This window comes from Devosia sp. RR2S18 (assembly GCF_030177755.1).
GTDB lineage: Bacteria > Pseudomonadota > Alphaproteobacteria > Rhizobiales > Devosiaceae > Devosia > Devosia rhizosphaerae.
In genome coordinates, this window is record NZ_CP126539.1 from 1811500 (window position 1) to 2034645 (window position 223146).

Genomic DNA, 223146 nt, shown 5'->3' on the forward strand with positions numbered 1-223146 from the left:
ACCTGAAATTGGGAAAGTTGCCGTTGAAGGATTTGGCGAGATTGTCCACAAACGGTCGGATTACAGTGCCAACGCCGACGCTCGCCCAATCTTTAACGCGGTTTTGCTCGCTCGAAGCTCCTTCTTGAATAGCTCGAAGGCCGTAGTTCCGCTCCGATCGGGGTAATAGAGGTGATAGCCAGGGAACGGCTCGCGCCAATGCTCCAGCAGGCGGATAAGACGGCCGTCGCCAATCGGCGCCGCCACCAAATCTTGGATGATGTAGAGAATGCCGAAGCCCTCGACCGCGGCTGCCGCGAGTAGGTCGTGGAAGCGGCCAGCTGCAACCAGCCGGGCGATCCGAAGCTACTCGCCACATAGATCGTGGCACTTTGTTCGCAAGGAGAGGCGCCTTCGCGGCTGGTGTTCGGCGATGACGCCCGGCAATGGGTCGGAGCGAAGGTGGGCCAATTGCGGCAAGAGATCGCCCGGTCCGCCGATCGCGGTTGATACGACAGACCAAGGCCGGCTAGGGAGGTGATCCCTGCCCAGGTCGTCCGAACGACCGTCTGGGAGCACGGGTCGCCGGCTTGAATGAGGCGGTCGCCGCCGTTCAGATCATTTGCTCGGAATAGCAGCTATTCTACCTCTCGACACCAGAACCGTTCAGTTTGGTGTCGGCCCCCTTCTGCCATCAACCATGAAGGTCCGGAACTGCTGTAAGCCGTATCCTGCCCGAGAGCTCAGCCTCGCTCCACACAGAGCGCGATTCCCATCCCCCCGCCGATGCAGAGAGTGGCGATTCCCTTCTTGCCGTCCCGTCGGGCGAGTTCATGAAGGAGCGTGACCAGCACCCGGGCGCCTGAGGCGCCGATGGGGTGTCCGATCGCGATGGCGCCACCGTTGACGTTCACCTTCTCGGTGTCCCAGCCCAGGCCGCGGTTGACGGCGCATGCCTGGGCGGCGAAAGCTTCATTGGCCTCGATGAGGTCGAGGTTTGAGGCCGACCAGCCGGCTTTCTCGAGAGCTTTCTGGGAGGCGGGGATAGGGCCGGTACCCATCAGTGATGGATCTACGCCCGCCGTTGCCCAGGAGGCGATGCGCGCCAGCGGTGTGAGGCTGCGGCGGGATGCCTCGTCGGCATGCATAAGGACCAATGCGGCAGCACCATCGTTGAGCCCGGAAGCGTTGCCGGCGGTAACAGTGCCGGCCTTGTCGAACGCCGGGCGAAGCTTAGCGAAGCCTTCCGGTGAAGCGTCGGTGCGGATGTACTCGTCCTGACTGATCGCCAACTCGCCTTTGCGGGAAGTAATCGTCACAGAAGTGATTTCCGCCTCGAAGCGGCCTTGCGCTTTTGCCGCTGCTGCCTTCTGCTGAGAGGCGAGGGCAAAAGCATCCTGCTCCTCGCGGCTGATCTGAAACTTCCGGGCAACGTTTTCCGCCGTGATGCCCATGTGATAACCGCCAAAGGCGTCGGTCAGTCCATCAGACAACATGGTGTCGACCAGTGTTACGGGACCCATCTTGCTCGGCTGGCGCAGGTTCTGGCAGTGGGGCGAAAGAGACATGGACTCCTGTCCTCCCGCGACGATGATCCTGGCATCCCCTGACTGGATCTGCTGCATGCCGAGCGCCACCGCGCGCAGTCCCGAGCCGCAGACCTGGTTGATCCCCCAGGCGGTGGCACCTTCACCGACACCTGCCTTCATGGCGGCCTGGCGTGCCGGGTTCATGCCTTGGCCTGCCGTGAGCACCTGTCCCAGGATAACCTCGTCGACCTCAGCGGCATCGACCTGCGCTCGGGAGAGAGCGGCGGAGATGGCAGTAGCGCCAAGATCATGGGCGGGCACGCACGCCAGCGAGCCGAGAAAGCTGCCGACTGGCGTTCGTGCCGCGCCAACAATAACGATGTCGCTCATGCATATTGCCTTTCGATAAGGCCAACCTCGAACCGGGCGTCGGTCTTGGCGGTGATCTCGTCAACAGTAACGCCGTCGGCGAGTTCGATCAGCACCATCGTGGGGTCACCACGACGGGCAAGGGTAAATACACCAAGATCGGTGATCACCAGATCGGCGCAGCGTTGTCCGGTAAGGGGCAGGGTGCATTGCTTGAGGAGCTTGGGTTCGCCCTTGGCTTCGTGCTCCATGACGACCACAACGCGCTTGACGCCCGCGACCAGATCCATGGCGCCGCCCATGCCCTTCACCATCTTGCCGGGGATCATCCAATTAGCAAGGTCGCCATTTTCGGCCACCTGCATTGCCCCGAGGATGGAGAGATCAATGTGGCCCCCGCGAATCATGCCGAAGCTGTCCGCACTCGAGAAAAAGCTGGTTTGCGGCAGCTCGGTTATGGTCTGCTTGCCCGCGTTGATGAGGTCTGCGTCCTCCTCACCCTCATAGGGGAAGGGGCCCATGCCGAGCATACCGTTCTCGCTTTGAAGCGTGACGTTAATGCCGTCTGGTATGTAGTTGGCAACCAAGGTGGGAATGCCGATGCCGAGGTTGACGTAAAAGCCGTCCTCCAGTTCCTGCGCGGCACGGGCGGCCATTTGCTCGCGGTTCCAAGCCATTAGACGGTCTCCTCGACGCGGGGACGGGTGGTGCGCTTCTCGATGTGTTTGACAGGCTCCGGCACGTGGACAAGGCGCGACACGAAAATGCCCGGCGTATGAACGTGATCTGGATGGATTTTTCCGGTTTCGACGAGCTCCTCCACCTCCGCAATGGTGACCTTGCCAGCAGTCGCCATCATCGGATTAAAGTTGCGGGCAGTCTTGCGGTAGACGAGGTTGCCTTCGTGATCGCCCTGCCAGGCGTGCACCAGGGAGATATCGGCGACGAGCCTGCGCTCCATCACATACATCTCGCCATCGAACTCCTGAACGGGCTTGCCCTCGGCGATAATGGTGCCGACGCCGGTCTTGGTAAAGAAGGCCGGGATGCCGGCGCCACCAGCGCGGATGCGCTCGGCGAGCGTGCCCTGAGGATTGAACTCGAGTTCAAGTTCGCCCGAGAGATACTGTTCGGCGAAGAGCTTGTTCTCCCCAACGTAGGACGAGATCATCTTGCTGACCTGCCGCGTCTCGAGCAGCGTGCCGAGGCCGATGCCGTCGACCCCCGCATTGTTGGAGATGACGGTGAGGTCACGCACGCCAGAGAGGCGCACGCCCTCGATCAAAGCCTGTGGGATGCCGCAGAGACCGAACCCGCCCGACATGATAGTCATGCCGTCGCGCAGCAACCCTGCCAGCGCCTCGGAAACGGTTGGATAGACTTTTTGCACCGAACTCTCCTCCGGACGACCTACAGGGGTTTTTTGATCCAGCGCGAGATGACGCCCACGATGCCCTCACGGAACAGCAGCACGCTGATGACGAAAATGACGCCCTGCAGCACCGTCACCCAGGCGCCAAAACCGGCGAAGTAGTTCTGCATGGTGACAATCACGGCTGCACCAACCAACGGGCCGAAGATGGTGCCCATGCCGCCCAGCAGCGTCATCAGGACGACCTCACCAGACATGCTCCAGTGCACATCGGTAAGTGAGGCCAACTGGAACACCAGGGCCTTGGTGGCGCCTGCCAGACCGGCAATTGCGGCGGACATTACAAAGACCGCCAGCTTGTACCGGTTGACCTTGTAGCCGAGCGAGGTTGAACGCGGCTCGTTCTCTCGGATGGCCTTGAGCACCTGACCAAATGGGGAGTGGATGATGCGGTAGATCGCGAGCATACCGGCGGCGGCGATCCCCAGCACGACGAAGTAGAAGGTGCGGTCGTTGGCGAGATCGATGAGGCCGAACAGATTGCCACGCGGCACGGCCTGGATGCCATCCTCGCCACCAGTGAAGGGCGCCTGCACCGAGAAGAAATAGACCATCTGTGCAAAAGCGAGGGTCACCATTGCGAAATAGATGCCTTGCCGGCGAATAGCCAGCGCACCGATGGCGAGGCCCAGTACCGCAGCGGCTGAGGTCCCCAGAAGTATGGAGAGCTCCGGCGTCAGACCCCAAACCTTTGCTGCATGTGCCGACACATAAGCGGCAGCACCAAAATAGGCCGCATGCCCGAATGAAAGCAGGCCGCCAAAGCCGAGCAGCAGGTTGAGAGCGCTGGCAAAGAGCGCGAAGCACAGCACCTTCATTAGGAAGACAGGGTAGAGAACGAACGGCGCAATCAACATCAAGCCGAGGAGCACGGCAAAGATCAGCACATGGTGGCGCGGCGTGCCTACAGCGGTGGTACCGACTATTGCAGGTTGGGTGTCGACGGTCATTACGCAGTCCTCCCGAACAGGCCGGCAGGTTTGACCAGCAGGACCAGGGCCATGATTACGAAAACGGCAACTGCGGAAGCTTCGGGATAAAAGACCTTTACCAGGCCCTCCACAATGCCCAGCCCAAAGCCGGTGAGGATAGCACCCAGAATGGAGCCCATGCCGCCAATCACCACCACGGCGAAGACCACAATAATGAGGTCGGCACCCATGTTTGGATTAACCGAGTAGATAGGCGCTGCCAGCACGCCAGCGAGTGCGGCCAAAGCGACGCCGAAGCCATAGGTAAGGGTGATCATGCGGGGCACATTGATGCCGAAGGCGCCCACAAGCGATGGATTTTCGGTGGCTGCACGGAGGTAGGCACCCAGCCGCGTCCGCTCGATAGCGAACCAGGTGCCGAAGCATACGACCAGTGAGGCGACCACCACCCAGCCGCGATAGGTGGGCAGGAACATGAAGCCCAGATTGGTGCCGCCCGAGAGTTCAGCAGGAATGGAGTAGGGCAGGCCCGATACACCATAGTAGTTGCGGAAGAGACCCTGGATGATGAGGGCCAGCCCGAAGGTCAGGAGCAAACCATAAAGGTGATCAAGGTGATAGAGACGCGAGATCATCAAGCGCTCGAGCACTATCCCGGTGGCGCCGACCATCAGGGGGACCAGCAAGAGCGACCACCAATAATTGACGCCCAGATAGGTCAGCAGCATCCAGGCGACGAAAGCGCCCATCATGTACTGAGCGCCATGGGCGAAATTGATGATGTTGAGCAGCCCGAAGATCACCGCGAGGCCAAGGCTGAGAAGGGCGTAGAACGACCCGTTGATCAGCCCCAGCAGAAGCTGACCGAAAAGGGCCTGCGGCGGAATGCCGAGGAGCTCGAACATGGCTTATCCTTGTGAGGCGTGGTGGAATGTGCGCTCCAGCGGGAGCGCACATTCAGGGCGTGTTACTGCTGTGCGACGAGTTCGCAGCCACCTTCTTCCAGCGGCCGGAAAGCTTCTTCCCCCGGAATGGTGGCGAGCAGCTCGTAGTAGTCCCAGGCGCCAGTGGACTCGTCCGGGCTCTTGACCTGGAACAAATACATGTCGTGGATCTTGCGCCCGTCCTCACGCACCCGGCCTTCGCCGAGCAGTGGATCGTCCGTCGGCATTTCCTTCATGGTCGACATCAGGTCGCTTGTAACCTTGCCTTCAGTGGCTTCGACAGCCTTGAGGTAGTGCAGGACGCCCGAATAGACACCCGCATGAACCATCGTCGGCATCTTGCCGTCGTTTTGTTCAGCGAAGCGCTCCGACCATTCACGGGTCTCATCATTGAGGTCCCAGTAGAAGCTCTCCGTCAGCACCAGATCCTGAGCGGCTTCGAGCCCGAGCGCGTTGACGTCGGTAATGAAGATCAGAAGACCTGCCAGGTTCTGGCCGGCTTGCGTAATCCCGAACTCGGCGGCCTGTTTGATGGCGTTGACCGTGTCGCCACCGGCATTGGCAAGGCCAATCACGTCGGCGCCCGAGGCCTGAGCCTGGAGCAGGTAGGACGAGAAATCGGTGCCGGGGAAGGGGTGCCGCGCCGTGCCCATGACCTGTCCACCGGCAGCTTCGACCACCTTAGAGGTCTCTTCCTCAAGCGAGTGGCCAAAGGCGTAGTCAGCCGTGATGAAGAACCAGTCGGTGTTGCCCTGGTCCACCATGGCTCCGCCAGTGCCCTGGGCCAAGGCGTAGGTGTCGTAGGTCCAGTGGATGGTATTGGGCGAGCACTGTTCACCGGTGAGCGCCGTAGAGCCGGCGCCGGAGTTGATGAAGACCTTGTCCTTTTCCCGGGTGACTTCCGAGACCGCCAGGGCGGCCGAGGACGTTGGCACGTCCACGATCAGGTCGACGCCGTCCTGGTCGTACCACTGACGGGCAATGTTGGAGGCCACGTCTGGCTTGTTCTGATGGTCGGCCGAGATGATCTCGACGTTGATCCCCTTTTCGGCTGCGTTGAAATCCTCCACGGCCATGCGGGCGGCGATGACCGAGCCTTCGCCGGAAAGGTCGGCATAAACGCCGGACCGATCGTTGAGCACGCCAATCTTGATGTCCGTTGCCATGGCCGTGCCGGCCATGAGGGTGGTGGCAAAGGCTGCCAGTAGAAGTTTGGTCGTCATAATCGTTTCTCCTCCCGATTACTTCTGGCCCGTTGCGGGCAATCACTTACACGCCGAGATAGGCGTGAAGCTTGGCTGTGTTGGCCGTCAGGTCGGCATTGGGTATCATGTCGATCACCCGCCCCTGCTCGACCACGTAGTGCCGATCCGCGACCGAAGCCGCGAAGCGGAAATTCTGCTCCACCAGAACGATGGTGAAGCCCTGCGCCTTGAGCGTTGCCAAGGTGCGTCCGATCTGCTGAACGATGACGGGCGCAAGGCCTTCGGTTGGTTCATCGAGCAGCAGGAACTTGGCGCCGGTGCGCAGAATTCGACCGATGGCCAACATCTGCTGCTCTCCCCCCGAGAGCTTGGTGCCCTGACCGGTGAGGCGCTCCCGCAGGTTGGGGAACATGTCGAGCACTTCGGCGCGGGTGAGGCCGCCCGGGCGCACCGTGGGCGGCAGCATCAGGTTTTCGTCGACTGAAAGCGATGAGAAGATGCCGCGCTCCTCGGGACAAAAGGCGATGCCGGCGCGGGCTATCTGGCGCGGGGGCAGGCTGATCAGTTCGCGACCTTCGAACTGCACGGAACCCTCGCGTCGAGGCAGCAGGCCCATGATGGCCCGCAGCGTGCTGGTCTTGCCGGCGCCGTTGCGGCCAAGCAGCGTCACTACTTCGCCCGGCTGCACATCAAAACTGATGCCGTGCAGCACGTGGCTTTCGCCGTACCAACCTTGGAGATCCCGCACCGCCAGTTGCGGGGCCAACGTGTCCATGTGCAGAGCCTCACTCATGGCCGCCTCCAATATAGGCTTCCACCACCTGCGGGTCTTTCGAAACCTCGTCGTAGCTACCCTCTGCAAGGACCTCGCCGCGCGCGAGCACGGTAATGCGGTCGGACAAATCCGCCACAACGGAGAGGTTGTGCTCGACCATCAGGATGGTTCGCTTCGCCGAGATCCGGCGGATGAGAGCCGAAATGCGGGTGACGTCTTCCTGAGCCATGCCAGCCATTGGCTCGTCGAGCAGCATCATTTCGGGTTCCAGAGCCAAAGTGGTGGCGATCTCAAGCGCCCGCTTGCGGCCATAGGAGAGATCGCCCGCCTGGCTGGTGGCATAGTCAACAAGACCAACCTCTTCGACCCGGTGCAGAGCGTCGCCATCGAGTTCCGCCAGCACTTTCTCGGAGCGCCAGAAGTCGAAGCTGTCACCGCGTTGCCGGCGCTGCAGCGCAACCCTGACATTTTCCAGCACGGTCAGCTGCGGGAACACTGCCGAAATCTGGAAGGAGCGGATGACGCCCATGTGGGCAATCGCGGCGGGCGACATGCGAGTGATGTCGCGACCGTTGAAACGAATGCAGCCGGCGCTGGGCTGGAGGAACTTGGTTAGAAGATTGAAACAGGTGGTCTTGCCGGCGCCGTTCGGCCCGATCAGCGCGTGAATGGAGCCGCGGCGGACATCGAGATTGACGCCATTAACGGCGACGAACCCAGCGAAACGCTTGGTCAGTCCTTGAGCCGAAAGGATCACGTCATTTGCTGGTGAGGTCATTTGGCAGTCCACCCGCCGTCGATGGAAATGGTTGTACCGGTTATAGAGCGCGCCCAGTCCGAGCAGAGATAGGCAGCGAGTTCGGCGATTTCTTCAGGCTGGACGAATTTGCGCGTGGGCTGCGGCGCCAACATGATTTGGCGGACAACTTCGTCTTCGCTGAGATTGTGCACCTTGGCCTGGTCCGTCACCTGTTTGGCCACGAGTGGTGTCCAGACATAACCGGGGCAGATGGCATTGACCGTGATACCCTTTTCAGCGACCTCCAAGGCAACAGTCTTGGTGAGACCGACCACGCCGTGCTTGGTGGCAACATAGGCTGACTTGAACGGCGAGGCTCGTAGGCCGTGCGCGGACGCGACATTGATGATACGCCCCCAGCCGCGCTGCGCCATTCCGGGCACGGCGCCGCGCGTGGTATGGAAAGCGGAATCGAGACTGACCGCAATGATGCGGTCCCAGTCGGCGGGCGGGAATTCCTCCACCGCAGCGACCTTTTGAACGCCGGCATTGTTGACCAGCACATCGAGCGTGCCGAAATCGGCAATCACCCGCTCGACTAGAGCATGGCTCGCTGTCCCGTCCGCGAGGTCCGCTCGGTAATAGCCGATGCGGCCGCTGGCGCAGCCCCGCAAGCCTGCAATTAAATGGGCAATTTCGGCTTCCGCCTCGAAGCTGTTGACCGCTACGTCATAGCCGAGTTCAGCGAACTTCCTGGCAATGGCCAGGCCAATGCCACTGGTCGAACCCGTGACCAATGCGGTGCGCTTTGGCTCGCTCACTCCGTCTCCATCCCCTTTGTCGCGGACCTTTGCGGCCCGATCTAGTTGGAGAAGGTATTGCAGCTTTCGTGCCAAAGCCGAAGTTAAGCGTTTGCGGGAGTATTGGCTGGAACAAAGTGTCCGAACGACCGGACAGGTCCGGACTCCGTCCGGCTTGCCGGACAATCAGATCGCGTGGCGCTTGAGCTTTTCGTAGAACTGGGATCGGGATACACCCAGCCGCCGCGCCGCCGCCGACTTGCTGCCGTTGCTGGCAGCGATGGCGTCGATCAGCGCCTGCCGTTCCGTGGCCGCCAGGGTGGTCGATAGACCGCCGGATCTGAAGGTAGCGGGAGAAGCGGCGCGTTTGGGCAGGGCGCGGGTCACAAGGCCGGAATCGATAACTTCGCTTGGAGCTATGGCGGCGGCGCGTTCTAGAACGTTGCGCAGTTCGCGCACATTGCCTGGCCAATCGTACCTCACCAGCGCCTGGACAGCGTCGACCTGGAGGATCCAGCCGCGCTGATCCTGCGCTCGGGGTATCTGCTCAAGCAGGGCCTCGGCGATGGGGCCGACATCCTCAAGCCGGTCGCGGAGGGGCGGCACCTGGATGGTGAGAACGGCAATCCGGTAATAGAGGTCGGCGCGAAACGACTTCTCGGCGAGCCGGGTCTGGAGATCCTGCGAGGTGGCGGCGATGATGCGCACATCCACCTTTTTCACCGTATTGGAGCCCAGCGGTTCGATCTCGCCTTCCTGGAGCGCCCGCAACAGCTTGGCTTGGAGCGGGGCGGGCATGTCGCCGATCTCGTCAAGAAACAGCGTGCCGCCATGAGCGAGCTCGAACTTGCCTTTGCGCGGCTTGCGATCGGCTCCGGTAAAGGCGCCGGGCGCCACCCCGAAGAACTCGGCCTCGAGCAGAGAATCTGGGATGGCGGCCACGTTCACCGCCACGAAGGGGCCATCCGCGCGGTCCGATTGCTGGTGCATGGCATGGGCGAGGAGTTCTTTGCCGGTGCCGGTCTCCCCCTCGATCAGGGCAGCGCCATCGCGCAACGCAAAGCGACGCACCATGGCCTTGAGTTCGCGCACGCTGTCGCTAACGCCCACGAAACTCGAGAGCGTATATTTGGTCTGCCGCTCTCGCGTCAGCGCCGCCTGCGCACGGGTGAGCTGCTTTTGAAGCGAGGCGAACTTCTCGAGAATGGGCGCGAGATAATCGACATTGTCATAAAAGACAAAGCCGACGGCGCCCTCCACCTGCCCATCGTCGTCCTTGAGGGGAATGCGGCACACCACAAACTGGCGGTCGTCGAAGTCCATGATGTCGAGCAGAATGGGGCGGCCGGTTTCCACCACGCGGCGCAGCAGGGAATGGGGGATTACGTCTTCAACAGGCAGGCCCAGCGGGTTGAATGCCGGATCGAGCTTGAGCAACTCGCGATAGCGAGTGTCCATCCAGGTGATGCGCGTTTGTGCATCGACGATGATGGCGCCTTCAAAGAAGTCCCGTAAGAGGCTGAAGGCGTCGACCGCCTGCTCTATGCTGGCAAGGCGGTGTGTTGGTTCATAGCTGCGGATCGAGCTGGACATGGCGGCCACACCGAAATTAGAGGCATGTTCCACCCTAGTGGTGTCCGGCCTTCCGGGCAATGTTTGGCGCAGAGCTTGACGCCGACAATGCCTGCAGTGCGCCCGCGTCCTTGCTGATCAGGTTCGGGAAGCTACCGGTCTGCTACGCGGGCAGCCATGTCTCGGTTGGAGTGGAATCCCGGCATTCACCAGCCGCGCTCTGACGGTGAGTGACGCTACCTGTCAGAAACTCGCCAATTTGAATTGATCCACGGCTCTGCATTTTCCCGAGGAAGAGGCGTGCGGCCGAGGATGTGATCGGAGGCCTTTTCGCCTACCATGATCGATGGCGCGTTGAGGTTGCCATTGGTGATGCGCGGGAAAATCGAGGAATCGGCGACACGGAGGCCATCAACGCCGATTACCCGGCATTGGGGATCGACCACCGACATCGGGTCGTCGTAACGTCCCATCCTGCAGGTGCCGCACGGATGGTAAGCACTCTCTGCGTGATCGCGGATGTGGGCATCAAGGTCTTCGTCGCTCTGCACAGCCGCGCCCGGCAGGATCTCCTTGCCCCGGTAGGGATCGAACGCCGCTTGCCCAAAGATCTCTCGGGTGAGGCGTATGCAGTGCCTGAAGTCGACCCAATCCTGCGGGTCGGACATGTAGTTGAACAAGATTTTCGGGGCGATCTTGGGGTCAGCCGACCCGAGCGTCACCGCGCCTCGCGACTTTGAACGCATAGGACCCACATGCGCCTGGAAGCCATGGCCCTCGGCGGCGGCCTGCCCGTCATACCGAACGGCTATCGGCAGAAAGTGGTACTGAATGTCGGGATATTCGACGCCGGCGCGAGACCGGACGAAGGCGGCACTCTCGAACTGGTTAGAAGCGCCTGGACCGCTCTTGAAGAACAGCCATTGCGCGCCCGCCATCGCCTTGCCGAACAAATTCCAATGTTTGTAGAGGGTGATTGGCTGCGTGCAAGCCTGCTGGATGTAGAGCTCCAGGTGATCCTGAAGGTTCTGTCCAACGCCAGTGCGGTCGGCGATAACCTCGACACCATGCTCCCGCAGATGAGCGCCGGGGCCGATGCCTGAAAGCATCAGCAGCTTGGGAGAGTTGATCGAAGATGCCGCCACGATCACCTCGTGGTTCGCATGGACGATCTCGATCCTGCCGCCACGCTCGATCTCGACACCAACCGCACGGCCATTTTCGATGACGATGCGACGCGCGAAGCAACGCACCAGTTCGAGGTTGTCGCGCTTGAGGGCAGGGCGCAGGTACGCGTTGGCGGCAGACCAGCGCCGTCCCCGCCAGACGGTCTGCTCCATGGGGCCAAAGCCCTCCTGCTTGTGCCCATTGTAGTCGTCCGTTGCTTCGAACCCTGCCTCTTTGCCGGCTTGGACGAACGTCTCGAACAGCGGGTTGTCGCGCTGGCCCCGGGTCACATGAAGGGGACCATCTTTGCCGCGCCACTCGGGATCGCCACCGTGGCCGCCCGCATGCCAGTGCTCCATGCGCTTGAAATAGGGGAGCACATCGGCGTAGCTCCAGCCGCTGGCACCAGTTTCTGCCCAGTGGTCATAGTCGTGAGCATGCCCGCGCACATACACCATGCCGTTGATTGAGGAAGATCCGCCGACGACCTTTCCCCGAGGCGTGACAAGACGGCGGCCACCCAGACCGGGTTCAGGCTCGGACATGAACCCCCAGTCATAGCGCTTCATGTTCATGGGATAGCTCAGGGCGCCCGGCATCTGGATGAACGGACCAATGTCCGTTCCACCATATTCAAGCACCAGGACCTTGTTTCGTCCGTCTTCGCTCAGTCGGTATGCCATGGCCGAGCCAGCCGAGCCCGAGCCGATGATGACGAAATCTGCACGCATGGGTTTGGCTCCTTAGAATGGGGCCTCGACATCGCTCATGGCGACATAGACGGACTTGATCTGCGTGTAGTGCTCGATGGCCGCACGCGCGTTCTCTCGCCCGACACCGGAATGCTTGACGCCACCAAAGGGAACCTCGACGGGGGTGAGGTTGTAGGTGTTGATCCAGCAGGTGCCCGCTTCCAGTGCCGCAACGGTGCGGTGCGCGCGGGTGATGTCCTGCGTGAAGACACCAGCCGATAGACCGAACTCGGTTCCGTTTGCCCGGGCAATTACCTCTGCTTCGGTTTTGAAGGAGAGCACCGACAGCACCGGTCCGAAGATTTCCTCCCGCGCGATCCGCATCTCGTCGGTAACACCGGTGAACAGCGTCGGCTCGATATAAAAGCCGTTGTCGTATCCAGCCGGAATTGCGCCGCCAAACACCAGTTGCGCGCCTTCCGCCTTGCCAATCTCGATGTAGGACAGCACCTTGTCGCGCTGTGCGGCCGAGATAAGCGGCCCAATTTGTGTGTTCTCGTCGAGCGGGTCGCCGATAACGGCCCTTGCCGTTCGCTCCGCGACACGGGCAATGAATGCCTTCTGCACCGCCTCATGCACGAACACCCGCGTGCCGTTCGAGCAGATCTGGCCACTGGAGTAGAAATTGGCGTTGATGGCTGCACTCACTGCATTGTCGAGATCGGCGTCCTCAAAGATGATCAGCGGTGATTTGCCGCCCAGTTCCATGGTCACGTGCCGCACGCCATCGGCAGCGGCGGCATAGACCTTGCGCCCGGTGGCCACCGAGCCGGTGAGCGAGACCTTGGCGGTGCGCGGATCGGTCGCCAGCGCCGCCCCAACGTCGCCATAGCCCTGGACAACATTGAAGAGGCCGGCCGGCGCGCCCGCCTCAATGAAGATCTCGGCTAGCTTGAGAGCGCAAAGGGGGGTCAGTTCGGATGGCTTGAATACCATCGCATTGCCACAGGCTAGCGCGGGCGCCGCCTTCCAGCAAGCAATCTGGGTGGGGTAGTTCCACGCACCAATACCCACGCACACGCCCAGTGGCTCGCGCCGGGTATAAGCGAAGTCAGCGCCCAGCGGCATCATCTCGCCATTGATTGTCGGCGCAATCCCACCAAAGAACTCCAGCGCCTGCGCACCGGAGGTCGCGTCCGCCACCAGGGTTTCCTGCAGCGGCTTACCCGTGTCGCGGGTTTCGAGCTCGCTCAATTCACGGTTTCGCGCAATGATGATTTCTGCCGCCCTGCGGAGGACGCGACCGCGTTCCACCGGCGCCAGCGCCGCCCATTGCTTCTGTGCACGCAGAGCTGAGTCCAACGCCTGGTGGATGACCGCCGGGGTTGCGGAATGCACTTGGGCGATCACCTCGCCAGTCGCCGGATAGTTGCATTCGATAATGCGTCCGGCACTGTCTTCGACATACTGGCCATCGATGAAATGGCTGGCTTGAGGCTGTAGGTTGATCATGTCTATTCGCCGCGGGGAAAGCGTTGATTGGTCTCAAGGACGTTAAGGTCCATGTGATTGCGCATGTAGCGCTCGGATGCGCGCCTCAGCGGCTCGAAGTCCCAGGGGAAGAACGAGCCGTTCCGGAGGGCCTCGTAAACGATGTGGCGGCGCGCTTGGCTCTCACGAATTTCGGCATCATAAGCCTGGAGGTCCCAATAATCGCACGCGCGCGCCCTGAGGCGCGTGAGCGTCTCGGCATACGCCGGATCGACGGCGAGGTTAGTTAGCTCGTGCGGATCTGCCTTGAGGTCGAACAAAAGTTCCGGATCGAGCGCGCATCTAATGTATTTCCAGCGACCTTCAACGATCGCCACCAATGGCGCATAGGAAGCCTCGGCAGCGTATTCCATTCGCACCGGGGTCGTGCGTGTGCCGCCCTTGGCCAGTTCCACAAGCGATTCACCATCGGTCCATGGGGACACTTCGCCCAGGTCGATGCCGACGAGTTCTGCAAGGGTGGAATTGACGTCGAGCGTCGATACCGGAGTTTCGACCAAGCGCGGCTCGAGACGTGGCGCAGAGATCATCAGCGGCACGCGAGACGAGCCGTCGAAGAAGCTCATCTTGAACCAAAGGCCCTTCTCGCCCAGCATGTCGCCGTGATCCGAAACAAAAAGAATGATGGTGTTTTCCGCCTGCCGGGTGGTCTGCAACGCCTCGAGGATCTCACCGATCCTCTCGTCGATGTAGGAAATGTTGGCAAAGTATGCCCTCCGCGAGCGCCTGATCTGGGTTTCGCTGAGTTCGAAGGCACGCCAATCATTGGCGTCAAAGATGCGCTGGGAATGCGGATCCATTTCCTCATAGGGGAGAGCTGCTACCTGGGGCTCCAGGTGCTCGCAATCCTCATAGACGTCCCAATATTTGCGTCGGGCGACATAGGGGTCGTGTGGATGGGTGAAGCTGGCGGTCAGCATCCAGGGGCGGTCGTCTCGGCCGCGCGAATTGTCGTAGATCTTCGCCTTGGCGTGGAAAGCCACCTCGTCATCGTATTCCAGCTGGTTAGTAATCTCGGCGACCCCTGCACCGGTGACCGAACTCAGATTGTGGTACCACCACGCGATGCGCTCGCCGGGCTTGCGATAGTCCGGCGTCCAGCCGAAATCGGCAGGGTAGACATCCGTCGTCAGCCGCTCTTCAAACCCATGCAGCTGATCGGGACCGACAAAGTGCATCTTGCCCGAAAGCGCCGTGCGATATCCGGCGCGCCGCAGATGATGCGCGTAGGTTGGGATGTCTGAGGCGAACTCCGCGGCGTTGTCGTACACCCCGGTTCGACGGGGCAATTGGCCCGACATGTAGCTCGCACGGCCCGGCGCACACAAAGGCGACGCCGTGTAGGTGTTGGCAAAGCGTACCGACCTACATGCCAGTGCCTTGAGGTTGGGCGCGTGCAGCCAGTCGGCCGGACCATCTGGGAACAAGGTCCCATTGAGCTGGTCGACCATGAGGACAAGAATGTTGGGGCGAGAGGTCAAGCGCGTTCTTTTCGTTCGAGCCAGAGATCGAGATAGCCTTTGACCATCTCCCGGGTACCGGCGCGGTCGGGCACGCCGTCTTGTAGGGCATGGCGGATGTAGAACCCGTCGATCAGCGAGGCGAGACCTTGAGCCACTTGCTGCGCGGTTGCTTCATCGAAAAGCTGGCGCAAGTTGAAGACGAGGTTGGAGTGCAGGCGGCGGGCATAAACCTGCAGCAGTCTGCGAGTCTCTCGGGATTGCAGCGCCCGCACGTAGAAGGCCAGCCAGGCCGCGACAATTTCCCGTTCGAACTGGCTCGGTTCAAAGCTCGCATCAATGATGGCGCGGATGCGCTGCTCGGGCCCGTGGGCGGTTTTTAGTCGAGTAGACACGGCGAGCCTGAAAGTCTCCAAGACGTGGCGCATCGCCGCCAAGAATATCTGGTCTTTCGAGCCGAAATAATGGTGAGCAAGCGCGGAAGACATCCCGGCACGCTTGGCAATCTGGCTGACAGTTACGTCAAGGGAGCCGGCCTCGCCGATCTCTGCGATTGTTGCCAGGATCAGCGCCTTTCGGCGCAAAATCGGCATGCCCTTGCTGGCCATATTTTCCACCATTGTCGAAAAACTGGTTTACATCTCCACATATTTTGTTTTTGATTGACCAGTCAATCGACAATTTTCGACCTTCCAGCCCAAGGAGATGGCTATGATCAAACACGCCGCTACGCTGACCAGCGCGCTCGCGCTGTCGCTGGTCTCGAGCGCTGCGTTCGCTCAGGCTCAGTGCACAACGGTTTCTTTTTCGGACGTCGGCTGGACGGACATCACCACCACGACCTCGGCCACCAAGCAGGTGCTGCAGGCGCTGGGTTATGACGTCAATGTCAAGGTGTTGTCGGTCCCCGTGACGTTCGCATCGCTCGAAAGCGACGATGTGGATATCTTCCTGGGCAACTGGATGCCCTCGCAGGAAGCTGCAATTCGCCCCTATCTCGATAGCGGCGAAATCCAATCAGTCGGCGCCAATCTCCAGGGCACCAAATACAACCTCGCCGTTCCTGCATACACCTATGACAAGGGTCTGCAGACCTATGAGGACATCGCTGATTTCTCCGATGAACTCGAGTCGACAATTTACGGCATCGAGCCGGGCAACGAGGGCAACTCCTACCTTGTTGGGCTGATCGACGCCGACGAGTATAATCTTGGCGACTTCCGCGTCCGCGAAAGCTCAGAGCAGGGCATGCTGTCGGAGGTCCAGCGCCACGTCGATCGCAAGGAGGACATCCTGTTCCTCGGCTGGGAACCACATCCGATGAACGCCAATTTCGACATGCGCTATGTTGAAGGTGGCGAGGACTTCTTCGGCGGCGAAGGCGAAGTTTACACAGTCACCCGCAGCGGTTTTGTCGAAGAATGCCCCAATGTCGGTGCGTTCCTGCAGAACCTCAACTTCACGCTCCCTATGGAAAACGAGATCATGGGCAAGATCCTCGACGACGGCATGGATGCCGATGATGCGTCGCTGGAGTGGATGCAGGCCAATCCCGATCTGCCGCTGAGCTGGGTTGATGGCGTCACCACCGTGGACGGCGGAGACGCCACTGCCGCAGTAAACGAACTGCTCGCTCGCTAAGATCCTATCAGCCTGGCCCCCGGTCAGGCTGATCCACCTTTTTCTGCAACGACCAAAGGGGCAGGCCATTGGAGTGGCTGACGGACAACAAGATTCCCGTGGGAGACTGGGCGAGCAATTTCTTCAACTGGCTCAAGGACAATTTCTCCGGTGTCATCGACACGCTGGCCGAAGGTGCCGAATGGCTTATTGAAGGCTTGTTATGGGTCCTGCAAACGCCACACCCGCTGATCATCATCGCTGTCTTTGTCGGCCTTACCTGGTTGCTGCAGCGCAATTGGAAGCCGTGCCTTCTCGTAGCGCTCGGTCTTCTCTTCATTCTTAATCAGGGCTACTGGCGCGAGACCACCGAGAGCCTGACGCTCGTCATGTCCGCCTGCATTGTCTGCATGGCGATCGGCGTGCCCATCGGCATCGCTGCTGCGCACCGGCCCAATCTCTATCGAGTATTGCAGCCCGTCCTCGATCTCATGCAGACGCTGCCCACTTTCGTGTACCTCATCCCCGCCATCGTTTTCTTCGGTATCGGTATGGTGCCGGGGCTGATTGCTGCGGTAATTTTTGTGGTGCCTGCGCCCATCCGGTTGACTTATCTGGGCATCTCATCAACTCCGACACCCTTGCTTGAGGCCGCTGAGGCGTTCGGCGGTACAGGCGGTCAGAAGCTACGCAAGGTGGAATTGCCCCATGCCCTGCCGCAGATCATGGCCGGACTGAACCAGACCATCATGCTGTCGCTCTCGATGGTTGTCGTGGCGGCGCTGGTCGGTGCTGATGGCCTCGGCGTGCCGGTGGTGAGAGCGCTCAATCAGGTCAACACCTCGCTCGGTTTCGAAAGTGGCTTTGTTATTGTGGTCGTCGCCATCGTGCTCGATCGGATGCTGCGCATAGGACAGGACAGAAAATGAGCAAGGCTGTCATTTTCGATAAGGTAGACATCGTCTTCGGCGACAAGCCGGAAGCGGCTCTGGTGCTGATGGATGAAGGTAGGTCCCGTTCCGAAATCCAGGCGGAAACCAACCAGATCCTTGGGGTGCACAATTGCTCGCTCGAGGTGGAGGAGGGCGAGATCGTGGTCTTCATGGGCCTTTCGGGATCCGGCAAGTCCACGCTCCTCCGGGCCGTCAACGGTCTTAATCCGGTGGCGCGGGGCTCGGTGACGGTCACCACGAATGGCTGGTCGGTAGATCCTGCCAACTGTTCGCAGGAAGAACTGCTGAAACTCCGGCGGGAATGCGTCGCCATGGTGTTCCAGCAATTCGGGCTCCTGCCTTGGCGCAACGTGATCGACAATGTCGGTTTGGGGCTCGAGTTGAGCGGCATGAACAAGGCCGAGCGCACGACCAAGGTTCAGGAGCAGCTTAAACTGGTGGGGCTCTCCGAATGGGGTGAGAGCAAGGTCAGCGAACTATCTGGCGGCATGCAGCAGCGCGTTGGCCTCGCCCGGGCTTTCGCCACGGACGCCCCGATCCTGCTAATGGATGAGCCGTTCTCGGCCCTTGATCCTCTTATCCGGACGCGCTTGCAGGACGAACTGCTCGAGCTGCAGGCGAAGCTCAAGCGCACCATCATCTTCGTGTCTCATGACCTTGATGAGGCCTTCAAGATTGGCAACCGCATCGCCATCATGGAGGGTGGGCGGATCGTCCAGTGTGGCACGCCTCAGGAAATCATAGCCGACCCGGTGAGTGATTATGTGGAGGACTTCGTCACGCACATGAACCCGCTCAATGTCTTGCGGGCCGGCGATGTGATGGCCAGCAACCCCGTAGCGGCGCCTGATGTAGAGATGGACTACGAAACCCCTGTCTCGGCGGTAATTGACACGCTTTCAAGCGGCGCTGCCGTGATCGGCGTAACTGAAGCGGGCGAGCCGGTGGGGCGGATCACCAACAAGGAGATCATCTCGGCCCTTCAATCGAAGGATGGCGCGAACGGTTAAACTGCCGCGCGTACTCGCCTCCACAGTTTCGCGAGGAACTCAAGTCTGCCCCGGTCGAGCACAGAGATTTTCGCGTGGGCGATACCCCATTTTGGCAATGCTCATAACCGTCGCTACAGAGTGACGTAGTCAGTCTCCTGGAAATCTGCCACTTGCGTCTTCCAGAATGTCTCGACGAAGGCGGTATGCAGCGGATGAGAGTTGTACGCGTCGTATGCGGCTTGATCGTCGAACTCCATCGAGAAGCCGAAGGTGAAGGCACACTTCCGACTGACCTGCCGAAGTTGCTCGAAGTTTCTGACGCCGGGGATCTCGGATAGGACTAGAGCCTCTTTAAAGAAGTCTCGCTTGCCTTCTGAACACGCCGGGTGCCGAAGCGTGAATGCAACTGTGTGTCGGATCATCTCTTTGCCTCTCCGGCGCCTTTTTCTATCAGTTGTTCAGGACCGCTTGGTCAGCGAGCAGTCTTGTCGAGAGCACGCTCTGGCGTGACGCTGATTGTTGCGGTGTGCGGCGCTCTCATCCATTGGGACCATAAAGCGCCTGCTGAACGACACCCGCAAGCACAAGATAGATGGAGGTTGCCGCCAGCGCCCATTCTGCCCAGCCTGAGAGGTTGAAGTCCGTGGCGACTGCCAACCCCGCCAAGACCACCCACAGCGAAGTGGCGGGCAGAGTCAGCTTCCGCCAGCGTGCCGTGCGAACCGGGTGAACGAATTTCAGCGGCAGGAACATCGAAATTGCGAGAAGCACCACCAGCAGGAGGATCACCCAGGAACTCGGTTCGAGCGCAAAGAAGACCAGCACTGCCATATTCCAACAGCCTGGGAAGCCTGAGAAGGAGTAGTCTCGGGTCTTCATGCCGGTGTCCGCGAAATAGATGATGCTGGCATAGATGATTAGGATGGTTGCGAACCAACCAGCCCATTCCGGCAGCAGTCCCGATGCGAACAGTGCATAGGCCGGGATGAAGACGTAGGTGATGTAGTCGATGATGAGATCCATCAGGGCCCCGTCATAGCGAGGAGCGTTCCGGCCAACCTTGTATCGACGGGCAAGTGGTCCGTCGATACCGTCCACAGCGAAGGCGACTACTAGCCAGAACCACATCAGATTCCAGCTGCCGTCGACGGCAGCGAGCATCGCCAGCATTGCGAGCACGGCACCTGTAGCTGTCAGAAGATGGACGGCGAGGGCTTTGTGGCTTGGACTCATCATTTCAATGTGGATGAACACGACCACTGGAGCAACCGTCCCCTCGGAAACTGGTTTCGACGTGCGCGGGTGCAAAGACCCGCCGCCGGCAGAAGAGTTGGGCCGTGCCGACATGCAGACGATGGCGGCAGCCTCGGTGATAGCCTCGCGGCTTGCGTTTCCTGATTTTGCGAGGCGATGTGGTGCCGTCTGCTCTAGGATGGGCTTGCCAACTTTTGCTTCCCATCAAACGGAATGGCGTGCTGCAATGTGAACCGCGTAGGGTTTGCCGGCAACTGTATTCAGGTAGCCAGGATTTCCCGGAAGTAGGCGCCGTCCGCAACCATACTGTTCAAGACGCTGAGCAGCTTTCTGGCGGTCGCCGTCAGTGCGGCTTTCACTGGTTTCCCTGCGTCCTGTAACTTTCGCCGGAAGGCTTTGAACGTTGTCGAATGCCTTGAGGCATGCAAGGCAGCAAGATACAGGACTGTTCTGACGGTTGCCCTTCCGCCGCCGATGACCCGCTTACCCTGCCGCTGTCCACTGTCACGGGCGATCGGAGCGAGACCGGCTAATGCCGCGATCTTTCGGCGATCCGTCGTGCCGATTTCCGGCAGCTCGGCCATCAAGGTTGCGGAAACGATCATACCTACGCCAGGCACTGATTGAAGCATGCGGTCCGTTTCCGCTATTTCGGGCGACGATTGGATGATCTCGGCGATCCTGGCCTCGACCTTTGCAATTCGCCGTTCCAGAACCAGGATCAGGCTTTTCATATCGGATCTGGAATCGCTGTCTGTCGTTTGCTGGAGACGGGTCGCCTCCTGCTTTCGCATTTCAACTAATTGACGGCGCCGGATGATCTGCGCGAGCAGCACTTGCCTGGTAGCCGAGATCGGGGGCGTCTGTGCCGGCTGCAGCTTCTGTCCAAAGGTCGCGAGCATCCTGGCATCAACGCGGTCGGTCTTGCCGATCACTCCCATGGCTCTGGCGAAGTCACGCGCTTGGCGAGGATTGACTCGACTGAAGCTGGATTTACCCGCCTCAAGCCCGTCGCGCAGCGCTCGATCGTAACCGCCGCTAGCCTCAAAGATGACCCATGCTCCCTCGCGCGCAACAGCACTGGCAAAGCTCCGGATTCCGGCTGGAGTGTTCTCGATACGCCGGGCACCATGAGCTGGATGATAGATGTCGAGCCAAGCCTTGGCGACATCAACGCCGATGTAAATCTGGTCCATTATGTCTCCTGTTCCTGTACTGCGGGGTCTGCGCAACAGCCCCAATCAACTGTTCAGGATGAACGCGAAAATCGGGTGGCTCCCTTGCCGGCAAACGGGCTTGATCAATGGCCCCGGAGGCTCGCGGGATGCCACCCGCACCATCCATAATAACCGATCTCGCAAAGACAGGAGGCTGCTTGGTTTAAGTTACGCGGCCATGGCCGGTTGTTACAGTGTGGGGAACACGACCAAAGCTGCATAACCAGCAACTGCCGCAAGAAAGCGTCGGCGGCTGAAGACCGTGTTCATCGGGCCGCTCCAGCTTAATCGTTGTCGGCCGGTGCTGGCCGCGTTAGAATGAATGTACCCACCAGAAAAAGGAAAAAGGCCGTCACGCTGGCAAGCGGCCAGTCAGGAGAGGCGGTGATAAGCAGAATGATGTAACTCGCCCCCATCATGCCGACCGCGAGAGCTTTCGCCCGAGGGGCTACTGCTCTCTCCCGACGCCAGTTCCGCAGCGGTTCACCAAACACTGGGTGGTTCAGCAGCCATTGCTCGGCCCGGGGAGAGCAACGCGAGAAGAACCATGCCGCGGCAAGCAGGAAGGGTGTGGAAGGAAGGACCGGCAGCAGGGCACCGGCAGCTGCCAAGGACAGCATTGTGCCTCCTAGAGCGAGATTGCACGCCCGCATCACCCTCATTGCCGCACTTCTCCTGAGATCATCTGCATCGCCGCCGACCCAAGTGTAGCCGCCCGCGCCACATCATCGAAGAGTTGCGCCAACTCCTCGAAAGCGGAGCGGTCTACCTCGGTCCAGCTGATATCGTCGAGTTCAGCCAGCATCTGAGTCAACGCAATTATCCGTACTAGCTGCCCGCGGGCCTTCAGAAGGGCGCTCCGATCCCGCCGCGCCTGCTCAAGTGTCATGAAACGGGCAATCGCTTCGTCCACCTGCTCGCGGCACTCGCAAGTGCTGGCGGCGTGCTGGATTGTAGATCGGAGGCGCTGCGCCAAGTCATCTGTTTGGCTCGAGGTTTCGCGGCTGATAACTGGATGAAACGACATGAGCAGGCGGCCAAGGTGGTTTGCTGCGGTGCAGCTTAGCTATCTTGTGCCATCATGTGTTTGTTCTGTCGCAAACAAGGGTAGGCTAGCTCACCTTGCCCGGAGGATCGATTGGTTCTCCGGACGTGCCGTCCAGTTCGCGCGTTACTATAGGCGCGTCAGCGTCAAAGAGGACGCGCTGGCTCGCGCCGTCCAAATCCTCATACTGTCCATCTCGCAGGGTCCACAGGAAGACGACCAGACCTGCGGCACCGAGCACGACCGAGATTGGGATCAAGAAGAAGAAATCGCTCACAGAATGGCCTCCGAGCTGCGCTCCAGAGGAGCGAGTCCTGGACGGCGGAAGCCCAGCCGCAGAGCGTTGAGCACCACCACCACTGACGAGAGCGACATTGCGATGGCCGCGACGAACGGGTTGATCAATCCCGCAACCGCTGCTGGTAAGGCAATGGCGTTGTACAGCAAGGACAGAGCGAGGTTCTGCTTGACCAGCGCGCTTGCTTCTCGGGCGATGCGTAGCGCTATCGGAACGGCGAGCAGGTCGCTTCGCAAGAAGACGAAATCGGCTGCATTGCGGCCCACATCTACAGCGTTGGCCGGCGCCATCGATACGTGAGCGCCAAGAAGAGCGGGCGCGTCGTTTAGGCCATCCCCAACCATGAGCGGGCGGTGGCCTGCATTGGTGATCGCCTTGAGACGCTCGCATTTGTCGGCGGGGAGCGCTCCGGCCAGAGTGTCGTGTATACCGAGTTTATCCGCGACTTGCTGCACCGCCTTGGGCTGGTCTCCCGAGACGATCTCCAGAAGCACGCCATCCGTCTTCAGCGTCGCCACGGCTTGCGCCGCTCCTGGCCGCAGTCGTTCCGCGAACTCGAAACCTGCCAGCAGCGCGCCATCGCGTGTGAGCACTGTTCCCGTCTGACCAGGTTCGGAGAGAGCCCACCCGGCGCGGCCAAGGCGGTATATCGAGCCACCCTCGCGAGCCTCTACGCCAAGGCCGGGTACTTCCTCTAGGCTCTCCCAGCTTCGGGCGCGGTGATCTCCAGCACCAGAGGCAGCGCGCACAATTGCCCTTGAATAGGGGTGCTGGGATCCCTGCGCTATGCTTGCAGCCAGAGCCATGATCTCGGCGGGTATGGTGGTACGGTTGGCCAACTCAGGCGTGCCTTCGGTAAGCGTACCGGTCTTGTCGAAGATTGCGGTGTCCACTTCAGCCAGTCGTTCGAGGGCGCTACCGTCCTTCATCATAATGCCCGCATCGAACAGGCGCCGTGCGGCTACAACTTGAACCATCGGCACGGCCAGCCCAAGCGCGCAGGGGCAAGTGATGATCAGGACGGCGATGGCGATGGTGGCCGCATTATGCAGGTCGCCATCAAAGAGCATCCAACCCACAAAAGCCGCGGCGGCGGACAGATGCACAACGGGCGAGTAGAGCTCGGCAGCACGGTCAGCAATGCGCCGATAGCTAGCCCGGCCGTTTTCGGCGCCTTCCAGCAGCCTGATCATCTGCGCGAGAGTAGATTCCTGCTCGCTAGCCTCTACCTGCAGGGTGAGGGACCCGGTCAGGTTGAGGGTTCCGGCCTCGACGCGAGTGCCGGGCTGAACAGGATCGGGAGTGCTTTCTCCGCTCAGGAGGCTGCGGTCCAGGTCGGAGCTACCTTCGATCACAAGCGCGTCCACGGGGACGCGCTCGCCGGGCACCAGCAACACGATCATCCCGGGGGCGATATCTCGGAGCGGCAAGTACTCGCAGGTGCCGTCCTCCTGTTGGACTAGGGCGCCGCGAGGGGAGAGTTGGGCCAAACCTCTCACGGCCATACGGGCTCGCTCCCGCATGACATGGTCGAGTGTTCGCCCGATCAGCAGAAAGAACAGAAGAGATACGGTAGCATCAAAATAGACCTGCTCGCCGGATCTGATGGTGTCGTGAAGGCTTAGCGCGAAAGCTAGAATGATGCCGATAGTGATCGGTACATCCATATTGGTGCGGCCATGCGTCATGGCCTGCCAAGCGGAGGCATAGAACGTGCGGCCTGAATAGAGCAGGGCGGGCAGTGTCAGCCCGGCGCAGATCCAGTGCAGAATGTCGCGGGTGGGACCATCAGCGCCCGACCACACCGAGCCCGACAGCATCATGATGTTCATGGACGCAAAGGCAGCGACCGCGAGCGCCCTAATCAGCGCGGGCAGTATCTGATCCTTTTGCTCGTCATGGGCTTCGTAGAGATGTGGTTCGTAGCCCAACCTGACCATTGCATCGACGACTGACGGTATCGTGTCGCCGGTCCAGCGGACAGATACGCGTTTGGTCGAGAGGTTCACCCGTGCCGATTGTACCCTCGGTATCTGCCCCAAGGCCTGTTCAATGGTGTTGATGCAGGCACCGCAGTGGATTGCCGGTACAGCGAAGTCGGACTGCCGGATGCCGCCGCCGAGATCCCGACTGGCGAGTTGCGCCTCATTGGCCGAGGGACCTCGTTGCACGGGCCCGGCAACAGCCTCGACAAACTCGGGCGGAGGCAAGCAGCAGCTCATTGCCTTAGCCTTTCACCGCCATGTAAGCATGCCAAGTTGCATGACCGAGCAGCGGGAAGATCAAGATCATTCCGATCAGACCCGTCAGCAGTGAAGCGGCGGTCAACGCCATGACAAGGGCGCCCCACACGAGCAATGCCGGCAGGTTGTTCCAGACCAGGGACATCGACAGCCCCATGGCGGAAAACGCATCCGAATGCTTGTCGAGCATCATGGGGATTGAGAAGGCGCTGATGGCAAAGGCGAAAGCGGCGAATAGCCCACCAACGGCGGTACCCGTCACAAGCATGGCGACACCGGTTGGTGTGGTGAACAGGAGGCTAAACAACTCGTCGGCGCCAGGGAACGGGCGCCATCCGAAGAACAGGGCATAGAGCAGGACCGCGGCGCGCATCCAGACCAGCATGAGCGTGACGAGAACCGCCCCGACAAAGAGCAGGTGGGCCGCCCCACCATTCGTCGGGAAAAGCATGGCGACCAAGGAGACGCGCTCGCCCGCTTGCAGGCGGCGGCTCTTCTCGTACAGCCCCGTGGCGAGCAGGGGGCCCACAACAAGGAAGCCTGCCAATGCGGGGAACAGCACCTGCACCCAGTCAAACTGGATCATGCCCACGAGCACCAGGAGCGACAGCATGGCCACCCCCACGCCGTAGGCGAGACTGGAGAACGGGTCCGTCCATAGGTCACGCCAGCCGGCGGCCAGCCAGCCAAAAGCTGAGTTGGCGGCGAGGTTTCGGCGGTGATCGACCGCTTTGGGGAGCGGTGGGACAGTTTCTGGAATGCTGAGGAGGGTCTTCGCCATTGGAGGTGTCCGGGTTGATGTCAGCAGGCGGACTTGGCAGCGCGGTAGCCGCCATGCTTGCTTTCAGTTTTGAGGTGAGTGACGCAGTCTGGCTGCGATGCAAACGCCACATAGACAAGATGCGCATTGGCTCCGATCAGCACGCCAACGATGGCCAGTGCAGCCATGAGCAGCATCAGCGGGGTGCTACGACGCTTCGGCTCCGGTTGGTCCAGGGTCACCGGCGAACTCATTGCTGAGCCTGTCGCAGTTCGAGGACGTAGAGCGTCAAAAGCTTGATGTCTGTTGGCGAGAGTCGCCCCTCCCAGGAAGGCATCGTGCCGGCACGACCATGGTAGACCGAGTCTCGAATGCTGGCCCTGTCGCCGCCATAGATCCAGAATTCGTCGGCCAGATTGGGAGCACCACTCTCGACCATGCCCGTCGCCTCGAGACCGTGACACCCCGCGCAATTGTTGGCGAAGATCTCCGCCCCGGCAGCGAGAAGCTCGGGTTCAGCAGAACTGGCGACCTCTGGCTTGGAAAGCGACTCGACATAGGTCACCACCGTGCCAATCTCTGCGCCGCTCAACATCTTGTCGCGACCAAAGGCCAGCATTTGGGCATAGCGCGTTTCCGGGCTTTGCCCATTGATACCGACACGAATGGTCTCGGCGATCGTTTCGGGCTCGTCGCCCCACATGGCCGGCGCATTAGCCAAGTTCGGGAAGCCGGGGCCACCGGTGGCCTTGGCGCCGTGGCAGCCGGCACAATTGTCGGCAAAAAGCGTGGCTCCGGTATCTCGGACCACCTGCATCAGGCTCTCGTCTGCCTGGATGCTTGCAAAGTCAGTCGCACCAATGCGATCCGCCCATGCCGCCCGAGCCGCTTGCGCTTGCGTGAGACTTTCGCGAACCGCGACATGCTGATCAGCGCCAAGCAGTCCGCGGAAGTAACCGTTCAAGCCCGGCCAGCTCGGCATCAGTACCGTCCAGAGGATTGCAAATCCCCCAAAGGCGATGAGAGCAAGATAAACAGGTTTGGGAACCGGAGAGTTCAACTCCTTGATACCGTTCCATTCGTGGCCCGTCGTCATCTGGCCGGAGAATTCGTCGCGTTCGCCTAGCGCCATGGCCGGTCCTCCTCTTCGCGCACCGGCCGCTTGGCCGCTTCTTCAAACTTCTTTCTGTTCGAGGGCCAGTAGGTCCAGGCGACGGCAATCACGCTGAGGCCAACAAGATAGAAGAGCCCGAATGACTTGGAGAAGGCGACGACCGCGTCGTGATCGAAGGGCATCTATTGCACTCCCGCCAAGGCAGTTTCTTGCGCGGCATCTGTCAGGGTGCCGAGGACCTGGAGATAGGCCACCAGCGCGTCCATATCGGACAGCCGCCCCTGTACGCCGTCAAACATTCGGATGTTGGTTTCGGCGCCATAGCGCTCTGCCACACCACCAGAAGCCGGAGAGTCCGGGTTCGCCTGACCGAATGCATCGATCTCGGCATTGGCAATCTGCTCGTCGCTGTAGGGGACACCCACCGTCCTGAGTGCCGCCAGATGCGCTCCGAGGTCGTCGGTCTTTAGCTGGTCGCGAAGCAGCCAACGATAGGCCGGCATCTTGGATTCGGGCACCACGTCACGCGGGTTGTTAAGATGCATTGTGTGCCAGGCATCCGAGTACTTGTCGCCCAGGCGAGCCAAGTCTGGCCCCGTGCGCTTGGATCCCCAGAGCTGTGGATGGTCGTACTGGCTCTCGACTGCCAAGGAGTAGGGTCCATACCGCTCCACTTCGTCCTGCAGGGTACGGATCATCTGACTGTGGCAGGCGTAGCAGCCCTCGCGGATGTAGATGTTGCGGCCGGCAACTTCGAGCGGAGTATAGACCCGCATATCAGGTGCTTCTTCCACGGTTTCGTCGATGGTGAAGAGGGGCGCGATCTCGATGAAGCCGCCGATTGAGGCGACTATGACGATGAACGCCACCAAGCCTACGGCACTGCGTTCCAGATTGTAGTGAAGGCCAAACATTGCACTTATTCTCCAGCTTGCAGTGCCGGCTGGGCAGGCAGGTCGAAGGCGACCTCGTCAGCGACCGGCGCGGGCATGCGGATAGTCATGATGATGTTGAAGAGGGCAACGAGGGCACCCAGTAGGAACAGCAACCCGCCGAATGCACGCACGATGTAGTAGGGGTGCATGGCCACTAGGCTATCGATGAAGGAGTAGGCGAGGCCGCCACTCTCTGTGTAGGTGCGCCACATCAGGCCCTGGATCACACCCGAGTTCCACATCGCGAAGACGTAGATCACGGTACCCGACAGGGCGAGCCAGAAGTGCACTTCCACCAGCTTCTGCGAATAAAGGTTTGGCCGCTTCCACATGGATGGAACCAGCGAATAGAGCGATCCAAAGGTGATCATGGCCACCCAGCCGAGAGCGCCGGCATGCACGTGCCCTATGGTCCAATCAGTGTAGTGGCTGAGCGAGTTCACGGCGCGGATCGCCATGAAGGAGCCTTCGAACGTGGTGATGCCGTAGAAGATTGCGGCAAGCGCCATGAAGCGGAGTACCGCGTCGTCGCGGACCTTGTGCCAGGCACCGTTGAGCGTCAGCAAAGCGTTCCCGGCAGAGGCCCATGATGGGACCAGAAGAACGACCGAGAAGGCCATGCCGAGGGTCTGAACCCAATGGGGGAGGGCGGTGTAGTGCAGGTGGTGCGAGCCCGCCCACATGTACATGAAGGTGATGCCCCAGAAGCTGATGATCGACAAGCGATACGAGAATATGGGCCGGTTGGCTCGCTTGGGCAGGTAGTAATACATCATGCCCAAGAAGCCGGCGGTGAGGAAGAAGGCGACCGCGTTGTGCCCGTACCACCACTGCGTCATGGCATCCTGCACACCCGAGAACAGCGAGTAAGACTTTGCGCTACCCAGCGAGATCGGGACGGCTAGGTTGTTGACGATATGAAGGATGGCCACCACGAGGATGAAGGCCATGTAGTACCAGTTAGCCACATAGATGTGCGGCTCTTTGCGGCGCGCCAGGGTGCGCATGTAGATGGCGAAGTAGACCACCCAGACAACGACCAGCCAGATGTCGGCGTACCACTCGGGCTCGGCGTATTCCTTTGATTGGGTGAGGCCCATAAGGTACCCGCTGGCCGCCAATAAGCAGAACAGATTGTAGCCAAGCAGCACGAACCATGGGCTGATCTGATCGGGTAGGCGGGCACGGGTCGTGCGCTGGAGGACATGTAAAGAAGTGGCAATCAAGGCATTGCCGCCAAAGCCGAAGATGACGCCGCTCGTGTGCACAGGGCGTAGCCGGCCGAAGCTCGCCCAAGCGGCGTCGATGGTGAAATCCGGCCATGCCAGGAGCGCCGCGACCCAGAAGCCGGCGCCCATTCCGACGACACCCCAGAGGAGCGTCAGGATAATGCCCAGCTTGGTTGGCGCGTCGTAGTATTCGTTCAGCCGCTCTGCCGATGGCTCCGGTGCGTTGTACCGTTGCGCGACGGCGGTAAAGCCGATCACGCCCGCAGCGAGTACCATCCAGCCGTGGATGCCGAGCAGGTCGGCGCGCCCCGCCGCTGCCATTGCGAGCCCCAGCAGTGTGAGCACGCCGAGTATGATCATTGCCCACAGCCGTTCGGTCCGTGTCAGATCTGCTATCATTGATTTTGCCCCGTTCCCCAGCGGGCGAACGACCCGCGTTTGGGTCAGAGGTAGAGCAAAGTTCAGCAGCGTCTTTGATCTAGCGCAAAGTCTCTCCGGAGATCAGCGTGGCCCTTGAACATATCGAGCGTGAAGGGGGACTTGGCTCAGGCGGATGGCTGGCGGCCTTACCGTGAGCCTTCTTCAGCGATCGTCAACAATGCGTTCTGGTCGCGAACGAGTAGCTTCTGCCGCCCACCTTCCACCAGTCCGCGTGATTCCCAGGCGCTCAGAATGCGCGAAACGGTATGCAGAGTGGTGCCGGTCATCTCGGCAAGGTCCTGGCGCGAGATCTGGAAATCGATCCGCACGCCGTTCTCCTCCCGTTTTCCCGCTTGCTTGACGAGGCGCAGGACAGCGTGGGCGAGGCGACGTTCGACCTCCTCCGTCGCCATTTCGCGCATGCGCGTGTGCGCCTCCTGCAGGCGCTCCCCGATCGTTTGCATTGCATTGACGGCCAGGGCGGGAATCCGTTCGATCAGACTCCCCCAGACCTCGGTCGGCCAGCAGACGACTAAGCTTTCCGCAACTGCAACCGGAGTGCCGGGGTAGTCCTCTCTTTGGAGGGCTTTGGCAAAGCCGAAGATATCGCCGGGATGGACAACGCGGACGATGATCTGCTGACCGTCTGCCGTAACTTGGGTGACTTTCAGGCGCCCATGCAACAGCAGAAAGAACTCTTTCGCCGGCTGCCCCTGCTCGAAAATGGCCGTACCGATCGGTGCCCGCCGCAGTGATGCCTTGGCTAGCAACTGCTCCAGTTCTTCGGCGCTCAGCTTCTCGAAAAGAGGCAGCTCCCGCACTAGCGTAGGGTCAACTCCAGCCAATGTCTTCCCTTCAACCTGAGCGTGAGATGAGCCTTACACGATGGTGGGCAGCTCGATCAACGTATGGCGCCATTCTCGAAATCGTAGCGCTCTTTGACCCCGGTCAAAGAGGCGATGGGCCATCATGCATAGAAACAACGTCGAAGGGGCCAACGGGTCCCAGCGCTCAAGGAGAAGAATAATGCGCACCACACTCAAAACCATCGTGATCGGCTTGGCATTTGGGGCGTTCTTGGGGGCGCCAGCCTTTGCGGCGGACTATGAGATCAAGATGCTGAACAAGGGCGATGCTGGCGCGATGGTCTTCGAGCCGGCGGCGCTGCAGATCCAGCCCGGTGACACGGTCACGTTTGTGCCTACGGACAAGAGCCACAACGCTGAGGCAATCCTGGGCATGATCCCAGAGGGTGCCGAGGCATTCAAGGGCAAGATCAACCAGGAGGTGAGTGTAACGTTCGATGTTCCCGGCCTTTATGGCGTCAAGTGCGCACCGCACTTCGGGATGGGCATGGTTGCCGCGATCGCGGTGGGCGATGAACTGCCCAATCTGGAAGAAGCCAAGGCCGTGAAGGTGCCGCCCAAAGCTCAACAGCGGTTCGATGCGGCCTACGAAGAACTGGGTCTCTGATCTGACATCGGTCTATCTGATCTACCCCGCAGGCCAGCCCTGCGGGTTTTTCTTTGCCCCATTGAGATCAGCCCCTCGCGCGCAGCAAACCTAGAACGTCGAATTGTTTGATCTGACGCAAGGAAGGACCGGGCGCTCGGTCCTAGGGTGTCATCGACCACACAAGAGGCGCGGCAATAAAACCCGCCCTGACTGGCCAGGACATTCTGGAGAAGAATCATGTTCAAGAAAGCGCACCCCGAGACTGAAGTTGCCCAAGAGGGCCAGGGCGAAAAGCTGAGCCGTCGCACCCTGCTCGCTGGTACTGCCGGTCTCACCTTCGTCGGAGCCTTGGGGGGTATGGCTGTGCAGGCGAAGGCTGACCATCGGCACATGTCGGATGCTGGAGGCACAGGCAGCGGTCGCTTGTATCAAACCAGCCCAACGATGCCAGCCCATGCTGACATCGCCCATGACCCCACCGACATTCCACCCCCAATCACGCGGCGCGAACCGCAGACCATCAGGGTGGACCTTGAGACGGTGGAAATGGAGGCCCATTTGGGCGGCGAGAGCCTCTTCCGCTACTGGACCTTCAACGGGCGTGTTCCGGGTCCGTTCATTCGAGTTCGCGTCGGCGATACCGTCGAGTGCTATCTCAAGAACGCCGAAGACAGCTGGATGGCGCACAATGTCGACTTCCATGCGGCCACCGGCCCTGGTGGCGGTGCCGTACTGACTACCTCGATGCCTGGTGAAGAACATGCGTTCCGCTTCAAGGCTCTGAACCCTGGTCTTTATGTGTATCACTGTGCCGTGCCGCCGGTGGCGCTGCATCTGGCAGCCGGGATGTACGGTCTGATCTTGGTGGAACCAGAAGAAGGTCTCGCACCGGTCGATCGCGAGTTTTACGTCATGCAGGGAGAAATCTACACCGAGGAGGCCTATGGCACCCCGGGCCTGCTGACCGAGAGTTACGAAAAGCTGCTCAACGAGCGTCCGGAGTACTTCGTCTTCAATGGGCATGTCGGTGCCCTGACCGATCACTTCCCGCTCAAGGCGAACGTAGGGGAGACCGTGCGCATCTTCTTTGGCGTGGGTGGTCCTAACTTCACCTCCTCGTTCCACGTCATCGGCGAGATCTTCGACCGCGTCTATCAGGCGGCTTCGCTCACCAGCCCACCGCTTACCGACGTGCAGACGGTGACGGTCCCCGCTGGCGGAGCTGCGATGGTCGAGTTCAAATGCGACGTGCCCGGACGCTATGTCCTTGTGGACCATGCCCTGTCGCGTGCTGAACGCGGGCTCGCTGGTTACCTGATCGTGGAAGGGGAAGAGCAGCCCGACATCTTCGGGCCGATCGGTGAACCCCCTGACGCGGGTATGTCGGGACACTGATTGACTGCACGTAAACTGCGCTGGTCACCGGCGCCAACACAGGAAGCGCACCCACGAGTGCGCTTCTTCCGTATGGGTCACTTTACAACCGAAGGAAGCAATAGCTGCAAAGCCACTCCAAACCCAGTATGTGCCGCTGAGCCCTGCTACTAGGCCACTAACTGGGTGAACAGTGCGCCGGATGCAGTTCGAATGGAAAGACCCTATACGGTGCCGCATTCACCCCAGCGTTGTCCAGGATTTGGTCAATAGCAGCAGCAAGTCCCTTGATTATGTGCTGTGGGGAAAACTCCATGCAATGGAGGGGCAGCAATGTCGCATCTTCAATGGCGCGGGACATCGTAGCGGCGGCTCGACTTCCGTGCCGCATCGCGGCTGATGTTTTTTGCTCTCGCACTTTGACTCCCGCGGCACAGAGCAGAATGAGCGCCTTGAGGTATAATCGCTGCTGTCCCTCGCTCAGCTGCCATACATCCTCCCAGGCCTCGTGCGCTTCCCAGTAGTAGCCATGATTAAAGAGGTCCACGCCCCAGGCGAACTCCTCCAGCCTCGCAGCCGGATGGGAAGGCAGCGCGGCTATGCGGCCGAAACTGTGTCCACTCGGATGTCGGACCGGATGAGGAGACCGCCCCGGCAGGTAGGCGTAAGCCGGAAAAGGGCGGTGTGCCGCGTACTTCGGAGGACATTGTCGTTCTATCAAGCATCCCCTCCTGGCCGTATCCGATTCAAATAACCACGCCGGCCTGCTCGCAATTTGATCCAGCGCAAGCAGTGCTTGAGCCTGAGCAGTAGTATGGCGCCGTGCTGCACATGCTGGAAGGCACTGAAGCCATCTGAGGCAGCGGTCGGCAGGCAGAAGGCCGTCGGTGCCCTGCTGAGTTGCCCACCCAGTGCCCACAGCACTCCTTCTCACATGCTACCGGGAACACGTGAAATGCGGCGCAGCTATAGCCCAGGAAGAAACTATCGAGGGCTCCTTCGTTCTGCCCAATGTGGACCGGGAGGTTTCCGGAGAGATGGTGGTCCAAGAGACTGGGCCGCTCTCCCGCCAGCTTGAACTGACTTACTTCAATCTCGATACCGGTGAACCAATCTCTCGGTTCGATGTCGAGCTTACCCAACAACTCCATGTGCTGGCCACGGACTCAGCACTTTCGCGCCTCATCCATCAGCACGTCGAGGCGGCCGATGAGGAGGGGCGCTTCACCACCGAGATCGCATTTCCCGAACCGGGTCTCTACCACATCTACACGGACGCGGTCCCCTCCGGGCTAGGCCAGCAGGTGCTCCGCTTTGATATCCAGGTGGGTGATCGAAGCGACGAGGACTCAACGGCCGGTGCGGCGATGACAGGACAGCCGGCCGTTGTCGCGGACGGGCTCGTCGCCGCGTCCGTCGAGGCTACACGGTGCTACTGGATGCCTCCGAGCTCGTAGCGGGACAGGAAGGCACGATGAGCCTTGTCGTGGAAAAGGGCGGTGAGCCGGCGACCGATCTCGAGCCCTATCTTGGTGTGGCCGCTCACGCTGTACTCGTCAGAGCCGAGGACCTGACCTATGTGCATGCGCACGCCATGGCCGAAGGGGACCATTCACACGAGGACCACGGTAGCATGGAGCAGCAGGGACACATGGGCGGTCACGACCACGAACCGGCCGCCTATGACGAGCGCGGAGCCGGGTCGCGCGAAGAGCACGGCCACGGCCATATGGCTGATATGTCTCACTCCTCCTCTGCTGGTCACGTCGGACACGCAGGACATGGAACCGGCGAAAGCGATGCTGCCGCGGTCGCTGCCGAGATGAGCATCCACCTGACGCCGCACGCTCCAGGCACCTATGCGCTCTGGGTCGAGTTCATCGGCGGCGGCGAAGTGGTGACGGTGCCCTTCGCTCTCCAGATTCCGCAAGAAATTGATCTGTTGCAATGATTTGATGCCCGGACGGGGCTACGAAAGTCTCATGGGAGTAGATGATCCAACACTGGAGAAGATGACATGGAGAAAACTGTTGTGCTGACCGCTATCGCACTGACCTTGGGAAGCGTTCCTGCGCAGGCCCACATCGTCCTCCAGAGCAAGGAGGCGCAGTTGGGCGCCTCGTATCCAGCCGTGCTCGTTGTTGGACATGGCTGCGGCGGCGAAGCGCCGACGAGGGTTTCTTGTCCAGATCCCGGAAGGACTCTACAAAGTTACGCCAGGCCCATGCCCAAGGCAGGTTGGGATATTGAGACGGTAGCCGGACCCTACGAGACCCCCTTCATGAACCATGGCACCGAGCTTACCGAAGGGGTCAAGGAGATTTCCTGGACCGGTGGGTCGCTGCCGGACGACTTCTTCGACGAGTTCACCTTCCGCGGGACTTTTGCTGAAAACCCCGAGGAAGGTACCACCTTCTATTTCTCAGTCATCCAGACTTGCGGCAGCGATGAAGATGCCTGGATTGACCAGTCGGGGAATGAGGACGTGGAATTCCCTGCTCCTGCAGTTACCCTAAAGGCGGGTTCGGGGCATCACCATTGAGGCTTTCCAACTCGGACGCGGGGCTTAACCCGCGTCTGCCCGCTTCCAGAGGTGACGGCCTTTACTGCAGCACAAGGAGCGGTCAGATCACGGCAATACCGGGTTGATCGAGGACTAGGTGTGGATCATCGCCAAGGGATCTGCGCCAAACAGCACCACATGACAGCCTATGAGTAGCCATGTGGTCAGGAGGACCGTCAGCACCAAAGCCAACACCATGGCGCGATCGACTCCCAGCCGGGCTCGGCCTTGCGCCACCGCCAGAAATGGAACGATAGACGTATTCTGTTTCAGGGAGTCCAGCGAGGCATCCTTGCGTTTGCTGCTCCTCCGCTCAGCCATGACGATCCCGAAAACACCGAACACGGTCAAAGCCCCGAACAGCAACAAGGCTCGGAGGTCGCCATTGGCCACGATGTGGCTGGCTGCCCAGAGAACAAAGCCCCACAAGACCGGGTGCCGGGTAATCGCCACAATCGTCCCGGGCTGGCTCCCTTTGCGCATGCTCACGGAGATTGGGTTGGGACTGAGAAGACCCGCCAACAGCAAGAAGAACGCTATTGGCGTGAGGATAAGCGGCACCCAGGCGTGCCACGGGGCTGGAGACCAGAGTTCGATATAATCGATTTGCAGTGCCGCATGGAAAACCCACGCCAAGCTAGCAAGTGAAACAACCGAATAGAGAATGAGATAGGCGCGCCGGCCCAGGACCGCGATCAGGCGCGCTCGGATTGTGGGGACGGAGGGTACCGAATGGAGGAGCAGGAACACGAGCAGAGCAACAAGAAACTGTGTCAATCGATCAATCCGGGTCTGGGCAGGCGAGTGGGCGCGTAAACAGCACCCCGTCGCGGCGCTACGCTAGTTCCTTTTGTAAGAGTCGCTTTGTTCCCGATCAAACTTGCATCACCTGACAACGGTGAAGTTTGAGCTGCGACAAAGCGCACATCATTGTCCGGTGGTAAACCGCTTGAGACTGAGCGGCACACAACTGCCAGCTGCTGTCGCCGGCACAATCACTGAGGACCTCGCGATGAACGATCTTGAACTCGATGTCCGTCCAATCTTGCGCAATGGCGGCGAACCATTCAGTGCCATCATGGGTGCGGTGAACGCTCTGGCTGCCGGGCAGCGCCTGCGGTTGTTTGTGACCTTTCGACCTGAACCCCTGTTCGAGGTGATGGCCAAAAAGGGGTTCTCCAACGAGGCAATGGCGCTGCAGGGGGGCGACTGGCAGATCGTCTTTACCCCAACTGCCGCAAAGCCACCCGGTGGGTCGGCCGACAACCCCAACACCTGGGACGATCCCAAGCATTATCTCGATTGCACGGAAATGGAGCTATCTGAAGCCGAGACTATCGTCCTTGATCGGCTCGCGAGTATGCCCGAAGGGGAGGTCCTCTTCGCTATCTTCATGGGCGAGCCGACTTCCTTTTTCAGCACGCTGAAGGGGCGAGGCCACGCGCAGGTGGGGGACTTCGCCGAAGACGGTCAAACCTATCGATTGCTCATCCGATCGGGTGGACGTTCCTAGCCGCAAACGCGGGAGCCCTGAGACGGCCGTGCTATTCAGGGCGCGGCTTGCGCCGCGTGAGCAGGACCGGGGCGTACTCCACGATATAGAGCGTGAAGGCCAGGACCCAGCATATCCCGCTCGCCGAAACCAATGTCAGATAGTGGTCTGGCAACGCTGTGGCGAGCGGGCGTAGTATTGCACCGGATATCAGCAGCGCATAGCTGATGGCGGTCGAGAGAGGCGCGGTAAGCGGGAGCCCGGTATGACCGCGTGTTGCGCGGCTCATGATGGCCAGGGTCATGAGGCCAATTGCGCCAACCGTGAACACGTGAAGGGCCGACGCGAGGTCGAGCCACCCAAACGGCACGAGCGCTATGGCGATGAAGCCCAAGGGCACGAATGCATAGGCCAGGTGCAGCACGAGAACCAACCGCTCGGCCCCTGTCTGCCAACCACCCCACCGGCTCAACCGCACAAAATGCAGGGCGCCCGCCGTCAGGCAAACTAGTCCAGTGACAATGTGGTCGGGCAACACCACCCAAAGCGTCAGGGCGGCTAGGCCGTGAGGAGCGCTATCGTGTCCAGTAGTCTAAAAGGCACGGCTAGTGTCGTTACGTGACGCTTGGCAAGCCAGTTCCGTGTGAAGCTCGGCACGACACGCCCTCCGATGATGGTGACCAGCATGACACTTCTGGGTCCGTATCCGCCGCAAGCGGGATCAGACGAGACCATTCTTCAACGGCGCAAGCAGTTTGCGGGCAAGGGCGACAATTGCAGTCTTCTTGTACCGGCCACCGCTCTGCATGACGCGCGTCCTGAACCATTGACTGAGGGTCGAGTTCGGCTGATGGCGCACCCAGAGCCAGGCAACTTGTACAAGCGTCGATCGCAGCCGAGGATTGCCGGATTTCGACACCCCTTGCTCATAATTGATCAGGCCACTTTGCCACGGCGTTGGGGCAAGACCTGCGTAAGCGGCGACCTGCCTTCGGTTGTCGAACTTCCGGGAAAGTCCCTCGGACCACAAGACAGCCGCAAATTCCGGGCCGATACCCTTGAGATTGAGCAACAGCGCCGGTGTGGGCACATCTGCCGCAGCGAGCATAGCATCGCGTTCCTCCTCGACGGCCTTGATCTGCTGGATCAGCAACTCGATCCGATCAAGTTCGCGGCTGATCTGTGCCCTGAGTGCCGGCGGCAACGGCCGTCCATCTCCGGTGGCAAGCAGATCGAGGCACTTGCGTCGGTCGGCCTTCAACGGCTCGTATCCGGCCACGCCTTGGCTGAACAGCAGACCCTTTATCCTGTTGACGTGCCTGATCCGCTCGTTCGTCAGCGCCTTTCGCTCGCGCACTAGACGGCGACGATCCTCCTCCTCCGGCGTTGGCACCCGCAACATGGCACAAACGCGAGGCTCGCCGCGACTGTAAGCCAGTAAAGCCCGGATGAGTGCCTCGCCGTCGATCCGGTCGGTCTTGGCCCGGCGGCGGCGGCGTGATGTGGCAATCGACGCCGGGTCGACGACGTAGCTTTCGATACCTTCGCGCCCAAGAACCCGGTGTATCCAGAATCCATCCAAACCGGCCTCCTGGATGCAAATGATCCGCAAGTTATGTTTCGTTCTTTCTTCCGCCTTGCGTTGCAGTTCAGCGAAGTGGTCGAGCAAACCCGGAACGTCACCCGCCGACACGATGTGTCGTGACATTTTCTCGCCGCGTCCCGGAGAGAGGGACGTCACAAGCCACTTTGAACGAGACAGTTCTAACGAGACAAATATTGCGGCAAGATCGACGCGGATTGGGGCCGGAGCTTTGGTGCTGTTGGCTTGCATGCTAACCTCCAGGTGATGTTTGGCGACCTCACTCTGGCAGAGCGTTGGCCGCTTTCCATCCCCATAGGATCTTCAGGGTAGCCGACCGTCCGCTTCCCGGCTGGACCGAAAGAGAAGCAGACGTTTCCCCAAATTGAGGGAGAATGGGCGTGTCGGTTCACTCCGACACAGGCTCGCTCCCCGATCACAGAGAAGAGAAGGACGCGGCATAGTGGTGGAAGCGCGACGTTGGCTCCTGAGGTCTTGTTGCTGGGCACACGAGCAGCTTTAGTCGCCTGAGGTGCCAGTGACCTGATGCTGCTGGACAAAGCGGGGCGCGATTTGGCTCGTTCAAACTGATGCCACTCGAAAGCCCGCTGGTGCTGGAACTCTTGCACTGGTTCGTTGAGTTCAGTCCAACAGCCATCGGTACCGTCAGATTAATCTTGATCGGAGTGCCTCGCATAGAGCCGGCTTAGTGGGGCGGCAGTGATCCCGTGGCAGACGATAGAGGCGCAAACAACGGCGCTAGCGATATACCAGATTGCCGGGTCGCTGGTATGTGCACGGGCGACAGCGGCGTAGTAGACAGCCGCAATGCCTATGGGGCCGAACCATGACAGATACGTCACATCTTGGAATCTGAGCGGCCTGCGCAGGGCAGGGAGCAACATGAAGATGACGGGTGGCCGGCGAAAAATAAGTAAGGCGACGACGGCGGCCAGAAGAGGCCACCCCATCTTGCCCCATTGTTCGAGGGGCAGAGCAATTCCGAAGAGTACGAACATCGGCAGGGTAAAGAGCTTGGCGACCGCTTCTTGAATATTTTCTTCCTCGTGCTCCTCTTCTCTATCGCTCGACAAATTGAAGACCAGCCCGGCCAGGAACACTGAGATTAGTGCATCTGCGCCCACCAGCTTAGCCGCACCGAGCGTGAAGAGAGAGAATGCGACCGTGTAGCCGAGCAGCGAGGTGTTCTCGACGATGTTTCGCTTCTCGGCAAACTCCAGCAGCTTGGCCGCGCCGAATCCGACAATGACGCCAATGACGGCTGCGGTAACCACGCCAATGGCAACGGATTCGACCAGCCATTTGGACCATGCCTCGGCGGCGCTGTGCTCGACCATGAAGATGGACAGCATGACGAACAGGTGGGCGAGGCCGTCATTGGCTCCCGCCTCGAAGGAAAGCGCATCGCGAAGGCGAGCGGGTAGTTTGTTCTTGGCGAAGGGTCCCGTTACGATGGAACTGGCGACCACCGGGTCGGTCGGCGTGACGATCGACCCGATGAGCAGTGCACCCCAGAGCGGAAGCCCTAGTGCCCAAGCGGCCACCAACGACGATGCTAGCCACATTCCAAGCATGCCTAAGGTCAGCAACCACGCTACCGGTCGCAACAAGACGGCAACGCAGTCCCGCTTTAGGCGTAGCGCCACTCCCATCAACCCGATTGCAAGCGTCAGCCGGGATGTTTGTTCGAGGATGGCATTCTCGTTGCCCCAATGCTCTATGTTAAGCCAGCCGAGGCCATAAGGGCCCACTGCAACCCCCACCAGCACTGCAATCATCGGTTCTTGAACCAGGCTTTTCTTGATGAGCTTGGAGAAAGTCCCGACGAGGATGATCACCAGGGCGATCACCGCCAGCGCTACGTTGAGTTCCTGCATGGCCTCCCTCATCGAAAGGTTTGCCGCTCACTGGCGACATTCCTCTTTTGCTGGCAGTCGGAACGCCAACTTCCCCCCTCTGTTCCTGTCTCGTCCTGCATGCCCGGGCAAGTTTGTGACCTTCGCCCAGAAAGGAGGAGCTTTCCTGGGCCTTGTGCGTTGCGGCTTGGCATAGCCGCGTTCAGAATTCGTTCATGCGGCTAACAGCAGGAAAAAGGTGGGTTGATCTGCTGAGCTGCACGAGTATCATTCATCCGGTGCTTGATAGTGAAACCAGTGCGGCGAGTTGATATGCGTGTGAGGGTGGTTACATGGCGGGCTTTATAGTACGTGTCCTGCGTGCGAGCTTGATTTATGTTGCCCTTGGAAGCACTGCGTTATACTCGCAGGCTGCACCACTTGTTCCTGCTGATATTCTTGCCAGACCTGCAGATATTGAGAGGGGTCGCGGTATTGCTGTTGGAACTTACTCCGACTCGCCAGCTGGGGCATGCTTTCAGTGCCATGGCCTGGACGGGGCAGGAGACCGTGCTGCCGCCTTTCCGCGCCTCACCGGTCAGGTGTACCAGTATCTTGTGAAATCCCTGCGTGACTATGCATCCGGTGAGCGGCAGAGCGCGATCATGGAGCCGATCGCGAAGGCCCTGAGCGAACAGCAAATGCGCGACGTGTCAGCTTTTTACGCTGTGCAATCCGATGCGCCAATGCCGCCCGCTCCCGAGGTCGAGTATGACCTGCTGCAACTTGGCGGTGCGTTGGCAGCCGTAGGTTCGATGGAGCGGGGTATTCAGGGCTGCATCAACTGTCATGGGCCTGACGGCAGCGGTCTTGCTCCCAGCTATCCGGCACTCGCAGGGCAGTATGCCCCCTACCTCGAGGCCCAGCTACTGGCCTGGAAGAACGGCACGCGGGACGGCGACCTCCACAATATCATGAGCTACATTGCGCAAAAGATGACCGATGAGGAGATCCGGGCCGTGTCGATCTACTATGCTTCCATCCGGCCCGATGGTGCACCTGACCGCGCAGGACTTTGGGAATTCGAGAGTGTGCCCGAGCTTGCAGGAGGTCTTCCATGAGGTGGCAGAGAAAATGGTTGGGTGCTGTCGGCGTGGCCAGCTTACTGGGCACCGGTGTAGCGCTGGCGCAGAGCAACAGCGCCGCCAGTAATCTGGAAGGCGGGGGCGAGAGTGGATCGCAGGCCCAGGTCGCGGCAGTGGGTGCTGGAACTGCCAATGGCGTGACCACCGGTGTCAGTGGTCCCGATCAGGGTGGAGGGGTTCAGCCGGGCGAGTTGCCGCCGCTGCCAGCCGCTGACTTGTGCTCTGACTATGAAGGCGAGCCTGCCTACGAACACTGCCTGGGATTGGTTTTAGTCGAGGAATGGGGAGACGAACTATGAGCGAGGGACTATCCCGCCGCGACTTACTAAAGGCAGCCGGCCTCGGTGGCGCCGCTGCTGTAATTCCAGGTGTGTCGCAAGCGCAAGTGCCGGTGGAGCCCGTTGTGAATCCCGTCGCCGAAGGCTTGGCGGGAGCGGCAAATCCCACGCCGGTTGGTCTCTTGTTCTTCTTCAATGACGAAGAGGCTCAGTTCGTTGAGGCCGCGGTCGAGCGATTGATCCCCAGTGACCCCGAATGGCCGGGAGCCGGGCAGGCGGGCGTGCTTTATTACATCGATCGTCAGCTAGCCTCGGCTTATGGCGCAGGTGGCCGCATGTATCTCAATGGCCCCTGGGATCCATCCGCGCCACCGCAGTTCGGCTATCAACTGCGACAGAGTCCGGCCGAACTGTACCGCATAGGCATTGCGGAAACGCGACAATTTGCTCGTGATCAGTTTAACCAGCGGGAAGTCTGGGACCTCGGTCCTGCTGACATGGATCGGGTTCTCGAGGCACTCGAATTCGGAGATGCAGCCCTGCCGTCGATTCCGAGTCCGGTCTTCTTCGAGACGCTTCTCGCCAACACCATCGAGGGCTACTTCGGCGATCCGGCCTATGGGGGAAATCGCGACATGGTCGGCTGGCGCATGGTGGGGTTCCCCGGCGCCTACGCCGCCTACATCGACGCCATCGACAATTATGGGGTGGCGTTCGAACGCCGGCCGATCAGCTTCGCCGACCAGCAGGCGCGGCATGATCACATACACGGACACGGGCACTGAGGGAGAATTTAGCCAATGGCCACGCGCGCAAAGCCGGTCGATGTCGTTCTTGTCGGGGGCGGATTAACCGCATCCATTCTGGGCAAGGAGTTGGCTGAGGCCGGACGCACGGTGGTGGCTTTGGAGCGCGGTCAGATGCGCGACACGGTTCCGGACTTCCAGTCCCCAACCATGCACGACGAGCTAAAGTACGACGTGCGCTACGGGCTGGCGCAGGATGTCAGCGTACAAACACTTAGCTTTCGCAATCTGGTCGGACAGCGGGCGCTCCCCATGCGCCAACTCGGATCTTTTCTGCCGGGCGAGGGCGTCGGTGGCGGCGCAGTGCACTGGAACGGGCAGACCTGGCGATTTCAACCCGAATGGTTTCGGCTGCGGTCTTGGGTTAACGAGCGCTATGGCGCAAACTTTCTTGCCGAGGATGTGACTATCCAGGACTGGGGGATCACCTACGAGGAGCTGGAGCCGTATTACGCACATTTCGAGCGAGTGATGGGAATTGGCGGTCTTCCCTTTGCCGACGGTGATACAGTGCTAGGGGGCGGTAACCCCTTCGAGGGTCCGCGGAGCACCCCTTATCCCAATCCTCCGATGAAGCAGTCCTATTCGGGAGCGCTCTTTGAGGATGCCGCAGCGCGGCTGGGATATCATCCATTCCCAGTACCGTCAGCCAATATGACGCGGCACTACACCAATCCTTTCGGCGCCGAGTTGCAGCCCTGCATGTATTGCGGCTTTTGCGAACGCTTCGGCTGCGAGCACTTCGCCAAAGCAAGTCCGCAGGTGAACATTCTGCCATTCGCCATGGCAAATCCAAACTTCGAGATGCGCACCCACGCCTATGTGCAACGCATTGAGTGGGACGCCGAGGCCAAGGTGGCGACCGGAGTGACCTACGTAAACGCCGGTGGCGAAGAGATCTTTCAGCCGGCGGGGATGGTGGTGCTCTGCGCCTTCGCACACCACAATCCGGTGCTGATGCTGCAATCAGGTATTGGCAACGCCTATAACCCGGAAACTCGTCGAGGAACGGTGGGACGGAACTACACCTATCAGACCATGACAGGCGTCGACGTGTTCTATGACGACGGGCGCCGGATTAATCCCTTTATGGGAGCAGGAGCTCTAGGCACTGCGATCGACGACTTCAACAATGGCAGCATGGACCATTCGGGTCTGGGTTTCATCGGCGGGGGCTATGTCGCGGCCTACCAGACCAATGGTCGACCAATCAAGTTCCACCCAGTTCCACCCGGCACGCCGCGCTGGGGCGCCGACTGGAAGCAGGCGGTGCGTCGCTACTACAACAGCACCGTCGGTCTCACCTTTCATGGCTCGTCAGTGCCGCATCCCAACAACTACATCGGCCTTGATCCCACCTATACCGACGCGTTCGGTCAGCCGTTGGGTATGCTGACTTACGACTTCCCGCACAATGACCGGCTGATGGCCCGCTATATCACGGACAAAGTGCGTGAGATCGCTCTCGCCATGGGTGGTGACCAGATCTCGGTTGGCTGGCTGGACGACCACTACAGCATCGTGCCCTACCAGACGACGCACAACACGGGCGGCGCCATCATGGGCACAGACCCCGAGACCAGCGTGGTCAACCGCTATCTACAATCCTGGAACCTGCACAATTTGTGGGTCATGGGCGCGAGCGTCTTCCCGCAGAACGCCGGCTACAACCCAACCGATACAGTCGGGGCGCTAGCCTACTGGGCCGCCGACGCGATGCTGAACCAATATATGAGCAACCCACGACCCTTGGTGTAGCGATGACAGTTCGGCTGACACACATCGGAGTTGGCGCGGCGCTGCTGGCCTTGGTTAGTCTGCCATTGCCGGTCGCCTCGCAGGGGCCTTTGGGGGATCTGGGCACAGACTCGCCTGATGCCGTCTCGATTGACGATGTCAATCATGGGCGGTTTACCGCCATGGGCGGCATCTTTGGAGACCAGCGCATCGACTGCATCCGCTGCCATGGACTGGATGGCATGGGCAACAGCAGTGGCGCGTTCCCGCGCTTGGCAGGTCAGAATGCCTGGTATCTCTACAAGACCCTGACGGACTACGCGGCGGGACGTCGGCCAAGCGAAGTGATGGTGCCAATTGCACGCAGCATGACCGATCAAGAAATGCGCGAGGTCGCGGCCTATTATGCCTCGATTGTCGAGGAAAGACCGTATGAACCGCCTGAGGCAGATATGCAGGTGCTGCAAATTGGCGGGGCCATCGCGGCGGTCGGGCTGCCGCGCCAGGGCGTACCGGCCTGCTCCAGTTGCCACGGCGCCAATGGCGAAGGACTGCCGCCGGTAAACCCAGCCCTCGCCGGTCAGTTCGCCCCCTATCTTGAACATCAATTGCTGCTCTGGAAACAGGGACTCAGGGGCGGCGACCCGATGGACGTAATGGCCCGCATCGCTTCGTCCATGACTGAAGAGCAGATCCGGGCCGTGTCGCTCTATTACGGATCGGTCGTTACAGCCGACTGGTTGACCGACGCCGAGGCAGAAGCACTGGCGCCGGTGGTGGCTGAGGAGATCACGCCCGTTATTCCGGTGGTTCCCCTGGTTCCGGAGACTGCCGCACCAGGCGCTGGCTTCGCCCCGAACGTGCTGCCGCCTTATCTACCGGTATTCGAAGATGAGGTCCCTTCAGCGCCCGCTGAGATGCCCGAACCCTTGGCTGGCCAATGAAGGCTTGGGGGCGAATAGGCAGAGGGAAGAGAGGTATGCTGCTGCTCGCCGCAGGGTTTGGTCTGGCCGCCTGCCAATCAGCAGTGCCGGTGCAGCAGCAGATTGTCGACGCGAACCCGGAGCGCGGCCGCCAGGCCATTACTGCCATCGGCTGTGGAGCTTGCCACGAAATTCCAGGCGTGCAGGGCGCCCACGGCATCGTCGGTCCCTCTCTCGAGGACTTCGGCCAACGTCAGCTCATCGGCGGTGTGCTGCCCAACGAGCCCACGGTGCTGATCCGCTGGGTCGAGAACGCCCCTTCGCTTATCCCCGAGACCGGCATGCCGGATCTCCCGCTTTCCCAAGATCAGGCCCGCGATATAGCGGCCTATCTTTATACGCTGCGATAGGACAAGGGCGATGTGGGACTGGCCCAACCTGACAGAAGGCATCCAATCAGCGCTTGCTCCGGCGGGCCCTCATGCTGGCTGGGTTGCGCATCTGAGCTGGCTAATTTTTATCGGCGGCGGTCTCATCTTGCTCGTCGTCGTCGTGATGGCAGCTCTGGCCATGTTCGCCCCGGAGCGATTCCGTAGGGCCATCGGGCAACGCCGCACTGTGATTATCGGCGGTGTTGCTTTCCCCTTTTTCACGCTTACGGCCCTGCTGATCTATGGCTTGAGCGGATCGAGCGGGCTGGTCACATTCGGTCCGCCGGCCTTGCGGGTGGAGGTCGTGGGCGAGCAGTGGTGGTGGCGCGTCCACTACCTGGATGCGGAAGGTGAGACGCGACTAACTACGGCCAACGAAATCCGCATTCCCACCGGAATGCCGATCGAATTCGTGCTCAAGTCCGCTGATGTGATCCATAGTTTCTGGGTGCCGAGCTTAGCGGGCAAGCTCGACATGATCCCAGGTCGCATCAACTCCTATCGCTTTGCCGCCGACAAGCCAGGTGTTTACCGGGGACAGTGCGCCGAGTTTTGCGGTGAACAGCACGCTCTTATGGCCTTCTACGTGGTGGCGATGGAGCAGGACGAATTCGAGCTCTGGTATGCCGACCAAGTCCAGCCCGCTCCCGAGCCCACACTGGCCCAACTGGAACAAGGCCGCGAACTCTTTCTGGCCAATGGCTGTGGGGCCTGTCACACCATTCGGGGAACCCCGGCTGATGGCTTAATTGGGCCGGACCTCACCCATGTGGGCGGTCGGCTGTCGCTCGCGGCGGGCGTGTTGCCGAACAATGTGGGCACTCTGGCAGGCTGGATATCCTCAGCTCAGCACCTGAAGCCTGAGAACAAGATGCCTTCCTTCGGCAATCTCAGGGGCACCGAACTGCGCGCCATAGCCGCCTATCTGGAGAACCTTAAGTGAGCGACAAGACAAGGGAAGGCGGCATCGCGGATACACGGCAGCAGGCGCCTGCGACCGAGATTGAATACCCCAACAGCCTGCCGCGTCCGGCGGAAGAGTTGGAGAAGCTCGAAAAAGTCTGGGAGCCCCCGCGCGGCTTCCGCATGTTCTCGGCCGTGAACAACAACTATGTCGGCGTCTACTATGTTGGCGCCTCGTTCCTGTTCTTCATTCTGGCCGGCGTCCTGGCGTTGATTGTACGCACCCAGCTGGCAGTGCCTGAAAACGAGCTTGTTGGACACGAACTCTACAACCAGCTCTTCACCATGCACGGCACGGTGATGATGTTCCTCTTCGCTGTGCCGGCTGTGGAGGCAATGGGTGTCCTGCTACTGCCCAACATGCTGGGCGCCCGGGATCTGCCGTTTCCGCGGCTGAGCGCCTATGCGTTCTGGGCCTATTTCGCCGGCGGGTTGGCATTCTTTTGCAGCATCTTCTTTGGGCTCGCCCCTAATGGCGGCTGGTTCATGTATCCGCCGCTGACCAGCATGGAGTTTTCGCCCGGCCTCAACGCCGACTTCTGGCTCCTGGGTATCGGCTTCATTGAAATTTCCGCGATCGCGGGCGCTATCGAGATCATCGTTGGGATTATGAAAACGCGTGCCCCGGGCATGTCGCTCGACAAGCTACCTGTTTATGCCTGGGCCATGTTGGTCTTCGCCGGTATGATCGTTTTTGGCTTTCCCGCGGTCATTTTGGCCACCGCACTGCTCGAGCTTGAACGGGCTTTCGACTGGCCGTTTTTTCTCGCCGACCGGGGAGGCGACCCAGTTCTTTGGCAGCACCTCTTCTGGTTCTTTGGCCATCCCGAGGTCTACATCATCTTTTTGCCCGCGGCGGGCATGGTGTCCATGATAGTTCCGGCAATGGCCCGCACGCCACTGGTGGCTTACCGGCTGGTTGTCCTGGCCTTGCTGGCGACTGGGTTTCTGAGTTTCGGGCTCTGGGTGCACCACATGTACACCACCGGTATCCCGCCACTCAGCTTAAGCTTCTTTTCAGCGGCAAGCATGGCTGTGGCAATCCCCAGTGGTATTCAGGTATTCGCCTGGATCGCTACATTTGCCGCAGGCAGGATCCAGTTCAAAGTGCCGACGCTCTTTGTTCTGGGGTTCCTCTTTATCTTCACGCTAGGCGGACTGACCGGCGTCATGGTGGCGCTCGTGCCGTTCGACTGGCAGGCGCACGACACCTACTTCGTCGTGGCGCACCTCCACTACGTCCTGATCGGCGGCATGGTATTTCCCCTTTTTGCCGCCTTCTACTACTGGATCCCAATTGTCAGCGAGCGGCCGCTCTCGGAGCGGCTCGGAAAATGGGTGTTCTGGCTGCTCTTTATCGGCGTCAACGTCACCTTCTTCACCATGCATATAACCGGTCTCGCCGGGATGCCGCGCCGGGTCTATACCTACCCGGAGAATGTCAGCTGGGGTGCCCTGAACATGGTCTCCACGCTGGGCAGCTACATGATCGCAGCTGGCGTGCTGGTGTTTGTCATCGACATGTTCAGAAATTTTCGCCCCTTCACCGGCAAGAACGCAGGAAATGTGTGGAATGCCGGCACGTTGGAATGGCTGCCGAGTGGCAATTACCAGACGCGCAGCATTCCCCATGTCACCAGTCGCGAGCCCCTCTGGGACCAGCCTAAGCTTGCACATGATGTGGTGGCCGGGCGGTATTATTTGCCGGGGGCGCCTACCGGCGGCCGTGAGACCATCATCACCAGCCCAATCGACGCGCGCCCGCAGTACCTGCTGAAACTGCCCGGCTCAAGCTGGGGACCGTTCCTGGGTGCCTTGTTCACGGCTGCCTTCTTCATGAGCTTGGTGGTTAAGCTCTATATGGTGGGGTTAGCGCTTGGGGCGCTGGCGATTGCGATGATCATCTGGTGGATGTGGGACACCGACCCTGAGACGCGAGACCACCCGATCAAAGTTGGCGACGAAGTCGAGTTGCCAATCAACGTCGTTGGTCCAGCCAGCCATTCCTGGTGGGGCACGGTGGTGCTGATCTTGGTGGGGGCGACGCTGTTCACCTGTCTGGTGTTCTCCTATCTCTATCTTTGGCTGGTCAATGGAGAGATATGGCTGCCGGAAACGCACCAGTTGCCAGAGTTAGTCTGGTTCGTCGTGCCGACAGCGCTTTTTTTGGCCAGCAGCGCTGCTGTGGTGTTTGCCGGTCGGCAGGCAAGTCAGCTTCCTCGGGTCAATCCGTGGTTCTTGCGCGCAGCCGTGTTCCTCGCCATCCCGCTGATGATGGCAGGTCTAGCTACAGCGATCTATGCTGACTGGCATGTTGGACTGCGGCCTAGCGAAAGCAGCTATGGAGCGGTCGTCTACATGTTCAGCGTCGTCCAGGGGGTGTATGTTGCGGCGCTGACGCTGATGGGGCTCTTTGTTCTCGCCCGCTCGCTAACCGGGCGGCTCTCGGCCAGCCGCAGGGCCAGTTTGGACAACACGGCGCTGCTCTGGCACTACATGACTGCCCAGGGTGTGATCGGGCTAACGCTGACCCATTTCTTTCCCCGATTGATGGGACTGAGCTGAGATGCGGGAGCAAACATTCTTCAAGCCGCTGTTTGTAACCGTCTCGGGCTTGCTGATCTGGGCGGCACACTTCACGGTCATTTATGCAGTGAATGCGCTTGCGTGCGAACGGCTCTGGATGGCTCAGCGGATCTTTGGCATGGGACTGGTGCCGTTCCTCATCCTCATGGCTACCTTGGTCGCAGCGGGTACACTGGCCGTCATCGGTGTGCTCGCCTTTCTCAATCGAACGCCAAGCTTGCCCGATGCCGCCAATGAGCGCACCACAATCTTTCTGCGTAAGGTGACGATCACCGTTCTAGCACTGTCATTTGTGGCGGTGATCTACCAGACCATCCCTGCCTTCATTGTACCGGCGTGCGGATAGGTGTGCGGCTAGAGTTGCTCCGGTGCGAAGTAAAACCAACTGGTTCAAACAACACGGAACAACTGGGAGCGGCTCTGGTTAAGGTGGTGTCCGCAGGGGCGGAACGAACCTAAAATGGAATTGAGATGCCAGCACAAGATAGGATTAGCCGTCGTACGATGGGCTACATCGTAGGCGGCGCTGTTGCCCTGGTCGCGATCGTTATAGTGGCCTTGATGTTTCAAGTGACCGAGCCTGATGGGGTGCCGGCTCCCGGCCCTGTACCCTCTGCGGATGACCCCAATCCCGTCGAGGAACTGCTGCCTTAGCAGCTGAATAGCTGTTGCTCGAGCCCAACGGAGCACGATTTCGCGCACGCATCATTTCAGTTTGGGTGAACACGATGTTATGTGCATCAAGTAGCTGCGGCTTCGCTTGCATGCATGGGTTCAACCAGTTCATTGTCGTGGGCTGGCTTGGACAACCAACGCCCGTTTAGATCGGACAGCATTTCCAACTTAGGATGGTCCGAGACTATCCCGGAACCATCATTGGTAGCTCCCGTTGGCCAGATGTAAGGTCCGGCGCTCAGACGGTAAAATTGCAGTTCTCGTCATGATCCGGCGTCGGGCCAATCAGGACACAGAAGGAGGATTGCAATGGGCTTCTGGCTCCTACTGCTGCTGATCGTGCTGTTGATCGCCACACTCCCGACATATCCACACAGCCGGGGTTGGGGATACGGTCCTGCCGCTGTCGTCGCTTTTCTATTCCTGATCTGGCTTGTTGCCGTTTGGATCGGCTGGCTTGCTTTTGCTTGGCCGTGGACTGCCGCACCTGCCGTTACAACACCGGTCACTTAGCGGCGGGAGCACATCATGCAGGTCAAGCAATTGTCCAATACCGATGGCCGCAGCTTTGCCATCGTTCTCTCGGAAGGCGAGGAGGCGGTAAGCTGTCTCACGGACTTCGCCCGGGAGCATCATGTGGATGCCGGGCGGTTCAACGCTCTAGGAGCCTTCAGCAGCGTTACTCTGGGGTTCTTCGATTTTGACAAGCGCGACTACGAGCGCATCGTCCTTGATGAGCAGGTCGAGGTACTGACTCTGGTCGGGAATTTCTCCACTTTCGAGAACGAGACCAAGCTCCACCCTCATGTGGTGATTGGCAAGCGCAACGGGCAGGCATTCGGTGGCCATTTGCTGGAGGGCTTTGTAAAGCCGACGCTCGAGATTGTCGTGGTGGATGAGCCGACCCATCTGCGGCGGCAGACCGATCCCAAGACGGGTCTGCCCCTGCTGGTGCTCTGAGGTGCCGCAGTGAGGGCTCATGTGAACAGTGTCGCCGTCTCGGCCTACAGGATCCCTACGGCAACGGCTGAGTCCGATGGTACACTGGAGTGGGATGCTACCACTCTGGTGTTGGTCACGCTGGAGGCGGGCGGCAAGACAGGCACTGGGTATACCTATGCCGATCGAGGCACGGCTGCGCTTATCCATGATCTTCTCGGTGATGTGCTTCGGGGGCGGGACGCGTTCGACATCCCGGGGTGCTGGGCCGCGATGGTACAGCGCACGCGAAACCTCGGTCGACCAGGCGCCGCCTCCATGGCGATAGCGGCCTGTGACGTCGCCTTGCACGACCTTAAGGCCAGGCTGCTCGACGTGCCGCTCGCATCTCTTCTGGGTCAGAGCCGCGACAGCGTCCCCCTTTATGGCAGCGGCGGTTTCACCTCCATGTCGGACGCCGAACTGGTTGAGCAACTAGAGGGGTGGGCCGAAGAGGGCCTCAAGGCGGTGAAGATGAAAGTCGGCCGGCAGCCGGAGCAGGATATTGGCCGAGCCCGGATCGCCCGCAGCGCCGCCGGCGACGGCGTGGAATTGTTCGTCGATGCCAATGGCGCCTATTCCAGGAAGCAGGCGCTTGCCATGGCTGAGGGTTTCGCCGAGTTGGGGGTGACCTGGTTCGAGGAGCCGGTTTCGTCAAACGACCTCGATGGCTTGCGCCTACTGCGCGACCGAGGTCCCGCGGGCATGGCCATTTCGGCGGGAGAGTATGGCTACGACAGTCCTTATTTCCGGCGCATGCTCGCGGCCGGCGCCGTTGATGTGCTGCAGGCCGATGCCACACGATGCGCTGGTATAACCGGCTTCTTGCAAGCGGATGCGCTGGCCGCCGCCTTTGAGGTGCCGTTGTCCAGCCACACGGCGCCGAACCTGCATCTTGCCTGTTGTTGTGCGGCTCACCGCATCGAGAACATGGAGTGGTTTTTCGACCACGTGCGGATCGAGAACATGCTCTTCGAGGGCGCCGTGCAGCCTCGAGCCGGCAAACTTGCACCTGATCTCGACAGGGCCGGGCTGGGTTTGGAGTTCAGGCACGCGGATGCAGAGCAATATTTGGTTTCGTAGGGCGGTGGGTCCGGTGAGGAGGCGTCCGTTGTAACGATGAGGAGGGAAAATGGCGAAGCACCGGCTGATCGACACGGAGGCAAGAGGTCCCGCGCAACGGCATGAGAGGGTAGAAAGCGGCAGGGTGCAGGCGGCCTTTGTTGAGAGCGACGGACCCTTCGCCGAGATGGCCAGAGAGCTCTCACGGGAGCTCGACGGGGAGGTGCGGTTCGGTGCGGGTGATCGCGCCCTCTATGCAACGGATGCTTCCAACTACCGTCAGGTGCCCACCGGCGTCGTTGTTCCGCGAACCATTGAGGACGTTCGTCGAACTGTCTCCAAATGCGCTGAGAACCGAGTGCCAATCACCTCGCGCGGTGGCGGCACAAGTCTTGTGGGGCAAAGCACCAACACCGGTTTGGTGATCGACTTTTCCAAATACCTCAACCACATCCTCGCTCTCGATCCGGACACCAAGACGGCGGTGGTGGAGCCGGGCTGCGTACTCGATGAACTACGGGACGCGGCAGAGGCGCATGGTCTCACCTTTGGTCCCGACCCGGCAACCCACGACCACAACACTCTGGGCGGCATGATCGGGAACAATTCCTGCGGAGTTCATTCGGTCGCCTATGGGCGCACCGCCGACAATGTGCTGGGCCTAAGAGTTCTAACGTATCGCGGTCTGGAGATGGAGGTTGGACCGACTAGTGACGAGGCGTTCCGGGCCATTGTTGCTGAAGGCGGCGAGAAGGCGGAGATCTATCGCAAGCTCGACGAGTTCCGGCAGCGCTATGGCAACCTTATCCGCACGCGTTTCCCCGACTTGCCACGCCGGGTGTCCGGGTTTGCCGACCTCGACAAGCTGTTGCCTGAGAACGGCTTCGATGTCGCCAAGGCGCTGGTGGGGACGGAAGGTACCTGCGTCACCGTGCTTGAAGCCAAGCTCCAGCTGTCCCCCAGCCCAAGCGAACAGGTTCTGGTGATCCTGGGCTTCAAAGGCATCGACAAGGCCGCCGATGCAGTTCCCAAAATTCTAGAGTTCGGCCCCCGGGCAATCGAGGGGATCGACTGCATGCTCATCGAAGGCATGGAACGCAAGGAGTTGCACACCGACAAGCTGGACGTCCTGCCAGAAGGGCACGACTGGCTGGTCGTCGAGTTCGGTGGCGATACGGAAGAGGAGGCCGAGGCTAAGGCCGCCAAACTGCAGGAGCACTTCGAGGCCAATCCTCATGTGCAGGCTAAGCGCGTCACCGACCCGGAGACGCAGGAGAAGGTATGGCTGGTCCGCGAGGCAGGCCTGCCCGCCAGCGCCTATGTTCCGGACCGGCCGGAGGCTTGGGAGGGCTGGGAGGACACTGCCGTGCCTCGCGAAAAGCTCGGCGACTACGTGCGGGACCTCAGGGCGCTCTACAAAAAGTACGGCTATGAATCACCGATTTACGGCCATTTCGGCGATGGCCTGGTTCATTGCCGAGTCAGCTTCGACCTGAAGTCGGAGCCGGGTATCGCCAAGTGGCGGCGCTTTCTGGACGAGGCCGCTGATCTGGTAATCGGCTATGGCGGGTCGCTGTCCGGCGAGCATGGTGATGGTCAGGGCAGGGCCGAACTGCTGGAGAAAATGTATGGCCCTGAGCTGGTCCAGGCCTTTCGTGAGTTCAAGGCGATCTGGGATCCCCATGGGCGCATGAATCCCGGCAAGGTCGTTGATGCCTTTCCGATCACGTCCAATCTTCGCCTTGGCCCAAGCTATACCCCTCCTGAGCTGGAGACACATTTCCACTTTGGCGAGGGTGGCTTCGCAGCGGAGGCGGAGCGCTGCGTCGGTGTCGGCAAGTGCCGCCGCAATGACCCCGGTACGCAGGTCATGTGCCCAAGCTATCTGGTCACCGGCGAGGAAAAGCACAGCACGCGCGGCCGGGCGCGCCTGCTCTTCGAAATGCTGCATGGTGGCGTGCTTGAAAAGGGTTGGAAGAGCGATGAGGTGGAGGATGCACTTGACCTCTGCCTCGCGTGCAAAGGCTGCAAGAGCGACTGCCCGGTCAATGTTGATATGGCGACCTATAAGGCCGAGTTCCGCTCGCACTATTATGAGGGACGGCTCCGGCCGCGCGCCGCCTATGCGATGGGCCGGATCTACTGGTGGTCGAGGATCGCCAGCAAGGTTCCATGGTTCGCCAACGCGGTGATGGGGACCCCCGGCGTCTCGCGTTTGGCCAAGTGGGTCGGCGATATTGCGCCGCAGCGGCAAATCCCCCGCTATGCCGACCAGAGCTTTACCTCGTGGTTTCAAGAAAACCGGGGCGAGGGCGGCGCCGGCCCACGTGTGGTGCTGTGGCCCGATACATTCAATAACTACTTCCGCCCGGACACCGCCATTGCCGCGGTGAAGACCCTGGAGGCGCTTGGCTTCTCGGTCACCATTCCCAGCCGTCCCCTCTGCTGCGGCCGCCCCATATATGACTGGGGATTGCTCGATACCGCATCCAAGCTCTGGCAGCAGACCTTTACGGCACTGCGGCAGGAGATCGATGATGGGATACCCGTTATCGGGCTTGAACCCGCCTGTACCTCTGCGTTCAAGGACGAGCTGCTGGGGCTGTTTCCAGGCAACGAGCAGGCCAAGAAGCTCTCCGAGCAGACACATTATTTTTCTGATTTTGTCGCTGAGCACCTCAAAGAGCATGAGCCTGTCGCCGAGGGTGGCAGAGCCGTGGTTCACTTCCACTGCAATCACCACGCAGTGCTCGGCAAAGGGGGAGAACGGCAGCTCATCGAGGCGTTGGGCGTAGAGCCCCATGTCCTGCCGTCCGGATGTTGCGGGATGGCGGGGTCCTTCGGCTTCGAGGCTGACAAATACGAGCTTTCACAGGAGCTGGGTGAGCGTGTTTTACTGCCCAGTGTCCGCGCCGCGTCGGAAGACGATTACATCGTTTCGAGCGGCTTTAGCTGTCGCGAGCAGATCGAACAATCGACGGGAAGGCGGACGCTGCACGCAGCAGAGCTGGCCGCCCGGAGATTGGGCTTGAACTAAGCGGCAGCGTTAACCTGCGGCGGGCTCTGCAGCGATCGGAACCCACTGCACAGCGATCTGTTGGACCCATGGACTGTCGTGCGGGCAGCCAATCGGGAGAAGCAAGGCACGGAGGAAAAGACGATGGCCAAGACTGTTTCAGATTTCATGTTTGACCGGCTCACCGAATGGGGCGTCAAGCAGATCTACGGTTTCCCCGGCGATGGCATCAACGGCATACTCAGCGCGCTTGATCGGGCCAAGGACCGGTTCAACTTCGTCCAGACGCGGCACGAGGAATCAGCAGCGTTTATGGCTTGCGGCCATGCCAAATACTCCAGCGAACTGGGCGTGTGCCTTGCTACATCAGGTCCTGGCGCCATTCATCTGCTGAACGGGCTCTATGACGCCAAGCTCGATCACCAGCCGGTGCTCGCCATCGTGGGACAGCAGGCCCGCGCAGCTCTAGGCGGCCACTACCAGCAGGAAGTCGATCTCAAGAACCTCTTCAAGGACGTGGCCTCCGAATACGTGGAGGTCTGCATGGACCCGACGCAGATGCGGCACCTCGTAGACCGCGCTGTTCGTATTGCGATCTCGATGCGCACCGTCACCTGCATCATCGTGCCTAACGATGTGCAGGAGCTCGACGCCGTCGAGACGCCGCCGCGCAAACATGGCACGATTCATTCCGGGGTTGGCTATCGGGCTCCACGCGTGGTTCCCGAAAAGGTAGATCTCCAGGAAGCTGCCAACATCCTCAACAATGGCGAGAAGGTCGCCATGCTTGTGGGGGCCGGCGCGCTCGGCGCGACTGATCAGGTTATCGAAGTCGCCGAAGTGCTTGGCGCAGGCATTGCCAAAGCTCTCCTCGGGCGTGCAGCCGTTCCCGACGATCTGCCCTTCGTGACCGGTCAAATGGGCCTTCTGGGCACCAAACCTTCTGACCAGATGATGCAGAATTGCGATACCCTGCTGATGGTGGGCACGAGCTTCCCATACTCAGAGTTCCTGCCCAAGGAAGGGCAAGCCAAGGCGGTTCAGATCGACATCGACCCGCGCATGCTGTCGCTCCGCTATCCCATCGACGTCAACCTCGTGGGCGACTCGGCTGCGACCTTGCAGACCCTGCTGCCGCTCCTCCGGCGGAAGGAAGATCGCTCCTGGCGCCAGGATATCGAAAAGCAAGTCGCCGACTGGTGGGACGACGTCGATAAACGCTCCGAACTGGAAGCCGACCCGATCAACCCCGAATTCCTGTTCCGTGAACTGTCGCCCCGATTGCCCGACAATGCAATTATCAGCGCGGACTCCGGTACATCGGCGAACTGGTTCGCCCGCGCTCTCAAGCTGCGCCGCGGCATGATGGCGTCTCTCTCGGGCAATCTCGCTACCATGTGTCCCGGCGTACCCTACGCGACGGCAGCCAAATTCGCGCATCCTGATCGAGTGTCCATCGCGTTTGTCGGGGATGGCGCCATGCAGATGTTGGGGATCAATGGCCTCATCACAGTCGCCAAGTACTGGCAGCAGTGGAGTGACCCTCGCCTGGTGATTGCGGTCCTGAACAATCACGACCTAGCCCAGGTGACCTGGGAGCAGCGGGCACTGGCCGGTTCGCGCAAGACCGAGCTGACCCAGAACGTGCCAGACTTCTCCTATGCGAGCTACGCCGAGTCTCTGGGTCTGCGCGGCATCAAGGTCGACAAGCCCGAGCAGGTTGGCCGTGCCTGGGATCAAGCCCTATCGTCGGATCGGCCTTGTGTAATCGACGCTCGAGTGGATGCGAACGTCCCAACCCTGCCGCCCCACATCAGCTTCGATCAGGCCAAGAGCTATGCAACGGCGCTCACCAAAGGCGATCCCAATGCCGGAGCCATCGTGTGGCAAACGCTCAAACGGGTGTTCACCTAGCAAAGCGGCCGCCAAGGCGGCACCTTGCCCGGCCCATTTCCCGCGGAGGTTAGTAGGTGTGCTCTTCTGACTTCTTCTTTCAAGCGTGAGGAGAAGGGCTCCAGAGACGCGGGCCGTGTCTGTAAACACAGTTTTGGTGAGCGTCCAGCTGCCGGTCGGCTCAGTCTACAGCAATGACCAAGAAGGGGTGGCTTGCGGATCGGGAGCTATTGGCGGGCTGATGGCCTAAGCAGCCGCCGACCAGGTTTCAGGCGTCGGCTGTTTGAGATGGCGCACAGTAGATCTGATAAAGCGTGCTCAGCACGCGCGTCACCGGCTCGGAGGCCAACCGGTAGTAGATCGTCTGCCCCTCCCGTCTGGTCTTCACAAGTCCGAGCGCCCGTAACTTCGAGAGATGTTGCGAAAGAGGGGATTGCTCGAGGCCGACAATCCGGGAGAGCTCACTGACGCTGCGCTCCTGCTCCAGTAGATTGCAGAGGATCAGGAGACGCTTCGGGTTCGCCATTGCGGTAAGCAGCTGAGCGGCTTCTTCAGCCCGCGGCTCCAGGTCAGTGATGTTCATGTCGCGACTTCGTTCCGTCTTCATGCTTGACATATTAGAATATTCGAATATGTTAGGCAACATAATTCGATGGCGGGTTACCCGAGCCGCGCACACTTCATAGTTCAAGATAGGTCCATGATCACCACTTTCACACCCATTGAGGCGCTGCTCGGCGGCTCAATGATTGGCATCGCTGCCGTCGCGCTGATGGCCACCCATGGCCGGGTCGCAGGAATGACTGGCATTCTGACCGGCGCAATCATGCCAAACGGCGATTGGGGCTGGCGTGTCGCTTTCCTCCTGGGTGCAGTTGCCGCTCCTGTTGCCATTCTGCTCCTGACCGGGGGATCTCTGCCGCTGCAAGCGGATCTACCCGCCTGGGCAATCATGCTGGGTGGTCTCCTGGTCGGCATCGGCGTCACCTTTGGTGGCGGTTGCACCTCGGGGCACGGCGTCTGTGGCATGGCACGCCTGTCTGTCCGCTCCGTCGTGGCCACCCTCACATTTATGCTGACCACATTCGCAACGGTTTTCGTGGTTCGCCACATTCTGGGAGGCTTCTGATGCTCCGCAATCTCGCTGCAGCACTTATCGGCCTAGTCTTTGGAGCTGGCATTGCCATCTCGGGCATGGCCAACCCGGCCAAGGTGCTAAATTTCTTCGACGTTTTCGGCACATGGGACCCGAGCCTGTTGTTGGTCATGGGCTCGGCCCTGACCGTAACCTTCATCGGCTACCGGTTTGTGCTCAGGCGGCCCACTCCGATGTTCGACGGCAGGTTTCATCTCCCCGCCAAACGCGACCTCGACCTGCCGCTCATCGGCGGCTCGATCCTGTTCGGCATTGGCTGGGGAATTGCCGGCTTCTGTCCTGGTGGCGCTATCCCGGCGCTCGGTTCAGGCGAGCCCAGCCCCCTTATCTTTGTGGCCGCGATGATTGGCGGCATCCTCCTGGCCAACGGCCTGAGGGCGGTATCCGCTCGCCGTCAATCGCTGGCCTGATCTCAAACTGGAAAGGAGCTATTCATGTCCAGCCAAGCAATTACCTTCACGCCAGATCTCTCAGTCCGACCTGAAGTGGTGGCATTCTTCGACGAACCGACCAACACCATCAGCTATATCGTCAAGGACCCACAGTCCGATGCCTGTGCCGTGATCGATTCCGTCATGGACTTCGATTACGCGTCCGGCACCATCGCATACGAAGGTGCCGACAGGATCATCGCCCACATTCGTGACAATGGGTGGAAGCTCGAATGGCTGATCGAGACCCATGTCCACGCCGATCACCTTTCTGCCGCGCCGTACATCCAGTCCAAGCTGGGTGGCAAGCTCGGCATTGGTGACCAGATCTGCGACGTGCAGGACACCTTCGGCAAGATCTTCAACGAAGGCACCGAGTTCCAACGGGACGGGTCGCAGTTCGACCAGCTCTTCAAGGACGGGGATAGCTACCAGATCGGCACCATGACCGCATACACCCTGTTCACGCCCGGACACACTCCGGCAGACATGGTGCATGTGATTGGCAATGCCGCCTTTGTTGGTGACACCCTTTTCATGCCGGATGGCGGTTCGGCACGTGCCGACTTTCCAGGTGGCGACGCTCGTACCCTCTACCAGTCCATTCAGCGACTGCTGACGCTCCCCGGCGAAGTGCGGCTCTTCATGTGCCACGATTACGGTCCCAATGGTCGCGACATCCAGTGGGAGACCACTGTTGCCGAGGAACGGGATCACAACATTCATGTGGGCCACGGCACCTCTGAGGACGAATTCGTCCGGATGCGCGAGGAGCGGGACAGCACTCTGTCCATGCCCAAGCTGATCATTCCCTCCCTGCAGGTGAACATGCGGGCAGGGCAGCTGCCGCCAGCCGAAGACGACGGCAAGACCTACCTCAAAGTGCCCATCAATGGGCTCAGCTCCTCAAAGGAATAGTCCATCATGGTCATTCGCAAGATCGACGAGCAGTTTGCTCAAAGCCCTCAGATCTAGCCTGATGACATCAGGCTGATTGCTGACGCGGGTTACAAGGGCATCGTTTGTGCCCGTCCGGACAACGAGGACCCCGGTCAGCCGTCCTTCAGCCAGATTGCTGAAGTCGCAGAGCGGTTCGGCCTCAAGGCCTTCCACATCCCGGTGTCCGGCCAACTTACCGAGGGCCAGCTCATCCGCTTCGAGCAGGCCCGCTTCGAAACCGCGGGCCCGATCCTGGGCTACTGCCGCTCCGGTGGCCGGGCTGGCAGCCTCTACGCCGCGACGCTCTGACTGAAAGCTCCCCATGTTCCTCGAACCCCTACAATACCTGCTGGGCGCTCTGTCCGGCGGACTGGTCGGCTTTACGCTGGGCCTCTTCGGTGGTGGTGGCTCAATCCTTGCCGTGCCCTTGATGGTCTATGTGGTAGGGGTGCCAGTCGCCCATATCGCCATAGGCACAAGTGCGTTTGCTGTGGCAGCCAATGCTGCCAGTAATCTGGTCACCCACGCCCGCAAGGGCAACGTGATCTGGCGCTGTGCCCTGATGTACACGGTGGCCGGGATCGCAGGCGCTTTTCTGGGGTCTCTACTCGGCAAAGCGATGGAAGGTGATAAACTGCTGTTCCTGTTTGCCATCCTCATGCTGGTAGTGGGCGTGCTGATGTTCCGGGGGCGTAGCGATCCGGGTGTCGAAGGGGCAACCTGCAACAGGGAAAAAGCACCCAAGGTCCTTGGCTTTGGCGGGCTCACGGGCGCCTTCTCCGGCTTCTTTGGTATTGGTGGCGGCTTTCTGATTGTTCCAGGACTGGTCGCTTCCACGGGCATGCCCATCCTCAATGCCATCGGCTCCTCCCTCGTCGCCGTCACAGCCTTCGGGCTCACGACTGCTCTGAGCTATGCCCTCTCGGGTCTGGTGGACTGGCCTCTGGCGGCAGTGTTCATCGGCGGCGGGGTGCTTGGGGGGCTGGTGGGAGCCCGAGTTGCTGGGCTGCTGGCACGCCAAAAAGGACTACTGAACACCGCTTTCGCCGGCCTCATCATCCTGGTTGCCCTCTATATGGCTATCCAAACCGCTACCGCCTTCATCTGAAGAGGAGAATGATCCATGTACACCTTTGACAAACAGCTTGATGGCCTCACGTTCGCGGCCGCGGCCGCGGTCACGCGCACAAAACAAGTGCTTGCAGATCATGGCTTTGGCGTGCTCACCGAAATCGATGTCCAGAAGACCATGAAGACCAAATTGGATGCGGACATGCCAGGCTATATGATCCTGGGTGCCTGCAATCCGAAGATGGCGTTCGAAGCATTGAAGCTCGAGCCTCGCGTGGGAGCGATGCTGCCGTGCAACGTGATCGTGCGGGAACAGGGTGGTGGTACGGTCGAAGTCAGCGCCATTGATCCCGTGGCTTCCATGAGTGCCATCGACAATGCGGACCTCCACGCCGTCGCCGGCAAGGTTCAGACCATGCTGTCTGACGTGGTGAAGGCGCTCTGAGATCCTTACGGCAGTAGGGCCGGGACGGTTCCGACCCTCTGCCCTCGCTCTATTGCAGGACGACTATGGGCGCTCCCCAGGTCACCCTTTCATAAAGATCGATGACATCCTGGAACAGCAGCCGTACGCAGCCACTCGATACGGCTTGACCGATGGAGCGGGCATCCATGTTCCCGTGCAGGCGGTAGAGGGTGTCGCGGTTGCCTTGGTGGATATAGAGCGCCCGTGGCCCTAGGGGGTTGTCTAACCCTGGACCCATGCCGTTCCGGTACTGTTCGAGCTCAGGCTCCCGGTCGATCATGTCAGAAGGTGGGGTCCAGGTCGGCCATTCGCGGCCATAGGCAATGTGGCCTCGGCCTTCCCAGGCAAAGCCCTCGCGTCCAATGCCCACGCCATAGCGCATGGCCCGGTCATTCGCCATCGTCCAATAAAGGAACCGGTTCGGGGTATCGACCACCACAACCCCAGCCCTTTCGCCGGTGGGGTTCTCGACTTCGCGTCGCCAGTAGATTGGATCGACAAGATCTATGCGGGCCGCTGGGATGAGGAAGCGTTCGTCCGGAATGGCGGCGTACATGGCCAGGTATTCAGGAGGAATGGATGGTGGAGGGGGAGCCACAGCAGTAGTCACTGGTGGTATAGTGGTCGTCGTGCAGCCGGCAAGAGCCAGAGCGGCAAGGCTGGAAGTGCCCAGCATCATGTGCCGGCGTGAGATGGGTGTTGAATGCATGTCTTTGCAGCCTGTGTGGGCTGCCTCTCAGGGATACGGATCAGGGTGTTACCGGCTTGCAGGCGCCGGCGTCCTTACGTGGCTTGTGGTGGCCGGAACCGCCCCTCGTTTGCCAGACCGGCAACCCCAATTGCATCCAGTTTAGTGAAGGTTGCGACTTGCGGCTCGAATGTGCAGCCCACCGGCAGCGGCAGGACACAGGTCGGCTGCTGACAGGGGATCGCATGCCCTTTGACCTTCTTGGGGCAGGGCCTGAAAGCCGGAGCCTTCTGGAACAATGCGTCCGCCTCCGCGCAGACATCCTGATCAGCAACTGTCCAGAACTGCCCAGTTGCCGCACTTATAGCCATCGTCGGTCCGGACAGGGAGATCAAGCCAAAAAGCGCGACAACGATAAAGATCAAGAGTCGATTCATGAGCGATCTCTAATGCGTTCAACGGGGAGATGCGAGGTGCCGCCAGAGAGAGTTCGCGTGCGTTGCACCAGTACAACAGCGGCTCGGCCAACCCGTGGTGCGTAGTCCAAGTCCGCAGTACTCGGTGGCTCTCCAAACGCTAGCAAGCGATGCCTATGCTCCCATCCTGCGCTCCCACTGATGATGGCGGAAGATGAGCATGAGAACGCCCGGAGATCACCCCGCTTTTATCGGGTAACCCACGGCCTTCCACTCGGGAAAGCCTTGGGCCATGCGCCTGACCACGTAGCCCCGTGCCCGAAGCGCAGCAACGGCCTCTTGCGAGAGGATGCAGTATGGACCCCGGCAGTAAGCGACGATCTCGCGTGTGGTCGGCAGCTCCGAAAGCCTCGCCTCCAGTTCACCGGGTTCGATGTTTATGGCACCTGGTAGGTGACCGGCGGAGAACTCGTCGGCCGGGCGGACGTCGAGCACCGTCACGCTGTCGCTCTCCATGCGCATCCGCAGTTCGGCTGTCGTTATTGGCTCCAATTCGTCCGGATCAGTGAAGTAGGCGTCGATGATCTCCTGAACAGCGCCGATGTTGTGGGCAGCCAAGTTTCGCAATGCGACGACCGCTTCGGTGATCGGCCCATCCTGCAAGCTGTAGATGATGTTCTTGCCGTCCCGCCGACCCGCAACCAAGCCGCCTTTGCGGAGCTGCTGCAGGTGTTGAGAGACATTGGCGAAGGGAAGCCCTGTTCGCTGCACCAATCTTTCCACTGGGTGCTCCCCCTGCGCCAGCAGTTCGAGCAGTTCCAGCCGATGTTCGCTCGCGAGGAGACGGGCCACGGCTGCGAAGTGGCTGTAAAGGGCACGCTTGGGGTTGTCGCTTGACATTCCGGCTCCGTCTCATTCAAGTTCGTTGTTGAATGTATTCGAAGGGAGCGAAATCCGCAATGCGTCCGATGCACCGCCAGGTGGCTCTCCTCGCAACCGCTCAGGCCCTGTTCCAGATTGTCTCAGCGCTGGTAATGACCATAGGCGGGCTTGCCGGCAGCGTCCTTGCTCCCTCTCCGGAATGGGCCACCGTTCCCATCGCTGCTATGTTCCTGGGAACGGCGGTATCGACTGTCCCGGCCTCGATGTGGATGACCCGAGTAGGCCGCAGGATCGGGTTTGTCACCGGAGCCGGCCTTGGCGCCCTTGGTGGCCTCTCGGCGGCGGGCATGCTCACCTCGTCTCTGGCCCTCTTGTGCCTGGGCACCTTCCTGGCTGGCGCCTATCAGGGGTTTGCCCAGTTCTATCGGTTCGCGGCCTCGGAAGTGGCAGAAGGGGACTTCAAGCCACGGGCCATCTCCTTGGTACTCGCCGGAGGCGTTGTGGCGGCGGTGCTCGGGCCTTTGTGTCAATCGGCCCGGAACATTGACCCCTTGTCGGCGTCCAATATTTGCACGCCGAAACACAGTAACGCTACTCTGTGGTTCCGGATCAGCAGTGATGGCCACGCTCATGCTCGAAGCGCCAGCGACTTGGGAGTGTGGCTCCCGGACCCAGAAGCCCATCGCGAGATCGCCCCCGCGGCAGGCGAACTGGAATTGCGCACTGGCAGTGTCGGAGTAGGCAATGGGCACGCCGCCACCTTCGTACTTCCACTCGTCGGCGCTGGCAGAGGTCACCAGGAGCAAGCAGGCGGCAAAGATCAAGCGTCTGTGCATGGGTTTTCCGAATGTACGTTACAAGACATCACAAAGCTGGAGCGCAGCGTCACCGGATCGATGGAAAAGCCGCAGTGCGTCCTCAGCCTCGAACGAGCTCCATTTGCTCCACCTCAATGGTCGTGCCCTGCTGGCAGAACGAGAACTCCGCCAGCCGACCCTCCACTTGCACGGTATCGCCTGTACCGGCTTTCCCCAAACGACCTGTTAAGGTGTAAAGGCGACCAGAGTGGTCCCGCATCGCTTGGCATTCTACGCCCTCGTCGGTCAGAGTGCCAAAGATCACCACGTCGTTGTCAGGTGCTGGGGCAGGCGGCCCGAGTGGGCGAACACTGATCACCTGCAACGTGGTGCCTTGCTGACAAAGGGAGCGGTCGACAGCGTTGGCCACCAATCGGATGCGGTCACCATCCCGCCACTCCCCGATCGGACCAATCAACGTATAGAGACGCCCATCATCCCCGCGCATGGCCTGACAGGTGATCCCCTCATCGGTGAGCGTGCCTGAGAGGGTTCTGGTCGGGAGATTTGTGCCGCCCGGGCGCGGGCGCTGGGTATGGCTGGGAATGCGCAGCACCATCCCGGGGCGCAGCAGGTTAGGGTTGCGAAGATTTCGATTGGCTGAGGCTAAGGCACTCAGGCTGACGTCATATCTCCGAGCTATGCTTGCCAAAGTGTCCCCGGCACGCACCCGGTAAGTGCCACTCGCTGCTGGTCCAGACGAGGGTGTGGGGGAGGGCTGAGCGCCACCCCTCAATTTCAGCACCGTGCCGAGCTGGATGTAGTTGGGGTTGGAGAGGCCATTCAGGCGCATGATTTCCCCAGCCGGGATGCCACACCGCGACGCGATGCCGTACAATGTGTCACCTGGCTGAACACGGACCGTAGCGCCACAGACAGGCTGGGCCTGCGCAGGAGCAACAACGGCCCCTGCGCTGCCCAGAGAAACAGCAGCAAGCGCCGCAGCGGTAAAGAGCTTTTTCAACATGATCTCAACTCCCGGCATTCCAGACCGGATCAGATCACCTGACGCCTGAACGGTGTCTGAACAACCGAGATGGCCAGCCCCTCGGCAGACTGATCGCTCCGAACTTGGCGCGGCGGCAAGGCCAAGATTGTAGAAGAACGCAGATGACCGCCTATGGTCCTGTTTCTGCCCGAAGCGGTGCGGCATGGACTGGCACTGTACGAAGCGGGAATTGAATGACCCATCGGGTACCTGGTCTTGGACCACCTCCAATGGTGCGTGCCGCGCGGCCTTCCAGTGCAGCAACCATCGAACGCACGAGGAGGGCGCCAAGGCCTGCCCCTTCATTGCCGCTAAAGCCGCTGCCATTGTCACTCACTTCGAGCAGAACGGAGCCGCCCTGCGTTTCTAGCGAAACTGCTACCGAGCCGTGACCATCAGGGAAGGCGTGCTTGAGTGCGTTGGTTACGAGCTCGTTGACGATAATGCCAAGTGCCACTGCATCAGCACCACGCAACTGCAAGGCCTCCGCTTCAATGGCCAATGAGATGCCTTCACCGGGCAGGGTCTGTCGGACGTCTTCAACGATGGCTGCCAGGTATGGTGCCACATCCACATGCGCAGAATCGGTGTCGATCCTCAGCCGGCGCTGTGCTGAGGCGATCCCAAGGATGCGCTGGTGAGCATTCTCAAGAGCACGGCGAACTTTGTCGTCTTCGGCTTTCATCGCCTCAAGAAGCAGAAAGGAAGAGACCATCGAGAGATTATTGCCGACACGATGGCTTAGCTCCCGCAAAAGATGCTCAATGCGGCCACGCTCCATCGCAAGGTCGCTCGTGCGTTCCTGAACCCGATGCTCCAGATCTCGATTGGCCTGCTCCAAACCTGCAGTGAATAGCCCCTAGATTTGTAGACGCCTTCTTCCCTAATTTTGAGGCAAGGAGGCCTACATGGGCAAAGGCAATTTCAGCGACGAGTTCAAGCGGGACGCGGTGCGTCAGATCACCGAGCGGGGGTATCCCGTTTCGGAGGTGTCGCAGCGTCTGGGGGTGAGTGCTCATTCGCTCTACGAGTGGCGCAAGAAGTATGCATCGGATGTTTCCAAGGGTGGGGATCAGGCCGATGAGATCCGGCAGCTTAAGCGAGAACTGGCGCGGGTCACTGAGGAGCGCGACATCCTAAAAAAAGCGGCCGCGTACTTCGCCAAGGATGCAAAGTGAGGTACGCGTTTGTCGCCGAGCATCGCCAGCAGTTCTGTGTGCGCACCATGTGCCGGTGCCTTTCCATCCATCCCAGCGGCTATTATGCGTGGCTCAAAAGCCCTTTGAGCAAAAGGGCGCGGGAAGACATTCGCCAGACCGAGCTGATCGAAGAGGCCTGGAAGCAGAGCGGCAAGGTTTATGGCTACCGCAAGCTGCATGACGACCTGCTGGACCAGGGCGAGACCAGTTGCGCCAATCGTGTTGCGCGCCTGGCCAGACTGGCCGGGATCAAGGCTCAGATCGGCTACCGGCGCCGGCCTGGTGCCTATGGAGGCAAGCCATCTGTGGTGGTCGACAATACCCTGGCTCGTCAGTTCGACGTCGATGCGCCGGACACCGCCTGGGTGACCGACATCACCTATATCAAGACCATGGAGGGCTTTGCCTATCTGGCCGTGGTCATCGACCTGTTCTCGCGCCGCGTCGTCGGCTGGTCACCAAAGCCGGCAGACCAGTGAGGTCGTCCTTCAGGCCCTGCACATGGCTGTCTGGCGCCGAAAGCCACAGAACACGGTGCTAGTCCATTCCGATCAGGGCTCCCAGTTCACCAGCATGGACTGGGCTAGCTTCCTGCGACACCACAATCTGGTTCACTCGATGAGCCGGCGCGGCAACTGCCATGACAATGCTGTGGCCGAAAGCTTCTTCAACCTGCTCAAGCGCGAGAGGATCAGGCGTCGGACCTATCGGACACGGGACGAAGCCCGCCAAGATGTGTTCGATTACATTGAGATGTTCTACAACCCCACCCGAAAGCACGTCCGCAACGGCATGCTCTCACCCGTCGAGTTCGAACGGCGGCACCAAATCTAACCCCGAAGGTGTCTACAGAACACGGGGCTATTCACAGCGAGCCGTTGCTCTGCCCTGAGCCTCGCAGTGATCGACAAGAGCATGGCTCCGGTGACGCCGAAGATGGCGACAAGGAGCATCACCCTTACTAGTCCCACGTAGCGCTCTCGCTCGGCAAGCGCGCGATTTTCCTCCTCTTCAATCGCCGCTACTGCGTCAAATATACGTGCCGAAGTGCGCCTCAGCTCGTTCTCTCGCACCGCTTGGACTGCAGCTTCCATCCCGTCACTTTGAAGGGCTTCGAGAGCTTCATCGAGTTGCCCGTCACGCTGTTCAATCAGTCGGAGCAAGCCGCCGACCAGATCGTCCTCGATTGCCCGGCGTGCCACTGCGGCGCGCACCGTGTCAGCCAGCCCGTCCAGTTTGGCCCGTGCTTCGTTCGCGTCTGCTAGATAGTCGATCTCGCGGGTGAGAATGTAAGCCCGCTGGGCTCGTTCGGCTTCGACGATCGCTCGATGGAGACGCTCGATCGCGGTACGCGCTTCGAGCGAGGCCCGCACTTTGTTCTCGGCCCAATAGCTCAAGCCTAAGAGCGCACCCGCTATCGCTGCCATGAGGATGAAGGCGGTGATCCCTGCGACGTGAACTCGAAAGCCGCCGTCTCTGACGGTCATCTGGACCTCCGAATCAATCAGATCTCAGGCAGAATCGTAAAATACCTGCAGGGCCGCAACGCTCGTCGCTAAAGGTTGAACCTAACCATTGGCGACCCTCTGCCGCTCGCACCTGAGCTTGATTGAAAAAGCCGCTGAAGATTGTCGCTGACATGAGCCGACGGGGCCTCGATTTTGAGCTCGGCTAGTAGGCTGCTAACGCCAGTGGCACCAGCAATGGGTCGTGAGCTCTCTGATGCAGGTCTTGGTAAGCTATGGGGCGCAAGTCACCGCTACCGTGCAACCAACTCAACGACATCATGGAGCGATTCGAACATGGGGCTAGGCAGTTCGAGCAGGTAGCGCTGGTCTTCGCCGGCAACCTGATACAGACATCCCACCTGGTTGCGCTCCCCGTCACTGCCATAGAGCACGGGCTGTTCATCGCCGAAGTGAAGGGCGCCACGATAGAAGAAGCCGCCATTGGACGGGGTAAGGCTGCCTGAGAAACGCTGGGAGCCACTGGTCTTTGCGATCGAGCTGCCCTCCTCCCCGATCCGGCAGCTGAAGTAGTCATAGACAACGGCAGGAAGCATGCCGCCCAGCTTAATGGTCCGGCATTGATAGTCGCCGTCCGGTAGCGAGCTCGTCGGGGTAAATCCGGGGGTGTATAGGGCGCTGATGGTGACTCTATCCGCTGCACGGTCGGCGAGCAGCGCGGCGGCGAGACCCCGCGTGCGCGATTTGACGATGCCAGCAAGCCGCTCCTCATCGGATGCGTTTACCGCATCTGCCGGTGCTCCGCAGGGCTGCACTTGAGCCAGTGCGGGCTGGATCATGAGCAGTGCTAGTCCGCTCGCTACTATTTTGTGCATCAGCATGGCTGGGGTTCCTCGTTGCTTGTTGAGGGGGTAAACGCTTGGCGTTCCTACTCGAAACTTCCCTTAGCCTAACCTCGTGATCACCTCGGCCCATCTCCGGACCCAAAGGAAGACTGAGCGGGTTTCGCTGCGGCTGTCCCGGAGTCACCTCTCGTAAGCTCTCGACCCAGCCCGAGATCTAAGGAACCCAAGCATCCCACCCTAAGCCCACCAGTAGACCCATTAGGATCACTGCAAGCGCGATAAAAGTTCTGGTGGAAGGCCCGAAGTTCTTCTCGGGTCGCTGATCGTCGTCCAATGAGCGCACCTCTTATGTATTTCGGCGGAACGTAATTGGAGGCCGAAAGGATCACAAGGTCGGACGGTTTTTCGAAGAACCCGTGAGAGCCATCGTGGTCGGGGCAGAGGGCACCCGCGGTACTGAACGTAACCGGCTCTGCCAGAAGCTCTAGATTTCTATGTAGGATTGTTTCTGACAAGCGAGGTGCGCACTTGGGACAGCGCTGATGGTCCGTTCTGGTCCTACCAGGCGGACGCCTGCTCGTTGTCGGGTGGAGGCGAACAGCAGCTCCACAAATGAGTTGGTCGCGCAACGGCAGACATGAGGTCTTTCAATGCCCGAAAACCGATGAACTACGTTTCACGAGTTGCGCCTCGCCGCGGTCGTTCAAAGCAGACGCATCCCTGAGGTTACGATGATCACAAGCGCCACACCCACCATCAGCGGTCTGACGGGTATTCGCTTGACCAGGATGGCACCGAACGGAGCGGCTAGGACGCCGCCGATGATGAGGCCGGCAGCGTTGGCGATCTCAGTCCAGCCGATCGCAAGAACAAAGGTGATCGAGATAGTGAGTGTGACCAGGAATTCGGTCAGGCTTGTCGAGCCGATCACCTTTTTTGGTTCATGACCTCTCCCGACCAACGATGTCGTTACGATGGGACCCCAGCCGCCACCACCCATTGCGTCCAGCACACCGCCGCCGAAACCGATCACTGGAATAAGCCTGTCGCGAACGTCACGTGCCAGAGTGGACGAAATTGAACAATGTAACCCCCAATGCCCATAAGGTAGATGGCGACGAAGGGTTCGATGGCACCTGCATCGATGTTCGCCAGCGTGAAAGCACCAATGGCTCCACCGATCATGCCGGCAGGGGCGAGCCGCGCAACCAGACGCCAGTCTACATTTCGATGCAAGGCGTGACTGGTCCCCGACGCTGCCGTTGTGAATATTTCGGTCACATGGGTCAGGGCGCTGGCGGTTACGGGTGGAACACCGAACGCCAGGAGCGACGAGGTCGTGATGACGCCAAACGCCATTCCCAAGGCACCGTCGATGATCTGAGCCCCAAAGCCGATCGCTATGAAGATGAAAATGTCTTGTGTCACGTCCGCACTCCAGTAGGTGCAGAGATACTCCAGCGGGTTAGTCGTCTTTGAAAGCTAGAGAGCGACTAATGTGGGTGGGCACCAGAGAAAATTCGGCTCGCTCCGGAGCAGTGCTCAGATGAGCATTCCTGATCCGCTTGAACGTTGCGGCCGATAGCTGCGGTGGCGGTCGAGACTTGACCGCTACGCTATGTTGAAACTGACCGAAGCAACAGGCCCGACGCAGACCAGAGCGATAGCGGCATTGTTGTAGGAAGGCAGGCCAGACTTGTGACTGTGACCTTGGTGGATGACCCGCACCGACAATGCGGGATTTCCCATCGACTTTGCTGAGCGGGCCGTTAGGTTCCCGCCAAGCTAGAGCCGAGGGATTCGTGGCGCGCTTTTTCTCGAAACGCTTAGGTGTAGCATTAGCGCTGGTGATCGCTGGTGTGTTCGGCACGATTGCAGCGGTTATCCTGATTCCCGAGCCGCATGAGCTGGCAGGCCCCGTCGAAACGGAACTGCTGGCTGGGTCTCCTGAGTTCGTCCGATCCATGTTCGCTCTTCACGGAGGCAATCTCTACGAGAGCAACAACATTGCGACGCTGCAGAATGGGGAGGAAATCTTCCCCGCCATGCTTGACGCAATCGCAAGCGCTCAGCGCTCCATCAACTTCGAGACCTATGTCTATTGGAGTGGCTCAATCGGCTCCCGTTTTGCGGAGGCATTGGCGGAGCGGGCTGCGGCAGGCATCGAAGTCAATGTTCTTCTCGACTGGCAGGGCAGTGTGTCCATGGAGGACGAGCTGATCGAGACCATGGTCGCGGCGGGCGCTACGGTAAAGCGCTTCAGACCCATTGAGTGGTATACGTTGGACCGCTTCAACGCACGCACCCACCGCAAGCTGCTGATCGTTGATGGCACTGTCGGGTTCATCGGCGGTGTCGGTATCGCGGACAAGTGGCTCGGCGATGCCAGCAGCCCCGATGAGTTCCGGGAGCTTCACTATCGGGTTCAAGGTCCAGTGGTTGCGTCCATGCAGGGCGCTTTCGCTTTCAACTGGCTGGAGGCAACGGGCCGTCCCCTGCAGGGCGACCTCTATTTCCCTCCTGTTGCGGACTCAGGGCCGATCGTCACTCAGCTTGTTTACTCAAGCATTGGATCGCGCAACGTGATGCATGTGATGCTGATGACTGCACTTGCCGCGGCACAGGATCACATCCGCATCGGAACAGCTTACTTCGTGCCAGACGAAATCGCCATTGCTCAACTCCTGGCTGCTCGCCAACGCGGCGTAACCGTCGACGTGCTTGTTCCAGGCGAGCATACCAACAAAGACTTCGTTCGGGCTGCCTCACGGCACTTCTGGGGAGATCTACTGGAAGCCGGGGTAAACTTCTACGAATACGATCCGACGATGTATCACGCCAAGATCACCATCGTCGATGAGAGCTGGACTTCGATCGGCTCCGCCAATTTCGATGAACGCTCGTTTCGGCTCAATGATGAGGCCAATCTCAACGTCTACGACGCGGCCTTCGCAGCCCAACAGATCAGCATTTTCCAGCAGGATGTTGAGCGCTCAACTCTCATCACGCTCGAGCATTGGGAGAGCCGGCCCGCGTGGCAGAAGGTGACCGACTGGCTCGCCAGTACGTTGCGGGTACAGCTTTAAGTCTGGAACCCATTTAGCCGTGATCAGGGTTTGTCCAATGCAAGCTCCTCCGCCCAGGAGAGGACCGCCTTTGCAACGGTCTGCAAATGATCAGCCGCGCTGAAGCCCGACACTGCCTTGCGGGGCTTGAGATCATGATCTCCATCCTCGAGCCACAGCAGTTTCACCGCGGGTGAGAGCAGGTAGGTCTGGACCTCCTCTCGCGTTCCAAGCGGATCGCGTGTGCCCTGGCAGATGAGGGTAGGGGTTCTGAGGTCTTCGAGATGCGCCGTACGCAGCTGCTGTGGCTTGTCTGGAGGACGGAATGGATAACCTAGACACAGCAGACCGGCGATGCGCTGCGTTTCGTAGAGCTGGTCTGCTACCATGCTGCCCACGCGGCCCCCCATGGACTTGCCGCCAATGATAAGGTTCTTCCCGGGTTGCGCCAGTGCCTCGACCGCGCCGAGGTATTCGGGCATGAGCTTTTCTGCCTTGGGTGGTGGCTTCCGGCCGCCTTCGGTTCGCCTGCTGGCCATATAGGCAAACTCGAACCGGGCAACTCGTATGCCTTGCCGCACCAATGCTTCCGTCACCGCGTTCATCCCCGCGGAATCCATCGGCGCCCCTGCGCCATGTGCAAGGAGTATGGTGATCGCTGCATCGGGCGGGCCATCAACCAGAAACTCGGTCATACCGCAGAACTCCTGAGCTGACGTTCTGCCAGAGCAACACCTGCCCGAGCGCGGCGGGCCCACTCCGAACTCTGGTCGAGATCGAGGTATCGCCGCCACCAGCGCGCTGCTTCTCCCAGTTCACCCTCGTCATATTCGAGAGCCGCCAAATTGTAGATCGCGTCGCCGAACTCTGGATCGATCCCAATCGCACGCAGCAGATGATCCCGGGCGCTCCCCGGGCGGCCAAGTTCCCTCAGCACCGCCGCCTGATTCAGCCACGCTTCGCTAAACAGCGGGTCGCGCTTCAGCGCTGTGGCATAGGCGGTCATGGCCGCTTGCAGATCTCCCAGCTCTCGCAGACAGTTTCCCTGGTTGAAAGCTGCGGTCGCCTCATTAGGATCAATGGCTGCACAGCGACCGTAGAGCCGGGCGGCTGCCTCGAACTGGCTTTCTGCCTCCGCAGCCTCGGCCCGGGAGAACCAATCCTCCTCCTCGTCGACTGCCGCCTCGTCAAATTGCATGACGCGTTGCCCGTCCAGCTCGAAGACGGAGCGATCATCGCGAGAGACGATCCGGTCTTCCCCCATTTCGAGGTGCAGTGGCGTCAGGGTGCCGGAGCTGCCCGGCTTGACCGATCGGGCAATTGCCAGCCAGGTCGCTCCATCCGCAACCAGAGCTGCGTACTTCCGAGCCATCACGAGGTCCCGGAACGAATAGGGCTCCTCATGGTGTTCGAAGGCATCGAAGAGCGTGAGCCGATCCAGCGTCACCGGGTCGAGACTGGATTGCCGCAGGAGCGCCGCACGACTGATTGTACCAGCTGGCGGTGCGGGGCGGCTGCCGATCAGACGGAGAAGACCGCTTTCGCTTAGGAGGGTAGGGGTGTGATCATCCGTTTCCAGCCGTCGCTCCAACTCGCTCCCCGCGTAGCGGGTCAGCAGGCCACGTCCAAGGACGAGAATGGTTGTGCCGCGCAGCTGGCCACGATGGAGCCTGCCGCCAAGTTCGTGGACCCGTTTGGTGGCAAGCCGCATTGGCAAGGCACTGAGCGCCCCCAGAACCCCGATGCTCTTGCCGGTGAGGTTGGCCAAGTGGCTCAGGCCTTCTTCCTGGCGGCTGGTTTCGGCTTGGCCGTGGCGGTTTCCGGAGCTCCGGCCTTCTTGGCCTCTTTTGCTGCTGGTGCCGCCTTGGATTTGCTGCGAGCCGCAGGCTTCGGCTCACCCAAGCTTGCCTTGAGGGCGGCCATAAGGTCGATGACATTGCCGCGTTCTGGAGCGGCGGCGGTGACGGGCTTGTGGCCCTTTACCTTCTCCTTGATCATGGCCAAGAGCGCCTTCTCGTACCGGTCCTCATAGGCTTTTGGATCGAACAGGGTGGCCTTCTGCTCAATGAGCTTCTGCGCAAGCTCAAGCATTTCTGGGTCTGGGTTGCCAACCGGAATGTCGCCGAAATACTCGGCGGTTCCCCGAACTTCACTGGGATTGCGCAGGGTCGAGATGAACATACCGGTCTCGCGCGCACTGATCGTGACCACCCGCTCACGACTGGTGAGGACCAGGCGTCCGATGCCCACCTTGCCGCTTTGCCGGAGTGCTTCGCGGAGGACAATGAAGGTTTCCTCAGCCAGCGCGCCGTCCGGTGCCAGATAGTAGGGCGCATCCTGGTAGATGACATCCACCTGGTCCTCGTCAACAAAGGCCTCGATGTTGATGGTGTGGTTGGATTCGATCCGCACTGCGTCGAGGTCGCTGTCTTCGATCAGCACGTACTGCTTGGGCTCGTACTCGTAGCCGCGCACCAGATCGCTCCGCTCGACCAGACCCAGCTTGGGGTCGACCGGCTTCATGTTGATCCGGTTCATGGTCTCTTTGTGCAACTGATTGAAGCTGATGCGATCAGCTGAGCTGGTCGCGGGATACATCTTGACTGCACAGGACACCAGGCTCAGCCGCAGATGTCCCTTCCAACTCGCTCTTGGAGCCATTGCCCCCTCCTACGCATGTACTTCTATTCATTCCTTCAGATGCTTATTCCGTATTCTTCGTGAGTTTCTTGAGCCGATTTCCTCACCCCACCTTGTCGGGCGTCCGGGCTGCAGAAGGATAGTAGATCTGGCCCACGGCAGAGTCGAATCGACTCTGTTGGCCAGGTTTGGACGTTCGTCTTGGGGGGTGCAGTCATCTGCGGACCACCTGCTGCACGGGTTCGCTCAGGACCTGCTGGGCTTCGAAATACCCTTCCCAAACATCAGGACCTTGTGCCCGTGCCGCGGCCGAGAAGATGTCGAAACTGTTGGCCGCGGCGAGTTCGCCCAATTCGTCCCAGGTGACCGGCATGGCGACCGTGCCGCCAGCCCGAGCCCGGGTAGACCAGGGGCATATCGCCGTAGCGCCTTGCCCGTTCCGCAGATAGTCAAGGAAGATGCGGCCCTTCCGCTGGGCCTTGCTCATGTTGGCGATGAATCGATGCGGCTCATTGCGAGCAAGGAGTTCGGCGAAGTTCTGGCAGAACTGCTTCACCTCTGACCAGTCAGCCTGGGGGACCAGTGGGACGACTACGTGGATGCCTTTGCCGCCGGAAACCAAGGGCCAGGATGCGAGCCCAAGGGCACCAAGAATGTCCCGGATGTCGAAAGCTGCCTGCCGCACATCTGCAAAGCCGAGGTCCTCGTCCGGGTCGATGTCGAAGACCATGCGTTCTGGCAAATGTGGCTGCTGCCGGCGTGCCCCCCAGACGTGCCATTCAAGAACGTTCATCTGCACGCCACCGATGAGACCAGCGAGATCTTCGACCCACAGGATGCGACTGTCCTTGCCCGACAGCTTCTTGAGCTCGCCTGCGCGGAGGGCTGCGGGCATGCCGGGCAGCTGATGCTTCTGAAAGAACGTGTCGGTGAGATCGTGCCTGGTATCCCGCACCAGGGAAAGGGGGCGATCCGAAAGGTGTTGCAGCATGCGCTCGGAGACCGCTGCATAGTAGGCGGCGAGATGGGCCTTGGTGATGTCGGTGCCGGGATAAATTACCTGGTCTGCATTGGTTAGCTTTATGCCGAGCGCTTGAGCAATATCCTTGCCGAATTTGGGGTCGAGCATGGCCCTTGGGACGCTCACGCCTGCCTGCTCGAGTACGACCTCGGCTGCGGGCTTGTCCTCCCGTAATCCCTTGAAGCTGGGGTGCCGCAGAGAACCGTCGGGGGTGATTTCACTGAAGGCAACTTCGGCGACCAGCTCCGGGCGGACCCAGTTGGCAAGTCTGGCGATATCGCGAGGAACTGCCGCGAAGGGTGAGGATTTCAAAGACCGGGTTTTGAGCTGTGCGAGAATGCTATCCCGCATTCGCTCGGTGAACCCGGTGCCAACTCGGCCGCGATAGACCAGTTGCCCGTTCTCGTAGGTGCCCAGGATAAGGCTCGCCATGCCTTTGCCGGTATCGCTCGGGCGCCAGCCGCCGACTACGAATTCCTGGCGTTTTGTGCACTTGATCTTGAGCCAGCTGGTGGTGCGATCACCGACATAGCGGGCGTCCGCTCGCTTGGCGATTACCCCTTCATGCCCGCCTTCGCACATGGTCTTGAGCAGGGCATCACCATCACCCTGCACATGGGTCGAAAACTGCAGGCTGTCGCTCGGGTCGCGAAAACCGATCAGCTTCTCGAGGCGGGCCTTGCGCTCGATCAGCGGCAGGTCAGATAGATTTCGGCCATCCTGATCGAGGAGGTCGAAAGCGTAGAACTTGAGGGGAATGCCAGCCCTGATGCCGGTCTTGAGCATGGAGAAGTTGGTCCGTCCGTGAGCATCGATGGCGACGATCTCGCCGTCGATGAGAGCCGAACCAGCTGTCAAAGACTGGAGGGAAGGGAGGAGGACACTGAACTGCTCGGTCCAGTCATGACCATTGCGGGTGAAGATCCTGGCCTTGCCACCAGAGATTGCCACCTGCGCGCGGTAGCCGTCGAACTTCATTTCGAACAGCCAGTCGTCGCCTGAGGGCACTGCTTCGGTTAGTGTGCAGAGCTGAAACGGACGAAAGGCGGGGAGGGGGAGCGTCGGGGTAGAGTCTGAGTCCCTGCGGGCTTGCCGCTTGGTGCGGGTTGCGGCGGCTAGCGCCGCCATGGGAGAGTCGGTTTCATCGGCGATTCAACCTTGAACAGGCACTTCGGTTGCAATGTTTGTTGCTACAACGAGCCGCCCAGAGCCCACATCGCCAGTAAAAGATGCGAACACAACGAGAAACACGGTTCCTTGCTCCTCGTGCTGGGAGCTTTCCAATCGTGCCGTGCCGACCCACCTATCTTGAGAAGCTCCATCGCGAGCAGTGCCCAGCGGTAGAGCACGGCGACCGGCCGACAAGTGCATCACCGCTGCTGGTGATTGCCGGAGCCAGCTCAGCAAGAAGGAAAGAGAAGCTAACCCGAGGTTTGCTTCTCTTTCCTTGCAACGAGCCGCACAGGCAACGCACCGTGCCAGATGAGTGAACGAGTGGTCTTGGCTGAATCTGCCTCTTACCTCAGCCATGGGCATGTCGGGCCCTCAAATCAGGGGGCTTGGTGATCGGGCTGTTGGGCGAAAGACACGGGCTTCCGCCAAATAAGCTGTTAGTAAATCGACGCGGTCATTTGCGTGCGTGCGGAGGCAGCAGGAGCCAGTTCGGCAAAAGGCAGCTCACCTAAGGCACGAAACTCAATGAGGATGTTGGTGTCGATACAAAACGCGACGCTATCCATCGGAAGGATATCGTCATGGTCCGCCATCATTGCCTTGCGAGTTCACCAAGCCAATGTCTAAGAACATCGACATGGATGGCGAAGTCTCGCCCTTCGCCAGGACCTCCCCGGTGGATGATTCCGGCCACCTCTCCATCGACGTCAAGCAAAGGACCACCAGACATGCCTTGCGTCAGTGTCTGGCCCACCTCGATCTTGGCAACACCCTGCTTAATCGGCAGGGAGCTTACCGAACCTATCCGCACATTAATTCGGTCGCCGGGTCCATATCCCGGGTAGCCAATCGCCGTAGTATTGTCTCCAACCTGGATCTTTCGTCGCGATAGCTCCAGTTCGTAATACTCGGTGGGTGGGATACCGTGGGATAAAATCGCCAGATCGCGGTGCTCGTCGGCATTTGCAACGGTGACGGTAAATTTGTTTGCCGGCTTGCTGGGATGATAAACCTCCAACTCAGGCGCACCTGCCACGCAATGCTGGGCCGTCAAAAGGCCTACTCCACTGACGAAGAACGCACTGCCCTGCGAGCCGTTGTCGCCGTCGTGCTCAATCAACCAGACCGAGCGGTCGCGCATCTCGATGGCAGTTGGGAGGATCTCTAGTTGCTTGTCAGGAAAAATCTTGTTGAAACGTGCCGCAAGGCTGCGAAACGTCGGGTCTGATCTGCCTTTGACGTGACCTACCCAGGCGAGCCGCCCCTGCAGGTGCGCGGCCAGATCAGAGGGGTTGTGGTACTTGCTGAGAAGAATGTCCTGAGCGACAGCTATACCGGAGGTCTCGGCCCGGTATAGGGCTGCGCGGATGTTCCGGATGTACCGTCTGTCTACGTTGATGAATTCATTGATGCGCAGACCGGTCACTGACCGGCGCGAATGCTTGTCCGCGTAGTGTGATTTCTCTGGGTTTATCGTGAATCCGTTCTCGCTGACGATGCGGCGCAGTTTCGTGCTCAGCAGATCGGGCGAAAAACGGCCAGCCGGCGGTACTGATCCTTCGAACACGCCGGTCAGCGGTTGGTAACTCGAGATGGTGATGTCGTCGGCATAGCGGGTGTAAATGGACCTCGTCTCCTTTGCGAAGGCCTGCATCTGTTTGTCCAGACGGAAACAAATCATGTTGGAAATGACAGGACTGGTCGGTGCTCCTTGCGGCAGCGCTCCTTGGATGCAGCACAGGCGGGCGATGATTTCCGCCACTCGCTCTACGACACCCAGGGACTCCAATAAGCCGATGACGCGCTTTTCAGAGATTGACGGAAAATAGTCTTTCAAATCCAAATTTGCCACGAACCGACGACGAAGGTGGGATTCTGCGTTAGATTTGACGGAGCGATCCTTCACGAAGCCATGGACACTTGCCCGAGGACGGTACATGCGATCGAGCAGCGCAGCCAATTTCCTTTGCAGCATCTTGAGACGACGATCCGGCGCCATGATCGCCCGCGTCGTGCCGCTTCGCTTGGCGATATCGAAGGACCGGTACATCCGATATCGACGCCACCAGATGGTAGACAGCTCCCGGCTAGACATGCCCAGGAAACGCAGAAGGCTCGCTTCATCCGTCAACTCGAGTGGAAGTCGAACCCTAGGCTGCGGCAAAACCCAGGAAAAGCTTGCAGGCACGAGGTCTCCCTTCCAATCACCGCCACGTCCATTGCATGGCACGCAGGACGATCCTCGAGAAGACGTTTGCTCTTACGCCGCAGTTACTACAGCGCGAATGCGAGGAGAGACCTCGTACGCTAGTGATTACATACACACGCCGTCCAAGAAACGGGGCTCGTGACGCTCTTTGACGCTTTCTCACAGATTTCACGAAGGATCTCAGTCCTACTAACGAACCAGACGCAGGTAAGGGTCTATCGGCAAGGATAATCCTGTTATTTCTCGCTATCAGGCCTTCACAAATATCTCAAACACCTAGTTCCTAGGCTGGGCGAAATCGTCGAGAAAGTATCCATTGCCGTGCAACCTACTCAAACGATCATTTCTGCGAGTGAGTTTGCTACAGCCCTGGCGTTGCGGCCGAACCTAGTTGCCTGGTTTCTCGGCTCCGGCGCATCGGCAGCCTCGGGCATTCCGACGGGCTACTCGATGATCATGGATTTCAAGGCGCGAATATTCTGTCGGGAAAACAACATATCACGACGGGAGATCGATACCGGCGATCCCGTATGGGTCGAACGCATCGGGAGCTTTTTCCGATCCTCTTCCATCCTGCCGCCAGAGGGTGACGCAACCGAGTACGCGGCGGCCTTCGAAGCGGTCTACCCGCACGAGCGGTTGCGCCGACAATACATCGACGACGCGATCGCGAAGGGAACGCCCGCTTTCGGGCATAAGGTCCTCGGCAGCCTGATGGCGGCCCGAAAGACCGATTGCGTGTTCACGACCAATTTCGATCCCTTGGTCGAGGAGGCGGCTCAGACCGCGAGTGCGTTGTTGCCGGCGACGGAGCAAGCCCGACCTACGGTAGCGGCGCTCGATTCCGCAGACCGCGCCGTACGGAGCCTCAAGGAATCCGATTGGCCGCTCGTCGCCAAGCTGCATGGCGATTACCAGTCCGAAGACATTAAGAACACCAGCACGGAACTGGCGGCTCAGGACGCCAGGATGCGGCACGTTTTGGTCGGGGCCTCTCAGCGGTTCGGAATGGTCTTCGTTGGCTATAGCGGCAGGGATGCCTCCGTCATGGAGGCGTTGACGTCTGTCCTCAAGGAAAGGACGCCTTTCCCCAACAATCTGTTCTGGGTTGCCCAGTCCACATCGAAGCTCCTGCCGGCCGTTACCCGCTTCCTCGAGGACGCGCGCTCCGCCGGCGTCGACGTCTCGTTTGTCGAGTGCAAGACATTCGATGAACTAGCGGCCGACGTGGTCAAGCAGGTCGACCTGCCCCAAGTCCTTTACGAGCACGTGATGGCGGGGCGATCGGAGGCGAGGTTAACTCCGGTCAATCTTCCGACGGCGGAAGCCAGGAGATTTCCGGTCTTGCGGCTCTCGGCGTTACCCGTCGAAACAATACCGCGCACGGCGAGACGGATCATTCTCGACAGCCCGACGACGTCGCCCGCGGCGCGGGCACTGCTCAAGGACGCTAAAAGCCGAGCAATCGTCGCCGCCAATGGACGTGAGCTCGCGGCATTCGGCAACGACGCCGAAATCGTCACCGCGTTACAAGCGCTCGGACCCAAGATCTCCGGCACGATCGAGCTGAATGCAGTCGACGAAAGCTGGGCTCGCGGGCTCGTCTACGACGCCTTGGTCGAAGCTCTTTCGCGGCGCCGACCACTCCGGGCGCGCCGCCAGCGCTCCGGACATTCGCTGCTCGTGAACGGGCCACGCGAGGGCGAAGAGCGGGGTAAGGCCCAATGGCGCACCAGGCTCCTGTCGGGCTTGCGCACGGCCTATGTTATGCCGCTCACCGGTACCGTGCCGACGCTGGGATTCCCGTTTCACGAAGGTATTTTCCTTAGGCTGGAACATGTTTCGGGGCAGTGGTGGTGCGGCTTCGAACCCCATACGTTCGTGGACATCCCCCGCGAAAGCGAAACGACCGCCGATTACGAGGATGCCATGATCGTCGCCCCAATCGAGAAGTCGTTCGAGCGACGAGGAGGCGATCCCGCAGGAGACTGGCGGAGAGAGCGTTGGGCACGTCGATACAACGGGAATTGGGCGAGGATCATCGATGCCTGGGCATACCTGTTAACCGATTGCGCCGACGGCAAGGTAAGCGCCTTCGGCCTCGATGGTGATGCAGGCGTCGACGCGGAATTCGTGGTCTCGCCCATCACGGCCTGGAGTCGTCCTGGTAATCACCACGACTATTTCGAGCGGAGCCGCTGATGGTCCGTTCTCCCGCACTTTCGAAAATGCCGCCGTTCTCTTTGCTGGAAGAGCCGCTCCTGGTCTTTTCCCCGACCGACCAAACGCATGTCGACGTGCATCCCCTGCGGGGCCTGGCAAAATTCGGTCCCTACTCCAAGGGCTCGTTCGGTAAATACGCGTCCAGGATAAGGATCGCGACGGTCGGACCCGAAAGTGCCTTTAGGCAACGCGGGGCTCTGATGGCGTCATTGCGGAGCAGCTACAGCCCGACGGACAGGTCAGAATACGTACCGCCATATCCCGGTTTCGAGCAGTTGTATCGGGTCGCCTTGGAATCCGCTCCACCCGAGGCACACGTCAGGTGGCCTGATGATCTCGATAAACTGCCGGGCGATGGGCTTCCCCAGCAGCGCCTGTCAGATGCCATGGACGCTGCGCTCCGTCGGCTCGATGCCGTCCGTACAGAGTTCGATGTCGTTCTGGTTCATTTCCCCGATACCTGGCTTTCGGCCAGCCGCGGAGCATATTTCGATGCACATGACACCCTGAAGGCCATGGGCGCGGGTTACAACATCCCGACACAGGTCCTGAACGACAGCGCCTTCTCGTTCGCCCACAAAGCCTCCCTAGCGTGGCGCCTCTCGACGGCCCTCTACGTGAAGGCCGCGGGCATCCCTTGGAAGCTGGCGCCCCTCAAGGGCGTGCCCGAGGACACCGCGTATATCGGGTTGGCCTATGCGTTGCGGGGTGACCAACGCGATGCGCATTACGTAACCTGTTGCTCGCAGGTCTTCGACATGGATGGCGGCGGGATGCAATTCGTCGCGTTCGAAGCGCGCGATCCGGTAGCGGATGTTTCAGAGGCGCAGAGGAACCCGTTCCTGAGCCGAGACGACATGCGCACCGTACTTGCCCGAAGCCTGGAACTGTACCAGGCAAGGAACGGTGGGGTCCTGCCGCGGCGGTTGGTCGTTCACAAGACTACCGCCTTCAAACCGGATGAGATCGAGGGTGCTTTCGATGCCCTTGCCGGCATTCCTGAGGTTGAGTGTGTCGAAGTCGGGAGCGCGTCCGGTTGGCGCGCTGTCTGGCTCATCGAATCCGGCCAGCAAAAACCCCCGACCAAGCCTTCGGGCTATCCGGTCCCGCGGGGCACGGTCGTTATCAGGTCCGGAAGCTCGGCGCTGGTTTGGGTGGCCGGCAATGCTCCGCAGGTGTCGAGCAAGTCGGACTATTTCCAGGGTGGAAAGAGCATTCCCAGACCGTTGCAGATCGTGCGGCATGCCGGCCACGGCTCGCTGGACCTGACGGCGCATGAGGTACTGGCCTTGACCAAAATGGACTGGAACAACGACGCGCTCTACGATCCGGTGCCGGTGACTATCCGCTACTCACAGCGTTTGGCACGAACCATCGCCAATGTCCCCTATCTACCCGGCAAGGCCTATCCCTATCGCCTATTCATGTAAGGCAATGCGTTCGGCAACGGTCGCTGCTGTGAGACGCCTTTCGAAGCGCGTCGGCATGTCTGCCCCGAGTGAGATTCCTTCCGCAAGCTGTCATTCCGCTTCCGGCCCCATCTCGGTCATTCTTGATTGCTCCAGACCGAACTTATGGACGCGGTTGATCTGTCGATAGCTCGGTAGGGCTACGCTTGCACGAAGGGGCGGATGGACGCGGACATCGTTGCTGGAGTGTCTCCAGTGACAATCGCACCTAGCAGAGGCGCGGCTACGCCAATTTGCTGTAGCCGCCGACCATCCTCGGGAGTGAGCATCAATTGGCTTGGTACGATCACGGGAACGTCCACCGCTCGGACGATCTCTTGATAGCGGGACAGGTCGGCGTCCGTCATGGCCGAACGGTAGCGCGTGAACGGGCTAATAGAGGCCTCAAGAATGCAGCCTGGAAGTGACGCTAGCTTCTTGGCGTCTTTGGGAGTGCTGGCGTCCGACAGAGCCGGCATGGGTCGCAGCTTTGATTGGAGAAGATGTGGCTGCAGATGGTCGGCGTAGACATTGAACCCCTCGAAGCCCAGATTATGGAGCGCATCCATCTCCTCGGCAGTGGGGACGGTTTCCTGTCCCGCCATCACGAGGAGGGGGCAGCCGAGCTTTGCCAGCTGCCCGAAGAACGGGCGCTCTTCAGCAAAACTGCCGAAGGTGGTGCCCGTAGCGCGGTGATAAGCATTCAGATGTGTTTTTAGAGCATATGCACCTGCATCGAGCGCCGCCTTGGCGAGATCGAGATCGTGCCGTGCGAGCGATACGATGACCGGAAATGTGCCATCGGTAAGCGCCCGGTAAAGCGGGGTCTCTGGATACATTAGTTAATCCTCTGTCCGTCGGCCGCATCAAAGAGGTGGATGGTGCTAAGCTCAGGCATGATGTTGATGGTCTCCCCGGGCCGAGCGGTGAGCCGCTCGCGGAAAACGCCGATCATGGTATGCTCGCCCAGCGTCATGGTCACCTGGGTTTCCGAACCCATGGGTTCCACAAGGCGAACAGTCGCTGGTAACCCCTCGGGCACAAGAAGGATGTGCTCGGGTCTGATGCCGTAATTGGCGGGTCCGGTAGAATTGATGTTGCCGGGCAGCGGCAGGGTGGCACCTCCAACCTTGAAAGCTCCACCTTCTACGGTGCCGGCAAGTATGTTCATCGCTGGCGAGCCGATGAAGCCGGCGACAAAGAGATTGGCGGGGCGATCATAGAGGTCGAGCGGTGTACCGATCTGCTCGACCTTACCGGCATGCATCACCACGATGCGGTCGGCCATAGTCATCGCTTCGATCTGGTCGTGAGTGACGTAGACAGTAGTCACGCCAAGCCTCTGATGGAGCGCCTTTATCTCCCCGCGCATCACGACCCGAAGCTTGGCATCCAGGTTCGAAAGCGGTTCATCAAACAGGAATACTTGTGGATTGCGGACGATCGCGCGGCCCATGGCGACGCGCTGGCGCTGCCCGCCAGAGAGCTGACGCGGATAGCGGTCTAGCAGAGGCTTGAGCCCCAGGATGTCGGCAGCCCAATTCACCCTCTCTGCGATCTCGGCCTTGGAGCCGCCTCGGTGCTCCAGGGAAAAACCCATGTTGGTCGCCACGGTCATGTGCGGATAGAGCGCATAGTTCTGGAACACCATGGCGATGTCCCGGTCCTTTGGCTCGAGCTCGTTGACCACACGGCCGCCGATCGAGATGTCCCCGGCGGAGATTGTTTCCAGACCGGCAATCATGCGGAGGAGCGTGGACTTGCCGCAGCCAGAGGGTCCGACCAGCACGATGAACTCCCCATCAGCGATGTCCACGTCGATTCCATGAAGCACATCGGTGGCGCCATAGCTCTTGCGGACGGAAGATAAAGTAACAGGGGCCATGATTCAGCCTTTCAGACCGGTATGGGCTAGGCCTTCGACAAACTGCTTCTGCGCCACGATGAAGACCAGAAGGACGGGGATGGCAGTCATGGTGGCAGCGGCCAGCTGGATGTTCCACATGGCGCCGCCGTATGCATCGGTGAACTGGGTCAGGGCCTGCGGCAGGGTAAACATCTGCGTGGAGGACAAAAAGACGATCGGCTCGAGATAGAGATTCCATGAGTGAAGGAAGGTGAAAATCGCCACCGCACCCAGAGCGGGTTTGGCCAGGGGGAGAGCGATGGTCCAGAAGATCTTGAAGCGGCCCAGCCCATCCACCCGCGCGGCTTCCTCCAGTTCGACCGGTAGCGCGATGAAGAACTGGCGCATGACAAAAGTGGCGAAGACCGAAGGCGCACCGAAGATCGGCACCAGAATGAGCGGCCAATGCGTGTTGATCATGTCCCAGCTCAGAAACAGCTGAAACAGGGGCACGATCGTGACTTCCGAGGGTATCAGCAAACCCATCAGCACGATCATGAAGATGGTGTTGCTGAAGGGAAAGCGGATGCGGGCAAAAGCATACCCCGCCATGGAGGACACCAGCATCGTGCCGATTGTCACGATGGCCGCGATGTAGGCCGAGTTCCAATACTGGCGAGCGAAAGGCTGTAACTCGAACACCTGCTGGTAGGTCGACCAGTCGAAGCGGCGGGGCCAGAGGTCGGGTGGGAAGGCGAAGATGTCGCTGATCGGCTTGACCGATGAGGTCACCATCCACCACGTCGGGAAAACGAACGGGATCAGTAGCACGCACATGAGGCCATAAAGTGCGACCTTGGCGCGAGGGGAGAGATCAGTTTTCATAGAAGACGATCCGCTTGCGCATCTGCCACTGAATGAAGGTGAGCACGGCGACGATGGCGAACAGCAGAATGGAAAGAGTCGAACCGTAGCCGAAGAAGTTGAATTGGAAGGCCTGCTGGTAAAGGTAGTAGACCAGCACGGTTGTAGAGACCCCGGGGCCGCCTTTGGTCAGGATTGCGATTTGCGCGAAGACCTGCAGCGAACCTACGATGGTGATGATCGAGGTCAGCAAAATGGTGGGTGAGATCATCGGCAGGGTGATACGGCGGAACTGTTTGAACCGTCCTGCGCCGTCCACCCGGGCGGCCTCATAGAGTTCCTTTGGTACGCCCTGCAGGGCCGCCAGGAACAGGATCATGTTCAATCCAACGTTCTTGAAAACCTGCACGACGATGACCGAGATCATCGCAGTGGACGGGGTTCGCAGCCAGTTCGGTCCTTCGACCCCGATCATCGCTAGCATGCCGTTGATCCCCCCATTGGCCTGCAGCAGAAAGCTCCAGACAATCGTCCAGGCAACCAGTGAGACCACAACCGGCGAGAAAAAGAGCGTGCGGAAGATGACCATGCCCTTGAGCTTCTGGTCGAGCAGAACGGCGAGCAGCAGTGCCAGGCTCATATTCAGCACCACCAGACCCGCGGAGAACACCGCCGAGGCCCACAGCACCTGCGGCAGATTGGGGTCGCGCAGCAGCATCTGGTAGTTGGCGTCACCCACGAAGGTGAAGGTGTTGGCCAGTACGTTCCACTCGTGCAGCGAATAGTAGAACACCAAGCCAAGTGGCAGCAGGACGAAGATACTGATGCCGACGAGTTGGGGAGCGATGAAGGCGTAGCCTGATGCAGCATCACGGCGGGCCATGGTCCAGAACGCAGGCTTTCGGGGAGTGGTATCCGCTGCGAGGCGCATGTGCATGGAAGTTCTCGTGTGAGGAGGTGGGAGCCGCTTTTGCAGCACCCACCGAAACTGCGACTAGCGTGACAGCAGCGGAGACAAGCTGCTGCAGACCGACTGCAACACCGCCGGAACATCGGCATCCTCAACCCAGAGGGCGTCGAGACCGGCCCGAACCGTCTGCTGGATCTGGGCGAAGTTGGTGTGGCCCGGGAGCACCTGGCCATTCGCAATGCCGTCGATCACCACCGCTTCAAGTTGTTCTGGCGAGAGTAGCGGGTTGGTTGTTGCCAGAGTGTCGGCGTTGAGAAGGCTTGCACGTGCCGGGGGGAAGAACTGCGCCAGCTTCTGGCTGTTCTCCGGATTGGTCATGTAGGCAAGAAAGTCCACTGCCGTTTCGACATTTTCGCCTGCTGCGAATGCCCCAACACCGGCTTGGCCGACCACCGCATACTCACCCGCCGGTCCCTTGGGAAGCGGCACCAGATCCCAGTCAAACGGATCTTCTTGCGGCAGGAGCGAAGCTCGTGAGATCTGGGTAATGGTCATCGCAGCATCGCCAGCAAAGAAGTCGACGCTCTCGCCTGGGCCGGGCATGGCGCCTTCTGCAAAGATGGCTTGGTGAATGCGGGTCATCGCATCCACCATCGCCGGCTCGGCAAAAGTGCAAGTCCGACCGTCATCGCTCCAGGGCGCTGCGCCCCAGCCCCGCCAGATGGAGGCGAGGTTTTGCCAAACCTGGTAGTTGAAGTCGCGAACCACCAAACCATCGGCTTCAGTGCCGCTGGCGACCTGGGCCGCGACGTCAAAGGCATTTTCCCAAGTCCACTCTCCGGCCTCGATTAATTCTGCCGGTGTACGGGCACCTGCTTCTGTGATCAGGTCGTTGTTGGCGAAGATGGCAAAGGGAGACGTGGAAAAGGGATAGGCGTAAAGCTCGCCATCGCGCCGCCAAAGCGCTGTAGCCTGCTCGGTAACGTCATCGAGTTCATATCCCTCGGTGGTGCTGAAAGCTTCGCTGAGCGGGGCAAGCGCTCCGGAGTTGACGAAATCGGCTGCGGTAGTCTCCAGAACCCATGCCAGGTCTGGTGGATTGCCACCGGCGATCTGCGTCGTCAGCGTCGTTGTGTAGTTTTCGAAGGGCAGGGGCTCGAAAGTGACCGTCACGTTGGGATGGGTCTCCTGGAACCCCGCAGCGATCTCGTTGAACATGGCCAGGTGCGCTTCGTTTGCGCTCCAGATGGTCATTCGCAGGTTGACCGCATCCTGGGCCCAAGCCACGCCACTTGCGGCGAGTGGCACGAGTATACCGGCAACAGCTGCCGTGGCTTTCAGTTGAGCAATTCGGGACATCTATTCCTCCTGTAAGTGTCCGTCGGTCAGTAGCCCCGCACGTCCGGCCAGCGTATCTCGATACCTTCGCGATAGAGCTGTGCCTGAAAATCCTGGAGCTGCTGTTCGTCAGCCTGAACCTGATGGGGGCTTAGGCCTTTGTTGAGGCAATGGGCGGCGAGTAGTCCGGCCACTTCGCCCACATTCCACTCCACCGGATGCAGGCGGTAACAGCCATTAGTGATGTGGGTGGTGCCCATGTTCTTGCCACCGGCAAGCAGGTTTTTCACCCGGCGTGGCAACAGCGAACCCAAAGGGATTTCGAAGGGAGCGGACTCGACGTCGACATAGTTGTCGCCACCGGTAGAAGGGTGCAGGTCGATCCGGTACATGCCGATGCCAACGCTGTCGCGATAGCTCTTGGAGAGATTGTTTCCATGCACCGCCATGGAAACATCCTGCTCAACGATGCGCGTCACAGGCAGGATGCGGCGGCTTTCCCGGATATAGGGTGCCATGGCCAAGCCGTGCCTGGTGCCAGTGACGTCCCCACGTAGTCTCAATCCGGGGAACCCCTGACCACCATCGAGGCGCGGGGCTTCGGTTTGCAACCAGTAGAAGACGGAATAGGACAGCTCGGCAGCTGCCTTGAGATGCCGCGCCTTTTCCTCTTCCGAGACATCGATGATCGACCCGAGCATGTAATCGATCATCGGCCAGTTCACGAGGCAGATGTCGGACTGGTAAGTGCCGGGAAGGAAGTTGCGGCGGGCTGCGATCCGACGGAACGTCCAGAGATTACCATCGCCTGGGTTGCGCCGCTGGTCGGCATCGACCAGAAGCGGATCGTCGTCCGGGTTGGGCGTGAAGCTGCGCTCCGTGATTTCCAGCGTGCGCGGATGTGGGGCCTTGAAACCGAGTAGCGGGCCGCCCCAGAAATCGGGCTGATACTGCCGCCAAAACTCGTAATTGGCCGGCTTGTCGATCACCTGATTGCCATCGACATGATCGATAGCAAAGCAGACCGATACTGCCTGGACGTTGTCCGGTTGCGCCTCCACCGGCGCACTTGGCTCTCCGGTGTCGGACTGCGCCTCGAACCCTTTGGCATACTCGGTCCCTGTTAGGGGTAGTAGGTCGCCGAGTTCGGTAGCGTCGATCACGTACGGCGCCGAGCATTCAACTTCGTCGCCGCTGTCGCGATGGCGCAAGGTGATCGAACGGACGGAATCTCCGTCTACATCTGCAGCTACAGGATGGTAGGGCTGCAGCACCGTCAACTGCCCACCACCTCGCCAGGGAACGAGCATCGCCTCCAGCACTGCCAGACCCGCTCGAGGCTCGGCGCACAAGCGGCTGACCCAGCCGGCGCCGGGATTGAGGTCGCCCCACGCCCGGCTTTCTGCCGTCAGTGGATAATGGTCACGGTAGTACTGGCGAATGCCGTTGCGAAGTTGGCGATAGGAACGCGTTACGCCAAACTGTTCGACCCAAGAATGCTCATCGGGTGGCACGGCCTGGCTGGTAAGCTGACCGCCAATCCAGTCGAATTCTTCACTCATGATGACGGTGCGTCCTGAGCGGAGTGCACCCAAGGCTGCCGCGACGCCACCGAGTCCGCCGCCAACAATGAGGATATCTGCGTGAAGCTCTTTGGTCATGTGTTCCGAATAGTTTGAGTAGAAGCGGGCCCGAGGGTGTCGCCCTCAAGCAGTTCGCAGGCGAGAAGCACCTGTTCGACTGGCGCGTTGTTTTCCACGCGCCGCACCAGCATTTCGGTGGCGGCGTGGCCCATGGCCTCGCGCGGTATTCCAAAGGATGTGAATTTTCGCCCAGGCTCCTCGGCCCGGATGTGATTGCCGAGAACGACAAGGGAAAGATCGCGCGGAATCTGCACATCGCGCTCTCGCGCCGCCGCTTCGAAGTTTATGGCGTCTGCCAGCTCGGTGAAGAACACGCAGCTAGTTCTTGCCCCCATGACGGCGTCGAGCAGCGGAGCAGGGGGCTCTCCAACAGCGAAGCTGGTGAAAACTAGCTCTGCTGGTGCAAGTGCGGATGAGAACCCAGTCCAGCGATCCAGCGTCGATTCGGCACCTTCATTCAGGCCCACATAGGCAATGCGGCGATGGCCCAGAGCCTTTGCCTGGTCGACCAGAGCTGCCGTTGCTGGGATGTAGTCACCGCCGACATAGGGTACCGGTCCCCCGGCATCGTCGCGGCGACCCACCGCAACAAAGGGGAAGTCGCCCCCGACAAGCCGAGCCAGTTCTTCCCGGTCGAACTGTCTTCCAAGCACAATGCAGCCGTCAGCGAGACGTAGCCGCACGTTTTCGCCAAAAATTCGGCGCTTCACACCGGCTCCTGTCAGCAGCAGCAGGTCGTAGCCCAGCTTCTGCGCGCCCTCTTCAATGCCGAGAAGGAAAGGGGTGAAGAAGTCAGCTTGTGCTGAGGGGAAAGCGGGCTCGTAGGTGAAAACGCCCAGGATCCGGTTGAGGCCCTTGACCATTCGCCGCGCCACTGGGTCTGCAACGTATCCCGTTTCACGGATTACCTTCTGCACCCGCTCCCGCGTGTCAGCGGGGATTCGGCGAGCATCACTCGGCGTGCCATTCAGCACCAATGAAACCGTCGCCTGACTCACTCCTGCCAGACGAGCAATGTCGCGCTGTGTGAGGCGTTTGACGGCAGACAGGTTGGCTCTCCTGAAGCGGACCTTGCTTATTCGTATTAGCAGTTAATGCGTATTAGCGCGATCATCGTTTGCGGTCAAGTGCGCTGAGTCCCTGGAACAGGGCGAGCGGGGGGAGCTGATCACCTAGCATCGCGCAGAGAATTTCCATCCGTTCTAGGACTTCGGGGATCGCGCATGCGGCTCTTGCAAGGAAGTGTGCGTTACTTCCCCGCCTTCAACTGAAACCGAAGTCCAGACGGATTGACCCGCATCAAGGAAGCTAGCCAGACGGGGCCGTATCTTGCATCAAATCGTCATGGAGAGCATCGATGATCTGGAAGATAGCCGTCCTCTTTTTGGTTCTGCTGATCGTCGTTGGTGCCTACCTGTTCGTCTCCTATCGGCAGGCCATTGGCGAAGCGGAACGAGCCTGGAGTTCTATAGAGCAGGGCGCTCTTCCGGGGGATCGGATCTTTGATCCGAATATGGTGCAGGGTCTGCCGGAGACTGCCCGGCGCTACTTCATCCACGCTATTGCTCCGGGAACGCCGCTCAAGACCACCGTCGAGCTTGAGATGCGAGGTACCTTTCTGCTGGGTGACAGAGCGAAGTTCCAGACCTATGAGATGGAAGCCAGGCAGATCCTGGCTCCCCCTGATCAGTTCGTCTGGATTCAATCCCTACGGTCCGGTCCAATGCACATCACTGGATCCGACGCTCTTTTTGACGGAGAGGCCTGGACGCGTTTCTGGATCAACAGCTTGATACCGGTTGCAAATAACCCATCCTCTCCGGATCTGGTCCGGTCAGCTCAGTTCCGCTCGGCTGTCGAGGGCGTCTGGGCACCAGCCGCCCTCCTTCCCGGAGAAGACATCGTTTGGAGCCAGCCCGGCGAAAACCTGGCACGCGTGACGATAACCTCCGGAGCCGCCCCCGTTGTGCTCGACCTGAAGTTGAACGAAGCGGGAGCAGTTACCGAAGTGGTTGGCCAGAGGTGGAGCAACGCCAATGCAGAGAGCATATTTCAGCTGCAGCCGTTCGGCGGAACGGTCGAAAGCGAGGCCACTTTCGATGGTTACACCATCCCCGCCATACTGAAGGTCGGCAATCATTTCGGGACCGACGAGTACCTGCCGTTCTTCCAGGCGGAGATTGTCAGCGCTCGGTATCGCTGACCGCGAAGCGTCATTCACCGGGACCGGCGCGGTGCACCAAGACTTGCATCGGCGAAAAGGCTCTCTGGCTTGAGCTTGTCTCCATCCTTTGCGAGCGCCATCGCAGCCACGGTGCTTCCTCCGAACAAAATGCCTTCGAGTGCACCTGTCACGACCTGCGCTACTGGTCCGAAGCCGTTCTCGCCAAAGAACAGCCCGTTGTGACCAAATCGTAGCTGTGAGTTGGGGAAGCTGAGGGTGAGGAGCTCAAGGCTGCCGCCGAGCATTTGGCCTCCCAAGAGAGGGATGAGGGCGCCTGCCAAACCTGTGGTCAGGCATCCTACCAAAGCTGCTCGTCTGATCGAAACGCTGCCATGGCCGAAGGTGATGGCCACAGCCAGACCGATAGCAGCGCCAAGCAGCAATCCTTCGAATGCTCCGGTCATGTCCGCAGGTGCCTTGCCGAACAGCAGGAGAAAGGCATCAGTGCCGATGAGCTTCACGACGGCACCAATGACCAGACCGCCTACGGCGCCCCCGATGACCATCGCCAGTGGATTTCTTGGCTGCATCCGAGCGGCCGCCACGATGCCGAAGGCGACACCGGCTCCACCTAAGAACGCAACAGTAGCGGTCATGCAGACATAGACGAGCACCACAGAGATGCCTGCCGCACCGCCTGTGAGTGGCCCCGATGCTTCGGCAAGACCGTAGATCACACCCCCAAGTACACCAGCGATGATCCCTCCCAGCGTACCTGCGCGCCAGAGCAAGAAATGTGAGTCTTGGTTTGTGCCTACACTGGCTGCAGCTCTTGCAGGAGCAGTACCCGCCACTTCCTCGACAGGGGCAATGAACCGGTAGCCGTGCTTTGGAATGGTTTCGATGAACTGCGGTTTGGTGGCATCATCGCCAAGTTGTCGGCGGATCGTGCGGATGGCTTGGGTGAGGGCCTCGTCGGTGACAGGAACGCCACTCCAGGCATCATCAATGAAGCGCTGCTTGGCAATGAGGTTGCCCTGTTCTCGCACCAGCAGGATCAGCACGTCGAGGTACCGGGAGTTGAGCTCGATCCTTGTTCCTTGCCGCTCCAGCTGTCGGTTCGCTGCGTCGAGTCGGAAACCTTCGAACTTATAGACCTCGGTGCTCATTTCATGGAAACCTCATCGCCGGCTCACGCCCGGCTCATGGCAGCAAGCTCTATCTCCGCCATGCTTGCAAGCTCCTAAGCCACGGAGTTACGCATGGCAGAACATGTAGCATACGATCCGAAGCGGAGGGGTCAATGGCGGCTTGCCGTCTGGGTCGCCGCAGCAGGCATCTACCTCATCCCAGTTGTGCTCAAGGTGACCACCAGCAGCCTCAACTGGGACATGACGGACTTCTTATTCGCGGCGGTGCTGATCTTCACGCCTGTGCTGATCTATGATGCCACCACACGACGTGTGGCCAGCAGGAGCTATCGCGCCGGGATGGGTCTTGCACTCTTCGCTTCCGGCTTGCTGATCTATGTCAACGCCAGCGTCGGGATCATCGGGAGTTCATCGAATCCCGCCAATCTGCTCTACCTGGTGGTTATCGCGGTGGGCTTCACCGGCGGCTTTGCTGCCCGTCTCTCCCCGGATGGGATGTGCAGAACCATGCTGGCGGTGGCAGCGGGTCAGGCACTCATCACATTGGTGGCCGTACTTCGTCAGCTGGGTTATCCCGCCAGCGGGCCATTGGAGCTGACGGCAATCAACGGGGTCTTCGTTGCTATGTGGCTGCTGGCGGCCTTGTTGTTCAGCAGGGCTTCGCGTGAGTGGTCCCGGTTTGCCCCTCAACCTGGGGGCACCGACCATGCTTAAACTCAACTCCATTGTCGTGGCCAAGCTCTTCTTCGGTGTGCCTGCTCCAGCCGGGACATACCCGGTCGAGTTGGACGAGATCTTCACCTGGGAGGAACCGACAACGCTACGCCGTTCCACGAGCATGAGCGCCATAAATCCAAACGATCCAGAGCACGGCGGCTCCATGATGATGCCGGCTGCCGATCGTGCCCGCCGCACCCCATGTCAGAGGTTGTGATGCGCCATGCACACACTTCCTTGGGGGTAGCTATGTCGGAATTCGTTGGCACGCAGCGCCGGCCGGGTCAGCCGCTTGTGCGCCGAGCCTGGAGCGGGTCTGGCAGTGCTGAATGGTAGCGACGTGCTGCAACAGCCCTGCGTACCTCGACCTCGAAAGGAGGTCATTGGTTCACCCGAATGGAGGCTTGGTGGGGCAGGGTGCTCTGCCGCCGCTGGAAATGCGGACGATGACCTCCAACCTGCCGGATGCATCAGTGCTGCCAGGCAATGTTCCGAGCCGCAGGCTCCAATTTCGCGAAGCTCCTGAGTGCCTGATAGCGACGGGGCTTCGCAGTCCGCACTTGCCGATCCAGGCTAAACTCGAAGTGTGACCTCGGCGAGGGAACCAGGTCATCTTCAGACTTGGTCTAGGTTTACCGTTCGTAAACTGCCGCACTCAGATAGTGCGGGCCTCAGCACCCAAGGAGGCACCATGAGCGACGCTGGTATAGCGGGCGGACGGATCCGCTCGTTCGTTGAACGGATCGAGCAAGTCGAAGCGGAAATCGCTGAATTGAGCGAAGGCAAGAAGGAAATCTTTGCCGAAGCGAAGGGCGAAGGCTTTGACGTCAAGGTGATCAAAGAGATCATCAAGCTGCGCAAGCAGGATCAAGACGAGCGGGACGAGCACGAAACTCTCCTGGACCTCTACATGAGGGCCATGGACAACGCGCAGACATCCGAAGAAGCCAAGGCCGCGTGAATGTCGACGTCGAGCGGCCTTGCCGCTCGGCGACCTGACAAGGCTCGACTGCCGGTGAGCCAGCCGGCAGGACCGCCAAAAGTTTGTCCGCAAGGCGCCCCAGTTCGGCCGTTGGAACCGGCACGGCGATCGAACAAGAGCGGGCACCTGTCTGACTACTCCAACAAGCCTTGACCATTAGGCTCGAAGCCTTGCCATATTGGTTGACGCCCAACGGATCCGTTGATGCTTGATACCCGCTCCCCACGTCTTGCCGTCCTGATTGATGCCGACAACGCCTCGGCCCGGATTGCTGATGGTCTGTTCGAAGAGATAGCCAAGATCGGTGAGGCAAGTGTCCGGCGCATCTATGGAGACTTTTCCAGCTCCCGATCCAAGGCGTGGGCCGACGTGTTGTCAAAACACGCAATCATTCCACAGCAGCAGTTTGCATACACCACTGGCAAAAATGCGTCCGACATAACATTAGTGATCGACGCCATGGACCTTCTACACAGTGGGCGGTTTGATGGTTTTTGCCTAGTTTCATCCGACAGTGACTTCACACGACTTGCCGCTCGAATCCGGGAGCAGGGCGTTGATGTCTTCGGCTTTGGCGAGCAGAAAACGCCAGAAAGTTTCCGACAAGCTTGTCGCCGCTTCGTCTACACAGAGAACCTTCTGCCCGAAGCCCCGGCAAACGTGGAGGACGCGGGAGCGAGAGCTGCCCCACTTCAGCTGCCCGCTAATGCAGTGCCAATCCTGATGCGGGTGATGGAGCAGATGGACACCGAGGACGGATGGGTACCGCTTGGCGCGGTCGGCAATCAGCTTGCCAATCTGGCGCCTGACTTTGACCCGCGCACTTTCGGCTTCCGCAAGTTGAGTGACCTAGTTCGGCAGACCAACGGGTTTGAGCTTGATCAGCCGGAAGGCCGAGCTCTTCGTATCCGAGCCAAGCTCGACAGAAAACGGCGCCGATAGTCGTCAAGCATTGCGTTCTTGCACCCCATTTGGCCGTTCAGGCTCCTTGGACGATCACCCGAAGGCTGACGATCGGCTAAGCCAATGACGATGCCTGAGATGGGGTGGGATGCAGACAGTCCGCAAACTAAGCACCTACACAGGTGAAATTGATGCTAGGCGGGCCTTACTGCCTATCTGGACAGCTGAGCAACTTGGCTAATCAGTTCACCGCAAACAAGCCTTCTTCATTCGAGCCTATCTGCGCTATGGGGGGAAGATGTCTGAAACCTAGCAGCCCGGTCCAGCATATCGGTCATGTGCTCTGCGGCTTTGAGGGTGAGCGGGTGCTGAGTATATCCAGGTCGGGGTGTGATATAGGCGGCCATTTCACGAGCGATTTCCACTTGCCGATCCGAGGCTTGGGCCATCAGGGCAATGACGAGGTTCTCCAGGGCGATGACCCGAATGCGAAGATGAACCAATTCGGCATTGGTCAGCGGCGGATACTGGTAGGCTTGTTCTTCGATCGTGGGCGGCTCCTCGGGAGCGCCACCTTCGTTGTCCCATCTGGAAAGCGCACGTTGGCGCAGTTCAGTTGTGGCCAATAGCTCGTTCAGCACGGATGTTCTCCTGTCCTCAGTACTGATGGGTCTTCAGCGATAGCCAACCCCCATCACGTAATGGCGCATCATGTCTTCTTCGGTCGTGGACTCTTTGAGAAGCGCCTGAAGCAGGTCCCGAGCATTGAGTACCCCTACCGGACGGGAGTCCCCGTCTAGAAAAGGAATGTTCTTCAGCCCCCGCTCTTTCATGTTGCTCCACAGATCCTCCAGCAAATCTCCGGAGCGGCAGGACAGTACGTCTTGCGTCATCGCGACCGATATCAACGCGATGCAACCTGCTCCTTGGCACTGGGCGATCTGACCGACGATGTCTGTTTTGCTAACAACGCCCCGCAGGACGCCGGCGGAGTTGCACACCACCAGAATGTCCGTTCCGGAACGCAGCTTTCCGGCCGCCTCGATGAGCGGTGCATCATCGGAAATGGTAATCAGGCGCTGCCGCGCTGCTGGCAGTAAACTCTCAGCGTACATAGTGTCTCCTCTAGCAAGGCTGGCCCGCAGGTCTGGGGACGAGCGGAGACTGGTTTTATTGTATCATAAGCTGCCCCAATCGCCGAATGCGATGCGGAGCACTGCGAGGAGGCCCGCTACCGCCAGAGAGACGCAGGTAATTCGGACCGCGAGCAGGCCAACGTGCTTCAAACCGGAATGCACGTAGTCTTCGATCACCACCTGCAGACCAAGTGCCGCATGGTAGAAGGACAGGCAGAGCAGCAGCGGCACCAAGAGCACGGCCAACGGTGATCTCAGCCAGTCGATCACCGCGCTATGATCGTTGATTGCAACGGCACTGATGGAGATGACGAACCATAAGGTGAGCGGGATGAGTGCAACTCCCGAAGCGCGCTCCACCCACCAGTGAGTGGTTCCGTGCCCGACTGAACCAGAGCGACGGGCGCGGGTCTGGCGCAGTGGTGTGTCTTTCGCGACCATGGCTACCCCTTGTAGAACCAGATGAATATCCATGTGAACAGCGTGAGGGCAGTGGTTGAGCCGACGACTAGCCACCCAGAGATGTAGATCGAGCGGAGCTCAAAACCCCTGCCAGTGTCCCAGGCGAGATGCCGTATGCCGCCGCACAGGTGCCAGAAGAAGGCGAACGTGCCGGCAAACAGAAGGGCTTGCCCCACCCATGACGAAAGGACGGCCACGAGAGCCGAATACGCCGGCGGACCAGAGGCTGCGGCAATCAGCCAGACAACGAGGCCGACCAGGTAGAGGGTCATTACCACTCCCGTGATCCGGTAGCCGATCGACAGCACCGAGGTGAGTTGGGGGCGGTAGATTTGAATGTGGGGAGAGAGTGGCCGCGGTCTCGCCGTTGCTGGATCTACCATTTCGGCGCTCCTTGTGTTTCAGCTCTGGCGTTCAACCAGCATCTTCTTGATCTCGGCAATTGCCTTGCCTGGGTTCAGTCCCTTTGGACAGGTCCGGGTGCAGTTCAGAATGGTGTGGCATCGATAAAGCCGAAAGGGATCTTCTAAGTCGTTGAGGCGCTCGGTCTTGGCCTCATCCCGGCTGTCGATCAGCCACCGGTATGCTTGCAGCAGCACGGCGGGCCCGAGGAAGCGATCTCCGTTCCACCAGTGACTGGGGCAGCCCGAAGTGCAACAGAAGCAAAGGATGCATTCGTAGTAACCGTCGAGGCCGCTGCGTTCGGCAGGGGATTGAAGCCGCTCCACTTGTGGTGCCGGCGTGCTGGTTTTCAGCCATGGGTCGATGGAAGAGTATTGTTCGAATGCAGGCGACAGGTCGGGTACGAGGTCCTTGATGACCCTCATGTTCGACAGCGGGTATATGTCTGCCGATGCATCCGTGTCAGAGATGTACCGCGTGCAGGCGAGCCAGTTGGTGCCATCGATGTTCATCGAGCATGAGCCACATACGCCTTCACGGCAGGAGCGACGGAACGTCAGGGTAGGATCAATCTTGTTCTTGATCCAAACGAGAGCGTCCAGGACCATGGGGCCGCAATCGTCCAGGTCTACCTGATACCTGTCCAGCCTGGGATTGGCGCCTGTATCCGGATCATAGCGATAGACCGTGAACCACTTCAGCCGGACAGCACCGGCAGGCGCTGCCCATGTTTTTCCCCGGTCGATCCGTGATCCAGGTTCCACCTTGAAATTGGTTGGAACCGGAAAGCGTTTCAGCAGAGTATTTCGGGGGACTTGGTCCGAGGAATCGACAATCATTCTCGTTCCTTGGTTTGGCGGACCGTTTTAGGGTCGTAATGGTGTTATAGACTAATTGAGGGCATCTCGCACATCTATCACCACATCGTTTGTATCATGAGCCTCCGGCCTCTTCTCTGTGTGCAGCAAGGCATTTGCCGTTGATCAATTCGAATTGGTCTACCACACCGAAGACTTACCCAGCTCGCCAGAACGACTTTAAGAGCGCGGTTCGCTCAATCCGCCCAGCCTCATGAGGGTGAAGCCTGGCGAACCAATCGGCTTGCCTCCCGTTGCCTCTTGAGTCCGACAATTCGCCTGGGAGGGCCCGCATGCCCAACAACGACCGCTCCCGCCACATCACAGAAGGTATCGCGCGGTCCCCGAACCGGGCAATGTTCTATGCCCTCGGTTATGAGGAGGGCGACTTCGACAAGCCCATAATCGGTATCGCCAACGGTCACTCCACCATTACACCTTGCAATTCTGGCCTCCAGAAGTTGGTGGATGCCGCAGCGGCAGCCATCAAAGAGGAAGGTGCCAACTCACAGACCTTCGGCGTCCCGACCATCTCGGATGGCATGGCCATGGGTACCGAAGGAATGAAGTACTCGCTGGTTTCCCGCGAGGTGATCGCGGACTGCGTGGAGCTGTCGGTCCAAGGTCAGTGGATGGACGGCGTGCTGGTGGTGGGCGGGTGCGACAAGAACCTTCCGGGTGGCATGATGGGCATGCTCCGGGCGAACGTACCATCCATCTATGTCTATGGTGGAACCATCAAGCCGGGACGATGGAAGGGGGAGGATCTGTCCATCGTCTCTGCGTTCGAGGCGGTAGGTGCCTTCATGGCGGGCACCATGAGCGAGGAGGACTTCAAGGGCATCGAGCGCAATGCGTGTCCGACCACCGGCTCCTGCGGGGGAATGTATACCGCGAACACCATGGCAGGCTCGTTCGAAGCGCTCGGAATGTCGTTGCTCGGCTCGTCCAGCATGGCCAATCCCGATGAGGAGAAGGTCGCTTCAGCAGATCAATCCGCCCGCACACTTGTGAGTGCAGTCAGAAGCGGACTCAAGCCGAAAGACATCGTGACGCGGCAGTCGATCGAGAATGCAGTGGCGCTGGTGATGGCCACGGGTGGCTCGACCAATGCAGTCCTGCACTATCTGGCGATCGCCCGAGCGGCGGGGGTGAAATGGGAGCTCGATGACTTCGAGAGGGTTCGTCAGCAGATTCCCATCGTCTGTGACTTAAAGCCCTCCGGCCGTTTCATGGCAGTGGACCTGCACCGCGCCGGCGGCGTGCCGCAGGTGCTCAAGATGCTTCTGGATGCAGGCAAGCTGCACGGGGACTGCCTCACCATCACTGGCCGGACACTGGCGCAGGAACTGGAACAGGTCCCTTCCACACCTTCTCCCAACCAGGAGGTGATCACCTCCTGGGACACTGCGCTTTATCCGGAGGGCCATCTGGCCATTCTCAAGGGCAATCTGGCCGAGCAGGGGGCGGTGGCCAAGATCACCGGGTTGTCCAAGGCCTCCCTCAAAGGGCCCGCACGTGTATTCAACGACGAGCAATCCGCATTGGACGCCATCCTTGGCGACGAGATTTCCGCCGGCGACATCGTAGTCCTGCGGTACCTCGGCCCACGGGGCGGACCTGGCATGCCCGAGATGCTCTCGCCCACTTCCGCCTTGGTCGGCCGCGGCCTGGGAGAAAGCGTCGGCCTGATCACCGATGGAAGGTTCTCCGGCGGGACCTGGGGATTGGTGGTGGGCCATGTTGCGCCGGAGGCTTTTGAGGGTGGCACCATAGCCCTGGTGCAAGAGGGGGATCTGATCACCATTGATGCCGACGCCCGCCTGCTGCAACTGGAGGTGGGGGATGAGGAGCTACAGCGGCGGCGGGCAGCGTGGCGTCAGCCAGCACCGAAGTACACGCAGGGTGTATTGGGCAAGTACGCCCAACTGAGCCGACCCGCGAACCAGGGAGCCAGCACCGGCTGAGTTGGCACGTCCACCTTACCTTCAACCGGTCTCAAGAGAAAAGGACAGAAGAATGGCCCTGAAACATGCCAATGCGGCTGAGGTCGTGGACCTCCTGTCGGCTAGCGAACAGCAGCCTGGAAAGACTGCTGCGGTCGTCAAATCCGAGCACTTCGAAGCGGTGCGACTGGTGGTGAAGGCTGGCACGGAAATCCCGCCCCACCAGGTTAATGGCCCAATCACGCTCCAATGCCTCTCTGGTTGCGCTATCCTCGGCGTCGAAGGCCGGGATCTAGAGCTCAGGCCCGGGCAGTGGACCTATCTGGAAGGTGGTGTTCGCCACTGGGTGAAAGGAGTAGAGGACGCAGTTCTCCTGCTGACCATCATCTTCAGGCGGTGACACGCAATTCTGCCACTGGCAGCCCACTGCATTGAGCATCGGGCTGCCAGGTCACGGCAGTTGCAGATCAGCGAAGCGGGGTCTGGTCCTGCACCGCATCATCGGCTTCGAGCGAATTCTTCACCTGCGGAGCAGGGAGGGGCGTGCTACCGGTGCTGACGGGCAGGAGCGGCAGTTCAACCCGCGGCTGTTCACCGGTAAGGGTTCTGAGGAAGGCCGCGATGGCGCTGACTTCTTCCTCGTTCAGCTCCGCGCCCAGCTGGCTCACCCCCATGATGGCGACTGCCTGCTCCAGATCCCAAACCTTGCCGCTGTGGAAGTAAGGAGCCGTCTGGTCCACGTTGCGCAGGGGGACGGCCCGGAATACGTATTCGTCGCTTGCCGTCTGGGTGACGGCGAACCGGCCCTTGTCCTCGGGCGGCAGGATATCGCTGCCTGGACGTTCGACGACACCAAAGGGGAAATAGTCCTGCCCACCCAGGTTCACGCCGGCATGGCAGGAGGCACAGCCGGTGTCGACGAAGAGCTGCAGCCCCTGCTTCTCCTGGTCATTGAGGACGTTCAGATTGCCCTCAAGATACTGATCGAAACGAGAGCCCGGTGTAATCAATGTCGCCTCGAAAGCCTCAAGCGCGCGGGCAACGTTGTCGAAGGTGACGGCATCTTCTTCGCCGGGGAACGCCAGGGCGAAGCGTTCCTGGTACTCCGGCATGCTGTTTAGCACCGAGAGGACGAGTTCTGGCGTTGCCGCCATTTCAACAGCTGCCTGGATGGGTCCGGTGGCCTGGGTTCTAAGGTCTTCGGCACGACCGTCCCAGAACTGGGCAATGTTGAAAATGGCGTTATAGACTGTGGGTGAATTCCGCGGACCGCGTTGCCACCCATGACCGATCGATGTCTCGAGGTTGTCGTCACCGCCCATAGCGAGGTTATGGCATGAATTGCAGCTGAGGACACCGCTGGCGGACAATCTGGTGTCGAACCACAACATCTTGCCCAGCTCGGTTTTCTCCCGGGTCACAGCATTCCCTTCCACCGCCGGAACCATGGATGGAATGGGTTCGAACAACTCGTTGGCGGTCTGGTGCAACTCGTCAACGGGCGGTGTGTTCTCGTTCTCGGCAGTATCCTGAGCAACGGCGGTCAAGCCAAAGATAACCGAGATAGCTACACTAGCCAGCAGTGCACCACGCATCGAAAGTCTCCCCTCAGAGGTCTGCAGCCCCTCGCTGCTCGTCAGCCTTACTGAATCAATGCTCAATCAATGCTCAGCTTCGGCTCATGTAGCAGAACTGTCAACCTGCACCCCCGTTCCTAAGCGGTGTCCTGGGTTGCATCAGAGAGTTTGCACGGCAGGTATTCTGCAGCTGCTTCGACCGACTTAACAAATCTTGAATGTGCCGAACTAATTCTCACCTGGGGTCGTTGGCCAACTGCTGACGGCGACTTCGAGCGAGTTGCAGAGCCAGTGATCTGACGGAACCTAGGAGGACACCTCATGAGAAAGCCAATTGCCACAGCTGTAGCACTCGCCACCGCCGCCTTGATGTCGACGGCTCCCGCTTGGGCCGCGGATCACGAGGTCCTTATGCTCAACAAAGACTCTGAAGGGCGGCCCATGCAGTTCGAGCCAGCCTTCCTCAAGATCGCCCCAGGTGACACCGTCACCTTCATCGCGACAGACAAGGGCCACAATGCCGAGACCATCCTCGACATGATCCCCGAAGGGGCGGAGACCTGGAAGGGCAAGATCAACGAAGAGATCACGGTGACCTTCGATCAGGAGGGCTTCTACGCCTACAAGTGTCAGCCGCACTTCGGGCTGGGTATGGTCGGCTTGATCCAGGTTGGAGAAAACCCGCCCCAGATCGACACGGCAGAAATCGCTAAGCTTCCGCCGCCAAAAGCCAAGGAGCGGATGGCCGAGTTGATCGCCCTGGCGAGCGAAGCCGGCGGGAACGGTGCCGCCGCGGGTGCAGCTGCAACTGGCGAGGCCGAAGCATCCCCTGCGCCTGCGACGCAGTAACTAAGCATCACAGTCCCTCCGCTGGTCTCCTGTGGAGGGATGTCGCCTCGAACCAAGGATGACACCCGATGACTGAAGAACACGACAACAATCAGAAGCCAGCTGTCGAACAGGAAAAACTGACCAGGCGTAGTCTGCTAGCAGGGACTGCGGGCTTGACGCTTGCGGGGGCACTGGGCACCCAAGCGGCGCAAGCGCAGGCAGGTGGCGCTGGTGCAACTCATGCTCAAGGACAGCATGCGTTGCACATGTCTGCTGCCGGAGGGAATAGCCTGAGTGGCAGGCTCTACCAAGTGAACCCGATCATGCCAGAGCACGCCGATATCGCGCATGATCCGGCTGACATTCCTGGACCGATCACCCGCCGGGAGCCGCAGACCGTTCGGGTCGAACTCGAGGCAGTCGAAATGGAGGCGCACCTCGACAGTGGCGCCATGTTCCGCTTCTGGACCTTCAATTCCCGTGTTCCTGGTCCGTTTGTTCGCATCAGGGTGGGCGACACGGTCGAATGCTACTTCAAGAACGCCGAAGACAGCTGGATGGCTCACAATGTGGACTTCCATGCAGCGACAGGCCCCGGCGGCGGTGCGGTGCTAACCACCGCAATGCCTGGAGAGGAGTTCGCCTTCCGCTTCAAGGCGCTCAATCCGGGACTTTATGTTTACCACTGCGCTGTACCGCCGGTGGCACTGCATATCGCCAATGGCATGTACGGGCTGATCCTGGTGGAACCGGAAGAAGGGTTGCCGCCGGTGGACCGCGAATTCTACGTGATGCAGGGGGAAATTTACACTGAAGAACCTTTCGGTACGCCCGGCCTGCTTACGGAGAGCTATGAGAAGCTCCTCAACGAGCGGCCGGAATACTTCGTGTTCAATGGTCACGTGGGGGCTCTGACCGAGCACTTTCCCCTGACGGCCAATGTCGGCGAAACCGTTCGCATCTACTTCGGCGTTGGTGGACCGAACTATACGTCCTCGTTCCACGTCATCGGGGAGATCTTCGACCGGGTGTACAATGCCGCTTCCCTCACCAGCCCGCCGCTGACCGATGTGCAGACCATCAGCGTTGCGCCCGGCGGGGCCGCTGTGGTCGAGTTCAAATGTGAGGTGCCGGGGCGATATGTTCTGGTCGATCACGCCCTTTCCCGTGCCGAGCGGGGGCTAGCTGGCTATCTAATCGTCGAGGGTGAGGAACAGCCGGAGATCTTCAGCCCGATCGGTGAACCGCCTGACCCAGAGGCATCGGGGCACTAATGCTCTTCGGCCTGCCGGAGGGGTCTTCGGCAGGCCGTTGGGGAGTTGAAGTTCATGCGGACCTAAACTTCACTTCTGCAGCTGCAGGGCAAATGGGCGGAGGTCGATTGGGAACGGCACGTGGACAAGTTTGATGCTCATCAAAGAAGGATAGCTGCCTTGCCGATAAAGGTGCGCTCACATCAGGAGTAGCGCATGTCCAGATCCCTCATTGCCAAATACAGCAAGCCGGTGCCGCGCTACACCAGCTATCCCACCGCACCGCACTTTCACAAGGGCATCGACCAGACGGTCTATGAGGGGTGGTTGAGCGCCTTGCCGAGCGACGCCAGCGCCTCGCTTTACCTGCATCTGCCGTTTTGTGACCGGCTCTGCTGGTTCTGCGGCTGCCATACCAAGCAGGTCAACCGCTATGCGCCGGTTGCAGCCTATCTCAAGGCGCTATCGGTCGAGGTGGCGCGGATTGGTGGGCTGCTGGGTCAGCGGGACGTCACGGCGGTGCACTGGGGAGGTGGCTCACCATCGCTGATGACGCCCGAGGATATCGTTGCCATGGCCAAGCGGGTCCGGAACGCCTTCCGCGTGACAGAGGACGCGGAGTTCAGCGTCGAACTCGATCCCAACGACATGGATGAAGCGCGGTTTGACGCCTGGGCCGAGGCGGGCCTGACGCGCGCGAGCATCGGCGTGCAGGACTTCGATCCGCAGGTGCAGGTGGCCATCAACCGCATTCAGACCTTTGAGCAAACCCAGCATGTGGTGGCGGCGGTCCGCGCCCGCGGCGTACGGTCGGTCAATATCGACATGCTTTACGGGCTACCGCATCAGACGCAGGATGGCGCGTTAGCAACGGCGCGGGCAGTGATGTCGATGCGTCCTGATCGCATTGCGCTGTTTGGTTATGCCCACGTGCCGTGGGTCAAAAAGCACCAGAACATGATCGACGAGGCGGCGCTGCCCGACTCCTTGGCGCGTTATGATCAATCCGTCGCCGCAGCCGAAGAGCTGGTGCGCGGTGGCTATGTGGACATAGGCATGGACCACTTCGCACTGCCGCATGATGCCATGGCGGTGGCAGCAAATGCAGGGCGGCTACACCGGAACTTTCAAGGCTATACGGTCGATGCGCATGATGCCCTGATCGGGTTGGGCGCTTCGGCAATCGGCAAGCTGCCCCAAGGTTATGTACAGAACGTCGTCGCCACCCACGAGTACCAGCGGCGCAGCTTTGCCGGAGAGGGGATCGTCGATCGGGGAGTGGCTATCACCGAGACCGATGCGCCGCGTGGCTACGCCATCGAGCGGCTAATGTGCGACTTTGCCTTGGACTTCGATGACCTGCGGCAGCGCTTCGGGCAGCAAGCTGATCCAGTGGTAGCCGTCGCCTCGGAGCTCGCAAGGTGCGATGTGGATGGATTGGTTGCGCTTTCCACAAATGGCATTGAGCTATCAAGCACCGGTCGCCCGTTCGTTAGGTCGATCGCAGCGGGCTTCGACGCCTATCTGAACCAGAATTCTGCACGATACTCTAAGGCCGTGTGAGAGAGTGCTGAGAGGCTGAGAGGCTCAGCTTTAGGCTCACCAGGGAACTTGGTGCTGCCAACCGGCTCGAAGCAGTTGTCGCAATTGGTGCGTGTGCAGTCCGTCTAGAGGTCTGGGGCCTCTTGGGAGACCATCTGCATGGCTGAAGAGCCTAGCGCTGCTGCTCGGCCGACCTCGTTGAAAAGCTGCGCCAGCGCTGAAAGCCGAACGATCAACTTCATTCCAGCTGATGTCGTCGAGCTCGGCCAGCATGCCGGTCAGAGCTACGATTCGGGCGAGCTGCTTACGCGCCTCGCCCATGAGCCGCCGGTCCTGCCGCGCCTGCTCAAGCGCCATGAAGCGGGCAATCGCTTCGTCGACATGATTGCGGCACTCGCAGGTATCCGCGACCTGCTGAATGGCTGCTCGGAGACGGGGGACTAAGTCCTCCGATTGGCCCAGAGATTGCGTACGGGACGTGTATGCTCAGAAGGCATGGAAGTAGCCAAAGCCGTGTTCAGGTGCCTCGATGTTAGTGGCTTTGGGAGTATCTCTCGTTGTCCTGGCGCAAGGACCATAATGGTTACAGCTCGGCCAGTGCGGAGGGTAGCGGCAGCGGCTCCTTACCGTCCTCCGCGTTCCTCAAAAGGTAAACTCTTTGACCCCGGTCAAAGAGGCGATGAGCCATTATGCCTAGAAACAACGGCGAAGGGGCCAACGGGTCCCAGCTCTCAAGGAGAAAAACAATGCGCACCACACTCAAAACCATTGTCATCGGCTTGGCATTTGGGGCGTTCCTGGGGGCGCCAGCCTTTGCGGCGGACCATGAGATCAAGATGCTGAACAAGGGCGATGCAGGCGTGATGGTCTTCGAGCCGGCAGCCCTGCAGATCCAGCCCGGTGATACGGTCACGTTTGTGCCTACGGACAAGAGCCACAACGCTGAGGCAATCCTGGGAATGATCCCAGAGGGTGCCGAGGCATTTAAGGGCAAGATCAACCAGGAGGTGAGTGTAACGTTCGATGTTCCCGGCCTTTATGGCGTTAAATGCGCACCCCACTTCGGGATGGGCATGGTTGCCGCTATCGCGGTTGGCGATGAGCTGCCCAATCTGGAAGAAGCCAAGGCCGTGAAGGTACCGCCAAAGGCTCAAGAGCGGTTTGATGCCGCTTACACCGAACTCGGCCTCTAGTCCGACAACGGTCAGATGTTTTACCCCGCAGGCTAGCCCTGCGGGGTTTTGCCGCTATGCCTCCGAGACCCTGCTCCACTTCACTTTTTGGGCCTACAGCCGGTCGTTTGATCGGGCGCACGGATTGCACAGCGGGCCGGAGTACCGAATGGGCGTTCCGCTCGATCATGGAACTCTCTCCCAGAAGCGAGGCGACGAAACGGTCGCCCCGCCCCACGGCGTTAGACCTCAAGCTCTTAGCCCTGCGACCGACGTTTGCAGGAACAAAGCACACCCAAAGGGGAAACTCAGAAATGAAACTTGCTCGATCACTCGTCACCAGCAGCCTGGCTATCGTTGCGGCTTTTGGGTCCGGCTCCGCAATGGCGCAGGAACAGGCCCTCGAAGGAACCTTCGCGCTGCCGAATGCTGAGCAGGAAGTATCCGGAGAAATGGTGGTCAGGGACACCGGCCCGCTCTCCCGTGAGCTTGAACTTAGCTATTCCGACCTCGACACGGGTGCGGCCATCGCGAACTTCGATGTCGAGCTCACCCAGGAGCTGCACGTGCTGGCGACCGATTCTGGCTTGTCCCATCTCGTTCACGAGCACGTCAAAGCCGCCAGCGCGGATGGCATCTTTACGACCGAGCTCCACTTCCCGGAACCCGGCCGGTATCACATCTACACAGATGCAGTTCCTTCAGGTGTGGGCCAGCAGGTCCTCCGTTTCGATCTACAGGTGGGTGAGGGCGGTAATCAGGGCCCACAGAGCGATAGCGGGATGGCTGAGCGGCCAGCCAATGTAGAAGAAGGGCCGATTACCTCTTCTGATGCTGGGTATACAGTGGTCCTGGATGCCTCGGATCTTGAAGCAGGCGCGGAGGGGAAGATCACGCTCACTGTCGAGAAGGACGGTGAGGCAGCTACCGATCTGGAACCCTACCTAGGCGTAGCCGCGCATGCCGTATTCGTCCGGGCCGAAGATCTGGCTTATGTGCATGCACACGCCATGGCGGATGGGGGAGAGGCTCATGGGGAGCACGGGAACACGGCGGAGCATTCGACTGATGCCGGTGATCACGGCCATGGAGGGGCATCGACGGGCCACGCTGAGCATGGGACGGCGATGAGTTCGGCTGCTGAGCACGGACATGAGGATACTGTCGGTAAGGCGATGCACGGGACCATGGATCACGGATCAATGGACCACGAATCCATGGGGAGCATGCCACATGTTTCGGTGAGTGCTGATGAGCACGCCGGGCATGGCTCGGATGAAGGCGGCGCTGCCCAATCAGTGTCGCCCGAAATGACCATCCATGTGACGCCACCCGCCCCAGGTGCCTACTCGCTCTGGATCGAATTCATCGGTGGGGGCGAAGTGGTCACAGTGCCGTTTGCTCTCGAAATTCCTGAGAGCAAATGATCTGCGGAAAACATGGGCTCGCCGGCCGGCTGGAACCGTGCCAGCGGCTCAAAAGTGAGGAAAGAAAACAATGATGAAGAAGTCACTTCTGACCACAGGCGTCATGGTGCTGGCCTTGGGGTCTGCACCTGCCTATGCCCATATTTCGCTGCTGACGTCAGAAGCTCAGGTGGGGGCATCCTACCGCGCTGTGTTGGTTGTTGGCCACGGTTGTGGCAGCGAAGCGACTACCGGAGTTCGGGTCCAGATCCCGGAAGGGTTCTATAACGTCAAGCCCATGCCCAAGCCAGGTTGGGAGGTTGAGACGGTCACCGGGCCCTATGAGTCCCCCTTCATGAACCACGGCACTGAGCTCACGGTAGGGGTCCAGGAGATATCCTGGACCGGCGGGGCCTTGCCGGACGACTTCTTCGACGAGTTTACTTTCCGCGGCACGTTTGGTGAAAACCTGGAAGAGGGCACCACCTTCTATTTCCCGGTCATTCAAACCTGCGGCAGCACGGAAAGTGCCTGGATCGACCAATCGGGCGATGACGACGTGGAGTTTCCCGCTCCCGCAGTTACCCTGAACCCAGGTTCGGGACACCACCATTGAACCAATCGATCTCGGGCGCGGGACTATTCCGCGTCCGCTTCCGCTCGACTATTAGTGTCTGGATTGCCGCCGCCCTCCTGGTGCTCGCCATCTCCGGCAGCAGCCCCGTACAAGCGCATGCTACCCTGATTTCCACCAGTCCCCTTGATGGTGCTGTTTTGGAAACTGCGCCGTACGAGCTGATATTGTCGTTCAACGAGCCGGTGTCACCGATTCTGGCGCGTCTTGTCAGTCCCAATGGCACCATTACGGACCTGGACAACGTTCGTGCGACTGCCTCCGATCTCGTCATCAGCCTGCCTCCTGCGGAAGGGGAAGGTAGCTTTGTGCTGAGCTGGCGGGCGGTCTCCGATGACGGGCACCCGATATCCGGCATTAGCGCCTTCACCGTGGGCGCTGCGCCTGCAGCGCCGACTTCCATAGGTGCTAACGAGACTGATGCAGCAATCACAGGCACCTTATGGGTGCTGCGGCTCGTGCTCTTTTGTGCGCTCGTCTTCGGAGCCGGAGGAGCGGCTTTCCGTGTCTTGTGCTGGGACTTGCCGCCAGCGGCGGCGAGAGCAGTTTGTTGGTCTCTGGTCGTAGGCCTAGCCGCAGTTGCCGTTCTGCCAAGCCTGCAGGGGGCTGATCTTGTCGGCGCCGGCGTGTGGGAACTGGTCAACCCACGCATCTGGGTTACGGGTATAACAAGCGCCTATGGAATAACACTCATCCTGGCTGCTGGTGCGCTGCTCGTCGGCCTTTTGGCACTTTACGCGACTGGTGGGACGACCATCACATTTGTAGCGGTGCTTTCCTTGGTTCTGATCGGGCTGGCACTCAGTTCGAGCGGACACGCCAGTTCCGCCGATCCTCGCTGGCTCACGAGAACAGCGCTGTTCCTCCATGTAACGAGCATCGCGTGGTGGGTGGGCGCTCTGTTCCCCCTCGTCCTGCTCCTGAGGCAGGACCGACGCACGGCAACGCCACCCCTGATCCGGTTCTCGCGCTATATCCCCTACGCCATCGTGCCGCTTGTCGCTTCCGGCCTGGTGCTGGCGATCCTGCAACTCGGGCCGCCGAGTCAAGCCTGGCTGACACCCTATGGTTTAGTGCTCGCGGCCAAGCTGCTGCTGCTTGTCATCCTCTTCGCCATTGCAAGCTGGAACCGCTGGGTGCTGACTGCACCAGCTGCGGCCGGCGAGGCAAAGGCGGTAAAGCATATGCGCCGCGGCATCGCCGCTGAGATTGTCATCATTCTAGCCGTTCTTGGGCTGGTTTCAGTCTGGCGCTTTACGCCACCGCCTCGTGCATTGGCTGATGAACTCGCAGCCACCTCATCCGTGACGCTGACCGAAGGAGATTATCAGGCCATTCTAACACTTTCGCCCGGTCGGATAGGTGCAAACTCAGCCTTGATCCAAGTGAGCAAGGGCACTGGCGAGCTGCCAACGCCCCGATCGGTGCGCCTGTCCATGCAGCCCCAAGATGACGTAATTGCCCCCGTGACGGCGACGGCAGAACAGGACAGCAGTGGAGCCTGGTCGGTTGAGCAACTCACCTTACCTTTGCCCGGAGAGTGGGTCGCCGGGGTAGAAGTGCGGGTCAGTGACTTTGAACTGGTGAAGTTCGAGGAGCTGCTCACCGTTGCGCCGTAGCTCTTCCTTGCGCTGCCGCAAAGATGGATGGCGCGAACGGGCCTACGGATTGCATCTCGTTCACAATCTTCTAGCCACGCCATGTCATTCTTGCTGTCCGGTCCGATCCGGTTCTTTGACGAGGATCAGCTCACAGATCTAGTCGAGGAGTTCAGTCACCGGGTCCGCCGTGATCCCCTGCTACGCCCCGCTCTCGACCAGCTGGTCGGCAACCGCTGGGCTGATGCAGAGGCATCTTTCCTGACGGTGCTACGGTCCAGCCTCTTGTCCGAATGCGGTATCCCGACTGACGGCAATTTGCTCGCTAAAGCCGCAAGACTACTGCGCCCGGCCGATGTGGAGCGTTTGGCTACAATTCTGATGAACTGCGCCATGGAAATATTTCCCATCGAGAGCGCCGCAGATTTCATCGAAGTTGGCGATGAACTCGCTGGCGCCCTGATGGCCCTCGTGAACTCTGAAGGACAGGCGCGTCAGCGACAAGTGCTCCGCGTCCGGGATCAGCTGAGCTCGGGCGCCTTGCTGGCTGGATTGTAAATGAAGGCCGTTCTGAACTAGGCAGCTTGCCCGGAGCGCCAGGTGCAGTCCCGCACTTGGCGGACGCAAGTGAAGTCAGCCAGAAGTGCGGTCGCCCGTTGCACATCGTCAGGATTAAGGTCGCAACCGGTGATGGTAACAACGGCATCTCGAACTTCGATCTTCATCCCACTCGGATCAATGAAGGGGTAGAGCCACAACGAGGCCTTTGCGAGCCGTTCGATCTCTTTATCCTCGAGCGCCGTGTAGAACTTCATCATGATGCCTCCGCGTGCGAGAGCTTGCGAATCCGCACCTGCCAGATCTCCGGCCCCTGGTGATCGTATCGCCACTCGAAACACCCGGCGAGGAGGTTGTTGAACTGATGCCAGAGCGGCACCGGATCATGGTCATTCACGATCACGAAGGCCTCGCCATTCGCTAAGGCCTCAAATGCGGTAAAAATCGTGGCATGCCGCATGCGTGGCATGATGGCCCGCACATCGATCACCAAGTCCGGGGTGTCACACTGGCTGCACATGGCGCTTACCTGAGTTGTTGAACGAGGCAGTCCGCAAAGCACGTGGCGCGGATACTCTGAAACGCACTGGCAGAAGCATCCGGGTGTTGTGCCAGCCATGCCAGGTCTGCTCCAGCTTCAGCGCTTCGCCCTCGGTAAGATAATGCCGGAGCTGGTTCGCGATCCAGGGCCGCATCATCTTCCCGGTGACGCCGCGCTCCCCGCAGAGCAGTGAAACTATGTTGGCCTCGAAGTCGGTCAGGGAAGCATCGTTGTTCCAGTCGAGGAGGCGACACAGCACGGTCTCGCATAGGCCCCAGTTCGCCTTTGAGATGTGCGTCAGCACATTGTTGAAGTGCGGGTGGTGCCGCAGTTCAATGATGAGGAGTTCGGCAAGCTGCGCCCTGGTGAATTTGCTCCCGGTGTCCTTTCCGGTGTGGTCGTGAACTCTTTCTACTCCATGACCCTCTGGGCCTGCCCAATGCTCCATGTCCGTTCCGTCTTTCTCTTACCTGCAATACCTGGTGCTTGCGCCCGTTCATGCTCCTTTCGAGGACTGTAGTCTTTGCTTCAGCACAAAGACCGGGCGGAGCGACGGAGAGTGCCTCTTGGGCAGGGTAGAGTGCTCTGCTTATCGGCCTAGACTTGAGCCATCGCCAACGGATCGGCGCCAAACAGTACAGCGTGCCCGCCAATGAGCAGCCAAGCCGTTAGCAGCACCGTCAGAATGAAAGCCACGAGCATAGCGGGGTCAACTCTGAGCCGGGCGCGGCGCTGAGCGAGAGCCAGAAACGGAACGATGGACGTTTCTTGCTTCAAGAACTGGAGCGAAGGCTCCTGGCGCTTGCTGCTCCGCCGCTCGGTCATGACAATTCCGAACACACCAAACAACGCCAAAGTACCGAACAGCAGGAGGGCCCGAAGATCACCATTCGCCACCACATGGCTGACCGCCCAGAGCACAAATCCCCAGAGCACCGGATGACGCGTCACGGAAACGATCGCGCCCGGTTGGCTCCCCTTGCGCATGCTGACTGAGATCGGGTTGGGACTGAGAAGACCTGACAGCAACAAGAAAAAGGCGATCGGCGTGAAAACAAGCGGTACCCAGGCGTGCCAAGCCGCAGGAGACCAGAGCTCGATATAGTCGATCCGCAACGCCGCATGAAAGACCCAGGCCAGACTGGCGACTGAAACAACCGAGTAGAGCACCAGGTAGGCTCGTCGGCCCAGAGCAGCGATCAGGCGCTGCCGAATGGCCGGCACTGAGGGCACCGAATGGAGGAGTAGGAACACCGCCAAAGCGAAGATGAACTGGGTCAATGCATTGATCCCTTGTGCCCGGCAAAATCAAGCAGGAGCGTCACAAGTTCCTGTTCAGACCGGACATGCCTCCGCACGCCTTCGAAGAACGAGCGGAGGAGATATCCCATTGCATCGGTGGAGAGGAACGGCCGCCCTTCGGCGAAGGAGAGTAATGCCTCCTTCAGCTCTTCGGCCGCGGCTTGATCTGTTTCATGTTCCTGCCGCAGGCGGCGGGCGACAGGAGCAAGGTCTAGAGGGGCGGCTGCTGCAAGCATCGGAAAGAGAAGCCTCTCTTCCCCCGCATGCGCATCTGCCAATGTGGTGAGGGTCGCCCTGACAAGCTTGGCGCACCGAGCGGGCTCCAACCGATCCGGAAGGTCGTCCGCTGCCATTTCGAGTTCCTCGCAGATGTGCAGGAGCGCCCAATGATGACGTTCAAGGGCTACAAGTGGCGAGTTGTTGCGCATGAGCACACCTCCGGGATCGATCTGAAGTGTTTAGGCCAGATCAGCGGCGCCGCATTGAGCAGGATCAACAAGCACCAAGTTTGTGCTGCGACAAAGTGCTTTCAAACCTTGGGTGATAGCCATTGTCTCTCCCAGACGTAGGACCGCCGTCCGGGCTCGTCTCTCCCGCGGTCAGGACAGGATCAATGACAGAATCGGCAGCGCTTCCCTTCATCGATGTGCGGACAATACAGCCCCGAGAGCGCCACCCAAAAATCTTCGCCATGGTCGACGAACTTCCGGTCGGCAAGAGCTTCGTGATCGTGAACGATCATGATCCACGGCCGCTGCACTACCAGCTGCAGGCGGAATATCCTGGACAGTTTTCGTGGACCTATCTCGAATCCGGCCCTGAGGTATGGCGCGTGCAGGTGGGCCGCGAAGCAGCCGCCTAGCGGCTGCCGTGGAGGGCTGGCGCCCTGAGCCCGGCCCTCTACAAGCAGGAGCAAAAAGTATGCAGAGAGCCAGTATATCGCAGTGGACGCTTGCCTATTTCGGCTGCTCTTTGGCTGTCTTCCTTGCCGCCTTGGGGCTGATAGCCGCCGGTTTCGGCTATCCTGCTGATGCTTTGGCAGGCCCGCGAACTCTGATCGTGGTCCATATGCTTGCCATTGGCTGGCTAACCCTCCTGATGTTCGGGGCCATGTTCCAGTTTCTTCCAGTCCTGGTCGGCCGAGACCTGGTGTGGCCCCGACTGCCCCCGGTTGCACTCTTGCTGATCGCCACCGGACTGGTGGTGATGCTCACGGGGTTTGCGGGTCTCGACGGTATGATTGATCTACCTGCCCAGTTACTTCCGACTGGCGGCCTGCTCCTGCTCTGCGGTTTCTCGACCGCAGCCGCAGTTCTGATGGCGACCCTGCTGCAAGGACAGTCTCTGCCGTTGCCGGCCTGCTTTGTTGCCGTGGCCCTCTTAAGCGTTCTGCTAACGGCTCTCGTGGGTGAAAGCCTTGCTAGCGCACTCACCGGAGTCTTCGGAGGAGATTTCGCCCTGGCCCTCGTCACGCACGGGATACCCCTCCACGCCGGACTGGGCCTGGGCGGCTGGCTGACGTTCGCTGCCATGGGAGTGAGCTATCGCCTTGTATCCATGTTTCTTGTGGCACCCGAGCGGGGCGGACGACTGCCCCAAATTGCCTTTTGGAGTGGGGTGCTGGGGGGAGCGGGCCTGGGTGGGGCCTTTGCCATATTGCTCGCCAGGAACATGCCGGCCCCACCGGCAGTGACATTTGCTGCTCTCGCAGGGTTCGCCTCTGTGGGTGCTTACCTTGGCGACATCATCACCCTTTACCGCTCTCGCCGGCGCAAGGCGCTCGAGCTGCACATGAGAGCGGCAATCGCCGCTTTTTCGATGCTGGGGCTGGCCGCTCTGGTGTTGGTGATCGCTGCGGCCGCGGGATCGGAGAGGGGAGTGGTGGCGGGTGTCTATATCCTCGTGCTGGGTTGGCTGAGCGGCCTCAGCCTTGCCATGCTTTTCAAGATTATCCCATTCCTGACCTGGCTGGAGTGCTTTGCGCCAGTCATGGGGCGCACACCTACCCCTCGGGTTCAGGATCTCGTCTGCGAGCGGCGGGCCCTCCCAATTTTTGCCGGCTACTTCATTGCAGTACTCGTTGGGGCCACGGGGTTGTTCATGGAGGAACCACACCTTCTGCGGGTAGCAGCGGCAGCCCAACTGATCGTTGCCATCCTGCTGAGTGATGAATTTCGTAAAGCCCGGCGTTTGCACCACCTTCCCGCTGAGTGGACGAACTGGAAGAAGCCTCGGCTCTTCTTGCCAACAACACCATCAAGGATGCTGCCATGAACGATCTCGAACTCGATGTCCGACCTATGCTGCGCAATGGCGGCGAACCCTTTGGAGCCATTATGGGCGCCGTGAACGAACTGGTGCCGGGCCAGCGGCTGCGGCTACTCGCCACATTCCGGCCGGAGCCGCTGTTCAGCGTGATGGCGAGCAAGGGATTTTCTCATGAAGCGAGCCCCTTGGAAGGCGGGGATTGGCAGGTCGTCTTCACGCCGACTGGCGATAGCAAGCAGGCGGGTGGCTCAGCGTCCAATCCGGACACCTGGGCGGATCCGGACTACTACCTCGACTGCACCGACATGGATCCTCCCGAGCCAATGGTGCGCATTCTTGAGCAGCTGGAAGACATGGGGGAAGGCCAGGTGCTGTTTGCTCTGCTCGGGCGGGAGCCGATTTTCCTGTTCCCCGAACTCGAGGCACGCGGGCACGCCCATGTAGGCGAGTTCGCCGAAGACGGTGTTACCTACCGGCTCTTTGCTCGGGCAGGACGCAGGCCATGAAACCTCTCGATGACCGGCAGATGGAAGATGCTATCCGTGCCGCACTTCGAACGGTGATCGATCCCGAACTCGGGCACAACATCGTTGACCTAGGGATGATCTATGACATCAGCATAGCTGAAGAAGGCGCCGCCACGGTGGTGATGACCACCACGGCCCGGTTCTGTCCCGCCAGTGCCTTCCTGCAGCAGGCTGTTGCAGAGCAAGCATCCGCTGTCCCAGGCGTCGGCGCGGTCCAGGTGGAGCTTACCTACGATCCGCCATGGACACCCGATCGAATGCGGCCGCACCTGGCAAGGCACTTCTAAGCCATACTCAGGCGGGGCGCGGCTTGCATCGCGTGAGGAGGACGGGAGCATACTCGGCCACATAGACCACGAAGGCCAAGATCCCGTCGGCTATCCACCATGGCTTCTGGGGAAGTGATGTTCGCTCTGACGTCTTACGAACCCGTGCAGTTGATTTCCGAGCTGCGGGAGCGGAATGCCGCGTGGGGAGGGGAGTTTGAGGCAACTGGTGAGTGCTTCCGCATGATGGTTCGCAAGAGCGGTCGCTGAATGGCCGGGTGACTGCCTCGGTTATATAGGGATAGGTTCAGTTTTCTTCGGCCAATGCTCGCAAGCGAGCCGAGTGCCGAACAACAAGTCTACGGCGGCCGCCCGACACCAATCCTTGCGTCTCCCAGCCACTGAGTATGGAGAAACGGTGTGAAGGGTCGTGCCCGTCATCTCCGCGAGGTCTTGTCGCGAGATGGGGAAGTCGATGCGGATGCCGTCCCCCTCCTTTACACCGGCTGTCTTGATCAGACGTAGGACAGCATGGGCGAGGCGCTGCTCGACCTCTTCCGTGGCCATCTCCCGCAGTCCGGTATGGGCCTCCTGGAGCCGCTGTCCGATTGTCTGCATCGCATTGACCGCTAGGCTCGGGATCTGCTCGATCAGGTCGCCCCACACTTCGGTGGGCCAGCAGATCACCACGGCTTCGGCCACTGCCACCGGCGTGCCAGGATAGTCCTCCCGCTGCAGGGCCTTGGCAAGCCCGAAAATGTCACCCGGGTGCACGACACGAACAATCATCTGCTGACCGTCCGCGGTGACTTGGGTGACTTTCAGCCTGCCATGCTGCAGCAAGAAGAACTCGGTCGCGGGTTCGCCCTGCTGGAAAACGGCTTCTCCGACGAGGATCCGTCTTGGCGTGGCCCTGGCGAGCAGCCTGGCAAGGTCAGCATCGCTGAGGTGCTCGAAGACGGGGAGGGCCCGCACCACTTCTGGGTCTACTCCAGACAACGTCCTGCTTTCACTATTTTTGCCACACCGCTCACGGTAGCCAAAAGCCAGATGCTGAGCAACGCGACCAGAGGTCTCGTCATGGAAAAGGATCACTCTTTGATGCGGGTCAAGGAAGTGGACCGTCGAGGGACCTAGAAGGATTGCGAACGGGCCAGAACGGGCCCCGGCGCTCAAGGAGATTCAAGATGCGCACCATTCTTAAGACTGTCGCTGCTGGCATGGCTTTCGCAGCCTTCCTGGCCGTCCCCGCCTTCGCGGCAGACTATGAAATCAAGATGCTGAACAAGGGCGAAGCAGGCGCGATGGTGTTCGAGCCGGCTGCCCTGCAAATCCAGCCCGGTGACACAGTCACCTTCGTGCCGACCGACAAGAGCCACAACGCCGAAACGATCCTGGGTATGATCCCGGAGGGCGCCGAGGCGTTCAAAGGCAAGATCAACCAGGAAGTGAAGGTAACTTTCGACGTTCCCGGCCTCTACGGCGTCAAGTGCGCACCGCACTTCGGCATGGGCATGGTTGCTGCCATCGCAGTCGGCGACGAACTTCCCAACGTCGAAGAGGCCAAGGCCGTAAAGGTGCCGCCAAAGGCGCAGGAGCGCTTTGACGCGGCCTACACCGAGCTCGGGCTCTAATCACGCAAGAGACAGGCCGGCATGCGAGCGGCCTGTCTCTTCTCCTCGTCCGGTTACAATTGGTTACAAACAGCAGATACTGCGATTACATTGCTCAGGCTTTCTGTCCTCAAGCCAAATCAGACTGGTTCCCAAGGACAGAAAATGCAACCTGCCGCTTCGCTCTCCACATCGTCCGAGGTTCATCTTTGGAGTGAAGCTCTAGGCACCAGATCGGGTTGTCGGAGCATCTCTAACGCTGAGGTCCTGTTTCGTGAGGGCGATGAGGCGAGCGGCTTTTATGAGGTGCTAAGCGGCACTCTTCGTGGCTACAAGATCTTCGCCGATGGCAGCCGCCAGATCATCTCCTTTTCTTTCACCGGCGACATCGTGGGCTTCGGTCATGGCGAGGCCTTCCGGTTTGACTGCGATGCCATTGCTGACACCAAGGTCCGCTTCATTCCGAAGAATTCGCTTCTGAAAGCGATCAAGGAGCAGCCGGAATTGGGAGAACGCCTCCTGACGATGGCGAGCGATGAACTTGCTCAAACTCAGGACCTCTCCATTCTGCTTTGCCGGAAATCTGCAGCGGAGCGGATCGCTTCCTTCCTGCTGAACATCGCGACGCGGTCGAACTGGCGCCCGGGCGTTGCTTTGGCTCTCCCGATGTGCCGCCAGGACATTGCGGATCACCTGGGTCTCACCATTGAGACCGTGAGCCGCACCATCACCAAGATGCGCGCTCGCCGCGTCATCGACATTCCAACCCGCAGTTCTTTCGTTGTGAACGACATGGCAGCTCTACGGCATGCCGCACAGGCAGAAGATACTGTCCACTAAGCTAGATGCCGAGGCTGCCATGCCGGGACGCACAAGAACTGTGTTGGGGTTCTTTCGCCAGGAGGAAGACCTTCGCGGTGTCCTCGCGGAATTGAATCCTCACCAGCATGGCGAATGGGTCATCATCCGCGAAACAAACGACCCAAGTTTCACATCATTGACTGAGCGCCTTCCTCTCTCCGCTGCAGAAGAGTTTCGCCATCTGGTTGGAGACGGATCGGTGGTGCTGGCGATCTACACCAAGAGCGCCGAACAAGACCGCAGAGCCGGCGAAGCCATGTTCAACCACCACCCGGAGACGGTCTGTATTCACGACCTTATCAAACCGGAAATTGTCCTTTCCGCCGCAGGTAAAAGCCAACTGTTTGATCCTGCGCAAGGATAGGCCTTCAGAACCCCGCTACAGTTCTACCAACGCCAGAAACCTCAAGTCCCGAGACTGGCAGCGCGCTGCACGGACCAGGGTCCGTGCCGCCTTATGACCCACCCTGGGAGACAAACGATGTTCAAGAAAAAGCACGACGCACCAACAGGCCCCGAAACGGAGCACGCAGGCCTCAGCCGCCGCAGCATGCTGGCTGGAACAGCGGGATTGACCTTCCTGGGTGCCCTTGGTGGCACGGCACTCCAGGCAAAGGCCGAACACCCGCATATGTCGGCGGCCGGTGGTGTTGGCAGCGGTCGGCTGTACCAGAACAATCCCATGATGCCGGCCCATGCCGATATCGCCCATGATCCCACCGACATTCCACCCCCAATCACCCGGCGCGAACCGCAGACCATCAGGGTGGACCTCGAGACGGTGGAAATGGAGGCCCATCTGGGCGGCGAGAGCCTCTTCCGCTACTGGACCTTTAACGGGCGTGTTCCGGGTCCGTTTATTCGGGTTCGCGTCGGCGATACCGTCGAGTGCTATCTCAAGAACGCCGAAGACAGCTGGATGGCCCACAATGTCGACTTCCATGCGGCCACCGGCCCCGGTGGTGGTGCTGTGCTGACCACCTCGATGCCAGGGGAGGAACATGCATTCCGCTTCAAGGCGCTGAACCCTGGCCTTTACGTTTATCACTGCGCCGTCCCGCCGGTGGCGCTGCACCTGATGGCCGGCATGTATGGTCTGATCCTGGTGGAACCCGAAGAAGGCCTCGCCCCCGTCGATCGCGAGTTCTACGTGATGCAGGGCGAAATCTACACCGAGGAGGCCTATGGCACCCCGGGCCTGCTGACTGAAAGCTACGAAAAGCTGCTCAACGAACGACCTGAGTACTTCGTCTTCAACGGCCATGTCGGTGCCCTGACCGATCACTTCCCGCTCAAGGCGAATGTTGGGGAGACTGTGCGTATCTTCTTCGGCGTGGGTGGTCCTAACTTCACATCGTCGTTCCACGTGATTGGGGAGATCTTCGACCGCGTTTACCAGGCGGCTTCGCTCACCAGCCCACCGCTTACCGACGTGCAGACGGTGACGGTTCCCGCTGGTGGAGCTGCGATGGTCGAGTTCAAATGCGACGTGCCCGGACGCTATGTTCTTGTCGACCATGCCCTGTCGCGCGCTGAACGCGGACTCGCTGGCTACCTGATCGTGGAAGGGGAAGAGCAGCCCGACATTTTCGGGCCTATCGGCGAGCCTCCTGACGCGGGTATGTCGGGGCACTGATCACCCCTAGTCACGCTGCAGATGTGTGGGAGCGCACTCTATCGGTGCGCTCCTGCCGACGGCCTGGGAGTCACAAAGTATCGGAGCAGCTAAGCTCTAGTCCGCACACTTTCAACACCTGCGCAGAACGCGTTCTGCTCAAGGAGATCAACATGCACGCACCGGGTATCTGGGGCATTCTCGTCGTAGCCGTCGTCGTAGTCCTGCTCTTCGGGCGGGGCAAGGTTTCAGGTTTGATGGGAGAGGTCGCCTCCGGCATTAAGGCCTTCCAAAAGGGACTTCGGGACGAAGACAAGCCAGTTCAGCTGGTGACCACAACCGCAGAAGCCAGTGCTACGCGCGAGGCTGCAAAAGAGGAGGTCTAATCCTCAAGGGTCTACCATCTATGTCCTTCCTGCTCTCCAGTCCTGTGGTGTTCTAGACCCTGACGAGCTGGCCAACTGCATCGAACTCTTCAGCGAGCGCATTCTGATGTGCTGGCACAAAGAGGCGGTGTGCCGAGCTATGGCATGCAGAGTCGGAAACAGGTCTCACAACATCAGCGACAAGGATGAACGAAATGAAGCACTGGGCGGGACCGGAGGTACAGACGACAGGCGTTGACGGCGCGGAAGCTGCCGGCAGCCTGGACCCGCAAACGACCGCCGACCTGCTCATCATCGGGCTGCGCGATCATCCACACTTCAACAATGTCCTCACCCATGTTCTCCACGCAGACCGGCCATTGGCGCAAAAGTCGATGGAGCGGCTCCTCCGACTGGAAGACGAAGCCCCTCTCACCAGTCTGGAGGCCAATCTCGTTTCCTTGCTTTGTGGTGAGCGTGGCGTCACGGGAAAGATGATGCGGCCATGGGTGGCGGCTCAGCTCCGAAGGCTGCTCAGCGAGCAAGACGCCTCCCGTATCGAGCACACCTGGCACGCCTGGCACACGCTGAACATGCTTCTGCCGGTACGCTTCAGGACATCGGCTATGCCTGCCCTCAGGCATCCGAAGAAGTAGTCAACATCAACCAAGAGACATCCGCATGTGCAGCCACTGCGACAATGCTGACCCGATCATCGACGTACGGACGATAGCCCCCCGCATGCGCCACGCCACGATCTTCATGACCTTCGAAGCACTACCGGACGGGGAGGCATTTGTCATAGTCAATGACCATGACCCGGTCCCGCTCTGGTACCAGTTCAACACGCAGTACTCGGGTAAGTTCGAGTGGATCTATGAGCACCATGGGCCGGAGCTCTGGCAGGTCCGCATTCGGAAAGCTGTGGCTTAGGTTCAGCGTCCCGGCGCCTGCTACCAGCGTTGCCGAACTAAAGTGACCGCTGAGCCTTTAGCATGATGCCGTCTCTGCTTCAGCGTGGATGGCAAGTTGAATTCAAGCCCAGCACCAGCGGTGCTGGCGTGCCGACGTCTCGAAGGAGCGGCGGTGTCCCGGATCCGGAGTGAACGACATGATCGACGAGAAACTAGAACCGCTCCTTGAGCAGGTGCTGCACCGCAATCCGGGCGAGCCAGAGTTCCACCAAGCGGTTCGCGAAGTGCTGGAAAGCCTCGGACGGGTGGTCGCGAAGCGGCCCGACTATCTCGAGCATGCCCTCATTGAGCGCATCTGCGAACCCGAGCGACAGATCATATTCCGGGTGCCCTGGGTGGACGACAAGGGGCAGGTGCAGATCAATCGTGGCTTCCGGGTTCAGTTCAACTCGGCTCTGGGACCTTATAAAGGTGGCCTTCGTTTCCACCCCTCCGTGAATGTCGGGATCATTAAGTTCCTCGGGTTTGAGCAGACCTTCAAGAATGCTCTTACCGGCATGCCCATCGGTGGCGGCAAGGGCGGATCGGACTTCAACCCGCGGGGGCGATCCGATGGCGAGATCATGCGGTTCTGCCAATCGTTCATGACTGAACTGTCCCGCCACATTGGGGAGCACACCGATGTTCCAGCTGGTGACATCGGTGTGGGAGGGCGCGAGATTGGCTATATGTTCGGGCAGTACAAGCGACTGACCAACCGGTATGAAGCGGGTGTGCTCACCGGCAAGGCGCTGTTCTATGGCGGCTCACGGGCCCGCACCGAAGCTACCGGCTACGGGAACACCTATTTCATCCAAGCCATGCTTGCGACCAAAGATCAGAGCTTCGAAGACAAGAAGGTGGTGGTGTCCGGCTCGGGCAACGTTGCGATCTACAGTGTCGAGAAGGTGCAGTCCTTCGGCGGCAAGGTTGTCGCGGTCTCCGACAGCTCCGGCTATGTGGTCGACGAAGCGGGGATAGACCTTAAGCTACTCAAGGAGGTCAAAGAGGTCCGCCGCGGGCGCATTGCCGACTATCTGCAGCTCAAGGGCGAAGGCGGTGGTGCCCACTTCGTCAAAGCCGGGGAAGGCTCCATTTGGGACGTCCCCTGCGATGTCGCCATGCCCTCCGCGACGCAGAACGAGCTTACCGGCAAGGACGCCAAGACCCTGGTGTCTAACGGCGTCGTCGCTGTGGGGGAGGGGGCAAACATGCCCTCGACCCCTGAGGCTATCCGCATCTTCCAGGAGGCTGGGGTGATGTTCGCACCAGGCAAGGCTGCCAACGCCGGCGGGGTCGCGACGTCAGCCCTCGAGATGCAGCAGAACGCCTCCCGTGATAGCTGGAGCTTCGACAAGACCGAGGCAAGGCTGGCCGAGATCATGCGAACTATTCACGATACTTGCGCCAGCACAGCCGACGAATATGGCGCACCCGGTGACTACGTGCTGGGCGCCAACATCGCTGGCTTTGTCAGGGTAGCGGAGGCCATGCGCGCATTGGGGGTGATCTAGAGCGGTAAAGCCTGCGGCTGTGCATCAGCCGCGGTGTCCGCCCGTCCACCAGTGCCCCTTCAGGGCTTCCGTTCGGTTGGAATGAACCTCGCTGAAATTGTGAGGGCCGCGCCTGCAGCAAGGACGCCGACCGAAGCTATCAATGCGAGGTCATAGCCGCTTTCGGAGACTGCTGCGATGGCCATGCCGCTGCCCATTTGACAGAACGCGAAGGTTGCAGTGGCGGCACCCCACAGACCAAGGTACCGGTCTGGTGTGGTGATGGAGGATAGTGCGCTGGACGTCAGAATGACCAATCCAGGCGTGAGTACCCCAACTATGAACAGGGACAGGCTCGCTGTGTTAGGGTCAGAAGCCGTAAGCACCAGAGCGACGCCGGTTGCCTTGAGGAGGTAGGTGGCCCAAAGTGCATCAAGCGGTCCTACCCAGCGGCGCAAGAGCATGATGGCGGCCGGTGCAAGACAGGCGCCGATTCCAAAGCAGGCCCAGCTTACGGCAACCTGAACCTCGCTGTGTCCATAGGATCGCCGCAGCATATCGGGCAGGTAGATCGTGTGCATGACGAAACCCAACGCATCACAGCCATAAGCGAGAATGATGAGGTACGCCGTCGAGCTTGAAGGGGGCCTGTGCTGCCCCGTGGTGAGCGGGTGAAGTTTCTCTCGTCGCAAGAAGCCGCTGCTGACCCAGAGGACCATCACGGCACCAGCCGACAAGAAGGTCAAACCGGCAAGGCTGGCGCCTAAGCCATAGGCGAGCAGGGTAGGCAGTCCCAACGCGACGAACAAAACGCCAAGGCCAATGCCAACAAATACTAGTGGCTGTAACTGCTTGTGACCTAGCCTCGTAAGTTCCCGTCCGGCGGCTGCTGTACCGATTACCATCAGCAATGCGCCGCCCACTCCCGAGATCGATCGCCATGTCCAGAACCAGACTTCCCCAAAGGGCAGAAGTAGCGCGGCGTAGGACACCACAACCGCAATGCCAGAGAGCAGGCATATGATTCGCTCTGAGACCAACTTCGGGAGCCAGCCGGCAGCCAAAGCGCCAAGCAGATAACCGATAAGGTTTGCGGCAGCGATCGCCTGGACTGCATCGGCGCTGAACCAGCCTTGCTCAACCAGTTCAGGAACAATTGGGCTGAATGCAAACCGGCCGAGCCCCAAGCCGAGGAACATCGCACTGGTGGCAAAGGAAAGAACAGACAGCACTTGATGCCTCGCGAGGTAGATCCGGAACCGCGGCTTCAGACTTGACGGCATTAGGGGGGCCCGAAGGGACCAGGACTAGTCTCAGACACGCCTCCGGAAATCCAACTCTCCCTTGGTTCAGCCGTCATGAATCGGACCTCGCCACGGGCAGGACAAGTGACTCTTTCCACCCTTTTGGTTCTCGCGACGAAGACGCCGAGGACATTGAGCAGCTGACATGTTAGTGCGGGCGGCAGCCAGATAACATCTCACCACAGTCCTCTGTATCAGCACTATGACATTTGAACCCAACGCGCCGGCGAGTAGCACGCTGGTAGCCAGCACCACCACAACCAGCGTGGCAGGGAAGACCACGCTCTCCATCATTCTGGCGGTGAGTGCGTGTCACCTGATCAACGACGTCATGCAGTCGCTGCTCGCCGCAATCTACCCGATCCTGAAGACTAGCTATGGTCTGGACTACGTGCAGATCGGACTGCTGACGCTGACGTTTCAATGTGTTGCGTCACTCCTGCAGCCGGCGATTGGCATCTACACTGACAGGCATCCCTTGCCGTACTCGCTGCCAATCGGGATGGCATCAAGCCTGGTCGGCCTGATCATTCTTGGGTTTGCGCAGAGCTACTTGCTGTTGCTGGTCGGGTCCGCGTTCATTGGATTGGGGTCCGCGATCTTCCATCCAGAGTCCAGCCGGGTGGCTCGCCTAGCTTCTGGGGGTCGGCACGGTTTGGCTCAATCTCTGTTCCAGGTCGGCGGGAATGCAGGCTCGGCTATCGGTCCGTTGTTGGCAGCCTTCATCGTGCTGCCACGCGGTCAGTGGAGCGTCAGCCTGTTCGCTGTGGGATCTCTGGTTGGCATATTCATTCTTTGGCGGGTTGGACGTTGGTATGCCGAACATCAGCGGTCTAACGCCGGTAAAGCGCCTGCGAGCACCGCTCTGCTATTCGACAAACGGACCACAATGATTGCGCTGACCGTTCTGACGGTGCTGACGTTGACCAAGAACGCCTACATGGCCAGTTTGTCGAGCTACTACACCTTCTTCCTGATCGACAAATTCCAGGTCGGTGTTCAGGACGCGCAACTGCTCCTCTTTGTCTTCCTTGGCGCATCGGCCCTGGGCGTGTTCCTGGGTGGCCCAATCGGCGACCGGTTTGGAGCCAAGTTCGTCATCTGGTTCTCCATCCTGGGCGTGCTGCCATTCACCCTTGCTTTGCCCTATGCGGATCTCACCTGGACTGTTGTCCTGACAATACTCACTGGCCTGATTTTCTCCTCGGCATTCTCGGCAATCGTGGTGTTCGCGCAGGAACTCATGCCGGGGCGAATAGGAATGATCGCCGGCATCTTCTTCGGTTTTGCCTTTGGTGCGGGCGGCATCGCGGCCGCCGCACTCGGTGCCTTGGCGGATACCACCAGCATCGAGCATGTGTTCTGGCTATGCTCTTTCTTGCCATTGGCCGGGTTGCTGACCGTGTTCCTGCCCGACATGGGAAAGATCCGGTGACACGTCTCAGCCGCAGTCAGTGTGGCCTCGGGTGTCCAGACGCGTACCCAAGGACTTTGAAGGGTTAATCACCTACGTCGAAGCTTTAGATGGCCGCGCCGTGGGGGCTGATTTATGGGAGCATAGGCACGCAGATACGGAGTAGAGACAACGCGCAACGAGATCTTTGTCACTCCCAGTATCGTAGTCAGGCTGCTTCCAGCAGGCATTAGCCCAGGCCTGCCGATCGCCCATCGTAGTGCAGGTGCTTGATGAACAGGGCACATTAACTGGAACCGTGACGCTGTCGGACGTGCCTTCAGCGCTCTTTCACGTCAATGCCGAAGAATTGGCTCTTACCGCCTGAGCGAAGGTTTGCGGGAGGAAAGGAGCCGCTCCGGGGTAGACCACTATCCCTAGGCCGCGGCGCTCAGTTTCCGTGAGGTGGTACCGTCGACCACGTCGTCAACAATCGGCAGATCGTCGATCAATTTGATTGCGCGCTCTACCTGAAGCCGATCAAGGTCATGGCCCCTGAGGGTGACGACGCCATCCTGCACAGTGACCTCCATGCCATGGGCGTCCAAGAAGGCGTCCTGCCAGAGCGCCTCAATGACGCGGTCGGCGATGTTCTCATCCCGTCGTAGACAGGTGGATTTATTCAACGAGTTCATGATGATGCTCCTTGCTCCGGGAGCTTTTAGCCCTCGCCCTTGTCGACGTGTTTGAGCCAGATCAAGGAGCCGCAACCGCTCGGCGAATGGCCGACATGCGCTGGCGTCTTGGTGCGGGAGCGACTTCGGGGCTCCCCCACAGCTCCTGGAGACCTCGATAACGTGCGAAGAGTTGCTCGCCGGATGCGCCAAACTGCACCACCTCGTAAGGTTCGAGCGGAGCACCAGGATAGTCCATGCCGGGAGATCCCGATGGCATGCCCGCCACTGCAAGGCCAGCGGCATTCGGCCGCTCGCGAAGGAGACGTTCAATCGCTGAAGCGGGCACATGTCCCTCGAGTACGTATCCCTCTACTTCTGCTGTGTGGCACGAGTGAAGAGCTGCCGGAACGCCAACCTGTTCCTTGAGGGCGTAAATATTGTCGTTATCTACAAGGCGCGTGGTGAAACCAGAAGCCGACAGATGGTCTGCCCATGCCGTGCAGCACCCGCAATTGGGGTCCTTGTTGACGATGACGAGCGAGCGAGTGTCGGCAAACGAGAGCGCCGGGAATGCGACCAAAGCTGCATAACCAGCGGCTGCCGCGAGAAAGCGTCGGCGGCTGAAGACCGTGTTCATCGGGCTGCTCCAGCTTGATCGTTATCGGCCGGTGCTGGCCGCGTCAGAATGAAAGTGCCCACCAGAACAAGGAAAATGGCCGTCCCGCAGGCAAGCGGCCAGTCAGGAGAGGCGGTGATAAGCAGAATGATGTAACTCGCCCCCATCATGCCGACCGCGAGAGCTTTCGCCCGAGGGGCTACTGCTCTCTCCCGACGCCAGTTCCGCAGCGGTTCACCAAACACCGGGTGGTTCAGCAGCCAGTGCTCGGCCCGGGGAGAGCAACGCGAGAAGAACCATGCCGCGGCAAGCAGGAAGGGTGTGGAAGGAAGGACCGGCAGCACAGCACCGGCAGCTGCCAAGGACAGCATTGTGCCTCCTAGAGCGAAATTGCACGCCCGCATCACCCTCATTGCCGCACTTCTCCTGAGATCATCTGCATCGCCGCCGAGCCAAGTGTAGCCGCCCGCGCCACATCATCGAAGAGTTGCGCCAACTCCTCGAAAGCGGAGCGGTCCACCTCGGTCCAGCTGATATCGTCGAGTTCAGCCAGCATCTGAGTCAACGCAATTATCCGTGCTAGCTGCCCGCGGGCCTTCAGAAGGGCGCTCCGATCCCGCCGCGCCTGCTCAAGTGTCATGAACCGCCTGACCGCTTCGTCCACATGCTCGCGGCACTCGCAAGTGCTGGCGGCGTGCTGGATTGTAGATCGGAGGCGCTGCGCCAAGTCATCTGTTTGGCTCGAGGTTTCGCGGCTGATAACTGGATGAAACGACATGAGCAGGCGGCCAAGGTGGTTTGCTGCGGTGCAGCTTAGCCAGCTTGCGCCATCATGTGTTTGTTCTGTCGCAAACAAGGGTAGGCTAGCTCACCTTGCCCGGAGGATCGATTGGTTCTCCAAGCATATCGCACGTTTACAGCGAGACCTAATCCACATTCAGACAGGACGTGGCTTGCGCCGAGTGAGAAGCACCGGAGCGTATTCGGCGACATAGAGCATGAAGGCGAGAATCCAGCACAACCCACTGGCTGAAACTAGGTTTGAGTATTGGTCTGGAAACACGGTTGCGAGCGGGCGGAGCACCGCACCAGTAAGCAGTAGAACGTAGCTGATCCCGGTGGTGATCGGCGCTGTAAGCGGCATCCCGGTGTGCCCGCGTGTTGCCCGGCTCATGATCGCAAGCGTCATGAGGCCAATGGCGCCAACTGTGAACAGGTGCAGGGCGGAAGCGGCGTCCAACCATCCGAACGGCACAAGTGCGATGGCGAAGAACCCCAAGGGCACGAATGCATAGGCGACGTGCAGCACGAGCACCAGTCGCTCGGCTCCCGTTTGCCAGCCACGCCACCGCCCCAGCCGCCCCAGGTGCAGCGCGCCGGCAAGCAGGCATATCAGACCTGTGACGAGGTGATCGGGGAGGAAGACCCAAAGCGCAAGGGCAGCAAGGCCCGTGAGTAGTGCCGCTGCATCCAGCCGGCCAAAAGGCGCGGGCAGGGTGGTAATGTGACGCTTGGCTAGCCAGTTCCGCGTGAAGCTCGGCACGACGCGGCCTCCGATGATGGCGATGAGCATGACAAGGGCAGAAACTGCAAGGCGGCTCGCCAGTCCCGCATCGCCATTCCATAGAACCAGCGCATGAAAGGCGCCGTTGGCAACCGTCAAAGCAGCAACGCCAGCCAGCACTTTGAGGTCACGCCACTTGCGTCCTGCAATCACCTCTCGCAGGCAAATGGCAAGGAGGAGGGGCAAGAAGGCCATGTCGGCTGCAATGGCAGCTGGCAATCCGATAAAGTCCGGAGCGATGAGCGCCAACCGTCCCGCAAGCCACACGGCGCAAAGCACCGCAAGCGGAGTGCCTGAGACCGGTAGGCGACCAGTCCAATTCGGGATCGCGGTCAGCAGGAAACCGGCCAACGCTGCGGAGCTATAGCCAAACAGCATCTCATGGGCATGCCACGCAGCACCGCCATAGCTTCCACCGATGGAGATGCCGCCTGCCAGTGCCCCGATCCAGAGCGTCATAGCCAAGACGGCCCAAATCCCGGCAGCCAAGAAGAAGGGACGGAAACCGTAGGCGAGGATCACCGGACCGGTGTGGCGGATTCCCCGGGGTACTGGCTTTCTAGCCACGGCTGGAGCACTCATCGAAACACCTCTTGGAGTTGCTTCCATCTACCTCCGAGGTCTCCATGCGTCTTTGCGTCAAAACAATTGCATCGTTCTGCGGTGGTGCTTGCCGGTGCGAACTTCCGTGGGGAAGGTCTTGTTCAGGCAGTGAGTGGGTGCCAGGGTTTGCAGCGGCAGCTTGGCATGGCATTGTTGAACCATGGCCAAGCAGTTTCCATCACTCGAAGCGCACCACCGCCGGTTCATTGCCGCACAGCGCATGTTCTTCACCGCATCCTCGGCTCCGACTGGGCACGTGAACGTCTCGCCACGAAGCACCGATATGTTCCGGGTGCTCGGGGACAATTCCGTCCTCTATCTGGACCGGACGGGCAGCGGGAACGAGACCGCAGCCCACCTGAAGAAGGATGGCCGATTGACCATCATGTTCTGTGCGGTGGAGGGGCCGCCGCTCATAATGCGCCTCTACGGGCGGGGGCACGTGATTCACCGTGACAGCTCCGAGTATCGGCACCTTCTGTCCACGTTGTTTGACGACGATCCTCCCCTCGGAGCGCGCCAGATGGTGCAGCTTGACATCGATCTGGTGCAAACTTCGTGTGGCTTCGGCGTGCCGCTGTTTGATTACAAGCAAGAGCGACCGCAGATGGATGCTTGGGCGGAGGCTAAGGGAGTAGAGGGTGTCGAGGCATACTGGCGGGAGAAGAACCAAGTCAGTCTGGATGGCTTCCCAACCGGGCTCTTCGAGAAATCGTAAGCCTTCGCTCGGGCAATGCATATGCGTGCCCTGCACTTCACTTCGTGAGCTCTTCTGATTGCACAACATTTGCGCGGAACGCATGAAATTTGGGCGCTAAGCCTTTGAGCTTTTCCAGCTCCGCTGCTACTCAGCTGCCATGTTGCGACTTGCATTTCTCAACCAGTTCCTGCCCAACCTTGTTCCTGTCAGTGGGCATGAACGAGCGCGTGCTGCGTTGGGGGCGTTCGCCGGAATATTGGTGACGGGAATCGTGACTGCTGCTGCGGTTGGCTCGGACGCAGGAATCCCGCTGTTGATGGCACCGATTGGTGCCTCGGCGGTGCTGCTATTTGCAGTGCCAACCAGCCCACTCGCCCAGCCCTGGTCGATCCTGGCTGGCAATTGCCTGGCAGCGCTGGTGGGCGTCACGGCCGCCCTTCTCATTCCTCAGCCAATGGTTGCTGCAGCTTTCGCCGTGGCAGTCAGTATAGGGCTGATGCTGACCTGCCGTTGCCTCCATCCGCCCAGCGGCGCCGTTGCGCTTACGGCCGTGATCGGCGGTCCGGCGATCACAGAGCTCGGCTATGGCTTCATACTATGGCCTGTCGGGCTCAATTCTGTGCTCCTGTTGCTCCTGGCCCTCTTGTTCAACAAGTTGACCGGGAAAGAATACCCGCACCGTCCTAGCGCGGGCGTATCGCTCCCGAGCGTGGGGAGTGGGGGCGGCGGTAGCCTCGGCGTCACGATCGAGGACCTGACAACCGCCATCCAGGAACGAGACGATATTGTGCCCGTAGACCCGGCCGATCTGGAGGAGGTTCTACAACGTGCAGAGGCGATGGCCTTCTCACGACGATCCGGAGGCGTGACCGCGGGTGCAATCATGTCACGCGAGGTGATCACGGTCGCACCCGCCACCACTCTACGGGTGTGTCTGCGGCTGCTGCGGAGCCATGGCCTCAAGGCATTGCCCGTAGTTGAAGATGACCGAACCGTTGTCGGCATACTCACGGCAACTGACCTGCTGGAAAAGGCGGACTGGGGTCCAGCTCCCGTTGCCACGGGGCTCGGCTGGCGTTTGCGCGCGATGACGAACTCAGACCGGCCTCTTCGTGGCAAGGCACGTGAGCTGATGAGTTCGCAAGTCCGTTGTGTCTCCCAGGCAATGCCGATCGCCCGCGTGGTACAGGTGATGGCCGAGACGGGCCACCACCACCTGCCGGTGCTCGATGATCAAGGCATCCTCATTGGCATGGTGACGCAGTCGGACGTGCTTTCCGCGCTCTTTCATGTCAATGCCGAGGAGCTGGCGCTTATCGCCTGACGGAGAAGGCTGCGGGACGGGAGGTGCCGCTCGGGGTTGAACACTACCCTAGGCCGCAGCCCTCAGTTTTCGCGAGGTGGTACCATCGACCACGTCGTCAACAATCGGCAGATCCTCGATCAATTCGATTGCGTGCTCTACCTGGAGTCGATCAAGGTCTTGGCCCTTGAGGATGACGACACCATCCTGCACAGTGACCTCCATGCCATGGGCGTCCAGGAAGGCGTCCTGCCACAGGGCCTCCATCACGTCGTCGGCGATGTTTTCATCACGGCGGAGGTTGGCCGATCTATCGAACGAATTCATGATTTTGCTCCTTGCTGCGGGAGCTTTTAACCCTCGCCCTCGCCGCCGTGTTTGAGCCAGATCAAGGAGCCGCACCCTCTCAGCGAATAGCCGGCATGCGCTGAGAATGGGGGAGCGACTTCGCGGCACCCCCTCACAGCTCCTTGAGACCACGATAGCGCGTGAAAAGTTGCCCGCCCGATGCGCCAACCTGCCCACGTCATAGGGTTCGAGCTGAGCTCCAATATAGTCGATGCCAGGGAAGCCCGATGGTATGCCCGCAACTGAAAGGCCAGTAGCATTCGGCCCGAAGGAGATGTGCAATCGCCAGCAGGCACATGCCCCCTAGTACTTAGCCCTCAATTTGTGCCGTGTGGCGAGCAGGCCGGAATACCTGCACCCCGAGATAGCTTCTATCGTGGGAAGCGGTCGATAAGCTTCCAGACGCCACTGATCTTCTGCGACTCCATGAGGATGCCAGTGCGGTATTGGCCGTGCCGTTGGTGTTCTTCGAACGCTGCAAGCGCCGCCCCGAGAGTGTCAAATTGCATCCGCAGACCGCCTGAAGTTGAGCGATCCTCAGTCTCCCAGAACACCACGTGGTAAAGCTTTGGCTGAACATGGATCATGGATGCCGCCCCCGCGGAAGAATACTAAGACCGATAGATCAAACCAACAATGCTCGGGGCCACGGTCGTTGAGCAGACTGCATTCTCCTTGTGCCTCTTCTAGGAGGTTCCAGCGCGTTTCACCTCGGGCAGGGCGATGGCGAACAGGATCGCTGCAGCGAACACGAGGAGGTAGCCACCGATTGTGAGATAAAGCGCAACTCCGACGATGCCACCGATCAGGAAAGCTATGATCGTGCTTGTATATAAGCGCAGCCTGGCAAGTGCACTCTCCCTCTGTGGGGCCCGGTCAAAGAGGGCCGCAAGTCCAAGCCCGATGTCAGTCGCCATGCCAGACACGTGGGTGGTGCGAACTCTCGCGTTGGAGATCCTTGTCGTTGCTGCGTTCTGCAACCCCATGACAAAGCTCAGTCCGAGTACGAGGAGGGCGCTACTGTCGAAGGCGGGAATGAAGATATCCACGCCACCGAGCAACAACAGCAGCAATCCCTCAAGTACAATGCTAAACGCATATATTGCACGGATCTGCCGCTTCCGCCCCGCTTCAATCAGAAGCCCCGAGGTGCACGCCCCAGCAATGAACACTACCAGAAGCGCCCCGAACAGGGCCGCTGCACCGAGTTCGCCGAGACTTAGATGGTCTGAGAATGCTGACAAGTTACCGGTCATGTTCGCTGAGAACAGACCCACCGCCTGAAAGCCAGCGGCGTTCAGGGCGCCCGCTATGCCGGCCAGCAGAGTGGCAAGACGGATATCTACTGCAAGATCGCGTTGGTCGCCTTCGCGTATCAACATCTTCGGCCCCCTGACGACAGAAATAGCCTCTGGTGGCGGGCTGCAGCAAGTGATGCGGTTCGGGCGATTTCCGGATGAGCCGATCACATGGGTAGGACAGTTGGAAGCCTGCACCGCCGGTCGGCTTCGAGCCCCCAATCGAAGATCCACGCTTCCGCCTCGGCTTCTCGACAGCTGCCGGTCCTCTGTGGATGGCTCCCGCATTGCAAGAGGTAATTCGACGTTCTGGCGCGTTGGTCGGGTGCAGTCTTCTGTCCGGCCTATTGATGCAGCCGTAGGAGACTGCTGGCCCTGATGGGGTCGGCGAACAAGGTCCCAATCTGCTAAGCAGGCTATAACGCCTCGGACTGGCTGTGGGTTGTCCCTGTTTCCGGCCTGACCGGTTTCGCCATCACATCGCTTCGCTCTCACAACCTCATGGAGCCGATTATTCGGCTCGAACTGTTTCCCGCTTCAAGTCTTGGCAGTTTACGCCATCAGATGTGGGGCATGGCGAGCCTGGTAGACCTCGCCACGGGTCATGATCGCCCAGACCAGCCGTGCCATCTTGTTCGCCATGGCGACACTCGCCACGCGCACCGGTTTCCTCGCCAGGAGTGCGACAAGCCGGGGGTCTGCGGTGTCCGGTTTGTATTTGGCTCCGCGGATCAACGATGTCGCGCCGATCACAAGCAGCTTCCTCAAATACCGATCGCCCATCTTGGTGATGCGGCCGAGGCGGTCCTTGCCACCACTGGAGTTTTGGGATGGCGTGAGCCCGAGCCAGGCGGCAAACTCTCGACCGGACCTGCAGTGCATCCCAGTCCAACTATGCTGTTCCAACTGCCGGGCCAATACTTCTTGCGCGGGGAGCTTGGCGTCGCTCGAAGTTGCGGTCAGAATGAGGAGGCTTTGCGATATGCTAGGTGACTCCCACAGCCAAGGGGGAATCCTGTCAGACTATAGCTCCCGGGCGCCAACTCCTTTGCTCACCGAATTAGTGGTTGCGGGTACCCGGACCAACTTGTCGGTACCCCTCGCGAAGCCACCCTTGCATTTCCACGTCGATCTCTTCATCAGGTTCGAGCGTGAAGCGGTTGGTGACCACCGATTTCGTGGTGCGAAACGAAGCCTTCAGATGCTGGTGTTCCACAGCATGCAGAAGGTCGATAGAGCACTCAAGATATCTGCCTTTGATGTACGCCGTCGCGAATGTGCGCTTCCCCTTCCACGCCACCATGGTGCGGGAGACCTTCTCGGCCACATCCTTTCCAGCTGCCAGCGCATGCTTTCTAAAATCCATGAAGACCTGGATTGTGTCCGTGTTCTTACCAGATAGGTAATCTTGGATTTCCTGGTCAGCCATGGATAGAGTTTGCACCCCAAGAGCAGGGCAGTAAATGTAGGATACTCGTGTGTCGGCCTAGCTGGCAAGCTCTCAGCAGAACGTAGGCTTACCGGTGGCCAAACGCAGCGCGGCGCGGTCCTCTCGCTTTCTTGCTTAGTGCGATCTTCACCGTCGCCTACTTAAATGCCTTGAGGGCATTTATTCGGGAAGAGACGATGACGCTGCGCATTTCAACCAAACTCCTGATCATGGGTGCGCTTGCACTCGCCATGATGGCGGCGGGAACTGTCTTTTCCCTCTTCAACACTCAGCATCATCTCGTGGAGGACCGCAAAGCACTGTTGTCTGCAATGACCGACAGCGCGACGGCAATCATCGAGTATCACGCAGCCCGTGTTGAAGCAGGCGAAGTGCCCCTGGATGAGGCGCAGCTTCAGGCACTCGAAGCCATCAAGGCGATGCGCTACAGCGGGAGTGAATATTTCTGGATCAATGACATGGGTCCGGTGATGGTGATGCACCCCATCAAACCCGAGCTCGACGGCCAGGATCTTTCCCAAAACGCTGATCCGAACGGCAAACGCTTGTTCGTCGAATTTGTCAGAACAGTCGAAGCTCATGGCTCCGGCTTTGTGGACTACCTATGGCCCAAGCCTGGCAGCGACACTCCACAACCCAAGCTCTCTCACGTCACGGGAACATCCTGGGGTTGGGTTGTTGGCACTGGCGTCTATATCGACGATCTAGAGGCCATGTTCTGGGAGAATGTGTTCATACTGGGTGCCGCCTTGCTGGCCGGTCTCCTGCTGATGGGCGCCTCGGCCTTTCTGATTGCCCGTTCGATCACTCGGCCTGTCAACGCGCTGACCTCAGCAATGGCTGGGTTGGCCGGTGGCCACAATGACATCGACGTTCCGGCAACTACTGCACGTGATGAAGTCGGAGATATGGCAAGGGCCGTCTTGGTTTTCAAACAATCAGCGATTGAGAAGTGCATTGCCGAATCCGAGGCCATCCAGGCACGACAGCAGCATGAAGCCGATCGGGCCATGAGCGAACAGGAGAGGGCGGCAGTACAGCAGGCGAAAGAACGCGAAGCCGAGGACGACGCAGCGGCCGTGGAGGTTCTGGCCGAAGGCCTCGCCGCTCTCGCTTCCGGCAATCTCAGGCATCGCATCACGGCGGACCTGCCCGCCAAGTCGCAGCGTCTCAAGGACGATTTCAATCGCACGGCCGAAAGCCTGAATGACGTCGTCACGAAGCTCCGGCTAACCTCCAATGAACTTAGGGGCGCGACGATCGAAATCATGTCGGGAACGAATGACCTCTCTGACCGCACTACTCGCCAGACTGCGACCATCGAAGAAACCTCAGCAACCATGGAGCAGCTGGCTGTGACAGTAATGGAGAATGCTGGTCGGGCGCAGGAAGCCACAAAAACTGCTACCTCAGTCAGCCAGTCGGCCGAAGAAGGGGGTGAGGCCATGGGGCTGGCGACCGCAGCGATGGAGCGGATCACCACCTCATCGGCCAAAGTTTCCGACATCATCAAAATGATCGATGATATCGCCTTCCAAACCAACCTTTTGGCTCTCAATGCATCGGTCGAAGCTGCACGTGCCGGGGAAGCAGGCAAGGGCTTTGCCGTCGTGGCCATCGAAGTACGTCGTCTGGCCCAATCAGCGGCCGAGGCGTCCTCCGAGGTGAAGGCTCTCATTGAGCAGAGCGCTACCGAGGTTGACGGTGGGTCAAGGCTCGTAGCCAAAGCTGCCGAAAAGCTTGTGGCGATGCTCAAGGCAGCTCGGAGCAACACCGCGCAAATGCAGACGATCGCCGATGCTAGCCGCGAGCAGGCTTCCTCGATAAAGGAGATCACTGCTGCGGTGCGTCAGCTGGACGAAATGACGCAGCACAACGCCGCCCTGGTTGAGGAAACTAACGCGGCAATCGCTCAAACCGACCAACAGGCGACCGCGCTCGACCGGATCGTTGAGATATTCAGGATCGAAGCGGGCGACCCGCGCACTCAATTGCCCGCCACCGCGGAAACTCGGCCTGCTGCGCTTAAGCTAGCAGGGGAAAGCAAATCCACGCGCCACACCCACAGAACCCTTCTTACAAATGGCAACGCAGCGATTGATCAGAACTGGCACGAGGCCTAGGCCTCTTGCCGACCGCTTGAACCCCGTCCTGGTCTCCAGAACACAGATTCGCCTGGCAGAATCTCACGACGGCAAGGCCTTTACCGAGTGGCTGGTTTCAGGGAACTACCTTCTGCCACTGAACGGCAGAATTGGGGTCGCTTGCCGCCGATCAGATTATTTGCTCGGAATGGCAGCTAATCAACCTCTCGGCACCAGAACTGGTCAGTCTGGTGCCGGCCCCAAAGTAGACCATCAGAGTGGGCTGGGCCTTTCCACAAGGTGGAGGGGAGGTCACGGTCTAGTGGAGAAAAAAATCAAGAATAGTACGGCAGTGAACACGCCGTTGAGCGCCATTGCTGTGCCCGAGAATGCGCCTGCCGCGCCGCTGACCTGGAGCGCCCGCGCGGTGCCGATGCCGTGAGCGGCAATGCCTACGGCGAAGCCACGGGCAGGATAGTTGTGTATGCGCAGGGCGTTCATCATCGGAGTGACGACTACTGCGCCAGTGATTCCAGTGAATACCACGATTACAGCGGCGACAGCAGGAATACCGCCCAGCCCTTGCGCCAGGTCCATTGCAATTGGAGCACTGACCGACTTTGGCGCCAGCGATGCCAGTACCTGAACGGGGGTGCCGAACAGCGTAGCAACAAGAAGTGAGCTACCCACTGCCGTCAGGCTTCCCGCGACCAGCGCCACCGCGATGGGCAGAAGTGAACGTTTCACAGCAGCCCGGTTGGCGAACAAGGGAATTGCCAGGGAAGTTGTCGCCGGGCCGAGCAGAAAGTGGATCAGGTTCGCGCCTTGTAAATAGGTGGGGTATGGCGTGCGGGTGAGCAGCAGGACCGGAATGATGATGGCGGCAGAAATCAGCACGCTGTTGGCAAGCGGGGAGTTGTCGAAGCGCCCAGCGATCCATAGCGAGGCGGTGTAGGCAACGAGCGTGACACTCAGCCAAGTCAGCGGTGACGCGGTTAGGTGAGCCCAGACGGGCTCCATATGGATCATGAGCGTTTTCTCGCCAGTAGCCTTTCGGTGCCGATGAAAGCGCCAACGGTGACGAGCAGGGTCATCACCGTCGATACCACCACGGCCAGGAGCAGCGGTAAGCCCCAATCGCGGATCAGTTCGCCTTGCTGCATGATTCCGACGGCAGAGGGAACGAACAGTAGTGTCAGGATGCCGAGCAGGGCATTGCCCACGCCGACCACCGCCTGCGCGCGTTCCCCAAGCACCTTTAAAACAACGAGTAGCAACAGAAGACCCAAGATTGGTCCAGGAAAAAGCAGGCTCGGCAGCATCAGGCGCGCCGCTAGCACAAGGACTTCCCCTGCCAACTGACACAGGATCAGTAGTGACAGTCCGGCTACCCAGTCACGAGGTTGAAGGAATGGTCGCTCCCCTTCACACATGCGACTGCTCCAGGATTGAGCTCTGGCCAGCGCCAATGCGCAAAATACCCATGACCGATCTTATGCCAACGTGGCCGACACGGTTTCGAACCCATCCCCCTCCACAGTAACCCGATCACCGGTCAGAGGCAGCGCGCCGATCCGGGCTCCGGTAATGACTACATCTCTGGTCTTTAGCGGCAAACCCCGCTCGGCGGCGTGGTTGGCGAGCCAGGCGAGCGAGCGAAGCGTGCGCGCGGTGTCTTGGCCGGCTTCCACCCTCCCAACCTCTACCCCGTCTACGAACATAGCGATCCGCTGTCGGCTGAACTCCGGCCAATTCTCCGCCGATCTTGCCCCACCCAACACCACCGCTTCGTTGTTCTGAAGGTCGGCCACCCCGGCGAGCGTTGTCATGTGTGTCCGGTCTAGAAAACGCGACCCAATGACCTCGATTGCCAGATGGATGCTGGCGACCGCATCTCTAACCTCATCTACGCCGTAGCCTCCCGGAATCGGGGGAAGGTCATGCTTTAGGCTAACGGCCAGCTCTGCCTCAATTGCTGGCTGGGCCAATCCTGAGAGCTCGATCGACGCACCATCCCCGAGTACAGTACTGCGCAGTAGAGGGGACGCCATCGGCTCACCTCGCTCAGGGTAGGGTTGCACCTTCCATCCTCCGACGGGTGCCAACGCCAGCGCGGTTTCCGTCTGTACTTGGTATGCCTCTTCGAGGTCTGCAGGCAGCAAGTCCGGTGAAGGGCCGTCGATGAGAATGCCACGAGCTCGGCTCGACAGGATCACGTCGGTAAGGGGAAGTGTCATAATTGTTCTTTTGCTGTTGCGCCGAGGACGAGATCGGCCTGTGATGGCAAGTGTGGGACAATGGGCCGGAACGCCCGTGCTGAACGAACGGGGGTCCGGCATCGCCAAGCTAAGGGGTAGACTTGCCTTTAAGCATTCGAAGCAATGGCTCGTAATGGTCAACTACCGCCCGACGATAAGCGTCGCCGTCGCCCTGTTGGGCCGAGCGGTAGAGGTCCCCGTGAGCGTTGGCCGTCTGCCGCAGATCGGATGGCAGAGCGAGGTCGAGCTTGGGCAGAACCGCCGTGTGAATATCCCAGAACGCCGTCACTAGCTGGACGGCGAGTTGATTGCCGACCGGCGCAAGTAACTCGGTGTGAAACTGCCGGTCTTCGGCAAGGAAAGGCCTTTCCGCCTCCGCGCATGCGAGCATGCGGTTTACCAGATCCTCGATCACCGCGTTGTCGCTGCCCTTGTGAACGGCCACTACGCGTTCGCTGAGGGCTAGGTCAAAAGCGCATCGCATGTCGACTACCTCACGCAGCGCCTCAAGGTCGTCCCCCGGCGACAGTACGCCGCGGAACACCAAAGTCTCCACCAGTGGGGCAAGGCTCATCTGGCCAACCACGGTCCCATGTCCGTGACGAACCTCAACAATATCAAGGGTAGCCAGGCGGCGAATGGCTTCACGCACCGATGAGCGCGAGACCCCCAGCTCTTGGCAGAGTTCGGTTTCGGTTGGAATCGGATCGCCAGCACGCAAGCCGGACGTGAGGATCAGACGCTTGATTTCTTCGGCTGTGGTGCTTCGCCTCATTCGGAGTTCACCGCTTTGCGCCTGTGTCAGGCCGTTCATCGTCCCTCCAAATCTGCGGCCGCACCAAAGCGGCGGGGTGCTGCTTGATAACTGGAATACATGGCTTGCGCAGCAGCACACAATTGTCTAGAAGACATCTGACGTCTGATGTCAATGGAGGAGTTTTCATGCGTTTCGTCCCAAAGGGAGTCTCTCGCCGCGCTTTGTTGTTGGCAGCCGGGGCACTCGCCTCGCTGTCAATGCTGGGTGTAAACGTCGCCACCGCGCAGCCGGTGATGGAGAACATCGATCTCGATGCCACCATCCAGGCCGGCATCGCTTACGGCCTATCCGGCACGTTCGATCCGATGAGCGCGTCGGGTGCAGTCACTGTCGCCGCCAACTGGCACACTCTGGAAGGTTTGGTCGATCTTGATCCCGTGACTCGTGAGCCCTATGCGGCTCTAGCGGCCGAAATGCCGACCAGCTCTGACGGGATAGAGTACACCATCAAGCTCCGTGACGGCGCAGTCTTCCACGATGGCACGCCGGTCACGGCGGATGACGTGGTTTTTTCGACCGAGCGCGTGCTCGACCCCAACTCGAACTCGCTGTTCCGTTCCTTCGTGTCGTTTATCGACAAGGTTGAGGCGGTCGACGAAACGACGGTGAAGTTCACCAACAAGTACCCGTTCTCGCTGTTCAACGAGCGTATTGGCTCTATCAAGATCGTGCCCCGTGCTGCCGTAGAAGCGGATCCGACGGGCTTCGGCAACCTGCCGATCGGCACCGGACCCTACCGCCTTGTTTCGGCCGTTCCGGAAGCGCAGATCGTCTTCGAGCGTAACGAGGCCTATACCGGACCACGCCCGGCTCTTGCTCAGGAGATGGTCTGGAACCTGATTGCTGATCCCACCGCTCGTGTTAACGCTTTGAGCTCTGGGACGGTGATGGCCATCGAAGATGTCCCCTATATCGACATCGACTCGCTCTCGGCCGTGGCAACCGTGGAAAAGGCTCAGTCCTTCGGCCTGCTCTTCGCCATGTTCAACACCGCCGCCCCCCCGTTCGATGATGTTCGCGTCCGTCAGGCGTTCCTCTACGCGCTCGACATGGACAAGATCATCGGCACTGGCATGCTCGACAACGCCGCTGCGGCTAAGTCCTTCCTGCCCGAGACACATCCGAACTTCCATGAGGCGTCGACCGTCTACGCCTACGATCCGGACAAGGCTCGCGAGCTCTTGGCGGAGGCCGGCGTTTCCGAGCTCGACATCACTCTACTGAGCACCGATCATGGCTGGGTTAAGGACGTTGCGCCGATCGTCAAGGAATCGCTTGATGCAGTTGGCTTCGATGTCACCCTTGATATCGGTCAATCTGGCGGACAGTACGTCAAGGTGGACGCCAACGAAATGCAGGCCATGATCGCGCCCGGTGACCCGTCGGTTTTCGGCAACGACGCTGACTTGCTGATGCAGTGGTGGTTTGGCGACAATGTCTGGCCTACGGACCGCTATCGTTGGGCCGACAGTGAAGAATACCAGCAGCTGACTTCTATCCTCGAAGAAGCCGTACGGCTTTCCGGTGAGGAGCAGCAGGCTAAGTGGAACGAAGCTTTCGACCTCATCTCCGAGCAGGTTCCGCTCTATCCGCTGCTGCATCGCCAGCTGCCGACCGCCTGGAACGAGGACGAGCTCGAGAACTTCCGTCCGGTGCCGACCACCGGCCTGTCTTTCCTCGACGTTGGCGTCAAGAAGTAGGCCTTAGTCCGCTGGCGCCGCAGCGCCGGCCGGGACATCATTGGTAAACTCAGGTCCCGGGTATGCCCGGGACCTGGTCCACCCTTCTTCTCCACCAAAAAGTGAGCCAGCGGTCCATGCTGAACGTGCTCAACCTGATCGGAAGGCGCCTCGTACAACTGCCGATCATGATTTTCGGCATTACGTTTCTCGTCTTCTTCATCATGTCCTTCTCGAAGGTCGACCCTGCGCTTACCGCGCTGGGCGAAGGGGCCTCTGTGGAGGCGCGGCAACAATACCGGGCCGAACACGGGCTCGATGATCCGCTGCTGACCCGCTACATCTCGTTTCTCGGCGGCCTTACCAGACTCGACCTTGGCACCTATTCAGCGCGTGAACTGCCGGTGATCGATGAAGTCGCCAAGGCCTTTCCGATCACGCTGCAGTTGACATTCCTTGGCCTGATCATCGCCATCATTTTCTCGCTGCTGCTTGGCGTGCTCGCGGCGATCTATCGAGATCGTTGGCCCGATCAGGTAATCCGGTTCTTGTCCATCGCCTCGCTGTCCACGCCATCATTCTGGCTCGCCGTGTTGCTGATCCAGTTGCTCGGCCACAAAGTGGGCGTGGTTTCGCTGCTGCCGACATCCGGGCGGCTTCCGTCGATCACTGAAAACTTCGGTGGCTGGTTCCTGCGCATGCTCCTGCCTGCGGTCGCTCTTGCCATTCCGGTGATCGGGCAACTCTCGCGCGTGGTGCGCACCGCCATGGTCGAGGAGCTGGACAGAGACTATGTGCGCACCGCACTGGGCGCCGGCATTCCCCGCCACGTCGTTGTTGGTCGCAACGTTCTGCGCAACGCTCTGATTACCCCCATCACCGTGCTCGGCCTGCGTGTCGGCTATCTCTTAGGTGGCGCCGTCATCATCGAGATCATCTTCAACATCAACGGAATGGGGATGTTGATCATGAACGGCGTCAGCAACAATGAGCCAAATCTCATCCAGGGCGTGACGCTCACCGTGGCACTGGCTTTCGTGGTGATCAACGTCGTTGTTGACCTGCTGTACGTGCTGGTCAACCCGCGCATCAGGAGCGTCTGACGTGATCAGAAACGAACTGACCCAAAAGCTCTCGTTCCCTGGCATGCGTCTTTCCGGGCTGAAGCACCTTCCGACACCCTCAAAGATCGCGCTGGCCATCATCGCCTGCGTGTGCCTGATGGCGGTGTTTGCACCCTTCATCGCGCCCTATGACCCGCTTGCCACCGGGTTGACCCGTGGACCTGCAGCGCCTGACGGGTCCCACTGGTTCGGCACCGACCGGCAGGGGCGTGATATCTTCTCCCGCCTCGTCCACGGCGCCGGCGCATCGCTGGTGATCGGACTTGCGGCAACGGGGGTGGCGCTGCTGGCCGCTGCGGTTCTGGGCGCGATTGCCGCCACGTCCGGCCGCTGGGTCTCGGAAGTGCTGATGCGAGTGCTGGACATGGTCATGTCCTTTCCGGGCATCGCGCTTGCTGTGGTGTTCGTAACCGTGTTCGGGCGGTCGTTACCCGCCCTGGTTCTGACGATCGCTTTTCTCTACACACCGCAGCTCACCCGCGTGATCCGCGCCAACATCATCGGCCAGTACGGCGAAGACTACGTGGCTGCCGTTCGGGTGATGGGCGCTTCGACTCCGCACATCCTGATCCGTCACGTTGCTCGCAACTGCCTTGCACCAATCCTGGTGTTCGGCACGGTACTGGTGGCGGACGCTATCGTCTTCGAAGCCTCGCTCTCCTTCATCCAGGCGGGGGTGCCCGATCCGGCGCCATCATGGGGCAACGTCATCGCCGCCGGCCGCCAGCTGGTGATGTCTGGCGCCTGGTGGTCGACGCTGTTTGCCGGTCTGCTGATCACCATAACGGTTCTTGCACTCAATGTACTGGCGGAGGGCATGACTGATGCCATGGCCGCCCCGCGTGCTCGTACCCACGTTGATCCCAGTGCGGTTGACGCTGCAATCGACCAGGTTGATCAGCCCAAGACCGATGCACGGGGCGCCGCGGCAGAACCTATTGTATCACTTGAAGAACGGCTTGCGGAACTGCGGCGCGTGGAGCTCGCCCGCACCGACCGTATGGTCATGGACGACAGCGGTGCGCCTCTTCTGGAAGTGCGTAATCTCAGCATCGCCTTTCCGCGCCACGGCAACGTCAACGTAGTGGACAACATCTCGTTCAGCGTCCGGGCGGGCGAGACGGTCGCACTGGTAGGTGAATCCGGCTGCGGTAAGTCCATTACTTCTTTGGCCATCATGGGGCTACTCGATCCCAGGGCCCAGATCAGCGGCGAAATTCTCTTCGAGGGCAAAAACCTGCTCACCATGGATGAGAGCGACCGTAATGCTCTCCGGGGCAAGGGCATCGCCATGATCTATCAAGACGCTCTCTCATCGTTGAACCCGGCGATGCTGATCCGCTCGCAGATGAAGCAGCTGACCTCCCGCGGAGGCACCCGTTCGGCCCAGGATCTGCTAGAGATGGTGGGCCTCGATCCCGCCCGCACGCTCAACGCTTATCCGCACGAACTTTCGGGCGGGCAAAGACAGCGTGTGCTGATCGCAATGGCTCTAACCCGCAATCCGCGACTAGTCATTGCCGACGAGCCCACGACAGCTTTGGACGTGACGGTTCAAAAGCAGGTTGTGGAACTGCTTGATCGCCTGCGTAGGGAGCTGGGTTTCGCCATGCTGTTCGTCTCGCATGATCTGGCACTGGTGGCAGAGATCTCACACCGCATTGCCGTAATGTATGCCGGCCAGATGGTAGAGCAGGGCCGCACCCGCGAGATCCTCACCCAGCCGGTACATGAGTATACTCGGGGTCTGCTCGGGGCCGTGCTCAGCATTGAGGCCAGCGCGGCGCGCCTGCACCAGATCAAGGGTACGGTGCCCTCTCCGCGAGAATTCCCACCCGGCGACCGGTTCGCGCCACGCTCGTCCAATCCTGCCCGCAGTGCCGGCGTGGTGCCAGTCTTCCGGCAGATACCCGGGACGGAGCATTTCTACGCGTCACATCCGGACGATGCGGTGGTGTTGCCTATGGAGGAGCCCGCATGAACATGATGTCAACTCCTCAGCAGGCTGGTGCTCCGGTCATTGAACTGCGCGATGTATCAGTCGACTTCCGCATACGCTCCCCAGGCCTGAAGCCTATCGTGCTTCGGGCGCTGGATAAGGTCTCGCTGGCCGTGTATGCGGGCCGCACCCTTGGGGTGGTTGGTGAATCCGGATCCGGCAAGTCCACCGCTGCCAAGGTGCTCATCGGCCTTCTGGAGCCGAGTTCGGGTGAGATCTGGTTCGGCGGTGAACAGGTTCGCCGTTTTGACGCCTCCACCCGCAAGCGCATCGGGCGCGTCGTCTCGGTGGTGTTCCAGGATCCGGCGACGGCTCTCAACGCCCGCATGCTGGTGCGCGAGGCGCTGCTTGATCCATTGCGTGTGCACCGCATCGGCGACGAACAGAGCCGCCGCAAGCGTGTTGCTGAGCTCGTCAGCCTTGTGGGTCTGCCGCAATCGGTACTCGATGCTATTCCCGCCCAGCTCTCCGGCGGGCAACGTCAGCGCGTGGCCATTGCCCGTGCCTTGACGCTCAAACCGAAGGTCATCGTGGCCGACGAACCAACATCTGCCCTAGACGTGTCGGTGCGTGCGCAGATCCTCAATCTCCTGCAGGACCTCAAGCGCGAGCTGAACCTTGGCATGGTCTTCATCTCCCACGACATCCAAACTGTGCGCCACATCTCGGACGACATCGCGGTGATGCATCGCGGCAAGGTCATCGAGTTCGGGCCCAGCGACCAGGTGCTAGACAGCCCTTCTCAGGACTACACCCGCACTCTGCTGGCTGCCGCTCCAAGCCTCTTGCGGGCACCCCCCGCGGAAACACCTTCCAACGCCTTCCTCTGACAACCGGAATAAACACCTATGTCCTTCCACGGCATCATCCCGCCTGTCGTAACGCCTCTCAATGACGATGGCAGCATCCACTTCGATGATCTTAAGCGCGTCATTGAATACCTGATTACGTCGGGCGTGAATGGCATCTTTGCGCTCGGCTCTACCGGCCAGGTCGCATACCTTTCGGAGGAAAGCCGCATTTCCGTGGTGAAAGCCATCTCCGCCACCGTTGCCGGTCGTGTGCCGGTCATCGCCGGTGCCATGGAAGTCAGCGCCCCGAGCGTCATTCGTACCGCCCGCGCCATGATCGAGGCCGGAGCCAACGCTATCGTGACCACTGCGCCACTTTACACCATCAATGATGAGGCCGAGATCGCCGAGCATTTTCGGATGATCCGCGCCGGCATCGATGTGCCGCTCTTTGCCTATGACATCCCAGTGCGGTCCCACAAGAAGCTACCGCCGCGCCTGCTGGTGCAGCTCGGCAAGGAAGGCGTTATTGCGGGCGTCAAGGATTCCTCGGGAGATGATGTCGGTTTCCGACGTCTGATCGCCATGAACCGGGATGCGGGTCACCCGCTGGCCCTCTTCACCGGACATGAGGTGGTGGTCGACGCCATGGCTATGATAGGTGCCGACGGTGCCGTGCCCGGCCTCGCCAACGTCGATGCCGCCGCCTACGTCCGTCTCTGGAAAGCAGCTAAGGCGGGGGACATGAAGACCGCCATTGCCGAGCAGGAATATCTCAACCGACTGTTCGAGATCGTCTTCGTCGCGACGGGCCGCTCCGGTGACGCAGCCGGAGTTGGAGCGTTCAAGGCCGCCATGGGTATCAAGGGCCTGTTAAGCGCCGCCACCCTCACCGCCCCGCTGAAGCCCCTCGATGCAGCGACGCTGGATGCGATCGACAAGATCGTGCGCGATTGCAACGCCAAGGCAGCTTGATCGGTGAAGGAACGGCTGCCGGTCCTCCGGCGCCGTTCACATGAAAGGAGCTGACATGTCCGCAATTCTGGAGCGCCTCCGCGGCGGACTGGTGGCGTCTTGCCAGCCGATCGACGATGGTCCCATGGACGATCCTCACATCGTCGCGGCCATGGCGCGGGCGGCTGTCGCCGGCGGTGCGGTGGGCTTGCGCATCGAAGGCATCGACAACCTCCGCGCCGTGCGCCCAGTCGTAGACGTGCCGATCATTGGCATCGTCAAGTCAGACCTCCCCGATACGCCAGTTCGCATCACGGTTCGGGTTCACGAAGCCTTGGAATTGGCCGAAGCCGGCGCCGACATCATAGCCTATGACGCCACCAATCGCCCGCGGCCAGATCCGCGGGAGAGTGTGCTGGCGGCAATCATCGGGGCAGGGCGCCTGGCCATGGCCGATGGCTCCACTCTGGAGGACGGGCAGATCGCACTTGCTGGGGGCGCGACTATCCTCGGAACGACGATGTCTGGTTACACGGCGGCGACCGATCGTCTCAATGCTGGTCCCGACTTTGGCCTCATCCGCGCCTACCGGGACTTGGGTGCCTTTGTCATGGCCGAAGGGCGCATCAACACACCTGAATTGGCTCGGCAGGCGATTGCCGAGGGCGCTGACGCCGTGACGGTGGGCAGTGCTCTTACACGGCTTGAGCAAGTCACCGGCTGGTTCGTCGATGCAGTGCGGAGTGCGCGATGACGGTTGCAGGCTTTGCCGTCGATCTGGGCGGCACCAAGATTGCCGTTGCACGTATCGTCGACGGGGTCGTCAGCGCCCGCCGGCAACGCCCCACCCAGGCCGGTGCCGACCTCGATGGTCAACTGCAGTCGATCGGCGCACTTCTCGAGGATGTAAACTACCGGCGTGGCGAGCCGCTGGGGGTGGCGGTGGCAGGTCGTGTCGACCGGGACGGCAACTGGCATGCGGTCAACACGGCCACTCTCAGCGCTATCGCTGCTGCCCCGTTGGGTGAAGCCTTGCGCGAGCGTTTCGGTAAACACGCCCTGGCCACGAATGATGCCGCTGCTGCAGCATTGGCCGAATACCGGCTTGGCGCCGGTCAAGGCGCCTACAATTTTGCCTACCTCACGGTGTCGACAGGCGTCGGTGGTGGTTTGGTGTTGGGTGGAAGACTGATCGACAGCCTCACTGGCCTGGCAGGCCATGTCGGTTTCACTTCGTCGCAACTTGGCAAGGATCGCTGTGGGTCTGGCCGGATGGGCACAGTGGAGAGTGTCGCTGGAGGCCGGGCCATTGCTGCCGCCGCCGGAATGGGGGATGCCAAGACTGTCTTTGCCGGGGACCCGCAGAATGCCGCCATCCACCGCTCGGAGCAGGCAGTCGCAGGGCTCATTGGTGATTTGACTGCTATACTGGGCCTCGACCAGGTTGCGATCGGCGGAAGCATTGGGTTGGCTCCGAATTATATCGCTGGCGTGCGGACCCATCTCGACCAGGAGCCAGCACTCTTTCGCCCGCCCGTGGTCCCGGCGGGGCTGGGCAATGACAGCGGACTGGTTGGTGCCCTGCTGCACTGCCTTGAGAGTACCTGAAGATACGTTCGGAACACAGCTGCATGAAGGTAGTACTAGCATTCGGCGATAGCCTGACCTGGGGCGCCGACGCGGAGACGGGCGGCCGTCACTCCTATGAGGACCGTTGGCCCTCGGTTCTGGAACAGCAACTTGCTGGAGAAGCCCGCGTCATTGCCGAAGGACTGAGCGGGCGCACAACTTCCTTCGACGACCACGCGAGCCTCGCTGACCTCAACGGAGTCAGAGCGTTGCCGATGCTACTCGCCACCCACACGCCCATCGATATTGTAGCCATCATGCTCGGGACCAACGATCTCAAACCGCATCTTTGCGGCACGGCAACTGGCGCCGCTTTCGGGATGCGCCGGCTAGCCGAAATCGTGGCGACATATCCCTTCGGACCCGGTGTACAGCGCCCCAAGGTACTGCTAATCGCGCCGCCCATCATAACCGAGCCTGCCGAAGCAAAAATCCTCGACTGCTTTGCAGGTGCAGCATCCGAGTCCCAGCGCCTGGCCCAGCTATTTCAGGAGGTCGCCAGCGCGGCAGCATTGGCCTTCGTCGACGCTGGGACCGTCGCCCGTTCATCACCCGTAGACGGGGTGCACCTCGACGCGGACAACACCCGTGCCATTGGCCTAGCCCTAGCGCCTATTGTGCGAGGCATGCTGCACGGCCAGTAAATCGGGCAGCTGCAAAGACCATCGCGCCCGCGGTTCAACTGAGAGCAGTCAAAATGGAAGTCATCGTGCGGGCCTCGGCAGATGCCGTTGCCGATTATGTTCACGACCGGATAGTCGAACAGCTCCGTGGCGTTCCCAGCAGTGTGCTCGGGCTACCCACGGGCGGCACGCCCGTGCCGGTCTACGCGCGCCTGGTTGAGAGCTACCGTACAGGTGTGATCTCTTTCAAGCAGGCCACCACCTTCAACCTCGACGAATATATTGGCTTGGGAAGTGAACATCCCGCCTCCTACGCAGCTTATATGCGGCACCATTTGTTCGATCACGTGGACTGTCCAGCCCGACGCCGCCACATCCCGGACGGCTTGGCCTCGGACGTCGACGCTGAGGCCGCCGCTTACGATCGAGCGATCGCCAACGCTGGCGGCATGGGTCTACTGCTCCTGGGTCTGGGCGAGAATGCCCATATTGGCTTCAACGAACCAGGATCGGATTTTGCGTCGCGGACCAGACCCGTCGACCTCGCCGCGTCAACAATGGCCGCTAATGCCCGTTACTTTACTGACGGGACGAGGCCACCCACCCGCGCCTTGTCCATGGGCATCGGCACGATCCTGGAGGCGCGCAGCATCATCGTTATGGCCACCGGCCCTCGGAAGGCAGAGGCCGTCCGGCGCATGGTCAGAGAGGCTCCCACGAACGAGGTGCCCGGATCGGCCCTGCAGTTGTCCCGTGATGTCACGGTTGTGCTGGACCACGCGGCGTCTTCCAAATTGGAACGGCACCTCCGCCCCCCTTGTCAGCAACAGCAGGCTCCCCAATGACCGAACTTCTGGCTGTAACGGCCCCGAAAATCTTCGATTCCGAAGTGTGGTTGGAAAACGCTGCGCTGTTGGTCCAGGGAGGGCGAGTGCTCGCCACGGTTCCGGTCAATGCGATACCAGGCGCAGCACGACGGATCGATTTCTCAGAAGACCTGGTTCCAGGCTTCGTTGATCTTCAGGTCAATGGCGGCGGTGGCATTCTGTTCAACAATCAGCCCGATCTCGACGCTATCCGTTGCATCTGCATGGCACATGCCCAGTTCGGAACCACAGCCCTGCTGCCGACACTCATCACGGATACCGTTGCGGTCACCGAAGCGGCTATGGCGGCCGGGATCGAAGCTGCTACTCGAGAGATCCCCGGCTTTCTTGGTCTCCACCTTGAAGGTCCCCACCTTGCTGTCGCACGCAAGGGAACACACGACCCGGCACTAATACGGCCCATGACATCGACGGATCTAGACCGGCTAATCGTCGCCCGAGAACATCTGCCTGTTCTCTTGGTAACGGTCGCCCCGGAGTCGGTGACCACTGACCAAGTTGAGAAACTTGTCGATGCAGGGATCATCGTCAGCGTCGGACATTCGGACGCCGACCTCGCCCGCACAGAACGGGTCTTCGCCGCTGGCGCGCGGCAGGCAACCCACTTGTTCAATGCCATGAGCCAACTACAAAGCCGCGAACCCGGCGTAGTTGGTGCAGCTCTAGCCGCACCTCACGTGTTTGCCGGTCTCATCGCCGACGGTATCCACGTTCACCCAACCGCAATTCGCCTCGCCCTTGCCGCCAAACAGGGCCCCGGACGCATTTTCCTCGTGACTGATGCTATGTCCCAGACCGGCACCGACATCACCAGCTTCTCCCTTAATGGCCGCACCATCCACCGCGCCAACGGGGCTCTGCGCCTTGAAAACGGCACGCTCGCCGGCGCCGATCTCGACATGATCGACGCAGTACGTTTCATGCATGAGCAGGTGGGACTGCCCTGGACCGAATGCCTTCGCATGGCTTCGCTATATCCGTCACGGGCAGCGGGCATACAGAGGGACCATGGGCACCTCAAGAAGGGCGCGATGGCCAACTTCATCCAGATGAGCGAAGACAAGCGCGTCGTCAGCACATGGATCAAAGGCAGAGAGGTGTACGGAGGGGCAGCAGCAGGGCTAGAAACGCAAGTAGTGTAGCTTGGTGGAGCAAATTTACGGCGGTAATCAGGGGACAGGAGGAGCGAGTGGAAGAGAGTACCGATAAGTAGGCTGCTTTTCTCCCAAGTCGGTCCTCCGCTCGCTGTCGGGTCGTGAGTGGTCCGCACACTCTACAGATTTCGGCCCTCACTTATTGATTGAGGCAAGGTATCGAAGGCGATGCGAAAGCCAACATTACTGGCGGAGCTGTCTGCAGACAGAGCCATGCGTGCTGCTATTCGATAGCGGTAGCAATAGCTGCGATGGCAGAGGAAGGAGCCGCCTTTAAGCAGACGCTCCCGGTTAGCAAGTGCCATTTCGTTGCGTTGCCGGGCGGTTCGAGAGATAGAGCGTATGCGGAACGGCTCTGCCGTCCACTCCCATACGTTCCCAACCATATTGAAGAAGCCTAGTTCTGAGGGGGTGAAGCTCCGGGACGGTGCAGTCCCTTCATATCCGTCCTGCGCCGTGTTCAGCTGGGGGAAATCGCCCTGCCAAATGTTGCAAAACACTGTATCGTCAGTCGGCTCATCATCGCCCCAGGGGAAACGACGCCGGACGAGCCCTCCTCGGGCGGCATGCTCCCATTCAGCTTCGCTGGGGAGGCGGCCACCGGCCCACGCAGCAAAATCCTCTGCGTCTTGCAATGAGACATGGGTCACCGGATGATCCATCCGGCGTTCGATTGAGCTGCCGCGGCCTTCAGGTTCACGCCAGTTGGCATCGTGCACCTTGCTCCACCAGCTGAGGCCGCTGCCGACGACTTCCCCGAGGCGAATCCCGCCTCCGGTGAATACCGCTGACCAGCCGAAGCGTTCGGCTTCCGTGACGTAGCCCGTCTCAGCGACGAACCGGCTGAAACGTACATTCGTTACCGTTGCCGCTTCGAGGAAATAGTCTTTGAGCTTTGTTGGCCGCTCCGGACCCTCACCATCAAGTGGGATAAGTGGTTGCGCGACACCAACGAAGCTTGGCCCGCCCTTGAGAAAGATCGGGTCGCAATAGCGTGGACCAGCCGATTGTGCGAGTGGCAAGCCGTTGGTACCCACAGCATCGCCGACCGCTTGCCCTCGGGCAGAGGGGGGGACGCAACATGACATCGTCAAGCGGTGCTCACCCTATTGGCTCGCATCGCGGAAAGTACCGTGGCGGTATCGTGCTCTGGTATGTCGCCAATTTCAGCCATCTTGGCATCCAGTTTGCTCAACATGGCTTCGAACGTTTCCGCGTACGCAGGATCGCCCGCCAAGTTGTTGAGCTCGCGTGGGTCCCTTGCGCAGTCGAACAGTTCCCACTCCGGCGGTTCCTCGCCCCCGCGCGCGCCTGGCTGATCCAAGTCATTGTTGTACCAGTAGATCAGCTTGTAGCATTCATCGCGAACACCGTAATGAGCAAAAGCATTATGATAGTAGTCCTTGTGCATCCAATAGCGGTGATAGGCGAGGTTCTGCCAGTCTTCGCCTACGGTTCCCTCCAATAGCGGCCGCATGCTTGTGCCCTGCATATAGCTGGGCACCGGCGCCCGGGCGTAGTCGAGGAAGGTGGGAGCGAAGTCCACATTGGTGGCTATGCGCTTCGACACAGCTCCTGGCTTGATGCCCGCCGGGTAGCGGATCAAAAAGGGCATCTGCAGCGACTCTTCATACATGAACCGCTTGTCGAACCAGCCGTGCTCGCCCAGGAAGAAGCCCTGGTCGGAGGTGTAAATGACGATGGTATCGTCCGTCAGATGCTTGGCCTCGAGATAATCGAGCAGCTTACCCACGTTGTCGTCCACCGCAGCGACGGTGCGCAGGTACCGCTGTACGTAGCGTTGGTACTTGAACAAGTGCAGTTCACGGCGGGATGTGAAGGTGAAAACTTCGCCCGACTCCTTATCGATCAGGCGCAACCCGGTGACATCCTCTGGATCAGGAATCTTGCGCCCTACAAAGCCGTTCTCCCCTCGCTGAGCTTCGCCGATCTCATCGCCACCCTCTGGCTGAACCAAGCCGAGGTCGTCATAAGTCATGTCCTCGCGGATGCGCATCTTGGCAAGCCTGGCAGCCTGCGCCCGGTTGGAATAATCGTCGTCGTATGTCTCGGGTACCGGCAGGTCTTCGAGGTAGAGTTCGCGGTAGCGCGGGTGCGGTGCGAACGGCCGGTGCGGTGCCTTGTGATGGCACATCATGAAGAACGGACGGTCGGCGTCACGTCGTTCTAGAAAATCTATGCATTTATCTGTGACTATGTCGGTCGCGTATCCCGGCTCCACCGTTTGGCCATCGGGGCCGATCATCACTGGATCGAAGTAATCACCCTGTCCGGGCAAGACGGACCATTCATCAAATCCTGTCGGCTGATGTTCAGGACCTTCGCCGAGGTGCCATTTGCCGAACATCGCGGTCTGGTATCCGGCATGCTGCAGGTGCTTGGCAACATTGGGCATGCGGTTGTCGAGGTGGGTGGCCAGCGTGGTTACACAGTTCACGTGGTTGTAGGTGCCAGTCAGAATCGAGGCTCGGCTTGGCGTGCAGATCGAATTGGTGACGTAGCAGTGATCCAGCCGCATGCCCTCAGCGGCAATGCGGTCCAGATTTGGTGTGGAGTTGAGCCCGGACCCGTAGCACGAGATCGCGTTTGCAGCGTGATCATCAGACATGATAAACACGATATTCGGGCGCTTACTGGTCATCTTAGTATCCGTTGTGAGGGCTTGCCGTTCGCAACGGCGGCTTTGCCGCCGCCGCCGCCGCGAGGATGGCCGAACTCAGTCGACGTAGAAGTCCGAGAGGTAGAACTCGCTTGCTGGCACCGGATCGGTGATGCGGCCGAAGTCGACATAGAGACCGGCTAGCACGTCGAGCCAGCCGTCGACCGTTCCGTCAGCGGTCAGTTGCTCAAGTTCCTCGCTGGAGGGCAGGCGGGCCTGCGGGGCCTCCGCAGCCAGCGGCTCTATCGGAACACCGAGGAAGTCTGCGGTGATCTGCACGGCCTCGTCGATGTTGTCCCGCCGATAGTCCAGAGCTTCTTTGATCACCGCGTTCATCTTACGGATGGTCTCTTCGTCTCCAGCCTTGCTGTTGCTCACGATGAAGGAGCTCGGAAAGGCCACCTCGGGGAAGAAATCCTCGTTGGAAGAGAGTTCGTTGAGGTCGCTGACGCGCTGCCGGATCACATCAACGAACGGGTACCAGATACCTGCGCCTTCTACCTGTCCAGAAGCGAACGCGGTAACGATGGTGCTGGGGTCCATACTGACCACTTCCACATCGTCCAAAGTCATCCCAGCCTTCTCGAGTGCCAGGCGGAGCAGCATGTCTCCGGATGTGCCTTCCGGCACCGCGACACGCTTGCCACGCAAATCTTCCATCGACTCAATGCCCGGCTGCGCAATGACGCGGTCGGTGTAGCCCAAGGCATTGATGGCGATGACTTTCGCCTGCCCCGAGGCCGGCAGCCACAGAGCACCGGGCCCGATATACGCAAAATCCAGCGATCCCGCACCAAGAGCCTGAACCTGTATCGGGCCATTCGTAAATACCTTGAGTTCCGGGTCCAGCCCGTGCTTCTCCCACAAGTCCTGTTCGCTTGCGATAGCCACCATGCTGGTACCGAAGTAATCGGCAATATAGCCGACCCGAACCTTCGTCAGCTCTTGCGCCGATATCGGCATGATGGCCGAGGCAGCCAGTGCCACCCCGGTAAGAATCTTGATGAAACTGCGCTTGTTCATATTGCTTCTCCTCCTATTGATCTGAGCTTTGGCGCGACCGTGTGTAAACGGCATGCCAAACTTGGTTGCGGATTGCCGCGAATTCGGGTGACAGTCGGATTTCGTCATTGCGCGGGTATGGCAGGTTCACCTCGATGATCTCCTGCAAGCGTCCTGGTCGTGACGCCATGACAATGACCCGATTGGCCAGGTAAACCGCTTCGTCCACGTCATGGGTAATGAACATGACGGTACGCCGCTCGCGCGACCACGTGTCGAGCAGCTCATTCTGCATACGTACGCGCGTGAGCGCGTCCAACGCGCCGAATGGCTCGTCCATCAACAAGACCTGAGGGTCCACCGCATAGGCGCGTGCGATCGCGCAGCGCTGCTTCATGCCGCCGGATAGTTGCTTGGGCAGCGCATCGGCAAAGTCGGTTAGTCCAACAAGGCCAATATAGTAGTCTGCAATCCGCCGACGTTCGGCCGCGCTAGTGCCCTTGAGCTTAAGTCCGAATTCGACGTTCTGCCGGACAGTTAACCAAGGGAACAAAGCGTACTGCTGGAAAATGACGCCGCGCTCGGGCCCTGGTCCATCGACTGCCTTGCCGTCTACGAGGCACTTTCCGCTGGTGGGTGCGAGCAGACCGGCAGCAATGTTCATTGCCGTCGACTTCCCGCACCCGGAGGGGCCGACCACTGTGACGAACTCCCCGTCGTAGACCTGTAAACTGAAACGCTCCAGTGCAACGAAGGTGTTGTCACTGAACCCGAACACTCGACCGGTGTTGCTGAAGTCGATTTTGACCGTCAATGCTCGACCCTTTCCTGCCAAAAGGTTAGACGGCGTTCGAGGAACAGCACGACGCGGTCCATCACGAGGCCCAATACGCCGATTGTAATGAGGGAAACGAAGATGATCGCGAGATCGTAGTAGAGTTGCCCTTGCTGCATCCGAAAGCCGAGGCCGGACTGAGCCGCTATCAGCTCTGCCGCCACCAATGTGGCCCAAGCGGCACCCAGACCGATGCGGAAGCCCACCAGGATGAAAGGCGTGGAGGCCGGTATGACAACGCGTGTAAAAATCACCCAGTCGTTGGCACCGAGCACCCGCGCTGCATTGATGAAGGTTTTATCGACACTCACTACACCCTGATAGGTCGCGACCACGGACGCCAGGAACGAGGCGAGAAAGATCACGAAGATCTTGGGGGGCTCGTCGATACCCATGGTCACGATGGCCAAGGGAATGATCGCAAGCGGTGGTATCACTCTAAAGAACTGGATCCACGGGTCGATCAGGCCCCGCGCCACCCGGTACCATCCCATGAGAAAGCCGACGGGAATGGCCACTGACACGCCGAGTGCAAATCCAGTTAGCACGCGCACAATGGAGGCTTGCATGTCGTTGAATAGTTGGCCGCTGCTGATTGCGGAGCCAAAGCGGAAAAGCACTTGCAGAGGGCCTGGCAGAGGAGTGGCTCCGCTGGCCGACGAGAGCCACCAGAGGCTTATTCCTAAGACAAACGAGAGCACGCCCAGCGCGAGGTTGGACGTCAGCAGACTCAGTCTAGGCTGGACTCCTGCTGGTGACTCTGCCTGATCAGTCGTCATGCTACCCCCGATATACAAACTGCTCGAGCCCAACGCAGGCGGCACCCAGGGCCCCCGCGTCCGGCTGCAAAACAGCGCGTTCGATTTTCATTGGCCGCAACTGCGGCATCACGCGGCTTGGCAGATCTCGACGCAGATCGTCCAGCAGAGCAGGAGGCGCCTCGCCCAAATGCCCGGAAAGTAAGATCAGGTCGGGCTCCAGCAGCGTCGTGGCTGTGGCGAGCACGTCCACCAAACTGGAGTAGATCCCGCTCCACTCCGTCTCTTTGGCCATTGCGGCACGCAAAAGTCCGTCGGAAGGTATGCTCTTGGTCTGCAGCATTTCGAGCAGCGGCTGCTCTGAGAGGATTGTCTCGAGGCACCCACTACGTCCGCAGTGGCAGGGTTGGCCGTCTTCCTGAACACGAACATGTCCGAGTTCAACAGCGGAGCTGCGGAACGCTCCACCTGCGCCGTTTTGCATCAGGCCTGCTCCTATGCCGCGGCGCATGTAGATATTGAGAAGCGTGCCCGCCCCTTTTCCGGCGCCATAGAGTGTCTCGGCCATCGCCATGGCGGTCACATTATGTGAAAGCAGAACAGGTAAGCCTAGCTGCTCTTCCAGTACGTCAGCAAAGGGAAAGCCGAGTTGGCCTTTTGAGAAGAATGCGTTCAGTCCATTCCGCCCACTCGGATCTACTCTTCCGGGTACACCGACCCCGATGCCTTTGATCTTTCCACGAGGGACGCCTGAAGTCTCGATCAAGCCTTTGGCAGCGATAACCGCCAAAGCCAGCACGTCCTCGATCGTGGTCGCTTCCAAATCGAGGATGTGATTGCCTCTCGCCCTGACGTTCAGAAGGCAGTCTGTCAGCACTGCGCCGACTCGGCCGACGCCGAAATGTAACCCGAGGACATAGGAATGTTCCGGAATAAGGGCGAGTCGGTTCGCGGGGCGCCCAACTCCTGTAGCCACAGCAGTATCGGTCGCCTCCACGTTGCCGTTGGCGATCAGTGAATTGGCCACGCCGGTCAGGGCAGGTGCTGAGATTCCGATTGCCCGGGCAAGGTCCGCTCGCGAGAGCGGTCCGCGGTCTCTTAAAAGCGACAGTGCCTGTCCTGCTGAACTCCGCATGTTCCGCCGATAGTTTATTCGCTTAATTAAATAATTATCTCGGCTTTTGCACGCTGTCAATAACAAGCAGTTGTCTAAGCGCGATCGAACTCCTCTCGGCTGGAAGAGGTTGGCTCTCCTCCTCCGCCGAGGCCCGGCAGGAATGCGCCCCCTTTTTGCCGTTCAGGCGTTCGGCTCCATCTGCCAGAAGCGGCCGGTCCTCTGTGGATGGCTCCCGCATTGCAAGAGGTAATTCGACGTTCTGGCGCGTTGGTCGGGTGCAGTCTTCTGTCCGGCCTATTGATGCAGCCGTAGGAGACTGCTGGCCCTGATGGGGTCGGCGAACAAGGTCCCAATCTGCTAAGCAGGCTATAACGCCTCGGACTGGCTGTGGGTTGTCCCTGTTTCCGGCCTGACCGGTTTCGCCATCACATCGCTTCGCTCTCACAACCTCATGGAGCCGATTGTTCGGCTCGAACTGTTTCCCGCTTCAAGTCTTGGCAGTTTACGCCATCAGATGTGGGGCATGGCGAGCCTGGTAGACCTCGCCACGGGTCATGATCGCCCAGACCACCCGTGCCATCTTGTTCGCCATGGCGACACTCGCCACGCGCACCGGTTTCCTCGCCAGGAGTGCGACAAGCCGGGGGTCTGCGGTGTCTGGCTTGTATTTGGCTCCGCGGATCAACGATGTCGCGCCGATCACAAGCAGCTTCCTCAAATACCGATCGCCCATCTTGGTGATGCGGCCGAGGCGGTCCTTGCCACCACTGGAGTTTTGGGATGGCGTGAGCCCGAGCCAGGCGGCAAACTCTCGACCCGAACGGAACTGTCCCGGATCCGCGACCGATGCCGCCAGTGCCGTTGCCCCGACCGGGCCGATGCCAGGAATGGTCGATAGCCGTCGTGCCAGTTCGTCAGTTTTGTGCAGGGCGAGGATCGAACGGTCGATCGCCTGCAGACGGACATGGGTGTCGAGAACCTGTTCGCATAGCAGGCCAAGAATCTGCATCGCAACCGGTGGCACGTCTGGTGTCACTTCCTTCCTGGCGATTTGGCGTGCCAGCCCGAGCGCCCGCAGCACACCTTCGGGGATGGCAATGCCGAACTCAGCCAACAAACTGCGGATCATATTAACCAGCTGCGTGCGCTGCTTGACTAGCAGATTGCGGGTGCGGTGGAGCGACAATGCTGCCTGCTGCTGGGCCGACTTGATCGCCACGAACCGCATGGTGGGGCGTGTCACCGCTTCGCAGATTGCCTCGGCGTCCACGGCGTCGTTCTTGCCGCGCTTCACATAGGGCTTCACGTAGGCCGGCGGCATCAAGCGAACCTGATGGCCAAGCCTACCCAACTCGCGCGCCCAATGATGCGATGTTCCGCACGCCTCCATGCCAATTAGGCAGGGCGGCAACTTGGCGAAGAACGGCAGAACTTGCGAGCGCCGCAACGCTTTGCGCACGACGACCCCGCCGGACGCATCAACGGCATGAACTTGAAAAACACGCTTGGCCAAATCGAGGCCGACGGTGGTAACTTGCATGGCGGATGGCTCCTTTGCTCGGGTTGCCTGATAGCGAACCCACTTTGGCACTCAGATGCCGGGAGCGGGAGCCATCCACCTCATCCGCTAAGCCATCAGAAATGGCTTAGAAGGGGTGGAGAGCCGACCGGCGGCTATTCGCAACAACCTTGATGAAGCAGACGTTTCTCGCCGGCGCGTAGAGGCCGCAACTGACCGTCCCCGGCTCTAAAACTCACTCCAGTCATCCTGCTTCAGCGCCAGGAGGGGCTTGGACGCCGCCCTAACCGAGCGTTCAGCAAAGTACGGCAACATGTATTGGCACGATTAGTATTGCGTACGTGCTGCTTGAGAGAGCCAAACGCCTGCTTTTCTGAAGGCCAGGACGCTCTTGGCTTTCTGGCGAGCTAACCTAGGGCTTCCCGTCGCCCGCTTTTGCCAAATCGATTGCGTCTATTCTGCCACCTTCTCCGACCCTCATTCCACATTAGGAGAACCACTTTGGACTAGGTCGGGACCTCAATCGGCAAGGCCCGGCGGCAATGTCCCTGACTTGAACAGCAGCCTAGGCTCATCATAAGTGTCAGCTTCGACGTCAATGTCTGCTGAGTAGGCCCACACACCTGTCCGAGAAGGGGCGATCCGCTCCGCTGTTGCAATGGCCGCCTCTGCTGTCTTCGCAGCCTGCGGCTGGTCCGGCTGCAACTTTCGGCCTTTGGCTCGGAAGCCCTGAACAAAGTACATCGTCGCCATGATCCATCCTTCGGTTTGCATCGCGGCATAGCACGCCCGCCTGGTGGACCATACGTCTGCCCCTCAACATACATTCGAGTTTGTCACTCTCGAAACCCGACGCGTTCTTTGCGCACGCCCGTAAACACCTGTTCAAAGGCAGGTGGGACGGTACCAACGCCGTTTTTGCCGCTTGGGATCGGCATGTGCGAGCCCGGAACGACCATCGGTAAGAAGCTCGGCGACACCGTGGCTGGCGATAGCTGCGGCTACCTTGGGCTCTGGCAGCGGCAGAACACGCCACCGCCGACTGATGCGGGCGCCGGGCGTATCCTTGGCGCTGTCATCGACAGCAAGAAGGCCGACGAGCTCATTGCCGCCGGGGGACGGTTGAGCGTCTGTCTCGAGGAGAACACCAAGGCCCCGCACGACAGCACTCATACGGCTGGAGCAGTCGAGGCGGAGATGTGTGACGCACGAACGGGTGTCTAAGAGCTCACCAGAGAGATCGTGCGGTCGAGCAAATAGCCGTTCCCGCACTAGCTAAGAGCGATACCACTTGGTAGGGGCAGCCTTTTGAGCAGCCTCGACGGACATCCGCGATCGGATGAGTTGCGCGGTCAGTTGTGACTGGCCGAAGTTAATCTGTGACGTGACATCGGACACGGCAAAGCGCACGGTGTCGGATCGCGCTAGCGTCTGCTGGGCCGCCTGGCGTCGGGCCTCCGACCTGGCCTCGCGCAGTTCGGCAGCATAACGCTGCTTCTCACGGTTCATGAGAATGGCGTCATAGCGGCTTCGGGTAGCGTGGATGGCCATCGCATTACAGTGCGGCAAGCCTGTTAACAAACTTTTAAGGTGGCGGGCAAGGAAGCAGGGGAGCGGCGGATCCAGCTCTGGAAGGTCAAAGGCCTCTGCACTAAAGCGAGTTCACCAGCGGCTTCTTGATATCTGTCCTGCCTTGCGGGGGGCTGTCGAGGCAGAGGTGCGGGATGCTCGCACCGGCAAGCTCACCAGAGAGATCGTGCGGAGCGGGGAAGTGATCAGCCCAGGCAGTCCGACTACATAGACAGAATGAGCGCCACGTTGGAAAGATCGGCTTTGCCAGTGCCCTTTAGACACGCCGCCGCTCCGGCGGACGTCGATCCAAGCTGCGACGGCTGACCTAAGGCAAAGCCCGACGCTTCACCGGCATTCGCCTGTCCTTGTCCGGGGCTGCTTGGTTGAATGCCCGCGGCTCCTGTCGGAACAGTTGACCACTCTTTCTGTTGTGCCCCCGCGGGGGATGCCACACAGGAGGAAATGACGATGTCATTCATGACGAAGTCGGCAGCTGTTATGCTTGCAACCACCGCCGTATTGGCGCCAGCTGGTGTTACTTATGCGCAAAGCCTTGAAGGCGCGCAGGCTCGAGCCACAGTATCGCTCAACGTTCGCTCCGGACCTGGAACTGGGAACGGTGTAATCGATACCCTTGACCCGGGTGAACGCGTTTCCGTTGAGCAATGCCGCAGTGGCTGGTGCTTTATCGAGCATCCCGGTCCAGACGGCTGGGTCTCGAGCCGTTTCCTCAATGCTGCGAGCGGCGGCTCTGGTGGGGGCAGCCAGGATAGCGGCGGCGACAGTTCATTCACCGGATCGGCTCGCGCCACGGCAGCGCTAAATGTTCGCTCCGGACCAGGCACGGGCAACCGCATCGTTGATGCGCTCTACGAAGGCCAGGAGGTCGATGTTGGTGAATGTCGCAGTGGCTGGTGCCAGATCAGCACTGCCCGCGGCACTGGCTGGGTCTCCAACCGCTACCTCGAGCGCACCGGCGGTAGCTCTGGCGGCGGCGGTGGACAGCCATCCAGCGGTGGCGGACTTGCGGGTGGTTATGCCGAGTCATCGGCGGCACTTAATGTCCGATCGGGCCCCGGTACTGGCTTCCAGGTCGTTGACGCCCTGTTTACAGGCGAGCGTGTGGAAGTACGGGAGTGCCGGAGCAGTGGTTGGTGCCAGATTTCCAGCGACGATGGCAATGGCTGGGTCGCCAGTCGCTATCTGCAGCCTGCACGTGGTGGTGGTAGCAATCAGGGCGGGAGCTCCGGGGTGAGCATCTCAACCCCCGGATTCAGCTTCTCCATTGGTACAGGGGGGAACATCGAGTGGAATGTTCCGAACCGCAACCGGGACGGCGAAGTTTGCTTCTTTGAGGACTTCGACTACGGCGGCAACAGCTTCTGTGCCGAACCAGGTGATCGTGATGCCGATCTGCAGGACTTCAACGACACCATCTCCTCGATCCGTACGTCCGGTGACGTGGAGGTTCAGGTCTGCGAAGACTATGATTTCGAGGGCCGATGCGCGGTGATAACGTCGAGCCAGCCGCGCCTTGAGGGCCGCAACAACGATATCATCTCCTCTTACCGGGTCCGGTAGCTCTTAGAAATTGGGCTTCAGGTTCAACCTGGAGCCCTTTACCACCGCGTTCCATACTCCCCTGACCGCAACATCAGAACTCCTGCAACCACTGATCGGCACCATGCCGCCGGACGGAAAGGCGCCCCCGTTCTTGCCCTTCAGGCGTCGAGTTCAATTTCCCAAATCCGACGGGCTCTGCCGATGTGGAAAATGGTGGAGCAGGCGGCGATCTGAATTACCCCATTCCGGCCGCCGAACTGTGAGTCATTCGCCGTTCAGCGCATCCTTGGTTGCCTTTGCGGGAGCGAAGGTCAGCTTTTTGGAAGCAGCGATCTTGATAGTTGCGCCCGTGGAAGGATTGCGTCCCTCTCGCGCCGGTGTGTCTTTCACCTTGAACTTGCCAAATCCAGGAATACTGGTCTCAGTGCCTGAGACGGCAGCCTTCGTGATCTCCTGGAATACACTTTCAACGATCGCCTTGGCCTGTGCCTTGGTAAGATCCTGTTCTGCTGCGATCTTTTCGGCGATCTCGTTGGTGGTCGTCATGGAGGTGGAGCCTTCTTGTCTATATGAATAGCCCCGCGTTCTGTAGACACCTTCGGGGTTAGATTTGGTGCCGCCGTTCGAACTCGACGGGTGAGAGCATGCCGTTGCGGACGTGCTTTCGGGTTGGGTTGTAGAACATCTCGATGTAATCGAACACATCCTGGCGAGCTTCGTCCCGTGTCCGATAGGTCCGACGCCTGACCCTCTCGCGCTTGAGCAGGTTGAAGAAGCTTTCGGCCACAGCATTGTCATGGCAGTTACCGCGCCGGCTCATCGAGTGAACCAGATTGTGGTGTCGCAGGAAGCTGGCCCAGTCCATGCTGGTGAATTGGGAGCCCTGATCGGAATGGACTAGCACCGTGTTCTGTGGCTTTCGGCGCCAGACAGCCATGTGCAGGGCCTGAAGGACGACCTCACTGGTCTGCCGGCTTTGGAGTGACCAGCCGATGACGCGGCGCGAGAACAGGTCGATGACCACGGCCAGATAGGCAAAGCCCTCCATGGTCTTGATATAGGTGATGTCGGTCACCCAGGCGGTGTCTGGCGCATCGACGTCGAACTGACGAGCCAGGGTATTGTCGACCACGGGAGTGTCGGGATTTCCGTGTGTAGGCGGCATAATGGGTAAGAAGGAGTCTCCCCTATGTCGCGACGCAAAGAACCTGCCATACCGAACGAACTTCTCGACCAGCTCCTGGCTGGCGGTGCGGCCAGTGCGGCGTTTGAACAAGGCGGTCTGCTGGATTCGCTGAAGAAGGCGCTGACTGAGCGTGCCCTGAACGCAGAGATGGACCACCACCTCGCCAGTGGTGAGGGCGCTGGCAACATGCGGAACGGCTATGGCCGCAAAACCGTGACGACCGAGACCGGCAAGTTGGAGATCGATGTGCCGCGCGACCGGCAGTCGAGCTTTGATCCGCAACTGATCGCCAAGTACCAGCGCCGCTTCCCAGGGTTCGACGACAAGATCGTGTCGATGTACGCCCGCGGCATGAGCACCAGGGAGATCGCCGGGCACCTGCGCGATCTGTATGGCATCGATGTATCAGCGGACCTGATCAGCACCGTGACGGACGCTGTGCTTGATGAAGTCGCCACCTGGCAGCAACGGCCGCTTGACCCGGTTTATCCGCTGATCTTCTTCGATGCGATCCGGGTCAAGATCCGCGACGAAGGCATGGTGCGTAACAAGGCGATCCATATTGCCCTGGGAGTGCGCGCCGATGGCGCCAAGGAAGTGCTCGGCCTCTGGCTCGAGCAGAATGAAGGTGCCAAGTTCTGGCTGCGGGTGATGAACGAGCTCAGGAACCGCGGCACCGAGGACATCCTCTTGGCCGTTGTTGATGGGCTCAAGGGCTTCCCCGAGGCAATTACCGCCGTATTCCCCGAGACCGTGGTTCAGACCTGCATCGTCCATCTCCTGCGCAACTCGATGGACTTTGTCTCCTGGAAAGACCGCAAGGGACTGGCAACGGCGCTCAAGGACATCTACCGCGCGACCGATGCCGATGCTGCCGAAAAGGCGCTCGCGGACTTCGATGCCGGCTCTTGGGGGCAGCGCTATCCCGCCATCGGCCAGAGCTGGCGGCGCGCCTGGAGCGAGGTCATCCCGTTCTTTGCCTTCCCTGACGAGGTCCGCAGGATCGTCTACACCACCAACGCCATAGAGGCGCTAAACTCAAAGCTCCGGCGGGCGGTCAGGGCCAGGGGACACTTCCCCAGCGATGATGCCGCCACCAAGCTGCTTTACCTGATCTTGAACCGATCAGAGAAAGAGTGGAAAATGCCGCCACGTGAGTGGTCAATGGCCAAGGCGCAGTTTGCTGTCATCTTTGGCGAGCGCTTCATCAGGGCCATGGCGGCGTAATGTTTAACCGACCGCCCGCACACGAAATTACTGACACTCCCTCGACCACCACAGATGGCTTGCCTCCATAGGCACCAGGCCGGCGCCGGTAGCCGATCTGAGCCTTGATCCCGGCCAGTCTGGCCAGGCGCGCAACACGATTGGCGCAACTGGTCTCGCCCTGGTCCAGCAGATCGTCATGCAGCTTGCGGTAGCCATAAACCTTGCCGCTCTGCTTCCAGGCCTCTTCGATCAGCTCGGTCTGGCGAATGTCTTCCCGCGCCCTTTTGCTCAAAGGGCTTTTGAGCCACGCATAATAGCCGCTGGGATGGATGGAAAGGCACCGGCACATGGTGCGCACACAGAACTGCTGGCGATGCTCGGCGACAAACGCGTACCTCACTTTGCATCCTTGGCGAAGTACGCGGCCGCTTTTTTTAGGATGTCGCGCTCCTCAGTGACCCGCGCCAGTTCTCGCTTCAGCTGCCGGATCGCATCGGCCTGATCCCCACCCTTGGAAACATCCGATGCATACTTCTTGCGCCACTCGTAGAGCGAATGAGCACTCACCCCCAAACGCTGCGACACCTCCGAAACAGGATACCCCCGCTCGGTGATCTGACGCACCGCGTCCCGCTTGAACTCGTCGCTAAAATTGCCTCTGCCCATGTAGGCCTCCTTGCCTCAAAATTAGGGAAGAAGGCGTCTACAAATCTAGGGGCTATTCAATACAGTATGCCCAGCGAACTCAGGGCGATCAGGGCATGGAGAGGATTGCGGAGCCGTGCAGGGCAACAACTCACGCGACGGTGACTACTCGTAGCTTGAGAATAACAATGACCAAGTGCCCGATAGCAAGTGCTGGTTGGCGACGCGCACCCAGTCTTCCGGCTTCAGATGCATATCGCAGGCTTCTATTATTCTCAGAAGGGCCAGCACGTGCGGCTTTCCGGACTGATTCGCAAACCTGCTGAATGATAGCTTAGCTACTGATAAACTTGCACAAAAAAAGCAGTTCATGCAGCGTTCATCTGGCCCCGAATAGCACTGTCATAGGGCTCCCAGAGATTGGCGGTGGAAGTGGTTTTCTTTAGGCTTGTCCGAGCTTGTGTGCATGGCGTTTCACGCGAGCGCTTTCACAGTGCGACTGTGCTCACGCTAGAGGCGATTTCTTGGGTGGTGGCGATAGCCTCGGCTCTGCTGATCTACTGGCTGCTAAGTTAGTCAGGGAGGCTGAATGGCTCCTGTGATCCTTGCGTGCAGGAGAATGCCCATACCGCATCTGTGTAAGCTAGGTGCGGTGCAGGCATCACAAGCTCGCGAGAAGGCTCCGCACATACGGGCTGTTAACCCTGACCGAGGACCATCTGGCACATCGGGTGGAGTGCGCTCCCGAGTGCTGCCCCATTGTTCGGTATTGAACTGACAGTTGAACCCACACAGCCGCTGGTAGGCCTCCCTAGCAGCCGACGAGCCGCTGCAGGAAAGCACCTAAAGCTGCCAAATTGAAATAGTTCGAGCTAACATGAAGAGACGAAATTTCCTCAAGCTGATGCCACTGGCGCCCGCCGCCATGCTGCCCCTTACAGGTGCCGCCCACGCGTCACTCTGGAACATGATGAACAAGACCCGGGAGCTCACGGATGCCGAGCGCGAGGCCAACAGCGCTGCAGCTATCGCCTCCATCGACACGGTCGAGCCGATCCTCTCCTACGATACGGCCAACAATCTCCATATGGCCATTGCGCAGTATGAGCCATTCGTCGCCCGCGGGGGCTGGGAGCAGGTGCCCCAAGACACCTATGGTGTGACCATGGGCGTCGCCCGCAACGGCGTCATTCAACTCAAGCGCCGCCTGTTGGCTTCGGCGGATATGCCGATGGTCGATAGGGTTGACGACGCCTTCGATGGTCCAACTGATGCTGCACTGCGCCGTTTCCAGGCCCGCCATGGCCTGAAGGTTACAGGTCATGTGGATGACGCAACCTGGTACGCCCTGAACGTACCGGCGGAAGCACGTCTGCGTCAGCTTCGCGTGAACCTGATGCGAGTGCAAGCCATGGCCCCGACCTTGGCTAACCGCTATGTGGTGGTCAATATTCCGGCAGCCTTCATCGAAGTGGTCGAGGGCGGAATGGTTCAGCGGCGGCACACGGCGGTGGTCGGGCGCATCGATCGGCCGACGCCGATCCTGAAGAGCCGCATCCACCAGATCAACTTCAATCCATACTGGAATGTGCCGGTTTCGATCATCCGCCGAGACCTCATCAAGTATATGAACGAAAACCCGAATTACCTCACCGAGCAGAAGATCCGCATCTTCGACAGCAGCGGTCAGGAGCTGCAGCCATACCAGATCAACTGGCAGACCCAAGAAGCGGTGAACTACCGGTTCCGGCAGGACCCCGGACCGCAGAACTCAATGGGGTACGTGAAGATCAACTTCCATAATCCCCATGCAGTCTATCTGCACGACACTCCGACCAGGAACCTGTTCGGGGAGAATGCTCGTTTCCACTCTTCCGGTTGCGTTCGCGTCGACCAGGTGCAGGATTTTGTCTCGTGGGTGCTGCGGGACAACGGGGACTGGGGGCCTGCTGCCGTCGGCAACGCCTTCGCTACGGGGGAGAGGAAGGACGTGGATGTCCGCGAGCCTGTCGAACTGCACACCACCTATATCTCGGCTTGGGCCAACCGGAACGGCGTGGTGAGCTTCCGGGATGACGTTTACGAGTTCGACATGGCTGGCAAGGTCACGTTCGAAACCTGAAGTGTCTACGACAGCCGGGCCTGTGAAAACCTGTAAAACCGCGGCACACGAGTGCCGCGGTTTTTCGCTTCCCCAAGGCGGCTGGTTGAATTGTTGGACGTAGAAGCTGACAGCCCTAAAGCAAGGCCAGGGTGGAGTATGCCGTCGCGGGGCAGGGGCCATTTGGATCGAGCGGAAATGCGCTCAGAGCTTGTTGATCAAAGACATAGCGTCCTTCGCATACGTCCCAGGCCGGAGGCTGTTTGTGAGCGTTGAAAAGGTCAACGCCCTCCTTGAGGTTGGACCAGAAAGCATAGTGTGGGCTCCCAACATGACCAGCGAGGTTCACTTCCGTCATGCGGAAAGGCAGCAGCTGAAGCTGGATGGAGCGACTGCCCCCTTTGAATGTCTCCCGTGCCAATGCGTAGATCTCAGCAATTCCCTCGTCGGTCATGGCGTAGCAGCCCACCGAGAGGCAGTCGCCATGGATCATGAGATAACTGCCGGTTCTACCCCATGCCTGGTCGAATTTGTTGGGATAGCCGACATTGAAAGACAGGAAGTACTTCGACTTGGAGTTCATCATGGCCGGGGTCACATCATAGAACCCCTCGGGAGCCTGATGGTCGCCCTCCTTCATTTTGGGTCCAAGCGTGCCCGACCATCTACAGATCGGATAGCTCTTAAGGAGCGCGTACTCACCGGTCCGAGTTCGCTTCCACACCTCCAGTTCCGAAGACTGCTTGTAGACCCTTATCATCATCGGCTCGGCCGGCGAGGACCCGATCTGAGACAGTCTGTCGACAAGCACACGAGGCAGCGGCACATTGTGCCGGTTGTCTTCGAAGAACTGGCTACAGGCGCTTAGGATGAGAACGGCAATGGCTAAAGCGGCGGCCTGGAGGATGCGGTGGAGCATGGCATGTACGCTTTCTCAACTTGTCCGCGCACCCTACGCAGCAGGCGTTACCACTCCATTGTCACTGGCTCTGCGGGGTATCATCGCGGAAAGAGAGGGCTTCTTTATTGGTCATGCTAGCCCACCTCTGAAGACGTTAAGATCGCCACTGCTTTGGCGAAGCCCTTCAGCCTTAATCACCTGTTAACTGGATCGGTGCAGTCTGAAGCAATCAGATCCTCCCGTCTGGTCAAACTAAAGGCGCTCCGGTTGAAGCGCCTTTTCTTTGTCGGAGGATACTGATGGGTCTAAAGGCTAAACCTTGGCCTCGTCCGTCTCTGCCACTGGCGTCAGTACAGCGGGCGGGGCATCTGGGAGCTCCGCGGCGGCGAGAAGTTCACCGCACAGCTCAGCGGCACCCCTGGTGGCCTTCGTTTCGCCAGCAAGGATTGTCCAACCTCCGTCATCAATGATCTTGTTGCGCTTACGGGCCGTCGTCTCTGCCTTCAGCGCTACGAGGTTAGTGTAGGCGTCCGGCGAAGCCATGAACTTTTCGAAGCACACCGCACCTGCCACAGATGCCACAGCTCGCTCGGAGGCCACCTTTGCTTGCTCAGCCGCGGTGCCACCGGTGACCCAACCGCCGAAACTGAAGCCTACGATCATCGTCAGGACCGATGATCCGGCGCAGTACCAGAACAGCGCCTTTTTAGACGCGTGATAGGAGCGAAACTTTTCGCCAACACTGCTCATGATTTCCCCTCTTCCCTTTGTAGATGCTCGACGCTACGGGGCCGGGAGTTAACGAATTGCTCACCCCATTCGCTGGCCCGTGACAAGGGGAGACACAGGTGCGTGAACGTTTGAGGGAGGCACAGGCGTTTGGCAGCTGCTTGGTAGCTGAGGGCAACGCTGACTAGCGGCACTGATCCAGTACTTTTTGGATCGACCCGGACGACCCCTTGGCGCCAAACACGGTGGCGTCGAATGCCTCCAACCCGTCCTGGGGACCAGTTCGCACAAAAGCGATGCGGATAAGGTTTCTGGCACGTTGAGCGATCCTGGCCCACTCCCGTGCCACCGGCCCCCGCACGATTACCGAACTTCCATCCATGTGGACGAGAGGCATCTCCTGGGCAAAGCTGCTGCTCGCAGCAGTAACTCTACTCTCTGGTTCCGGATCGGCAGTGATGGCCACACTCATGCTCGAAGCGCCAGCGACTTGGGAGTGTGGCTCCCGGACCCAGAAGCCCATCGCGAGATCGCCCCCGCGGCAGGCGAACTGGAATTGCGCGCTGGCAGTGTCGGAGTACGCGATGGGTACGCTGCCACCTTCGTACTTCCACTCCTTGGCGCTGGCAGAGGTCACCAGGAGCAAGCAGGCGGCAAGGATCAAGCGTCTGTGCATGGGTTTTCCGAATGTACGTTACAAGACATCACAAAGCTGGAGCGCAGCGTGAGCGGATCGATGGAAAAGCCGCAGTGCGTCCTCAGCCTCGAACGAGCTCCATCTGCTCCACCTCAATGGTCGTGCCCTGCTGGCAGAACGAGAACTCCGCCAGCCGACCCTCCACTTGCACGGTATCGCCTGTACCGACTTTCCCCAAACGACCTGTTAAGGTGTAGAGGCGACCAGAATGGTCCCTCATCGCTTGGCATTCTACGCCCTCGTCGGTCAGAGTGCCAAAGATCACCACGTCGTTGTCAGGTGCAGGGGCAGGGGGCTCAACTGGGCGAACACTGACCACCTGCAGGGTGGTGCCTTGCTGACAAAGGGAGCGGTCGACAGCGTTGGCCACCAATCGGATACGGTCACCATCCCGCCACGCCCCGATCGGACCAATCAACGTATAGAGACGCCCATCATCCCCGCGCATGGCCTGACAGGTGATCCCCTCATCGGTGAGCGTGCCTGAGAGGGTTCTGGTCGGGAGATTTGTGCCGCCGGGGCGCGGGCGCTCGGTATGGCTGGGAATGCGCAGTACCATGCCGGGGCGCAGCAGGTTGGGGTTGCGAAGATTTCGATTGGCTGAGGCTAAGGCACTCAGGCTGACGTCATATCTCCGAGCTATGCTTGCCAAAGTGTCCCCGGCACGCACCCGGTAAGTGCCACTCGCTGCTGGTCCAGACGAGGGTGTGGGGGAGGGCTGAGCGCCACCCCTCAATTTCAGCACCGTGCCGAGCTGGATGTAGTTGGGGTTGGAGAGGCCATTCAGGCGCATGATTTCCCCAGCCGGGATGCCACACCGCGACGCGATGCCGTACAATGTGTCACCTGGCTGAACACGGACCGTAGCGCCACAGACAGGCTGGGCCTGCGCAGGAGCAACAACGGCCCCTGCGCTGCCCAGAGAAACAGCAGCAAGCGCCGCAGCGGTAAAGAGCTTTTTCAACATGATCTCAACTCCCGGCATTCCAGACCGGATCAGATCACCTGACGCCTGAACGGTGTCTGAACAACCGAGATGGCCAGCCCCTCGGCAGACTGATCGCTCCGAACTTGGCGCGGCGGCAAGGCCAAGATTGTAGAAGAACGCAGATGACCGCCTATGGTCCTGTTTCTGCCCGAAGCGGTGCGGCATGGACTGGCACTGTACGAAGCGGGAATTGAATGACCCATCGGGTACCTGGTCTTGGACCACCTCCAATGGTGCGTGCCGCGCGGCCTTCCAGTGCAGCAACCATCGAACGCACGAGGAGGCGCCAAGGCCTGCCCCTTCATTGCCGCTAAAGCCGCTGCCATTGTCACTCACTTCGAGCAGAACGGAGCCGCCCTGCGTTTCTAGCGAAACTGCTACCGAGCCGTGACCATCAGGGAAGGCGTGCTTGAGTGCGTTGGTTACGAGCTCGTTGACGATAATGCCAAGTGCCACTGCATCAGCACCACGCAACTGCAAGGCCTCCGCTTCAATGGCCAATGAGATGCCTTCACCGGGCAGGGTCTGTCGGACGTCTTCAACGATGGCTGCCAGGTATGGTGCCACATCCACATGCGCAGAATCGGTGTCGATCCTCAGCCGGCGCTGTGCTGAGGCGATCCCAAGGATGCGCTGGTGAGCATTCTCAAGAGCACGGCGAACTTTGTCGTCTTCGGCTTTCATCGCCTCAAGAAGCAGAAAGGAAGAGACCATCGAGAGATTATTGCCGACACGATGGCTTAGCTCCCGCAAAAGATGCTCAATGCGGCCACGCTCCATCGCAAGGTCGCTCGTGCGTTCCTGAACCCGATGCTCCAGATCTCGATTGGCCTGCTCCAAACCTGCAGCGAGCCGTTGCTCTGCCCTGAGCCTCGCAGTGATCGACAAGAGCGTGGCTCCGGTGACGCCGAAGATGGCGACAAGGAGCATCACCCTTACTAATCCCACGTAGCGCTCTCGCTCGGCAAGCGCGCGATTTTCCTCCTCTTCAATCGCCGCTACTGCGTCAAATATACGTGCCGAAGTGCGCCTCAGCTCGTTCTCTCGCACCGCTCGGACTGCAGCTTCCATCCCGTCACTTTGAAGGGCTTCGAGAGCTTCATCGAGTTGCCCGTCACGCTGTTCAATCAGCCGGAGCAAGCCGCCGACCAGATCGTCCTCGATTGCCCGGCGTGCCACTGCGGCGCGCACCGTGTCAGCCAGCCCGTCCAGTTTGGCCCGTGCTTCGTTCGCGTCTGCTAGATAGTCGATGTCGCGCGTGAGAATGTATGCTCGCTGGGCACGTTCGGCTTCGACGATTGCCCGATGGAGACGCTCGATCGCGGTACGCGCTTCGAGCGAGGCCCGCACCTTGTTCTCGGCCCAATAGCTCAAGCCTAAGAGCGCACCCGCTATCGCTGCCATGAGGATGAAGGTGGTGATCCCTGCGACGTGAACTCGAAAGCCGCCGTCTCTGACGGTCATCTGGACCTCCGAATCAATCAGATCTCAGGCAGATTCGTAAAATATCTGCAGGGCCGCAACGCTCGTCGCTAAAGGTTGAACCTAACCATTGGCGACCCTCTGCCGCTCGCAGCTGAGCTTGATTGAAGAAGCCGCTGATGATTGTTGCTTGCATGAGCCGACGGGGCGTCGATTTTGAGTTCGGCTAGTAGGCTGCTACCGCCAGTGGCATCAGCAATGGGTCGTCAGCTCTCTGATGCGGTCTTGGTAAGCTATGGGGCGCAAGTCACCGCTACCGTGCAACCAACTCAACGACATCATGGAGCGATTCGAACATGGGGCTAGGCAGTTCGAGCACATAGCGTTGTTCTTCGCCGGCAACCTGATACAGACATCCCACCTGGTTGCGCTCCCCGTCACTGCCATAGAGCACGGGCTGTTCATCGCCGAAGTGAAGGGCGCCACGATAGAAGAAGCCGCCATTGGACGGGGTAAGGCTGCCTGAGAAACGCTGGGAGCCACTGGTCTTTGCGATCGAGCTGCCCTCCTCCCCGATCCGGCAGCTGAAGTAGTCATAGACAACGGCAGGAAGCATGCCGCCCAGCTTAATGGTCCGGCATTGATAGTCGCCGTCCGGTAGCGAGCTCGTCGGGGTAAATCCGGGGGTGTATAGGGCGCTGATGGTGACTCTATCCGCTGCACGGTCGGCGAGCAGCGCGGCGGCGAGACCCCGCGTGCGCGATTTGACGATGCCAGCAAGCCGCTCCTCATCGGATGCGTTTACCGCATCTGCCGGTGCTCCGCAGGGCTGCACTTGAGCCAGTGCGGGCTGGATCATGAGCAGTGCTAGTCCGCTCGCTACTATTTTGCGCATCAGCATGGCTGGGGTTCCTCGTTGCTTGTTGAGGGGGTAAACGCTTGGCGTTCCTACTCGAAACTTCCCTTAGCCTAACCTCGTGATCACCTCGGCCCATCTCCGGACCCAAAGGAAGACTGAGCGGGTTTCGCTGCGGCTGTCCCGGAGTCACCTCTCGTAAGCTCTCGACCCAGCCCGAGATCTAAGGAACCCAAGCATCCCACCCTAAGCCCACCAGTAGACCCATTAGGATCACTGCAAGCGCGATAAAAGTTCTGGTGGAAGGCCCGAAGTTCTTCTCGGGTCGCTGATCGTCGTCCAATGAGCGCACCTCTTATGTATTTCGGCGGAACGTAATTGGAGGCCGAAAGGATCACAAGGTCGGACGGTTTTTCGAAGAACCCGTGAGAGCCATCGTGGTCGGGGCAGAGGGCACCCGCGGTACTGAACGTAACCGGCTCTGCCAGAAGCTCCAGATTTCTATGTAGGATTGTTTCTGACAAGCGAGGTGCGCACTTGGGACAGCGCTGATGGTCCGTTCTGGTCCTACCAGGCGGACGCCTGCTCGTTGTCGGGTGGAGGCGAACAGCAGCTCCACAAATGAGTTGGTCGCGCAACGGCAGACATGAGGTCTTTCACTGCCCGAAAACCGATGAACTACGTTTCACGAGTTGCGCCTCGCCGCGGTCGTTCAAAGCAGACGCATCCCTGAGGTTACGATGATCACAAGCGCCACACCCACCATCAGCGGTCTGACGGGTATTCGCTTGACCAGGATGGCACCGAACGGAGCGGCTAGGACGCCGCCGATGATGAGGCCGGCAGCGTTGGCGATCTCAGTCCAGCCGATCGCAAGAACAAAGGTGATCGAGATAGTGAGTGTGACCAGGAATTCGGTCAGGCTTGTCGAGCCGATCACCTTTTTTGGTTCATGACCTCTCCCGACCAACGATGTCGTTACGATGGGACCCCAGCCGCCACCACCCATTGCGTCCAGCACACCGCCGCCGAAACCGATCACTGGAATAAGCCTGTCGCGAACGTCACGTGGCCAGAGTGGACGAAAGGCCTTGAACAGAATGTAACCCCCAATGCCCATAAGGTAGATGGCGACGAAGGGTTCGATGGCACCTGCATCGATGTTCGCCAGCGTGAAAGCACCAATGGCTCCACCGATCATGCCGGCAGGGGCGAGCCGCGCAACCAGACGCCAGTCTACATTTCGATGCAAGGCGTGACTGGTCCCCGACGCTGCCGTTGTGAATATTTCGGTCACATGGGTCAGGGCGCTGGCGGTTACGGGTGGAACACCGAACGCCAGGAGCGACGAGGTCGTGATGACGCCAAACGCCATTCCCAAGGCACCGTCGATGATCTGAGCCCCAAAGCCGATCGCTATGAAGATGAAAATGTCTTGTGTCACGTCCGCACTCCAGTAGGTGCAGAGATACTCCAGCGGATTAGTCGTCTTTGAAAGCTAGAGAGCGACTAATGTGGGTGGGCACCAGAGAAAATTCGGCTCGCTCCGGAGCAGTGCTCAGATGAGCATTCCTGATCCGCTTGAACGTTGCGGCCGATAGCTGCGGTGGCGGTCGAGACTTGACCGCTACGCTATGTTGAAACTGACCGAAGCAACAGGCCCGACGCAGACCAGAGCGATAGCGGCATTGTTGTAGGAAGGCAGGCCAGACTTGTGACTGTGACCTTGGTGGATGACCCGCACCGACAATGCGGGATTTCCCATCGACTTTGCTGAGCGGGCCGTTAGGTTCCCGCCAAGCTAGAGCCGAGGGATTCGTGGCGCGCTTTTTCTCGAAAAGCTTAGGTGTAGCATTAGCGCTGGTGATCGCTGGTGTGTTCGGCACGATTGCAGCGGTTATCCTGATTCCCGAGCCGCATGAGCTGGCAGGCCCCGTCGAAACGGAACTGGTAGCTGGGTCTCCTGAGTTCGTCCGATCCATGTTCGCTCTTCACGGAGGCAATCTCTACGAGAGCAACACCATTGCGACGCTGCAGAATGGGGAGGAAATCTTCCCCGCCATGCTTGACGCAATCGCAAGCGCTCAGCGCTCCATCAACTTCGAGACCTATGTGTATTGGAGTGGTTCGATCGGCTCCCGCTTTGCGGAGGCATTGGCGGAACGGGCTGCGGCAGGCATCGAAGTCAATGTTCTTCTCGACTGGCAGGGCAGTGTGTCCATGGAGGACGAGCTGATCGAGACCATGGTTGCGGCAGGCGCTACGGTAAAGCGCTTCAGACCCATTGAGTGGTATACGTTGGACCGCTTCAACGCACGCACCCACCGCAAGCTGCTGATCGTTGATGGCACTGTCGGGTTCATCGGCGGTGTCGGTATCGCGGACAAGTGGCTCGGCGATGCCAGCAGCCCCGATGAGTTCCGGGAGCTTCACTATCGGGTTCAAGGTCCAGTGGTTGCGTCCATGCAGGGCGCTTTCGCTTTCAACTGGCTGGAGGCAACGGGCCGTCCCCTGCAGGGCGACCTCTATTTCCCTCCTGTCGCGGACTCAGGGCCACTCGTCACTCAGCTGGTTTACTCAAGCATTGGTTCGCGCAACGTGATGCATGTGATGCTGATGACTGCACTTGCCGCGGCACAGGACCACATCCGCATCGGAACAGCTTACTTCGTGCCAGACGAAATCGCCATCGCTCAACTGCTGGCTGCTCGCCAACGCGGCGTAACCGTCGACGTCCTCGTTCCAGGCAAGCATACCAACAAAGACTTCGTTCGGGCTGCCTCTCGGCACTTCTGGGGAGATCTGCTGGAAGCCGGGGTGAACTTCTACGAATATGAGCCGACGATGTATCACGCCAAGATCACCATCGTCGACGAGAGCTGGACCTCAATCGGTTCCGCCAACTTCGATGAACGCTCGTTTCGGCTCAATGATGAGGCCAATCTCAACGTATACGGCGGTGACTTCGCAGACCAACAGATCCGCATCTTCGAGCAGGACCTTGAGCGCTCAACTCTAATCACGCTCGAGCATTGGGAGAGCCGGCCCGCGTGGCAGAAGCTGACCGACTGGCTCGCCAGTACGCTGCGGGTACAGCTCTAACTGTTTTGGTACCGGCATTTGTTGGATCGGATCTGTGATGAATTGGTCTGGGTCTGCAGTCCACTGCTTGCGGATGAACTCGTGTGGAGTGAGGTCCTTCGACCTCTTCAGTCGCGGACCGAAGTTATCACCGTCGCAAGCGCTTAGGACTTCAAAACTTTGCTTGGGCATGTGCTTCGCGGGGTGGGCAATGCTGCTGCGCAACTGAAGGCTCGGTCCGTCGTTTTCTCAGAAGGAGGATGCCATGGAGGTGGGCAGAAATACTGAGCGGCGACCGGCCACCGAGAATGAGGAGAGTTCAGGAGCAGGGAGGTCTATCCTGCCGAGCGGCCTCTATGGAGTGCGCTTCAGATACCAAGGGAAACAAGCTTCAGGCGTTGTGACCATAACTGGCGACAGCTTCGCTGGCGGCGACAGCGGCATGGCTTACTATGGTAAACTGACCAAACGTGGCGGGCAGCTCCGAGTCACGGTGACGACGCTCCGGCATACCGATACCGGCGGTGTTGCCCTTCTGGGGAGCGACCACCTGGAGTTTGTAGCGGAAGGCCTGCCCACCGCAAATGGTGCGATCTTCTCGGGTAAAGCGCCACACACCGGACAGCGGTTCGAGTTTTCTCTTACGCAAATTCGCACCGCTGGTCTTGACCTCTAGATTGTTCGCCGAGAAGCTCTTCGGTCCCTGCCGGTCGAGGCTGCAGCTCGGACTTCTCCCCGCAATCGCGACGGTACCTCCACGGCTCTGCTAACCAAGCGGTTAATTTTGGTCGCTAAAAAGAGAGCAGCTTCGCGCTACCTGGTTATTCAGGCAGTCCATCTCCCATCGCCTGGACCAGCTCCGGAGTGGCGAGCACCGCGCTGCATCTGGCGGTGAGCGTCAGGGGCTCTAAACCGCACGCAGCCGCAGCATCTTCAGCCGAAAGCTGAACTTGTCGTGGCAACCCGACGTAATCGGCTCCGATCGCTTCGGCGATCTCCCTGACGATTGAAGAGGCGTCGACAAAAACCATGCGCTGTTCGGCGGCCGCCGCAGCGGGCATCAGGCACACCAAAAGGGAACAGAACAGACGAAGCATGAAACCTCCTCCGTCGAGGAGGCTAGCACGTCACCAATGACCGGACTCGGACCGCAGCCGTCAGCACCCAGTCAGTAGGTGTGGTCCAGCAAGCGTCCGCCGGATATTTCACAGCCGCCGCCTGCCTTTCGTGTGCAACCGGGGCTTTCCTGTTGCTCCGCGCTCCAGCGCCCCCTATGCAAAGCGTTCAACTGCGTCATTGTCGAGGAGAGATCTGATGTCCGTACTCGAGCGCAACAACGTGACGGTGCATGGCCGTGGCTCCAGGCCGATCATGTTTGCCCATGGCTTCGGCTGCGATCAGAACATGTGGCGCTTGGTCACGCCCGCCTTCGAAGAAGATTTTAAGATCGTGCTGTTTGACCATGTTGGGGCAGGTCACTCCGATCGAGATGCCTATTCTCGTGAGAAGTACTCAACTCTGGATGGCTATGCCAACGACGTTGTGGAGATCTGCCGCGCGCTCGAGCTCACCGATGTTGTATTTGTCGGTCACTCCGTGAGCAGCATGATTGGCGTGCTTGCAGCCAAAGCCGCCCCCGAACTCTTCGGCACGCTTGTTCTCGTCGGGCCTTCGCCCCGATACATCAACGAGGGTGATTACATCGGCGGGTTCACCGCAGAGCAGATCGAGGAGCTGTTGGCTTTTCTCGATTCCAACCACATGGGTTGGTCGCAGGCCATGGCCCCCACCATCATGGGCAACCCGGATCGGCCAGAACTTGGGGATGAACTCACCAATAGCTTCTGCCGCACAGACCCGGAGATTGCCAAGCACTTCGCAAGGACCACCTTCACCTCCGACAACCGCGCCGATCTAGAAGGCGTTGCGGTGCGGACGCTGGTTCTCCAATGCAGCGAGGACGTCATAGCTCCAGTTGAGGTCGGCGAGTATGTGCATCGCCACATGCCAAACAGCGAACTCGTCGTTCTGAAGGCGACTGGCCATTGCCCCAACCTCAGCGCGCCGGACGAGACCACCGCAGCGATCAAAGCATTCCTCTAGGTGGGGACGCTTCTTGTGGATGTTCTCCCGACCTCAGAGTTCGTTGACCTCTTTGAGCGAGCGCCCTGCGGCTATGTGATCGCCGACAGCAGCGGCCGGATCATCCGGGCCAACACCACATTGGCCGATTGGATCGGCACTGATACTTCTGCCCTGACTGGAAAGCGGTTTCAGGATCTGCTGAACATCGCCGGCAAGATCTACTACGAGACCCATTTCGCTCCCCTGCTGCGGATGCAGGGGTTCTTCAACGAAGTTGCGCTTGATCTCGTAAGTGCGGGTGGCCAGTCGCTCCCGGTGCTTGTGAATGCCGCAGAAGCCCGGGACGAGCACGGACCGAAGTTCCTTCGGATCACCATCTTCAACGCTACCGACCGGCGGCGTTATGAGCGCGAGCTCCTGGACGCCCGTGCCGAGGCTCAGGCTGCAAGTGCAGCATTGAAGGAGCTGAATGCCTTCCTGGAGGTCCGTGTCCGCGAAGCCGTCGAGGAGCGGCTCGAAGCAGAAGAAAGGCTGCGGCAGGCCCAGAAGATGGAGGCAATCGGCCAGCTTACCGGAGGCGTTGCGCACGACTTCAACAATCTTCTGACGGTTATCATCGGCGGTCTAGACACGATCAACCGGCAGATCGAATTGCTGCCTGAGAGTGAGCCAAAGAAGCGTATTCTGCGCGCCCGCAACATGGCAGCTATCGGTGCCCAGCGCGCGGCAAGCTTGACATCGCGTCTGCTCGCGTTCTCGCGCCGGCAGCCTCTGGACCCCAAGCCCCTCAACATCAACAAGCTGCTGCGGGAAGTGTCTGACCTGCTGCACCGCACCCTTGGTGAGGCTGTGTCCTTCGAGGCTGTGGAATATGCCGGCCTTTGGCCGGCACTTGTCGACCCTTCTGAACTTTCCAATGCGCTGGTCAATTTGGCTGTCAACGCCCGCGATGCCATGCCAGAGGGTGGCAGACTCACCATTGAGACGAGCAACATCTATCTGGACGAGCCCTATCTAGCATCCTTCGACGAACCAGTGCCTCCTGGTCAGTACGTGCTCATCGCCGTCTCCGACACAGGAACCGGTATGGACAAAGCGATGATTTCAAAGGTGTTCGAGCCATTCTTCACTACCAAGGAAGCCGGTAAAGGCACTGGGCTAGGGCTGAGCCAGGTTTATGGCTTCATTCGGCAGAGCGGGGGCCACATCCGCATCTATAGCGAGCTGGGACAGGGAACCAGTGTGAAGCTCTATCTACCCCGTGCGAGTTCGGAAGAGGTGCTCGCTGATCCCGAACTCCGGGAGAGCGCTGCTGAGACCGGCAGTGGAACAATCCTGATCTGCGAGGATGAGCCAGAACTCCGCAATTTCGGAGCGGAGGCATTGCGGGAGCTGGGGTACCAAGTGCTGGAGGCCGGTGATGGGCATCAAGCGCTTGATTTGCTTGCGCAGCACCCCACAACAGCACTTCTGTTCACTGATGTTGGCCTTCCCAATGGGATGAACGGGCGGCAACTGGCTGACCGTGCGCGGCAATCTCGTCCAGATCTAAAGGTTCTCTTCACAACAGGGTATACGCGCAACGCTATTGTGCATCACGGACGGCTCGATCCTGGGGTGCTGCTACTCACCAAGCCGTACTCGGTGCACGCTCTTGCCGCCAAGGTCCGCCAGGCCATTACCGGTCCATAAGGTCGCGTCTACTCAGCAGTCAAGCTTGGCTGAGCCGGGTGTGCGGGGCGGCTGGCGCTGCACGAAGGAGGAGCAAAACAGTTTCATCTTCCGGTGGAACTAACACCTTCTTCAGGAGTTCGCGCTTGATTGGGGTGGGGCACCTCCCCGTCAGCTGCCACCCGATCAGGATGAACGAATTTGCTCCAGTCACCCGTTGGCGACCTTGTGTCCTTGTCTGAGGAGCGGATTGGGGGGATGAGGTCAGTCATAACGAGTTACGCTTGGGACGGGACCTCACTGGGCGGGCGGGAGGCATGGCCGACATCTCTCCGCCTGTACTCGGATCTCATGCTCGCCTCCAAGCAGCCGATGTTTATCGCCTGGGGGCCGGAGCTCGTCTTCCTCTACAACGATGCTTACGCCGAAGTCCTTAGCAAAAGGCATCCAGATGCACTTGGGCAGCCTTTTGAGCAGGTTTGGTCGGACATCTGGGGGCAAATCGGACCTCTTGTAGACTCGGTGCTGAAGGGGGAAGCGATATGGGTAGAAGATCTTTGCATTCCCATGCAGAGGGCCGGCTATGCGGAAGAGGCTTGGTTTAGCTTCTCTTACACTCCGCTACGGGCGGACAGTGGTGAAGTCGCTGGACTCTTCTGCGCCGTGACCGAGACGACCGGCAAGGTTCTCAATGAGCAGCAGCACCGGGGTGAGAGGGAGCGCCTGCGCCAGCTATTCCAGCAGGCACCCGGCATTATGGCAATGCTGCGCGGGCCTGAGCATGTCTTTGAGCTGGCTAACGACGCCTATTTGCGGATGATAGGGCAAAGGAACGTCATCGGAAAGACGGTGCGAGACGCACTTCCTGAAGTGGAGGGGCAGGGGTTCTACGAACTGTTAGATCAGGTCTTCCAGACCGGTGCTCCCTACCTCGGCCGATCGGTTCCGATCTTGCTTGCGCCGCATGCCGTCGGTGAACCGGCGCAGCTCTTTCTCAACTTTATCTACCAGCCAGTGAAAGATGAAGCCGGAGTTGTAACCGGCATCTTCGTCGAAGGCTTTGACGTTACGGAGAACGTCCGCACCGAGGAGGCGCTTCGCTCAAGCGAGGAGTTCACGCGCCGTATCCTGGAAAGCTCCACGGACTGCATCAAGGTTCTCGACACCAAAGCTCAGCTCCGCTTCATGAGTGAAGGCGGCATGAAGGTGATGGAGGTTGATGACTTCGGGGCCATTGAGAGCCGTGACTGGCGGGACTTCTGGTCTGGTCCCCAGCAGATCGATGCCAACCTGGCAGTAGAGACAGCTCTCGGGGGCGGCACTGCCAGATTTCAGGGGCCCACACCTACAATGAAGGGTACGCCCCGTTGGTGGGACGTCGTGGTCAGCCCAATCCGTGGCCCCCAGGGAGAGGTCGAGCGGCTCCTCTCCGTTTCCCGCGACATAACTCCGATCAGACGAAGCGAAGAGGCGCTCCGCGAGACACAGCTCCGCCTGAATGCCGTCCTCGACAACGCATCCGTCTCGGTATTCCTCATGAATGATCGCCAGGAATGCGTCTACATGAACGCTGCGGCAGAAAAGTTGACCGGTTTTACCCTAGGGGAAGCGGAGGGGCACACGCTGCACAGCCTTATCCATCACACCCGACCTGATGGAACTCACTACCCAATTGAAGAGTGCCCAATTGACCGGGCGTTCCCAGAGCGCCATCAGACCACAGGCGAGGACATCTTCGTCCGCAAGGACGGCACGTTTTATCCGGTGGCCTTTACAGCTAGTCCTATCCAGGACGCCCAGAGCAAGACCGTCGGCACCATCATTGAAGTGCGTGACATCAGCGCCGAGAAGCAAGCAGAGCAGCAGCAACGCATCTTGATCGATGAGCTGAATCACCGGGTGAAGAACACGTTGGCAACGGTACAATCGATTGTTGCTCAAACCTTGAGAAACGAGCCTGACCCGTCCCGAGCCCGGAACAGCATCGAGGGTCGGCTAATCATGTTGTCTCGCGCTCATGACGTGCTCACGAGAGAAACTTGGGGCAGCGCCAGGTTACATGAGATCATCGATGAAGCAGTTTCGGCGTTCCAAACAACTGGAGCTCGCATATCGGTTAGGGGTCCTGAAGTTCGGCTGACGCCACGACAAGCCCTATCCCTATCAATGGCTCTGCACGAACTGGCCACCAACGCGCTCAAGCATGGCGCACTGTCTATGGATAGCGGATCAGTGTCGGTAGCGTGGGAGCTTGTCCCCAGGGGGAACCAAGAACATAGTCTACGCTTAAGCTGGCAGGAAAGGAATGGTCCTCTTGTAAGGGAACCCTCACGGAGGGGCTTTGGATCGAGGTTGCTGGAAGTCGGCCTCGCTCGGGATATGAACGGGCAGGTGAAGGTCGAATACGACGCTAACGGACTTGTCTGCCAAATAGAGTTTCCGTTGCAGAAAACTACGCGAGCCATGGCCGCGACCACATGAGCAGTCCCGATGGTCTGAAGGTGCTCGTGGTGGAAGATGAGCAGCTTGTTTCAATGCTTGTCGAAGATATGCTTTGGGATCTCGGCTACGAGGTGGCTGCGGTTGCATCCAATCTGACGGCGGGCATCAAGGCCGCTGAGCAGGCTCAACCCGATCTGGCCATACTTGACGTAAACCTCAACGGCGAGAAGAGCTTCCCGATTGCCGAGCTCTTGATAAGGGGCGGAGTCCCTGTCGTGTTCGCATCGGGCTATGGTTTATCGGGGGTGAGAGACGTCTATCCAACCGTACCTGTGGTTCAGAAGCCATTCACGCAGATCGCCTTAGCAGATGCACTTGAGCGGGCTTGCTCGGCTCTCGGCAAGCAAGTGCCCGAGCCACCCTCCAAGCTGTAGGCTGTCCCCACATCGTGCATGCAAGAAATCAGTCCTGCTACGAGAATGACCCGCCTGTAGGTCTGAGGGCGATGGGAGCCCTGCTTCAAGAGCCCGTCTCCCGGCGAACCAACAACACCGTTCCCGCAGGATCTGACGTCCAGTGCCCCACTACTCCTGTGAGGGCTTCCAGCTCATCGCGTTGGGGGCTCTTCAATGTCGCCAGTGCGGCGTCGGGATCGTCGGAGAACAGTTCCAGCCAAACGTCCACCTGCGATTGGTGGGGCACCCGATCGATCCAAAAGGTCATCTCGCCGAAGCGAAGGCCTATGCTGTCGTCAAGCGTCTTGACCACCTCCAGCCCTACTCGGTCCCGGTAGAAGGAAACAGTGTCCTCCCACCGGTGCAGTGGCACCTTTATCGCGATATTGTGGCCCGGGCGCAGAGCGCCTTGTTTGCCCAGTTCATCCTGCATTGCCTCTTCTCCTTCGCGCAACAAACCCCAGAAATCCTCGACAGAGCTGCCAACGAGCCGAAGCGCCAGTGCCGCCAGATGGGCGTGCCACCCACCACCGAAGTTGATCGCATCGGCATCACTTCTGAGCCCTGAGTGGACGAGAATGAGCCGAGTGCGGCGTTCACTTTCAGCATAAAGTCGGATGATGACCTCTCCGCCTCGTCCGCCTTCGCAGGTGAAGCCAATTGCGTGCGGTGGCTCGAACAGGGTGATCGTTTCCGTCCAGCTTGCGTCAATGTCTGCCTGGTACTCCGCTGGCGTCGGCACAGCCCGGTCCGAGAGCTCGTGGTGCTTCATTGTGAGGCCGAGTTGCCCGTCGAGGCGCAGGTCGCTCGCACCTGACATGAACCATCTGGACCGTAGTGCAGGATCGACGATGAAACTCCAGACCCTCTCGAGTGGGGCCTCAAGTACACGGTGGAGCACCAGTTCGGACGCACTAATCTTGTCCACTTGCGTCCTCCTGCAACGCAGCTTCCAGAGAGTCCAATTGCTCGTTCCAGAACGCCTCCCACTGATGAAGCCACCCTCCGGCGTGGCGCAGGGGCTCGGGCCGCAAACGGCACATCTGTTTCCGGCCGACCTTGTGTCTCTCGATGAGCTGAGCCTTTTCAAGCATGGCCAGGTGTTTTGCTGCCCCTGCGCGCGTCATGGCGTGAGGTTGAGCAAGCTCGGCTATGGACTTCTCTCCGCCTTTAAGGGCGAGAAGCATGGCCCGACGTGTAGGGTCGGCCAAGGAGGTGAAGGTTGCGTCGAGGTCAAATGATACCATAAGGTTTCATATTGTCGCCACTTCGCGTAGTCAATGTCCCTTGAGTGACGACGTTGATTTAACCGCGGAGACTGGAAGCACTAGGAGATCATGATGAACGATGAGATGGCCTGGAAACTGGAAGAGCGGCTATGGCTCGACGGCGTTTCTGCTTACGAGGAGATTGTTGACCCCGCATGCCTCATGGCTTTTCCCGGGATAGGGGTGCTGGGGTTTGCAGCTATCCTCAAAGGCCTTAAAGGGGCTGCACGCTGGGCCACCGTCAAGATGATGGACCGCACGGTGAGTCGAGCCGGCAAAGATGTCGTGGTGCTAGGTTACACCGCTGAGGGCCAGCGTGAAGGTTCGCTGCCCTATCGTTGCTTCTGCACGTCCACTTACCGTGCTGTCGGCGAGGACTGGCTGCTGGTGCAGCATCAGCAAACGCTCGCCAACTAACCTCTGGAGGTGGGCCTCCAAATGGCAGCTTTCGGAACTGGAAAACAGCTGCTGAATGGCGGGCATGGGGTGGGTTGCTGCCGGAGGAACGCCGTCTGGGCAATGGCAGCTATCCTCTGAGAGTTCTCAGATGGGCCCGTCCGGAGACGGCCCCAACCTAGACAGAAGAGATGCCGAGGGTGGGAGCTAGCAGCCAATTCGAGACAGTGAAACTCATCGGAACGCAGTAGTGTATTTGCCCTTCGGCCCAAACGCCACTTACGGACGCTACCGAACTGCCCCGCGTTTCCAGACCAGCTTGCTCCTGCCGTTCTCGTCCGGAGCCCAGATGTCCGCCGGCCTATTCGGATCCCCAAAGGCTTCGATCAGCTTGACCGTGGAGCTGATCGCTTCGTCCTTGGTCGCCATCGGCCCAAAAGGTTTGCCTTCGCAGTCTACCCACCATGCGCCATCTATCGAGACCACGAGATAGTGGCAGATCGAGGTTCTCTCTGAGGTCGGTTCGGGTCAATGAAGTTCATGCGAGCACCCGGGTGGAGGTCCAGGCCCGAACCATGACAGTTCCGGGCAGCGGATCAACTCACGAGTGCGGCCTGCCCGGTTGGGGCGACTGTTCTGAGGTACTGGAGCAACAGTCCAGCGTCGCCGGGTGGCACGGCCACTAGCTCAACTAGCTTAACAAGCTGCGAGATGTTCTCGATGGAGGCACCAGTGTCGACAACTCGTGCCGACTTCTTGAAGCCGTGCTCACGTGGTAGGAGCAGACCGACATAAGAAGCCTGGGAAATGAAAGGGCAACATGAAGATGGCTCCTGCCCAATTCGACCTCTTTGATGAGGCTCCCGGCTACAGGCAGTCACCTCGTCCAAAGCCAAAGAAACGACCAGCACCCGCACTGATCGATGAGACGTGGGATTCCGAGGCGGCAGCAAAACGGCTGGAAGATACCGGAGACTATCGGGTGCTCCGAAAGCTGGTTAGCCGCCCGATCATTCCGCGTGCCAGCAGCATATTCCCGAACTTGGCTGTTTTGGTCGATACCGAAACGACAGGTCTACAGCATGCAATGCATGAAGTGATCGAGATCGGGGCCGTCGCCTTCACGTATGATCATGACGGAAACATGGGTGATGTCGTGGGGGTGTACGGCGGGTTGCGTGAGCCTTCACAAACGATCCCGCCAGAGATTACCCGCTTGACCGGTATCACCGATGCGATGGTCGCCGGACAAGAGATCGATCTGGCGGCTCTCGAGGCGATTATCGAACCGGCTCATCTGGTCATTGCCCACAACGCCAAGTTTGACCGCCCGTTCTGCGAGAAGCTCTCCCCATCTTTTGTTCCAAAGGGTTGGGCGTGTTCGGTGTCTGAAATCGGATGGGCAGACCGCGGCTTCGAGGGCAACAAGCTCGGCTACCTGGTCGGACAATCAGGCCATTTCCACGAGGGGCACCGAGCTGTCGACGACTGCCATGCTCTTCTGGAGGTGCTTGCCCGTCCCACGGTGAACGGAACAACACCATTAGCGGAGCTCATTCGGTCCAGTGCCCGTTGTCGGATGCGGATCTTCGCCGAGAACGCGCCCTTCGACATGAAAGATCACTTGAAGGCAAGGGGATATCGCTGGTCAGATGGAAGCGACGGCAGGCCGAAGGCGTGGTGGATCGAGATAGAAGAAGCGCTTCATGAGGAAGAGCTCGCCTATCTGCGCCGCGAAATCTACCAATGGGAAGATGCCGAACCACTGTGCGTCCGACTGACGGCGCAGGACCGATTTCGGGCATGAGCAAGCCAATCGCCGTTTACAAGCTCACCCCGTCCCAGATTGCACTGGTCGACCGGCTGGCCGGCAGTGAAGGTGGGGTTGCGATGGACGGTCTGAGCTATCCTGAAATCGTGTGCTACCAGGAACTTGCAAAACTTGGCATGGCGGACATGGCGGTCGGCTCGCGACGCCGCGTTGCAATCGTCCTGACGAACTTAGGCCAGCAGGTCCGGGGCAGGGGGTATCTCTCGAAAGTGCCGGTTGTTCGGCTAACCCAACCGCAGATTGGGCTGCTTCGTTTCCTCGCCGGTAATGAGACTGGCTACCGCTTGGACCAGATTCCGTCGCACATGATCGATGTCTGTCGACGCATGGGATTGCGAGGGTGGGTGGAGTGGAGAGATACCGGTTACGCCCGCCGCCGTGCTTGCCTTACGCCGGCAGGACGCCAAATCCTTACGCTTGTTGATGCGCCTGAAGCAGCAGGGCAGTGCTCATCTTGTTGATGCAGGTAGATGTTCGGGTTCAACATCGCCCTCCGCGGAGCAGCCTCTTGGAGGCTTCTCCTCGTCTGCGGTGCCGTTGTAGATCGTAGGGACGCACCATCCCGGCCGCTGCCCGGGTGACCAAGCCGGTGGTGAAGGACGGGCGCAGCCTCGCTAAACTGCGAACCAAGGATTCTCGGGAAAATCACCTTCCAGGCAACTCGCGAACGCGGGCGTCCCCTCCAGATAGTCGAGTACGAGGCAGGCTGCGCGGCGGTCTGCGTGAGGAAAGTTGCTCACATACGTAGCCCCTGGCCGGAGCAGATCCAGTTCAGAGCTCTCTCTAGTCGCCGCTCCTACATTCATGGAGGGCACGGCAGCCAAGAGGACCAGGCAGCCGACGACAGCGGTGAATGTACGCAATTACTAAACTCCGAGGTAGGACGGATTGGAGCCCTAGACTCGGCCGGTATAGTAAGCGAATGGTTAAGAGTGTTGGTGCTGCGACTGTATCTCAGGCATGCTGCTGCGCCCAATCTAGGGCATCCTCAAGCCTGTCATCACCCCAGAATATTTCCTCACCAACAACGAAGGTCGGTGAGCCAAAGATGCCCAGTGCGCGTGCGGCATTGGTTTCGAGTTCCACCTTCTCAGCAATTTCCTGACTGGTGGCACGGATCACCACCTGCTCTGCATCCATGCCGATCCGGGCAAGCACCTCCTCCGTGTTGCCGTCCAGACCCGGTGGCTTTCCGCCAATGAACCAAGCCCTGTAGGACGCCTCAACGAACTGCTGACCATAGCCCTCTAGCGTTGCAACAGTGGCCATCCTCAGTGCCTTCAACTCAGGGTCCACTGGATAAGGAGGTTGCCCAGTCCAAGGTAAGCCATAGCGCTTCGCCCGCCGTTCGATGTCGCGCCACATGTACGCCGCCTTGGCTGGCTTTTTGGCGAATGGGATGTTGTCCATCTCGACCATGATGGCGCGAACGTTGAAAGGGCGCCAGCGAAGGGCCAAGCCGGATTGCTCGGCTAAGGCAGCCGCGCGAAGGGCGCTCAGGTACGTGTAAGTGCTCCCCGGAAAGTAGAAGACGTCGAGTGTACCTGCCATCGGTCATTCCTCCAATCACCGGGAGAGGAGGGTACAGGCGGACTCTGCCATCGCCTAGAGGTAAGAGGCGGCGCCTGCGTGAGCTGCATTTGCTCTGGGGTGATTTGTGATCGGCTGGGCAGGAACGGGTTCGCTGCGGAACGGATTGTGGGCACACACAGGTCTTAACCCCTGTGACTTCCAAAGATCACTTGCCCCAGCCCGCGCTGGGGCTTTCTTTTTCCTGGTGGCAGAGGCCATCAGACCGCCTTCAATACTGCGGTCCTTTGCAGATCTCGGTCACTCGCCTCGGCGTCCGTGAATTCGAGGACGTTGCCGCATGCAAAATAGCCCCGGCGAGCAATGCTGCCGAGGCTGAGTGGAGGTCTACTTATTAAAGCGCTCTGGGAGACTGCGCCGGAGTTCAAAGCCTGTCTAGTCGGCAAACGCCAGGGTCGAGATTCTGCAGGCGTGGCACGCTACTCAAGCAGCGTTTGCTGCTTTCCTTCCCAGCCCGTGGGTCTTGGCCAGCTCAGAACGGCGCTCTGCGTAGGCCGGAGCTACCATCGGGTAGTCCTTAGGCAGGTTCCATTTCGCACGATACTGGTCCGGCGACAGCTCATGGTCGGTTCCAAGGTGCCGCTTCAGGGACTTCATCTTACGCCCGCATTCCAGGCAGATAACGGCTTCTGGGGCTACCGACTTCTTTATCGGCACCGCGGGCCTTTGCGGCTCCACCGGTGGGGTGGCTGGCTCACCAGCATGAGTGGTGCGAAGGGCTGAGTGCACATCTGCAATCAAAGTCGGCAGGTCCATGGGGCTGAGCGAGTTGTGTGCGACATAAGCCGCAACCACGTCCGTCGTCAGAGCCACAAAATCTGGTGCGTGTTCCTGTTCATCCATTTATGGCGTTCCTCGCTTCTTCTTGCGTCCTGCAATCAATCTGGCGCGCGTCAGTTCGGCAAGACCAATTTGGTATGAAGGCTGGATTAGGCTGCTCTTTTCCATCGCAGCAACAATCACCCACCATATCTACAGGCTAGCCTGGCTTTCCGGCCGCGCTTCTACTTCAGCAACTGCTGACTTCTCTTCACATCAAAAGGAAAACCTCGATTGGCGTCCACCAACCGAGGTCTCCTGTCCCAACGAGCCAAGCGGCACGTGCACATCGCGCCGCGCTCAAGTCGGCCCCGCCGCGGCGGGAGGATAGAGCCATGGCGCTGAGAGGACAACCGGCTAGGCTGCTACGGCGCGTTGCGCCGCCACCTGTCGAAGTCGTTGTAAACGGCTTCACCAATTCGAGGGCAGTAAGGCTGGGCTTTACCTTCACCGCCCATCAGATGCGGGCACTTGGCTCGTAGCTCGTCCGAGAGCCAATAGGTGAAGCCCTTCTCGCGCGGAACCCACTCCGACGTTGCGCCGCATGTGCTGCATGTCGCGGCCACTATACCTCTCCAGGCTGCTTTCGAGCGGGCCTTCTGCCACAAACTAGCGGAGTCGGTCGAGGCTGGCTGCGGGCGTTTCTGTCGCAGCGAAGCCGGTGCACTCCGTGGTGCCGCAGCTGAAACATGTCAGCCAGACTTTGACCCGCCGAGGGAGCAAGCCCAATGCAAAGGCGGCCTCGTATCAATGGCCTCGATACAGTGGCAGCACGTAGTTGGCTACCAGCTGGTCTGACGCATCCGGCGCGAACAGACGGAAGCCAGTAGCGGCAACCCAGGCTGCAATCAGGAACACGGAGATCAACAATGCGAACGCGGCTATTGCTGAAGTGCAGGAAGTCCGCTCCAGGGGCACAATGGTGACCTTTGAAAGGGCGGGTCTGCACGAGGATTGCTGTTGTTCAGTCAAGGCACCGCCAGAGTGTTCAAGTGCGCCTTACCTACTTCGATCAGGTCGGCGGTATGAAACAAGGATATCATGGCGCAGACTCGTGCTGTGATCACGATTGTTCCACGGCGGAACAGTTATCTGTTCTCGAATTCAGTGCGTGGCCGGCGAGACGGCGGCGAGGGGCTCTTCAGGTGACGTCCTGTATTCCTTTTGCGGAGCGGCCTTTCAGCGGGGCTGCATCGAGACCCAGCTAGTCTCGGCCGAACCAGAGTTCGCTGAGTGGTGGACGATTGTCTCATGGCCTCGCTGGTACGTCCGGTTCCGCCCCCTCCGTTTCGCCCGGTAAAGTTGGTGATCTGCAGCCTCAAGCAAGCCGTCGTAGTCATGCCCTTCTGTGGAGTGACAGATGCCTGCACTGGCGGTCACCTGAATAGCAACTTCGTCGTGGGTGACAACCGCAGTTGCGATGAACTTCCTGATACGCTCGGTCGCTTCGAATGCTTGAGCGGCATCCACGTCGGAAAGGACCACAGCGAACTCCTCTCCACCAATGCGGGCAACGAAATTGCCATTGCTGATCCCATGAAGAAGGAGGTCGCCGATGCTTTTGAGCACGACATCTCCTGCGGCATGACCATGCCGGTCGTTGACCCTCTTGAAGTGGTCGATGTCGAACAGCACCAGAGCGAACTGGCTGGAGTCCGCCTCGAGCTTGCTTCGGAGGTACGCATCGAAAGCCCGGCGGTTGCTGAGCCCAGTCAGCGGATCCATCATCGCGGCCCGCCGCAAATCGTCGGCAGCGCGCTCCGAAGCCAGCGAGAGCACGAGAAGTGTGCCGGTGGCGAGATGGAAGAGGGCTACAATGAGGTGCACCTCCAGGAGGGTGTCGTACGGAATGTAGCTGCTGATCTGATCTGCGGCGGCGATGCCTTGGAGGGCCCGGGCTCCAAAGGAGATCGCCATAACTAGATAGGCGCCGATCAGGCCAATTCGCGACAGGAGTCCATCCTGGCGGTCACGCCAGAACTCGTAAGCCACGAGGCAAGCTTGGCCGGTCAGCACCACGTTGGCGGCTGAATAGTTGGCCGCCCGGTCTGATGAGAGCAGCGCGAGGACAATAAAGGCAGGGGCCGGGGCCCACACCATCATGCTCTGAATGGTTCTTCCGCCAAACTGTCGAGCTGCGGCCAGGCGGAGGCTGAACCCGGCTATCAGGAGCGCGTCGGGCCATACTGCAAGGTGCGGCGGCAGGTCCGGTGCGGTGAGATAAAGAACCAGCCCTGCCGCAAGAGCGAAGTTGGCCGTGATCCAGCTCAGCCAATGGCGGTCAGCCGGGGAGCGTAGCCACACGCCCATATAGGCTGCGACTGATACGAGCAGGATGACAATGTTCGCAACGAACAGGGTCGAGTTGTCCAGCCCCATGGTTGCCTCCCGGTAGTCAATGGAGCCCATAGTCGAGCGGGAAGGTTATTAAGTGCTTCTCAACTGCATCCGTCCGGCATGGGTGCCCCCTCAATCGTTGAAAGTGCTTAGGACTTCGTAACCTTGCTCCCGCATGTGCTTCACAAGGCCAGCCACGCTGCTGCGCAACCCAGAGCCTCTTCTACCGTTCTCCCAGAAGGAGGATGCCATGGAGGTAGGCAGAGATACTGCCCGGCGAGCAGGCACTGGGAATGAGGAAAATTCAGGCGCAGGGCAGTCGATCCTGCCGAGTGGCCTCTATGGCGTGCGCTTCAGATATCAGGGCAAACAAGCTTCGGGTGTTGTGGCCATACACGGCGATAGCTTCGCCGGCGGCGACAGCGGCATGGCCTACTATGGCAAACTTACTAGAAGCGGCGCGCAGCTCCGAGCCACAGTGACGACACTCCGGCACACCGATACCGGCGGTGTTGCCCTTCTGGGTAGCGATAATCTGGAGTTTGTAGCGGATGGCCAGCCCACCGGGAGTGGCGCGATCTTTTCGGGTGACGCGCCTCATACCGGCCAGCGGTTCGAGTTTTCGCTCACTGGAATTCGAACACCCGGCCTGAGCATATAGAGTTTTAGGTCGTCGGCACCTCTGACCTGCGCAGTCGAAGTTTCTGCGCATCGGCGGCGACGGGGTGAGTAGGCATTTGGGATCTTTGCGGGTGAGATCCAGGCGCCCTCACGACAGCTCATCTCCCATCGCTTCGACCAGCTCCGGGGTGGGGAGCACGGCGCTACATTGGTTGATAAGCATCTGAGGCTCTGTGCCGCACGCGACCGCAGCATCAGCGGCGGGAAGCTCGACGTGCTGCGGTAAGCCGACGTAGTCGGCCCCGATCGCGTCGGCGATCCCCCTGATGATCAAAGAGGTGTCGACGAGCACTATACGCTCGGCGCCAAGAGCAGCAACTGGTATCACCAGCATCAACGCAAAACAAAAGAGACGGAGCATATGACCTCCTCGACGGGGAGGTTATCATCTCGTCAGTGACGGTACTTGGATCGTGGAAGTCAGCAAGCAGTCAGCGCCGGGTGGCGATGCACTTGACAGCCGTGGTTAGGAGGAGTTTGATTGATTGAAAGGTCAATCGGCGAATAATGAAGCGAACAAGAGGTTACCGCCTGGGCCGCCGCGGTGAGGCAGCGCAGGAAACGAGGCAGCGTATCGTGGAGGCTACGTTCGCCTTGCACGAGCGGCAGGGAGTGGCAGCAACATCCATGAAACAGATTGCTGAAGAGGCCGGCGTCAGCGTCGGATCGGTGTACCACCACTTCCCAACCTATGAGGATGCAATCAACGCCTGCGGTCAGCACACCATGACCATTGCTCCTGTTCCCACACCCGATCTTCTGGAGGGGATCACCGCTTTGCGGGCGAGGGTGGAGCAGTTAGCAGTGGCAGTTTTCGAGTGGTTCGAGCGTGTTCCTGGCTTTGGGCTGGTGCGCAGCGATCAGGACAAGGTTCCGGTTCTCAAGCCGTTTATGGAGGCGGAAGAAAACAACCGGCTTGGCTTGATGCAGCTGGCGCTGCAATCCGCCGAGCTTAACGAGCGGCAATGCCGTGTCGCGGCAAGCCTGTTGGATTTCGAGGTTTACCAGGGTCTCCGCAGGGCGGGGCTGGCTCCCCAAGAGGCCGCGCATCAGATCACAACGGTGATCGTGGGTTGGGTGGAGAACGGAGCGCGCGAGTAGAGCACGCAAGTCGATGAAAGGGAGGAGGAGGACGGCATGTCGAAGCTGCGGGTATTCACCTTTAGCCCCGACTGGGGGCTGCCCACCAACGGGCCATTTGCCCTGAAGCTCCTCGCCTGGCTTTCCCTGGCAAAGATCCCTTACGAGCAGGTGATCGAGAACAACAGCAGCAAGGGACCCAAAGGCAAGAGCCCCTGGGTTGAACTTGATGGTGAGCGGATCGCCGACAGCGAGCTGATCATCCAGCTTTTAGCACGCAAGCACGAGATAGACCTTGATGCCGATCTATCCCCAGAGCAGCTGGCAATTGGACATGCCTTCCGGCGCACCTTTGAAGAGCACTTCCATCAGGTGCTGGAATGGGAACTTCTTCTCACGCGGGAAGGCGCGGCCTATATGCGCGGCCTCTTGTCCAGGGAAATGCCCGGCCCGGTCAGCCAGCTGCTTTTCACCGTATTGAAGCGGCACTTCCAAAAGCAGCTCTTCGCCAGAGGGATCGCCCGCCATTCGCCTGAAGACATAGAACGGAAGGGGAAGGACGACCTGGATGCGCTTGCTGCCTATCTGCAGGGGCGCAAGTTCCTGGGCGGTGAGCAACCGTCAACCGCAGATGCAGCGGTGTTCGGGCTATTGGCTCCACTGTTGTACTGGACGATGTCAACACCCGTGGGGGACTACGCGAAGTCGCTCCCGGTGCTACGGCAGTATTGCGACCGCATGAAGGGACTGTGCTTTGCACAAAAAGCACAAGCAAATGTCGATCTCAGCAACAGGGTGGTAGCCGGCCAGGCAGCCTGAGCTGAGATGTAGGTTGGATTTTGAAGTGGGTACCTTTGATCGCAACAGGAGAAACACCATGATCAAGAAGGCTGCTTTAGCATGTGCAATCATCCTCGCCTCGGGTCCAGCGTTGGCGCAGGATGATCCTTATGCAAACCTGCCTGACGTCGGAACTCTACCGGAAGGGGTAGTTCAGATTTCCCCAACAGTTCCGGCAATGGGTGAGCACTGGGGCAATCCGGCTGATATGCCGCTCGGTCCCATCTACTGCGTTCACCAGGGCAAGATTGTCTGCCTAGAGTTCATGATCGCCCAGGAAGAGTTCACGGCGGGCAAGTCTTGGCCGGAACTTGCGGGAATGGACGGTCTGCCGCCAGTCAACCACACCAACATTTCCTTCGAGGCCGAGGGCCATGAAGGGTTCGAGGTGCCCCATTACGACATCCACATGTACTTCCTCAGCCCTGAGGAAGTCGCCAAGATCCAGCCTGAATAGTCAAGCGAACTGAACTCAAGATGCCGCCTGGCACCGCACTGGACGGCATCACCGCCGCTCGAACTGGTACTCTCTGGTGCTCTAACATTGCTCGCGCATCGGCACTGCACAAAGCCGATGCCACTTGTGAATAGATTGAGATCTCAGTCGAAAGGCGAGGGCATTCTCAGCGAGTGCAGTGCTCCCGGGCCGCGAAGCCCAACCACGGAGGCGCAATCGCTGACAGTAAGGATACACCCTGACCGGAGGAGGATGAGATGGGAACCAGTGTGAAAGACCTGCTAAGCGCCGCCAATGCGGAGGTGCCGAAGATATCGCCAGACGCGGCACGCCGAATGGTAGCCGAAGAGAAGGCGGTCATTGTGGATGTCCGTGACATGCCGGAACTTCAGTCGAACGGCAAAATACCGGGCTCTGTTCACATCCCTCGAGGCATGCTCGAGTTTCGCGCAGACCCTGACACACAGTATCACGACCCCAATCTTGTGAAGGACCGACCCATTATCCTGCATTGCGCCTCGGGCGGTCGTTCTGCGCTTAGTGGCAAGACCCTCAAAGATATGGGGTATGAGAAGGTATACAATCTTGGTGGTTTCAAGGACTGGGCTGAGGCTGGCGGTGAAGTGGAGAAAGCCAGCTAGTACGTGAACATCGCGAACCTGGCACTTGAGGGGTACTGGCTCACCGCCCGAGGGGCAACTTTGATCATCAGCTCGGTTGACGCCAAACCAATGGCAACCACCTCAGGTGAAGCACCCCTCCAAACAGATAAGAGGCGCCAATCTAGATCCTCGCTGAGGGCGACGAGAAAGGGCAAACAAACCAGCGACAATGCTGACGCTCTTCGCTTTCCGGCGAGCTGACCTAGGTTTTCCGTCGCCCGCTTTTGCCACATCGATTGCGTCTCGGAGGATGGAGATCCGTTGCTCGCACAGAGAAACCTCGCCCTCAACGTCCATCGGGGCCATTGACCCATCGGATTACGGTGGGCGAACTTCGATCCGATTGGAACGGAGGTCTTCTATGGTTTGCTGAAGCTTCTCGATCTCCACCTCATGGTGCCGGACCCGGTCATTGGAAGTGATCACCTGAAGTCCCTAGCCACCGAAATAGGGGTTCTCTGGGAAGTTGCCCTCAAGGCAGCGAGCGAACTCACCAGTGCCTTCCGTATAGTCGAGCCGGAGGCATGCAGCCCGCCGTTCTGCCTCTGGGAAGGAGCCGATGTAAGCGGCGCCAGGTTTCAACCGGGCGAGATCTGCATCGGGAGTTGGCCTGGTTTCAGGCTCTGGAGCTGAGCTAGACTTCGGAGCTGGCGCCGACTTAGGCGTTGGTGTCGCTGCCGGCCGGACCTGTTGCACCTGAGGCTTCGCCTGGGAAGCCGAGGCGGGTTGTGTAGCAATAGCACGGTACACTGGTGCTGGTGAGGTTGCGACTACCCCGACAACCCTGTCTCGAGGTGCGGTGGCGCAACCTGCTAGTGCGGCGGTTACAATCAGGGCTGATACGGTCTTGTACATGGGTTCTCCTCGCGAAAGCGACTTAATCCAGGAGGCGGTTATCTGTTCCGGTGCGGAACAAATGACAGGAGTCTTCCCCCCGCTCGTGGCGATTCTGCCACCCCGGCATTCCGCTGATGAGAGTTTCCCGCCAGCGGCCGCTTTCGGGAAGAGCCGTTCGGACCTTGAACGGCAGAAATGGGGTCGCTACCTGCCGGAGGGGCGCCGTCTGGCCAATGGCAGCTATCCTCTCAGAGTTACTCAGATGGGCCCGTCCGGAGACGGCCCCAACCTAGACAGAACAGATGCCGAGGGTGGAGCTAGCAGCCAATTCGAGAGGGTGAAGCTCATCGGAACGCAGGTAGTGCATTTGCCCTTCGGCCCAAACGCCACTTACGGACCCTACCGAACTGCCCCGCGCTTCCAGACCAGCTTGCTCCTGCCGTTCTCGTCCGGAGCCCAGATGTCCGCCGACCTATTCTGATCACCAAAGCCTTCGATCAGCTTGACCGTGGAGCTGATCGCTTCGTCCTTTGTCGCCATCGGCCCAAAAGGTTTGCCTTCGCAGTCTACCCACCATGCGCCATCTATGGAGACCACGAGGTAATGGCAGGTCGAGGTTCTTTCTGAGGTCGGGTTCGGGTCGATGAAGTTCATGCGAGCACCCGGTGGAGGTCCAGACACGAACCATGACAGTTCGTGGCAGCGGATCAACTCACGAGTGCGGCGTGCCCGGACCGCCGCGCTTACCTTACGCCGGCAGGACGCCAAATCCTTATGCTCGTTGAAATCTGCGCCTGAAGAGCAACTCTCCAGGATGATAGCGGCAAGCTGGCCTGAGTGCCCTCGGAAATGCATGTCGATGATGCGGCCGCTCAACTGAACGCTGGCTCTCACCGTCGGATCGGGTCCGTGACTCAACTGCGCCTTCCAACCAGTTCCGTGCCTCTTTATCTCGCCGGGTTTGTCACTTTCCAAGGCGTGGGGCACACCTTTCGTATGTGTATGAGGAGGTTCATTGCATGAACATCATTGCGTTCGACGAAGCTTTGCCGCCGCGCCAGCCCCATTGGGACGCCGAACAGTGGCTCGATGCAGTCCGCCACGCCGCTGCATGGCACATTCAGGAATGTGTTTTCAGTTTAGAAGACGCAAGCTTGTTCGTCGCATACGGCGCGTCGGTCGTCATGGATTGGAAGTCGAGCACTGAATATCAGGACTGGTTGATCGATCAGGTCATTGGGTGGCAGCAGTGATGCTCGGAACGGTGATGCTCGGAACGGTGGCGCTCGCTTCTCATGGGACCGAGCTGGCGGAAGAGGTCAGTACCATCGACATCGACTACCAGGCCTTCGTCGAGCATCGCGCTTCCGAGTGGGGCCGTCTTAAGCTAAGCGCCTGGACCGTTCCTTCGGTGGGATTTGCCGAGGGGGTGAGCACGATCCGCGAGTGCTTGGATCCAGTCCTGCAGCTTGCCAGCATCAAGATCGGATTCGCAGCATGAGCCGCCACGACATCCCGCGCCGCAACGGGCGCATTCTCTTCACCGCCGATACCCATTTCGGCCACCGCAGCGTCCTGACTTTCGCCGGCCAGGAGCGGCCCTTCAGCACGATCGAGGAGCACGACGAAGCCCTGATCGAGTGCTGGAACGCGACTGTGCAGCCGAACGATCAGATCTGGCACCTCGGCGATTTCGCCCACCGCTGCCCCCCCCAGCGCATGCAGCAGATATTCAAGCGGCTCAACGGGCAGAAGTGCATCGTGCTCGGCAATCACGACACCAGGGAAACCATGAAGCTGGGCTGGGACTGGGTCGGCGACTTCGCCATGCTTTCCGTCGACGGCCTGCAGATCGTCATGTCTCACTACGGCATGCGGACATGGCCGGGTCAGCGCTATGGATCGATCATGCTCTACGGCCACTCCCATGGCCGGCTGCCCGGTGCGCGGAACACGCTGGATGTGGGCGTCGATAGCTGGGGATACACACCCGTAATCCTGCCTCAGATCAGGGAGCGGATGGACACCCTGCCGATGGTGAACTTTTCCAGGGGTGAGCCCGTGGATGCGCTCGACGACATTGAGGAGGAGCCGGAAGAAACGCTCGGCTGAGTTCCAGGCGAGGTCAGCTATACTCTCCCATGAGTCTGATACTGGAGGGCACATGGGTGAGGCGAAGGCAAGGAAGGCGGCTGCCGAGCGGGCCCGCCTCCAGCGCAAGCTTCCGGTGAACCTGCACACGCTTCACGGCGGCGAGCTGAGTTACCGCGAGGAGTCGGTGAAGGTCATCGAGGAGGACCCGGAACTGATGGATCATGTGGAGCTGATCGAAACCGTGATGGATTACATCCACTTCTTCGTGGGCCGACCCTCCAAGGATCTGGATCATGAAACGATCCAGTTGCTCACATGCCGCATGTGGAACGACATAGCGGCCAGCCTCGGTCAGGCGCTGCGGGGCTACTACCAGATATCGGCAATGGTGCAGCGCGACATCATGGAAGTCGTGTTCCTGATGAGCATGTTCATCCGTGAACCGGCGCGTATCAAGCAATGGCGGGAGTCAGACCACAAGACCCGGCAAACAGTTTTCGCGCCCCGGAAGGTCAGGGAGTTCCTAGACACCTATGACGGCTTCACCGAAGGCAAGCGGGGCAAGAACTATCGTATGTTCTGTGAGTACGCGGCCCATGCCACCTGGGAGGGTTTCCGCCTGATGGGCCCGGCCAATGGCAAACCTCAGCTGGGGCCTTTTTATGATCCGACCCTGATGAAGGCCGTTATCGTCGAGTTGGCCCAGCTTGCCGCACAGGCCGGTGCGAATGCGGGGCACTGGTACGATACCGGCAACGATCCCGAAGCAATGCTGACACAGCTCCGCCGGATGGAGGTCAGCATGCTTTGGCTGGAGCGGTACTTCGATCGCCCCGCGGACCGCCGAACGATAAACGAACTGAAGAAGGCGATTGCTCTGACTTCAGACCAGGCGGTTTGAGGTCAGTTCGTTGCGCGGAACTTAGTTCTGCATCTCCTTGAGCTTCAGCCGCAGCAGCCGTTCTCGATGAGCCGGTGGATGCTGTCAGTGATTGCGGCTCTTGCCGATCAGGTCGGGCGTGCGACCAATCTCACGTGTGGCCGCAGCCGTCTCCCGTACCAGCTCGGGCGCAATTTCCGACCACATCTCCCGAACATTGCTGAAGCCGCCGACCCATGACGCGGTGTTGGTCTTGGGGTTGTAGTCGACGAAGTTCCGGAAGCCGGCGAGGATCGGGAATGCCGCGCCCTTGGTCAGCCGGTACTTGTTGGGCTTCTGATGGCTGAACCGGAAGTCGAAGGCCTTCTTCCGGGCAGGGGCTTCCTCGACGATGCGCATGCGGCCGGCGCCGGACCCGATGTGCTCGTTGTAGACCTCGCGGAAGTCGTGCCGGATCCGGTCATAAGAGCTCGAGGGCCTCGACCAGCAGCGGCTCCAGTGCGGCATACTTACGCCGCGACGGGGTCGTGTCGTTCTTCTTGAAGTCATCGGCATAGCGCTCAGCGGCACCGACCATTTTCGTTGATCCCTTCAGAACGGAGATCAGATCGCGGACGTCATGCACCACTGACGACCGATTCTGTCTGCGGCAGCCCACTAGATTTTAAGTCGGCTGTCCCCATGCTGTCCCTGTCCCCGCGTGTGGATAACCGGGGCAGGGGAGAAGTACAGGATTTCTGAGAATATTGATGGTGCCGGCAGCAGGGCTTGAACCCGCGACCCCCTGATTACAAATCAGGTGCTCTACCAACTGAGCTATACCGGCGCGCTGCTGCCATTAGCATTGTGATGGGACGGGGGCAACGGGTTGGGGCTCCGGTTTGCGCTTCTAGGAGATGAATTTTTTTTGCGCGCCGTGCTGCCCTCGCGCATCAATCTCCGCGCGCGCAGTCTGTGTGAGCACTAGCTTGGCAGGTATGGCCGAGGTGTCGGATGAATATGCCTGAACCCCCTGTGGTGCAGGTGTTTGCGGCTTGTCAGCGCAGCGGTTTGAGCCGTACGAAAGCGGCACACGGACGCCATCTGTGCCGCCTGAAGGAGACACGAGTGACCACTCGCCTCACCCATCTGGAAACCCTCGAGGCCGAGAGCATCGAGATCCTGCGCGAGGTTGCCGCCAGTTTCGAGCGGCCGGTGATGATGTATTCGATCGGCAAGGATTCCAGCGTCCTGCTGCATCTGGCGCGCAAGGCGTTCTACCCCAGCAAGATCCCGTTCCCGCTTCTGCATGTCGACACCACCTTCAAGTTCCGCGAGATGATCGCCTTTCGCGAGCGTACAGCGGAGGACTATGGCTTCGATCTCATCCGCCATACTAATCAGGATGGCGTGCGCGATGGGATCAATCCGTTCGACCATGGCTCCTCCCGCTATACCGACATCATGAAGACCGCGGCCCTTAGGCAGGCGCTGAACGCCGGCAAGTATGATGCCGCCATCGGTGGTGCGCGGCGCGACGAGGAAAAGTCCCGGGCCAAGGAGCGGGTCTTCTCCCATCGCAATGCGTCGCACGCCTGGGATCCCAAGAACCAGCGGCCCGAGCTCTGGCGCGTGTTCAACACCCGCCTCAATCCGGGCGAGAGCATGCGCGTCTTCCCAATCAGCAACTGGACCGAGCTTGACGTCTGGACCTACATCTATTCGGAAAACATCCCCATCGTCCCGCTTTACTTCGCCAAGCCACGCCCGGTGGTGGAGCGCTCGGGCACGCTGATCATGGTGGATGATGAGCGCCTGCCACTCCGGTCGGGCGAGACGCCGCGCATGGAAACCGTGCGGTTCCGCACCCTCGGCTGCTACCCGCTGACCGGTGCCATCCGCTCGACGGCTTCTGACCTGCCCTCGATCATCATGGAAATGCAGGCCAGCCGCACCTCGGAACGCGAGGGCCGCCTGATCGACAGCGACTCCGCTGGCTCGATGGAAAAGAAGAAGCAGGAAGGGTATTTCTGATGAGCCTTTCCCTGGCTACACCCAACACCGATCTCGATCTCTGGTTGGCCCAGCAGACCGAAAAGTCGCTGCTGCGATTCCTCACCTGCGGCAGCGTCGATGATGGCAAGTCCACCCTGATCGGGCGCCTGCTTTATGACAGCCAACTGGTGCTGGATGATCAACTGGCGAGCCTGCGCAATGAATCCCGCAACCGCATGGTGGGCGAAGAAGGCATCGACTTCTCGCTCCTGGTCGATGGGCTCACCGCCGAGCGCGAACAGGGCATCACCATCGATGTGGCCTATCGGTTCTTCTCGACCGACAAGCGCAAGTTCATCGTCGCCGATACGCCCGGCCACGAGCAATATACGCGCAATATGGCGACCGGCGCCTCCAATGCCGATTTGGCGCTGGTGCTGATCGATGCGCGCAAGGGCGTGCTGACGCAGACGCGACGCCACAGCTTCATTCTGTCGTTGATCGGGGTGAAGCACGTGGTCTTGGTGGTCAACAAGATCGACCTCGTCGACTACGACCAGGCGGGGTTCGACCGCATCGTGACCGAGTACCGTGCCTTTGCCGAGCCACTCGGCTTCAAGACCCTCCATGCAGTGCCGGTCTCGGCGCTGCGGGGTGACAACATTCTGGCCAAGAGCGCCAAGATGCCGTGGTTCAGCGACACCCCGCTGGTGCCTTATCTCGAAGCCATCGAGGTCACCGAGGACCAGGCAGAGCGGCCCTTCCGCTTCCCCGTGCAATGGGTGAACCGCCCCAATCTCGATTTCCGCGGCTTCTCCGGCACGGTAGCTTCGGGCAGTATCGCCACCGGGGATGAGGTGTTAATTGCCTCCTCGCGCAAGCCGGCCGTGATCAGCCGCATTGTCACCATGGATGGTGATATCGAGCGCGCCGGTGACGGACAGGCGGTGACGTTGGTTCTGGACCGTGAGGTCGATATTTCGCGTGGTGATCTACTGTCCCGGCCAGGCGAGACCCCAGAATATTCCAACCAGTTCCAGGCGCGTGTGATCTGGATGCACGAACAGCCGGCTTTCCCCGGGCGCTCCTACCTCCTCAAGCTCGGCTCGCAGCTGGTGCCGGCCACCATCACCGATCTCAAATTCCGCACCAATGTAAACACGTTGGAGCAGACGGCGGCCACCAAGGTTGACCTCAACGAAGTGGCGACGGTCACCATCGCCACTGACAAGCCGATAGCCTTTGATCCCTATGCAAAGAATGGGCTCACTGGCGGGTTCATCCTGATCGATCGGCTGTCCAACGCGACGCTTGGTGCAGGCACGATCGAGTTCGGCCTGCGGCGGGCGCAGAACCTGACCTATCAGGAGTTCGACGTGAACCGGGACGTTCGCGCCCGGCTCAAGGGGCAGAAGCCGCAGATCATCTGGTTCACCGGGCTTTCTGGCTCTGGCAAGTCCTCCATCGCCAACCTCCTCGAGAAGCGCCTCACCGCCGAGGGCAAGCACTGCTATATTCTCGACGGGGATAACGTCCGGCACGGCCTCAACAAGGATTTGGGCTTCACCGAAGCCGCCCGCATCGAGAACATTCGCCGGGTCGCCGAAGTGGCACGGCTCATGGCCGATGCTGGGCTGATCGTGCTGGTCTCCTTTATCTCGCCCTTCGAGAAGGAGCGGCGTCTTGCCCGCGAGATTGCCGGCGATATCGACTTCATGGAAGTCTATGTCGATACGCCGCTCGAGGTCTGCGAAGCGCGTGATCCCAAGGGGCTCTACAAGCGCGCTCGTGCCGGCGAGATCACGAACTTCACGGGCATCGACTCGCCGTTCGAGCCACCATCTGCGCCTGATATGGTACTGCATGGGGCGGCGGAGGAGCTGGTGTCGCTTGCCGATAGGCTCCATGGATGGTTGAAGCTCTAGGCGCCGGATGGGCGCTGTTGACTTGGAACCTTCATGCTAAAACCGCAGATCTACGTGGATGCTGATGCTTGTCCGGTGAAAGCCGAAGCCATTCGGGTGGCCGAGCGGCTGGGCCTCGTGATCGTTTTCGTCAGCAATGGCGGTATTCGCCCGTCACGAGACCCCATGATCAAAGTCGTGGTTGTACCTGCCGGCGCCGACGCGGCAGACGACTGGATCGTTGAGGCAGCCCGGGAGAACGACCTTGTCCTAACCGCAGATATTCCCCTGGCGAGCCGGGCACTCCAGAAGGGATGTCATGTGCTGGGTTTTACCGGCAAGCCGTTTACCGAAGCATCCATTGGAATGGCACTCGCTATGCGAGACCTAAAGCAGCATCTGCGCGAAACCGGTGAGATCCAGGGCTACAATCGTGGCTTCACCGCTGCTGATCGATCCGCGTTTCTAAGTGCGCTGGATACCCTATGTCGGCGTGCCGTTGCACTCTCTGGTAAGTAATGCTTAAGTTCTCGTGAGCGGTTCTTTAACCATAATCAGAAAAACTCTGCCAAGTTCTCAAGGGGGCAGAGTTCTTCGGTGTTGGTTTCCCGTTTTGTAGTCGCATGTGCGTTTGTGGGCTTGGCTCTTGCCGGATGTGCAAAGCCGCCTTCACCGATAGAAGTTGCTGACGCTTCAGTCCTGACCAACAGCATCGGCCCGGTGCGCAGCTATCTCCCGGTACAGCCCATGCCAAAGCGAATCTTTGCCACTCGTCAGCTTGGGGGGCGCACACTCGCGGTGGCCTCTACCAGCGAAATCGTCCTGCAGCCTGGCGAGGTGGTGCTCACGTTCGATGATGGTCCGCGCCCCGGGCGTACCGACGCCATCCTGTCCACTCTCGACACCTTCAACGTGAAGGCTACTTTCTTGATGCTGGGGTCGGCGGCGCAGGCCCATCCGCGCCTTGCACAGCGTGTCGCCCTTAGTGGCCATACCGTGGGCAGCCATACCTTCGATCACGTCGATCTGAGCACCCTTGGTCGACAGGAAGCGATCAACGAGATCGCCCGCGGCGAAAGGGCAGTGGCGGCCGCTCTGGCGCCGTCCGGACAGACGCTGTCGCCGTTCTTCCGCTTTCCATATTTATCGCAAACCGGGTTCCTGCGAACCAGCATGCTGCAGGGCAACATCGTGGTGCTCGATGTCGATATCGACAGCAAGGATTACTACAAAGATACGCCGGAGGTGGTCGCAGCTCGGGCACTGGACCGGCTGGAGGCGCGGGGCAGCGGGGTGATCCTCTTCCATGACATCCACGAGCGTACTGTGGACTTGCTGCCCAGGTTCCTCGAGGCGCTGACGGAACGAGGTTATTCCGTTGTTCGGCTTGTGCCAAAGAATGGCGGCATTTTTGCCCGGGATCTCGTCACCGCAGAAGCTCCGGCCGCTGCAGCGGTTCAGTCCTCGTCGCCTTCCTCGACATCGGTCAGGTAGACCGAAACTTCGATATCGATCCCCTGTGCCGCGATGGCTGCGACCATGTGAGCGGGGAGGCGGGCGGACATGGCTTCGCCTTCCTCGGGGTAATCAAAGGCGATGTCGAGCACGGCCCTGCCAATGCGACGATCCTCAAGCATGGCCGCTATCGCAGGGCCAGACTGTTCAGCGAAATCGAGCACTGACCGCACCGGGTTGCGCTCGGGCAGATCTATCTGAGCATAGTGGCTGTCGGCATCTTCTTGTTCCCAGCGGCTGGCCAGTTGCTTGATGGCGACTTCCAAATCGCTCTGGCTGATAGTGACGCCGGAGAGGCGGAGGGCCATGGCAAAGGGCTCGAACTGGCTCATGGGGCATTTCCGGAGGTGGCGGCGAACAGGGCGATTGCCGCGGCGTTGGAGACGTTGAGCGATTTGATTGGCCCGGGCATATCGAGCTTGACCATCTCATCGCACAGCTCGCGGGTGCGTTGGCGGAGGCCCTTGCCCTCGGCGCCCATGACGATGGCGAGTGGCTGACCAGAGCTGCGCGGCCGCAGCGGCGCTTCAGCTTCTGAATCAAAGCCGAGCACCAACATGCCGCGTCCTTTGAGTTTTTCCAGCGCGTCGGCGAGATTGCGGACTTCGATCATTGGCACGAGATCGAGGGCGCCGGAGGCCGATTTGGCCATGACGCCGGTCTCGCGCGGGGAGTGGCGGGCCGTGGTAATCACCGCGTCGGCGCCAAAGGCGCAGGCCGTGCGGAGGATGGCGCCGACATTGTGAGGGTCGGTAATTTGGTCAAGAACGACAACGAGGCGGAGGGGCGAGATGTCGTCGAGCCCGAAGCGGCTCACCGGGTCGACCTCAAGCGCCACGCCCTGGTGGACGGCATCGGCGCCAAGCAGCCGCTCGAGTTCCTTGGGCGTCGTTTCCTGGTGTCGGACGTTGCCGAGGTCGCCTGTTTCTTTAAGACGCAGCAAGGCGTTAGGCGTTGCCAGAAGGTTCTTCTTGACCCGGTGCGGATTGTCCAAGGCAGCCCGTACGGTGTGCAGGCCATATAGAAAGACCGGACCGTCGTCGGGATTGTAGCGCGGCTTGGGCGGAAATTTGTTGATGCTCATGGCTGAGGGGTAGCGTCTTTGTGGGAGACCAGCAAGCGTCTGCCAACATTCCAACCGCTATCGCACCCGGGCCGAATTGGTTAGCGCATTGCTAGCGTTGAGCGGGTCTCGCGTGAATGGACTTGCGATGGCGCAGCCACCTCACCTAGGGAGGGCGCCAAGAGAAAATGAAAGGCTCCCCGAGTTGACCAAACTGATCCTTGATACCGATGGCGGCGTGGACGACGCCCAGGCGCTGCTGATGCTCATTGCCGGGGGCAAGACACCCGATGCCATCACCACCGTCTTCGGCAATGTGGGGCTGGACGCGGCTACCCGCAACATCCTCTCCACCCTGGCTGTCGCCGGGGCCGAGGTGCCGGTGCACAAGGGCATGGACCGCCCGCTGACGCAGAAGATCATCGACGCCAAGTACATCCACGGCGAGGATGGGCTGGGTGGCGCGCCGCGCCCGCTGCACACCGCGAGCCCCGCAAGCGAGGACGCCATTGGTTTCCTGCGCGAGAGCTTCCGCACGGCGGGCGACAAGGGCGAGAAGATCGACATCCTGATGATTGGGCCGCTCACCAATCTGGCAATGGCCCTGCGGCTCGAGCCGTCGATCATCAACGGCATCGGGCAGCTAACGATCATGGGCGGCACAGTCTATGGCCGGGGGAACACGACACCTGCAGCTGAATTCAACATCTATGCCGACCCGGAGGCCGCAGCTGTGGTCTTTGCGGCCGATATCGAGATCGTGGTGGTGCCGTGGGAGCCCTGCATGTCCCACAACATGACGGGCCCAGCGGCTGCGGCCTTATTCGACACTCTGCCTGAAGGACCAGAAAAGGCCTTCTCCAAGGCGCTGCTGCAGCATGCGCGGCAGACCACCGAGAGCTATGGCGGCGGCGACACCTTCCGCTTTGTCGATCCGCTCGCGGCAGCCGTGGTGGTGGATCCGTCCATTGTCAGCAAGACGATGCGGGCCTCGGTTGATGTGTCGCTTGCGCCCGGTATGACGCGTGGGATGACCGTAGTCGATCCGTCAGGACGGCTGGGTACGCCCATGGTGACATTGGTTGAAGAAGCCAAGGTGGAGCGGGTCGTCCAGATCTATGCGGCTTCAGTGGCCTACACCGGCACCAGACAATAGGAGACCCGGATCAGGCGGGCTGGGTTCGGCTCGCCTGGTCCATCAGGCGCCCGCGCCTCCAGCTGCAGGCTCTAGCCCATTTGGCACGAGCTGCGAAGCTGCCCCTATGTGATGGATCACTTCGCCCCCCTCGACGTTGCCAAGGCAATCGAGAGGTGAACGATGATGGTTTCTGTAGTTCGAGGCGCGGTGCTGGTGGTGGCTCTCGCCATGCCGAGTTCGGTGCTATCCCAGACGGCCATAGAGTGGTCCCGCTATACCGATCCTGAGGTCGGATTTTCGGTAGACTTGCCGCTGGGCTTGTTTGAGCCACTCAACACCGAGGTTCCAGGTGGGCTGACCCTCGCAGAATTGGGCGGTAGTGGCCAACTCAGTATCTATAGTGGTCCGGCGACAGGCCTCACGCTGGACGAGTTCGCGGCGCGACTGTCTGCGGGCGAGCAGGTGCGTAGCATCACCTATCAGGTCGGTGGCAATAGCTGGTTCGTGCTCTCGGGATTCTATGGGGCGGAAGGGCAGGGCGTTGAGCCCCTCATTTTCTACTCCAAGGTCTTGATGTCGCCCGATCATGAGACCTTCGCCGCATTCGAAATCAGCTATGATGAGGATGACAAGGCGCGGTTCGACCCGATCGTCGACCGGATCGAGGCCAGCTTCCAGCGGCCGCGCTAAGGCGGTCCGTCGTCTTCGCTGATCGCGGCCTGCAGTTCGGCTATGCGGGCCCATACAGCGGTGGCACGCGCCTCCGCATCTCGAAACCGCGCGAGCATATCGTCCACTGGTGCGTCCCAGTTTGCCGCGAGGCGCAAGGCCGAGGCCGCGCGCGACGAGATCAGCTGTAGTTCTGAGTAGAGGTCGTAAAGCTCTGCTGCGATTGCGGGGTCGATCCGCTCAACCATGATGTTTCGATGCGCCCGATTGGAGTGTACTCGGAGGCCGGGCACATTGCGGCACCGCGGCTACTACTTGTTCTTCAGATCGTCGATGCGATCCTCTTGGTTCTCATATTCCTTGTGCGGCAGTTCCGTTTCCTCCGTGTCGGTAAGAGCGTAGCGCGGATCGCTGTTGTCATTGACGACCTGGTCTTTGCGCGGAATGCGCTGCTGCTGGTCAGGGCGGTTCGCGTCCTGGTTCTCCTGGGTTGCACGTCGCGTGTCTTCGGGCGTGGGTGCATCGGTGCTGGGTTTGGCAGGGTTGTTGTTGTCTGGGTTGGCCAAAGTGCCTCCTTCTCGCTAGTGAGTCTGCGAATGGCGCGAGCGCCGTTTCGTTCCCATTGTGTTGAGCGCTTCTTGGAATGTGGCTGCACATCAGCGGCCTGTACTTTACCCAGCAAGCTGATGGAGGAGGGCCGCTTCTCTTGTTGGAAGGGCTCCGCAAGTTGAACGGGCGGAGATATCTTCTGTTGAGCTTCTCGCCAACAGCACAACCCCGCGTATTACGCTTCGATTAACATGATCGTTATCATCTATTAAGAAATATTATTATTGATTCCGCTGCGGAACTACACCGCGCCGAGAAGGTTCTCTTCCGATCGCTGAGTCGGCTCCTGCAGACGAGCGGCTTTCAGCGGCAGCAATTCGGAGGATTAGATGAAAAAGTCCAACACACTGGCCTTGGCGGCTGCAGCACTTATGCTCTCGACGGCGGCAATTGCGCCCGTAGGTCCCCTGGCCGTTAGCCAAGCTCAGGCACAGTCGGTGAGCATCAGCTTCAATACGTTCTTCGATGAACTGGAGCCGCACGGGGTCTGGGTTCGCCACCCGCAGTACCGCTATGTATTCTGCCCTACCGGCGTTGACACCCGTTGGCAGCCATACACCAATGGCCGCTGGCTCTACCTGGCCGACTATGGCTGGTACTGGGATTCCGATGAACCCTTTGGCTGGGCTACCTATCATTATGGCCGCTGGCTCGACGATGATCGCCTTGGCTGGTGCTGGGTCCCCGGAACCGAGTGGGCTCCTGCTTGGGTGAGCTGGCGCCGCGGTGGTGACATCGTCGGCTGGGCTCCATTGCCGCCCGAAGAAGAGGGGTTCTCGATATCCCTCAACATATCGAGTGGTGACCTGCCGCAAAGCCGCTGGGTCTACGTGCCGGTACGTGAGTTCGTGCAGCCGAACCTCTCGGTCAGCATCATGTTCGGCTCGCAGCAGGCCGACTACTACGAACAAACGGAGTTCCTGGGGCCGGTCCGGGTCGAGGGTGACGTGGTGGTCAACAATGTGCTCGAGGTGAACTACATCGAGCAGCAGATCAACCAGGAGATCACCGTCTATAACGTGTCGGAGACCCAGGACTTCAGTGCGGCAAGCGTGCAGGAGGAAGAGGGCACTGTCCAATTGTTCCGTGCCGAGCTGGCGCCCCCCGATGAAGCAGCGGCTCCAGCCGAGGCTGTCGAGGAAGAGCAGGCTGTGGAAGTGATTACCGAGGAGGGTGGCACTGCCGGTCAGACGGCGGGCGATGAAGCCACTCCCGCCGGCGAAGATGCGATGGCTACGGACGATGCCGCAGCCGATGAACCCGCTGCAGATGCTGAAGCTGCCGCCGAAGCTGATGCTGCTGCGGATGGTGGCGAAACCGTCGATGGCGAAGGCACCGCCGAGGGTGACGTGACAGCAGAGACTGATGACGCCGCCGAAGGCGAGGACGCTGCTGCTGCTACGACCACCGAAGAAGAAGTTGCTACGGAGGCCGATGGCGCCGAAGCTGCCACCACAGAGGAAGGTGAAGCTGCCACCGAAGACGCTGCCACCCAGGAGACAACCTGTGCAGAGGGCGAAGTCCTCGAAGGTGACCAGTGCGTTCCTGCAACGGACGAGGCCGGAGCGACAGACGCCGAGGGCACAACCGAGGTGGAGGCAGAAGCAGACGCTGAGGTGACCACCGAGACCGCCCCCGCCGATGATGCCTCTTCTGCCGATGCCGCTGTAGAGGCGGAAGCGACCGATGCGGCCAGCGAGGGTGAAGCTGCCGATCCGGCAACCGAAGCTGCCCCGGCAGCGGCTCCCGAAGAAGCAGCTGCCCCTGCCGAGGAACCTGCTCCTGCCGCCACCGAGGAAGTCGTCCCCGAGGCGCCAGCAGAAGAAGTTCCTGTCGAGGCTGCCCCGGCCGAAGAAGCCGCGCCGGCCGCAGAAGCCGCGCCCGCTGCAGAGCCGACCGAGGAAGCCGCGCCGGAGGCTGCGCCTGCCGCACCGGTAGAGTGCCCCGAAGGTCAGGTTCTTTCGCCTGAGGGTGTCTGCGTCCCCGCCTAAGTGGGCGCAACCACACTAGTCCAGATCCTGCGCCGGAGGGACTTAGGTCTCTCCGGCGTTTCTTTGCGCCAGTGAGGTGCCTATGATGTCGTGCATGCGAGGGGGCACTCAGGGAATGCACGGCACTGTAGTGAGGGGAGGATGCCGGCGTTCCAAAGGTCTGCGCTGATTCGCGCTAGGTGCTGGTGGAGGGGACTGGATTCGAACCAGTGTAGCCTAAGGCGTCAGATTTACAGTCTGATGGATTTAACCACTCTCCCACCCCTCCACTGAACAACATCATCGGGCAGGAAACGAAACGGCTGAGCGCGTCGTCGGGGCGGTTTATGGTGGTCTCGTGACAGTGTGTCAACACCCCATCCACGCCCGCTCGCAAGAAATCGGTGGTTGCACGCGCAGGGGCTTGTCAGCCCGGGCGCTCTCAGGCTATTTGCCAAATGCCGGCTTCGGCCGCGGGTATAGCTCAATGGTAGAGCAGCAGCCTTCCAAGCTGAATATGCGGGTTCGATTCCCGCTACCCGCTCCATCCTCGCGAGAGACCTCGCGGGCGAGGTGTTGAGCAACAAGATCTCAGCTTCGATCCGATTGGCGGGCCTGGTGCTTTAGCTTCCCGAACGAACAGATTTACCGACCCAACGAATTTCGCCCTGACTGGCATCTTTGTCTCTGCGCAGGACGAGAGTTGGTGGAAACGGGAACCTGCCCTGGAGTCACACGCCGCTGCTGCTGCTGTTGTTGCGACGGCGACGAGGAGCTGAGGTGATGGCGATCCCGGCAGGACTCGAACCTGCGACCAACAGCTTAGAAGGCTGCTGCTCTATCCAGCTGAGCTACGGGACCGTAGCAGGGCAGGGACCATTTACCTGATTTTGACGCAAAGAAAACCGCCTTGTGGGCAAAGCCGGCGCTGCCGCTCTAAAATTCTGCGGTCAATTTGGATTGCACCGCATGGCAAGGTCGATCGATGCAACTCCAGCAGAGCTGGCTGAACGCGAATGCTGTGGAGAAATGAGTTACGTTCCTCAAGGTGGCTCTCCGAAGCAGCGGAATTTCTCCGCCGAAAACGATTGAAGAGGCGCTGACCACACCGTCCGCAGCGGTGCTCGCGATGTCCAACGACGCGACGCCGCCGGTGCTAATTAATTGTACATGAAAGAGAATCTAGGGTGCATCGATCTTCGCTAGACGTGTAGCTGATCCTGCTCACCTGATCTTGCCAAAACAAACTTGACAGGTCCGCAGCACGTGTAACAAACTAATGAAATCGATTGCAGAGATTTCCGTTGGGAGCGATGCAGCCGATTACGCAGCCAGCTCGGGATGCCTCACAAGAAGGTAGCCTTGCGGCTGGCAGTTTCGCGGGAGCGCAAGGCTCCAAGTGATCGTTGGGAGGATACCCTTATGAAGAAGTTTACGGTGGTTGCCGCTATGGCGACCGCTCTGCTCGGTTCCACGGCCATCCATGCCGCTGAACTCGAAGTCACCCACTGGTGGACCTCGGCTGGTGAAGCCGCTGCCGTCGCCGAATTCGCTCGCGTTTACGAAGAGCAGACTGGCAACACCTGGGTGGACAGCGCCCTGTCCGGTTCGGGCACTGGTGCCAACCCGGTGATCATCAGTCGCATTATCGGTGGTGATCCGATGGGCGCTACCCAGATGAACACCGGCCGTGACGCCGAAGAGCTCATCCAGGCCGGCCTGATGCGCGACCTGACGCCGATCGTCGAGGAACTGGGTGCCCAGGACTTCTACGTCGATCCGTCCCTGCTCGAGCCGTGCACCTATGATGGCAAGATCTACTGCTTGCCCGTCAACATCCACTCCTGGGACTGGCTGTGGCTCTCCACTGCTGCCTATGAGGAAATCGGTCAGCCGGTTCCGACCACCTGGGACGAGTACGTTGCCAGCTGGCCAGCGCTGGAAGAAGCCGGCATCCTGCCCTTCGGCCTCGCTTCGGGTTGGCCAATCGCCGGCATTCCGGGCGCCATGCAGGCAGCCATCGGTGGTAGCGACCTCGTGCTCGCCATCAACCGCGACAAGGATGCAGAAGCAGTCCGCGGCGAAGACTTCCGCCGCTACGCCGAAGCTTGGGATGCAGTCCGTCAGGTCGTCTCGTCCGAGATGATGCTGCCAAACTTTGCCGACGTCGGTAACCAGCTCCTCGAGGGCGAAGCTGCCGGTAACATCCACGGTGACTGGCTCCAGGGAGACCTGCAGATCGCCGGCGGCGTGCCCGGCGAAGACTATGAGTGTCTGCCAGCCCTCGGCATGGGTGACCAGATCTCGGGTGGCGGCGACTCCTTCTACTTCCCGGTTCTGCCTGAAGGCACCGACCAGGAAGTGCTCGACGCGCAGGCCGATCTCGCCCGCACGCTGATCAGCCAGGAAGCCCAGCTCGCTTTCAACCTAAAGAAGGGCTCGATGCCGATCCGCACCGACATCGATCTGTCGCAGGCCAACGCTTGCATGCAGAAGGCGCTCGAGCTGCTCGACAACGGCCTGCTGCCTTCGGGTGACTTTGCTCTCTCGAGCGACACCCAGCAGCAGCTGCAGGATCTCAACATCGAGTTCCTGAACGACGACAGCATCACCGTCGATACCTATATCGACCGGTATGCCTCGATCATCGAGTCGGCTGACTAACAGCCTTAGAGTAGTGTACAGTCCTTAGTCACTGTACGGCGGCCGGCTTGGTCCTCCATGCCGGCCGCTCATTATGGAGAACAACATGGCGGATCTGGCGGTCCAGCAGGCGCGTAAAGGTCGCGCCGCGGGCGGTGTATCGCGCTTCCTGCACAACACCTTTGTTCGCAATCTCTCTGCGAAGATCGCAGCTGCGCCGATGATCGCGACGGTTCTGGTCGTCTTTATCGGCTGTACGATCTGGACGGTCTGGTATTCGTTCACCAATTCTCGGTTGCTCCCCACCGGGGATTTCGTCGGTTTCCAGCAATATGAGCGTCTCTTCGCCACTGCGCGCTGGAACGTGTCGGTCTGGAACCTGGTGATCTACGGCGCCTTCTCGCTGGTGTTCACCATGGTGTTCGGCTTCCTGCTGGCCGTGCTCATGGACCAAAAGATCCGGTTCGAGAACGTCTTCCGCACCATCATGCTCTACCCCTTTGCCCTCTCGTTCATCGTGACGGGTCTGGTGTGGCAGTGGATCATGAACCCGACGCTGGGTTTGCAGGGAACAATGCGGAACCTGGGTTGGACGGGCTTCAGCTTCGACTGGCTGAACAATCCTCGCATGGTGCTCTTTGCGCTGCTGATCGCCGGTCTCTGGCAAGGCGTCGGCTTTGTCATGGTGCTGATGCTCGCCGGCTTGCGGGGCATCGACGGGGAAATCTGGAAGGCCGCACGCGTTGACGGCATTCCCACCTGGCGCACTTACCTTTCTATCGTCCTGCCGATGATGCGCGGCGTCTTCGTGACCGCCGTGGTGCTCGTCGGCTCGGGCATTGTGCGGCTCTACGACCTTGTCGTGGCGCTCACCGATGGTGGCCCGGGCATCGCCTCGGAAGTGCCCGCCAAGTACGTTTACAACTACATGTTCGGCGCCGGAAATATCGCCCAGGGCCTGGCTGCATCCACCATGATGCTGCTGACCGTGGTGATCATCATCATTCCATGGGCCTATCTTGAATTCGGCGGAAGGGGCCGCCGCTCATGAGCGACACCGTAACCATGCCCGCCGGGGCTCCCCCGGCACGTCATACCAGCACTAGCAGCGACCCGCGTGGTCCCCGGCCAAAGCCGTTCTTCACGCCCAAGAAGATCGTTATCTATTCGATCCTGCTCTTCGCCTCGCTCTACTTCCTGTTCCCGCTCTATGTGATGATCACGACATCGTTCAAAACGATGCCGGAAATCCGCTGGGGCAACATCTTTGCGCCGCCCATCGAGCCGACGGGCGAAGCCTGGCACAAGGCTTGGTTCAGCGCCTGTACGGGCCTCACTTGTAACGGCCTCAATCCCGGTTTCTGGAATTCGGTCCAGATTACCATCCCCAGCACCATCGTTTCCATCTTCATCGCAGCGGTGAATGGTTACGCGCTGGTCAACTGGAAGTTCAAAGGGTCCGAGCTTTTCTTCGCCGTTCTCGTTTTCGGCTCGTTCATCCCCTACCAGGTGATGCTCTATCCGTTGGTGATGCTGACGCGCGAAATGGGGATCTTCGGCAGCCTCTGGGCCGTCATCCTCGTCCACTCGATCTTTGGCATGCCGATCCTGACGCTGTTGTTCCGCAACTACTTTGCGGCGTTACCCGTGGAATTGTTCAAGGCGTCTCGCGTCGATGGCGCCGGCTTCTGGCGGATCTTCTTTGAGATCATGCTGCCCATGTCGCTGCCGATCTTTGTGGTGGCCATGATCCTGCAGGTCACCGGCATCTGGAACGACTTCCTGTTCGGCGTGGTCTTTGCGGGTACGCAGAACTATCCGATGACGGTGCAGCTCAACAACATCGTCAACTCGGCCCAGGGCTCGCCGGAATACAACGTCAACATGGCGGCGACCATCCTTACCGGTCTCGTGCCGCTCTTCATCTACTTTGTTTCAGGTCGCCTGTTCGTCCGCGGCATCGCGGCTGGTGCGGTCAAGGGTTAAAGACATGCAGCATAGCGTTTCCATTCGCGATCTCTCGCTCAACTTCGGCAACGTCAAGGTGCTCCAGCACCTTGACCTCGACATCGCCCAGGGCGAGTTCATCGTTCTGCTGGGGCCCTCGGGCTGCGGCAAGTCGACCCTGCTCAACTGTATCGCCGGGCTTCTGGACGTGTCCGACGGGCAGATCTTCATCGGTGGCAAGAACGTCACCTGGGAAGAGCCCAAGGACCGTGGCATCGGCATGGTGTTCCAGTCCTATGCGCTCTATCCGCAGATGACCGTGGAGCGGAACCTCTCCTTTGGCCTGCGTGTCGCCGGCATGAAGAAGGACGAGGTCAATCGCCGCGTCCAGCGCGCCGCTGAGATCCTCCAGATCGAACCGCTGCTCAACCGCAAGCCGGTGGAACTCTCGGGCGGTCAGCGCCAGCGCGTTGCTATCGGCCGCGCCCTGGTGCGGGACGTGGACGTGTTTCTCTTCGACGAGCCGCTGTCCAACCTCGACGCCAAGCTGCGCTCCGATCTGCGCGTCGAGATCAAGCGCCTCCACCAGCGCCTGAAGAACACCATGATCTACGTGACGCACGACCAGATCGAGGCGCTCACGCTGGCCGACCGGATCGCCATCATGAAGAATGGCATCATCCAGCAGTTGTCGGACCCGCACACCATCTACCACAAGCCCGTCAATCTCTATGTGGCCGGCTTCATCGGCTCCCCCTCGATGAACTTCATCGAAGGCAAGCTGACCGACAATGGCTTTGTGGCCAATGATGGCACGGCCGTCCCTTATGCCGGCTATGAGTTCACCGGTGGGCGCCCCGCCAATGGCAATGCCGTTCTGGGTGTGCGTCCCGAGCATATCGTTTTGGGCGAAGACGCGCGGGCCCTGCCGTTCTCCACAGAAGCCGAGATTGAGATCGTCGAGCCCATGGGGTCCGACACGCTGGCCTGGACCACGCTGGCCGGCAAGTCGATCACGTTCCGTGCGGCCGGCGATGTGGACATCCGCGCTGGACAGAAGGTGTTGATCGGCTTCGATCCAGCACGCGGTTCGCTGTTCGACACGGAATCGACCAACCGCATTTAATCTAGTTCGCTTCTAGGGCGCCCCTCCGGGGGCGTCCTTCCTCGCCGTGCAGTCAATCTTACCTTCGCAGCAGTCAGTCGGGCTTTTCGACGGGACGGAGTGCGGGCACAGGCGTAGTGACATCGCTCGATGCCACCTGACTTCCACACATTCTAAACGAGGCCAAAATGGACTTTTCGTACCAGCTTTACAGTGCGCGCAACGAGGCGTCGCTCGATGACACCCTCAAGACGCTGAGCGGCCTTGGCTACAAGCAGGTCGAGGGTTGGGGCGGTCAGTTCAACGACCCCGCTGCTCTGGCGCAAAGCCTCAAAAATGCCGGTCTCACCATGCCAACAGCCCATATGGGCTACGCCCAGCTTCAGGATACTGACGCCGCGCTGCGCATTGCCGATACCGTCGGCATCCAGACCGTCTATTGCCCGGCTCCTCCTTCGGAAGAATATCGCACTGGCAGCGGTGACTGGCAGGGCTTTGCAGAAGGCCTCGCCAAGATCGCAGGCGCATTCAAGACCGCCGGCAAGGGCTTTGGCTACCACAACCACCATTGGGAATTCGCCAAGGGTGCTGACGGCAAGACCCCCATGGAGATCATTCTTGATGCCTCTCCCGATCTGCAGTGGGAAATGGACCTGGCTTGGGTCGTGAAGGCCTCCGAGGATCCGATCGCCTGGATGGATAAGCTGGGGAGCCGCATTACCGCCGTGCACGTCAAGGATATCGCGCCAGCTGGCCAGAATGCCGACGAAGATGGTTGGGCCGATGTGGGCCACGGCTCGCTGGATTGGAAGACGCTGCTGGGCGACGTTAAGTCCAAGACCAAGGCCACCTATTTCGTTCTGGAGCACGACAAGCCGAGCGACGCCATACGCTTCGCACGTCGCTCCATGGATACGCTCAAAGGTTTTGGAGTCTAAATCATGGCTAAGACTTATGGCGTCGGCATCATGGGTGCCGGCAATATTTCGGGCGCCTATTTGCGGCTCGCGCCGCTGTTCAAGGGCCTTGAAGTCCGCGCTGTCGCTGACATCGTTCCCGAAGCCGCCCGCAAGCGCGCGGAGGAATTTGGCGTTGCGGCACAGACCCCGGACGAGCTGCTCAAGAACAGCGAGTTGGACGTGATCGTCAATCTCACGATCCCGGCGACCCATTTCAGCGTCTCGATGGACATCATGTCGGCGGGCAAGCATGCCTATTCCGAGAAGCCTTTCGTGCTGACGCTCGAAGAGGGCAAGGCTCTCAAGCAGGCTGCTGATGAACGCAATCTGAAGGTCGGCAGCGCGCCCGACACCTTCCTCGGTGGCGCCCACCAGCAGGCGCGCGAGATCATCGATAGCGGCAAGCTGGGCAAGATCATGAGCGGCACCACGCATGTGATGAGCCGCGGCATGGAGCATTGGCATCCCAACCCGGATTTCTTCTTCCAGGTGGGTGCCGGTCCGATCCTCGACATTGGGCCCTATTATGTCACCGACCTGATCCACCTCATCGGGCCGGTCAAGCGCGTCTCCGCTTTCACCAATATGGCTCGCACCGAGCGCGAAGTAACCGCTCCAGGTCCTTACCAGGGCACCAAGATCAAGGTCGGCACGCCGACCACGATCCACGGCGTTATGGAGTTCCATTCAGGTGCTATCGTCACAATTGGCGCTAGCTGGGATGTGGCCAGCCATGGCCACCATAATATCGAGCTCTACGGTACCGAAGGTACAATGTATGTGCCCGATCCCAACTTCTTTGGCGGTGATCTCGTAACCACCGACATCGAGGGTACCAAGACGTCGGTGACGCCGTGGGATCACCCATTCGGCAAGATCAACCAGGACCAGGACAAGCCAACCCCGCGGGCAAATTACCGCACGGCTGGTCTGGCGGACATGATGGCGGCGATCGAAGGCGGCTATACCGCCCGTTGCGGTCTCGATGTGGCACTGCATGCCGTCGACGTGATGACGAGCTTGCTTAAGGCGGGAGAAACCGGCGAAGTGCTGACGCTGAGCACCACCTGTGAGCGGCCATTGGCCCTGGGGCCGGATGACGCCCGCGCGCTCCTCAAATAGCTGAGGACCGTGCCTCATTGACAGCTGTCGGAGGCCGGTAAAGACTGAACCTGATTTGCAGGCGGCGGCGCTCCCGCCGCCTGTTCTATGACCGGCACCAGCCGCCACTGAATCAAGGCTCCGAATGGAGCAAAGCAGAGGAGACGATCATGCGCACCATCAAGGGACCTGCAATCTTTCTGGCCCAATTTGCCGGCGATACCGCACCCTTCGACACTCTCGACAACATCTGCCGTTGGGCGGCAGGTCTGGGCTATAAGGGCGTGCAGATCCCCACCTGGGTTTCGAGCTTCATTGACCTCGAGAAGGCCGCAAACTCAAAGACCTACGCCGATGAGGTGAAGGGAACTGTTGAGAGCCACGGCATGGAGATCACCGAACTTTCGACCCATCTGCAGGGGCAGCTGGTCGCGGTCCACCCCGCTTACGATGCTGCCTTCGACGGCTTTGCGCCCGCTTCGGTGCACGGCAATCCTAAGGCCCGTCAAGAATGGGCGGTTCAGACCATGATGAATGCCGCTAAGGCTTCTCAAAATCTCGGTCTAAAGGCACATGCGACCTTCTCGGGTGCTTTGGCCTGGCCTTACCTATATCCATGGCCGCAGCGCCCGGCCGGTCTGGTCGAGGAAGCGTTCGATGAGCTCGCCCGGCGCTGGACGCCCATCCTCAATGCCTTCGACGCGGCGGGGGTGGATGTCTGCTACGAGATCCATCCTGGTGAAGACCTGCACGATGGCATCTCCTACGAGATGTTCCTGGAGCGCGTGAACAATCACCCGCGCGCCAATCTGCTCTATGATCCGAGCCACTTCGTGCTGCAGCAGCTCGACTATCTCGACTATATCGACATCTACAAGGACCGCATCCGTGCCTTCCACGTGAAGGACGCCGAGTTCAACCCGACGGGTCGTCAGGGTGTCTATGGTGGCTTCCAGAGTTGGGTTGACCGGGCAGGGCGGTTCCGCTCCATCGGTGACGGCCAGGTCGACTTCCCCGCCATTTTCTCCAAGCTCACCGCCAACGACTTTGACGGCTGGGCCGTGCTGGAATGGGAATGCGCGCTCAAACACCCAGAAGATGGTGCCCGCGAAGGTGCCGAGCTCATCCAGAGCTACATCATCCGGGTCACCGAAAAGGCCTTCGACGATTTCGCTGGCGCCGGCACGGATCAGGAAGCCAACCGCAAGATGCTCGGCCTGAGCTGAGGCCGCATCGACGACCACTGCGTGTCGCCCCGGCGAATGCCGGGGCTCATCCTGAGATTTCAAGATGGATTCCCGCCGGCGCGGGGATGACAACGAGGGGAAGTCAGCCGAATGCAGAAACAATACGAGGAGGCAAGAAATGGCTGAAAACGGCGCAAGGCGCATTCGCCTGGGCATGGTGGGCGGCGGCACGGGAGCCTTTATCGGCTATGTGCACCGCATCGCGGCTCGCATCGACGGGGACTATGATCTGGTGGCGGGAGCGCTGTCGTCCCGGCCGGAAGTCGCCAAGGAATCGGGGAAGAACCTTGGTCTCGCTGAAGACCGCACCTATACCTCCTACGAGGAGATGGCTCGGGCGGAAGCCGAACGTCCCGATGGCATCGAGGCAGTGGCGATCGTCACCCCCAACCACATGCATTTCGGCCCCGCCAAGGCATTCCTGGAAGCGGGCATTCACGTTATCTGCGACAAGCCGATCACGTCGACGCTTGAGGATGCGCGCAAGCTTGCAACCATCCAGCCAAAGAACGGGGCCAAGTTCCTGCTGACGCACAATTACACCGGTTACCCGCTGGTCCGGCAGGCTCGGCAAATGGTCGAGTCCGGTCTGCTCGGCAAGATCCGCGTCGTTCAGGTGGAGTATCCGCAGGACTGGCTGACCGAACCAACCGACGACGACAACAAGCAGGCGGCCTGGCGCACCGATCCCGCCCGTTCCGGCGCCGGCGGGGCCATCGGTGATATCGGCACCCATGCCTACAATCTCGCCCGCTTTGTGACCGGCCTCAAGACCGACGCCGTGTCGGCGGATCTGACGAGCTTCGTGCCGGGCCGGCAACTCGACGACAATGTCCACATTATGCTGCGCTTTGGTGGCGGCGCCAAAGGCATGCTCTGGGCGAGCCAGGTGGCCGTAGGCTGCGAGAACGGCTTGCAGTTGCGGGTTTACGGCGAGAAAGCCGGGCTCGAATGGCGGCAGGACAATCCCAACTACATGTGGTTCACCGAATTCGGCAAGCCCAAGCAGTTGTTGACGCGTGGCGGCTCCATCTCGGTGCCGCCGGCGGCTTCGATGAACGTGCGTATTCCCTCAGGCCATCCAGAGGGTTACCTTGAGGCCTTCGCAACGCTCTATAGCCAGTTCGCGGCCGTGATCCGCGGCGAAGGCGGCGACTTCGAAGGGTTGCTGCCCAGCATGGCCGATGGAATCGAAGGTATGGAGTTCATCATGGCGTCCGTGCAGTCTAGCAAAAACGACGGCAAGTGGACCAACCTGAGCGAAGTCTGAACGACTTTTCCGTGCAAGCAGCGGTTCGGGCGCACTTTTCGCCCGGACTGTTCCTGATCGCGGCCAAACTGCGCAACAGTTCGACGTCGATAATGGATGGAAAAGGGAACGCCTAGTGCGTCCAGGGCGCCTTGCGGTCGTGCCGGAAATTGTCGGGATAGCTGACGCGCTTGGGCGTCGACGCATGTGCCGGCTGCACCCAATAGGCCAGCCCATTCTTATGGCAATAAGCCTCGGCTGCCTCGAGCGAATCGAAGCTCAGCCGGATCTGGCGGCGGGTATCGTTGGAACTGGTATAGCCCATCAGTGGATCGATCTCGCGCCGATCCATCGGCTCATGCAGCAGAACCCACTGCTTTGACTTGCCTTTTCCCGATTGCATCACGTTCGCGGAGGGGCGGTAAATACGCGCAGTCATGCAAAGTCCTCAACACGATGCTTGCCCAAAAGGGCGGCGATGGTCGGAGTACAAAGATTCGAACTTTGGACCCCCGGTTCCCAAAACCGGTGCTCTACCAGACTGAGCTACACTCCGAGATCGCCAGCTTCCGTTAGCCTGTTCAGCGCCAAAGGGCAAGGGCAGGATGCACCGAGACGCGCGATTGTCGTGGATTGCTTGCCGACGGCACTAACGCGCCGCCGCATAGCGCTCGAGGGCGGCCGCGAGGTCGGCCTTGAGGTCGTCGATACCCTCAAGCCCGATATGGAGGCGGAAGAGGTTGCCCTCCTCGTTCCACGGCACGGCGCTTCTCGCCCGCCGCGGGTCGACGGGAATGCAAAGGCTCTCGTAGCCACCCCAGGAATAGCCCATACTGAACAGCTGGAGGTGGTCCACAAAGGCGGCAATCGCCGCGCGCGGGGCAGGGCGCAACAGTAGGCCAAAGAGGCTCCCCGAGCCGGTGAAGTCTCGCTGCCAGAGAGCATGGTCGGGGTGGCTAGGGAGAGCGGGGTGGAGCACGCGCAGAACTTCCGGCTGCCCCTCAAGCCAGCGGGCGATTTCGAGCGCCCGCTGCTGATGTTCCTTCATACGAATGGCGAGGGTGCGCAGGCCGCGGGCGACGAGGAACGCTTCGTCTCCCGAGGTGAAGAACCCCAGCAGCGCGCGTACGCGCTCCACATCGGCCCAGGCAGTTTCCGTGGTCGATATGGTGCCGGCAAAGGCGTCGGAGTGGCCAACGAACATCTTGGTGCCAGCATGCACCACGATATCAGCGCCCAGGCTCAGTGGGACATGATAGAGCGGGCTCGCCCAACTATTGTCGACGATCAGCCGGGCGCCGCCGGCATGGGCTGCCGCCGCGAGAGCCGGGATGTCCTGCACCTCGAAGGTAATGGAGCCGGGGCTCTCCGCGAGGACGGCGCGCGTGTTGGGCTGCATGAGTTCCGCAAGGCCAGAGCCGATTCGCGGGTCGTAGTAGCGGGCAGTGATGCCCATGCGCTCCAGAAACCCATCGGCGAACTTGCGGCCGGGCTCGTAGGCGCTGTCGGTAATCAGGAGGTCGTCGCCCGATTTGAGGCAACTGAGCAGGGCAATGGTGATTGCCGCCAGGCCTGACGGCACGAGGCGGGTGCGGTAAGCGCCCTCGAGTTCGGTTATCACCGATTCGACACTCTCCGTCGTAGGGTTGCCGGCGCGGCCATAAAGGAAGCGCTGCTGCTGGGCCTCGATATCGGCCAAAGATCTGAACAGCACAGTGGAGCCCCGATAAACGGGGGTGTTCACAAAGCCGAACTGATCTTCCGGAACGCGTCCATGGTGGGTCAGCACTGTCTCAATGGAGCCAGGGTCTTTGCTGTTTTGGTGGTCACTCATCCTAGGCTCACTGCTTAGATTTCCATCAGTTCGGCCAGAGTGGCTAAATATGAGACAGCAATGCTGTCCCAACGGCCCTTCTACCCTTGACGCAAGGGCCAAGAGGCGCTTGCATGCTTAGCAGCATCACACCGTCTTTCAATGGCGGCGGTGCCACCGGGGGCGCTGGCTTCGGCCGAAAGATCTCCGGGACACAAAGGTCAGGAAACGAAAAAGGCTAAGCAATGCAGAAAACGCTCGTAACGCTTGCTGTCGCGACCACGCTGGGTCTCGGCTCCACGGCTGCACATGCAGCAACTCTCGACGACGTAAAGGCAAAGGACTACGTACAGTGCGGCGTAACCGGTGGCGTGCCCGGCTTCTCGGCTCCTGACGCAAACAACAACTGGACCGGCCTCGAAGTCGACTTTTGCCGCGCTGTGGCCTCGGCGATCTTCGACGATGCCGACAAGGTCCGCTATACCCCGCTCACCAGCCAAGAGCGCTTCGCGGCTCTCTCCGCCGGTGAAATCGATATCCTGTCGCGCACTACCACTTGGACGATGAGCCGCGACACTGACCTCGGCATCATCTTTGCTGGCACCATGTATTATGATGGTCAGGGCTTTATGGTTCGCGAGGCCGACGGCATCGAATCCGCGCTTGATCTATCCGGCGCCGCCATCTGTATCGAATCGGGCACCACAACCGAGCTCAACGCCGCCGACTATTTCGAGACCAACGGCATGGAGTTCACCCCTGTCGTGTTCACCGATCAGGACGAAGTGGTGAAGGCCTTCGAAGACGGCCGCTGTGACGTCTACACCACTGACTCGTCCGCTCTGGCTGCTGAACGCTCCAAGCTGGCCAACCCAGACGATTACGTCATTCTGCCCGAGATCATCTCCAAGGAGCCGCTGGGGCCAGCCGTTCGCCAGGGTGATGACCAGTGGTTCTACATCAATCGTTGGACCTACTACGCACTGCTCGAAGCCGAAGAGCTCGGCGTGACCCAAGCCAATGTCGATGAGATGCTCGGCTCGGACAACCCAGCAATCAAGCGTCTGCTTGGTGTCGAAGGCGAATTCGGTGCACCAATCGGCCTGCCGAACGACTGGGCTTACCGTATTATCAAGAACGTCGGGAACTATGGCGAGATCTTCGACCGCCACGTTGGCCCGGATACCGAAATCGGCCTGGAGCGCGGACTGAACGCCCTCTGGACCGACGGTGGCATTCAGTACGCGATGCCGATCCGCTAAGGCGAAACTGTTCCGGCGCCCTCAGAGGGCGCCGGTTCTTTGTGGCGTGCGTTCGCGGCAGATTCGGCACTTCAAGCCATGTGCGGGCTAGTCTCTCCGAAAGGGTGAGACCTGAGCCGTGCTGAGTTGATTCCGATCACATGCCAGCGTGCCGCCCTCTGCTAGGGGACTCCGCCACATGGCTGTCCAAGACAATCGTCAGGCCGCGCCACGAACGGCCTTCTACAATGACCCTGTTATTCGGGGCATCATCTACCAGGTGGTCGTCGCGGCAGCGGTGGTGCTGTTTTTAGCCTGGATCATCGTCAATACCGCACAGAACCTTGCTGCCCAGAACAAGTCGACGGGCTTTGACTTCCTGTTTCAGACTTCCGGCTTCGGCATCAGCTTCTCGCTTATCCCGTTCGACCGCTCCTCCTATTATTGGGAGGTGTTTCTCGTCGGGTTGCTGAACACGTTGCTGGTTGCGGTTATCGGCATCTTTTTCGCTACTATATTGGGCTTTGTGCTCGGCGTGGCGCGCCTCTCATCCAACTGGCTCGTGGCTCGGTTCGCCACGATCTATGTGGAAGTGATCCGCAACGTGCCGCTGCTGTTGCAGCTCTTTTTCTGGTACTTTGCGGTTCTCAAAGCGATGCCGGCAGTGCGCCAGTCCTTTGAGCTGCCCTTTGAGACCTTCATCAATCAGCGCGGCATCGTCATTCCGCGGCCCTTGCTCGACAGCGAGATGACCTTGGTGGGCATCGCACTGGCGCTGAGCCTAATTGGAGCTGTCGCGGTCATTCGCTGGGCGATAGGAGCGCGTGCAGGCACGGGACACTATCCCAGGGCGGTTGTTTGGGGCTCGCTGGTCGCCAATCTCATCGTGACTTTCGCGTTCGGCTATCTCGCCTGCAGTCTGCTGCTCACGGTGGTGCCAGCGCTTTCAGCCATTCCAGCATTTCCACTTATCGGTGCGTTGGTTTTGACGGGGCTGTCCCTCACGCAGTACGGCAATTATGGCCGCGCTTTCATCGGGTTTGTCCTGACTTGGTCCGCGATGGCGTTCCTGCTCGCCGGAATGTTCCCGGCAGTTCCCCCCGTGATCGTTGCCATTGCTGCGGCTTTGACCGGCCTCGCCGTAGGGTGGATCATGCTCGCCGGCAATGGCCGACCCGCCACCGACGGCAAGTTTCCGGTTGCCTTGCCGCTTCTGCTGATCATCGGCATTCCAGCTCTGGTTTATTGGGTGACCGGTGCATCCCTCGCGTTCGAGGTGCCGGTACTCGAGCGCTTCAACTTCACTGGTGGCGTGCAGTTGGTGCCTGAACTCGTAGCGCTGGTGTTCGGTCTGACCATCTATACGGCCGCCTTTATTGCGGAAAACGTACGAAGCGGCATCCAGGCCGTGAGCAAGGGGCAAACTGAGGCGGCTGCCTCGCTTGGTCTTAAGGAAGGGGACCGGCTGCGCCTGGTGGTTATTCCACAGGCCATGCGCGTGATCATCCCTCCGTTGACCAGCCAGTATCTGAATCTCACCAAGAACTCATCCCTGGGTGCGGCGATTGGCTATCCCGAACTCGTCAATGTCTTCATGGGGACCACGCTGAACCAAACTGGCAAGGCGATCGAGGTGATCGCCATCACCATGGGCGTCTATCTGACGCTGTCGCTGCTCACATCGGCCTTTATGAACTGGTACAACGGGCGTGTGGCCCTGGTTGAGCGCTAGGAGAACAGAGATGGCATATACCTTTGTTCGCCAGGACATGATTGGAGAGCGGCCGGCGCCGGTGAATACCAGCGGCCCCGGCGCCTGGCTGCGGCGCAATCTCTTCGCCACGCCGGCCGACGCCTTATTGACTATTCTGTCTGTCGTGGTGCTGGTTTGGGCGATACCGCCGATCTACAACTTCATCGCCCCCACATTCCTGGGCGGCGATGCAGTTGCGCCGGGTGGTACGGTGGAAGATTGCCGCATCGAGAATGCGGGCGCGTGCTGGGCCTATATCTCGGCCCGCATGTCCTTCTTCATCTATGGTTTCTATCCACCCGAGGAGTATTGGCGGCCCAACATCGTTTTCGCTCTGGGCGCGCTGCTGCTTTTTCCGCTACTGGCGCCAAAGGCGCCCTTCAAGCGGACCAATGCCGTCCTGTTCTTTCTCGTTTTTCCGGTGATTGCCTTCTATCTGCTCAATGGCGGTGTATTCGGCCTTCGACCGGTGCCGACAGAGCAATGGGGTGGCTTGATGGTGACGCTCATCATTTCGCTGGTGGGCATCTTCGGCTCTATTCCGCTTGGGATCCTTCTGGCGCTGGGACGCCAGTCCAAGCTACCGATCATCAAGACGCTCTGCATCATGTTCATCGAGCTCTGGCGCGCGGTACCGCTGATTACCGTGCTGTTTATGGCCTCGATCATGCTGCCACTGTTCATGCCGCAGGGCACCACGGTCGATAAGCTGCTCAGAGCCCTGGTCGGTGTCACGCTGTTCTCCTCGGCCTATCTCGCAGAGGTGGTGCGTGGCGGATTGCAGGCACTGCCGCGCGGCCAATATGAGGCGGCTTCGTCCCTCGGGCTGAGCTATTGGAAGTCGATGTGGTTCATCATTTTGCCGCAGGCGCTCAAGCACGTCATCCCCGGCATCGTGAACAGCTTCATCGCCCTGTTCAAGGATACCTCGCTGGTCTCCATCGTCGGCATTTTCGACCTGCTCAACACCGTACAGGCGGCCAGCTCGGACATCGACTGGTCCTCACCGACACAGGCGATCACCGGCTATCTATTTGCCGGCTTCGTCTTCTGGATTTTCTGTTTTGCCATGTCGCGTTACTCCATTTTCATGGAACGGCGACTCGACACCGGCCACAAGAGGTAGCGCTATGAGCGACACACTTACTCCCACTGCGGACAACGCGGTCGATCACTCGCACATGAAGGTCTCCGAGACCGACGTCGCGATCGACGTCGTTGGTATGCACAAATGGTATGCCGACTTCCATGTGCTCCGGGACATCAATCTGCGGGTGATGCGCGGCGAGCGCATCGTTATCGCGGGGCCCTCCGGCTCGGGCAAGTCGACGCTGATCCGTTGCATGAACCGGCTCGAGGAGCATCAGGAAGGGCAGATCGTCGTCAACGGCGTCGAACTGACAGCCGACCTCAAGCGCATCGACGAGGTGCGACGGGAAGTCGGCATGGTGTTCCAGCACTTCAACCTCTTTCCGCACCTGACCATTTTGCAGAACCTCACCCTGGCGCCGATCTGGGTGCGCGGTACGCCCAAAGCTGAGGCGGAGGCGAGTGCCATGCACTATCTCGAGCGGGTGAAGATCCCCGAGCAGGCGCATAAATTCCCCGGGCAGTTGTCCGGCGGGCAGCAGCAGCGCGTGGCGATTGCCCGCTCGCTCTGCATGAACCCCAAGATCATGCTGTTCGATGAGCCCACTTCGGCGCTGGACCCCGAGATGGTCAAGGAAGTGCTCGAGGTGATGATCAGCCTGGCCGAGGAGGGCATGACCATGCTCTGCGTGACCC

231 protein-coding genes, 5 tRNA genes and 6 pseudogenes (1 of these 242 only partly in view) are annotated in these 223146 nt (G+C 60.0%); 119 read left to right on the forward strand and 123 right to left on the reverse strand.

All coding sequences use genetic code 11. The features are described 5' to 3' along the window. Positions 1–722: 722 nt before the first annotated feature. From QOV41_RS09000 to betI, 14 genes are all read right to left on the reverse strand, one after another. Positions 723–1898: an acetyl-CoA C-acetyltransferase gene (locus tag QOV41_RS09000; RefSeq protein ID WP_284580928.1), complete on the reverse strand. Its 1176-nt coding sequence runs from the start codon at positions 1896–1898 to the stop codon at positions 723–725. After that, a complete protein-coding gene (locus tag QOV41_RS09005; protein WP_284580929.1) occupies positions 1895–2554 on the reverse strand; it encodes a 3-oxoacid CoA-transferase subunit B in 660 nt (219 codons plus the stop codon). Before QOV41_RS09005 ends, QOV41_RS09000 begins: the two co-directional genes overlap by 4 nt. Then, the gene (locus tag QOV41_RS09010) at positions 2554–3267 is read right to left on the reverse strand and encodes a CoA transferase subunit A (protein WP_284580930.1); all 714 of its coding nucleotides are present in this window, start codon (positions 3265–3267) and stop codon (positions 2554–2556) included. The genes QOV41_RS09005 and QOV41_RS09010 overlap by 1 nt, the downstream gene beginning before the upstream one ends. Positions 3268–3287: 20 nt before the next feature. Further along, positions 3288–4259: a branched-chain amino acid ABC transporter permease gene (locus QOV41_RS09015; RefSeq protein ID WP_284580931.1), complete on the reverse strand. Its 972-nt coding sequence runs from the start codon at positions 4257–4259 to the stop codon at positions 3288–3290. Beyond that, positions 4259–5146 carry a branched-chain amino acid ABC transporter permease gene (locus QOV41_RS09020; RefSeq protein ID WP_284580932.1) on the reverse strand — a complete coding sequence of 296 codons (888 nt, stop codon included), beginning with the start codon at positions 5144–5146 and terminating at the stop codon, positions 4259–4261. The genes QOV41_RS09015 and QOV41_RS09020 overlap by 1 nt, the downstream gene beginning before the upstream one ends. A gap of 62 nt (positions 5147–5208) precedes the next feature. Continuing rightward, a complete protein-coding gene (locus QOV41_RS09025) occupies positions 5209–6408 on the reverse strand; it encodes an ABC transporter substrate-binding protein (RefSeq protein WP_284580933.1) in 1200 nt (399 codons plus the stop codon). A 46-nt stretch (positions 6409–6454) separates the two neighbouring features. Continuing rightward, positions 6455–7183 (reverse strand): ABC transporter ATP-binding protein, encoded by a 729-nt coding sequence (locus QOV41_RS09030; protein ID WP_284580935.1) that lies wholly within the window; start codon positions 7181–7183, stop codon positions 6455–6457. Beyond that, entirely contained in the window at positions 7176–7943 is a 768-nt protein-coding gene (locus QOV41_RS09035; RefSeq protein ID WP_284580936.1) for an ABC transporter ATP-binding protein, read from the reverse strand. The genes QOV41_RS09030 and QOV41_RS09035 overlap by 8 nt, the downstream gene beginning before the upstream one ends. Beyond that, positions 7940–8725 (reverse strand): 3-hydroxybutyrate dehydrogenase, encoded by a 786-nt coding sequence (locus QOV41_RS09040; protein WP_284580937.1) that lies wholly within the window; start codon positions 8723–8725, stop codon positions 7940–7942. The genes QOV41_RS09035 and QOV41_RS09040 overlap by 4 nt, the downstream gene beginning before the upstream one ends. 165 nt (positions 8726–8890) lie before the next feature. After that, positions 8891–10297, reverse strand: coding sequence for a sigma-54 interaction domain-containing protein (locus QOV41_RS09045; RefSeq protein ID WP_284580938.1), 1407 nt, complete (start codon positions 10295–10297; stop codon positions 8891–8893). A 215-nt stretch (positions 10298–10512) separates the two neighbouring features. Then, complete coding sequence (gene betA / locus QOV41_RS09050) at positions 10513–12174, reverse strand: choline dehydrogenase (protein ID WP_284580939.1); 1662 nt, start codon at positions 12172–12174, stop codon at positions 10513–10515. A 12-nt stretch (positions 12175–12186) separates the two neighbouring features. Continuing rightward, on the reverse strand, positions 12187–13644 hold the full coding sequence (gene betB / locus QOV41_RS09055) for a betaine-aldehyde dehydrogenase (protein WP_284581249.1): 1458 nt from the start codon (positions 13642–13644) through the stop codon (positions 12187–12189). A gap of 5 nt (positions 13645–13649) precedes the next feature. Then, a complete protein-coding gene (betC, locus tag QOV41_RS09060) occupies positions 13650–15167 on the reverse strand; it encodes a choline-sulfatase (protein ID WP_284580940.1) in 1518 nt (505 codons plus the stop codon). Beyond that, entirely contained in the window at positions 15164–15754 is a 591-nt protein-coding gene (gene betI, locus QOV41_RS09065; RefSeq protein ID WP_284580942.1) for a transcriptional regulator BetI, read from the reverse strand. Before betI ends, betC begins: the two co-directional genes overlap by 4 nt. Before the next feature lie 103 nt (positions 15755–15857). Between betI and choX the strand changes: the two genes are divergently transcribed. The 3 genes from choX to choV all read left to right on the forward strand — a co-directional run bounded on the left by choX (position 15858) and on the right by choV (position 18729). Next, on the forward strand, positions 15858–16787 hold the full coding sequence (choX, locus tag QOV41_RS09070) for a choline ABC transporter substrate-binding protein (protein ID WP_284580943.1): 930 nt from the start codon (positions 15858–15860) through the stop codon (positions 16785–16787). 68 nt (positions 16788–16855) lie between these two features. Beyond that, complete coding sequence (gene choW, locus QOV41_RS09075) at positions 16856–17695, forward strand: choline ABC transporter permease subunit (RefSeq protein WP_284580945.1); 840 nt, start codon at positions 16856–16858, stop codon at positions 17693–17695. Then, positions 17692–18729, forward strand: a complete 1038-nt coding sequence (gene choV / locus QOV41_RS09080; RefSeq protein ID WP_284580947.1) for a choline ABC transporter ATP-binding protein — start codon at positions 17692–17694, stop codon at positions 18727–18729. Before choW ends, choV begins: the two co-directional genes overlap by 4 nt. A 113-nt stretch (positions 18730–18842) precedes the next feature. On the opposite strand, the gene QOV41_RS09085 is transcribed toward choV, so the two are convergent. The 14 genes from QOV41_RS09085 to QOV41_RS09150 form a co-directional block, all read right to left on the reverse strand. Next, positions 18843–19133 (reverse strand): Dabb family protein, encoded by a 291-nt coding sequence (locus QOV41_RS09085; protein ID WP_284580949.1) that lies wholly within the window; start codon positions 19131–19133, stop codon positions 18843–18845. Positions 19134–19248: 115 nt separating this feature from the next. Then, positions 19249–19947, reverse strand: coding sequence for a CDP-alcohol phosphatidyltransferase family protein (locus QOV41_RS09090; protein ID WP_284580950.1), 699 nt, complete (start codon positions 19945–19947; stop codon positions 19249–19251). Between the two features lie 278 nt (positions 19948–20225). Next, positions 20226–21161: an IS110 family RNA-guided transposase gene (locus QOV41_RS09095; protein WP_284577271.1), complete on the reverse strand. Its 936-nt coding sequence runs from the start codon at positions 21159–21161 to the stop codon at positions 20226–20228. 305 nt (positions 21162–21466) lie between these two features. Beyond that, the gene (locus QOV41_RS09100) at positions 21467–21844 is read right to left on the reverse strand and encodes a YbaN family protein (protein ID WP_350151019.1); all 378 of its coding nucleotides are present in this window, start codon (positions 21842–21844) and stop codon (positions 21467–21469) included. Continuing rightward, positions 21841–22209, reverse strand: coding sequence for a hypothetical protein (locus QOV41_RS09105; protein ID WP_284580951.1), 369 nt, complete (start codon positions 22207–22209; stop codon positions 21841–21843). Before QOV41_RS09105 ends, QOV41_RS09100 begins: the two co-directional genes overlap by 4 nt. Before the next feature lie 85 nt (positions 22210–22294). Continuing rightward, positions 22295–22504: a cbb3-type cytochrome oxidase assembly protein CcoS gene (gene ccoS, locus QOV41_RS09110; RefSeq protein ID WP_284580953.1), complete on the reverse strand. Its 210-nt coding sequence runs from the start codon at positions 22502–22504 to the stop codon at positions 22295–22297. After that, positions 22501–24735, reverse strand: a complete 2235-nt coding sequence (locus QOV41_RS09115) for a heavy metal translocating P-type ATPase (RefSeq protein WP_284580955.1) — start codon at positions 24733–24735, stop codon at positions 22501–22503. The genes ccoS and QOV41_RS09115 overlap by 4 nt, the downstream gene beginning before the upstream one ends. A gap of 16 nt (positions 24736–24751) precedes the next feature. Beyond that, complete coding sequence (locus tag QOV41_RS09120) at positions 24752–25549, reverse strand: DUF2189 domain-containing protein (RefSeq protein WP_284580956.1); 798 nt, start codon at positions 25547–25549, stop codon at positions 24752–24754. A 20-nt stretch (positions 25550–25569) separates the two neighbouring features. Then, positions 25570–25770 carry a hypothetical protein gene (locus QOV41_RS09125; RefSeq protein WP_284581437.1) on the reverse strand — a complete coding sequence of 67 codons (201 nt, stop codon included), beginning with the start codon at positions 25768–25770 and terminating at the stop codon, positions 25570–25572. An 8-nt stretch (positions 25771–25778) separates the two neighbouring features. Then, entirely contained in the window at positions 25779–26660 is an 882-nt protein-coding gene (gene ccoP, locus QOV41_RS09130; RefSeq protein ID WP_284580958.1) for a cytochrome-c oxidase, cbb3-type subunit III, read from the reverse strand. Then, entirely contained in the window at positions 26651–26824 is a 174-nt protein-coding gene (locus tag QOV41_RS09135; protein ID WP_284580960.1) for a cbb3-type cytochrome c oxidase subunit 3, read from the reverse strand. The genes ccoP and QOV41_RS09135 overlap by 10 nt, the downstream gene beginning before the upstream one ends. Then, positions 26825–27556, reverse strand: coding sequence for a cytochrome-c oxidase, cbb3-type subunit II (gene ccoO / locus QOV41_RS09140; RefSeq protein WP_284580962.1), 732 nt, complete (start codon positions 27554–27556; stop codon positions 26825–26827). Between the two features lie 5 nt (positions 27557–27561). Then, entirely contained in the window at positions 27562–29205 is a 1644-nt protein-coding gene (gene ccoN, locus QOV41_RS09145) for a cytochrome-c oxidase, cbb3-type subunit I (RefSeq protein ID WP_284580963.1), read from the reverse strand. 167 nt (positions 29206–29372) lie between these two features. Beyond that, complete coding sequence (locus tag QOV41_RS09150; protein WP_284580964.1) at positions 29373–30071, reverse strand: Crp/Fnr family transcriptional regulator; 699 nt, start codon at positions 30069–30071, stop codon at positions 29373–29375. Between the two features lie 181 nt (positions 30072–30252). On the opposite strand from QOV41_RS09150, the gene QOV41_RS09155 reads away from it, so the two are divergent. Together QOV41_RS09155 and nirK (QOV41_RS09160) are read left to right on the forward strand one after the other, a co-directional pair. Next, a complete protein-coding gene (locus QOV41_RS09155) occupies positions 30253–30699 on the forward strand; it encodes a pseudoazurin (protein ID WP_284580966.1) in 447 nt (148 codons plus the stop codon). 219 nt (positions 30700–30918) lie between these two features. Continuing rightward, positions 30919–32076 (forward strand): copper-containing nitrite reductase, encoded by a 1158-nt coding sequence (gene nirK / locus QOV41_RS09160; RefSeq protein WP_284580967.1) that lies wholly within the window; start codon positions 30919–30921, stop codon positions 32074–32076. A gap of 157 nt (positions 32077–32233) precedes the next feature. Here nirK (QOV41_RS09160) and QOV41_RS09165 read toward each other — a convergent pair whose 3' ends face one another. Beyond that, on the reverse strand, positions 32234–32602 hold the full coding sequence (locus QOV41_RS09165) for a DUF309 domain-containing protein (protein ID WP_284580969.1): 369 nt from the start codon (positions 32600–32602) through the stop codon (positions 32234–32236). Between the two features lie 403 nt (positions 32603–33005). On the opposite strand from QOV41_RS09165, the gene QOV41_RS09170 reads away from it, so the two are divergent. The 3 genes from QOV41_RS09170 to QOV41_RS09180 all read left to right on the forward strand — a co-directional run bounded on the left by QOV41_RS09170 (position 33006) and on the right by QOV41_RS09180 (position 34597). Next, positions 33006–33512 (forward strand): hypothetical protein, encoded by a 507-nt coding sequence (locus QOV41_RS09170; RefSeq protein WP_284580971.1) that lies wholly within the window; start codon positions 33006–33008, stop codon positions 33510–33512. Positions 33513–33529: 17 nt separating this feature from the next. Beyond that, the gene (locus tag QOV41_RS09175; RefSeq protein WP_284580973.1) at positions 33530–34006 is read left to right on the forward strand and encodes a hypothetical protein; all 477 of its coding nucleotides are present in this window, start codon (positions 33530–33532) and stop codon (positions 34004–34006) included. A 66-nt stretch (positions 34007–34072) separates the two neighbouring features. Next, positions 34073–34597: a YcnI family copper-binding membrane protein gene (locus QOV41_RS09180; RefSeq protein WP_284580974.1), complete on the forward strand. Its 525-nt coding sequence runs from the start codon at positions 34073–34075 to the stop codon at positions 34595–34597. 114 nt (positions 34598–34711) lie between these two features. Here the strand turns inward: QOV41_RS09180 and QOV41_RS09185 are convergent, their stop codons facing one another. Next, a complete protein-coding gene (locus QOV41_RS09185) occupies positions 34712–35395 on the reverse strand; it encodes an NnrU family protein (protein ID WP_284580975.1) in 684 nt (227 codons plus the stop codon). Between the two features lie 235 nt (positions 35396–35630). Between QOV41_RS09185 and QOV41_RS09190 the strand changes: the two genes are divergently transcribed. Further along, positions 35631–36131 (forward strand): DUF2249 domain-containing protein, encoded by a 501-nt coding sequence (locus QOV41_RS09190; RefSeq protein ID WP_284580976.1) that lies wholly within the window; start codon positions 35631–35633, stop codon positions 36129–36131. Between the two features lie 31 nt (positions 36132–36162). On the opposite strand, the gene QOV41_RS09195 is transcribed toward QOV41_RS09190, so the two are convergent. From QOV41_RS09195 to QOV41_RS09205, 3 genes are all read right to left on the reverse strand, one after another. After that, the gene (locus QOV41_RS09195) at positions 36163–36663 is read right to left on the reverse strand and encodes an NnrS family protein (RefSeq protein WP_284581252.1); all 501 of its coding nucleotides are present in this window, start codon (positions 36661–36663) and stop codon (positions 36163–36165) included. A 168-nt stretch (positions 36664–36831) separates the two neighbouring features. After that, complete coding sequence (locus QOV41_RS09200; protein WP_284580977.1) at positions 36832–37944, reverse strand: IS110 family RNA-guided transposase; 1113 nt, start codon at positions 37942–37944, stop codon at positions 36832–36834. A 419-nt stretch (positions 37945–38363) separates the two neighbouring features. Beyond that, a complete protein-coding gene (locus tag QOV41_RS09205) occupies positions 38364–39590 on the reverse strand; it encodes a cation:proton antiporter (protein WP_284580979.1) in 1227 nt (408 codons plus the stop codon). Between the two features lie 311 nt (positions 39591–39901). Between QOV41_RS09205 and QOV41_RS09210 the strand changes: the two genes are divergently transcribed. From QOV41_RS09210 to QOV41_RS09280, 15 genes are all read left to right on the forward strand, one after another. Next, positions 39902–40669: a c-type cytochrome gene (locus QOV41_RS09210; protein WP_284580981.1), complete on the forward strand. Its 768-nt coding sequence runs from the start codon at positions 39902–39904 to the stop codon at positions 40667–40669. Continuing rightward, a complete protein-coding gene (locus QOV41_RS09215) occupies positions 40666–40992 on the forward strand; it encodes a hypothetical protein (protein ID WP_284580982.1) in 327 nt (108 codons plus the stop codon). The genes QOV41_RS09210 and QOV41_RS09215 overlap by 4 nt, the downstream gene beginning before the upstream one ends. Next, the gene (locus QOV41_RS09220) at positions 40989–41756 is read left to right on the forward strand and encodes a gluconate 2-dehydrogenase subunit 3 family protein (RefSeq protein WP_284580984.1); all 768 of its coding nucleotides are present in this window, start codon (positions 40989–40991) and stop codon (positions 41754–41756) included. Before QOV41_RS09215 ends, QOV41_RS09220 begins: the two co-directional genes overlap by 4 nt. Positions 41757–41771: 15 nt before the next feature. Continuing rightward, the gene (locus tag QOV41_RS09225; RefSeq protein WP_284580985.1) at positions 41772–43535 is read left to right on the forward strand and encodes a GMC family oxidoreductase; all 1764 of its coding nucleotides are present in this window, start codon (positions 41772–41774) and stop codon (positions 43533–43535) included. A gap of 2 nt (positions 43536–43537) precedes the next feature. Continuing rightward, positions 43538–44458: a c-type cytochrome gene (locus QOV41_RS09230; protein WP_284580987.1), complete on the forward strand. Its 921-nt coding sequence runs from the start codon at positions 43538–43540 to the stop codon at positions 44456–44458. Between the two features lie 35 nt (positions 44459–44493). Next, on the forward strand, positions 44494–44847 hold the full coding sequence (locus tag QOV41_RS09235; protein ID WP_284580988.1) for a c-type cytochrome: 354 nt from the start codon (positions 44494–44496) through the stop codon (positions 44845–44847). A 10-nt stretch (positions 44848–44857) separates the two neighbouring features. After that, a complete protein-coding gene (coxB, locus tag QOV41_RS09240) occupies positions 44858–45811 on the forward strand; it encodes a cytochrome c oxidase subunit II (RefSeq protein WP_284580989.1) in 954 nt (317 codons plus the stop codon). A gap of 59 nt (positions 45812–45870) precedes the next feature. Further along, complete coding sequence (gene ctaD / locus QOV41_RS09245; protein WP_284581253.1) at positions 45871–48396, forward strand: cytochrome c oxidase subunit I; 2526 nt, start codon at positions 45871–45873, stop codon at positions 48394–48396. 1 nt (position 48397) lies between these two features. After that, complete coding sequence (locus QOV41_RS09250; RefSeq protein WP_284580990.1) at positions 48398–48763, forward strand: hypothetical protein; 366 nt, start codon at positions 48398–48400, stop codon at positions 48761–48763. Between the two features lie 125 nt (positions 48764–48888). Continuing rightward, on the forward strand, positions 48889–49071 hold the full coding sequence (locus QOV41_RS09255) for a hypothetical protein (protein WP_284580991.1): 183 nt from the start codon (positions 48889–48891) through the stop codon (positions 49069–49071). 330 nt (positions 49072–49401) lie between these two features. Continuing rightward, entirely contained in the window at positions 49402–49605 is a 204-nt protein-coding gene (locus QOV41_RS09260) for a DUF3309 family protein (protein ID WP_284580992.1), read from the forward strand. 15 nt (positions 49606–49620) lie between these two features. Next, positions 49621–50052, forward strand: coding sequence for a PPC domain-containing DNA-binding protein (locus QOV41_RS09265; protein ID WP_284580993.1), 432 nt, complete (start codon positions 49621–49623; stop codon positions 50050–50052). 21 nt (positions 50053–50073) lie between these two features. Further along, positions 50074–51153 (forward strand): enolase C-terminal domain-like protein, encoded by a 1080-nt coding sequence (locus QOV41_RS09270; protein WP_284580995.1) that lies wholly within the window; start codon positions 50074–50076, stop codon positions 51151–51153. Between the two features lie 49 nt (positions 51154–51202). After that, positions 51203–54169: an FAD-binding and (Fe-S)-binding domain-containing protein gene (locus tag QOV41_RS09275; protein ID WP_284580997.1), complete on the forward strand. Its 2967-nt coding sequence runs from the start codon at positions 51203–51205 to the stop codon at positions 54167–54169. A gap of 123 nt (positions 54170–54292) precedes the next feature. After that, entirely contained in the window at positions 54293–56062 is a 1770-nt protein-coding gene (locus QOV41_RS09280) for a thiamine pyrophosphate-requiring protein (protein ID WP_284580998.1), read from the forward strand. Between the two features lie 247 nt (positions 56063–56309). On the opposite strand, the gene QOV41_RS09285 is transcribed toward QOV41_RS09280, so the two are convergent. Further along, entirely contained in the window at positions 56310–56624 is a 315-nt protein-coding gene (locus QOV41_RS09285; RefSeq protein ID WP_284580999.1) for an ArsR/SmtB family transcription factor, read from the reverse strand. Between the two features lie 117 nt (positions 56625–56741). On the opposite strand from QOV41_RS09285, the gene QOV41_RS09290 reads away from it, so the two are divergent. From QOV41_RS09290 to QOV41_RS09300, 3 genes are read left to right on the forward strand one after another with little or no spacing between them, the layout of a single operon-like run. Beyond that, positions 56742–57170: a YeeE/YedE family protein gene (locus QOV41_RS09290; protein WP_284581000.1), complete on the forward strand. Its 429-nt coding sequence runs from the start codon at positions 56742–56744 to the stop codon at positions 57168–57170. Then, positions 57170–57607 (forward strand): DUF6691 family protein, encoded by a 438-nt coding sequence (locus tag QOV41_RS09295; protein WP_284581002.1) that lies wholly within the window; start codon positions 57170–57172, stop codon positions 57605–57607. Before QOV41_RS09290 ends, QOV41_RS09295 begins: the two co-directional genes overlap by 1 nt. A gap of 24 nt (positions 57608–57631) precedes the next feature. Beyond that, entirely contained in the window at positions 57632–58546 is a 915-nt protein-coding gene (locus QOV41_RS09300) for an MBL fold metallo-hydrolase (RefSeq protein ID WP_284581003.1), read from the forward strand. Here QOV41_RS09300 and QOV41_RS19885 read toward each other — a convergent pair. Then, positions 58535–58891 (reverse strand): hypothetical protein, encoded by a 357-nt coding sequence (locus QOV41_RS19885; protein WP_463054429.1) that lies wholly within the window; start codon positions 58889–58891, stop codon positions 58535–58537. The two genes, QOV41_RS09300 and QOV41_RS19885, sit on opposite strands and share 12 nt — an antisense overlap. Here QOV41_RS19885 and QOV41_RS09310 point away from each other — a divergent pair. Together QOV41_RS09310 and QOV41_RS09315 are read left to right on the forward strand one after the other, a co-directional pair. Next, positions 58890–59675 carry a sulfite exporter TauE/SafE family protein gene (locus QOV41_RS09310; RefSeq protein WP_284581004.1) on the forward strand — a complete coding sequence of 262 codons (786 nt, stop codon included), beginning with the start codon at positions 58890–58892 and terminating at the stop codon, positions 59673–59675. The two genes, QOV41_RS19885 and QOV41_RS09310, sit on opposite strands and share 2 nt — an antisense overlap. A 15-nt stretch (positions 59676–59690) precedes the next feature. Further along, positions 59691–60083 (forward strand): DUF302 domain-containing protein, encoded by a 393-nt coding sequence (locus QOV41_RS09315; protein ID WP_284581005.1) that lies wholly within the window; start codon positions 59691–59693, stop codon positions 60081–60083. 49 nt (positions 60084–60132) lie between these two features. Here QOV41_RS09315 and QOV41_RS09320 read toward each other — a convergent pair whose 3' ends face one another. The 6 genes from QOV41_RS09320 to QOV41_RS09345 form a co-directional block, all read right to left on the reverse strand. Continuing rightward, entirely contained in the window at positions 60133–60813 is a 681-nt protein-coding gene (locus tag QOV41_RS09320) for a L,D-transpeptidase (protein WP_284581006.1), read from the reverse strand. Positions 60814–60887: 74 nt separating this feature from the next. After that, the gene (locus tag QOV41_RS09325; RefSeq protein ID WP_284581008.1) at positions 60888–61229 is read right to left on the reverse strand and encodes a hypothetical protein; all 342 of its coding nucleotides are present in this window, start codon (positions 61227–61229) and stop codon (positions 60888–60890) included. A gap of 216 nt (positions 61230–61445) precedes the next feature. Next, a complete protein-coding gene (locus QOV41_RS09330; RefSeq protein WP_284581010.1) occupies positions 61446–62108 on the reverse strand; it encodes an ArsR/SmtB family transcription factor in 663 nt (220 codons plus the stop codon). Positions 62109–62230: 122 nt separating this feature from the next. Beyond that, positions 62231–62926, reverse strand: a complete 696-nt coding sequence (locus tag QOV41_RS09335; protein ID WP_284581012.1) for a hypothetical protein — start codon at positions 62924–62926, stop codon at positions 62231–62233. An 82-nt stretch (positions 62927–63008) separates the two neighbouring features. Further along, entirely contained in the window at positions 63009–63914 is a 906-nt protein-coding gene (locus QOV41_RS09340) for a LysM peptidoglycan-binding domain-containing protein (RefSeq protein WP_284581014.1), read from the reverse strand. A 151-nt stretch (positions 63915–64065) separates the two neighbouring features. Then, positions 64066–64776, reverse strand: a complete 711-nt coding sequence (locus tag QOV41_RS09345) for a sensor histidine kinase (RefSeq protein WP_284581015.1) — start codon at positions 64774–64776, stop codon at positions 64066–64068. 67 nt (positions 64777–64843) lie between these two features. Between QOV41_RS09345 and QOV41_RS19730 the strand changes: the two genes are divergently transcribed. The 3 genes from QOV41_RS19730 to QOV41_RS19860 are packed head-to-tail and all read left to right on the forward strand — an operon-like array spanning position 64844 to position 65968. Further along, positions 64844–65113: a transposase gene (locus QOV41_RS19730; protein WP_350151043.1), complete on the forward strand. Its 270-nt coding sequence runs from the start codon at positions 64844–64846 to the stop codon at positions 65111–65113. Next, complete coding sequence (locus QOV41_RS19735) at positions 65110–65613, forward strand: IS3 family transposase (RefSeq protein WP_415926757.1); 504 nt, start codon at positions 65110–65112, stop codon at positions 65611–65613. The genes QOV41_RS19730 and QOV41_RS19735 overlap by 4 nt, the downstream gene beginning before the upstream one ends. Beyond that, entirely contained in the window at positions 65537–65968 is a 432-nt protein-coding gene (locus QOV41_RS19860) for a DDE-type integrase/transposase/recombinase (protein ID WP_415926758.1), read from the forward strand. Before QOV41_RS19735 ends, QOV41_RS19860 begins: the two co-directional genes overlap by 77 nt. Here QOV41_RS19860 and QOV41_RS09355 read toward each other — a convergent pair. The 3 genes and pseudogenes from QOV41_RS09355 to QOV41_RS09365 form a co-directional block, all read right to left on the reverse strand. Beyond that, the gene (locus QOV41_RS09355; RefSeq protein ID WP_284581017.1) at positions 65965–66621 is read right to left on the reverse strand and encodes a CHASE3 domain-containing protein; all 657 of its coding nucleotides are present in this window, start codon (positions 66619–66621) and stop codon (positions 65965–65967) included. The genes QOV41_RS19860 and QOV41_RS09355 overlap by 4 nt on opposite strands. 272 nt (positions 66622–66893) lie before the next feature. Beyond that, positions 66894–67481: a DUF4893 domain-containing protein gene (locus QOV41_RS09360; protein ID WP_284581018.1), complete on the reverse strand. Its 588-nt coding sequence runs from the start codon at positions 67479–67481 to the stop codon at positions 66894–66896. Positions 67482–68148: 667 nt separating this feature from the next. Beyond that, positions 68149–68873 (reverse strand): annotated as a pseudogene (locus QOV41_RS09365) (sulfite exporter TauE/SafE family protein). Positions 68874–69247: 374 nt separating this feature from the next. Here QOV41_RS09365 and QOV41_RS09370 point away from each other — a divergent pair. Continuing rightward, positions 69248–70531 (forward strand): phospholipase D-like domain-containing protein, encoded by a 1284-nt coding sequence (locus tag QOV41_RS09370; protein ID WP_284581019.1) that lies wholly within the window; start codon positions 69248–69250, stop codon positions 70529–70531. A 23-nt stretch (positions 70532–70554) separates the two neighbouring features. Here the strand turns inward: QOV41_RS09370 and QOV41_RS09375 are convergent, their stop codons facing one another. From QOV41_RS09375 to QOV41_RS09395, 5 genes are all read right to left on the reverse strand, one after another. After that, positions 70555–71205: an alpha/beta hydrolase family protein gene (locus QOV41_RS09375; RefSeq protein WP_284581020.1), complete on the reverse strand. Its 651-nt coding sequence runs from the start codon at positions 71203–71205 to the stop codon at positions 70555–70557. Continuing rightward, on the reverse strand, positions 71202–72278 hold the full coding sequence (locus QOV41_RS09380; protein WP_350151047.1) for a tetratricopeptide repeat protein: 1077 nt from the start codon (positions 72276–72278) through the stop codon (positions 71202–71204). Before QOV41_RS09380 ends, QOV41_RS09375 begins: the two co-directional genes overlap by 4 nt. Positions 72279–72283: 5 nt before the next feature. Continuing rightward, on the reverse strand, positions 72284–73171 hold the full coding sequence (gene ku / locus QOV41_RS09385; protein ID WP_284581021.1) for a non-homologous end joining protein Ku: 888 nt from the start codon (positions 73169–73171) through the stop codon (positions 72284–72286). A 193-nt stretch (positions 73172–73364) separates the two neighbouring features. Further along, a complete protein-coding gene (gene ligD / locus QOV41_RS09390) occupies positions 73365–75299 on the reverse strand; it encodes a DNA ligase D (RefSeq protein WP_284581022.1) in 1935 nt (644 codons plus the stop codon). 637 nt (positions 75300–75936) lie between these two features. Then, the gene (locus QOV41_RS09395; RefSeq protein ID WP_284581024.1) at positions 75937–77394 is read right to left on the reverse strand and encodes a reverse transcriptase domain-containing protein; all 1458 of its coding nucleotides are present in this window, start codon (positions 77392–77394) and stop codon (positions 75937–75939) included. A 480-nt stretch (positions 77395–77874) separates the two neighbouring features. On the opposite strand from QOV41_RS09395, the gene QOV41_RS09400 reads away from it, so the two are divergent. Together QOV41_RS09400 and QOV41_RS09405 are read left to right on the forward strand one after the other, a co-directional pair. Beyond that, positions 77875–79755 carry an SIR2 family protein gene (locus tag QOV41_RS09400; protein ID WP_284581026.1) on the forward strand — a complete coding sequence of 627 codons (1881 nt, stop codon included), beginning with the start codon at positions 77875–77877 and terminating at the stop codon, positions 79753–79755. Next, positions 79755–81206, forward strand: a complete 1452-nt coding sequence (locus QOV41_RS09405) for an argonaute/piwi family protein (RefSeq protein WP_284581028.1) — start codon at positions 79755–79757, stop codon at positions 81204–81206. Before QOV41_RS09400 ends, QOV41_RS09405 begins: the two co-directional genes overlap by 1 nt. Before the next feature lie 179 nt (positions 81207–81385). On the opposite strand, the gene QOV41_RS09410 is transcribed toward QOV41_RS09405, so the two are convergent. The 7 genes from QOV41_RS09410 to QOV41_RS09440 are packed head-to-tail and all read right to left on the reverse strand — an operon-like array spanning position 81386 to position 88874. After that, positions 81386–82063, reverse strand: a complete 678-nt coding sequence (locus tag QOV41_RS09410; protein ID WP_284581030.1) for a hypothetical protein — start codon at positions 82061–82063, stop codon at positions 81386–81388. After that, on the reverse strand, positions 82063–83109 hold the full coding sequence (locus tag QOV41_RS09415) for an ABC transporter ATP-binding protein (RefSeq protein ID WP_284581032.1): 1047 nt from the start codon (positions 83107–83109) through the stop codon (positions 82063–82065). Before QOV41_RS09415 ends, QOV41_RS09410 begins: the two co-directional genes overlap by 1 nt. 3 nt (positions 83110–83112) lie before the next feature. After that, positions 83113–83955: a carbohydrate ABC transporter permease gene (locus tag QOV41_RS09420; protein WP_284581033.1), complete on the reverse strand. Its 843-nt coding sequence runs from the start codon at positions 83953–83955 to the stop codon at positions 83113–83115. After that, a complete protein-coding gene (locus QOV41_RS09425; protein WP_284581035.1) occupies positions 83945–84871 on the reverse strand; it encodes a carbohydrate ABC transporter permease in 927 nt (308 codons plus the stop codon). The genes QOV41_RS09420 and QOV41_RS09425 overlap by 11 nt, the downstream gene beginning before the upstream one ends. 57 nt (positions 84872–84928) lie before the next feature. Next, entirely contained in the window at positions 84929–86203 is a 1275-nt protein-coding gene (locus QOV41_RS09430) for an ABC transporter substrate-binding protein (protein WP_284581037.1), read from the reverse strand. A gap of 26 nt (positions 86204–86229) precedes the next feature. Further along, a complete protein-coding gene (locus QOV41_RS09435; RefSeq protein WP_284581038.1) occupies positions 86230–87843 on the reverse strand; it encodes an FAD-dependent oxidoreductase in 1614 nt (537 codons plus the stop codon). Then, the gene (locus QOV41_RS09440) at positions 87840–88874 is read right to left on the reverse strand and encodes a LacI family DNA-binding transcriptional regulator (RefSeq protein WP_284581257.1); all 1035 of its coding nucleotides are present in this window, start codon (positions 88872–88874) and stop codon (positions 87840–87842) included. The genes QOV41_RS09435 and QOV41_RS09440 overlap by 4 nt, the downstream gene beginning before the upstream one ends. Positions 88875–89182: 308 nt before the next feature. Between QOV41_RS09440 and QOV41_RS09445 the strand changes: the two genes are divergently transcribed. Next, on the forward strand, positions 89183–90028 hold the full coding sequence (locus tag QOV41_RS09445) for a DUF6544 family protein (protein WP_284581039.1): 846 nt from the start codon (positions 89183–89185) through the stop codon (positions 90026–90028). A gap of 14 nt (positions 90029–90042) precedes the next feature. On the opposite strand, the gene QOV41_RS09450 is transcribed toward QOV41_RS09445, so the two are convergent. Beyond that, positions 90043–91158: a winged helix-turn-helix domain-containing protein gene (locus tag QOV41_RS09450; protein WP_284581040.1), complete on the reverse strand. Its 1116-nt coding sequence runs from the start codon at positions 91156–91158 to the stop codon at positions 90043–90045. A gap of 93 nt (positions 91159–91251) precedes the next feature. Between QOV41_RS09450 and QOV41_RS09455 the strand changes: the two genes are divergently transcribed. From QOV41_RS09455 to QOV41_RS09470, 4 genes are all read left to right on the forward strand, one after another. Beyond that, entirely contained in the window at positions 91252–91854 is a 603-nt protein-coding gene (locus QOV41_RS09455) for a hypothetical protein (RefSeq protein ID WP_284581041.1), read from the forward strand. Then, positions 91847–92074 (forward strand): hypothetical protein, encoded by a 228-nt coding sequence (locus QOV41_RS09460; RefSeq protein WP_284581043.1) that lies wholly within the window; start codon positions 91847–91849, stop codon positions 92072–92074. The genes QOV41_RS09455 and QOV41_RS09460 overlap by 8 nt, the downstream gene beginning before the upstream one ends. Before the next feature lie 474 nt (positions 92075–92548). Further along, on the forward strand, positions 92549–92818 hold the full coding sequence (locus QOV41_RS09465) for a DUF2312 domain-containing protein (protein WP_284581045.1): 270 nt from the start codon (positions 92549–92551) through the stop codon (positions 92816–92818). Positions 92819–93043: 225 nt separating this feature from the next. Continuing rightward, positions 93044–93781 (forward strand): NYN domain-containing protein, encoded by a 738-nt coding sequence (locus QOV41_RS09470; RefSeq protein ID WP_415926759.1) that lies wholly within the window; start codon positions 93044–93046, stop codon positions 93779–93781. Between the two features lie 227 nt (positions 93782–94008). On the opposite strand, the gene QOV41_RS09475 is transcribed toward QOV41_RS09470, so the two are convergent. From QOV41_RS09475 to QOV41_RS09495, 5 genes are all read right to left on the reverse strand, one after another. Next, entirely contained in the window at positions 94009–94383 is a 375-nt protein-coding gene (locus tag QOV41_RS09475) for a hypothetical protein (protein WP_284581047.1), read from the reverse strand. Positions 94384–94416: 33 nt separating this feature from the next. After that, the gene (locus QOV41_RS09480) at positions 94417–94857 is read right to left on the reverse strand and encodes a CBS domain-containing protein (protein ID WP_284581048.1); all 441 of its coding nucleotides are present in this window, start codon (positions 94855–94857) and stop codon (positions 94417–94419) included. A gap of 63 nt (positions 94858–94920) precedes the next feature. Continuing rightward, the gene (sdhD, locus tag QOV41_RS09485) at positions 94921–95319 is read right to left on the reverse strand and encodes a succinate dehydrogenase, hydrophobic membrane anchor protein (protein ID WP_284581050.1); all 399 of its coding nucleotides are present in this window, start codon (positions 95317–95319) and stop codon (positions 94921–94923) included. A gap of 2 nt (positions 95320–95321) precedes the next feature. Beyond that, positions 95322–95723 carry a succinate dehydrogenase, cytochrome b556 subunit gene (gene sdhC, locus QOV41_RS09490; protein ID WP_284581051.1) on the reverse strand — a complete coding sequence of 134 codons (402 nt, stop codon included), beginning with the start codon at positions 95721–95723 and terminating at the stop codon, positions 95322–95324. 18 nt (positions 95724–95741) lie between these two features. Further along, on the reverse strand, positions 95742–96581 hold the full coding sequence (locus QOV41_RS09495) for a succinate dehydrogenase iron-sulfur subunit (RefSeq protein WP_284581053.1): 840 nt from the start codon (positions 96579–96581) through the stop codon (positions 95742–95744). Between the two features lie 311 nt (positions 96582–96892). Between QOV41_RS09495 and ilvD the strand changes: the two genes are divergently transcribed. Further along, positions 96893–98566, forward strand: coding sequence for a dihydroxy-acid dehydratase (ilvD, locus tag QOV41_RS09500; RefSeq protein WP_284581054.1), 1674 nt, complete (start codon positions 96893–96895; stop codon positions 98564–98566). Positions 98567–98618: 52 nt separating this feature from the next. Further along, entirely contained in the window at positions 98619–98945 is a 327-nt protein-coding gene (locus QOV41_RS09505) for a cupin domain-containing protein (protein ID WP_284581055.1), read from the forward strand. A 67-nt stretch (positions 98946–99012) separates the two neighbouring features. Here the strand turns inward: QOV41_RS09505 and QOV41_RS09510 are convergent, their stop codons facing one another. Continuing rightward, complete coding sequence (locus QOV41_RS09510) at positions 99013–100140, reverse strand: cytochrome-c peroxidase (RefSeq protein WP_284581056.1); 1128 nt, start codon at positions 100138–100140, stop codon at positions 99013–99015. A 303-nt stretch (positions 100141–100443) separates the two neighbouring features. Here QOV41_RS09510 and QOV41_RS09515 point away from each other — a divergent pair, with 303 nt between their 5' ends. The 9 genes from QOV41_RS09515 to QOV41_RS09555 all read left to right on the forward strand — a co-directional run bounded on the left by QOV41_RS09515 (position 100444) and on the right by QOV41_RS09555 (position 109116). Then, positions 100444–100971 (forward strand): pseudoazurin, encoded by a 528-nt coding sequence (locus QOV41_RS09515; protein ID WP_415926760.1) that lies wholly within the window; start codon positions 100444–100446, stop codon positions 100969–100971. A 68-nt stretch (positions 100972–101039) separates the two neighbouring features. Next, positions 101040–102227 carry a copper-containing nitrite reductase gene (nirK, locus tag QOV41_RS09520; RefSeq protein WP_284581058.1) on the forward strand — a complete coding sequence of 396 codons (1188 nt, stop codon included), beginning with the start codon at positions 101040–101042 and terminating at the stop codon, positions 102225–102227. A gap of 195 nt (positions 102228–102422) precedes the next feature. Beyond that, on the forward strand, positions 102423–103769 hold the full coding sequence (gene hemN / locus QOV41_RS09525) for an oxygen-independent coproporphyrinogen III oxidase (protein ID WP_284581059.1): 1347 nt from the start codon (positions 102423–102425) through the stop codon (positions 103767–103769). A 138-nt stretch (positions 103770–103907) separates the two neighbouring features. Continuing rightward, on the forward strand, positions 103908–104192 hold the full coding sequence (locus QOV41_RS09530) for a hypothetical protein (RefSeq protein ID WP_284581060.1): 285 nt from the start codon (positions 103908–103910) through the stop codon (positions 104190–104192). A 302-nt stretch (positions 104193–104494) separates the two neighbouring features. Next, positions 104495–104941 carry a pseudoazurin gene (locus tag QOV41_RS09535; RefSeq protein ID WP_284581062.1) on the forward strand — a complete coding sequence of 149 codons (447 nt, stop codon included), beginning with the start codon at positions 104495–104497 and terminating at the stop codon, positions 104939–104941. A gap of 293 nt (positions 104942–105234) precedes the next feature. Continuing rightward, the gene (locus tag QOV41_RS09540) at positions 105235–106347 is read left to right on the forward strand and encodes a hypothetical protein (protein ID WP_284581063.1); all 1113 of its coding nucleotides are present in this window, start codon (positions 105235–105237) and stop codon (positions 106345–106347) included. Between the two features lie 70 nt (positions 106348–106417). After that, positions 106418–106942, forward strand: coding sequence for a YcnI family copper-binding membrane protein (locus tag QOV41_RS09545; RefSeq protein ID WP_284581064.1), 525 nt, complete (start codon positions 106418–106420; stop codon positions 106940–106942). Beyond that, positions 106939–108579 (forward strand): copper resistance CopC/CopD family protein, encoded by a 1641-nt coding sequence (locus QOV41_RS09550; protein ID WP_284581065.1) that lies wholly within the window; start codon positions 106939–106941, stop codon positions 108577–108579. Before QOV41_RS09545 ends, QOV41_RS09550 begins: the two co-directional genes overlap by 4 nt. A gap of 81 nt (positions 108580–108660) precedes the next feature. Next, the gene (locus QOV41_RS09555; protein WP_284581066.1) at positions 108661–109116 is read left to right on the forward strand and encodes a globin family protein; all 456 of its coding nucleotides are present in this window, start codon (positions 108661–108663) and stop codon (positions 109114–109116) included. Positions 109117–109133: 17 nt separating this feature from the next. Here the strand turns inward: QOV41_RS09555 and QOV41_RS09560 are convergent, their stop codons facing one another. The 5 genes from QOV41_RS09560 to QOV41_RS09580 form a co-directional block, all read right to left on the reverse strand. Next, complete coding sequence (locus QOV41_RS09560; protein WP_284581067.1) at positions 109134–109376, reverse strand: BON domain-containing protein; 243 nt, start codon at positions 109374–109376, stop codon at positions 109134–109136. Continuing rightward, positions 109373–109636, reverse strand: a complete 264-nt coding sequence (locus QOV41_RS09565) for a DUF2249 domain-containing protein (protein WP_284581068.1) — start codon at positions 109634–109636, stop codon at positions 109373–109375. The genes QOV41_RS09560 and QOV41_RS09565 overlap by 4 nt, the downstream gene beginning before the upstream one ends. Further along, a complete protein-coding gene (locus tag QOV41_RS09570; protein WP_284581069.1) occupies positions 109620–110105 on the reverse strand; it encodes a hypothetical protein in 486 nt (161 codons plus the stop codon). The genes QOV41_RS09565 and QOV41_RS09570 overlap by 17 nt, the downstream gene beginning before the upstream one ends. Positions 110106–110254: 149 nt before the next feature. After that, a complete protein-coding gene (locus QOV41_RS09575; protein WP_284581071.1) occupies positions 110255–110938 on the reverse strand; it encodes an NnrU family protein in 684 nt (227 codons plus the stop codon). Further along, complete coding sequence (locus QOV41_RS09580; RefSeq protein ID WP_284581073.1) at positions 110935–111387, reverse strand: hemerythrin domain-containing protein; 453 nt, start codon at positions 111385–111387, stop codon at positions 110935–110937. Before QOV41_RS09580 ends, QOV41_RS09575 begins: the two co-directional genes overlap by 4 nt. 185 nt (positions 111388–111572) lie before the next feature. Between QOV41_RS09580 and QOV41_RS09585 the strand changes: the two genes are divergently transcribed. The 4 genes from QOV41_RS09585 to QOV41_RS09600 are packed head-to-tail and all read left to right on the forward strand — an operon-like array spanning position 111573 to position 114041. Continuing rightward, a complete protein-coding gene (locus QOV41_RS09585) occupies positions 111573–111821 on the forward strand; it encodes a DUF2249 domain-containing protein (RefSeq protein WP_284581074.1) in 249 nt (82 codons plus the stop codon). Between the two features lie 59 nt (positions 111822–111880). Beyond that, positions 111881–113233, forward strand: a complete 1353-nt coding sequence (locus tag QOV41_RS09590) for a hypothetical protein (protein ID WP_284581076.1) — start codon at positions 111881–111883, stop codon at positions 113231–113233. Next, entirely contained in the window at positions 113230–113733 is a 504-nt protein-coding gene (locus tag QOV41_RS09595; RefSeq protein WP_284581078.1) for a DUF2249 domain-containing protein, read from the forward strand. Before QOV41_RS09590 ends, QOV41_RS09595 begins: the two co-directional genes overlap by 4 nt. Beyond that, entirely contained in the window at positions 113730–114041 is a 312-nt protein-coding gene (locus tag QOV41_RS09600; RefSeq protein WP_284581080.1) for a metal-sulfur cluster assembly factor, read from the forward strand. Before QOV41_RS09595 ends, QOV41_RS09600 begins: the two co-directional genes overlap by 4 nt. A gap of 286 nt (positions 114042–114327) precedes the next feature. Here the strand turns inward: QOV41_RS09600 and QOV41_RS09605 are convergent. Beyond that, positions 114328–114944 (reverse strand): annotated as a pseudogene (locus tag QOV41_RS09605) (Crp/Fnr family transcriptional regulator). Here QOV41_RS09605 and QOV41_RS09610 point away from each other — a divergent pair. The 9 genes from QOV41_RS09610 (at position 114852) to gdhA (ending at position 120941) form a co-directional block, all read left to right on the forward strand. Next, positions 114852–115157, forward strand: coding sequence for a hypothetical protein (locus tag QOV41_RS09610; protein WP_284581438.1), 306 nt, complete (start codon positions 114852–114854; stop codon positions 115155–115157). The pseudogene QOV41_RS09605 and the gene QOV41_RS09610 sit on opposite strands and share 93 nt — an antisense overlap. 50 nt (positions 115158–115207) lie before the next feature. Further along, positions 115208–115654, forward strand: coding sequence for a pseudoazurin (locus tag QOV41_RS09615; protein ID WP_284581081.1), 447 nt, complete (start codon positions 115208–115210; stop codon positions 115652–115654). Positions 115655–115798: 144 nt separating this feature from the next. Next, a complete protein-coding gene (locus tag QOV41_RS09620) occupies positions 115799–116473 on the forward strand; it encodes a helix-turn-helix domain-containing protein (RefSeq protein WP_284581082.1) in 675 nt (224 codons plus the stop codon). A gap of 19 nt (positions 116474–116492) precedes the next feature. Continuing rightward, positions 116493–116858 (forward strand): hypothetical protein, encoded by a 366-nt coding sequence (locus tag QOV41_RS09625; protein ID WP_284581084.1) that lies wholly within the window; start codon positions 116493–116495, stop codon positions 116856–116858. Positions 116859–116975: 117 nt separating this feature from the next. Beyond that, positions 116976–118130, forward strand: a complete 1155-nt coding sequence (gene nirK, locus QOV41_RS09630; RefSeq protein ID WP_284581085.1) for a copper-containing nitrite reductase — start codon at positions 116976–116978, stop codon at positions 118128–118130. Between the two features lie 152 nt (positions 118131–118282). Beyond that, positions 118283–118495, forward strand: a complete 213-nt coding sequence (tatA, locus tag QOV41_RS09635) for a twin-arginine translocase TatA/TatE family subunit (RefSeq protein ID WP_284581086.1) — start codon at positions 118283–118285, stop codon at positions 118493–118495. Positions 118496–118680: 185 nt separating this feature from the next. Beyond that, complete coding sequence (locus QOV41_RS09640; RefSeq protein ID WP_284581088.1) at positions 118681–119130, forward strand: hypothetical protein; 450 nt, start codon at positions 118681–118683, stop codon at positions 119128–119130. A 25-nt stretch (positions 119131–119155) separates the two neighbouring features. Further along, positions 119156–119407 carry a DUF2249 domain-containing protein gene (locus QOV41_RS09645; protein WP_284581090.1) on the forward strand — a complete coding sequence of 84 codons (252 nt, stop codon included), beginning with the start codon at positions 119156–119158 and terminating at the stop codon, positions 119405–119407. Between the two features lie 178 nt (positions 119408–119585). Beyond that, positions 119586–120941, forward strand: coding sequence for an NADP-specific glutamate dehydrogenase (gene gdhA / locus QOV41_RS09650; RefSeq protein WP_284581091.1), 1356 nt, complete (start codon positions 119586–119588; stop codon positions 120939–120941). A gap of 59 nt (positions 120942–121000) precedes the next feature. Here the strand turns inward: gdhA and QOV41_RS09655 are convergent, their stop codons facing one another. Further along, complete coding sequence (locus QOV41_RS09655) at positions 121001–122152, reverse strand: YbfB/YjiJ family MFS transporter (protein WP_284581092.1); 1152 nt, start codon at positions 122150–122152, stop codon at positions 121001–121003. A 274-nt stretch (positions 122153–122426) separates the two neighbouring features. Between QOV41_RS09655 and QOV41_RS09660 the strand changes: the two genes are divergently transcribed. Next, positions 122427–123659 (forward strand): MFS transporter, encoded by a 1233-nt coding sequence (locus tag QOV41_RS09660; protein ID WP_284581093.1) that lies wholly within the window; start codon positions 122427–122429, stop codon positions 123657–123659. Positions 123660–124054: 395 nt separating this feature from the next. Here the strand turns inward: QOV41_RS09660 and QOV41_RS09665 are convergent, their stop codons facing one another. The 5 genes from QOV41_RS09665 to QOV41_RS09685 all read right to left on the reverse strand — a co-directional run bounded on the left by QOV41_RS09665 (position 124055) and on the right by QOV41_RS09685 (position 127056). Then, complete coding sequence (locus tag QOV41_RS09665; RefSeq protein WP_284581094.1) at positions 124055–124312, reverse strand: BON domain-containing protein; 258 nt, start codon at positions 124310–124312, stop codon at positions 124055–124057. Positions 124313–124373: 61 nt separating this feature from the next. Further along, entirely contained in the window at positions 124374–124931 is a 558-nt protein-coding gene (locus QOV41_RS09670; protein WP_284581096.1) for a DUF411 domain-containing protein, read from the reverse strand. Then, positions 124928–125281 (reverse strand): YbaN family protein, encoded by a 354-nt coding sequence (locus QOV41_RS09675; RefSeq protein WP_415926761.1) that lies wholly within the window; start codon positions 125279–125281, stop codon positions 124928–124930. The genes QOV41_RS09670 and QOV41_RS09675 overlap by 4 nt, the downstream gene beginning before the upstream one ends. A 38-nt stretch (positions 125282–125319) precedes the next feature. Further along, positions 125320–125475, reverse strand: coding sequence for a hypothetical protein (locus QOV41_RS09680; RefSeq protein ID WP_284581097.1), 156 nt, complete (start codon positions 125473–125475; stop codon positions 125320–125322). Between the two features lie 372 nt (positions 125476–125847). Beyond that, positions 125848–127056, reverse strand: a complete 1209-nt coding sequence (locus QOV41_RS09685) for an NnrS family protein (protein WP_284581098.1) — start codon at positions 127054–127056, stop codon at positions 125848–125850. A 181-nt stretch (positions 127057–127237) separates the two neighbouring features. On the opposite strand from QOV41_RS09685, the gene QOV41_RS09690 reads away from it, so the two are divergent. After that, a complete protein-coding gene (locus QOV41_RS09690) occupies positions 127238–127795 on the forward strand; it encodes a pyridoxamine 5'-phosphate oxidase family protein (protein ID WP_284581099.1) in 558 nt (185 codons plus the stop codon). 139 nt (positions 127796–127934) lie between these two features. Further along, complete coding sequence (locus tag QOV41_RS09695; protein ID WP_284581100.1) at positions 127935–129101, forward strand: HPP family protein; 1167 nt, start codon at positions 127935–127937, stop codon at positions 129099–129101. 48 nt (positions 129102–129149) lie between these two features. Here QOV41_RS09695 and QOV41_RS09700 read toward each other — a convergent pair whose 3' ends face one another. The 5 genes and pseudogenes from QOV41_RS09700 to QOV41_RS09720 all read right to left on the reverse strand — a co-directional run bounded on the left by QOV41_RS09700 (position 129150) and on the right by QOV41_RS09720 (position 132155). Continuing rightward, entirely contained in the window at positions 129150–129407 is a 258-nt protein-coding gene (locus tag QOV41_RS09700; RefSeq protein WP_284581102.1) for a BON domain-containing protein, read from the reverse strand. Positions 129408–129799: 392 nt separating this feature from the next. Then, on the reverse strand, positions 129800–130015 hold the full coding sequence (locus QOV41_RS09705) for a hypothetical protein (protein WP_284581103.1): 216 nt from the start codon (positions 130013–130015) through the stop codon (positions 129800–129802). Positions 130016–130114: 99 nt separating this feature from the next. Further along, positions 130115–130810, reverse strand: a complete 696-nt coding sequence (locus QOV41_RS09710) for a YoaK family protein (RefSeq protein WP_284581105.1) — start codon at positions 130808–130810, stop codon at positions 130115–130117. Positions 130811–131278: 468 nt separating this feature from the next. Next, positions 131279–131599: pseudogene (locus tag QOV41_RS09715) on the reverse strand (transposase); the annotation flags it as partial. Between the two features lie 187 nt (positions 131600–131786). Beyond that, positions 131787–132155 (reverse strand): DUF5655 domain-containing protein, encoded by a 369-nt coding sequence (locus tag QOV41_RS09720; protein WP_284581106.1) that lies wholly within the window; start codon positions 132153–132155, stop codon positions 131787–131789. Positions 132156–132352: 197 nt separating this feature from the next. Here QOV41_RS09720 and QOV41_RS09725 point away from each other — a divergent pair, with 197 nt between their 5' ends. After that, positions 132353–134299: a methyl-accepting chemotaxis protein gene (locus QOV41_RS09725; RefSeq protein ID WP_284581108.1), complete on the forward strand. Its 1947-nt coding sequence runs from the start codon at positions 132353–132355 to the stop codon at positions 134297–134299. Positions 134300–134572: 273 nt separating this feature from the next. On the opposite strand, the gene QOV41_RS09730 is transcribed toward QOV41_RS09725, so the two are convergent. From QOV41_RS09730 to QOV41_RS09745, 4 genes are all read right to left on the reverse strand, one after another. Continuing rightward, a complete protein-coding gene (locus QOV41_RS09730; RefSeq protein WP_284581110.1) occupies positions 134573–135289 on the reverse strand; it encodes an LrgB family protein in 717 nt (238 codons plus the stop codon). Next, positions 135286–135582, reverse strand: coding sequence for a CidA/LrgA family protein (locus QOV41_RS09735; RefSeq protein WP_350151084.1), 297 nt, complete (start codon positions 135580–135582; stop codon positions 135286–135288). Before QOV41_RS09735 ends, QOV41_RS09730 begins: the two co-directional genes overlap by 4 nt. 171 nt (positions 135583–135753) lie before the next feature. Next, positions 135754–136497, reverse strand: a complete 744-nt coding sequence (locus tag QOV41_RS09740; RefSeq protein WP_284581113.1) for a 2-keto-4-pentenoate hydratase — start codon at positions 136495–136497, stop codon at positions 135754–135756. A 109-nt stretch (positions 136498–136606) separates the two neighbouring features. Then, positions 136607–137293, reverse strand: a complete 687-nt coding sequence (locus QOV41_RS09745; RefSeq protein WP_284581114.1) for a FadR/GntR family transcriptional regulator — start codon at positions 137291–137293, stop codon at positions 136607–136609. Between the two features lie 167 nt (positions 137294–137460). On the opposite strand from QOV41_RS09745, the gene QOV41_RS09750 reads away from it, so the two are divergent. The 10 genes from QOV41_RS09750 to nagA all read left to right on the forward strand — a co-directional run bounded on the left by QOV41_RS09750 (position 137461) and on the right by nagA (position 148163). Further along, the gene (locus QOV41_RS09750) at positions 137461–139035 is read left to right on the forward strand and encodes an ABC transporter substrate-binding protein (RefSeq protein ID WP_284581115.1); all 1575 of its coding nucleotides are present in this window, start codon (positions 137461–137463) and stop codon (positions 139033–139035) included. Between the two features lie 116 nt (positions 139036–139151). Next, positions 139152–140117 (forward strand): ABC transporter permease, encoded by a 966-nt coding sequence (locus QOV41_RS09755; RefSeq protein ID WP_284581116.1) that lies wholly within the window; start codon positions 139152–139154, stop codon positions 140115–140117. 1 nt (position 140118) lies between these two features. Continuing rightward, positions 140119–142119, forward strand: a complete 2001-nt coding sequence (locus QOV41_RS09760) for a dipeptide/oligopeptide/nickel ABC transporter permease/ATP-binding protein (RefSeq protein ID WP_284581117.1) — start codon at positions 140119–140121, stop codon at positions 142117–142119. Beyond that, complete coding sequence (locus tag QOV41_RS09765; protein ID WP_284581118.1) at positions 142116–142967, forward strand: ABC transporter ATP-binding protein; 852 nt, start codon at positions 142116–142118, stop codon at positions 142965–142967. The genes QOV41_RS09760 and QOV41_RS09765 overlap by 4 nt, the downstream gene beginning before the upstream one ends. A gap of 18 nt (positions 142968–142985) precedes the next feature. Next, on the forward strand, positions 142986–143903 hold the full coding sequence (locus QOV41_RS09770) for a dihydrodipicolinate synthase family protein (RefSeq protein WP_284581120.1): 918 nt from the start codon (positions 142986–142988) through the stop codon (positions 143901–143903). Between the two features lie 55 nt (positions 143904–143958). Continuing rightward, on the forward strand, positions 143959–144636 hold the full coding sequence (locus QOV41_RS09775; RefSeq protein ID WP_284581121.1) for an N-acetylmannosamine-6-phosphate 2-epimerase: 678 nt from the start codon (positions 143959–143961) through the stop codon (positions 144634–144636). Beyond that, on the forward strand, positions 144633–145490 hold the full coding sequence (locus QOV41_RS09780) for an ROK family protein (protein WP_284581122.1): 858 nt from the start codon (positions 144633–144635) through the stop codon (positions 145488–145490). Before QOV41_RS09775 ends, QOV41_RS09780 begins: the two co-directional genes overlap by 4 nt. Before the next feature lie 23 nt (positions 145491–145513). Continuing rightward, a complete protein-coding gene (locus QOV41_RS09785) occupies positions 145514–146155 on the forward strand; it encodes an SGNH/GDSL hydrolase family protein (RefSeq protein ID WP_284581124.1) in 642 nt (213 codons plus the stop codon). A gap of 53 nt (positions 146156–146208) precedes the next feature. Beyond that, entirely contained in the window at positions 146209–146979 is a 771-nt protein-coding gene (gene nagB / locus QOV41_RS09790; protein WP_284581126.1) for a glucosamine-6-phosphate deaminase, read from the forward strand. Continuing rightward, positions 146976–148163 carry an N-acetylglucosamine-6-phosphate deacetylase gene (nagA, locus tag QOV41_RS09795; RefSeq protein ID WP_284581128.1) on the forward strand — a complete coding sequence of 396 codons (1188 nt, stop codon included), beginning with the start codon at positions 146976–146978 and terminating at the stop codon, positions 148161–148163. Before nagB ends, nagA begins: the two co-directional genes overlap by 4 nt. A gap of 131 nt (positions 148164–148294) precedes the next feature. Here nagA and QOV41_RS09800 read toward each other — a convergent pair whose 3' ends face one another. The 7 genes from QOV41_RS09800 to QOV41_RS09830 form a co-directional block, all read right to left on the reverse strand. Next, entirely contained in the window at positions 148295–149197 is a 903-nt protein-coding gene (locus QOV41_RS09800; RefSeq protein ID WP_284581130.1) for a formylglycine-generating enzyme family protein, read from the reverse strand. Positions 149198–149265: 68 nt separating this feature from the next. After that, positions 149266–150837 carry a sulfatase family protein gene (locus tag QOV41_RS09805; protein ID WP_284581132.1) on the reverse strand — a complete coding sequence of 524 codons (1572 nt, stop codon included), beginning with the start codon at positions 150835–150837 and terminating at the stop codon, positions 149266–149268. 75 nt (positions 150838–150912) lie between these two features. Then, positions 150913–151878 carry an aliphatic sulfonate ABC transporter substrate-binding protein gene (locus QOV41_RS09810; RefSeq protein WP_284581134.1) on the reverse strand — a complete coding sequence of 322 codons (966 nt, stop codon included), beginning with the start codon at positions 151876–151878 and terminating at the stop codon, positions 150913–150915. A 13-nt stretch (positions 151879–151891) separates the two neighbouring features. After that, entirely contained in the window at positions 151892–152671 is a 780-nt protein-coding gene (locus QOV41_RS09815; RefSeq protein WP_415926762.1) for an ABC transporter ATP-binding protein, read from the reverse strand. After that, the gene (locus QOV41_RS09820) at positions 152668–153426 is read right to left on the reverse strand and encodes an ABC transporter permease (protein ID WP_284581263.1); all 759 of its coding nucleotides are present in this window, start codon (positions 153424–153426) and stop codon (positions 152668–152670) included. The genes QOV41_RS09815 and QOV41_RS09820 overlap by 4 nt, the downstream gene beginning before the upstream one ends. A 46-nt stretch (positions 153427–153472) precedes the next feature. Continuing rightward, on the reverse strand, positions 153473–154477 hold the full coding sequence (locus tag QOV41_RS09825; RefSeq protein WP_284581136.1) for an ROK family protein: 1005 nt from the start codon (positions 154475–154477) through the stop codon (positions 153473–153475). 592 nt (positions 154478–155069) lie between these two features. Beyond that, on the reverse strand, positions 155070–156107 hold the full coding sequence (locus QOV41_RS09830) for an IS110 family RNA-guided transposase (RefSeq protein ID WP_284581138.1): 1038 nt from the start codon (positions 156105–156107) through the stop codon (positions 155070–155072). Between the two features lie 915 nt (positions 156108–157022). On the opposite strand from QOV41_RS09830, the gene QOV41_RS09835 reads away from it, so the two are divergent. Continuing rightward, positions 157023–157310, forward strand: coding sequence for a hypothetical protein (locus tag QOV41_RS09835; RefSeq protein WP_284581139.1), 288 nt, complete (start codon positions 157023–157025; stop codon positions 157308–157310). 51 nt (positions 157311–157361) lie between these two features. On the opposite strand, the gene QOV41_RS09840 is transcribed toward QOV41_RS09835, so the two are convergent. Beyond that, positions 157362–157637: a hypothetical protein gene (locus QOV41_RS09840; protein WP_284581141.1), complete on the reverse strand. Its 276-nt coding sequence runs from the start codon at positions 157635–157637 to the stop codon at positions 157362–157364. Between the two features lie 489 nt (positions 157638–158126). Here QOV41_RS09840 and QOV41_RS09845 point away from each other — a divergent pair, with 489 nt between their 5' ends. Then, complete coding sequence (locus QOV41_RS09845) at positions 158127–159239, forward strand: SH3 domain-containing protein (RefSeq protein ID WP_284581143.1); 1113 nt, start codon at positions 158127–158129, stop codon at positions 159237–159239. A 246-nt stretch (positions 159240–159485) separates the two neighbouring features. Here the strand turns inward: QOV41_RS09845 and QOV41_RS09850 are convergent, their stop codons facing one another. Continuing rightward, positions 159486–159767, reverse strand: coding sequence for an HU family DNA-binding protein (locus tag QOV41_RS09850; protein WP_284581144.1), 282 nt, complete (start codon positions 159765–159767; stop codon positions 159486–159488). Between the two features lie 58 nt (positions 159768–159825). Beyond that, positions 159826–160356 (reverse strand): annotated as a pseudogene (locus tag QOV41_RS09855) (IS3 family transposase); the annotation flags it as partial. A 54-nt stretch (positions 160357–160410) separates the two neighbouring features. On the opposite strand from QOV41_RS09855, the gene QOV41_RS09860 reads away from it, so the two are divergent. Continuing rightward, a complete protein-coding gene (locus QOV41_RS09860) occupies positions 160411–161634 on the forward strand; it encodes an IS256 family transposase (protein WP_284577064.1) in 1224 nt (407 codons plus the stop codon). 40 nt (positions 161635–161674) lie between these two features. Here QOV41_RS09860 and QOV41_RS09865 read toward each other — a convergent pair. Further along, positions 161675–162282, reverse strand: a pseudogene (locus tag QOV41_RS09865) (transposase); the annotation flags it as partial. Positions 162283–163138: 856 nt separating this feature from the next. Here QOV41_RS09865 and QOV41_RS09870 point away from each other — a divergent pair. Next, positions 163139–164383 (forward strand): L,D-transpeptidase family protein, encoded by a 1245-nt coding sequence (locus tag QOV41_RS09870; protein WP_284581147.1) that lies wholly within the window; start codon positions 163139–163141, stop codon positions 164381–164383. A 115-nt stretch (positions 164384–164498) separates the two neighbouring features. On the opposite strand, the gene QOV41_RS09875 is transcribed toward QOV41_RS09870, so the two are convergent. From QOV41_RS09875 to QOV41_RS09900, 6 genes are all read right to left on the reverse strand, one after another. Beyond that, positions 164499–165281, reverse strand: a complete 783-nt coding sequence (locus tag QOV41_RS09875; RefSeq protein WP_284581148.1) for a L,D-transpeptidase family protein — start codon at positions 165279–165281, stop codon at positions 164499–164501. A 294-nt stretch (positions 165282–165575) separates the two neighbouring features. Then, on the reverse strand, positions 165576–166013 hold the full coding sequence (locus tag QOV41_RS09880) for a hypothetical protein (protein WP_284581149.1): 438 nt from the start codon (positions 166011–166013) through the stop codon (positions 165576–165578). Positions 166014–166176: 163 nt separating this feature from the next. Further along, positions 166177–166668, reverse strand: coding sequence for a hypothetical protein (locus QOV41_RS09885; protein ID WP_284581150.1), 492 nt, complete (start codon positions 166666–166668; stop codon positions 166177–166179). Positions 166669–166750: 82 nt separating this feature from the next. Next, positions 166751–169141 carry a LysM peptidoglycan-binding domain-containing protein gene (locus QOV41_RS09890; RefSeq protein WP_284581152.1) on the reverse strand — a complete coding sequence of 797 codons (2391 nt, stop codon included), beginning with the start codon at positions 169139–169141 and terminating at the stop codon, positions 166751–166753. A gap of 271 nt (positions 169142–169412) precedes the next feature. Beyond that, the gene (locus tag QOV41_RS09895) at positions 169413–170000 is read right to left on the reverse strand and encodes a DUF4893 domain-containing protein (RefSeq protein WP_284581153.1); all 588 of its coding nucleotides are present in this window, start codon (positions 169998–170000) and stop codon (positions 169413–169415) included. 667 nt (positions 170001–170667) lie between these two features. Continuing rightward, entirely contained in the window at positions 170668–171399 is a 732-nt protein-coding gene (locus tag QOV41_RS09900) for a sulfite exporter TauE/SafE family protein (RefSeq protein ID WP_284581155.1), read from the reverse strand. Positions 171400–171773: 374 nt separating this feature from the next. On the opposite strand from QOV41_RS09900, the gene QOV41_RS09905 reads away from it, so the two are divergent. Beyond that, positions 171774–173057, forward strand: coding sequence for a phospholipase D-like domain-containing protein (locus QOV41_RS09905; RefSeq protein WP_284576313.1), 1284 nt, complete (start codon positions 171774–171776; stop codon positions 173055–173057). On the opposite strand, the pseudogene QOV41_RS09910 reads toward QOV41_RS09905, so the two are convergent. The 3 genes and pseudogenes from QOV41_RS09910 to QOV41_RS09920 all read right to left on the reverse strand — a co-directional run. Continuing rightward, positions 172975–173183, reverse strand: a pseudogene (locus QOV41_RS09910) (hypothetical protein); the annotation flags it as partial. The gene QOV41_RS09905 and the pseudogene QOV41_RS09910 overlap by 83 nt on opposite strands. A 244-nt stretch (positions 173184–173427) precedes the next feature. Continuing rightward, positions 173428–173685, reverse strand: coding sequence for a hypothetical protein (locus tag QOV41_RS09915; protein ID WP_284576314.1), 258 nt, complete (start codon positions 173683–173685; stop codon positions 173428–173430). A gap of 172 nt (positions 173686–173857) precedes the next feature. Beyond that, complete coding sequence (locus QOV41_RS09920; protein ID WP_284576315.1) at positions 173858–174133, reverse strand: hypothetical protein; 276 nt, start codon at positions 174131–174133, stop codon at positions 173858–173860. Positions 174134–174350: 217 nt separating this feature from the next. On the opposite strand from QOV41_RS09920, the gene QOV41_RS09925 reads away from it, so the two are divergent. From QOV41_RS09925 to QOV41_RS09940, 4 genes are all read left to right on the forward strand, one after another. After that, positions 174351–175139 carry an alpha/beta fold hydrolase gene (locus QOV41_RS09925; protein WP_284576316.1) on the forward strand — a complete coding sequence of 263 codons (789 nt, stop codon included), beginning with the start codon at positions 174351–174353 and terminating at the stop codon, positions 175137–175139. Positions 175140–175154: 15 nt separating this feature from the next. Continuing rightward, positions 175155–176813 carry a PAS domain-containing hybrid sensor histidine kinase/response regulator gene (locus tag QOV41_RS09930; protein ID WP_284576317.1) on the forward strand — a complete coding sequence of 553 codons (1659 nt, stop codon included), beginning with the start codon at positions 175155–175157 and terminating at the stop codon, positions 176811–176813. Between the two features lie 351 nt (positions 176814–177164). Next, on the forward strand, positions 177165–179273 hold the full coding sequence (locus QOV41_RS09935; RefSeq protein ID WP_284576318.1) for a PAS domain-containing sensor histidine kinase: 2109 nt from the start codon (positions 177165–177167) through the stop codon (positions 179271–179273). Further along, positions 179270–179668 (forward strand): response regulator, encoded by a 399-nt coding sequence (locus tag QOV41_RS09940; RefSeq protein ID WP_284576319.1) that lies wholly within the window; start codon positions 179270–179272, stop codon positions 179666–179668. Before QOV41_RS09935 ends, QOV41_RS09940 begins: the two co-directional genes overlap by 4 nt. An 85-nt stretch (positions 179669–179753) precedes the next feature. On the opposite strand, the gene QOV41_RS09945 is transcribed toward QOV41_RS09940, so the two are convergent. Next, positions 179754–180617 carry an SRPBCC domain-containing protein gene (locus QOV41_RS09945; RefSeq protein ID WP_284576320.1) on the reverse strand — a complete coding sequence of 288 codons (864 nt, stop codon included), beginning with the start codon at positions 180615–180617 and terminating at the stop codon, positions 179754–179756. Continuing rightward, a complete protein-coding gene (locus QOV41_RS09950; RefSeq protein ID WP_284576321.1) occupies positions 180604–180936 on the reverse strand; it encodes an ArsR/SmtB family transcription factor in 333 nt (110 codons plus the stop codon). Before QOV41_RS09950 ends, QOV41_RS09945 begins: the two co-directional genes overlap by 14 nt. Positions 180937–181029: 93 nt before the next feature. Between QOV41_RS09950 and QOV41_RS09955 the strand changes: the two genes are divergently transcribed. After that, on the forward strand, positions 181030–181374 hold the full coding sequence (locus tag QOV41_RS09955) for a DUF4440 domain-containing protein (RefSeq protein WP_284576322.1): 345 nt from the start codon (positions 181030–181032) through the stop codon (positions 181372–181374). A gap of 267 nt (positions 181375–181641) precedes the next feature. On the opposite strand, the gene QOV41_RS09960 is transcribed toward QOV41_RS09955, so the two are convergent. Then, positions 181642–181782 (reverse strand): hypothetical protein, encoded by a 141-nt coding sequence (locus QOV41_RS09960; RefSeq protein WP_284576323.1) that lies wholly within the window; start codon positions 181780–181782, stop codon positions 181642–181644. Positions 181783–182173: 391 nt separating this feature from the next. Between QOV41_RS09960 and QOV41_RS09965 the strand changes: the two genes are divergently transcribed. Next, positions 182174–183160 (forward strand): 3'-5' exonuclease, encoded by a 987-nt coding sequence (locus tag QOV41_RS09965; RefSeq protein WP_284576324.1) that lies wholly within the window; start codon positions 182174–182176, stop codon positions 183158–183160. Next, positions 183157–183645, forward strand: a complete 489-nt coding sequence (locus QOV41_RS09970) for a hypothetical protein (RefSeq protein ID WP_284576325.1) — start codon at positions 183157–183159, stop codon at positions 183643–183645. Before QOV41_RS09965 ends, QOV41_RS09970 begins: the two co-directional genes overlap by 4 nt. A 493-nt stretch (positions 183646–184138) precedes the next feature. Here QOV41_RS09970 and QOV41_RS09975 read toward each other — a convergent pair whose 3' ends face one another. The 3 genes from QOV41_RS09975 to QOV41_RS09985 all read right to left on the reverse strand — a co-directional run bounded on the left by QOV41_RS09975 (position 184139) and on the right by QOV41_RS09985 (position 187972). Continuing rightward, positions 184139–184735 (reverse strand): 2-hydroxychromene-2-carboxylate isomerase, encoded by a 597-nt coding sequence (locus tag QOV41_RS09975; RefSeq protein ID WP_284576326.1) that lies wholly within the window; start codon positions 184733–184735, stop codon positions 184139–184141. A gap of 462 nt (positions 184736–185197) precedes the next feature. Continuing rightward, a complete protein-coding gene (locus QOV41_RS09980; RefSeq protein ID WP_284576327.1) occupies positions 185198–185617 on the reverse strand; it encodes a Ros/MucR family transcriptional regulator in 420 nt (139 codons plus the stop codon). Positions 185618–186772: 1155 nt separating this feature from the next. Continuing rightward, positions 186773–187972, reverse strand: coding sequence for a GGDEF domain-containing protein (locus QOV41_RS09985; RefSeq protein WP_284576328.1), 1200 nt, complete (start codon positions 187970–187972; stop codon positions 186773–186775). A 208-nt stretch (positions 187973–188180) separates the two neighbouring features. Between QOV41_RS09985 and QOV41_RS09990 the strand changes: the two genes are divergently transcribed. Continuing rightward, entirely contained in the window at positions 188181–188591 is a 411-nt protein-coding gene (locus QOV41_RS09990) for a hypothetical protein (RefSeq protein WP_284576329.1), read from the forward strand. Positions 188592–188699: 108 nt separating this feature from the next. Here QOV41_RS09990 and QOV41_RS09995 read toward each other — a convergent pair whose 3' ends face one another. Further along, positions 188700–188972 carry a hypothetical protein gene (locus QOV41_RS09995; protein WP_284576330.1) on the reverse strand — a complete coding sequence of 91 codons (273 nt, stop codon included), beginning with the start codon at positions 188970–188972 and terminating at the stop codon, positions 188700–188702. Positions 188973–189118: 146 nt separating this feature from the next. On the opposite strand from QOV41_RS09995, the gene QOV41_RS10000 reads away from it, so the two are divergent. From QOV41_RS10000 to QOV41_RS10015, 4 genes are all read left to right on the forward strand, one after another. Then, positions 189119–189712, forward strand: a complete 594-nt coding sequence (locus QOV41_RS10000; RefSeq protein WP_284576331.1) for a TetR/AcrR family transcriptional regulator — start codon at positions 189119–189121, stop codon at positions 189710–189712. Positions 189713–189748: 36 nt separating this feature from the next. After that, positions 189749–190510 carry a glutathione S-transferase family protein gene (locus QOV41_RS10005; protein ID WP_284576332.1) on the forward strand — a complete coding sequence of 254 codons (762 nt, stop codon included), beginning with the start codon at positions 189749–189751 and terminating at the stop codon, positions 190508–190510. Positions 190511–190568: 58 nt separating this feature from the next. After that, positions 190569–190988 (forward strand): hypothetical protein, encoded by a 420-nt coding sequence (locus tag QOV41_RS10010; protein ID WP_284576333.1) that lies wholly within the window; start codon positions 190569–190571, stop codon positions 190986–190988. Positions 190989–191245: 257 nt separating this feature from the next. Then, complete coding sequence (locus tag QOV41_RS10015; RefSeq protein WP_284576334.1) at positions 191246–191629, forward strand: rhodanese-like domain-containing protein; 384 nt, start codon at positions 191246–191248, stop codon at positions 191627–191629. A gap of 1257 nt (positions 191630–192886) precedes the next feature. Here the strand turns inward: QOV41_RS10015 and QOV41_RS10020 are convergent. After that, complete coding sequence (locus tag QOV41_RS10020; protein WP_284576335.1) at positions 192887–193141, reverse strand: hypothetical protein; 255 nt, start codon at positions 193139–193141, stop codon at positions 192887–192889. Between the two features lie 365 nt (positions 193142–193506). On the opposite strand from QOV41_RS10020, the gene QOV41_RS10025 reads away from it, so the two are divergent. The 4 genes from QOV41_RS10025 to QOV41_RS10040 are packed head-to-tail and all read left to right on the forward strand — an operon-like array spanning position 193507 to position 195482. Then, the gene (locus tag QOV41_RS10025) at positions 193507–193740 is read left to right on the forward strand and encodes a hypothetical protein (RefSeq protein ID WP_284576336.1); all 234 of its coding nucleotides are present in this window, start codon (positions 193507–193509) and stop codon (positions 193738–193740) included. Continuing rightward, positions 193737–193988 (forward strand): hypothetical protein, encoded by a 252-nt coding sequence (locus QOV41_RS10030; protein WP_284576337.1) that lies wholly within the window; start codon positions 193737–193739, stop codon positions 193986–193988. The genes QOV41_RS10025 and QOV41_RS10030 overlap by 4 nt, the downstream gene beginning before the upstream one ends. After that, positions 193985–194599 carry a metallophosphoesterase gene (locus QOV41_RS10035; protein WP_284576338.1) on the forward strand — a complete coding sequence of 205 codons (615 nt, stop codon included), beginning with the start codon at positions 193985–193987 and terminating at the stop codon, positions 194597–194599. The genes QOV41_RS10030 and QOV41_RS10035 overlap by 4 nt, the downstream gene beginning before the upstream one ends. Positions 194600–194651: 52 nt before the next feature. Then, entirely contained in the window at positions 194652–195482 is an 831-nt protein-coding gene (locus QOV41_RS10040; protein WP_284576339.1) for a hypothetical protein, read from the forward strand. An 84-nt stretch (positions 195483–195566) separates the two neighbouring features. Here the strand turns inward: QOV41_RS10040 and QOV41_RS10045 are convergent, their stop codons facing one another. Then, a complete protein-coding gene (locus tag QOV41_RS10045) occupies positions 195567–195968 on the reverse strand; it encodes a hypothetical protein (protein ID WP_284576340.1) in 402 nt (133 codons plus the stop codon). 243 nt (positions 195969–196211) lie between these two features. After that, positions 196212–196287, reverse strand: a tRNA-Thr gene (locus QOV41_RS10050). Positions 196288–196568: 281 nt separating this feature from the next. Here QOV41_RS10050 and cysD point away from each other — a divergent pair. The 4 genes from cysD (at position 196569) to QOV41_RS10070 (ending at position 200833) form a co-directional block, all read left to right on the forward strand. Continuing rightward, positions 196569–197474, forward strand: a complete 906-nt coding sequence (cysD, locus tag QOV41_RS10055; RefSeq protein WP_284576341.1) for a sulfate adenylyltransferase subunit CysD — start codon at positions 196569–196571, stop codon at positions 197472–197474. Further along, positions 197474–199360: a sulfate adenylyltransferase subunit CysN gene (cysN, locus tag QOV41_RS10060; RefSeq protein WP_284576342.1), complete on the forward strand. Its 1887-nt coding sequence runs from the start codon at positions 197474–197476 to the stop codon at positions 199358–199360. Before cysD ends, cysN begins: the two co-directional genes overlap by 1 nt. A gap of 33 nt (positions 199361–199393) precedes the next feature. Beyond that, positions 199394–199858: a YaiI/YqxD family protein gene (locus QOV41_RS10065; protein WP_284576343.1), complete on the forward strand. Its 465-nt coding sequence runs from the start codon at positions 199394–199396 to the stop codon at positions 199856–199858. A gap of 228 nt (positions 199859–200086) precedes the next feature. Further along, positions 200087–200833 carry a polysaccharide deacetylase family protein gene (locus tag QOV41_RS10070; protein WP_284576344.1) on the forward strand — a complete coding sequence of 249 codons (747 nt, stop codon included), beginning with the start codon at positions 200087–200089 and terminating at the stop codon, positions 200831–200833. Here QOV41_RS10070 and QOV41_RS10075 read toward each other — a convergent pair. After that, positions 200797–201186, reverse strand: a complete 390-nt coding sequence (locus QOV41_RS10075) for a hypothetical protein (RefSeq protein ID WP_284576345.1) — start codon at positions 201184–201186, stop codon at positions 200797–200799. The genes QOV41_RS10070 and QOV41_RS10075 overlap by 37 nt on opposite strands. Further along, complete coding sequence (gene rlmB, locus QOV41_RS10080) at positions 201183–201938, reverse strand: 23S rRNA (guanosine(2251)-2'-O)-methyltransferase RlmB (protein WP_284576346.1); 756 nt, start codon at positions 201936–201938, stop codon at positions 201183–201185. The genes QOV41_RS10075 and rlmB overlap by 4 nt, the downstream gene beginning before the upstream one ends. A gap of 184 nt (positions 201939–202122) precedes the next feature. Here rlmB and QOV41_RS10085 point away from each other — a divergent pair, with 184 nt between their 5' ends. Both QOV41_RS10085 and QOV41_RS10090 read left to right on the forward strand, forming a co-directional pair. Next, positions 202123–203073, forward strand: a complete 951-nt coding sequence (locus QOV41_RS10085) for a nucleoside hydrolase (RefSeq protein ID WP_284576347.1) — start codon at positions 202123–202125, stop codon at positions 203071–203073. 162 nt (positions 203074–203235) lie between these two features. After that, the gene (locus QOV41_RS10090) at positions 203236–203745 is read left to right on the forward strand and encodes a hypothetical protein (RefSeq protein ID WP_284576348.1); all 510 of its coding nucleotides are present in this window, start codon (positions 203236–203238) and stop codon (positions 203743–203745) included. On the opposite strand, the gene QOV41_RS10095 is transcribed toward QOV41_RS10090, so the two are convergent. Next, complete coding sequence (locus QOV41_RS10095; RefSeq protein WP_284576349.1) at positions 203742–203972, reverse strand: hypothetical protein; 231 nt, start codon at positions 203970–203972, stop codon at positions 203742–203744. The two genes, QOV41_RS10090 and QOV41_RS10095, sit on opposite strands and share 4 nt — an antisense overlap. A gap of 63 nt (positions 203973–204035) precedes the next feature. Next, positions 204036–204290 (reverse strand): hypothetical protein, encoded by a 255-nt coding sequence (locus QOV41_RS10100; protein WP_284576350.1) that lies wholly within the window; start codon positions 204288–204290, stop codon positions 204036–204038. Positions 204291–204662: 372 nt separating this feature from the next. Here QOV41_RS10100 and QOV41_RS10105 point away from each other — a divergent pair, with 372 nt between their 5' ends. Beyond that, entirely contained in the window at positions 204663–206324 is a 1662-nt protein-coding gene (locus tag QOV41_RS10105; protein ID WP_284576351.1) for a DUF6600 domain-containing protein, read from the forward strand. Positions 206325–206507: 183 nt separating this feature from the next. Here the strand turns inward: QOV41_RS10105 and QOV41_RS10110 are convergent. Further along, a tRNA-Tyr gene (locus QOV41_RS10110) sits at positions 206508–206592 on the reverse strand. Between the two features lie 184 nt (positions 206593–206776). On the opposite strand from QOV41_RS10110, the gene QOV41_RS10115 reads away from it, so the two are divergent. Then, a tRNA-Gly gene (locus QOV41_RS10115) sits at positions 206777–206850 on the forward strand. Between the two features lie 237 nt (positions 206851–207087). Here the strand turns inward: QOV41_RS10115 and QOV41_RS10120 are convergent. Then, a tRNA-Arg gene (locus QOV41_RS10120) sits at positions 207088–207164 on the reverse strand. A 561-nt stretch (positions 207165–207725) separates the two neighbouring features. Between QOV41_RS10120 and QOV41_RS10125 the strand changes: the two genes are divergently transcribed. The 8 genes from QOV41_RS10125 to QOV41_RS10160 all read left to right on the forward strand — a co-directional run bounded on the left by QOV41_RS10125 (position 207726) and on the right by QOV41_RS10160 (position 216575). Then, a complete protein-coding gene (locus QOV41_RS10125) occupies positions 207726–208967 on the forward strand; it encodes an ABC transporter substrate-binding protein (protein ID WP_284576352.1) in 1242 nt (413 codons plus the stop codon). Positions 208968–209052: 85 nt separating this feature from the next. Further along, entirely contained in the window at positions 209053–209997 is a 945-nt protein-coding gene (locus tag QOV41_RS10130; protein ID WP_284576353.1) for a carbohydrate ABC transporter permease, read from the forward strand. Beyond that, positions 209994–210932: a carbohydrate ABC transporter permease gene (locus tag QOV41_RS10135; protein ID WP_415926702.1), complete on the forward strand. Its 939-nt coding sequence runs from the start codon at positions 209994–209996 to the stop codon at positions 210930–210932. Before QOV41_RS10130 ends, QOV41_RS10135 begins: the two co-directional genes overlap by 4 nt. A 4-nt stretch (positions 210933–210936) precedes the next feature. Further along, the gene (locus QOV41_RS10140) at positions 210937–212019 is read left to right on the forward strand and encodes an ABC transporter ATP-binding protein (protein WP_284576354.1); all 1083 of its coding nucleotides are present in this window, start codon (positions 210937–210939) and stop codon (positions 212017–212019) included. 167 nt (positions 212020–212186) lie between these two features. Continuing rightward, the gene (locus QOV41_RS10145; protein ID WP_284576355.1) at positions 212187–212936 is read left to right on the forward strand and encodes a sugar phosphate isomerase/epimerase family protein; all 750 of its coding nucleotides are present in this window, start codon (positions 212187–212189) and stop codon (positions 212934–212936) included. A gap of 3 nt (positions 212937–212939) precedes the next feature. Further along, entirely contained in the window at positions 212940–214079 is a 1140-nt protein-coding gene (locus QOV41_RS10150) for a Gfo/Idh/MocA family protein (RefSeq protein WP_284576356.1), read from the forward strand. Positions 214080–214228: 149 nt separating this feature from the next. Beyond that, entirely contained in the window at positions 214229–215284 is a 1056-nt protein-coding gene (locus tag QOV41_RS10155; RefSeq protein WP_284576357.1) for a sugar phosphate isomerase/epimerase family protein, read from the forward strand. Positions 215285–215423: 139 nt separating this feature from the next. Further along, complete coding sequence (locus QOV41_RS10160; protein WP_284576358.1) at positions 215424–216575, forward strand: Gfo/Idh/MocA family protein; 1152 nt, start codon at positions 215424–215426, stop codon at positions 216573–216575. A gap of 112 nt (positions 216576–216687) precedes the next feature. On the opposite strand, the gene QOV41_RS10165 is transcribed toward QOV41_RS10160, so the two are convergent. The 3 genes from QOV41_RS10165 to metC form a co-directional block, all read right to left on the reverse strand. After that, positions 216688–216993 carry an ETC complex I subunit gene (locus QOV41_RS10165; protein ID WP_284576359.1) on the reverse strand — a complete coding sequence of 102 codons (306 nt, stop codon included), beginning with the start codon at positions 216991–216993 and terminating at the stop codon, positions 216688–216690. Positions 216994–217033: 40 nt separating this feature from the next. Next, positions 217034–217110 (reverse strand) — tRNA-Pro (locus QOV41_RS10170). A gap of 93 nt (positions 217111–217203) precedes the next feature. After that, positions 217204–218388 carry a cystathionine beta-lyase gene (metC, locus tag QOV41_RS10175; RefSeq protein ID WP_284576360.1) on the reverse strand — a complete coding sequence of 395 codons (1185 nt, stop codon included), beginning with the start codon at positions 218386–218388 and terminating at the stop codon, positions 217204–217206. 224 nt (positions 218389–218612) lie between these two features. Here metC and QOV41_RS10180 point away from each other — a divergent pair, with 224 nt between their 5' ends. The 4 genes from QOV41_RS10180 to QOV41_RS10195 form a co-directional block, all read left to right on the forward strand. Further along, complete coding sequence (locus QOV41_RS10180) at positions 218613–219629, forward strand: amino acid ABC transporter substrate-binding protein (protein ID WP_284576361.1); 1017 nt, start codon at positions 218613–218615, stop codon at positions 219627–219629. A gap of 178 nt (positions 219630–219807) precedes the next feature. Continuing rightward, complete coding sequence (locus QOV41_RS10185) at positions 219808–221340, forward strand: amino acid ABC transporter permease (RefSeq protein ID WP_284576362.1); 1533 nt, start codon at positions 219808–219810, stop codon at positions 221338–221340. A gap of 10 nt (positions 221341–221350) precedes the next feature. Then, positions 221351–222487 (forward strand): amino acid ABC transporter permease, encoded by a 1137-nt coding sequence (locus tag QOV41_RS10190; protein ID WP_284576363.1) that lies wholly within the window; start codon positions 221351–221353, stop codon positions 222485–222487. 4 nt (positions 222488–222491) lie between these two features. Beyond that, on the forward strand, positions 222492–223146 hold the 5' portion of the coding sequence (locus QOV41_RS10195; protein ID WP_284576364.1) for an amino acid ABC transporter ATP-binding protein. Its footprint extends 146 nt past the window's final position; the window shows 655 of its 801 coding nt (coding positions 1–655); its start codon is at positions 222492–222494; its stop codon lies off the right edge, out of view.

Bases quoted from the DNA above. Each gene is read 5' to 3' on its own strand.
- QOV41_RS09470 (WP_415926759.1), top strand. From the start codon at position 93,044: ATGCTTGATACCCGCTCCCCACGTCTTGCCGTCCTGATTGATGCCGAC.
- betI (WP_284580942.1), bottom strand. From the start codon at position 15,754: ATGGCCAGCAAGGGCATGCCGATTTTGCGCCGAAAGGCGCTGATCCTG.
- QOV41_RS09570 (WP_284581069.1), bottom strand. From the start codon at position 110,105: ATGGAGCATTGGGCAGGCCCAGAGGGTCATGGAGTAGAAAGAGTTCAC.
- QOV41_RS09840 (WP_284581141.1), bottom strand. From the start codon at position 157,637: ATGGCCATCCACGCTACCCGAAGCCGCTATGACGCCATTCTCATGAAC.
- QOV41_RS09460 (WP_284581043.1), top strand. From the start codon at position 91,847: ATGCTTAAACTCAACTCCATTGTCGTGGCCAAGCTCTTCTTCGGTGTG.
- QOV41_RS09735 (WP_350151084.1), bottom strand. From the start codon at position 135,582: ATGCTGCCGAGCCTGCTTTTTCCTGGACCAATCTTGGGTCTTCTGTTG.
- QOV41_RS10090 (WP_284576348.1), top strand. From the start codon at position 203,236: ATGATGGTTTCTGTAGTTCGAGGCGCGGTGCTGGTGGTGGCTCTCGCC.
- QOV41_RS09015 (WP_284580931.1), bottom strand. From the start codon at position 4,259: ATGACCGTCGACACCCAACCTGCAATAGTCGGTACCACCGCTGTAGGC.
- QOV41_RS09780 (WP_284581122.1), top strand. From the start codon at position 144,633: ATGACGGTTGCAGGCTTTGCCGTCGATCTGGGCGGCACCAAGATTGCC.
- QOV41_RS09565 (WP_284581068.1), bottom strand. From the start codon at position 109,636: ATGTGCAGCCAGTGTGACACCCCGGACTTGGTGATCGATGTGCGGGCC.
- QOV41_RS09965 (WP_284576324.1), top strand. From the start codon at position 182,174: ATGAAGATGGCTCCTGCCCAATTCGACCTCTTTGATGAGGCTCCCGGC.
- QOV41_RS09830 (WP_284581138.1), bottom strand. From the start codon at position 156,107: ATGCAAGTTACCACCGTCGGCCTCGATTTGGCCAAGCGTGTTTTTCAA.
- QOV41_RS09810 (WP_284581134.1), bottom strand. From the start codon at position 151,878: ATGAACAAGCGCAGTTTCATCAAGATTCTTACCGGGGTGGCACTGGCT.
- QOV41_RS09455 (WP_284581041.1), top strand. From the start codon at position 91,252: ATGGCAGAACATGTAGCATACGATCCGAAGCGGAGGGGTCAATGGCGG.
- QOV41_RS10135 (WP_415926702.1), top strand. From the start codon at position 209,994: ATGAGCGACACCGTAACCATGCCCGCCGGGGCTCCCCCGGCACGTCAT.
- sdhC (WP_284581051.1), bottom strand. From the start codon at position 95,723: ATGGTAGATCCAGCAACGGCGAGACCGCGGCCACTCTCTCCCCACATT.
- QOV41_RS09540 (WP_284581063.1), top strand. From the start codon at position 105,235: ATGAAACTTGCTCGATCACTCGTCACCAGCAGCCTGGCTATCGTTGCG.
- QOV41_RS09560 (WP_284581067.1), bottom strand. From the start codon at position 109,376: ATGATGAAGTTCTACACGGCGCTCGAGGATAAAGAGATCGAACGGCTC.
- QOV41_RS09450 (WP_284581040.1), bottom strand. From the start codon at position 91,158: ATGAGCACCGAGGTCTATAAGTTCGAAGGTTTCCGACTCGACGCAGCG.
- ilvD (WP_284581054.1), top strand. From the start codon at position 96,893: ATGCCCAACAACGACCGCTCCCGCCACATCACAGAAGGTATCGCGCGG.
- QOV41_RS10150 (WP_284576356.1), top strand. From the start codon at position 212,940: ATGGCTAAGACTTATGGCGTCGGCATCATGGGTGCCGGCAATATTTCG.
- QOV41_RS09210 (WP_284580981.1), top strand. From the start codon at position 39,902: ATGGCGGGCTTTATAGTACGTGTCCTGCGTGCGAGCTTGATTTATGTT.
- QOV41_RS10005 (WP_284576332.1), top strand. From the start codon at position 189,749: ATGTCGAAGCTGCGGGTATTCACCTTTAGCCCCGACTGGGGGCTGCCC.
- QOV41_RS09025 (WP_284580933.1), bottom strand. From the start codon at position 6,408: ATGACGACCAAACTTCTACTGGCAGCCTTTGCCACCACCCTCATGGCC.
- QOV41_RS09580 (WP_284581073.1), bottom strand. From the start codon at position 111,387: ATGCGCAACAACTCGCCACTTGTAGCCCTTGAACGTCATCATTGGGCG.
- QOV41_RS09595 (WP_284581078.1), top strand. From the start codon at position 113,230: ATGAACGATCTCGAACTCGATGTCCGACCTATGCTGCGCAATGGCGGC.
- QOV41_RS10145 (WP_284576355.1), top strand. From the start codon at position 212,187: ATGGACTTTTCGTACCAGCTTTACAGTGCGCGCAACGAGGCGTCGCTC.
- QOV41_RS10020 (WP_284576335.1), bottom strand. From the start codon at position 193,141: ATGAACTTCATCGACCCGAACCCGACCTCAGAAAGAACCTCGACCTGC.
- QOV41_RS09970 (WP_284576325.1), top strand. From the start codon at position 183,157: ATGAGCAAGCCAATCGCCGTTTACAAGCTCACCCCGTCCCAGATTGCA.
- QOV41_RS09695 (WP_284581100.1), top strand. From the start codon at position 127,935: ATGTTGCGACTTGCATTTCTCAACCAGTTCCTGCCCAACCTTGTTCCT.
- QOV41_RS09935 (WP_284576318.1), top strand. From the start codon at position 177,165: ATGTTTATCGCCTGGGGGCCGGAGCTCGTCTTCCTCTACAACGATGCT.
- QOV41_RS09260 (WP_284580992.1), top strand. From the start codon at position 49,402: ATGGGCTTCTGGCTCCTACTGCTGCTGATCGTGCTGTTGATCGCCACA.
- tatA (WP_284581086.1), top strand. From the start codon at position 118,283: ATGCACGCACCGGGTATCTGGGGCATTCTCGTCGTAGCCGTCGTCGTA.
- QOV41_RS09725 (WP_284581108.1), top strand. From the start codon at position 132,353: ATGACGCTGCGCATTTCAACCAAACTCCTGATCATGGGTGCGCTTGCA.
- QOV41_RS09335 (WP_284581012.1), bottom strand. From the start codon at position 62,926: ATGCACAGACGCTTGATCTTTGCCGCCTGCTTGCTCCTGGTGACCTCT.
- QOV41_RS09175 (WP_284580973.1), top strand. From the start codon at position 33,530: ATGAGCCTTGTCGTGGAAAAGGGCGGTGAGCCGGCGACCGATCTCGAG.
- QOV41_RS09310 (WP_284581004.1), top strand. From the start codon at position 58,890: ATGTTCCTCGAACCCCTACAATACCTGCTGGGCGCTCTGTCCGGCGGA.
- QOV41_RS09775 (WP_284581121.1), top strand. From the start codon at position 143,959: ATGTCCGCAATTCTGGAGCGCCTCCGCGGCGGACTGGTGGCGTCTTGC.
- ku (WP_284581021.1), bottom strand. From the start codon at position 73,171: ATGGCTCCAAGAGCGAGTTGGAAGGGACATCTGCGGCTGAGCCTGGTG.
- QOV41_RS09190 (WP_284580976.1), top strand. From the start codon at position 35,631: ATGAACGATCTTGAACTCGATGTCCGTCCAATCTTGCGCAATGGCGGC.
- nirK (WP_284580967.1), top strand. From the start codon at position 30,919: ATGTTCAAGAAAGCGCACCCCGAGACTGAAGTTGCCCAAGAGGGCCAG.
- hemN (WP_284581059.1), top strand. From the start codon at position 102,423: ATGTCCAGATCCCTCATTGCCAAATACAGCAAGCCGGTGCCGCGCTAC.
- QOV41_RS09745 (WP_284581114.1), bottom strand. From the start codon at position 137,293: ATGAGGCGAAGCACCACAGCCGAAGAAATCAAGCGTCTGATCCTCACG.
- QOV41_RS09950 (WP_284576321.1), bottom strand. From the start codon at position 180,936: ATGGTATCATTTGACCTCGACGCAACCTTCACCTCCTTGGCCGACCCT.
- choV (WP_284580947.1), top strand. From the start codon at position 17,692: ATGAGCAAGGCTGTCATTTTCGATAAGGTAGACATCGTCTTCGGCGAC.
- QOV41_RS09645 (WP_284581090.1), top strand. From the start codon at position 119,156: ATGTGCAGCCACTGCGACAATGCTGACCCGATCATCGACGTACGGACG.
- QOV41_RS09280 (WP_284580998.1), top strand. From the start codon at position 54,293: ATGGCCAAGACTGTTTCAGATTTCATGTTTGACCGGCTCACCGAATGG.
- QOV41_RS09515 (WP_415926760.1), top strand. From the start codon at position 100,444: ATGAGAAAGCCAATTGCCACAGCTGTAGCACTCGCCACCGCCGCCTTG.
- QOV41_RS10095 (WP_284576349.1), bottom strand. From the start codon at position 203,972: ATGGTTGAGCGGATCGACCCCGCAATCGCAGCAGAGCTTTACGACCTC.
- rlmB (WP_284576346.1), bottom strand. From the start codon at position 201,938: ATGAGCATCAACAAATTTCCGCCCAAGCCGCGCTACAATCCCGACGAC.
- QOV41_RS09265 (WP_284580993.1), top strand. From the start codon at position 49,621: ATGCAGGTCAAGCAATTGTCCAATACCGATGGCCGCAGCTTTGCCATC.
- QOV41_RS09690 (WP_284581099.1), top strand. From the start codon at position 127,238: ATGGCCAAGCAGTTTCCATCACTCGAAGCGCACCACCGCCGGTTCATT.
- QOV41_RS09095 (WP_284577271.1), bottom strand. From the start codon at position 21,161: ATGGACCAGATTTACATCGGCGTTGATGTCGCCAAGGCTTGGCTCGAC.
- QOV41_RS09425 (WP_284581035.1), bottom strand. From the start codon at position 84,871: ATGCACATGCGCCTCGCAGCGGATACCACTCCCCGAAAGCCTGCGTTC.
- QOV41_RS09785 (WP_284581124.1), top strand. From the start codon at position 145,514: ATGAAGGTAGTACTAGCATTCGGCGATAGCCTGACCTGGGGCGCCGAC.
- QOV41_RS09230 (WP_284580987.1), top strand. From the start codon at position 43,538: ATGACAGTTCGGCTGACACACATCGGAGTTGGCGCGGCGCTGCTGGCC.
- QOV41_RS09105 (WP_284580951.1), bottom strand. From the start codon at position 22,209: ATGTCGTTTCATCCAGTTATCAGCCGCGAAACCTCGAGCCAAACAGAT.
- QOV41_RS10000 (WP_284576331.1), top strand. From the start codon at position 189,119: ATGAAGCGAACAAGAGGTTACCGCCTGGGCCGCCGCGGTGAGGCAGCG.
- QOV41_RS09805 (WP_284581132.1), bottom strand. From the start codon at position 150,837: ATGACCAGTAAGCGCCCGAATATCGTGTTTATCATGTCTGATGATCAC.
- QOV41_RS09250 (WP_284580990.1), top strand. From the start codon at position 48,398: ATGCGGGAGCAAACATTCTTCAAGCCGCTGTTTGTAACCGTCTCGGGC.
- QOV41_RS10160 (WP_284576358.1), top strand. From the start codon at position 215,424: ATGGCTGAAAACGGCGCAAGGCGCATTCGCCTGGGCATGGTGGGCGGC.
- QOV41_RS10130 (WP_284576353.1), top strand. From the start codon at position 209,053: ATGGCGGATCTGGCGGTCCAGCAGGCGCGTAAAGGTCGCGCCGCGGGC.
- QOV41_RS10105 (WP_284576351.1), top strand. From the start codon at position 204,663: ATGAAAAAGTCCAACACACTGGCCTTGGCGGCTGCAGCACTTATGCTC.
- QOV41_RS09035 (WP_284580936.1), bottom strand. From the start codon at position 7,943: ATGACCTCACCAGCAAATGACGTGATCCTTTCGGCTCAAGGACTGACC.
- QOV41_RS09020 (WP_284580932.1), bottom strand. From the start codon at position 5,146: ATGTTCGAGCTCCTCGGCATTCCGCCGCAGGCCCTTTTCGGTCAGCTT.
- ligD (WP_284581022.1), bottom strand. From the start codon at position 75,299: ATGGCGGCGCTAGCCGCCGCAACCCGCACCAAGCGGCAAGCCCGCAGG.
- QOV41_RS09895 (WP_284581153.1), bottom strand. From the start codon at position 170,000: ATGCTGATGCGCAAAATAGTAGCGAGCGGACTAGCACTGCTCATGATC.
- QOV41_RS09205 (WP_284580979.1), bottom strand. From the start codon at position 39,590: ATGCAGGAACTCAACGTAGCGCTGGCGGTGATCGCCCTGGTGATCATC.
- QOV41_RS10025 (WP_284576336.1), top strand. From the start codon at position 193,507: ATGAACATCATTGCGTTCGACGAAGCTTTGCCGCCGCGCCAGCCCCAT.
- ccoP (WP_284580958.1), bottom strand. From the start codon at position 26,660: ATGGCGCTAGGCGAACGCGACGAATTCTCCGGCCAGATGACGACGGGC.
- QOV41_RS09880 (WP_284581149.1), bottom strand. From the start codon at position 166,013: ATGAGCAGTGTTGGCGAAAAGTTTCGCTCCTATCACGCGTCTAAAAAG.
- gdhA (WP_284581091.1), top strand. From the start codon at position 119,586: ATGATCGACGAGAAACTAGAACCGCTCCTTGAGCAGGTGCTGCACCGC.
- QOV41_RS09585 (WP_284581074.1), top strand. From the start codon at position 111,573: ATGACAGAATCGGCAGCGCTTCCCTTCATCGATGTGCGGACAATACAG.
- QOV41_RS09770 (WP_284581120.1), top strand. From the start codon at position 142,986: ATGTCCTTCCACGGCATCATCCCGCCTGTCGTAACGCCTCTCAATGAC.
- QOV41_RS09920 (WP_284576315.1), bottom strand. From the start codon at position 174,133: ATGCTTCGTCTGTTCTGTTCCCTTTTGGTGTGCCTGATGCCCGCTGCG.
- QOV41_RS09960 (WP_284576323.1), bottom strand. From the start codon at position 181,782: ATGGCGACCAAGGACGAAGCGATCAGCTCCACGGTCAAGCTGATCGAA.
- QOV41_RS09625 (WP_284581084.1), top strand. From the start codon at position 116,493: ATGCCGGGACGCACAAGAACTGTGTTGGGGTTCTTTCGCCAGGAGGAA.
- metC (WP_284576360.1), bottom strand. From the start codon at position 218,388: ATGAGTGACCACCAAAACAGCAAAGACCCTGGCTCCATTGAGACAGTG.
- QOV41_RS09275 (WP_284580997.1), top strand. From the start codon at position 51,203: ATGGCGAAGCACCGGCTGATCGACACGGAGGCAAGAGGTCCCGCGCAA.
- QOV41_RS10155 (WP_284576357.1), top strand. From the start codon at position 214,229: ATGCGCACCATCAAGGGACCTGCAATCTTTCTGGCCCAATTTGCCGGC.
- QOV41_RS09740 (WP_284581113.1), bottom strand. From the start codon at position 136,497: ATGACACTTCCCCTTACCGACGTGATCCTGTCGAGCCGAGCTCGTGGC.
- QOV41_RS09045 (WP_284580938.1), bottom strand. From the start codon at position 10,297: ATGTCCAGCTCGATCCGCAGCTATGAACCAACACACCGCCTTGCCAGC.
- QOV41_RS09330 (WP_284581010.1), bottom strand. From the start codon at position 62,108: ATGTCAAGCGACAACCCCAAGCGTGCCCTTTACAGCCACTTCGCAGCC.
- QOV41_RS09410 (WP_284581030.1), bottom strand. From the start codon at position 82,063: ATGTATCCAGAGACCCCGCTTTACCGGGCGCTTACCGATGGCACATTT.
- choX (WP_284580943.1), top strand. From the start codon at position 15,858: ATGATCAAACACGCCGCTACGCTGACCAGCGCGCTCGCGCTGTCGCTG.
- QOV41_RS09765 (WP_284581118.1), top strand. From the start codon at position 142,116: ATGAACATGATGTCAACTCCTCAGCAGGCTGGTGCTCCGGTCATTGAA.
- coxB (WP_284580989.1), top strand. From the start codon at position 44,858: ATGTGGGACTGGCCCAACCTGACAGAAGGCATCCAATCAGCGCTTGCT.
- QOV41_RS09420 (WP_284581033.1), bottom strand. From the start codon at position 83,955: ATGAAAACTGATCTCTCCCCTCGCGCCAAGGTCGCACTTTATGGCCTC.
- QOV41_RS09870 (WP_284581147.1), top strand. From the start codon at position 163,139: ATGAAGAGACGAAATTTCCTCAAGCTGATGCCACTGGCGCCCGCCGCC.
- QOV41_RS10070 (WP_284576344.1), top strand. From the start codon at position 200,087: ATGCCAAAGCGAATCTTTGCCACTCGTCAGCTTGGGGGGCGCACACTC.
- QOV41_RS09495 (WP_284581053.1), bottom strand. From the start codon at position 96,581: ATGATTGTCGATTCCTCGGACCAAGTCCCCCGAAATACTCTGCTGAAA.
- QOV41_RS09890 (WP_284581152.1), bottom strand. From the start codon at position 169,141: ATGACCGTCAGAGACGGCGGCTTTCGAGTTCACGTCGCAGGGATCACC.
- QOV41_RS09360 (WP_284581018.1), bottom strand. From the start codon at position 67,481: ATGCTGATGCACAAAATAGTAGCGAGCGGACTAGCACTGCTCATGATC.
- QOV41_RS09660 (WP_284581093.1), top strand. From the start codon at position 122,427: ATGACATTTGAACCCAACGCGCCGGCGAGTAGCACGCTGGTAGCCAGC.
- QOV41_RS09610 (WP_284581438.1), top strand. From the start codon at position 114,852: ATGCTGCAGCAAGAAGAACTCGGTCGCGGGTTCGCCCTGCTGGAAAAC.
- QOV41_RS09675 (WP_415926761.1), bottom strand. From the start codon at position 125,281: ATGCTGTCCTTGGCAGCTGCCGGTGCTGTGCTGCCGGTCCTTCCTTCC.
- QOV41_RS09685 (WP_284581098.1), bottom strand. From the start codon at position 127,056: ATGAGTGCTCCAGCCGTGGCTAGAAAGCCAGTACCCCGGGGAATCCGC.
- QOV41_RS09750 (WP_284581115.1), top strand. From the start codon at position 137,461: ATGCGTTTCGTCCCAAAGGGAGTCTCTCGCCGCGCTTTGTTGTTGGCA.
- QOV41_RS10010 (WP_284576333.1), top strand. From the start codon at position 190,569: ATGATCAAGAAGGCTGCTTTAGCATGTGCAATCATCCTCGCCTCGGGT.
- QOV41_RS09700 (WP_284581102.1), bottom strand. From the start codon at position 129,407: ATGAATTCGTTCGATAGATCGGCCAACCTCCGCCGTGATGAAAACATC.
- QOV41_RS09100 (WP_350151019.1), bottom strand. From the start codon at position 21,844: ATGAGGGTGATGCGGGCGTGCAATCTCGCTCTAGGAGGCACAATGCTG.
- QOV41_RS09480 (WP_284581048.1), bottom strand. From the start codon at position 94,857: ATGTACGCTGAGAGTTTACTGCCAGCAGCGCGGCAGCGCCTGATTACC.
- QOV41_RS10190 (WP_284576363.1), top strand. From the start codon at position 221,351: ATGGCATATACCTTTGTTCGCCAGGACATGATTGGAGAGCGGCCGGCG.
- QOV41_RS09955 (WP_284576322.1), top strand. From the start codon at position 181,030: ATGAACGATGAGATGGCCTGGAAACTGGAAGAGCGGCTATGGCTCGAC.
- QOV41_RS09395 (WP_284581024.1), bottom strand. From the start codon at position 77,394: ATGTACCGGTCCTTCGATATCGCCAAGCGAAGCGGCACGACGCGGGCG.
- QOV41_RS09755 (WP_284581116.1), top strand. From the start codon at position 139,152: ATGCTGAACGTGCTCAACCTGATCGGAAGGCGCCTCGTACAACTGCCG.
- QOV41_RS09030 (WP_284580935.1), bottom strand. From the start codon at position 7,183: ATGAGTGAGGCTCTGCACATGGACACGTTGGCCCCGCAACTGGCGGTG.
- QOV41_RS09710 (WP_284581105.1), bottom strand. From the start codon at position 130,810: ATGTTGATACGCGAAGGCGACCAACGCGATCTTGCAGTAGATATCCGT.
- QOV41_RS09120 (WP_284580956.1), bottom strand. From the start codon at position 25,549: ATGGCGAAGACCCTCCTCAGCATTCCAGAAACTGTCCCACCGCTCCCC.
- QOV41_RS09200 (WP_284580977.1), bottom strand. From the start codon at position 37,944: ATGCAAGCCAACAGCACCAAAGCTCCGGCCCCAATCCGCGTCGATCTT.
- QOV41_RS09730 (WP_284581110.1), bottom strand. From the start codon at position 135,289: ATGATCCATATGGAGCCCGTCTGGGCTCACCTAACCGCGTCACCGCTG.
- QOV41_RS09885 (WP_284581150.1), bottom strand. From the start codon at position 166,668: ATGCACAGACGCTTGATCCTTGCCGCCTGCTTGCTCCTGGTGACCTCT.
- QOV41_RS09155 (WP_284580966.1), top strand. From the start codon at position 30,253: ATGCGCACCACACTCAAAACCATCGTGATCGGCTTGGCATTTGGGGCG.
- QOV41_RS09590 (WP_284581076.1), top strand. From the start codon at position 111,881: ATGCAGAGAGCCAGTATATCGCAGTGGACGCTTGCCTATTTCGGCTGC.
- QOV41_RS10015 (WP_284576334.1), top strand. From the start codon at position 191,246: ATGGGAACCAGTGTGAAAGACCTGCTAAGCGCCGCCAATGCGGAGGTG.
- QOV41_RS10045 (WP_284576340.1), bottom strand. From the start codon at position 195,968: ATGCCGCACTGGAGCCGCTGCTGGTCGAGGCCCTCGAGCTCTTATGAC.
- QOV41_RS09135 (WP_284580960.1), bottom strand. From the start codon at position 26,824: ATGCCCTTCGATCACGACGCGGTCGTCGCCTTCTCCAAGTCATTCGGG.
- QOV41_RS09315 (WP_284581005.1), top strand. From the start codon at position 59,691: ATGTACACCTTTGACAAACAGCTTGATGGCCTCACGTTCGCGGCCGCG.
- QOV41_RS09415 (WP_284581032.1), bottom strand. From the start codon at position 83,109: ATGGCCCCTGTTACTTTATCTTCCGTCCGCAAGAGCTATGGCGCCACC.
- QOV41_RS09535 (WP_284581062.1), top strand. From the start codon at position 104,495: ATGCGCACCACACTCAAAACCATTGTCATCGGCTTGGCATTTGGGGCG.
- QOV41_RS09705 (WP_284581103.1), bottom strand. From the start codon at position 130,015: ATGATCCATGTTCAGCCAAAGCTTTACCACGTGGTGTTCTGGGAGACT.
- QOV41_RS09340 (WP_284581014.1), bottom strand. From the start codon at position 63,914: ATGTTGAAAAAGCTCTTTACCGCTGCGGCGCTTGCTGCTGTTTCTCTG.
- QOV41_RS09505 (WP_284581055.1), top strand. From the start codon at position 98,619: ATGGCCCTGAAACATGCCAATGCGGCTGAGGTCGTGGACCTCCTGTCG.
- QOV41_RS09085 (WP_284580949.1), bottom strand. From the start codon at position 19,133: ATGATCCGACACACAGTTGCATTCACGCTTCGGCACCCGGCGTGTTCA.
- QOV41_RS09925 (WP_284576316.1), top strand. From the start codon at position 174,351: ATGTCCGTACTCGAGCGCAACAACGTGACGGTGCATGGCCGTGGCTCC.
- QOV41_RS09225 (WP_284580985.1), top strand. From the start codon at position 41,772: ATGGCCACGCGCGCAAAGCCGGTCGATGTCGTTCTTGTCGGGGGCGGA.
- QOV41_RS09875 (WP_284581148.1), bottom strand. From the start codon at position 165,281: ATGCTCCACCGCATCCTCCAGGCCGCCGCTTTAGCCATTGCCGTTCTC.
- QOV41_RS09180 (WP_284580974.1), top strand. From the start codon at position 34,073: ATGGAGAAAACTGTTGTGCTGACCGCTATCGCACTGACCTTGGGAAGC.
- QOV41_RS09285 (WP_284580999.1), bottom strand. From the start codon at position 56,624: ATGAACATCACTGACCTGGAGCCGCGGGCTGAAGAAGCCGCTCAGCTG.
- QOV41_RS09510 (WP_284581056.1), bottom strand. From the start codon at position 100,140: ATGCGTGGTGCACTGCTGGCTAGTGTAGCTATCTCGGTTATCTTTGGC.
- QOV41_RS09600 (WP_284581080.1), top strand. From the start codon at position 113,730: ATGAAACCTCTCGATGACCGGCAGATGGAAGATGCTATCCGTGCCGCA.
- QOV41_RS10140 (WP_284576354.1), top strand. From the start codon at position 210,937: ATGCAGCATAGCGTTTCCATTCGCGATCTCTCGCTCAACTTCGGCAAC.
- nagB (WP_284581126.1), top strand. From the start codon at position 146,209: ATGGAAGTCATCGTGCGGGCCTCGGCAGATGCCGTTGCCGATTATGTT.
- betA (WP_284580939.1), bottom strand. From the start codon at position 12,174: ATGCGTGCAGATTTCGTCATCATCGGCTCGGGCTCGGCTGGCTCGGCC.
- QOV41_RS09215 (WP_284580982.1), top strand. From the start codon at position 40,666: ATGAGGTGGCAGAGAAAATGGTTGGGTGCTGTCGGCGTGGCCAGCTTA.
- QOV41_RS09670 (WP_284581096.1), bottom strand. From the start codon at position 124,931: ATGAACACGGTCTTCAGCCGCCGACGCTTTCTCGCGGCAGCCGCTGGT.
- nagA (WP_284581128.1), top strand. From the start codon at position 146,976: ATGACCGAACTTCTGGCTGTAACGGCCCCGAAAATCTTCGATTCCGAA.
- QOV41_RS09375 (WP_284581020.1), bottom strand. From the start codon at position 71,205: ATGACCGAGTTTCTGGTTGATGGCCCGCCCGATGCAGCGATCACCATA.
- QOV41_RS09445 (WP_284581039.1), top strand. From the start codon at position 89,183: ATGATCTGGAAGATAGCCGTCCTCTTTTTGGTTCTGCTGATCGTCGTT.
- nirK (WP_284581058.1), top strand. From the start codon at position 101,040: ATGACTGAAGAACACGACAACAATCAGAAGCCAGCTGTCGAACAGGAA.
- QOV41_RS09530 (WP_284581060.1), top strand. From the start codon at position 103,908: ATGGCTGAAGAGCCTAGCGCTGCTGCTCGGCCGACCTCGTTGAAAAGC.
- QOV41_RS09615 (WP_284581081.1), top strand. From the start codon at position 115,208: ATGCGCACCATTCTTAAGACTGTCGCTGCTGGCATGGCTTTCGCAGCC.
- QOV41_RS09255 (WP_284580991.1), top strand. From the start codon at position 48,889: ATGCCAGCACAAGATAGGATTAGCCGTCGTACGATGGGCTACATCGTA.
- QOV41_RS09000 (WP_284580928.1), bottom strand. From the start codon at position 1,898: ATGAGCGACATCGTTATTGTTGGCGCGGCACGAACGCCAGTCGGCAGC.
- ccoO (WP_284580962.1), bottom strand. From the start codon at position 27,556: ATGTTTGGCCTTCACTACAATCTGGAACGCAGTGCCGTAGGCTTGGTG.
- QOV41_RS09995 (WP_284576330.1), bottom strand. From the start codon at position 188,972: ATGCTCCGTCTCTTTTGTTTTGCGTTGATGCTGGTGATACCAGTTGCT.
- QOV41_RS09620 (WP_284581082.1), top strand. From the start codon at position 115,799: ATGCAACCTGCCGCTTCGCTCTCCACATCGTCCGAGGTTCATCTTTGG.
- QOV41_RS09555 (WP_284581066.1), top strand. From the start codon at position 108,661: ATGTCATTCTTGCTGTCCGGTCCGATCCGGTTCTTTGACGAGGATCAG.
- nirK (WP_284581085.1), top strand. From the start codon at position 116,976: ATGTTCAAGAAAAAGCACGACGCACCAACAGGCCCCGAAACGGAGCAC.
- QOV41_RS09990 (WP_284576329.1), top strand. From the start codon at position 188,181: ATGGAGGTAGGCAGAGATACTGCCCGGCGAGCAGGCACTGGGAATGAG.
- QOV41_RS09290 (WP_284581000.1), top strand. From the start codon at position 56,742: ATGATCACCACTTTCACACCCATTGAGGCGCTGCTCGGCGGCTCAATG.
- QOV41_RS09220 (WP_284580984.1), top strand. From the start codon at position 40,989: ATGAGCGAGGGACTATCCCGCCGCGACTTACTAAAGGCAGCCGGCCTC.
- QOV41_RS09465 (WP_284581045.1), top strand. From the start codon at position 92,549: ATGAGCGACGCTGGTATAGCGGGCGGACGGATCCGCTCGTTCGTTGAA.
- QOV41_RS10035 (WP_284576338.1), top strand. From the start codon at position 193,985: ATGAGCCGCCACGACATCCCGCGCCGCAACGGGCGCATTCTCTTCACC.
- QOV41_RS10065 (WP_284576343.1), top strand. From the start codon at position 199,394: ATGCTAAAACCGCAGATCTACGTGGATGCTGATGCTTGTCCGGTGAAA.
- QOV41_RS09835 (WP_284581139.1), top strand. From the start codon at position 157,023: ATGTGCGAGCCCGGAACGACCATCGGTAAGAAGCTCGGCGACACCGTG.
- QOV41_RS09665 (WP_284581094.1), bottom strand. From the start codon at position 124,312: ATGAACTCGTTGAATAAATCCACCTGTCTACGACGGGATGAGAACATC.
- QOV41_RS10040 (WP_284576339.1), top strand. From the start codon at position 194,652: ATGGGTGAGGCGAAGGCAAGGAAGGCGGCTGCCGAGCGGGCCCGCCTC.
- QOV41_RS19885 (WP_463054429.1), bottom strand. From the start codon at position 58,891: ATGGGGAGCTTTCAGTCAGAGCGTCGCGGCGTAGAGGCTGCCAGCCCG.
- QOV41_RS10185 (WP_284576362.1), top strand. From the start codon at position 219,808: ATGGCTGTCCAAGACAATCGTCAGGCCGCGCCACGAACGGCCTTCTAC.
- QOV41_RS09720 (WP_284581106.1), bottom strand. From the start codon at position 132,155: ATGGCTGACCAGGAAATCCAAGATTACCTATCTGGTAAGAACACGGAC.
- QOV41_RS09980 (WP_284576327.1), bottom strand. From the start codon at position 185,617: ATGGATGAACAGGAACACGCACCAGATTTTGTGGCTCTGACGACGGAC.
- QOV41_RS09005 (WP_284580929.1), bottom strand. From the start codon at position 2,554: ATGGCTTGGAACCGCGAGCAAATGGCCGCCCGTGCCGCGCAGGAACTG.
- QOV41_RS10075 (WP_284576345.1), bottom strand. From the start codon at position 201,186: ATGAGCCAGTTCGAGCCCTTTGCCATGGCCCTCCGCCTCTCCGGCGTC.
- QOV41_RS09430 (WP_284581037.1), bottom strand. From the start codon at position 86,203: ATGTCCCGAATTGCTCAACTGAAAGCCACGGCAGCTGTTGCCGGTATA.
- QOV41_RS09545 (WP_284581064.1), top strand. From the start codon at position 106,418: ATGATGAAGAAGTCACTTCTGACCACAGGCGTCATGGTGCTGGCCTTG.
- QOV41_RS10165 (WP_284576359.1), bottom strand. From the start codon at position 216,993: ATGACTGCGCGTATTTACCGCCCCTCCGCGAACGTGATGCAATCGGGA.
- QOV41_RS09850 (WP_284581144.1), bottom strand. From the start codon at position 159,767: ATGACGACCACCAACGAGATCGCCGAAAAGATCGCAGCAGAACAGGAT.
- QOV41_RS09325 (WP_284581008.1), bottom strand. From the start codon at position 61,229: ATGAATCGACTCTTGATCTTTATCGTTGTCGCGCTTTTTGGCTTGATC.
- QOV41_RS09235 (WP_284580988.1), top strand. From the start codon at position 44,494: ATGCTGCTGCTCGCCGCAGGGTTTGGTCTGGCCGCCTGCCAATCAGCA.
- ccoN (WP_284580963.1), bottom strand. From the start codon at position 29,205: ATGATAGCAGATCTGACACGGACCGAACGGCTGTGGGCAATGATCATA.
- cysN (WP_284576342.1), top strand. From the start codon at position 197,474: ATGAGCCTTTCCCTGGCTACACCCAACACCGATCTCGATCTCTGGTTG.
- sdhD (WP_284581050.1), bottom strand. From the start codon at position 95,319: ATGGTCGCGAAAGACACACCACTGCGCCAGACCCGCGCCCGTCGCTCT.
- QOV41_RS09355 (WP_284581017.1), bottom strand. From the start codon at position 66,621: ATGACCGTCAGAGACGGCGGCTTTCGAGTTCACGTCGCAGGGATCACC.
- QOV41_RS09405 (WP_284581028.1), top strand. From the start codon at position 79,755: ATGGTCCGTTCTCCCGCACTTTCGAAAATGCCGCCGTTCTCTTTGCTG.
- QOV41_RS09985 (WP_284576328.1), bottom strand. From the start codon at position 187,972: ATGGGGCTGGACAACTCGACCCTGTTCGTTGCGAACATTGTCATCCTG.
- QOV41_RS09860 (WP_284577064.1), top strand. From the start codon at position 160,411: ATGTCGCGACGCAAAGAACCTGCCATACCGAACGAACTTCTCGACCAG.
- QOV41_RS10180 (WP_284576361.1), top strand. From the start codon at position 218,613: ATGCAGAAAACGCTCGTAACGCTTGCTGTCGCGACCACGCTGGGTCTC.
- QOV41_RS09845 (WP_284581143.1), top strand. From the start codon at position 158,127: ATGTCATTCATGACGAAGTCGGCAGCTGTTATGCTTGCAACCACCGCC.
- QOV41_RS19730 (WP_350151043.1), top strand. From the start codon at position 64,844: ATGGGCAAAGGCAATTTCAGCGACGAGTTCAAGCGGGACGCGGTGCGT.
- QOV41_RS09435 (WP_284581038.1), bottom strand. From the start codon at position 87,843: ATGACCAAAGAGCTTCACGCAGATATCCTCATTGTTGGCGGCGGACTC.
- QOV41_RS09320 (WP_284581006.1), bottom strand. From the start codon at position 60,813: ATGCATTCAACACCCATCTCACGCCGGCACATGATGCTGGGCACTTCC.
- QOV41_RS09295 (WP_284581002.1), top strand. From the start codon at position 57,170: ATGCTCCGCAATCTCGCTGCAGCACTTATCGGCCTAGTCTTTGGAGCT.
- QOV41_RS10125 (WP_284576352.1), top strand. From the start codon at position 207,726: ATGAAGAAGTTTACGGTGGTTGCCGCTATGGCGACCGCTCTGCTCGGT.
- QOV41_RS09300 (WP_284581003.1), top strand. From the start codon at position 57,632: ATGTCCAGCCAAGCAATTACCTTCACGCCAGATCTCTCAGTCCGACCT.
- QOV41_RS09975 (WP_284576326.1), bottom strand. From the start codon at position 184,735: ATGGCAGGTACACTCGACGTCTTCTACTTTCCGGGGAGCACTTACACG.
- QOV41_RS09640 (WP_284581088.1), top strand. From the start codon at position 118,681: ATGAACGAAATGAAGCACTGGGCGGGACCGGAGGTACAGACGACAGGC.
- QOV41_RS09090 (WP_284580950.1), bottom strand. From the start codon at position 19,947: ATGATGAGTCCAAGCCACAAAGCCCTCGCCGTCCATCTTCTGACAGCT.
- QOV41_RS09940 (WP_284576319.1), top strand. From the start codon at position 179,270: ATGAGCAGTCCCGATGGTCTGAAGGTGCTCGTGGTGGAAGATGAGCAG.